Origin of the sequence: Hymenobacter crusticola, from assembly GCF_002154225.1 — a bacterium.
GTDB lineage: Bacteria > Bacteroidota > Bacteroidia > Cytophagales > Hymenobacteraceae > Hymenobacter > Hymenobacter crusticola.
In genome coordinates, this window is the sequence record NZ_MTSE01000004.1 from 345,701 (window position 1) to 549,139 (window position 203,439).

A 203,439-nucleotide genomic window follows, 5' to 3' on the forward strand; every position below is an offset into this window, starting at 1 on the left:
TCATGCTCAAAGCCGGCGAGCAGAAGGAGGTGGCTTTCGAATTGACAGCCGAAGACCTAATGCTGCTCAACCAGAAGATGGAGTGGGTGGTTGAGCCGGGCGTTTTCACAGTGATGGTAGGCGGCGCGTCGGATGATATTAAGCTGAAAACGCAGTTCAACGTGGCCAAGGCGATTAAGCTGGCAGTGGCTGAGCACTAAGGGTATCCCTGCGGCGCGGCCGATACTTAACCTAGCATTGGCTGTATTACCGATTCCCGTCCGACTATGAAAAAGCACTTTTTGCTTGCGTCCACTTTCCTGCTAGGTTTTCAGATGAGCGCAGCCGCCCAAACGACTTGGGTGAAAGCCAAGGAAGAGTTGCTGTTCACGACGCCGCCTTTCCAGCAGTGCCACGCGTCGACGCTCGTGGAAGACGCCGGAGGAAATTTGCTAGTGGCTTGCTTCGGTGGCTCATACGAGGGAAGTAAAGACGTAGCTATCTGGCTTACCGGTATTAGCAAAACAGGTAGTGTTTCGCAACCTAGGTCGGTGGCCAATGGGGTAGTGAGCGATACGCTGCGCTACCCAACCTGGAACCCCGTGCTGTTCAAGGCGCGCGCGGGCAAGCTGTTCTTATTCTACAAAGTAGGGCCGAACCCGCGGGAATGGTGGGGCATGGTCAAAACTTCCACGGATGAAGGCAAAACGTGGTCGGCACCACGCCAGCTGCCTCCAGGTATCCTAGGGCCGATCAAGAACAAACCAGTGCAGCTCGCTAATAGGACCATTCTAGCGCCGTCGAGCATCGAGGAAAAGACGGAGCGCTGGAAAGTTCACCTAGAAAAATCGACTGACCAGGGACAAACGTGGCAAGTTATTCCGGTGGACAATGCGTCGGCGTTCGATGTTATTCAACCTAGCATTCTGGTATATCCTGGCAATCGGCTACAGATTTTGTGTCGCAGCAAGCAAGGCAGCGTGGTGCAGGCCTGGTCGACGGACGGGGGCAACAGCTGGAGTACTTTATCCAAAACTACTTTGCTTAACCCAAACTCTGGCACCGACGCTGTAACCCTAAAAGACGGGTCGCAGCTACTGGTATACAACCCTGATGTGCCTGGCAAAGAATGGTTTAATGGCCGTAGCAAGCTCCGGGTAGCGCAATCGAAAGACGGGCAAACGTGGCACGATGTAGCAGAGCTAGAAAATGGCACCAAGGAGGAATTCAGCTACCCCGCTGTCATCCAGACTCATGATGGCCGCGTGCACATCACATACACCTACGACCGCAAGAATATCAAACACGTGGTGTTACAGGCTAAGTAGCCTGCGTTGGTATAGCTACATGTTCTCTAATTCTTTCATGGTTCTAGCATAACTTTTATAAAAATTTTACAGAAGTATTTTGACTTGAAGAAAAGTTTAGGTTCATTTATAGAAACATAAGCACAGCTTCAGGATGGACTCTTTACTAGCATTAGAGGAGACTTACCTAGCTCGGCTCAACAACGTTGAGCGCAGAAAATACATACATAAGCTAAAGATTGTCAAGCACTTGTATGTGAAAGGTGCGAAGACCAACGCTGATATTTGCAGTCGGTTTAACATCAGCTCACCCACTTCCATTGCCATGCTCAATGAGCTGATTGCGGAGGGGCTCGTTGAGAAACAGGGTAGGGGCAAATCGATAGGGGGCCGGAAGCCAGAGCTATATGGGCTTTGCGACCGGTCGCTGTTTGTGCTAAGCATTCAAGTCGAGAAGTTCAAGACGCGAATGGCCATCTTTGATAACAACAATCAGATTATTACCGGGGTACAAACGTTCAGCATTGAGCTGACCAAGGATCTAGGTGCCCTAGAGCAAGTGTATGCGCACGCCAACGAACTGATTCAAGCATCAGGCATCGACTTGAAGAAGCTCGTCGGAGTTGGGATTAGCATGCCGGGCTTAGTTTCTTCGAAAGAGGGAAACAACCAAACCTACCTGCTCACCACGCAGACGCCTGAATCGTTGCAACAGTTGCTGGAGCATCGCTTCGGCAAGCCGGTGTTCATTCAGAACGACGCCAAAAGCGCTACCCTAGCCGAATACCGCTTCGGGTTAGCGCACGGCCGCCGCGACGTACTGGTGCTTTCCATGGATTGGGGCATTGGCATGGGCGTAATACTGGATGGCAAGCTCCGCAGCGGAGCGTCAGGCTTTGCCGGCGAATTTGGGCACATTCCGCTCGTGGAGGGCGGCGCGCTCTGTCATTGCGGCAAGCGGGGCTGCCTTGAAACGGTAGCGTCTGGCAGTGCCATTGTCCGCAACGCACGAGAAGGGATTAAGGCGGGGCAGAACACTTTGCTCAGCAAGTTGTCGGACGACCAAATAGAGCAGCTAGAGCCTGAGCAGGTCCTTAGCGCGGCCAACGACGGCGACCAGTTTGCCATCAGCCTCTTGGCCGAAGTAGGTACTAACCTAGGCAAGGGCATCGCTATTCTGATCCAGCTTTTCAACCCTGAGCTGATCATCCTAGGGGGCGAAATAGCGCAAGCCAAACAGTTTCTGATGCCAGCTATTCAGCAGGCCATCAACACGTACTGCATGACCCAGCTCCGGGAAAAGACCAGCATCGTGGTGTCGGAGCTAGGCAACAACGCTGTGATCCTAGGATCCGTCGCTACGGTGATGGAAAACATCTTTGAAAGCTACATGGAGCTAGCATGAGCCTGAAACCCAACTTCGCTTTCTGCCTCAATGCTCGGTTGCTGACTTAGCTCCGTTGGCATTTCCTTTTGCATCAAAACAAAACATAAGCATTTCCGCTAACTCCCAAGCCTCGCAACAATGCAGAACGTCGCGCTACCGATCAAAACCCGATTAAACCTGCTGGAAGAAACTCGCTTCGAGAAGCTTCCCGTGACCGTTTATCCCAACAAGGATATTGCCTCCGTGAAAGTAGCGGAGCGCATTGCCGAACTGATCAGAAGCAAGCAGGGAACAGGAGAGAAGGCCGTACTGGGCCTAGCTACCGGCGCTACACCAGTAGGCGTGTACGAGGAGCTGGTGCGCCTGCATCGCGAAGAAGGCCTGAGCTTCCGCAACGTGGTGACCTTCAACTTGGACGAGTACTACCCCATGCCGCCCACGGCGCCGCAGAGCTACGTGACGTTCATGAACGAGAACCTGTTCAACCACATCGATATTGAGCGGGAAAACATTCACATTCCGGATGGCACCCTAGCTCTGGAAGACGTAGCCGCGTTCTGCCTCAACTACGAGCGACTGATTGAGGAATACGGCGGGCTTGATTTTCAGATCCTAGGTATCGGCCGGACGGGCCACGTGGGCTTCAACGAACCCGGCTCGGCACCGAACTCCGGTACGCGCCTGGTCACGCTCGACGACCTTACCCGCCGCGACGCCTCGCGCGACTTCGGCGGTAAGGAAAACGTGCCCACCAAGGCCATTACCATGGGCATCGGTACCATCTTCAAGGCCCGTGAGATTATTCTGATGGCGTGGAGCGGCAAAAAGGCGCCCATCATCAAGAAGGCCGTGGAAGGCGAAGTATCGGGCGAAGTGCCCGCTACGTACTTGCAACTAGCCGACAACGTGGAGTTTGTGCTCGACGAGGCAGCTGCCTCTGAGCTCACGCGCTTCGACACGCCCTGGCTCGTTAAGGACTGCGTGTGGGACGAAATGCTGATCAAGAAGGCCGTTATCTGGCTGTCCAACACGCTCGGCAAGCCCATCCTGAAGCTCACCGAGGAAGACTACAACAACAACGGCATGGCCCAACTCGCCACGGAGCGCGGCCCGGCTTACAACATCAACATCCACATTTTCAACAAGCTTCAGCACACCATCACGGGTTGGCCCGGTGGCAAGCCCGGCGCCGACGACTCGCAGCGCCCCGAGCGCGCCCTGCCGGAGAAGAAGCGCAGCATCGTTTTCTCGCCCCACCCCGACGACGACGTGATTTCGATGGGTGGCACGTTCATCCGCCTCATCGACCAGGGGCACGACGTGCACGTGGCTTACCAAACTTCCGGCAACACGGCCGTGTGGGACGACGACGTGCTGCGCTACATGGAGTTTGCCATCGACTTCGACGCGAGCCTCGGCAAAGACACGAGCAACTTGCAGTCGATTTACGAAGCTATGCGTGCGTTCATTCAGCAGAAGCAGCCCAACCAGGTGGATACGCAGGAGATTCGCAATGTGAAGAGCTTTATTCGCAAGAGCGAAGCCATTGCGGGCGCCCGCTACGCTGGCTTGAAGGACGACCACATTCACTTCCAGGCGCTGCCCTTCTACGAGTCGGGCAAAACGCAGAAGTACCCCGTGACCGACAAGGACATCGAGCTGACGATGGAGTTGTTGCAGCAGGTGAAGCCCCACCAAGTGTTCGTGGCCGGCGACTTTGCCGACCCCAACGGTACTCACATTGTGTGCTTCAACATCGTGACGGAATCGTTGCGGCGCCTGAAAAAGACCGAAGCGTGGGTGGAAGACTGCTGGATGTGGATGTACCGCGGTGCGTGGCACGAGTTCAAGCCCTACGAAATCGAAATGGCCGTGCCGTTGTCGCCGCAGGAAGTGATTCGCAAGCGCAACGCTATCTTCAAGCACCAGTCGCAGAAGGATACGCCCGTATTCCCCGGCGACGACTCGCGCGAGTTCTGGGTGAGGGCCGAGCACCGCAACCGCGAAACGGCCCAGCAATATGATAAGCTAGGTTTGGCCAACTACGAAGCCATGGAAGCCTTCGTGCGCTGGCAGTTTTAAGGCCGAGGTGATGAAGTGGTGGGTTAGTGAGTTTTCTCTTGCAAGCAGTGCATTCACTAACTCACCACTTCAGAACTTCACCATTATGAAAAGTATGTGTGTTGAAATTGCATGAATAATAACAAGTACATCGGAATAGATATTGGCGGGACGAAGATTCAGGTCGGCGTTGTGCAGCACGGGGAAATAATTCAAGAAGCGAAGTTTGAAACCTCCGCCACCGCGCCCAAGGAGCAGATTTTGGCTGAGCTGGTGCGCAACCTAGCGCCCTTCGTGGATGCCGGCGTGGTGGGCATTGGCATCGGGGTGCCGGGGCTGGTGGATGAGGAAAACGGCATTGTGCACAACGTGCAGAATATTCCTTCCTGGCAGGAAGTTCACCTGAAGGATTATCTGGTAAACCACTTCGACAAACCCGTATACCTTACCAACGACGCCAACGCGTTTGCGGTGGGGGAGAAGATGTACGGCAAGGGCAAGCCCTACGCAAACCTAGTGGGCATTGCGCTGGGCACGGGCCTAGGGGCGGGCATTATCATCAACCACGATGTGTACTCGGGTACGCTGTCGAGTGCCGGCGAATTTGGCTGCATCCCGTACCGCGACAAAACCATCGAGGACTATTGTAGCGGCAAGTTTTTCACGCAGCATACCAGCCGGTCGGGGGCCGAGTGGCACGCGCTGGCCAAAGTCGGTGACGCTGACGCCTTAAACGTTTTTGCAGAGTACGGCCGGCACCTTGGCAATGCCATCAAGATCATCCTGTACACCCTCTCGCCGGAAGCCATTTTCTTGGGCGGTTCGGTGAGTAAGTGCTTCGCGTATTTCCAGGGCGGCCTATACGAAAGCCTACGGGAGTTCCCGTTCAAGGTCGTAGCCGAACGGCTGATCGTTGAGCCCTCGGCCATCGACAACGCGGCCGTTTTGGGCGCTGCTGCCCTTTGCAAAATGAAGCAGGAGCATACTTCCCATCCCCATAAAGAGCTTTCCCTATGACCAGAAAAACCGTGGTGTCACTGGCGGCTGCGCTTAGCCTCGGAAACAGCTTCTGTTTCGTGACGGCGCCCGTCTACGGCCAACAAGCGCCCGTAAGCCAGCAGACACTTTCCATCATTCCGCAGCCGGTGCAGCTCACGCCCCAGAGCGGCAGCTTCGCCATTACTCCTAGCACCAAGATTTACGTCGACCCCAAGAACGAGGAGCTGCGAAACATTGGTCTGTCGCTAAGCCAGGAGATAAAGCGCGCTACCGGCGTGCAGCCGCAGGTGGTGCAGGCCGCACCTAGCAAGCAAAGCACTGGCGGCATTTACTTGACGCTCGCACAACCCGCTCAAGACCTAGGTCCCGAAGGCTACAAGCTCACGGTGCAGCCTGCGCAAGTGGTATTGGCCGCGAGCAAGCCCCAAGGCTTGTTCTTCGGCACGCAAACGATTCGGCAACTGTTACCCGCGCAGCCCTCTACTGCAGCGGTGAGCATTCCGGCCGTCGAGGTCATGGACAAACCTAGGTACGATTGGCGCGGCATGCACCTGGATGTGTCCCGCCATTTCTTCTCGACTGAGTTCGTGAAGAAATACATCGACTTCCTGGCGATGCATAAGATGAACACCTTCCACTGGCACCTCACGGACGACCAGGGCTGGCGCATCGAGATTAAGAAGTACCCCAAGCTGACCTCCGTCGGCGGGTGGCGCGACGGCACGCTGATCGGTCACTACACCGACCAGCCGCACAAGTTTGATAACATTCGCTACGGCGGCTTCTACACGCAAGAGCAAATAAAAGAGGTCGTGAAGTACGCCCAGGACCGCTACATCACGGTAGTGCCGGAGATTGAAATGCCCGGCCATGCCGTAGCCGCCCTCACGGCGTATCCGGAGCTGTCGTGCACCGGTGGCCCTTTCAAAGTAGAGGGATTGTGGGGCGTATTCGACGACATCTTCTGCGCCGGCAACGAGCAGACGTTCACCTTCCTGCAAGATGTGCTGACGGAAGTAATGCCGCTGTTCCCGAGCAAGATCGTGCACATCGGCGGCGACGAAGCCCCCAAAACGCGTTGGCACGAGTGCCCCAAGTGCCAGGCCCGCATGAAGGCCGAAAACCTGAAGGATGAGCACGAATTGCAAAGCTACTTCGTGCAGCGCATGGAGAAGTTTGTGAACTCCAAGGGCAAAACCATCATGGGTTGGGATGAAATCCTGGAAGGTGGCCTCGCGCCGAACGCGGCCGTGATGTCGTGGCGCGGAATGGAAGGCGGCACGGCCGCTGCCAAGCAGAAGCACAACGTGGTGATGACGCCTGGCTCGCACGTCTACTTCGACCACGCTCAGGGCGAAGCTAGCCTAGAACCGCTATCCATTGGCGGCTACTTGCCGCTGGAAACGGTGTATTCCTTCGAGCCCACGCCGAAAGAGCTGACTGCGGAAGAGCAGAAGTACATCCTAGGTGCCCAAGCCAACCTCTGGACTGAGTACATCCCGACGGAGCAACAGGTGGAGTATATGGTGCTGCCGCGCATGTCGGCGCTGTCGGAAGTGCTCTGGACGCCTGCTAGCCAGAAGAATTGGCCTAGCTTCAAAGAGCGCATGCAGAAGCAGTACCAGCGCTACGAAGCCCTCGGTGCCAACTACGCGAAAAGCGCCTTCAACGTGCGTCAGCAGCTTGCTATCGACACCACGCAGCGCGCGGCCGTCGTGACGATGCAGACGGACGCCACCGGTCCGCAGATCTACTACACCTTGGATGGCGCGGCCCCAACCGCCTCGGCGCAAACGTACACCAAGCCCTTTGCCGTTTCGAACTCGGCCGTAATCAAGGCCGGCTCTTTCGAGAATGGTAAGCTAGTGGGTAAAGTCACGACGAAGGAAGTGACCACGCATAAGGCATTTGCCATGCCCACCAAGCTCGCTACGGAACCGAACAAGAGCTACAAAGGACAAGGCGGCTTGACGTTGGTCGACGGCATAAAAGGCTCTACCAACCACACCGACGGGCAGTGGCTAGGTTTCCAAAGCAGCGACTTGGTAGCCACGCTTGATTTGAAAAAGGAAACAGAGATCAGCTCCATCAAGAGCACCTTCTTGCAGCATTCGGGCTCCAAAATCCTGCTGCCGACGAACGTAGAAATAGCCGTGTCGAAGGACGGCAAGAAGTACAAAACGGTGTATTCGGCACCCGTAGCAGCCATGGCCGAGCAGCCCAAGCCCGCCATCAGCGAGGTGAAAGCCGACCTGAAGAAGACCAAAGCTCGGTTCGTCAAAGTCACGGCGAAAAACGCGCAGCCGCAAGCAGCAGAAAAGGGCTCGAAAGATGCCGGCATCTGGCTGTTTGCCGATGAGATTGTCGTGCAATAATGCGCGGCTACGTGGTGTAGAGACGCGACCCTGCGCGTCGCGTCGTTGGACGAGTCCATCTAGGAAGACCTAGGTAAATAGTAGCAGCAACGAGGAGACGCGCAGGGTCACGTCTCTACACCCAATAACGGGACAGACGCTTCTGTTCAACTTATCAAGCGTACCCTAGCTCCATTTTAACTTACACAGAATGACCAAAGTAGCTACCACGGCTAACGCTACCTCGCCCGCGCCAACGGCCACGACGCAAACGGGCCGATCGATTGTGATCATCGGAGCGCTGTTCTTCATCTTCGGCTTTGTAACCTGGCTGAACTCCGTTCTGATTCCTTACCTCCGAATTGCGTGCGAGCTCAACAACTTCGAGTCGTACTTGGTGGCGTTTGCCTTCTACATCAGCTACTTGGTGATGGCCATTCCGTCGGCGTGGGTGCTGAAAGCTACGGGGTTCAAGAACGGCATGTCGTTGGGACTGCTGGTTATGGCCGTGGGGGCGCTCATCTTTATTCCGGCCGCGCTGACCCGCACGTACGGGTTGTTTCTGCTAGGTCTGTTTGTGCAAGGCACCGGCCTAGCGGTATTGCAAACGGCCGCTAACCCCTACATCACCATCCTAGGTCCGCGCGAAAGTGCCGCCAAGCGCATCAGCGTGATGGGCATTTGCAACAAGGTAGCTGGCGCGCTGGCGCCGATTGCCCTCGGTGCTATTGCGTTGAAAGATGCTGATGCCCTCATCAAGCGCCTCGGCACCATGGATGCTGCCGCGAAGGCCGCCGAGCTAGATGCCCTTGCTTCGCGCGTCGTGACGCCCTACCTGATTATGCTTGGGGTGCTGGTGCTGCTGGCCGTGCTGATCTACTTCTCCTCGCTGCCCGAAATCGACACCGACCACGAAGACGAGGCGGTAGCCGCTGCTAACACCGGCAAGACCAGCGTGCTTCAGTTTCCGCACTTGCTGCTCGGGGCGCTGGCCATGTTCTTCTACGTGGGCGTGGAAGTAATTGCCGGCGACACCATCATCAGCTACGGGGCCGCGCAAGGCATTGCGCTATCTACGGCTAAGTTCTTTACGGCCTGCACCATGGGCGCCATGATCCTAGGGTACCTGATTGGTATTGTGGCCATTCCGAAGCTCATTTCTCAGGAAAAGGCGCTACAAGTATTTGCCGTAGCGGGGGTGCTTTTTGCCCTAGGCGCCCTGTTCACCAACGGGTACACATCGGTGCTATTCATTTCGCTGCTGGGACTCGCCAACTCGCTCATTTTCCCTGCTATCTGGCCGCTTGCTATTGAAGGCCTAGGTCGCTTCACCAAGATTGGCTCGTCCTTTCTCATCATGGCTATTGCGGGGGGCGCGGTGCTGCCGCCGATGTACGGCTGGCTGGCCGACCAGTTCACGCCGCAACAAGCTTATTGGCTGGTCATTCCCTGCTACCTGTTCATCCTGTATTACGGTATGGCGGGGCACAAAGCACGGAGCTAGGTTCCTGTAGCGCGGACTCGGTAGTCCGCGCTTTCTATTAAACATGCACTAATCACCAAGCCGGCGCGGACTACAAAGTCTGCGCTACTTTAAACTGTTCCTGAGTTCTTTCGAATGAAGAAGTATCGACTCCTGCTGCTGGCTTTAGGGCTCGCTAGTCCGTTGGCGGCGCAGCAACGCTACGAGCTTAACTCCGGCTGGAAGGCCACACCTATTGCGAACGTAAAAGCCGACGGCCAAGCCATTTCGCAGTCGTCTTTTGCTACCACCGATTGGGCGCCCGCCGTCGTGCCCGGCACGGTGCTCACCACGCAGCTCGAAAACAAGCAGGTGCCCGATCCTTTCTTCGGGATGAACAACAACCGCATCCCTGACATCTACAAAACCGGCCGCGACTACTACACTTACTGGTTTGTCAAAGATTTCAAGGAGGCGAAAGCCGCCGGCGACGACCAAGTGTGGCTGCACCTGCGGGGCGTAAACTACAGTTGTGAGGTATTCTTGAACGGGCAAAAGCTTAACAAGAAAACGCACCACGGCATGTTCTTGCGCCAGACCTACAACATCACGCCCTACCTAGCCAAGGACGGCAACAACCGCCTGGCCGTGGTGGTGTATCCGCCCGACCCCGTGGGCAACCCTAACGGCGGCCAGGGTGGCGACGGTACCATCGCAAGGGGCGTGTCGCACCAATACGTGGCCGGCTGGGACTGGATTCGGCCCATCCGCGACCGGAACACCGGCATCTGGGACAAGGTGACCATTGAGAAGACCAAGCAGGTCAATGTGAAGAACCCGCACGTGGTAACCCGCGTGCCCGGCGTGCGCAAGCCCGAAGGTCCGCAAGCACCGGCCACCATCGAGGTAACCGCCGAGCTCGAAAACCCAACTGCCAAGAAGGTATCGGGCGTGCTGCAATACACCCTCGACGGCCAGAAAGTCTCGCAGAAAGTAACGCTGCCAGCCAACTCTACCCAGCAGGTAAGCCTGGAAAAGCTAGCCTTGCAAAACCCGAAGCTGTGGTGGCCGAACGGCTACGGTCCGCAGAACCTGTACCAGCTGAAAATGCAGTTTTTGGTGGGCAAAACGGTGTCGGATGAGGAAGACGTGCAGGTGGGCGTGCGGGAAATCCAGACCAAGTGGAACGCCACCACCCAGAGCATGCAGGTGCATTTGAACGGGCAGAAGATCTTCATCAAGGGCGGCAACTGGATTATTTCGGATGCCATGCTGCGCTTCACAGACGCGCGCTACGACGCCGAAATCCGCTTCCACCGCGACATGAACCTGAACCTGATTCGGGTGTGGGGCGGCGCCCTCGTCGAGCGGCCCGAGTTCTACCAAGCCTGCGACAAGTACGGCATGCTGGTAATGCAAGACTTCTGGATGTCGGGCGACGCCAACGGCCGCTGGGTGGACCCTATGAAGCTGGAAGACCAGTGGACCCGCCGCCAGTATCCCAACGACCACCGCTTGTTTATCGAGTCGGCCGCCGACCAAGTGAAGATGGTGCGCAATTACGCTTCCCTCGGTATGTGGTGCGGTGGCAACGAAATCACGCCCCCGAAAGACATTCTGACGGCGCTGCAAGATTCCATTCTGCCCAAGCTCGACGGCACGCGGTGGTTTGTGCCCTACTCCAACTCCGACAGCATGTCCTACAACAACCAGGGCGGCAACGGCGACGGACCGTATGGCATCCAGCCAATTAGCCGCTTCTGGGCGCACCGCACGTACCCCTTCAACTCGGAGGTGGGCTCAGTGGGCGTGGGCGACTACGAGTCGCTGGAGCGCTTTCTGCCGGCCGCCAACATGGTGCCCCCGAAGTACCTAGGTCCGAAAAGCAAGCCCACCGAGAAGGTGGATTCGGTGTGGGATTATCACACTTACATCGGCTACGAGCAGTACCTGCTGCCCTACGGCGCCCCCAAAGACGCCCGCGACTTTGGCCTGAAAGCCCAACTCGTGAACTACGACCAGTACCGCGCGCTCATGGAAGGCTTCAGCTCGCACATGTGGGAGTGGTACACGGGCAGCATCATCTGGAAAACCCAAAACCCCTGGACAGCCATGCGCGGCCAGATGTACGACTACTACCTCGACCCCAACGCCTGCCTCTACGGCCTGCGCAACGGCAGCGAACCGCTCCACGTGATGTACAACCCCGTGGATACGATGGTGATGATTACCAACAACACCTTTGAGGTGAAGCGCGACATGATGCTAGTAGTCGACGCCTACGACATGGCCGGCAAGAAGACCAACGTGACGCAGGTAATCGTGGAAATCAACCCGTCGATGTCGAAGAAATACTTACCCGTGAATGCCGTGGTGCGGCAGATGGCTAAAGAAAAAGGCATGTTCCTCTCGCTGCAATTGCAGGACTTCAACAAGAAGGTTATCAGCAACAACTTCTACTGGCTTTCTGACGCAAAAGGCGAGTACTCGGGGCTGAAAGGCATGGCAAAGACGGCGGTGAAAGTAACCACCAAGCAAACCGCCAAAGACAAGATCGAAGTGACGTTGACCAATCCGGCCAACGCCCCTGTGGCTTTCTTCAACCGCCTCGCCCTGGTGAACCCCAAAACGCAGAAGCGCATCCTGCCCGTGTTCTACACCGACAATTACGTGTCGGTGCTGCCCGGTGAGAGCAAAACGGTGGTGATGGACTACACGCCCACCTCCGACGTGACGGCGCCCGTGGTTTCGGTGGAAGGCTGGAACGTGGAGAAACAGTTGCTGCCCGTAGCAAGCAGCAACTAGAATACCTAGATAGGAAGAATCAAGAACGTCCTACTGCGCTGGTCGAACCGGAGGAAAGCGTAAGCCAAGCGTCTCTCCCGCTTTGTTGCAGACACTAGAACGATGTAGAGACGCAATACTTCGCGTCTCCTCGTTGAACGACTGATGCTAGAACAACCTAGGCAAACAACATCAGCAACGCGGAGACGCAAAGTGTTGCGTCTCTACACTGAACACGAAGCAGGAGAGAGGCTGCGACAGCACAGCAGGACGGTTCCTTCTGTAGAATCAAATACTTAGTTTCTTCACCGCTTAACGAAGCTAACGTTGCCAACCAAAACGCTTTTCTGCTTACTCCTTGCTCTGCTCTTTACTCGCGTATCAGTGGCGCAAACTGCCCCCGAGCGGTACGCGCTGATTCCGTATCCTGCGTCCTTGGTGCCGGCGAGTGGGAGCTTCCCCATCACGAATGCCACCAAGCTAGCTTTGCCTGGCGAGGCCAAGCTGTTTGAACGGGAGGCTGAGCAGTTGCAAGCGCTGTTGACGAATGGCCTAGGGCAGCCCCTGAAGAAAGCTCCGCAAGCGGCGGCCAACACAATCGTGTTCGTCTACGATAAGTCGATAACCGCCCCGGAAGCCTACCGCCTAACCATTACGCCCCAGCAGGTAACCCTAACCGCAAAGGAGCCAGCGGGCATGTTCCGGGCCGTGCAGACGGTGCGGCAACTACTGCCCGCCACTATTGAGAAAGCGCGGAAAGGCACGGCGTCGCTTAGTCTGCCGGCCTTGCAGATTCAGGATCAGCCCGCCTACTCTTGGCGCGGTATGCACCTGGATGTGGCCCGCCACTTCTTCTCGACCGACTACCTGAAGAAGTACCTCGACCTGCTCGCCCTCTACAAGTTCAACAAGCTGCACCTGCACCTCACCGACGACCAGGGCTGGCGCCTCGAAGTCAAGAAGTACCCCGACCTGACGGCCAAAGGCGCGTGGCGCACTTTCAACAACCAGGATTCTAGCTGCATCCGAAAGTCGAAGGACAACCCCGACCTAGCGTTGGACCCGAAGCACCTGCGGCAGCGCAACGGTCACACGGAGTATGGCGGCTTCTACACCCAGCAGCAGATGAAGGACATCATTGCCTTCGCCGCGGCTCGGCACATCGAAATCATTCCGGAGGTCGATATGCCCGGCCACATGATGGCGGCCATCAACGCGTATCCGTTTCTGAGCTGCACGGGTAGCGCGAGTTGGGGCAAGGAGTTTTCCGTGCCGCTGTGCCCCTGCAACGAAAGCACCTACGAGTTTGCTCAAAACGTGCTGAGCGAAGTAGCGGCCTTGTTTCCAAGCAAGTACATCCACATCGGGGCCGATGAGGTGGAGAAAACCACCTGGGCCCAAGCCGGCGCCTGCACCGAACTGATGCAGAAGGAAGGACCCAAGAACGTCAATGAGTTGCAGAGCTATTTCGTCCGCCGGATTGAGAAGTTTCTGCAATCGAAGGGCAAGAAGATGATCGGGTGGGATGAGGTGCTTGAAGGCGGCGTGGATGCTTCGGCCACTGTAATGTACTGGCGCAGCTGGGTGCCCGATGCGCCCGCCCGCGCCGCTCGCAACGGTAACCAGGTCATTATGACCACGAACAACCCGTTGTACTTCGACTACCTGCCCGACAAGAACTCGATTGACAAAGTCTACCACTTCGAGCCCACGCCCAAGGGCCTAGGTCCGGAAGCGGGCAAGGCCATCCTAGGGGCACAGGCCAACCTCTGGACTGAGCAAGTCCCCTCCGAAAACCGCGCCGACTACATGGTGATGCCCCGCATGACCGCCCTGGCCGAAGTAGTCTGGACGAACAAGCCCAGTTACGCTTCTTACCTGCAACGGCTCAAGCAGCACTACCCTAGGTTGGCCCAGCTCAACGTGCTCTACCGCGTGCCCGACCTAGCGGGTTTTGCGGAAGAAAGCGTGTTCGCCACCAGCACCAATCTGACGGTAGAGAAACCACTGAATAACCTGATCATCCACTACACCACCGACGGCAGCAACCCCACGGCCGCGTCGCCGGTGCTGGCGAAGTCGCTGCCGATCAATCAGCCTACGAAGGTGAAGCTAGCCGCCTTCACGCCGGAAGGATTGAAAGGCGACACCTACGCCATCAACTACAAGCAGCAGAGCTACGCCGAGCCGGCCCGCGCCACCGCAACGGAGGCCGGCCTGAAAGCCACCTACTTTGATGGCTACTTCAAAACGGCCGCCCGCATACAGGAGGCTACGGCCAAAGGCAGCGCCATTGTGCAGACAGTGGCCGTGCCCGAGCAAGCCAAGGCCGATAAGTTTGGCGTGCAGTTCCGCGGCTACCTAGCTATTCCCGAAACCGGCATTTACACCTTCTACCTAACTTGCGACGACGGCGGCACGCTGCGCATTGCCGACCGCATGGTGGTCGACAACGACGGCCTGCATTCGGCCATCGAAAAGAACGGGCAGGTGGCCCTAGCCAAAGGCCTTCAGCCGATAGCCCTCGATTTTGTGGAGGGTGGGGGAGGCTACACCCTCCTGCTCCAATACAGCAAAGATGGTAGCGCCCCCCAACCCGTGCCCGCTAGTTGGCTGAAGCACTAGCAGCGTTTCTGCAACTACCTAGCTTTCATTTCGACAACGCCAGTTCCCCACCCATTTTATTGCTTAAGGAAGCCATCTTCATGAAGCCTCACCTTTCCAAGTTTATTATTCCTGCAACCGCGCTGGTCGGTAGCCTTACCGCGTCAATGACCTGTTCGGCTCAAAAAGTTGCTGCCCCGAGCAAAGCGCCTAGCCTTACCCAATACGTTGATCCGTACATCGGTACGGGCTTTCACGGGCACGTTTTTCTGGGTGCCAACGTCCCCTTTGGGGCGGTGCAGCTAGGGCCGATGAATATCTCGGAAGGGTGGGACTGGTGCTCCGGCTACCACTACTCCGATTCTACAATTATCGGCTTCTCACACACGCACTTGAGTGGGACTGGTATCGGTGACCTAGGCGATATTTCGGTTATGCCCACGACGGGCCCAGTCAAGGTTATTAAAGGCACGTTGAAGAACCCGGATAAAGGCTTTTTCTCGTTTTTCTCCCACAAGGAAGAACAAGTAAAGCCGGGTTATTACGCCGTGCGGTTGAAGCGCTACGACATCAAGGCCGAACTGACTACTACCGAGCGCGTTGGCTTTCATCAATATACTTTTCCTAAGTCCGACGAAGCGCACCTCATCGTCGATTTGCAAGAAGGTATCGGCTGGGACCTAGCCACGAACACCCACCTAGAGAAACTGAACGACAGCACCCTGGTGGGCTACCGCTATTCCAAGGGGTGGGCTGTGGATCAGCGCCTGTACTTTGCGGCGGTATTTTCGAAGCCTATCCGCAACTTCACCAGCGTGCAGGTGACGGATTCGTTGGGCAACACCACGCCCGCCGCTACGGGCAACCGCATACGGGGCGTAGTCACCTTCGCCACCAAAGCGGGCGAGAAGGTGAAGCTGAAGGTGGGTATTTCCCCCGTGAGCACCGACAATGCCCTTGCTAACATCAAGGCCGAGGTTCCGCACTGGAACTTCAACAAGACCGTGGCGCAAGCTGATGCTTCCTGGAACAAGGAGCTGCAAAAAGTGCGCATTCAAGCCAACGATAAAGCTCGCTTAACGACCTTCTACACGGCCCTCTACCACACCATGATTGCGCCGTCGGTCTTCAACGACCACAACGGCGACTACTGGGGCACCGACAAGCAAGTGCACAAAAACGCAGGCTTTACTAACCTGACTACGTTCTCCCTCTGGGATACCTATCGGGCAGCACACCCGCTGTTTACGATCCTACAGCCCGAGCGCGTCAACGATATGGTGAGCACCATGCTCGCTATTTACCAGCAGCAAGGCAAGCTCCCGGTGTGGCACCTGATGGGCAACGAAACCAACTGCATGGTGGGCTACAGCGCCGTGCCGGTGGTGGCCGATGCCTACTTGAAAGGCTTTAAGGGTTTCGACGCTAACCTAGCCTATGAGGCTATGAAGACTACTGCGATGCGCGACGAGCCAGGCCTGAAAGCAGTGAGAGAGCTAGGTTTTATCCCGGCTAATAGCGAAGTCGAGAGCGTGTCGAAGGGCTTAGAATACGCCATCGACGATTGGTGCATTGCCCAAATGGCCAAGAAGATGGGCAAGACGGAAGATTACGCCTACTTCAGCAAGCGCGCTAAAAACTACGAAAACTACTTCGACAAAAAGGTGGGCTTTATGCGCGGCCGCGTTTCGCAGACGGAGTGGCGTACGCCCTTCAACCCGTTCTTCTCCAAGCACATGAAGAGCGACTTCACAGAGGGCAACCCCTGGCAATACACCTGGCTCGTGCCGCAAGACGTAGAAGGCCTGATTGGGTTGCTTGGGGGCGAGAAGCGTTTCAGCCAAAAGCTGGATTCACTCTTTGTGGTGAAGGGCGACATGGGCGAGGAAGCTTCCAACGACATTTCGGGCCTCATCGGCATGTACGCCCACGGCAACGAGCCAAGCCACCACATCAGCTATATGTATAGCTACGTGGGCCAGCCCTGGAAAACGGCCGACCAGGTGCGCTTCATCACCGAGAACTTCTACACCACCAAGCCCGACGGCATCATCGGCAACGAAGACGTGGGGCAGATGTCGGCCTGGCACGTCTTCTCGACCCTAGGTTTCTACCCGCTCAACCCCGCCAACGGCGCTTACGTGTTCGGTAGCCCATCCGTCACCCAAGCCACAGTAGCCCTAGGTGGTGGGAAAACGCTTGCCATTGAAGCCAAGAACAACAGCGCAACGAACAAGTACATTCAGAAAATTACGCTGAATGGCAAGCCCTACACCAAGTCGTACATCACGCACCAAGAGCTGCTGCGCGGTGGCAAACTTGTGTTCGACATGGGCAGCAAACCTAGCTCCACCTGGGGCGTTGCGCCAGCCGACCGGCCCAAGTCGGTGATGCAATAAGTCGGCAGCAAGAACCTAGGTACACGTTCTGTAACCAACATTAACAAAGCCGGCAGGCTAGCTCTAAAAGCTAGCCTGCCGGCTTTACTTTTCTACGTAGTAGTGTAGATTTTCCTTTGCGATAATATCGAGGGGTAAGTACTTCAGGGAGGACACTTCTTTCTTGAAGATCAATTGATCGGCCAAGGCGTACAAGCCATAATAGCCCTGCTCTTTCGGGTTCTGATTGATCAAGAAGTCAATGGTTCCTTCTTGCAAGAAGTGGATGTTTTCTTCCAGCAAGTCGTAACCAACCAAACGGATGTGGTGGGGATACTTCTTCAGGTAAGGCGCTATTTCGTACGCCTTGGAGGTGCTGACGAAAATGCCGCGTAGCTGCTCTTGCTCCTGATCCAGCAGTTGCGTGAGCTTATGCGCAAACGATTGCTCCGTTGGGTAAGGAAGATCGATGCTAATAACCGTGTAAGGTTCAGGGCTGCCCTGCGCCGCCGTGCTAGGTTGAGCGGAGGCAAGCTGGGCGAAATAATCCCGAAACCCACGTTCCTTTTGCGTGACGTGGACGGAGTTGGCAATGTCCTCGGCGATGTGCGCAATGAGAAACGTACCTGGTTGTGATTGCCCGAACTGCAACAGTTTGCCAGCCAGAAAACCGCTCTGGTAGGAATCTTGGCCTACGTAGCTTAGCGGTTTAATCTCGGCTATATCGGTGTTGAATAGCACGTACGGAATCTGCAACTGATGCCACTGCTCGAAGAACGGCAACGACTCCCGGTAAAACAGTGGCGCAATCAGAATGCCATGGGGCCGCGACTGGGTAGCTAGCTCAGCTTGCTCCAGAAACGATCCTACTTGGGCCATATCGTACGAGTAGATAGTCAGTTCAACGCCATATTGCTGTAATTCCCGGGCCGCTTTGTTGATGCCGTCCCACGGCGCCTGCCAATAGGGGTCCAGCGTGTGGTTGGGTTGAAGGGCAGCTAGCCGGTAAGTGCGGTTAGAGCCTAGGGTGCGGGCAATCATGTTGGGCTCGTAATCAAGCTCCTTCATCATGGAGAGCACCTTTTGGCGGACATCCTCCGCTACGCGGCCGCGGTTATGAATGACCCGATCTACCGTTCCGACCGAAACGTTTGCTTTGGCTGCTATATCTTTAATACGTACCGCGTTTTTTCCCATAGCTGTACTCAATCTTAATGAAAGGATGACCATCCGGAGAGTTGCGCAAGACAGATGGCCGTGGGTGGAAGAGATACTGTGATAAGTTGGATCGTAAGATGTGAGACCACGACGGGCAGGTAGAGCAAGTTCAGCACGGGTTCTGGTGTAAAATCTGGGCAACGCCGCCCTACGTGCCAAAGGAAAGCTAGGTCTTCCCTTTGGTGGCGCAAACGAAGGTTGCTTCAGGCAGAACCTATTTGGTAGAATAGTCGGCTAGCCGCAGTCCAAGTTGCATTTTAGCGGTCATAATCCTTATTCTTTATCAGCGTTGGCGACAGACCTTATAGTTTGGTAGTAAGCTAGCGTGCACTGAATGGCGAGTAGTGAATGAGTAAGTAGTAACAATAGGTGAGCTACTAAGCACCTTTTCGAGGCTAGAGTCACGCGTAATTTACGCGTTGTGCTAGCTATTCTGCTGACAAACGGCTGCTCCTATCGAGTAGATTATTCTGCGTTTTATTATAAAAACTTTGTAAAAGTACAACGATAGAATACATAGATACTAAATATTTGCGTGTGCGCACACTTACGGGAAATTTATTTGCGTGTGCACACACACTTTTTATTTTATTTATTTGGTTTGTAACTAAAGGGTGATTACGTTTGAATTAACTCATTGATAACTGCTTCTTAAAGTACAGTTAAACCAAGTAGCAGAAATCAACGTCGTCTTGCGCGTGCCACAGAAGCTGAGTCAAGTAGCGTTTTCTTTAATAAACAATCCGTCAGCCGTGAGGCAGAGTGGTTTGGTAGAGCGTAGTTGCGTGTTGATACTTGAAAAAGTTTAGTTTCTAAAGAAGATCAACAGGCACATGAAAACCCTTCTTGATAGGTGAAAACAGATAGTCAGCAGCGGTGAAAGTCTAGTGATGTTTTGCGTGTACGCACACATTCGTTTTCATACTTTATTTGTTTTACCAAACGTCACTCGGTATGTTTAAAAACATCTACTCAGCTAGGTATTGGAAAAATCTTACTTTGTTTTTGTAGTGAGATTAAACGACTTCTTGTTTAAACGTTTTAACAACGTGGCAAAAGCAGCAATTCTGCGCAAGTCTGTACCTCCTCATTCATTTCCGGTCTTTGTGTAGGCTAGCCCTATGACAAGGGATAAATCCTACTTGCCCCACCAAGTAGGATTTCTACTTAACAAGGTTCGCCTTGTTCCAAGCCTCAGGGCTTGCGATCCGATTAACTCATCTTCATCCCCTTATATCAACTCACCATGGTAAGAAGAACTGTACAGTTAATTGTTTTACTCTTGCTGCTTTGTCAAGGCTACAGCTACGCGCAGGCCAGCAAGGTGTCGGGCAAAATAACCGGCTCGGATAATGAGCCGCTCATCGGCGTAAGCATCCAGGTTAGCGGCACCACGCAAGGCACCACTTCCGACGTAGACGGTAATTACGCCCTGGAAGCCCCCAGCAATGCCTCGCTGGTGTTTTCCTACATTGGCTATGTAAGCCAAACCGTCTCGGTTAACGGTCGCTCTTCCATCAACGTGATTATGGCCACCGATACCAAGCAGCTCGGTGAGGTAGTCGTGACGGCCCTAGGTATCAAAAAGGACGAGCGCAAGCTAGGCTACGCCGTTACGAAAGTAGAGGGCTCAGCCCTAAACGTAGCGCGCGAAACCAACGTGGCCAACTCGCTGACGGGCCGCGTAGCGGGTCTGAACGTGGGTGGTACCAGCGGTGGCCCGGGTTCCTCCGCTCGCCTGAACATCCGGGGGGTTACGTCTTTCTCCGGTACGTCTTCGCCGCTGATCGTTATCAACGGTGTGCCCATGGATAACACGGTACGCGGCAGCGCCGGCGAATGGGGCGGCGCTGATCTAGGTGACGGCTTAAGTAACATCAACCCCGATGATATCGAAACCATGACGGTACTGAAAGGCTCTACGGCCTCGGCGCTGTATGGTGCTCGTGCCGCCAACGGCGTAATTCAGATCACGACCAAAAGCGGTATCAAGGGCAAAACCACGATTGAGTACAACACCAACTTGCAGTTCGACCGCCCGGTTGATAACACTGATTTCCAGTACGTTTATGGCCAAGGTAGCCAAGGCGGACGGCCCACAGACGCCGCTTCAGCTATCATTTCGGGCAACACTGCCTGGGGCGAAAAAATGGATGGTACCCCAACGGTAGGCATCGATGGCCAACTGCACCCGTACTCGCCGGTGAAGAACAACATCGAGAAGTTCTATCGCACAGCGCCTTCCTGGACCAACACGCTCGCTATTTCGGGCGGTGGCGACAAAGGCACCTACCGTTTATCGGTGTCGAACCTGGACAGCAAATCTATTCTGCGCAACAGCGGCCTTGATCGGCGGACCGTTAACTTCAACACGGGCTACGACCTGACCAAGAAGCTCAGCTTCAACCTGACCGCTAGCTACATCGACCAGAAAGACCAGAACCGGCCGTACTTGAGCGACTCGCCCTTGAACGCCAACAACATCGTCTTCCTGGCCCCCAACATTGACCAGGCTACGCTGAAGCCAGGTTACAACCCTGACAACAACGGTCTGGAAACGGCTTGGAACTCGGATAGCTACGCCACCAACCCTTGGTTTGTAGTGAACCAGTTCAAAAATGACATCTCACGTAAGCGTCTGATCAGCTCGCTTTCAGCCAAGTACGCGTTTACGGATTGGCTGTCGCTGATGGGCCGCGTAGGCTATGATTACTCCAGCGACCGGCGCTTCAACGTGACGCCTTACGGCACGCTGTATTCGGCTAACGGCGAAGGCGGCTTAGAAAACCTGACCCTAGGTTCGCGCCTAGAACTGAACACCGACGCCTTGCTGTCGTTCAGTAAAAACCTGAACGAAGACTTCTCTATCGATGCTAGCGTAGGAGCCAACTACCGCCGCAACAACTTCGAGAGCAGCCGTTTGTATGGTGGTCAGTTTATCGTGCCTTACCTGTACTCGCCTTCCAACTTGCGTACTCGCAACTCCGAATACCAGTACACCCGATTGGAAACGCCATCGGCTTACTACACCGCCGATTTCACCTACAAGTTCCTGACGCTGAGCACTACGGGGCGCTACGACCAGTTCTCGACGCTGCCGCGCAACAACCGCAGCATCTTCACGCCATCGGTATCGGGTAGCTTCATCTTCTCCGATCTACTCCAGTCGCCAGTACTGAGCTATGGTAAGTTGCGGGCTTCGTACGCCGAAACTAGCGGTGAGCCAGCTCAGCCGTACCAAACGGCCTTCTACTATAACATCAACAACAACATCAACGGGATTGCTCGCAGCTCCTTCGACAGCCAGTTGCCCAACGCGAACCTGAAGCCGTACAGCCTGAATGAGTACGAAATCGGTACGGAACTGCGTTTCCTCAATGGCCGAATTGGCTTAGACCTAGCTTACTTCAACCGGAAAACCAACGGGGAGATTGTGAAGGCCAGCCTTTCTTCTTCCACTGGCTTTGATAGCCGCTCGGTCAACCTAGGTTCGACCCAGAACAAGGGGATAGAGGCAATGCTGACGGTAACGCCGGTGAAGACGGGTAGTTTCAACTGGACTTCGTCGTTCAACATCACCAAGCTGCGCAACAAGGTGCTGGATATCGACAAAACGGACAATCCTCCTCCCTTGCAAACTGGAACTTACCGCCCGATGAACGCATTTATCGACGTGGTAAAAGGGCAAGCCATTGCCCAGATCATGGCCTACGATTACAAGCGTGATGCGAACGGCAATATTGTTGTGGGCGCTAACGGTGTACCGGTGCGCGGCGACTTGAAGCCGATGGGCTCGGGTATTGCTAACTTGTACGGCGGCTGGAACAACGATTTGACCTTCAAGAACTTCAACTTGTCCTTCCTGATCGACTATAAGTTCAACAACAAGGTGTTGTCGGCTACCGAGTACTACTCCATTTCGCGCGGCCTGAACAAAGCGACGCTGGAAGGCCGCGAAACTGGCATTCTGGTTCAAGGTGTGAAAGAAAACGGCGAAGTCAACAACATCACGGTGCCGGCTTATACCTATTATCCGCAGCTAGCTACCAACATTTCGTCGCTATCTGTACTAGATGGCAGCTTCATCAAGTTCCGGCAGCTCACGTTCGGGTACACGCTCAACCAAGCAGTGCTAGCCAGAACGCCTTTCCAAGCCGTGACGCTCTCGTTGGTTGGTCGTAACCTGTTCACGATCATGAAGCACACCGACAACATCGACCCAGAGAATACAATTTCTCCCTTGGTTACGTACGCCGGCGTGGAAGGTGGCTCACTGCCCTTCACCAGAACGTACGGCTTTACTCTCAACGTCAAATTCAAGTAATCGGAGCAATGAAAAAGCCGATCTTCTATATAGCCTTTGCTGCCGTCCTGTTCAGTACTTCCTGTTCGGAGGACCATTTGGATGAGGTGAACACCAACCCCAATGCCGCGTCGGTCGACAACCTCAACCCCAACTACCTGCTGACGGACGGACAGCTGACGTTTGCCAACACTGGGTACTCGCAGCTCTTGTATCCGGGGCCAGCCATCCAAGTCATAGCTAGCACGTTCAACTACTACGGCAACGGCGACAAGTACGTCAACGCTGGTGGGTTTACGGGCTATCAGGCCCTGATCTTCAACGATGGCTACCGGGCGCTTAGCCGGTTGCAGCAGGCCATTGACGTAGCCAATACGCAAGGTGCTGCCCGCTTCACCAACGTGATTGCCATCAGCAATATCATGAGGGTCATGATATTCCAGCGCATCACCGATACTTACGGCGATATTCCGTTCTCCCAAGCCTTGCAAGCTCCGCAGGGCGTTGTGACGCCCCAGTATGATAAGCAGCAGGATATCTATCCTGCCCTGCTGACGCAGTTGGAAGCGGCAATCAATAGCCTCGACGCTGCCGGAGCCAAAGCCTCCGGTGACTTGATGTATGCAGGCGATGTGGCCCAGTGGAAAAAGCTAGGTTACTCGCTGATGGTACGGGTGGCGATGCGCCTCACCAAGGTTGATCCGGCCACGGCCAGAACTTGGACCGAGAAAGCCGCCAAGGCTGGTACCTTAGCTAGCACCGCCGACAACGCCATCGTGAAAACCGATGCTGCGAACGGCGACACGCAGAACGCCACCAGCGGAGCCCTGTTAACGACCGACGACTTCCGGGAATTGAAGTGGAGCAAGACGTTGATTGACTACCTCCGCGCCAACAATGACCCACGCCTAGGCGCCATTGCTGAGATTCCGCTGGCAGGCAAAGCAAACAATGCAAACCAATCACTAAACGGCAACACGGACCCCGCCATTCAGCGTGGTTTGCCTAATGGCTACGACCTCACAGGTACGGGTGCTTTTGATATCCGCAAGCGCGCTGACTATCCGGGGCCAACGGGTACCGGCGATGATATTGCGCCGCTCGGCAACTACTCCCGCCCGCGCGTGAACGTCTACTTCAAAAGGAACGCCCCGAACTTCGTGCTGACCTACGCCGAAACGGAATTTTTGCTGGCCGAAGCTGCTTCCCGGGGCTGGAGCGTGGGTGGTACGGCTGCCACGCACTATGCCAATGGGTTGCGCGGCGCTATGCAATCTTTAGCACAAATGGATGCCGCCGCTACCATCGATGCGGCTGCTATCGAAACCTACGTGACGACCCATCCGCTGCTGGCCACGACTGCTCTGAAGCAAATCAATGAACAATACTGGCTGGAAACGGCTACGACCTTCAGCTTCATCGAAGGCTGGTTTAACTGGCGTCGCTCGGGCTACCCGGAGCTTGTGCCCGTGAACTACCCCGGCAACGTGACCAACGGCACCATTCCACGCCGCATCGTTTATCCTTCAACGGAAATCTCCAACAACCCCAGCGGCTACGCCTCAGGTGTAGCGAGCCTGAGCGGCGGCGACCTGCTGACCTCGCGCGTGTGGTGGGATAAGTAACAGCGAAGGTTCTCATCAAGGCAATGAGGCTTTATTCTAGGCAAGCCTAGGGTAAAGCCTCATTTGCTTTATAGGGCTGGTCGGTACGAGACCATTTAAAAGACAGGCATCAAGCATAAACCAGAAGTGTGTTCTCACTTCACAGATTAAAATAGCGTACATGAAAAAACCTTTCCCTTTTTTCCGGCTGCCGCCAATGTTGCACGCCGTGCGCCCTGATTTGGCGCAAGGAGTAGTGGCTGGTCGGGGGAAGCAGAGGCACCCTAGGTCGGCTAAGAGTTGGGGAAGCCTACTTTGCTTGGTGGGGCTAGCCTTGCCGCTCCACGCCCAAAATCAAACTGCATTTCAGGGCTTGGAGGCACTCTTTACGCCACCTAAAGGCTATGTGGTGCAGCACACAAGTCAGCCTCTGACTATGGACGGCAACCTGCGGGAAAGCGACTGGCAGAAAGCTGCTTGGACCACAGATTTCGTTGATATCGAGGGGGCGGCCAAGCCGCTACCTAGCTTGCAGACACGGGTGAAGATGCTGTGGAACGACTCTACGCTGTTCATTGCCGCTACCATGCAGGAGCCGCAAATCTGGGCTACGCAAACGCACCACGACGACATCATCTACAAAGACAATGATTTCGAGGTGTTTATTGACCCCGATAATAACACGCACCAGTACTTTGAAGTCGAGGTCAATGCTATCAACAAAATCTTTGACCTCTACCTACCCAAACCGTATCGCAATAAAGGAGACGCCCTGATCAGCTGGGACGTGGCCGGCCTGCAATCGGGGGTGAGCATCGACGGCACGCTTAATCAGCCGCGGGACCAAGACAAGGGCTGGACCGTGGAAATGGCGATTCCGCTGAAAGCGGTGCGCATGGGCTTCCCTTTGCAAACCCCCACGGAAGGCACTTTGTGGCGCATCAACTTTTCGCGGGTGGAGTGGGATACGAAGGTGGTGGGCGATAAAAATCCGAAGCTCCGAGATGCGGCGGGCAAAGACCTACCCGAGCACAACTGGGTTTGGTCGCCGCAGGGCGTCATCAACATGCACTATCCGGAACGCTGGGGCTACTTGCAGTTCACCCGCCAGGCCAACACCACGTTTCAGCTACCGCCGGCCGAACTGCGCAAGCGTTACCTCTGGCTGGTGTACTATCGCCAGCAGCAGTACCGGGAGAAGAACGGCCGGTATGCCACCTCACTCGCCGAATTGAAGATTACGCCGCAAGTTGACGTCGACAAACAAGCTAACCAGCTCCAGCTAGCCGCCACGCCTCTTCAGTTCACTGCCTCCATTACGGCCACGGGCAAGGCCACTATTCGCATCAACGACGAAGGACTACTTGAAACGCTAACACCATGACCAGCCGCCGCCGATTTGTTAAGAACAGTTTGCTAACGGGGCTTTCGGCCTCGGTACTGCCTGCCGTAGCTCAGGTTGCCCTCCCTGCCGCAGCTCCCAAAACGGGCTGGAAACATTGGGTATGGATCAACCCGGACCAAAAGGATACAGCGCAACAGCTAGCGGAGCGCTACCGAAAGTATTACGAAGCGGGCATCCGCGGAATCTTCTTTGAGCAGGATAGTGAAAAGCATTTCCGGGCGGCAAAGGCCCAAAAGCTAGAAGCGCACCGCTGGATCTGGACGATGAACCGCGGCGAAAAGACCCTGCTACAAGCACACCCCGAGTGGTACGCCGTCAGCCGCAAGGGCGATTCTTGTGCTACTAACCCACCGTACGTCAACTATTACCGCTGGCTGTGCCCTTCCCGGGAGGAAGTGAAAAAGTACTTGGAGCAGGATTATGCCGCCGCCCTGAAGAAGGATTACATCGACGGTATCCACCTCGACTACGTGCGCTTCTGCGACGTTATTCTGCCCGTGAACCTGTGGGACAAGTATAAGATCGTGCAAACCAGCGAGCTGCCGGAGTATGACTTCTGCTACTGCCCGGTGTGCAAAGCCGCCTACAAAGCTGAACACGGCATCGACATTGATACCGTACAGTACCCGGAGGCTAGCCCTTCGTGGCGGATATTCCGTTATCAGCGCGTAAACGAAGTGGTGCGCCGGCTTACAGCTGTGGCCAAGTCATATAAGAAACCCATCACCGCTGCCGTTTTTCCCACCCCCGATATTGCCCATCGCAACGTGAAGCAAGACTGGGTCAACTGGAATATCAGCGCCGTGTGCCCCATGATCTACCACGGGTTCTACAAGGAAAACGTGGCCTGGATCGGGCAAGCCGTAGCGGAAGGCGTGAAGGCGCTGAACGGTAAGTTTCCACTGTATGCTGGGTTGTTCCTGCCCGATTTCAAGAACGATACGGAAGTACAGCAAGGCATCGAAAATGCTCTAAATAATGGCGCGGCAGGTGTTTCCTTGTTCGGCGACGTATCGGACGGAGCGCTAGCTGCCTTAAAAGCTGCGTCGGCAAAAGTGCAGAATAAAGCAGCCGGCTAGCAAAGGCGCCGTCCGCGTTTGAGGCTAAGCTAGCTGCTGCGTTTGCGGCAAATGGTGCACACTAATGGGCGCTTTTACGGGATTACTTACGCGTGCCCCTAGGTTTGGAACTAGGGGCACGCCTTTTTAAGTAGAGTTCTTCTCGGCTCTGAAGAGGCTGAGATACAAAGTGATACTTGATAACTGCCCTAGCCTTTGAAGGTGAGAGAGCGGCCTAAGCGGCCGTGCCGTTTGGGGCTATCAAAGCAGCTACTATACTTTGGATAGGAGCTAGGTCGACAGCCGGGCGCGAGCCTAGGTTGTCTGACCACACGAGTTGAGGCTCGACCAAGCCGAACAAGGCACGCGTAAAGCGAGGGTACAGCAGCTGACCCATTAGTTTCTGAGCTAGCTGTTGGCTTACTTCCGGGCTCGTTGATAACCGTTCGAGCAGGAACGATGCTATGCGAGCCTGCACGTTCTCAAAAAGCGCCTCGTGCAAACGTACGGCTCCCTGGGGGAAGCGCTCCGCCTCGGTGATGCTTAGTCGGCACAAACGCAGTGGTTTGCTGGATAACATCGTTTCGAGAAAACGAGCGCAGAACAAGACCAACGCCTGCTCAGTGTCATGCGCATAAGCCGCGGGCGATTTTAGGTGATCGAGCTGTAAGTCTAAGACCAGATCAAAGACCGCTAGAAATAAGTTGTCCTTATTAGTGAAATGAGCGTAGAGCGTGCGTTTGGTCGTGCCCGCGTGCTCAGCAATTTGATCCATCGAGGCCCGCTCGAAGCCGACTTTTAAGAAGACTGCTTTAGCCGCATGTAGCATCTGTTGCCGAAGCTCGGCACCGCGTTTGGCCATCTAGTTGGTTGAGTAATTCACTGGCCGCCTTCCGGCGCCCACACGTACAAATCGCAGATTAATCGGCTATCGGCCATGCCACTTAGCGCAAAACTTGCTGGTTAAGCACCACTAAGAATATAGGCTAGCCGGTGCAAAAATAAGTTCTTCTGCTGGTTCTGCTCTCCGCTAAGATGATTCCTAGACCTATAATGAGCAACTCCAACAAAATAGTTTACGGCCTGTTGTTGTAAGTATACTATACAGTATAGTATACTTGTGTACTCAAATCAGAATGCAACCTCATGAAAATTGTCGTAACAGGATCCTTGGGAAACATTAGCAAGCCGCTAGTTGAAAGCTTAGCACAAAAAGGCCACGCCATTACCGTCGTTAGTAGTAAGCCGGAAAAGCAGGAAGCCATTGAAGCACTGGGCGCTACCGCCGCTATTGGCTCGGTAGAAGATGCTGCTTTTCTAACCACCGCCTTTTCTGGTGCCGATGCTGTGTACCTGATGATACCGCCCAATTTCACGGAGGCCGACCAAATTGCGTACTACCGGCGTCTAGGCAGCAACTACGTTCATGCCATTCGCCAAACGGGAGTAAAGCGAGTAGTTGGGCTAAGCAGCTGGGGCGCGCACCTCGACAAGGGAACTGGTCCTATCCTAGGTTCGCACCACGTAGAAGGCCTGCTAAACGAGCTGACTGACGTAGCACTAACGCATTTGCGGCCCACTTCTTTCTACACCAACCTGTACGGCTTCGTCAGTATGATAAAAGGAGCGGGCTTCATCGGGGCTAATTACGGAGGTGATGACAAAGTAGCCATGGTTCATCCCCGAGATATAGCCGACGCCGCTGCTGAAGAGCTAACGACTGCCGCCGCTACTGGGCAGCGTATACGCTATGTTTCGAGCGACGAGTGCACCTGCAACGAAGCCGCACGCGCGCTAGGTGCTGCCATCGGCAAACCAGACCTAGCCTGGGTGCTTTTCACCGACCAGCAGATGCAGGAAAATCTGGAGAAGAATGGCGTGCCAGCGCCTGTCGCTACAGGCGTTGTAGAGCTGTACGCCAGCATTCATAATGGCCGCTTAGGGGAAGATTACGAGCTGCATAAGCCTGCGATGGGCAAGGTGAAGTTGGCTGATTTCGCAAAAGAATTTGCGGCGGCTTTTTAGGAAAGGGTTTGTGTTGCTAGAAGCTAGCAGTAACAAAAAGCAACCCCCTAGGTAAGAGTAATACCCACAAAAAAGCCCTTTCTCATGCGACGAGAAAGGGCTTTTTCGTAAGTACTGAATGAACGGCTTTAGAAGCTCTTATTCAGGCTATAGGGTTCGTTCTGAAGGTTGCTGAGGAAAGGCAGGTCGACGAACATCAGCGTCACGAGCAAGGCGCAAAACAAGAACACGTACAGCATGAACCACTTGCGCGTATAAAGTTTCTCGGAGCCCTGCACAGGCGAGTTCTCGAGCAAACCAATCTTGAGGTACCACGCGAACAGCAAGGCGAAGAAGGGGAAGCTGATCAGGAGCTCAATTCGGTTCTTAATCAGGAAGATACCCAGGAAGAAAGCCGAGGTAAGCGCGTAGAAGAACATCGAAATCAGCAGGCTGTGCTCGGTGTAGAACTTAAACGAGCGACGATACAAACCAGCTAGCTCGGGGTCTTTGATCAGGCGATATTCGGCAAAGCGCTTGGTCGCCATCAGGAAGGCACCACCCATCCAGTAGGCAATGATGATGCTGGAAGGAGGGAGGCTATTAAAGAAAGCTAGGCCGCTGAAAGTGCTCACCGATAGCGCAGGCGCCACAATGAACCAGCCAAGCGCAAAACGGATCGGGTTGTTAACGGACTCAGATAGTACGTCCAAATACACGCGCTCCTTGGTGCGGAATGGGCGCACATTGTACATCACGCCCATGAACAGCAAGAACACGGAGATCAGCAAAAACTGCATGCTGATTTGTGCCGCCAGAATAAAGCCGACGGCCGCCAGCGCAAACCACTCGGTGTACACGAGTGCTGGGCTAACCACGCGCACCACGGATGTCCGCTTCTTCTTGAGCGGGTGAAACTTGTCGAACTCGGCGTCGAGGTACTCGTTGATGACGTAATTCGCGGAAGCTACCAAGCAAGTACTTACCAAGCCCATCACCAGTTTCGTGAGCAGGGTGGCATCGATAGCCGGACTGTAGATGAGGAGGGCGAAGAGCACCCCAGGCATCATAAAGACGTTTTTAACCCAGTTATCGGGGCGAGCAATGGCAATGTAGTCTTTCAGACCCGCCGGAATGGTGGCAACCGCTGGTTCGGCCGCGGCATTTTCGGGTAATGCAGAAGATTGGCTCATATGGTCGTTTATACTGTGACGAAAGATGTAGTAGCTTGATCTTCAAGCTTTCGATAAAAATCAAATCGGTCGAAGGGCTGCTTATCCACGATGAGATAAGGCATCCCTGCTCGTTCGGCGCAAATGCCATCTAACTCGGGCCGGTCGCCAATGAATAGGCATTCGCTGGGCGCTAGGCCTAGCTTTTCGGCCACGTAAAGCAGACCGTCGGGGGCGGGTTTTAGGCGATTAATTTCCGGGTCGGTGGAGCTGACCACCACGTCGGCAGTTAGGCCCATGGCGGCTAGCTTGTCGTGGGCTTTGTAGTCGGAGTAGATGCCTATTTTGATGCCTTGGCGGCGGAGGGCGTCGAAAAAAGACTGCGTGCCGGGATATACACAGCTGAGCAAGTACTGGTTGGGGTGCTGGAACATCCAGCGGTTCACCACTTGCTTGATTTTCTCGACCGGAACGCGGCCGTTGTCGGTACACCAGGCGTATTGCGCATTCTCTAGGTCTGGCTCATCGGCGCCGGGCCGTTTTTCACGCTCGACCCGAAAACGTTGCAAAATCCGGAGTTCCTGAAGTTGCCAAGGTCGCAGAGCATAGTGCATCAGCAGGTCATAAAGCATGCGGCGCCGCAGCTTCGACTGGGTATACAAAGTGCCGTCTACATCGAATATGACGGCTTTGATCTTATGCCACTGAATGTCTGACTGTAAGCTCATACGTTAATAAGATTCTTACCAGTACAGCAACCTCCAAAATATAAACTTACCGGCGCTAGTATGGATTTCGTGTAATAATGTTCAAATGTATGTCGAAAAGATTAAAACAATTGCAATGGTAAAAATTTGATAACGAATTAGAACGTAACAAGACTGTTCAGCTTACCGCCATAAAATCGGCACCAGAATGCGTGGAAGATGATTTCTAGGTTGAAATGGGTTGCCTAGGTAGAGTGATAATTAATCAAAATTTTAGACAAACAAAGGAAGATAGTACTCCTCAAACTACTGCCAGTACTGCTGGAACTCTATGTGAAAGGAAGGTGCGTCAACTGAGCACGTTACGTTTTGGGCTAGGTCAAGAAAGCACTATAAGCATGCTTTAGCCAAGTAGAACGATTAGTAGTATAATGATTCGCAGTACCTAGCACCCTTCCACAAACCTACGCCGGGGCAAAGACGGGAAGGGCAGCGCTCGTGGAGGTAAGGCTACAGCCTTCGGCGCCGTAGCAAAGCAGTTAGATGCTTTTGCGTTTCAGCAAATGCCAGTTATCTACGTCTTTCACTTTGGTGAACGTATTCAAGGAATCCAGAATCCGCTGATGATTTGCCGGAATTTTGCCTCTTACCAGCAAGTAGTCAGCTTTCTGTAATAGTTTGCGCGGATTTTCATTGAAATACATGCGCTCCTGAGAAGGCAACCCGCCGCTTTCTTTTCTTCTGATCATGCCAAAGCGATAATCAATTATTTTACTTGTGGTGATGCCTTGGTGTTGGATGATATAAAAGCACTGGTAATGATCATACACCATTCGCCCGCGGTAGAAAGGATCATAATTCATGTAAGAGAGCACCTTGCTGTTATCCTGCGGGAAAACTTGCGCGAAGTTTTTGTTCTCTTGATTGAATTGATACAGATATTGAGCCCATAAACCTAGGTGCACTATTGCTACCAAAGTAGCTGCGTAAGCAAAAAACCTGGTATTAAATTCAGATATTTTGCTTCCAATAAAAATAAAGGCAAATAGAAGAATAGTAGAGAACCGTTCGTATAGTGGTTCTTGACCTGGAATACGCGATGGTAAAATGAAATAACAACCTAGGCTAACGAAAAAGAAAATAACGATATAAGTAAATTTATTATTTGGATCTAAGATAGAATTGAGAGGTATTGCTTTGTTGCGTTTAACCAGGTACTGGTAAAGTAGCACGGCGATGGGTACTACAATAATCAAAGTGAGCAGGAGCGCCACAATTTTTCCAACGATACCGCTAAAGAGTTGTGCATTATCAGCTACTAGGAATTTTACCCTATCCAGGTAAGTCGTCCAAAACTCTCGTGCGTAATACTCCTTCATAAAAGCCCCCGTAGATACTTCGCTGGGGGTGTACGCGGTAGTGCCTTCTGCTGATTTCTGAAGAAAAAACCACCAGTACGCTATTAAAGCTCCTAGGGGCAGAAGAACCAAAGAATTTAAAACGAGCTTTCCAAAGTTGCTTTTGTAGCGATACAGTAAAAAAGCGCCTACCATCATGAGGCCGAACAAGGCCACCATGGCGTGTGAGAAATAAACTAAAATTAGGAACGAGGCTATTCCTATCATATTCAGGAAATGGTTGCTCTTAGGATCAAGCGTACGTAACCACAGCCATAGGATAAGTAATATAACGTCATTCGCTAGGGCATTACCAGTAAAACCAAACGTGAGGTTGTAGCCATAGACTAAAACAAAACCAGTAAGCGCAAACCATCGGTTGCCATTTATTTCTTTTATAATTAAGTAAATTAGTGGTGGTAAGCTAATAACAATGAGTAGATGAAGGATCTTGTTTGCTATTTCTACACTCGAGAAAATAGGCAACGCGAAGAAAAATAAATGAAATGTGTTGGGGTAAAAGAAGTAATGTAGCGTATAGTATTCGTTGAATTTATTAGAAGCTTGATTATAGTATTTATAAATAGTTCCTTCTGCTAAATGGCTAGCTACGTCTGCGAAAGGAAAGTAGGTAACGCTTAGGATAACAACCGCGTGGATTAATAAAAGCAACAGAAAGACGATCCAGAAATTGCGTTTACTTTTCATGTTGTATAATGCTTAATGCGAGAATGCTTTGTGCGGAAGACTCAGCTTATGAATTACGGTCTATTTGCTAGGATTCAGTTTATCGTTGGCCCAGGCGGGTACCGAGTGGGAAAGTGCCTAGGGTGAGATAAAGCAATTGTGCTTGTCAGTAGCAAAGGGGCATCGCTTCAGGGAGCACAGACGTGGTTGGCAGTTCTACTTTCTATACGCTACCGTCTTTTCTGGCCTTATTCTCTAACTCCTACCGTGCTAAGCGCAGGAATAACACGTCCACTACGGGGCCGAATTGTTAGTAAAATGAGGCAAACAGGGCTGCTGTCGTCCGCAAGTTTAGAACAATAGTTGGTTAAAATGATATTTTATGGTGCCGTGTAGAGAGAAATCTTCACGCGAAGCGAAGGGTAGGCGCTTATTTAGCAGGCAATAGCACTGGTTACTATGTGTGTAAAGTGCTGATTGTTAGCATGATTTACTTAGATGTTACTGCGTAGTTTGAAAGTGAGTTGGCTGCTACGCAAAGCGCCCTGAACCTAGCTGAAAGGTTCAGGGCGCTTGAGGGTATGCGTAAAAGCAAAGAAGCTAGGTGACGCTTGTGCTACTTAGCAGAGGCCACACTCTTCTTAGCGAAGTCGGCAGCGGCGTCGTTCAGCTGTTTCGTCGTGGGGGTCTTGCCACCTTCGTCGATGAGGATGCGGTAACGGAACGTCACCGATTCGCCTTTTTTCAGTTGCAGATTCTTTGCTGACTTATCATTGGTAAAGATCTTCTCGCCCAAGGGGTTGGCGGCGAACAAGCCGTAGCCGCGGGCATGCCAGAAGGTGGGGTAGTTCACGTTCTTGGGATGGTCGATGATGGTGATGCTCACCGAGTCCTGGCCCATTTTGCCATACACTTTGCACCACGTAGCCCGCGTGCTCCAGGCATCGTTGCCGCGCTTGCCGGCACTGGTGATATAGTTACCATTCGGCGTCTTGTCGGTGCCGGCTTTCACTACCGTCACGATGCCTTTGCTGTCCGTGAACTTCTCGTCTTTGTCGGAGGGTATCTGCAACTCGTGAGCCAGGCGCAAACCTAGCAGGCCGTCTTTCGCGTCCGTAAAGGTCACCACGTCCATCACCGCTTTCAGCGTCGTGACGCGGTCGATGGTCCGCTCGCGCTCCGTGCCGCTGAACTCGAAGCGGGTGGTTTCCTCCAGCAGCACCTCGTTTTTCTGGTTCGTCCAGTTGGCGTGGTAAGCTAGGGTACCGGTCGGGCCGCTGGTAGTCGTCAGGATCTTATCCGTTTTGATCCAGCCGTACGTGCTTTTTTTCTCCTGCGGAATAGCGTAGGAGTTGTTCCAGAAATCGAGGCCGTTCACGTTCTCGAAGTTGAGCCACAACCCTAGGTGGTGGGGGTGGTCGGTGGGGTCGCCGGGCCGCGGATTAACCGGGAAGCCGCGCGTGACAACGGTGCCGTTGGCCGCGCGAATGGGGTAGAGCACCGGCTTTTCCAAGGTGTCGGGGTACATGAAGGTGGTGAACACCTGCTTGCCCACGTACACATCGATCTTCTTAGCTTTTGGATCTTTCACCACCCGCACCGCCTCCGATTTCTGGGCAGTAGCTTCCGAAAAGCTAGCTAGGGTCAGCAGCAGCGCTACGCCACTAGGTAAAGCTGTTTTTAGCATCATGCGTTGGGTTAACTAGTTAAGCAAGAAACGCTTTTCCACCGGCCATTACTTCCTGGCTCTTCTCGTCGAAGGTAGCTTTCTGGCCCGTGTGCACCGATGCGTTGGTCATGATGGTGGCGATGGAGTGGCTGTAGCCGGCTTCCACGGGCGCGTTGGGCGTCTTGCGGCTGCGCACGCATTCCATCCAGTTGCGGATGTGGTTGGAGGTCAGTCTGTCGCCGCCGGTATTAGCGGAAGCAATGACGGGCTCCACTTCCGATAGGCTCATTTCCGACAGTAGGTTAGCCTTCATTTTCATAGCATCAGCGGCTTTCTGAATCAGGCCGCCGGTGGGCGATACCTTGTTGGTGTTCAGGTTCAGCTCGCCGCCGTTGGAGTAGTAGATTTCGGCGGGGTGCTCGTCGCCGTTGTGCATGCGCGAGCCGAAGGTTACCTGGAAGCCGTTGGAGAGGTCGTTGGCTGGGCCATAATCGAAGACCGCCGTAATGGTGTCCCAGTTGCGGCGACCGTCTTTCCACATGTAAATGCCGCCATTAGCCACCACACTACGAGGGTGTTGCAAGCCGCTGAACCAGTGCACAGTATCAATCTGGTGCGACATCCACTGGCCGGGTAGGCCCGACGAATACGGCCAGAACAAGCGGAACTCTAGGTACTTGCGGGCGTCGAAGGCTTCCTTGGGGCGGTTCATGAGGTAGCGCTTCCAGTCAGTATCCTCTTCCTTCAGCAGCGGCACCACGTCGGGGCGGCGCCACCGGCCGGGCTGGTTCACGTTCCAAGTCAGTTCTACCATTGTGATGGGACCAAACTTGCCCGATTTGATGAAGGCTTCGGCGGCGTGGTAGTTGGAGCCGCTGCGGCGCTGGGAGCCGATCTGCACGATCTGCTTGGAGGCTTTCACGGCCTTCAGGGCGGCGCGGTTGTCTTCCATGGTTTCGGCGAAAGGCTTCTCCACGTAAGCATCGCAGCCGGCTTTCACCGCTTCAATGGTGTGCAGAGCGTGCTGGAAGTCGGCGGTGCTGATAAACACAGCATCCACGGCCTTCTTGTCGTACATCTCCTCGTTGTTGCGGTAGGCCACCACGTCGTGGCCCATCTTCTCTTTCCAAGTGGCGGCGCCTTGCTCCCGACGCATTTTCCAGATGTCCGATACGCCCACTATGTCGAAGTTCAACTCTTTATAGTGGTTCATGAAGCACGGAATGTGCGTGGCGCGGTGGCGGTCGGAGAAACCAACTACACCCACCCGCACCCGGTCATTGGCGCCGATGATGCGCTTGTAGCTGCTGGCCGACCAGGCTACTTGCGAGAACATAACGCCGGCGCTAGCGAGAGCCGCTTGCTTTATAAAATCGCGACGGGGATTCGATTCGTTTGACATGGGAATAATTTTTTAGAGTTAAGAGAGGATACCAGACGTGAGGCCTACAGCTTTAGAAGCATAGAACCCACGGTCCGGGTTACTTTAGTTCTTTGATCTTGATGCTGCGGAATGATACTTCGTTGCCGTGGTCTTGGAGCAGAAGGTGCCCGCTCGGTGCCTCGCCGAAGTTAGGCCATACCTTGTACTTGCTGATGGCTACTAAGTCCTTGAATTCCTTCGAGCCGCGCTTGTATTCCAGCACTTTCGAGCCGTTCAGGTAGTGTTCCACGCGGTTGTCGGGGTACACCACCACGCGGCCGACATTCCACTCGCCAATCTTGTGGATGAAGCGCGGGTTTTTGTCGGCTTTGATCAGGTCGTAGAGGGAAGAGAGGGTGCGGTTGCCGTCGCGACCTAGCTTGGCGTCGGGGTGCAACTCATCGTCGAGCACTTGGTACTCCAAGCCGATAGCCGAGGCGTCTGACTTTTCCTTCAGCGTCACGAAGTACTTCATGCCGCTGTTGGCGCCGGGCGTGAGCTTAAACTCAAACGACAGGTCAAATGCCTTGAACTCATCATTCGTCACGATGTCGCCACCGTTGGCCGACTCTTTCCCTTCCGAGGAGAGGACGGTCATGGTGCCGTCGTTTACGCGCCAGCCCGAGCCGGGGAATTTCGGCCCCTTAGCGCTGCGCCAGCCCTGCGACGTTTTGCCATCAAACAGCAACTTCCAGCCGTGCGACTTCTCGTAGGGCGTCAGGTAGTTCGGTACGAAGTTGACGACGTAAACATCGGTAGGGAAAGGGCTAGGTTTCAGGCCGGTCGTCTTGATCTTGATGTTCTTGAAGAAGACGTGCTTGCCTGCTTGCGCCTCCGTGGTGACGGCGTGCACTTGCAAGCCAATGAAGCCGGTCGGGTCAATGGGGTCAACCACGTAGGCCACGGGCGTGCCGTTGAGCCACGTCTTGGTTTCGTTGCCGATGCACTCGATCTTGAGGTGGTTGTACTGACCTAGCTTGAAGAGGTTTTTGGCCTTCGGGTTCAGGTCTAATGGGTACAGCCACTGCCGGCGCGCCTCGTCGTATATGCCACCCGACCAGGCCCGTTCCGAGGGGTCAAACTCCACTTGGCGGCCGTACACTTTATTCTCGAAGCCGGGCGTGTTGAAGTGGCTGCGTGTCTGCACGCCGGAGTTGCTCACGTTGCTTTCCAGCATGAAATCTAGCTCCAGCTGAAAGTCGCCGTATTCTTTCTCCGTGACCAGAAAAGTGTTGCCCGAGTTCATCACCGTGGTGCCCACGATGGCGCCGTTCTCCACTTTGTAGTCGGCGGTGCCCGCCACGCGTTTCCAACCGTTCAGAGTTTTGCCATCAAAAAGATTTTGCCAGCCGTCGCCGGTTTGGGCCAAAGTCGGCCTAGGCTGCCCGAAGGCTAGGGTCGCTAGAAGGCTGGCGGCTAGGTAGGTACGTTGTTTCAAGGTAGTTTGGGAAGTTTGGGTTGTTGTAAAAACTACAGACCGTCATGCTGAGTGGGCTCACCATGACGGTCTGAAAATACTTAGTAACCAGGATTCTGCGGGAAGGCGGTTATGCCACCCGCGGTTCGGTCAATCTGGTCTTGTGGAATGGGACGCAACTCATGCTTACCTGCCTTGATATTAGGGGCTGCGTCGGGGTTGTACTTTTGCACCCGAGAAATCAGCGCGCCCCAGCGCTTCAGGTCGAACCAGCGGAACATCTCACCCTGTAACTCTCGCTCGCGCTCTTCCATGATGAAGTCCATGGTGAGCTGGCCAGCCGTGATTTGCATCGCGGCTTCTTTGCCGGGGAAGGCAGCCCGGCGCCGTACCGCGTTGATGAAGGGAAGCGCATCAGCCGTTTTTCCTTGCTTGAGCAAGGCCTCGGCGGCAATCAGGTACGTCTCGGCGAGGCGGAACATGAGGAAGTCGCGGCTGCCGGGCTGGTATTGCAAGTCGGGGCGGAGGGGGTCCAAGAACTTGGTCAGCGTCGGAAACAGGTTGGGCCGGTACAAGCTAGGTGTCATCACTTGGTAGGGCTTCTTGGCGCGTTGGGCCAACGGCATTTCGTAGCCGGGCAAGTAGATGGCCGTATCACCGAGCTTAAGCGTCACCGAAGGCTTCGACGTGTCGAAGAGGTTGGTGAACGTACCGGGATTGTTGCAGTAATACACCGTGCGGTAGCTCTTGGCGTAGCGCGAATCGTTGACCCGGTAGCGGCGGGCAAACACCGTATCCAGCATGTACACTGTGGGCCGGAAGCGGCGGAAGGGGCGCCCGATGGATACGTCGCGCTTCATACCCGCCTGTGCGTCGTACTCCATCACGAAGTACAAGTGCGTCTCATTACCAACGCCGTTCGTTGTAGGGTCAGCCGTGTATTGCGTGGCAAAAATTACTTCGTCGTTGATTTCACCTGAGCCTTGCTGAAACACGCTAGCGTAGTCAGGTAGTAGCTTGTAGGTGTAGTTCTTGATGACATTTTGCGCGTAGGTGGCCGCCTTCGCGTAGTCATCAGGAGCAGCCGCTTCTGAGGTGGCTTTCGTGAGGTACACCCTAGCTAGCAGGTGCTCGCAGGCGCCTTTTGTAACCCGGCCGTAGTCGGGCGTTGTAGGTGTCAGATCCACTAGTGCAGATTCCAGGTCCGACACAATAGCAGCGTACACGTCTTTCACGGGCGTGCGGGTGGCTTCTTTGGTGGCCGCCTTAATCTGGTTCAGCACCAAGGGCACAGCACCATACAACTGCACCAGCACGAAGTAGTGGTGGGCGCGCAAAAACTTCACCTCTGCTACCCGACGCTTCTTCACGGCCTCATCCAGGCCCGTCACGTTGGGAGCCTGATCAACCACGGCATTGGCTGTATTGATACCCACATAAAGAGCATTCCAGATATCAACGATGGGCTGCGTGCGGCTATCCAACTGCGTGGTGTACTGGTTCATATACTTATAGGAGCCATCAGATCCAAATGTATAAGTATCCGTACCAAACACCGTCACGTCCATGCCGTTTTCGCGGCCATAAAAGTCGCGTAGGGAAGAGTATACTGCCTTTGTGCCCGCTTCGAAGCCCGCGGCCGTGGTGATGTAGTCGGAGCCTACCTGCGAAACTACTTTTTCGTCCAGCAGATCTTTGCAGGAAGAAGTAGCCACCATGAGTAGAGCCGCGGCCAGAGCTAGTTTAGAGTATTTTAAGGTCTTCATGTCTCAAGGATGTTATAAAGAGCTAGGCACGGGCCTTAAAACTTTGCGTTGACACCGAACGTGACCAAGCGGGCCGACGGAATCTGGTCACCATTCACCACATCCGACGTTTCGGGGTCGATGCCTTTGTACTTCGAGCGGAACGTGGCGAAGATGAACGGCTGCTGGATGCTAGTGTACAGGCGCAGCGAGGAAAGTTTCAGCGTTTGAGCCCAAGCAGGAGTGAAGTTGTACCCGAAGTTGATGTTGCGCACCTTCACGAAAGAGCCGTCGAAGTACTGGAGCGTTGCGCCATATACCGGATCTTCCTGATCCTTATTCGGCCGGGGAAACTCGTTGGTCGGATTGTTGGGCGTCCAGTAATTGACGTCTAGGTTGTTGTAGCGCCCAGCTAGGTGGTTGGTGGCAATGTGGAAGTCACTGCGGATCATGTTGCCGATGCGGGCGTAGATGAAGAACGACAAGTCGAACCCTTTGTAGGCGAAGCGGTTAGTGATGCCGCCGGCCCACTTGGGTATGGTAGAACCTAGGATAATCCGGTCGTTGACGGCGTCAATCTTTCCGTCGCCGTTCTGATCTTTGATCTTGATCTGCCCTACTCTTTGGCCGTAAGCCTTGGCGGCATCTTCTTCGCCTAGCTGCCAGATTCCGATTTTCTCGTAGTTGTAATACACTTGCAGCGGCTGCCCAATGAAGCGCTGGTTGCCCACGTCATCCGATTTGCCGTTGAACAGCTCGATGATGGCTTCCCGGTTGCGGGTGTACTGCAAGTCGGTTGACCAGGTGAAGCCGTTGGCCGAATTCACGTTGACGGTGGTAAGGGTTACCTCCACGCCGCGGTTGCGGGTATGGCCTACGTTTTGGAGCACCCGATCAAAACCGTTGGAGATAGGCAGCTGGTTGTAGAGCAGCAGGTTACGTGTATCGGCTTGGTAGGCTTCCACGGAACCAGAAACGCGGCCCTTCCACAAGCTGAAGTCCATGCCGACGTTGCCGGTGCTGGTGGTTTCCCACTTCAGGTCGTTGTTGCCGAGCGTGCCCACCCGGTAGCCATACGCGGGAGACGTGCCGAATGCGTAGCTCGTACGGGCTAGCAAGCTTTGGGTCTGGTAAGGCGCAATACCCGTGTTGCCGATGGAGCCGTAGCTGGCCCGCACTTTGAGCTGGTCGAGCCAAGTGAGGCCTTTGAAGAAGGTCTCATCGCCCGCGTTCCAGCCCACAGCCACGGAAGGGAAGAAGCCATACTTGTTGTTGGAGCCGAAGCGGGAAGAACCGTCGTAACGCCCCGTTACGGTCAGCAGGTATTTCTCTTTGAAGTCGTAGTTGATCCGGCCCATGAACGACTGCAACGTCCAGGTTTGCAAGTCGGTACCGGGCGCGTTGAAGGAACCCGCTTGCCCTAGGTTGTAGAACGACTGAGACTCCGCCGAGACGGCATTAACATCAATAAAGGACGTCTCGTAGTTGTCGCGCTGCACAGAGTGCAGGGCCGTAATACCTAGGTTGTGCACCCCGTTGAACTTCTTATTGTACGTCAGGATGTTCTCTACCGTGTAGTTGAAGCGCTGCCCATTCTCGACGCGTGCCGTAGGAGCCCCTAGGCGACGAGCGTTTGTAAACGTGCCCGTAAAGCGTCCGAAGCGCTGGTTTGTAAAGTCAGGTCCAAAGTTGACGCGGTACTTCAAACCATCGGCAATTTTCCACTCGCCGTAGATGCTGTTGAAGATGCGGACCGTTTTCGTTTGGGCGATGTTGGCGCCCGGTACCACTTCTGCCGCTGGGTTGGAGCGCAGGCCATCAGGCGTAGGCAGAAAGATCAGGCTGCCGTTGTCATCGTACGGCTTGCCGAGTGGGTTTTCCGACAAAGCCCCGCCAAATGGGTGAAAGCCGCGGGCCGTGTAGTTGGGGTTGGGGAAGCCATCAAAGCTAGGGTTGTTGATCGGGCTATCGGAGCCATTGTTGATGCTGTACACCCCAAACGTCGACGTGCCCACCCGGATACGGTCATTGATCTGGTGGTCGAGGTTGACACGGAAGGTGAAGCGGGTGAAGTCGGTTTGCTTCAGGATACCCTTCTCTTTGAAGTAGTTGCCGGAAACCGAGAACTGCGTTTTCTCGCTGCCGCCCTGCATGCCTACTTGGTGGCTTTGGATAGAGCCCGTGCGCAGCAGCATGGATTGGTAATCGGTGCTGCGGTTGTTGGCAATGCCATCTAGCTCAATAGCGGTGAAGGTTTTCTGGTCGGAGGTGGTGGGGTTGCTGTCGTCGTAGATGCCGGCCGTCCGGTAGGACTCGCGCTTGTACGCGGCAAATTCTTGCCCATTCATCACGTCGACTTTACCAAGTGCTTGTGAGAAGCCGCCATAGCCGTCGTAGCTCACCACGGTCTTGCCGGCCTTACCGCGCTTGGTGGTCACGAGCACTACCCCGTTGGCACCGCGCGAACCATAAATACCCGTAGCGGAGGCGTCTTTCAAAACTTCCAGAGACGCAATATCCTGGGGGTTGATGTCGTCGATGCCGCCCGCTACCGGGATGCCGTCTACTACATACAGCGGGTCGTTCGAGGCGTTGATGGAGCGCCGGCCGCGAATACGCACCGTTACGCCACCACCCGGCTCACTGCCCGACTGAATCACGTCGACGCCAGCGGCGCGGCCCTGCAACGCTTGGCGGGCGTTGGTGAGCGGCTGCTCCGCAATTTCCTTGGACGTAACCGAGGAAATGGCGCCCGTGGTTTGGCTTTTCTTTTGGGTACCGTAGCCTACCACGATTACATCACCGAGGGCTTTCACGTCCTCTTTCATGGAGACGTTGATCTGCTTGCGGCTGCCGATGCTAACGGTCTGCGCGGTCATGCCAATCGAAGAGAAAACCAGCGAGCTAGCGCCGGCGGGCACCTTCACCGTGTATTTGCCATCCCCGTCGGAACTGGTGCCGGAGGTGGTGCCTTTCACTTGTACCGTCACGCCGGGCAGGCCGCTGCCTTTCTCGTCGGTCACACGACCACTAATTTCGGTAGTGGCCTGCTGCGCCCATGCGCGAGGGAGGGCTAGGGTCAACAACAAGACCAACAAAAGTGTCACTTGCCGCAAGTGACCAGAGTAGAGTACCATCATATGCAGAGAAAAGAATTGGTGGGAAAAAGAGAACTATGTCGAAGGCTATGGGAGGCATAGCCCGTTTTTCAAAAGCCACTTAACTCTGGGACGGTGTTTCTCTGCTGAGTTCTGCATCAAGCGTGTGTAATAACACCAGGCTTGTGCGGCGAGAACCGTTCGTTTTGTATCAAAGGTAATTTTTAGTTTGACTTCGCAAACGTTTCCGCCAACGTTTGCAAGAAATTATTATAAATTTCGCATAATTAGTGTGAGTAGAGCTAAGATTCTACAACTCAATAGTATGATTCACTCGCTGCTGCTATTCCTGGGATTATGGCTTTTTTGGCCTGCGCCTGCGGCTAAGCGCGCGCATCACCTCCAAGGATATGCGCAAGGCACAACGTACGCTATTACTTACTACGCCCCCGATAGTACTATTACCAGTGAACTGATAACACAGAAGCTAGCCGAGATAGACGCTTCCTTATCGTTGTATGCGCCAGCCTCGCGGATCAACCAGTTCAACCATGCGGCAAGAGGAGTAGTGGCAGATAAACACTTGCAAGTTGTGGTGCGCAAGGCCTTGGAGGTGTACCACGATACCGATGGGCTCTTTGATGCTACTGTTGAGCCTTTGGTACGGGCTTGGGGCTTTGGGGCGCAGCAAGTGGAAGCACCGCCCGCGCCTGCTACCATCCAGGCGCTGCTGCAGCAAGTAGGCTCCGATAAGATTCACTTACGCGGCGACTCTCTGCTAAAAGACCAGTCAGGAGTACATCTCGACCTAAATGGTATTGCCCAAGGATATACCGTGGATGAGCTAGCTAAAATTCTGGAAGAAAATCATGTTCGCGACTACTTAGTAGAGCTAGGAGGGGAAATCAGAGTGCGTGGCCGCAAATGGCCTAGCGGTGAGCCCATGCGCATTGGCATTGAGCGCCCCGATACCACCGATTTACCCGGTGCCGGTATGCGGCAGATTATCCGATTGAACGCCGGCGGGGTAACCACCTCAGGCAACTACCGCAAGTTCAAGCAGTGGGGCGCCGTGAAGAGCGCGCACCTCATCGACCCTAAAACTGGTTATGCCTTTCAAAATGAAATGGTGAGCGTAACCGTCGTCGCCCGCGACGCTATGACGGCCGATGCTTATGATAACGCCTTGATGGGCATGGGCCTAGCTAATGCTCTCGCTTTTCTGCGCCGTCATCATAACTTACAGGCTTATCTTATTTATCAGCGGCCCGACGGCACCGTTGCTGATACTTCCACGCTAGGATTTCAAAAGCTAATCTTTCACGAATAATGGACTCTTTACGACGAGATTTTCTCAAGAAAACAGGCATCTTAACCAGCAGCCTTCTCCTGCCTGGCGGACTCATGGAGGCCGTGGCCGCGCCAGCCGCTGGCAAGCTGCGCATCGCCGTTATTGGCTGCGGCGACCGAGGCACGGGACTCCTGAAGATTTTGCAAGACTTGACGGATAAGTTTGAGGTAGCTGGCTTGTGCGACGATCTGCCGTTCCGTTTGCGCGACGCGCAAAAGATTGGGGGCACTGGCAAAGCCAAAACCTACACCGACTACCGCGCCCTGCTCGACAACAAAGCCATTGACGCGGTTATCATCTCGGTGCCGCTGAACATGCACTTTCAGGTTGCCAAGGATGCCTTGCTGGCCGGCAAGCAGGTGTATTTGGAAAAGACCATGACCTATAACATTCCGCAGGCTATGGAACTGGTGCAGCTGGCGCAGCAGCGTCCTAACCAAACCTTGCAAGTAGGCCACCAGTACCGCTACTCGCCGCTGTACTACCGGGTGAAGGAGATGATCAAGCAGGGGTACCTAGGCAAGGTGACGCAAATCGACTGCCGCTGGGACCGGAATGGCAGTTGGCGGCGCCCCGTGCCCGAACCTAGCTTGGAGCGGAAGATCAACTGGCGCATGTACCGGGAGTACTCGGGTGGGCTAGCGGCCGAATTGCTGTCGCACCAGATGGACTTCATCAATTGGGCTTTCGAAACACACGCGGATGAGGTGTTCGGTACCGGCGGCATCGACTTCTACAAGGACGGCCGCGAAACCTACGACAACGTGCAGGTGATGGTGCGCTACACCAACGAAGGCATGGTAGGCAACTTCGGCGCCACCTGCGGCAACGCCCGCGACGGCTATTTGTTCAAGCTCAAAGGCACCAAAGGCACCATTTCGCTGCTGGTCGATGAGGGCGTGTACTACCCTGAAAAAGAAACCTTGAAGCAGTACGGTACCGTGGATGGCGTGACCGGTGCCACCAAAATCACTTGGGATAAAAATGGCGGCTTGCCTATTACGACCGGCGTGGAGCCGCTGAAAGATGGTTCCTGGTACGCACTAAGCGACTTCTACCGGGCCGTGAATGAGAAGAAGCTGCCCGATTCGAATGTTTTCACCGGGGCACGCGCCGCTTGCACGGTGCACATGGCCAACCAAGCCATTTACAATCACTCCATCGAAAAGTGGCACCCGGAGTACAACTTTACCTAGGATAGAAACGCGAAAATCCGTTCCGCCACGGAGGCAGCGCATTCCGGTGTTTGGATACGCACTGCCCCCGTGGCGGAACGGATTTTCGCGTTACTGAATTACCTAGGCCTAAATATCAGAGTAAGTAGCAGGATGCAGCAAAAACACATCCATGTGCTGCATGTTGTTGGCGTACTCCGGCATGGCTTTCATTTTTGCCCACTCTGGGTCGGCGCCGAATGTCTTCCAATGCGCTTCCTGGTCCGCTTTGTTTTCGAAAGCAGATAGATACATCAGGTTCGGCATCTTGCTGCCGGACACTACTTGGCCGCAAAATACCGTATTGAAGTTCAGGCGTTTGAAGATGCCGATTTCGCCGTTGTTGAACTGCGCCACTTTATTTGCGTGGAGCTTTTCGGAGGCGCTTTCGTAGCTGCGCAACTCATACACGCGCTCCGCCGGTCCTGATTTCAAGGCAGGTAGGTGCAAGCTAGGCATGCTGGTGAAGGCGAGCATCGACACGCCTTCCATGCGGCTGTACACCGGCTTATCGAACGCCGTGTTCACGTAGTCTTGCGCGGCAGTTTGATACTGTTTGTCTTTCTCTAGGTCCGTATCGATCTTCAAGTATTGCTCCGCAGAAGTGCACGGGATAAAGACAAAAACGAGCTGTTCGGTTGGGGCAGGCGCGCTGGCGTCCGTGCTGGCAATGGGCTTGAACACGCCAACTTTGCCGATGCCCGCCCGGTGCAGCGCGGGCAAGTAAGCTTGTTGCAGATAAGTATCAAGGCGTTGTTCCTGCTCCTTGGTTTGCAGGTGATAGATTTTGAGCTGGTAAAACTCGCGCTTTGGTGCCGCCCCGCTGCTGCGCAAAGGACTGCCTAGCCCGAAGAGAATAAGCGAGAAAAGAAGCAAAGTAAATTTGAGGGACTTCATGAAACGAATGAGTTAGGTTGGGTGAGTTGGGTTATGATGTTTGGAAAAAGCGCGCGAGCTAGGAAGGTGAACCAGCGGTTCGCTGCCGAAAAGCTCATATCACAATCGATTGCATCGGTTTTTTCCGACTTAATAGCGCTAGTTTACTTCTAAAACGATTGCAGAAGCAAGGATGGCGGCTACTTTAGAGCAGTTCTTGGAGGTGCACTGCACTACTAACGGCCACGATAGAAGCTGCGCGGAGTAGCAATTTCTTGCCGCTATCCGCTTCAGCGTCGGAGGAGCTAGGTAGGCAAGCGCACCTACACTTTCACGATTACTAACAAATGAACAAACCCGTAATCGCCTTGGCGCTGTTTGCTCTCACAGGCGGAATTCAACAGCATAAGCAACCAGGTAAACCTAGCACGACGGCTTCCACTAAGAAAGCTAGCAGGCTAGAAGACTTACCGTTTCGTAACCCCGACCTCCCCCTCGACCAGCGAGTAGATGACCTAGTAGGCCGCCTGACGCTGCCGGAAAAGGTGTCGCAGATGCTGAACGCCTCCCCAGCCATCGACCGGCTCGGTATTCCGGCCTACAACTGGTGGAACGAAGCCCTGCACGGCGTGGCGCGCACGAGCATGAAAACCACTGTGTTTCCCCAAGCTATTGGCATGGCGGCTACCTTCGATAAGCAGGCTATGCTGAAGATGGCGACCATCACCTCCGATGAAGCGCGGGCCGTGCACCAAGAATATGTGCGTCGTGGGGAGCGAGGGATTTACCAAGGCCTTACGTTCTGGACGCCGAACATCAACATCTTCCGCGACCCGCGCTGGGGACGGGGCCAGGAAACGTACGGCGAAGACCCTTACCTGACGGGGCAGCTAGGTTCGGCACTGGTGAAAGGCTTTCAGGGCGACGACCCTAAGTATTTGAAGATTACGGCCTGCGCCAAGCACTTCGCCGTGCACAGCGGGCCCGAGCCCTCACGCCACGAGTTTAACGCCCAGATCAGCGACTATGACTTGTGGGACACGTACTTACCGGCCTTCCGCGACCTGATTGTGGATGCGAAAGTGGCCGGCGTGATGTGCGCCTATAACGCTTACGCTAGTCAGCCCTGCTGCGGCAGCGACAAGCTCATGAACGACATCCTCTATAGTAAATGGAAGTTCAAGGGCTACGTCACCTCCGACTGCGACGGCCTGAACGACTTCTGGCAGCACCACAAAACGGACCCCGATGCGGCCACGGCCGCGGCTAATGCCGTGCTACACGGCACCGATATTGAGTGCGCCACTGGCAAGCTGTTCACCTACAACTCACTGCTAGAATCCGTACAGAAGAACCTGATCACGGAGAAGCAACTCGATGTATCCGTGAAGCGGCTTTACAAGATTCGCTTCCAGCTTGGCATGTTCGACCCGGTGGAGCGCGTGAAGTATGCCCAGATTCCGATGAGCGTGGTGGAGAGCCAGCCGCACCAGGCGCACGCCCTCACGATGGCCCACGAATCTATCGTGCTGCTGAAGAACGAGAAAAACACGCTGCCCCTGCGCAAAGACATCAAAAAAGTTGCGGTGCTAGGTCCGAACGCCAACAACGAAAGCGTGCAGCTCGGCAACTACAACGGTTTCCCCACCGACATCGTTACGCCGCTCGAAGGCATCAAAGCCAAAGTAGGTAAGAACACGGAAGTGACGTACATCCAGGGGGTTGACTACGCGAGCAACACCGTGTATGAAGCTTTTGACATCAACAAAAACCTAGCGTACAACGGGCAGAAGGGTTTTCGAGCCGAGTACTTCAAGGGTACAAACCTGGAAGGGCAACCCGTAGCCACGGTGATGGAAGCCGGATTGGACCGCTACCTGGCCAACACGAAAATGGAAATCGTGAAAGGGCTTCCTTCCGAGAATGTATCGGCGCGTTACATCACTACGTTCACCCCAGATAAGTCGGAGGAGCTAGCCCTGCAAATTACCGGCGACGACGGCTACCGCTTGTACGTGGACAACCGCGTGGCGATTGATAATTGGAACAGCCGCGGGGTATCAACCAACCAATACGTTATTAAAGTGACGGCTGGTCAGAAGATCGACCTCAAGATCGAGTACTTCCAGGCGGTAAGCCGCTCCATTCTGAAATTCACCGGCGCGCACATCGTGCCCATGAACGCGCAGAACATCCTAGCCCAAGTGAAAGACGCCGACGCGATTGTATTTGTGGGCGGTATCTCACCTAGGTTGGAAGGCGAGGAAATGAAGGTGGACGTGGAAGGCTTCAGCGGTGGCGACCGCACGAGCATTGCCCTGCCGAAAGTGCAAACCGAGCTAATGAAGGTGTTGCAATCCTCGGGCAAGCCCGTAGTATTTGCCATGATGACGGGCAGCGCCATTGGCTGCCAATGGGAAGCGGCTAACCTGCCGGCCGTCCTCAACATTTGGTATGGTGGCCAAGCTGCCGGTACTGCGTTGGCCGATGTACTGTTCGGCGACTACAACCCCAGCGGTCGTCTGCCGGTCACGTTCTACAAGTCGGAAAGCCAACTGCCAGCCTTCGACAACTACAACATGGATGGGCGCACGTACCGTTACTTCAAGGATACGCCGCTGTATCCATTTGGCCACGGCCTGAGCTACACCAGCTTTAAGTACGGCAACCTGAAAGCGGCGCCGAAGCCGCAAACCGGTAAGCCCGTTAGCGTGAGTGTAGACGTGCAGAACACTGGCCAGCGCGCTGGCGACGAAGTGGTGCAGCTTTACGTGCGCCACCCCGACGCGAAAGGGCGCGTGGCGCTGCACGCTTTGGAAGGTTTTCAGCGTGTGTCGTTAAAGCCGGGCGAGAAGAAAACGGTGCAGTTCACACTTACGCCGCGGCAGCTATCCTTGCTCGATGCCAAGGCGCAACGCGTAGAGCAGCCCGGCCGCGTGCAGCTATTTGCCGGTGGCGGGCAGCCGCTCAGCCAAGACCTAGCAGCCGGCCGCGTGCTGAAAGCCGACATGACGCTCACGGGCACCGCCGTTGTGGTAGATAAGCCGTAGTGGTAGCCCAGGGTTAAAAGGAGCAGCGCTCCTCTGCAATTGCGGAGGGGCGCTGCTCCTTTTAACCCTGGGGTGTGTCGCTTTTACTGGCTTCTTGCATTTCAGCTACCAGCACCCGCATGAGTTCGGTGGCGGGCAAGGCGCGGGCTAGAGCTACACCTTGCCCAGCCCAGTGTGCTGCAAAATCGGTGGGCGCGCCGTGCTGCTTGGCGGCGGCTATCAGGAGCTTGCCGGCGTCGTAGGCTTGCGGATAAGGTGCTATTGCGGGGTGGCCAGGCTGGTCTATTTCGCGCACGAATCGGTTAATCAAGCCGCGCGCCGGCCGCCCGGAGATGGTAGCAGTAATGGCTGTGAGGGGCGGTGGGCTTTGCAGCAGCGCGGCGCGATATATCTCATCAGCCGCCGACTCCGGACAAACTACGAAAGCGGTACCCATCTGAGCCGCTACGGCACCTAGGCGCCGCACGGCCGCAATGCCAGCGCCGTCCATAATGCCGCCCGCTGCTACTACCGGAATGCGAAGCTGTTGCACTAGCAAACGCGTGAGAGCCAGGGTACCTAGGCCAGCATCGCCTTGCTCGGGCTCGAACAGGCCACGGTGCCCGCCTGCTTCCACGCCCTGAGCCACGACCACATCTATGCCTGCGGCTTCCACCGCTTGGCCCTCAGCTAGAGTTGTGGCGGAAGCTAGCAGTGTGGCCCCCGTAGCCCGGAGGGCAGCTAGCTGGTCGGCTGTAGGGAGGCCGAAGTGAAAACTAATAACGGGCGGACGCGTTTCGAGCAACAGCGCCAGCATAGCCTCGTTTTCGACGAAGCTTTGATACGGGGCGGGGAGACTCGTGGGCGGCGCGCTACCTAGCTCCATGAAAAAGGGACGCAGATAGTCCAACCAACGACTCTCGCGCGGCACGTCCGTTGAGCTAGGGCGGTGGCAAAACACATTAACGTTAAACGGCTTATCGGTAGCGGCGCGCGTTTCGGCTATCATCTGCCGCACTGCCTCTACCGACGAACCACCTACCGCAACGGAGCCTAGCCCACCCGCGTTGGATACCGCCGCCGCTAACCTAGGTGTAGCTGTGCCCGCCATGGGTGCTTGAATAATCGGGTAGGTAAGGGATAGAGTAGAAGAAAGCGAAATCATGATTCTGCGAAGAACAAAGAGGTACTACTGAACGAGGCGTTGCAAAATAAAGCTGGTAAAATGCAGCTGCCTTCTACATTCTTTTAAAGCTAAAAAACAGAGGCTGTTTTATACTCCAAGTTAGAATTAATATAAAATTAAAAAGATTATATTCTATTTGTAATCAGCGCTATAGGTCGTCGTTATTTCTTTTGCTAGGTTGGATAGGATTATTGTAAACGAGTCAAGTTCATGTCACTTATCGCACTATAGCAATCCGTATCTGAAGTAGCCCCGTAGGTTTCGGCTTTGCTGGCCTGATCTTAGCGGATATGCTTTTTCAGACGCAAACTCCATCCTTGGCTTAAGCCACAGTAAAGTTATTATCGTCCTATTTAGCGCTTTATCAAGTTGACTCCAGATCCCCTCCTGATCTATCGTACCCACGGGTACCGGGTAGAAGTGCTGCACCACATTGGGCATTGTCAGCTCACGCGCGCGCATCATGCGGCCGCCGAGGATGTCTATATTGCCACTTGGGGTGCCTACAAAGTGACGGCCAAAAGCGCTGATCTGGCACTGGCGCAGCTCCGTGAGTGGCGGCGCGTAGAACAATTATACGGCCGGTTCTGGCCCCGTGAGGATGGGCAGTGTTAATCGAATAGGTAGAACCTCGTAGCGTAGCGGCAGCCTACTACATAAAAAAGCCCCGCCTTAATGGCGAGGCTTTTTGTGCTATTGGGCGCTGATTAGAGCAGCTTGTCCAGCGTAATTGGAAAGTCGCGGACGCGCTTGCCCGTAGCGTGGTAAATGGCATTGCCAACGGCCGCCGCTACCCCCACGATTCCTATTTCGCCGAGGCCTTTGGCACCCAGTGGGTTCACGATATCGTCGTGCTCTTCTACGAAAATCACTTCAATATCATGGATGTCAGCGTTGACGGCTACGTGGTACTCGGCGAGGTTATGGTTCATGAAGCGACCTAGGTTGTGGTCGAGTACACTCTCCTCGTGCAAGGCCATACTAATGCCCCACACCACGCCGCCCAAAATCTGGCTGCGCGCCGTTTTGGGGCTAATTACGCGGCCACCCGCAATGGCACTTACCACCCGGCGCACGCAGATCTGCCCTAGGTCCTCGTCTACTTCCACCTCCACAAACACCGCTGAGTGCGAGTTGCGGGCGTATTTCATTTGCTTCAAGAAGTTGGGCAGTGCGGTAGTTTCTTCCTCAATGAAGTTTACCTCGCCTTGGCGCATGGCTTCAATGATAGAAACGCCAGAGGCATAATCGCCTTTCAGCTGCACTTTGCCTTCTACAAACTCCACATCCTCGAAGCTAGCGCCCGATAGGGGGGAGTTCTTCATTTTCTTGGCCATCTTAAGCAGCTTCTTGCCAACGGCTTCGCAAGCTTCTTGCACAGCCGTGCCCACCGAGGAAACCGTCCAGGAGCCGCCTTGTAAAGGCGCTTGAGGCAGGGTCGTATCACCAAGCTTGAAAGTGACATCCTCCAAAGGCAACCCTAGAGTCTCGGCCGCAATCATTGTCATGGCCGTGTAGGTGCCCGTGCCGATGTCGGCGGTGCCACTACCTACGACCAGTTTGCCATCAATCGATAGGTTAGCTTTAGCAGCGGCTTTCTGCTGCTGTGCATCCCACATACCAGTCGCCACACCCCAGCCGATGAGCTTGGTGCCCTCGCGAGTGGAGCGAGGTTGTGGTTTGCGCCTAGCCCAGCCAAACTTCTCAGCTCCTTGGTGATAACACTCACGCAAGGCTTTGCTAGAGAAGGGCTTGCCTTCAAATTCGTTTTCCTCAGCGTAGTTGATTAGGCGCAGTTCCAGCGGGTCGATGTTGAGCTTATAAGAAAGCTCATCGAGGGCGGTTTCCGTGGCAATGATGCCAGTGGCCGCACCCGGAGCGCGCATGTCTAGGGGCGTGTAGAGGTCGAGGTTACGTAAGTAGTACCCTAGCTTTACATTGTCGCAGTGGTAGAGCATACCCGACCAGTTTACCACGGTTTCGGTGTACTCCTCAAAGCGTGAAGTTTCGGCTAGGGCTTCGTGCTTAATAGATTGCAACGTGCCATCTTGGGCCGCGCCCAACGCCACTGTTTGTAGCGTGCCTGGGCGGTGCCCAAAGCTAAACATCTGCTGACGCGTGAGCACTACCCGCACCGACCGCTTCAGTTCCAGCGCCGCCATAACGGCCAGGTAAAGCTGGTACTGGGGCCGTAAGCCCGAGCCAAAGCCGCCACCGATGTATGGGTTAATCACACGGGCTTCTTCCTTACTCAAGCCAAACACCTTTGTTACGTAGGTTTGGCTGTTAAAAGCACCTTGCGTTTTATCGTAGATCTTCAACTTGCCATCTTCCTCCATGATCACGGTGGAGGCAAACATCTCCATCGGGTTATGGTGTTCGGGCATGTGGAAGTACTCGGCCTCAAACTGTACCTCTGCGTTTTTAAAGGCTTTATCTGCGTTGCCGCGGTCTTTAGGCGGCACGAAACCTGTTTTGCCCTTGGGCGCTTTGTGACCTTTCGGCTTGCGGCGCAAATTAGTGTCAGGCTGCTCAGCTTCGTATTCCACCTTCACCAGCGACGCAGCGTAGCGGGCTACTTCAAACGAATCGGCTACTACTAAGCCAATGGGCTGCTGGCTGAATTTGATCTCAGCGTCGTAGAGTGGCTTGAACGGAGAGCCAGCTACTGAGTCGTCGTCCTTAAACTTGCGGTCGAAGTACGCGGGCCTAGGTGCGTTTTCGTGGGTGAATATCTGTAGTACGCCATCGAGGCTCAACGCATCGGAGGCATCAATTTTCTTGATCTTGCCTTTAGCAATTGCGCTCGACAGTACGTAGCCATACGTTAGGCCAGGGGTGTTGAACTCGGCGGCGTATTTTGCTTCGCCCGTTACTTTGGCGCGACCATCCACGCGGCTGGTCGGCTTCCCAACATAGGTAGTTGCTGTCATTATTTCTTTTTCATTTCAGTGGCCATCACCAGCGCCCGCACGATGGCGCGGTGTGCTAGCTCAATCTTGAATGTGTTGGAGCCGAAGCCCTTCGCGCCTTGCAGCAGCGCATCAGCCACTTTGCGGAAGTTTTCCTTCGTGGCTTTCTGGCCTTTCAATAAGGCTTCTGCTTCGGGCTTGCGCCAAGGCTTGTGAGCTACCCCACCAAGCGCCACACGGGCTTCCCGAACCGTATCGCCATCCAAATCGAGGCCCACGGCAACGGATACCAGCGCAAAGGCATAGCTAGCTCGGTCGCGCAGCTTGAGGTAGGTGTAGTTTTTGGCAAATCCTTCCGCTGGTAAGTCAATGCTGGTCACGATTTCGCCGGTTTTCACGGTGTTGTCGTACTGCGGCTCGTTACCGGGGAGGCGGTGGAAATCCTCGAACTTGATTTGCCGCTCGCCCTCTGGGCCCTTCACATTCACTACAGCATCTAGGGCTGCCAAGGCCACGCACATATCACTGGGGTGCGTGGCAATGCATTGCTCACTGGTACCTAGGATGGCGTGAATGCGGTTGTAGCCGTTGATGGCGGAGCATCCTGAGCCAGGCTCGCGCTTGTTGCAGGGCGTAGCCGTGTCGTAGAAGTAGTAGCAGCGGGTGCGCTGAAACAAGTTGCCGCCGTCGGTGGCCATGTTGCGCAGCTGGGCCGAAGCACCCGCCAAAATCGTTTTGGAGAGCAGCGGATATCGCTCTATCACTTCGGGGTGGTAGGCCGTATCGGCGTTGCTCACGAGCGCACCTAGGCGTAGGCCACCTTCGGGGTTGCTTTCCACTTGCTGCAAAGGCAAACGCGTGATGTCCACTAGGCGGTCGGGACGCTCCACGTTCTCCTTCATCAAGTCCAGAATATTGGTGCCGCCAGCAATAAACTTAGCCGCTTTATCCTGCGTGACTTCGCGTACGGCGGTATCCACCTCTTGGGCGCGGGTATAGGAAAAACTGTTCATCGTTTATTGGTTAGGCTGGCACACTTTCAGGGCTTGCTCTACGGCAGCCACAATTCCGGGGTAAGCACCACAGCGGCAGATGTTTCCGCTCATCAGCTCGCGGATGTCGTCGGTGGTTTTGGCGTGGCCTTCGTTGATCAGACCCACGGCCGAGCAGATTTGGCCCGGCGTGCAGTAGCCACACTGGAAAGCATCGTGCTCAATGAACGCCTCCTGCACCGGGTGCAGCTGGTCGCCCTTGCTCAAACCTTCCACCGTAGTGATTTCGCAGCCGTCTTTCATCACGGCCAGCGTCAGGCAGGAGTTGATGCGTTTGCCATCCACTAGCACGGTACAAGCGCCGCACTGACCATGGTCGCAGCCTTTCTTAGTGCCGGTTAGGTCGAGGTATTCACGCAGAAGGTCGAGCAGAGAAGTCCAGGGTGCTACCTCTAGCTGTTTTTCGGCACCGTTGATAGTCAGCGTCACACGCTGGAGTGGGGGTAGGCCTACAGCCACATCGCCGATTGGTTCGGTTAAAACTTTGCTGCTCATAGAGCAATAGATTAAGTAGGTGGTTGGATATTGACAGATGCAATACTGTGCAGCAAAAGCTGGCTAACTTGCAGCTAGCCGCGACTGAATGACGTACACGCCAGCTGATTGCTAGCGGTGCTACTACACACGAATTGAACTCGGTTGTACGACCCCCTACACTACTTAGTTAACTAGATTAATTCTAATAAAGCAGGATGTATCTAGCTGATACACCGCTGTATGCATTATAATATAACGAATCCTACCACAGCGTGGCGTAACCGGACAATAGCCTAAGCGAATGGGGGCTAGCGGCTTACCTAAGCTCAGCGATGCTCCCTAGGCTATTCGGTGCGGCTGAAGAAGCCAAATAGGGTAGGTGTTGGTTAAAAGCTAGGGCGCTGCGTGGTTATTTTACCTGATTGGGAATGCTCTGAGCAGGAACTAACTAGGTTACGGGGCTGGGGTACCTAGGTAGCGTTGGGCCGGAAACCACTGCTCGCAGTAACGCAGCCATTGGTGCGCCCCGATTAGCTCGTCGAAAACAGCAGCTAAGGGCGTTTTCGTCAATCCTACTGCTTGGTCGGCATACAAACGGCACTCCAGCGAGGGTGATAATACCCAGGCAATATATTGTAGACCCGCTTCGGCTAGGCGCGGCATAGCGTCCTGCGCTACCCATTCGGAAAAGTACCAAGTAGCTCCTATAACGTTGGAATTGTCGTTCAAAATCTTGCGGCAAGGAGTCTGTTGCAAGCAAGTCAGAAGACGTTCAACGCCCTCCTTAATCTGCGTGTTACCTAGCTCACCTTGCCAATCAGCATACAGCCATTGATTTTCCTCGTCGTACGAAATGATCAGAGGATCTGACTCAATTAGGGTAGAAAGGCTCATTTCCGAAATCTGTGATGCGTGTTGAGAAACAATAGCCTGCCAAAAGCTTTGCTGCCCTAGGGCTGAATAGCCTTGCTCTTCACAAGCTATAGACGTAACTAGTTGTGTTCGGTTCTATTGTGAAAAACGTTTTATTGACTAAGAAGGCCTTTTCGTGGGCTCTAACTAGCAGAAATAAAGAAAGCGCTATTGGCTAAGCCGGCTCGATCTGATGAAACAAAGAATGCTTTTGACTATGAACATAAGGATCCGATTGCCGATCAAATTTCACTGAACTATGTCAATTGATCAGGTTTCGGGACGTTCTGTGGAAATATAAGAATGAAAAGTTGATTGTACATTTTTCCGATGGCTACTTAGCCTTGCAAAGTATAGGATGACCAGAACGACCCTAAGAGTGCAGGAAGGTTTGGCCAGCGCAAGCAGCATTCTTTGTAGCTTCAAGTCTGAACTTTTGGAAGCACTACGCAGTGCCTTGCGTTACGCTAGCTAGGTAGTAACTGAAAGAATCGAGCATTCTCAGACCAAGGCTAACGTGCGCGAAACCATGCACCAACAGGTAGCTGCACCAGAAAAAGTATTTGTAAAATGCTGACGCGCAGAGATTTTATAGCCAGTCTGACTTTAGCACCATTCGCCCGGGTTGCGACTGGCTTCGCCGGCAAGCGGCTGTTAGATTTTCCTAAAAGCAGCTTGTCGAAGTTCAGCAAGCACCTGCACCCAATTGGGCGAGTGTTGGAAATGCCCGACTGGTACGTGTGGTGCAACAGCCCCATCTACGGACCCGATGGTAAGGTGCACGTGTTTTTTTCGCGCTGGCTGGCCAAACGGGGCATGGGCGGCTGGATCAACAGCTCGGAAATTGCGCACGCCATCGGCGATTCTCCTGCGGGTCCTTTTCAGTACGTCGAAACCGTGCTGGCCCCACGTGGCCCTGGCTTTTGGGACGCTACTACGTGCCATAATCCGCATATCCAGTTTGTGGATGGCAAGTACTGCCTGTTTTTTATGGGCAACTCCAATGGCAAGACCGACACCAAGCGCATCGGCCTAGCTACCGCTGATTCGCTCAATGGACCTTGGAAACGCCCTGATCAGCCCTTGCTTCTGCCCGGCGAAACGGGCGCCTGGGATGATCATTGCACGACCAACCCCGCCTTCGTGAAGCACCCGAACGGGCAATACTGGCTGTACTACAAATCGTGGAACACCGCCGACTATGTGAATGCAACAGATCCAGTCATTCGAGGCAATCGCAAGTACGGTCTTGCGATTGCCGATCAACTTGAAGGACCCTACGTGAAATATGCGGGCAACCCGGTAATTGATTTCTCTAAGCAGGGCAATAACAAGCAGTTTGAGGATGCCTACGTCTGGCGCCAGCACAACAAGTTTCACATGCTGGCGCGCGACATGGGCGTGTATAACCAAGAGGTCGGCCTCTACCTAGAATCGGATGATGGCAAGAAATGGGATTATCCGCTGATTGCCTTTCTGCCCGTGCGCGATTACGTGCAGGAGCCACCCGCGCCCGCTAACCTAAAGCGATATGGCCGCTTAGAGCGTCCGCAGCTATTGATGCGCAATGGGAAGCCCGAGTATATGTTCTGCGCTTCGCAAGGTGGGAAAGCCATGACGGCTTCTTCGTTTGTGTTCAAGATCAGCTAAACGCTAGGTGTAGCGCTGTATGGCACAACAGCAAAAAACTCAGCAGCAGGAGAGTGCGGGAAGGATTAGCAAGGTGACTAGTTCAGCTTTGCGCTACGAGAAACAGCCTAGTCTCTCTACCAGTTAAGTTGCCAGGTTGTCAACGATTATGATTTTTGATGGACAAACGTTTGCATTGCAAACGTTTCCGTGAAATCTTCTTAAATTGTAGCCCGGTTTTTCTCTTTTGCAGACGTATGAAGCTTCTTCCTGCCTTTGTTATCTTCTTGCTCACGTGGGGCAGTTATCTGCTGCAGCCAGTTACTACGAACGTAACCAAAGTGACCCTAGCTGGATGCAGATCTGGAGCTGATGGAAGAGTACTGAACAAGCCCAAAGCACAAGCAGCCACTGCTGCCACGAAGAAAGACGGCACCAGCATAGGTGACGCCGCAGATAAAGAGGCTTTCGCCGTTCTGAGCAGCCCCAATGTAAAACAATAAAGCACTGCGTAGCCAGACGAGAAGTGAGGTCTGGCTCCTGCCCCCGAACCTAGCTACCGCTGCGCTAACCGAATGCTCGGGAACTTCTTACCCATGTGCAAAGAGGCCGCTGCAATCCACCTAACCGGCACTCTACAGGAGGGTTTGCCTAGGTTCGAAAGCTAGTTTAGAATTATCCCACCCAGTCTTCCTCACGCTCACCTATTATCCCCTTACCCCATGAAGAAAACCTATAACTGGCGACGTGGTCAGCCGGTAGCGCTTGCCGCGCTGCTACTGCTGGCTAATCCTGCAGTCAGCTCCCTACAAGCTCGCCCATTTGCCAAGGCCGTTGCCGAGTGGCAATTGACGGGCCGGGTCGTTTCGGCCAATAACGAGGGCTTGCCTGGCGTGACTGTAGTGGTAAAAGGTACCACCAATGGTACGACCACGGGCGCCGACGGCGGCTTTACGCTATCAGTACCGGAAACGGCTGGGTCGTTGGTTTTCAGCTACATCGGTTATCAAACGCAGGAACGCAAGTTCTCAGGTGCCGAAACGTTGACCATCAAGTTAGTAGAAGATACAAAAGCGTTGGACGAGGTAGTAGTGGTAGGCTACGGCACCCAGAAAAAGGGCGACGTGACCGGAGCTATAGCTTCCTTTAACGCTGAAAAGCTACAAGAGCGGCCACTTGCTCGCGTCGATCAAGCGCTAGTAGGGCAGCTAGCTGGCGTGCAGGTGAAGCAGACGACTGGCGTACCGGGCCGTGGCTTTAGCGTGCAGGTGCGTGGCGCTGGCTCTATCACAGCCAATAATGAGCCTTTGTACGTGATTGATGGCTTCCCGCTAGAGGCAGCTGCTCAAAATGCCTCTGGCCGTTTCGGCAGTGGCAGTCCGCTGGATAATATCAACCCCAATGACATCGAAAACATTGAGGTGTTGAAGGATGCTGCGGCCGCCGCTATTTACGGTTCGCGGGCAGCCAACGGCGTCGTGCTGATTACCACCAAACGGGGCAAATCGGGCAAGCCGAAGATCAACTTGAACACCTACGCAGGCTTCACCCAAGCCGTGCGAAAGCTCGATATGCTCAACGCCGATGAGTGGATTGACCGCTCCGTTGAGATTATCAATGCCAACTGGGTAAACTCTGGCCCTGGGCGCCTTGCTACCCAAACCACAACCGAACGGCAGGCTGCGTTGAAGGTAACGACCATCGACCCCAAGTATATGATTGATGACCGGTGGCTACAGCCTGGTCATCCAGGATTGGACTTCGTAGACTGGCAAAAGGAAGCCTTCCGCACTGGTTTCACGCAGGATGTGCAGCTCGCCGCCAGCGGAGCTAGTGATTTTGTAAACTATTACGTTTCTGGTGATTACCTGAAACAGGATGGCATGGTGATCGGCCTAGGGTACAAGCGATACTCGGCCCGGGCGAACGTAGAGGTGAAAGCCAGTGACAAGTTCAAGTTCGGCTTGAACATCTCGCCCTCGTACTCCATTACCAATGACCCTGGTGTGGAAGGCAAGGACAACCTGCTCCACTTGGTGGTAACTAGCTCGCCGGTAGTGGAAAGTACGGCTGGCCTGAACACCAATACGGGCAACTTCACTTATTATAACTGGGGCACAACGCGCAACAGCCCACTTCGGCTGCTGCAAAACTCGATTGGTGACACCCGAACCTTCCGGACCCTAGGTACTATTTACGGTGAATTCCAGATTGTTAAGGGGCTAGCTCTGCGCTCGACGGCCAACATCGACAACACCGATGCGGAGTCGAAATCGTATACGCCAGCTTTCGTAAATGGTAGCCTAGGTAGTCGCCAAGCGGCGGGCTCCTATAGCGGCTTCCGCAAGCAGACGTTCGTAAACGAAAACACGCTGACGTATAGCAAAACCTTGGGTGGCAAGCACGACATCACGGGCCTAGCTGGTTATTCCTACAACTTCACCAAGCTATACGCGCAAGCACTTTCTGCTACGGGTGGTTTCGTCAACCAAGCTGTGACCACGCTAAATGCGGCGACGAACATCAGCGGCACGGGCAGCAACTACACCACTGAGACGCAAAGTGCGCTGATTTCGTACTTCGGCCGTGTGCAATACGCCTACGCCGGCAAGTACCTGCTGTCGGCCAGCATCCGCCGCGACGGTTCTTCCCGCTTTGGCGAGAATACCAAGTTTGGCGTGTTCCCCGCCGCCTCGTTGGGCTGGCGCATTTCGCAGGAAAGCTTCATGCAGGGCATCACGCCCATCAGCGACTTGAAGCTGCGGGCTAGCCTAGGTTACTCCGGCAATAACGGCATCGGCGACTACAGCAGCATCGCGACCCTCGGTATCTACAACTATACCTTTGGCGGCGCTCAGGCAAGCGGGCAGGCGCCTAACCGGGTGAACAACCCTGATCTGAAGTGGGAAAGATCCCGCACATATGATGTTGGCTTTGACTTTGGCGTGCTCAAAAACCGTCTGACGGGCTCGTTTGACTACTACACCAAAACCAGCAAAGATCTGCTGCTCAACATTCCGGTGCTGTCAGCCGCTGGTTTCAGCACGCAGCTAACGAACATCGGCGAAGTAGTGAACCGCGGTCTGGAACTGGAGCTAACCAGCCACAACTTAGTGGGGGCGTTCCAATGGAATACTTCCGTGAACGTGAGCCACAACTCTAATAAAGTAGTGCACCTAGGCGTAGGCGACGCTCCAATTGAGATTGTGTCTGCGTACGACATTCCGAACAACATCCTGAAAGTCGGGCAGCCGCTCTACAGCATCTATGTGGTGAAGCAAAATGGCATCCTGTCGCAGAGTGATATTGACGGGGGCGCAGCGCTCTATGGCTCCGAAACGGTAGGTGACCCGAAATATGTGGACGCTAACGGAGACGGCAAAATTGATCCAAACGACCGCCAGATCGTTGGGCACCCAAACCCGAATTATATCTGGGGTGTTACCAACAGCTTCCGTTACAAAGGTTTTGACCTAAGCGTACTGGTGCAAGGACAGAATGGCGGTTCCATTTACTCGCTGTTTGGGCGGGCCGTAGACCGCACGGGCACTGGGCAAGTAGATAACGTGCTCGGTTTGTACCGCGACCGGTGGCGCTCCCCCGAAGATCCAGGTGCTGGCCAGCGCGGCAAGGCGTATTCAACCTTCGGCCGCATCAAGAACACCGACTGGCTATACTCTTCCGACTATTACCGGGTGCGCAACATCACGTTGGGCTACGACCTAGGTTTGATCATCAAAAAGAGCATCGCGCAAGGAGCGCGCGTCTACGTGACGGCTGAAAACTTCTTCGGTCACGACAAATACACAGGTGGCTTCAACCCCGAAGCCGTGAACACCGGCGGCGGCGACAACAACTTCCCGGTAGGCGTCGATTACGGCGGGCTGCCGCTTGCCAAATCGCTCATTCTAGGGTTGAACTTTACCTTCTAAGCCTAGCCTTCCCTTCTCATGAAAAAAATAGTTTTTCTTTTGTCCTCGGTCTGCTGGCTTTCCCTGAGTGGATGCGAGAAAGATCTGGATCAAACACCGCTTTCCAGCGGCTCAACGCCGACCTTCTACCAAACCCAGGCTGATTTTGACCAAGCGCTGTCGGCCGCCTATGCTCCGCTAGTTGCTTACCCCACGCGGGCGCTTAATCTCTCCGAAACCCGCTCCGATAACATCTATGGCGTCGATGACCTAGGGGTGCGCGACTGGGCACCGGTCAACAACTTCTCGACGGCGCTAGTGAACAACCCCTACGTGGCGGAAGCTTGGAGTGGTAACTACAACGGCATTTTCCGGGTGAACACGCTGCTAGACCAGCTGGCCAACAACGGAGGTGTGGTGGCCGATGCCGCACGCACCCGCTACGAAGGCGAGGCTAAGTTCCTGCGAGCTTTCTACTATTTCGATCTGGTTCGCTTCTTCGGCAAAGTGCCCCTGATTGACAAAGCTCTGGTGCCAGCGGAAGTAGCGAAAGTGCCCCGCACGCCCGTGGCCGACGTGTACAATCTGATTATCTCGGACTTACAAACGGCTATTGCCAACCTGCCGGCCTCCTACGACGGCAGCGTGACGGCCGATAAGCCCAACGTAGGTCGGGCTACATCCAACGCTGCCAAAAGCCTGCTGGCCCTGGTGTACCTGACCCGCTCGGGTCCTACCTACGGTATTGAAGGTCCGGGCCTAGCCACCAACGAGTACACCAAAGCCCTGCCGCTACTGAATGAAGTGCTCAATAGCGGAAAGTATTCCTTCCTAGCTTCCTACCCTGATATTTTCTCCTACACCAACGAGAATAATAAAGAGGTCATCTTCGACATCCAGTTTTTGAGCGGAGGCGCAGGGCTAGGTAGCGACTTCCCCGGTCTGCTGGTGCCCGATGCCTACTTCACGGCGTTGAAAATTCCTTTTGCTTCAGGTGGTTTGGAAATCCGGCCGATTGCTAACGATCTGTTGAATTCCTACCCGGCCGGCGACGTCCGCAAAACCTTCAACTTCGCTCAGGGCTACACCAGCACAACCGGCTTCAAGGAAACGCGCTGGTTGATGAAGAAGTACCTAAACGAAAGCGCCCGCGGCACGACCCGCACCGACTGGGGCATCAACTGGATTGTGTTGCGCTACACCGATGTGCTGCTGATGAAGGCTGAGTGCATTCTGCACGGCGCCGGTGGTAGCCAGGCCGAAGTAGACGATGCCGTGAACCGAGTACGCACCCGCGCTGGCGTTACAACCAAGCTCACCGGCGTTACGCTACCGCAGCTGATGGAAGAACGCCGCCGTGAGCTGGCCGGTGAAGGCTCGCGCTGGCACGACTTGGTGCGCGAAGGCTTGGTACTTACCACCATCAACGCCTGGATTCCCAAGGAAGACACGCGTAACCGCATGAGCCGCAACGTAGATGCCAACCAAATCATCTATCCCGTGCCACAAGCTGAACGGAGTGCCGCTCCTGGCTTATATGATCAAAACCTTGGCTATCAATAAGGTCAGGTAATAATTAGCAAGCCCGGTTTTCGCAGAGTATATACACTGCGAGGCCGGGCTTCTTTTTTAGAATACGTACCCGTTACTTATTTGATGAGCGTTTCAGCATCGACTTCGCAGTATGTAGACCTAGGCCAAAAAGGCCGTACGGTGGGTTGGTTGTTGCTGCTTGGAATTGGGTTAATTGGGGCGCATACTTCAGCGGGGCAAACCGCCTATAAGACCAGCTCTAGCCAACCTAGCCGCTGGCACGACCAGCAGCGCACGCTCCGCTACCACCCCGATGGCCAAGACTTCGTCATCAGTCATGGCAACAAGCGCTTCACCCGCGCCCTGTACGGCACCAATACTGCTTTTCGCGTCGAGGCGGGTGACTTGCCGGAATTTGCGCTGTACCTGCCCGGCATGGGCGGCAACCTCAAGTTTGGATTGCTTGATGCCACTGGCCAGAGTAAATGGTTGATTAAAGCCGAGAAGATCACCGCCCGCTACCGCCCCGGTGGCATGCTCTACGACATTGAAGACCCGCTGCTTGGCACAGGGCAGCTGCACTTGGAAGTACTGGCTATGGCCGACGCCGAGGGCATGCTAGTAAAAGCTAGGTTCGATAAAGTGCCAGCCGGACAAGTGCGCCTGCTCTGGGCCTACGGCGGTGCTACGGGTAAAAAGTTTAGCCGCGACGGTGACATCGGTGCTGATCCGGAATCTAGTTTTTACCTAAAGCCAGAGTACTGCCAAGGCAACACGTTTGTGCTGACGAATAATGCCTTCACGCTCCAATATGGCGCCGAAGCTAAAAGTACGGAAGCCGAGCGCTACGAAATTCAGCCGGTCGGTCAAACGAAGAAGCCTACGCCTATGGTGCGCAAGAGCTTGCTTGGCGTGGTGCCGCCAACTTCTGCCACGCACCTAGCCGACGCCGCCCAGCAAGACTCACCGCAGCAACTCCTGGCCTCTAAAGTTGCGGGTGCACCAGTGCTGACGGGCGTGGTGCCGGCCAAAGCAGGAGAGGAGCTGTATGTTGCGGTGCAAAAGGCGGAGGAGACTGTGCGCCTGCGCTATGCAGATTTACCTAGCGCTTTTAGCAAGGCGGAAGCAGCCCGCCAACAACTTGCTAATCGGGTGCAAGTCGTAACGCCCGACCCGTACATCAATACCCTAGGGGGCGCATTGAGCGTGGCCGCCGATGCTATCTGGGAATACCCCTCGTATATGCACGGCTCGGTGGCATGGCGCATGCGCCTCAACGGCTGGCGTGGGCCGTACGTGGCCGATCCGCTCGGTTGGCACGACCGTGCCCAAGCGCACTTCCGCGCCTATGCTAAGTCGCAGCTGACTATCCCGGCCGGACCAATCGTGATGGACACGACCCTGAACCTAGCGCGCAGCTTGGAAAAGCTAGGCACTAGTGTGTACAGCGACGGCTACATCAGCCGCAACCCCGGCGGCGACTTCCGCCCGCACCACTACGACATGAATCTGGTGTACATTGATGCCCTGCTGCGACACTTCTACTGGACCGGCGACCTAGTGTTTGCCAAGGAAATGTGGCCCGTGCTACAGCGGCACCTCGCCTGGGAAAAGCGCAACTTCGACGCCGACAACGACGGCCTGTACGACGCTTACGCCACCATTTGGGCCAGCGACGCCCTGCAGTACAGCGGTGGCGCCGTCACGCATTCATCAGCCTATACCTATTGGTCGAACTCGGTGGCGGCGGCCATTGCGGCGCAGATTGGCGAAAACCCGGAGCCGTACCGCCAGGAAGCCACACAAATTCGGCAGGCCCTGAACACACGGCTGTGGCAACCAGGCAAAGGCTGGTACGCAGAGTATCAAGATGCTCTGGGGTTGAAGCAGCTACACCCGAGTGCCGGCCTCTGGACCATTTACCACGCCCTCGACTCCGAGGTGCCCGATGCCTTTCAGGCCTACCAAGCGCTACGCTACGTAGAGGCGGAGATTCCGCATATCCCGGTGCGCGCCGCAGGCCTTCCCGATGATGGCTACTACCTGCTGTCGACTACCAACTGGCAACCCTACGACTGGTCGCTAAACAACGTGGCAATGGCTGAGGTGCTGCATACTACCCTCGCCAACTGGCAAGCCGGCCGCCCCGAAGAAGCCTTCAAACTGTGGAAGAGTGCGTTGTTGGAAAGCATGTACCTAGGTTCCAGCCCCGGTAATATCCAGCAGATTTCCTTCTACGACGCCAACCGCGGCGAGCTATACCGGGACTTCGCTGACCCCGTAGCCATGACGGCGCGCTCGTTGGTGGAGGGCTTATTTGGCATTGTGCCTAATGTGCTGGCCGGTACGCTCACGATCCGGCCGGGCTTGCCGATGGCCTGGAACTCAGCCACCCTGCAAGTGCCCGACCTAGGTTTCGACTTCAAGCGCCAAGGCAACCACGATACGTACACGCTCACGCCGCATTTTGCCAAGCCCTTGAAGCTCCAGCTGCAAGTGCAAGCCCGCACAACGACCATTAAGAGCCTGACGGTGAATGGACAAAAAGCAGCGTGGAAAAACGTGGATTCGGCCGTTGGGCAACCTAGCATCGAGGTTGACAGCGCCCCGGCGGCGCAGTACGTAGTCACTATTGAGTGGGAAGGTGCCGCGCCCGATGTACCAAGCCTAGCTTCCGAGTATGCTACGGGCGCCGCAATGACTGTCCGCTTGCCGCATGCCAGCATCACGAAGCTGTTCGATCCGCAACAAATACTGCAAGAAGCCACGGCGCAGGGCAACGAGCTGAAAGCTAGGGTAGCGGGCGAAATAGGTAGTCGCACCGCCTTTGCCCAACTCCGCCAGGGCGAGCTAACGTGGTGGGCGCCGTTGCCAGTGGAGGTGCATCAAGCGTTAACTGTTAACGAATTACCCGAAACGAATAGCCTGCAATTTCAACTGCAAAACCATACGGATGCGCCCGTGCAAGCCCGCGTGACGGTCGGTAGGGGCAAGAGGGCATCCGTTGATGCTATTCGTGTGCCGGCGCATGCCATGTCGGCGGCTATAGCCGTGCCAGCTGCTCAGCTTGTGCCTGGTAGCAACCCTGTCGTGGTAGAATGGGGCAAAAACCAGCGCGTGACCCAACACCTATTGGCCTGGGCGGCCCCGGCTCAGGCGAATACGCGCTACGAAACCGTGGACCTAGCTCCGTACTACAACGATAAGGTGACCAGTATTTTTCAGAATAAATACCTGTCGCCGCGGCCGAAGGGGCCTACGTTGCAGTTGCCTACGCAGGGCATCGGCAACTGGTGCTACCCGCTCACGCAAGCCATTATCAACGACATAGGGTTGCGCAAGCTAGCTGGCCTGCAGAACCAGATTCAGCTGCCATGGGGCGCGCCGCTGCGCACGCCAAGTGCGGCCGGGGAGAAGAACGTGCTGTTTGTGTCGCAGTGGGATAATTACAAAGCCGAGCAAACGGTGCCGCTCAAAGGCAAAGCCACCCACGCCTACCTGCTAATGGCGGGCTCCACAAACCCCATGCAAACCCGCCTGACCAACGGCGAAGTCATCGTGACCTACGCCGACGGCTCCCGCGAAACCCTCGCGTTGCGCAACCCCGAGAATTGGTGGCCCATTGAGCAAGACTACGCCCAAGATGGCTTTGCTTTCACCACCGACGCCCCCAAGCCATGGCGCGTGCACCTGCAAACCGGCCTCGTCACCCGCGACTTCAGTCAGTACACGACCATCAAAGGTTTCAGCACCCGTGCCATCGAGGGGGGGGCGGCTACCGTGCTCGATATGCCACTAAACCCCCAGAAAAAGCTGAAAAGCTTAACCGTGAAAGCGCTGGCCAACGACGTTGTCATTGGGCTGATGAGCGCGACCTTGGTCCGTGAGTAAACTCCCGTCTCTTCATCTCTCCACACAGAAAACAACCTAAGCATTGCCTATGCCTTACCCTTCCAGATTCTTAGCTAGCCTATTCTTAACCTCCGGAACCCTAGGTGCTTTGCCCCTCGCTGCCCAACAAACCCCCATCGACCGGAAGGCGCTGGTGGAGCGGCATAAAGTGGTGAACACCAAGACGGACTCATTGTCGTCGCTGACAGTTGGCAACGGTAAGTTTGCCTTCACCACCGACATCACAGGCCTGCAAACTTTTCCTGAATACTACCAAAAGGGCGTGCCTCTGGGTACAGAATCGGAGTGGGGCTGGCATAGCTTCCCGAATCCTAACAACTACAAGGTGGAGGAGGCCCAGCGCGAGTATCTGCTCAATGGGCGAAAAATCCCTTATACCGTGCAAGTTAAGACGCCGGAGCGAGCCAAGGTGGCGCAAGATTTTCTGCGGGCCAACCCGCACCGCTTGCAGCTCGGCAACCTAGGTTTTGTGCTGCTGAAGAAAAACGGCGCGAAAGCCACCATCAAAGACTTGCGCGACATTCGGCAAGTGCTGAACCCGTGGACGGGCGAAATCACGAGCCACTTCACCTTGGAAGGGACGCCGGTTGATGTCGTGACGGTAGGGCACCAGGCTGAGGATTTGGTAGCCGTGCGGGTGAAGTCGCCGCTCCTGAAACAACAGCGCCTGAAGGTAGCTTTGCGGTTCCCGTTTCCGACCGCCGAGTGGGACGATACGGGCGTGAACTACACCCACAATGACCAGCACACTTCTACAATTGAACGGCAGAAAGGCCACACTGCCACGGTGTCGCATAAGCTGGATGCGGATCAGTACTTCGTGGGGCTGATCTGGAACGACGACGCGGCGAAGCTAGCTGCGGGGCGGCCGCACGAGTTTGTGCTCACGCCCGGCAAAACGCAAGACACGTTTGAGGTAAGCTGCCGGTTTACCGCCGCCAACAAGACCGACACGGTGCCACCCTTCGCGGCTGCTCTTGCAAATAGCCAAACGCGCTGGGCGGGTTTCTGGAGCAGCGGCGGCGCCGTTGATTTCAGCGGCACCCCCGACCCTAGAGCTGCCGAGCTAGAGCGGCGCATCATCCTGTCGCAGTATCTTATCCGCACCCAGACGACCGGCCACTTTCCGCCCCAGGAAACCGGCCTGACCTACAACAGCTGGTTTGGCAAGCCCCACCTCGAAATGCACTGGTGGCACGACATGCACTACGGCCTCTGGGGCCGCACCGACTTGTTGGAAGAAAGCCTCGATTGGTACCTACGCCCCGAAATTCAGGCCGGTGCCAAAGCCATTGCCAAGCGCCAAGGCTTTGAGGGGTTGCGGTGGCAGAAAATGACCGACAACCAAGGCAAGGAGGCCCCGTCGTCGGTGGGTGCGTTTTTGATCTGGCAGCAGCCACACCCCATTTACATGGCCGAGCTGGTGTACCGGGCACACAAGAACCCGGCAACGCTGAAGAAATACCAGGACATGGTATTCGGCACGGCTGAGTTTATGGCGTCGTACCCGTTTTATGAAAAAGACAAAGACCGTTACATCCTAGGGAAGGGCGTGATTCCGGCGCAGGAGCGCTTCAAAGCGGAGGAGACGTTCAACCCAACCTACGAGCTGGTGTACTGGCACTGGGCCCTAAACGTGGCGCAGCAGTGGCGCGAGCGGGCCGGCCTAGGGCGCAACCCAAAGTGGGATGAGGTGATCAAAAAGCTCTCGAAGCTGCCCGAAGCCAACGGCGTGTACCTAGCTGCCGAAAGCGCCCCTGACTCCTACACCAACCCCGAGTACAAAACCGACCACCCGTCGGTGTTTGGGGCGCTCGGCATGATGCCCGCCACGGGGCAGCAAGACGCCGCCACGATGCGCCGCACCTTCGACCTGATTTGGAAAGATTGGAGCTGGGACAAAACCTGGGGCTGGGACTTCCCTATGACCGCCATGACCGCCACCCGCCTCGGCCTACCCGACAAAGCGGTGGACGCGCTCCTGATGAAGGTGCACACCAACACCTACCTGCCCAACGGCCACAACTTTCAGGACGACCGCCTGCGCATTTACTTGCCCGGCAACGGGGGCTTGCTGGCCGCCATCGCCCTTATGTGCGCCGGGTATGAGGGCAGCAACGAAGCGACTCCCGGCATCCCAAAGGACTGGAAAGTGAAGTGGGAAGGCCTGCAAAAAATGCCATAAGCCCGCGGCGCAAAGCAGCTGCCCGGTACTGGCGACAACCTAGCTCAACGCGAAACTTTAGCTTTATCCTTTTCTCCCCTATGAAGACCTACTTTCAATTCCTGCTCGGTTTGTTGCTGCTCAGTCAGGCTAGCTGGGCCCAAACGAAACCTAGCGCGTCGACGACTGCCACAAAGCCGCTTTCGCAGCGCATGGCCGATTCGTTTATTGCCGAATACCCCGATTCCTTGGGCATTGCCAAAAGCAAGGCGGCGCGCTGGGGCTACGAGCAAGGCGTGATGCTGACGGCGCTAGAGCGCGTGGGGCAGCGCTCCGGCGACCCGCGCTATTTCAACTACGTGCGTAAGATCGTAGATTACTCGGTGCAGCCCGATGGCACTATCACCGGCTACAAGCCCGACGACTACAGCGTAGATAACATTCCGACGGGCCGCTCGGTGCTCACGCTGGCGCAGCGCTTTCCCCAGGAAACCAAATACCGCAAGGCCGCCGACTTGCTGCGCCAACAGCTCACCACCCACCCGCGCACCAAGGAAGGCGGCTTCTGGCACAAGAAGCGCTACCCCAACCAAATGTGGCTCGATGGCCTCTACATGCTGGAGCCCTTTTATGCCGAGTACAGCAAGATCTACAACCAACCCGCCAACTTCGACGACATTGCCAAGCAGTTTGCACTGATTGAAAAATACTGCGTCGATCCAAAAACGGGCCTGCTCTACCACGCCTACGACGAGAGCAAGGAGCAGAAATGGGCCAACAAGCAGACCGGCCAGTCGCCGAACTTCTGGAGCCGCGGCATGGGCTGGTACGCCATGGCCCTGGTCGATGTGCTCGATTACTTTCCCAAAAGCCACCCGCAGCGCCAGCAGCTTGTTAAAGACTTGCAACGCCTAGCTCCGGTGCTAGTGAAGTTTCAAGACCCCAAAACCGGTGGCTGGTACCAGGTAACCGACCAAGGCACCCGCGCTGGCAACTACATCGAAACCTCCTCGTCGAGCATGTTTGTGTACGCCATAGCGAAGGGCGTGCGCCTAGGGTACCTGGATAAAAAGTACGCGGCTGTGGCCCAAAAAGGCTATCAAGGCTTGGTGAAGAACTTCATTGAAACAGCCCCCAGTGGTGCCCTGGCCATGAACGGTACCGTGAGCGTAGGCGGCCTAGGTGGCGACCCCTACCGCGACGGCAGCTACGAGTACTACCTCAGCGAGCCAATCAAAAAGAACGATTTTAAGGGAGTAGGGCCGTTCATTATGGCGAGCCTCGAAATGGAAATGGCTAAGAAAGGTTTGTAAGAACGCGCCAAGGTGCATTCTTGCGGCCGGGTTTCGGCAACCTTTGGTAGCAGGCGAAGGTTAGCTTGGTATGAGGCTTCAACTTCGTTTCATCATCCTAGGGTGCCTACTGGTGGCGCCGCTCTTGGCCATGACGCAATCCGCTCAGCACCCTTCTTTGGCCGAGACGTTGCGCGCTAGTCGGTGGCAAAAGCGTATCGTGCTGCTTTATGCTCCTACTTCCGACAACGCGGAGTTCAAGCAGCAAAAAAGCCTTTTGGCCCAGGAGCAAGGCGCGACCCGCAGCCGGGACATTCAGGTGCTAGAGCTAGTTGCCACTCAGCTATCGGCCGCCGATAAACAGTATTTGCAACAGCAGGTTAAAGTCGACCCAGCGCAATTCGCCGTGCTGCTGATTGGCAAAGACGGCGGCGTGAAGCTGCGCCAAAAGGAAGCATTAACCACGCAGGAGCTGTTCGGCACTATTGATAAAATGCCCATGCGGCGGCAAGAAATGACAAAGGAATGAGGCGAGCCTAGCTAGGCTCGCCTCATTCCTTTGTCGTGCCAAAGAGACCAGTCCGGCCGCCGCCAGCGCAGCCGGACTGGTCTCTTTTTAATTTCCTCCGCCTGTGCTAGCTGGTTTGCTTTTGCTCGTGCCAGCTAGCTGCGTAAGCAGCTCCCGCACGGCTGTGTCCAGTTGTACGTCGCGGTTGGCATAGCTCTCCCCAATAGGCCGAGCGACGGGCACATCTACCGGACGCGGGTTCATCTCCATCACTTGCCCGTCGCGGGTGGCGCGGATGGTGGTGTTGGGCAGGCGCAGGCTGGAGCCATCGAGCAAGGAAACGTTAGACGTGAAGATGATCCAGCCGCCCGTTGGCTCACCCACAATCTTCCCTAGGTTCAGGGCGCGGTAGCCTTCGGTAAAGTCTTCGGCGTCGGAAAGGGAGTGCTGGTTTGTGACGAGGATGGTGGGCAGTTCTACGGCGCGCTGCCCCAGCGAGCCCCGCACCGGAATGGCTTGCGGCAGATTGCGGTTGGTCATGGTCAGGTAGCTGCGGCGGGCTAGCACGTCGATGGCGTACACGTTCACGAAACCACCGTTGTTGTTACGCACGTCCACCACCACGCCTTCCCGACCTAGGTTCTCAGCGTCGAGGTCTAGGTAAAGCTGCGCCAGTGAGTTGGCCGACATGTCGTACATGTGCACGTAGCCGAGGCGGCCGCCGCTGGCTTTGGCTACATAAGCGCGGCGCTCTTCCACCCATTGGCGGTACGCTAGGCCTTTTTCCGTGTCGCGGCTCAAGGGGCGTACCGCTACATCGTGGGCGCTGGTGCCTTTGGCGTTCGAAGCCACGCGCAAGGTCACGCGGCGGTTTACTTTGTATTGTAGCAGTTCGTCAAGGTTAACGGGAGCTATAAGTTCTTGTCCATCGAGGGCCAGGAGGTAGTCGCCGGGCTTGAGGCCAGCCAAGTCGCCTGCGCTTAGCGGCAGCACCGAGGTAATTTGCAACCGACCGCGCTGCTCGTATTCTTCGCGGTTGAATTCAACTCCTAGTCGGCCAGTGGAAGGCGAAACCGTGCCAGCGGCCGGGGCGGCTGGGTTCAAGCCCGTGTGCGAAGCATTCAGCTCCCCAATCATTAAGTTCACTAAGCGGCGCGCTTCGTCCACGGTGCGGGCGCCGGCAATATACGGGGCATACTGATCGTGCAGGGCCACCCAGTTGGCGCCGTTAAAGCTAGGGTCGTTGAAATGGTCGCGCAGGTAGCTCCAAGCCTGCTCAAATACCGCTTGCTTTTCGCGCTCAAAATCCACGTCCATCTCTGCCGAAACGGTCAGCGCACGTGCCTTACCTTTCTCCGGATCTACCGAAATAAGTTGAATCTTGCCTTGGTCGAGGTAATAAATCTCTTTGCCGTCGGGCGAAAATTGGGCGTCGCGCTTCAGGCCTACCGTGGACGTGAGCTGCTTGACAACGGCCGTTTCCCGGCTCAGTTCATCGAGCGAGTAGAGGTAGAGATTCGACTGATTTGCTACGAAAGCTGTTAGCAGTAGCCACTTCCCATTGGGGCTGATTGTGTGCGAGTTCACGTTGACGCCAATAGGCAGCAAGCTCAGCCGGCGCCGAATGTCGTCGAACACAATGCTCACCGGCTGCTTGGGAGCAGCAGAATCGGCTGCTGCTGCGTTGGCCGTGTTCTTGCCGCCCCGCTTTTTCCCCCGACCAGCCGCATAGCTAGGGCTAGCTGCTCGCCCGGAGTCGGGCGCGGCGGTAGGCAGCGGGCCGGCCGGCTTTACCGTTGGGGCCGTATTTTTATCGGGTGCTGTTGGCGTGGGAGTTTGTTGCTCGCGAAACAAGTCGCGGAACTGGTCTTCGCGGAAGCGCGGCGTGCGCGGCAGCAAATCGATGCGGGCCACCTGGGCGTCCTCGGTGCGCTGGCCGGTGTCGAAGAGGAGAAACTTCCCATCAGGACTCCACGATACGCCGTTGCTGTTGGTATTGGCCACAAAGCTGACGGGCCTAGCTTCTTTCCCACCCACCGCGGGCACCACCGAAACGTTGGTGAAGCGCCGCGCGCCGCGGGGCAGAAACGCTAGCCACTTGCCGTCCGGCGACCAAGTGAAAGAGCGCTCGGCGTGCAGTGGTATCCGGTCGAAGCTGGCGGTGGCCACTACGCTTTCCCGCTTGCTACCTAGGTCGAGCACGCGCAACTCGCGGGCATTGCGCTCGAACGCCAGCAGCTTGCCATCTGGCGAAAGGCGCGGCGACGCGTCGTTGAGCTTGTCGTTGGTGAGGCGCGTTTCCTTGCCCGTGCCGAAGTCGTAACGGTAGATGTGCGTGGCCGCGTCGCGCTCCGAAAGGTAAAGAAGGCTACGACTGTCTGGCGACCAAGAAATCTCCATTTCGGCGGCGGGCGTGATGGTCAGGCGCGTGGCCTCGCCGCCGGCCGTTGCGCTAGTGGCAAATACTTCGCCGTGCACCACAAAGGCCACCTTCTTGCCATCGGGCGACAAGGCTAGCTCTTGCAAGCGGTCGGTGAAGCGCACCCGCTCCACGGGGCTACCGGCCGGCGCCCCGCGGCGCCGAATAGCAATTTCCTTCACCTGCCCATTATCGGCATCCAAGGTCCAGAGGCGAAAATTACGCTCGAACACGATCAGCTTGCCGTCGTAGGAAATGCTAGGCCAGAGCAGGCGGCCATCTTTGAAGCTGGTCACTTGCCGGGCCGGGGAGTGGTCAAGGCCGATGGTCCAAAGGTTTTCGTTGCCGCCGCGGTCGGAGACAAAAAAGAGCCGTTGCCCGCCCGCGGCCCACATCGGCCACAAGTCTTTAGCGCCGCTCGAGGTCAGGGATTCGTAGCTGGGTTTGCCATCCTTTTCGCGCCGCAGCCAGATTTCGGCTTCGTCTAAATGGCTGTGTCCGTGGCGCCACCAGTAATTGGAAGCCACCCCGCGCGCCGAAAAAGCTAGGTTCTTGCCGTCGGGCGCCGGGGCCGTAAAAAACTCGTTAGCGTAGCGGTCGGCACTCACGGGCATGGGCGTGCCCCCGCCCACCGACACCCGGTAGATGTCGTTCATGGAGGCAATGTCGTGGCTGGTGGAGGAGAAGTAGAGCCACTTGCCGTCGGGCGACCAAGCGTCGAGCTGATCGTTGGCATCGTCGAAAGTGAGGCGCCGCAGTTGCCCACTTTCTAGGTTGAGCACGTACACGTCGCCGGCGCCCGTGCGAGTTGAGGTGAAGGCCAGCGATTTACCATCTGGTGAGTACAGCGGACGAGATTCGGTAGCGGGGTGTGCTACCAAGAGCCTCGCTTCGCCACCACCCACCGGCACCGTCCAGATGTCCCCACCCGATACAAAGGCTAGCTCGGTGCGGTCGGGCGACACGGCCGGCTCGGTGAAGTAAGCGGCCGTCGGTGGGTCGGCAGCCAGGGCAGAAGCGAAAGGCACTGCAAGCAAGCTAGCCAGCAGTAAACGCTTAGGAAAGCGTTGCACGAAAGTAGAATTAGGCATAGGTAAGGAAACAGAGCAAGTAGACCAAGCTGACGGTGCTTGGCACAAGAAGCAGTACAAGTGAACGGCCCAACCAACGATGCTTGCCGACTAAAGGCTATTTCAATTATACAAGGTCGAATACTGTCGGCAGAAAATAGCACAGCCCCACCAAGTATTTGGTAGGGCTGTAGGGCAGCGAAAAGCGAGCTAACGTGGGTTATTTCTCGAAGTGGTAGAGAAACGTAATGACGCCGGTGTAAGCAGGTTTGGGCTGGTCCTGAATTTCCAGATTTACTTCGATTCTGGTCTTAGCTACACCGCGCAGGTTTTTGATCGAGAGTATCTTGGCGCGAAGTCGCACGTAGCTGTCCACTTTCACTGGCTGGTTGAAGCGTAAACTTTCAATCTCATAGTTTACCTGGAGCTTCAGATTGTTGATGGTTACAATCTGCGTCCACAGATACGGTAGCAACGACAGCGTCAGGTAGCCGTGGGCGATAGGCGCCTGGAAGGGCGACTCACGTTGGGCGCGCTCCGCGTCCACGTGTATCCACTGGTGGTCGAGGGTGGCTTCGGCAAACAAGTTGATTTGGGGCTGCGTGACTTGAAAGTAAGGCGAGACGCCTAGCTCCTGACCTTCGTAGCGGGAAAGCTCTTCTAAGCTGCTGATAGTTACGTGACTCATGCGGGCAAAAGTTGAAGAATAGTTCGTGGGGCACACGGACGGTAATGCGGCCGCAATATCGGGTAAAGGTGGTGAAGAGCGCATCACTACCCGCTAAGCATCGTGCGTAAAAACGCAGTGGCCTGGCCACCGACCTCTTCGCGAGCATCAGCAACCAGGCCGTTTGTGTTGTGTGGATAGTAACCTCCTGTTGGTACTGAGCTAGGTTACTTCGACGCTTGTGTCTCATCCGTGTTACCTTTCGGGTGACGAATAATAACAGGCTGTTGGGTTGTAACCGTACCTACCGTTAAGTGCAGGTTGTAGTCGCCGGTGGGCAGCGTCAGAAAATCAAGCGTCTGGTTGTGCGGGCCCGCAGTTTGTCGCCGATAATCGGAAACACGCACTACCACGCCACGTTGATCATAAAGTACCCAGCCCAGCGGCAACGACTCGGGCAGCTGATAGTTCATCTGCACCACGCCGTTCGACGGGTTGGGGTACACGCTCATGTTATTGGCGCCCACACCCGGTACGTTACTAGCTACCATGGTCGGCGGCTTCACGGTAGCGGGTTCCAGTTTCCACTGCTGGTCTTCGCGCCCGCTGTAGCGCCACTGCTGAAGGCCACCCTCCGCCGGAATTTTCGACGTCAGGGCTTTGCGGCTGTGCTTGGCAATGAGCTTATAATAGCCCTCGCCCACGGGCTCGATGCGCCAGAGCTGGTTATTACCGCTATAATAGGTCCACAGACTCAGAGGCGTGCCATTGGAGGTTTCGCTACCTAGCACTTCCAGCACTCTGTTGCTGCCCTGCACTACGATGCGGTAATAGCCTTCGCCTACGCTCTCAATCTTCCATTGTGGGTCGGTGGGCGTGGTGCTAGCTGCCGTTAAGCTTTCGCCAGTGTATGGGTGGCTAGGTTCGCTAACTTCGAGCGGGGTACCCGTCGTGCGGACTTTCAGTGTGAACACACCCGCCAGCACCTCTGCCTCCGGGGCCGGAGTAGCTACCGGTCTGGGGGCTCGCACCAGCTTAGGAGCCGAAGACGAAGGCTTTGCGGGCTTTGGTCCTTTCTCTTTTGGTTCAGCTGCTACGGGTTTTGGGGCCGGGGCTGGCTTGGGCGCAACGGGAGCCGCCGGTCGGGGTGCGGGGGGCGTCGGCTTGGCCTGCGGTGCCGGCATGGTGGGCATTGCCACCGCTACTGCCTCGGTAGTTACAACTGGTGCCGGCGCGGCGGGTGTCTTAGCCGTAGCGCTAGCATCCGTAGGCTTGGGGGCAGCGGCTACGGCTGGTTGGGCCGGCCCCGTTGGGTCGGGGGTAGTCGGCGAGCCCGCCGGATACAGGTACGACATCGGAATAATCTGAGGCGCTTTGCCGGGTGGCGTCCACATCAATTGCACGGTGGCGTCGCCTTCTTCCTCGTAGTATTCGAGCTTTAGGCTAGTTTTTTCTCCCGCAGCTAGGCTCACAGGTACTCCGATAATGCTGGTGGTGCCCTTTGTGCTCCACGTATCAATTACTTTTTTTCCATTGACCCACAGCCGCACGCCGCTGTCCGATGGGACGGCAAACGTGTAGCTGCCAGTGGTGGGCGCTGCTAGCAAGCCCTCCCAACGCACCGAGAAATAGTCAGCGGGTACGCTAGATGCCGGCGCCCCTTTGCCCCAGCGAAAATCAACGGTAGCATCCACGCGCTGGAGCGTTGGAGCGCCTGCCAACGTGCCATTATTAAAATAGAAAGCTGTAAGACCCGTGCCAGCACCTTGCGCTACGGCAGGATCAGCAACACCCGAGGTCGTTTTGGTGGAATCAGTATTCCCGGCTCCTGCCAGCAAACCAGCCAGCGCGGAGTGAGTTACACCGAGTCCAAGAATAGAACAGAAGAGTAGATGTCGCACGATTTAAAGAAGATATTGAACCAATCAAAGAAAGATAGCCGGAATTGCTAAGTACAAAAACGGCATACAAATTTCCGGCCGCATCTGTACCCGATTAGAGTATTGCCAAATTCTTATTTAGCATTAAATAAGGCCTTTCATGCCTTGAAGGCTGGTTTTATAGTCGAGCTAGCGAAGCTGCTAGATGCGCTGCATCTGCTCTCGCAGGTTATTGCTAGTGCCGATAAGTACCAAAACTAGACAAGCGATTAGGTGTGCATGCTTTTTGGACGAAAGAGGTAAGAAGCAGGAAAAAGCAAACCAAGCCCGACCCTCCAAACCTAGGGTGCGTAAGGAGCTATTTTGCGGTTTCTCTTGTTCTATTCCCGTGTCTGTACAACCCGAAAATTTCCGCCGCCCTGACTTATTGCGCCTGTCGTACGACGACTATCGGGCCGCGCCTGCTATTGCTAATTCCGATTTGTCGCGCCTGCGGGATGCACTTAATGGGCGGCCACCCCGGCCAATTTCTGCCCTCAACGCGTTGAGCTTGGGTACGGCTTTTCACACGGCCTTGCTAGAGCCCGAATTATATACGCCCGGCCAGCCTGGCATCAACGACACGCTCGTGTGGTGGCTGGTTGATGGCGTGAAGCTCAACCCCGAGTTGAACGCGTTGCTGCAAGCCGGTACGCCCGAGCCAAGCTGTATCTTCACGGAGCCGACGACCAATACCCTGTGTAAGCTACGAGCCGATCTGGTGGTTGATCAGCCAGGGCACCCCTACACAATTATCGACTTCAAGACGACGCTGGCCCGCGACTACAACCACTTCCTGGCTCAGTGCAGTGGCTATGACTACGACCGGCAAGCTGCGTTCTACTCCGATGCGTTGCATGCCGATCGTTTCCTGTTGGTAGGGGTGCAGAAGGTAGAGCCGTTTGACGTATTTACGGTGGAAGTATCTCCGCCAATGTTAACGGAAGGGCGGGCGAAGTACATGCGCTTGTTGAAGTTATTGCTCCCCAACGCGGAGGTACCTAGCTACCTGACCGAAACGGTGCGCGAAGTCGCCAATAATCTGGGGCAAACTCCCGCCGAGTCGTAGAGTCAACAGCACCTGACAAAGCCTATAGGTGAAGCTTAGCTCTTCGGCGGTAAGTTTGGGGTATTCATAGATAAAGTAGGAGAGAAGCATGCTGGCATGGGGTGCCTGGCATCGCACTTGCAATGGGGAAGACAAGCGCTTGATATTTTTTCACCGGATAATCCTAAGCTAGCTAATAGCTTGATTCTCCAAAATTTCAACCTTTTCAACCCTTTCCTGACTATGAAAACTGCCCTGCTTTCGTTTGCCGCTGCTGTTGCTATGCTGGCTATTACGCCTTCTTTCGCCGCTGCTCCCGCCTCCGACCACCGCGACAAAGACCGTCGCGAACGTAACTACAAAGAAGAACGCCGCTTAGCTGCCGAGCGTGCTCGGTTGGAAGCAGCCCGCCGCAAAATAGAGTTTGAGCGGCAGCGCAAAGAAGCCGCTGAGCGCGCCCGCTGGGAAGCTCAGCAGCGCCGCAACGACCGTGACTCCAACTACGGCTACGACCGCAACCATCGCGTAACTCCTGCTGAGCGGGCGCGTTGGGAAGCAGCGCACCGCAACGACTACGGCCGTCGTTAGGCCTGCTAAACGTACATAATGCAAAACGCCTCACCAACTCTGGTGGGGCGTTTTGCTGTGATATAATAGCTGCTAGCGGACTACTACTTGGCGGTGCCGCTTCGTTCGATAAAAGCTAGGGTGCAGGCTAGGAAGTAATCATCGAAGCGGCGGTATCTTTCCCGCTTTGTAAAGCTGCTTCCACAGTGCCCAAGGCTGGCCCGGTGTAGAGTCCTTCCCCGGCAAAAAACAGCGTCTGCTCAACGGGCTGCAGCAGCACGGGGCGGGCCGCAGCCGTATCAATGGTGGAATACGTGTAAGCGCCGCGGGCAAATGGATCGGCTGCCCAGTTAGCCACCTGGTGGCCGCGCAGCTTCGTGCGCAGATACTCAGGCGTTGTCGCAAAGATGTAGGCCAGCGAATCGAGGGCCTGATTCATTACGGTCTCATCCGAAGCGTCACAGAGAGCGGTGGCGGCCGGGCCGCCCAGCCAGCCCGTCAGGAGCGGGCGCGGGTCTGGCAACTGAGCCCACCAGGTTGGGATAGGAGCATCCGAAAAGAGGAAACCTAGGTCGGGGAGAGGCTGCGCTAACCCGGAGGAGTCATGTTCCCAAAATGCCTCGTCGAACTCGAGCAGCACTTTAATGATGGCGCCAAAGCCCATGGCCGCAGCTGCGTTGCGCTTTGTGGGCAGTTCGGGTACAAATGCCACATAACCGGGCTCACTTTCCGTGGCTTGCAGTACGCCGAGTGGTACCGTCACAACCACTTGTTGGGCTGCATAATATTGGTTTTCGTCGCAGCGCACTTCCACGTGGCCGCGCTGCCAATGTATTTCCCGCACGATGGCGCCTAGCTCCATTTTGCCGCCTGCTGCTGCTAGCTGTTGGGCCAGCAGCGTTAGCATACTGCCATAGCCACCTACGGGTCGGGGCGAGTCTTCGGCCCCGCCCGCCGACCACTCGTCGCGCAACGCAAAAACGCTGGCGCGCTCTGAATCGGCCGCATCGTAGCCTTCCGCAAAACGGATGGCTTGTTCGCGCAGCAGTTGGTAGCGGTCTTCGGGAAAGTATTGGTTTAGAAAAGCCACCAGCGGCATGTCGTGCGAAAGCGTGTGCAGCTTATCGAGCAGCAGGGGCAAGTCCTCCATATAATCGCCCGTTTCCTGCGCATGATCGGACCCGACCTCATAGTTTTTGCCGCCAGGGTCTTGGTAGGCAGTACCGGCCTCACGCAACAATTCCTTGGTGAGCGGCACGTCGCCATGCATAAACTCGGCACCTAGCTCTATGGGCTGGCTAAACGCAGGGCTACTGAAGGTGTGAATGCGCCCGCCAAGTCGGTGGCGTGCTTCCAAAATGATGACGGATTTGCCGGCGCGAGCTAGGTCACGGGCCGCCATGAGACCGGCGGCGCCCGCGCCAACAACTAAAATATCAGCTTGCTGATGAAGCATACGTGGGTGGAAAAGTATCCGGCAGGAGCCATGCTGCTACCAGATAGAAAACAACTGTGTGTGAGATAAATAAGCGCCTGACGAGCAGAACGGTTATGGCTTTAAACGCAGAACATCTACGGCGCAGCTATTGCTCAGCACGTCATAATTCTTTTAAACTAAGTGGTAGCGTGGTCGTAAAAATTTAGTAGATAACATCTTAGCTCGACAATAACATGGCAGACGCACCAAAATATGCTCTCATAACAGGCGCAACCAGTGGCATAGGTCTCGAATTGGCCAAACTGTTTGCCCAAGACAAATACAATCTCGTTATCGTAGCGCGTAGCGAAGAAGAGCTAGCCAGCACGGCTGCCCAACTCAGCCAGCAATACGGCGTGCAGGTAGAAACCATTGCCAAAGATCTGTTCCGGCGCGAAGCTCCCTTCGAAGTATACGAGGAGGTGAAAGCCAAAGGCATTCAGATTGATGCTCTAGTAAATGATGCCGGGCAGGGCCAATACGGCAAGTTCACGGAAACGGATATCAACCGGGAGTTGGACATCATTCAGCTCAACATAGGCGCGTACGTGGTCCTCACCAAGTTCTTCCTGAAAGAAATGGTGGCCCGCAACGAAGGTAAGATCCTGCAAGTGTCGTCTATTGGTGGCGAACTGCCGGGGCCGTTGCAATCGGTGTATCACGGTACAAAAGCCTTCATAACTTCTTTCACGGAAGCCATTCGCGCCGAGAACAAGGACACCAACATTGCGATTACTGCCTTGCTACCGGGTGTAACCGATACCGATTTCTTCGATAAAGCCGATATGGAAGATTCGAAATTGGTGCAGGAAGGCAGCAAAGCCGACCCCGCCAAAGTGGCCAAAGACGGCTACGAGGCTTTGCTTGCTAATAAGGATAAGATCATTTCGGGCTTCAAAAACAAAGCGCAAGTGGCCCTAAGCAACCTCATGCCCGATGACATAGTGGCCGAAAATATGCTCAAGCAAGGGGAGCCGGTTCAACCCAGTAAATAACTAGGTTCTGGGAGTAATGTGGCAGGAAGCCGACCAGGATTTTCGAACAAGGTTTTGCAGACAGCTCATAAAGACTAGTCGGCTGCCTGCCATGCCTCACCGGAGCCAAAATGCCCTAGCCTACTCAGTAGGCTAGGGCATTTTGCGCTTTGGAAACAGGCTGTGCTCCTATTTCTCGTCGGCAGAAGGGCCGTACACGCCGGGCACTGGTACATCGAGCAGACGCAAGTACACCATGATTTGGCCGCGGTGATGAATCATATGGCTGATAATGTGACGAACGACTTCTGCGCGCGGCTGGTTGATAACGGTTTGCCCGCCGTAGTGCATCTTCCAAATCTGCGCAAAACCTTCTTCATCAATAGCAGCTAAGGCGCTCCGGGCAGCGGCTCCGTTTGCTTCAAAGCGTTGCAGCAACTCGGTAGTGGTAGTGGCTGGCTGCCAGTCGCCTACGGCTTCCGAGATGTCTAGCTCAGGGGTTTCTAGTGCGGTAGCCATGTAGCTAGGCATGTCGGCGGTGTGGCTAGCCAAGTGCCCTAGAGCCATGGATTTGGGGTGGGGCTGCCAAGCAAAATGAGCTTCAGGGGCGCGCTCTAGTACGCGGCGTGTGAGGGCTAGCTCTTGGTCGAGTTCGGGCAGGATAATCTGCGCGAGTGGCGCGGTAGTGGCGGTTAGCATAGTAGCTAGGTTGTAGGTGAATGATGTCCCAAACCTAGCGGGCGGTAATGACAGCCCTATGTCAGCAGCGAAACGAGAAGCCTGTTTTTTTTAATGACAGTGTGTGCCATTGTCTGATACAAATTGCCCGGACCCTTTTAAGAGGAATAACAGCTGCCTTTTCTAACGGCTAGGCATTTGGCTTCGGAAGTGGGGTATTATAAAATGTTTTTCACAAACGATTGCGGTAGTTATCGTAATCGTTTGTGGTGGTTTATCTTCTTTTAGTAGTACTGGTTGTGCTGCTGATGGATAGTATATTCCGCCGATTACTAAAACGTTTGCGTACGCAACGTAACTCACGCACTCCATTCTTACTTACCCACTTACCATCCAAAGCCTATGAAGAATTCCATACTATTTACTTTCTGCTTAGGGTTGTGCCTAGGCAGCTTCACCCTACAAGCACAAAATGAACCCATTCCCCAACAAGCTGAATCCGGCGCCTTGGGGGGTGATTGGAATGTGCTCGACGAGACGGATGTGCGCTACGTAACCGTCAAGCCTACCAGCACGATCAACTCGCAGAACCCCGGCACGCCGGCGCGGGTCATTACGTACTCGGTGACCTTCCCGTCAGCGGGCACCTATAACCTCTACGCTCGGATTCGGGTAGGACCAGCTGGCGCCAATGACGACAGCTTTTACTATGGCAATGGTTTCGGCACCAAATCGCCCGCCAACGATGCCGACTGGATTACGGTGAATGGCCTCAACATTGCGGGCTTCACCGCGGCCACCGACGTAGTAACCGGCTCTGGCACGGCTCCAATTGGCGTCTGGAAGTGGATTAACTTATCGAGACTTAACCTGACAAATACGGGTAGCGAATCGCCCATCAAGTTTGAAGTAACGGCCGATGCCCTTACGCGGACGTTGCAGATTGGGGCGCGCGAAGACGGCTTGGAAATAGACAAGTTTGCTTTCGGCCGCGCCGCTGCCACGTACACCGTCGATAACTTGGACAAAGGGCAAACGGGCACGATACCGCCGCCGCCGCCACCCTACACGCCTACTGGGCCTCCGCTGGCTACGGGCAAATCGAAGTTCTTTGGTGGTATCTGGAGTCCGGCGCAACTCACCAACTTCACGGCCTATTGGAACATGGTCGTGCCGAGCAACGTCGGTAAGTGGGGCTCGGTGGAAGGCACCCGCGACGTAATGAACTGGACCAGTCTGGACGCGGCCTACAAGCTAGCCAAAGACAACGGCTTCCCTTTCCGTTTGCACGTGCTGATTTGGGGAGCCCAGCAGCCAACCTGGATTGCCAATCTGCCGCCGGCCGAACAGCTGGCGGAAATCAAAGAATGGTTTGCCGCCGTCGCGCAGCGTTATCCTGGAATTGACTATCTGGAAGTCGTGAACGAGCCGCTCCACAATGCGCCCGACGACTCCCCGACGACCAACGGCGACGGCGGAAACTACATCAACGCGCTGGGCGGTACCGGCACCACCGGCTGGGACTGGGTGATTACTGCCTTTATGCTTGCTAGGGAGTACTTTCCCAATGCCCGCCTGATGATCAATGATTACACCGTAGAGAACTCCGTAGAAAATGCCACGCGCTACCGGACGATCATCACGCTGCTGCAACAGCGGCAACTCATTGATGCCATCGGCATACAAGGTCACTCTTTCTCCACGCGCCCAACCACTGCCGCAGCCCTGAAAAGCAGTCTGGATGTGTTAGCTGCCAGTGGGCTGCCCCTGTATATCACGGAACTTGACATTAATGGCTCAGAGGATGAGACCCAACTGTCGGAGTACCAACGGGTCTTTCCCGTGTTCTGGGAGCACCCAGGTATTAAAGGGATTTCGCACTTTGGCTGGTTGCCAGGCGCAGATGCGGAAGCACATCTAGCTTACTCGAATGGGGCCGAGCGCCCGGCTTTGGTATGGCTGAAGGACTATGTACGCAACACGGTGCTGCCGTGTAACATCAGCGTAACTTCCCGGTTGAAGGTGCCTACTTCTTGCGCGGGAAAAGACGGCGTTATCAACTTAACAGCGCAGGGTGGGGGTACGGTCAATTATACCTACAACTGGACGGGCCCGAACGGCTTTACGGCCACCACAGAAGACTTGACAGGCCTTGCTCCCGGCACCTACAAGGTTACCGTAACCGCTCCCAACAGCAATTGCAGCACCACCGCCGAGATTATACTCCAATGCGGTGTGCTCTCGACGAACCAGCCGGCCGCAAGTCTTGCTGAATTCCAGGCATATCCAAACCCGGCTACCGAGCAAGCGGCAATCTCGTTCCGGCCCGAGAGAGCCGGTAAAGCTGAGGTGAAAGTTTACAATCAGCTAGGTGCCTTGGTTACTACGCTCTACGAGGGCCAAGTGCAAAGCAATAAGCGCTATAACTTGGTGCTGGATAGCCGTACCCTAACGAGCGGTGTATACAACTGTCGGCTTGTGCTTAATGGCGAGTCGCAGAGCCTGCGCCTGTTGATTACCAAGTAAGCCAGGACGAAAGTAAGGTTGTGTAAGGGCTGATCGGTACCGTGCCGATCAGCCCTTTTTGCCTTCAATTAGTAATGATAAACCAAGCAGTGCTGTTCGACTTGGTAGGAGTACAGCTGTTCTTAAGCCCGCGCAAAGCAAATGAAAAGCGTTGATCCGTTGCGCCCGTCGCTCGTTGGACTAGCTGTTGCCTAGCTAAAATGTGCACAGGCCGTTTGAGCCAACTCACGTGCGCGTTGCTGAAGCGCCGGCGGCGATACGATAGTAACCGCCGGCGCAAACACGAGCAGCCATTTCGCTAGCTGCTCCAGGCAGCCCACCAAAAATGTCATTTCCAGTGCCCCGTCCGCTGCAGCTTGCTCGTGTGCCCAGCCGAAATAATGCTTGTTTTCTTGCACCAAAGGCAAGACGGACGCCCCAAATCGTACCACGGCGGTGTGCACTTGCCACCGTTGAGCCTGCTCCCGCCAGTAGGATTGTAAGGTGTCGGGACGCGGGGCAAACTGTTCATCGCGCACGCGCAGGCCGGCAATGCGGTCCAGGCGGAAGTCGCGGTACTCCTGGCGCAAGCGGCAAAAAGCCACCACGTGCCAATACTGCCCGAAGTACACGCCGATGGGCTCAATATCGCGCTGGCTAGGGTCGCCGTGGTACCCCGCGCGGTAATCCAGCGTCACAACGTGTTGGTTGGCAATACTATCAAGGAGCTGCTGATGCGTATTGCCGGGGAGCACGCGCGCAGCGGCCAGGCGCTGGGGGCGAAACACCGTAATGTGGGGGCTGAGTGCTTCGAGGTAGTCGCGGTCGGGGCGGCGGAGCACGGCCCGCAACTTATCCATAGCGGCTTGGCTGACCTGGGCCGTGTGCGCATCCGTGAGCTGAGCTACTAGCTTTTCGGCCGTAATGAGGGCGGTGGCTTCTTCGCGGGTGAACATTACCGGCGGCAGCCGGTACCCGTCGGCCAGCGAGTAACCTACGCCGGCCTCTCCGCAAAGCGGAACCCCAGCTTCCTCCAGCGTGCGCAAGTCGCGGTAAATGGTGCGTAAACTAACACCGTAGCGAGTGGCTAGCTCCGGGCCTGTCACCACGCGCTTAGCTTGCAGCTGAATGAGAATAGCCGTGATGCGGTCGAAGCGGTTCATAAAGTGGGCACAGTAGAGATGACCGTTGCGGGAAAGTAAAGGCGGAAGGTGGTGCCCGTGCCTACCTCGCTATCGACCTGCAAGCGCCCCCCGGCCTGCTGCACGATACGGTTGACCAGATACAACCCAAGCCCCGAGCCCGACACGTGGTCGTGGAAGCGGCGAAACAGCTGAAACAGGTTGGCGCCGTGGCGCTCCAAATCAATACCTAGCCCATTGTCCTGCACGAGTAAGATGGGGGTGCCCTCGGCCGTCAGCTCCGTGCGAACAACCACCCGAGGCGGACGACCAGGATGCGCGTACTTCAGCGCGTTGCTCAGCAAGTTATACAGGATGCTTTGCAAGCTAAGCGGAGCAAAATGAATAACGGGTACCGTCGAAAAGTCTAGCTGAAACTCGGCGTGCAGAGCGGCCGACTGGCTCGACATACTCTGCAGTACCTTCTGGGTGAGGGGCAGCAAGGCCACGTGTTCGGCCGGAAGCCGCTCGCTGTGCCGCTGCACCTGTACTACTTCCGTCAGGCCTTGAATCGTGTTGTTGATCTGCTCCAGGGCAGTTTCAAACATTTCTACCAGCAAGGTGGCCTGGGGGTCGTGAAAGGTAGCTGTGCGCTTCAGCTCCTCAAATACGCCCGCCATGTTGTTAACTGGCTGCTTTAGGTCGTGCGAGGCCGTGTACACGAAGCTGTCGAGGTCGGCGTTGGTACGTGTGAGCTGTTGGTTTGCCAGACCTAGGTCGGCGTTGGCCGAGCGCAGCACTTCGTTGGTGTCAGCCAGTTGCTCCGTGAGTTTCTGTAGCTGCTGGCGCGCCCGTTCGCGTTCCGTCACGTCGGTGATGACTCCTGCCACGCGCAGGGGCTTGCCGGCGTTGTCGTTGAAAATGCGGCCACGCGCCTCCAGCCAGCGCATTTCTCCGTCGGCGCGACGGATGCGCGGATTGAGCCGGAGCACACCTGAGCTCATGGCCTGGGCTAGGTTCTCCTGAAATTCCGCCTGGTCTTCCGGCAGCATGTGGGAAAGGAGCATGGGCAGATTCCACTCGGGCAGCGGCGTGTCGTAGCCAAACAGGGTATGGTGGTTCTCGCTGCGCTCAATCTGGTTTGTATGCAGGTCGAGGTTAAAAGAAGCCATATTGCTGGCTTCAAGCGCAAGTTGCAGCCGCTCCTCATTCTGCTGGAGCTGCTGGCGCGCTAGCACATACTCCGTTACGTCCAGCGCATAATGAATGATGCCATCGATAGCGCCCTGGTCATTGTAGGTGGCCTGCAACACTAGGTCGAAGTAGTTGGCTTGCGCGTGGTCGGGGTCGGCAGCCGAACTCATCCAGGCGCGCATCTCTTTGGCAAAAAATAATTCGCCGGTCTGGTACACGTGGTCGAGCATACGCAGGTAGCCTTGCGCTACGAGCTCTGGCACTGCTTCTTGCAGAGGCAAGCCTACGAGCTTGCGACTACCAAACCGTTGTTGGTAATGCGAGTTGACCAGTTCATAGACATGATCTGGACCGCGGAAAACGCACATAGGCGTTGGCATCTGTAGCAGAAATGCCCGCAGCCGCTCCCGCTGAAGCTGCGCTTCCTGCAAGGCGCGCCGTAGCTTGTGCGTGCGGTCGGCCACGTGGGCTTCCAGCTCCTGATTGAGTTCTTGCAGGGCAAGTTGCGTTCGAAAAAGCTCCTGGTTGTTTGCCAAAATCTCCTCGTTGGCATTCTGAAGCTCTTCGTTCGCGCTAGCTAATTCCTCGTTGGCATTGGCTAGCGCCTCATTGAGCATGCGCAGCTTATGTTCTTGTAGCTCAATCTGCTGGCGGGCCCGCACCTGAGGCGTTACCTCATAGGCAAACACCAGGATGCCATCAATTGCACCCGTGGCATCGTGCGTGGGTTGGTAGATAAAATTGTAATAGTTGTCACCTAGCTTGCCCGAGTTAGTATGGTCGAGCTGCACCAGCATTTCGGTGGCATAAAATGGCTCGCCGGTTCGGTACACGCGGTCGAGCAGCCCAAAAATAGGTTGTCCTACCAGTTCGGGCATCGCCTCGCGGATAGGCTTGCCTAGGATGAGACGGGGCCCAACCAACTGCTGGTAAAGCGGATTCACGAGCTTAAACGTGTGCTCGGGCCCCTCAAAGATGGCAATCAGCGCCGGAGCATCCATGAACAGCGAGTGCAGCTGATTGCGCTGCGCTTCGGCATCAGCGCGGGCGGCTTTGGCCCGAGCTTGGCTTTCGCGTAGGGCTTCTTCTACGGCGCTGCGGTCTTGTTCGGCCGTGTCGGAGAAGCTAACGAGCAGCCCCTGGCCTATGCGGCGGGCGGAGAGGCGAAAGTAGTTGTCGAGGCCGTCGCCCTGATAGTTTACGTTGTAGCGCTCAACTTTATCCGAGGCAAACGCCCGGCAGTGAAAATCGAACACGCCGGTAGCGAGGGTGTGCGGAAAGAGTTGCAGGTAAGTTTCGGGCGGGCGAGCAGGCAAGCGTAGTATCTGCTGGGCAGCCGGATTGAGCAGCACAATTTCCAGGTCGATGATAGCTCCTTCGGCCGCCCGGATGGGCTTGTAGAGCGCCACCCCGGTCAGCGAAGCATCGAGCAATCCGTGTAGCAGGTCGTCGGTCGGAAACACGTCCTGCAAGGCGGAAAAACTGATGGAAGAAGCTGCAGCGGAATCAGGCATGAGAAAGCAAAGTGAAGAAGAAAAGGCGCAGACGAGCAGACGACAGCCTGTCTTTCAACAAGGTGAATAACTCGCAAGCGTGGAAACCAGGTTCCCGACAATTCGTTTTCCGACCCCAAAGCTCGGTTATGTGTAAGCTGCCAACCAGCAATTGGGGGTGTTCTGCCGGCTTGGCAAAGAGCATCAAAATTAAAAAAAAAATACGCTTAGGGCACGACGCGTGAAGCGCCAGGAAGGCATGCCGGGTTGTTGCACGGCCAGCAGAATTAGGCCACAAGCCAGGACTGGGAAGAAGCTATACCTGGCTTAGTCCCCGGCCGGCAGAAACTAGCAACTGGAAGCTTCAGAAGCGCACCTAGTAAGTGAGGCGGCGCCCTTCGAAAGAAGGCAAGCCGGCGCTATTTGTGCCACCGGTAAACGTGGGCGAAGTAGCCCGGCTGAGCGTTGAAGTCGAGCCGGTGCCCCGCCGGCACCTGGTGACGCAGTAGGGCTAGGGGAGGAGTAACCATGAAGAAAGAGTAGAGAAGCGTGAAGCAGGTGAGGAAACAGCGCCTCACCTGTAGTGGGAGGTAAGATACTTACCTCCCAGCCTATCCTCTCGCGTGCTTATTCCGAATTTATACGGATTTCGGGCCGGATAAATTCGGGTTTTAACTGCTCAGCGGCATAGACAGTAATTCTAGTTGCTGTCGAGCGCCTGGATCTGGGCTTTGTAGGCCGGGGGCAGCAATGCCGTTTTTACCCACTGGCTCAAGGAAAAATGCTGGGTGTGCCGGTAGATGGGCACCACGGGGCGTAGCCACGACCACGAGCCTAGCCCAAGCAGGGCGCGCACCCGCTCGGGCGCTACCAAGCGCTGGCCTTGCAGCAGCAGCCAGTACCGCAACGGACCTAGGTGCCGGCGGTATTGGTTGAACAAATCGGTGGTGAAGTGGCTGTGTATTAGGTCGTGGGTTAGATGTTGCTCCCGTGCCACCAGCCAAGTGGCGTAGCTGGTAGGAAGCCCGGGGATGCCCATGCGCTGACCCACCCGGTTGAACACCTCAAACACTTCTTCTTTTTCTGGGGTGGTCATGGGACGCTCCAACGCTTCAAACGACCGGATGGAGTAATCGATGAGCATGAACAGTACGTCGCGGTAGGCCCAGGCCGGAATAGCGGCGCCGCGCTTGGCTTCCACGGCTCCGTGGATGGCGGTGATGGTGTCGATGGCGCGCTCCGCCCCCGCACGAGGAGCAAATACAATCTGCCGGGCATAGTCGACGGTAGAAAACAAGCGCCCCAAAGGGTCGGCGGGTAGGCGGCCAGTAAAGTACAGCCAGTCGACGGCTTTGTTCAGCGCAAACTCCGCCGCGGCTCCGGCAAAGATGAACAGCACCGTATCGGCCTTGCTCCAAATAGTACGCACCACGGAGTGCTGTGCTACGAAATATTCCATGCCCCAAGAACCGGAAAACTCCGCAAAAGACTCCGTGGTTTTTGAGCAGAAGCAGCATTTTTGTCTCGGAACCTAGCCCAACTCCGCTAGCTTCAACTGCCCTACTACGGCTAACGAGAACTGGGCTGCGCGTGATCGGAAGCTGTAGGTAATCCTCATCAGCGGCGCTAAAACGCAGCCTAGGCCCCGCACTGCCTAACCGCAGCCGAGCTGTTTTACCAAATAAAAAGTCATCAGGCGCGGCGCTTTTCCGCGCCGCAATGCCGGGTTTTGACTCCTAGGTAGTGCTCAGCAGCTCTTGAAAGAAGTGTGCGCTACAGGTTGAGCTAGGTAGTACTCAGTGATTTACTAGGCCTAGGTGAAAACTTAACATGGAAAAGTGATGCTATGGGAAAGCGAGAGATGGGAAAATCTTACCTTTGCGGCAACTTTCAAACCCTATGGAACCTACCTCTACTTCATCCCGCGACGAACGTATCGTTGTCATCTTCATGGCCAGCTTAGTTGTGCTGGCCGCTGTGTACTACTTGCTCGCCTAACGGCCCACCCCCCTTACGAGGCGAGTAGCTCCTACTTACCACCTATCCCCTTAAAAAGCCGCCGCTTATCCGCTGCGGCTTTTTGCTTTCTAGGGCAGCGAGCCCATGGCCTAGCTCAGAAACAACGAGCCTGGCCTACCGTCTAGCGAAGCTCAACCAAAACAACCGTTACTGGTAAGCGTTGATAGAAAGGCAACCCTTTTCGCTGAAGGGACACGCCTCTAGCAAGACTTCCTATGGCTACATCTGCGCCGCAAACCGACCAGCTCGTCTCAATCGAGCAAGCTGATTTTCATAACTCCTTCGTCGACGAGCTTCACGGCGAAGCTTCTATGGACAAAAGCCCCCGCCAAGTGCCGGGCTATCATTATTCCCGCGTAGAGCCAACGGCCGTGCGCGCGCCGCGCCTGCTAGCTTGGTCCGATGACCTAGCCGCCTACCTAGGGGTGGTAAGGCCGCCGGAGCGTGGCCCCGCTGTTGCTATACTCGCGGGGAGTCAACTGAACCCCAGCATGAAGCCCTTTGCCGCTCGCTACGGCGGGCACCAGTTTGGCAACTGGGCAGGCCAGCTCGGCGACGGCCGGGCTATTTCCCTTGGTGAGCTGACAGCCGTGGATGGCAGCAGCTGGGAAATTCAGCTCAAAGGGGCTGGCCCTACGCCTTACTCGCGCCGGGCCGATGGGCGGGCGGTGTTGCGCTCATCGCTGCGAGAGTTTTTGTGCAGCGAGGCCATGCATTACCTAGGGGTGCCCACCACCCGGGCGCTGAGCCTGGTAGAAACCGGCGACGTAGTGATCCGCGACATGTTCTACAACGGCAACCCCCAGCCCGAGCCGGGTGCCATTGTGGCGCGGGTGGCGCCTACGTTTGTGCGGTTTGGTAACTTTCAACTGATGGCCGCTATGGGCGAGAAGGACAACCTCCGCGCCCTGGCCGATTACGTCATTCGCCACCAGTATCCCGAGCTAGGGGAGCCCTCGTCGGCGGTATACGTGCGCTGGTTTGAGGAAATCAGCCGCCGCACGGCCGTGATGATAGCGCACTGGATGTCAGTAGGTTTTGTGCACGGCGTGATGAACACCGACAACATGTCCATCCTCGGCCTGACCATTGACTACGGCCCCTACGGCTGGCTCGAACCCTACGACCCCGACTGGACCCCCAACACCACCGACTTCGGCTCGCGGCGCTACGCTTTTGGCCAGCAGCCGCAAGTGGCGCTCTGGAACCTCTACCAACTGGCCCGCGCGCTAGCCCATCTGGTGGAAACTCCCCAGGACTTGCAGCAAGGCCTGGAAACGTACCGAACCACCTTGGCCGAAACCCGGCATACCATGTTATTGCAAAAGCTAGGTCTGACGCCAATGGCACCGGAGGCAGAAGATCGGGCGTTTGTGGAAGAGCTCCTCGAAGCGCTAGCCGGCTCCGAAATCGACATGACGTTGTTCTTTCGCCAGCTTTCGCACACCGCGCCAGCCTTGCTGCAAAAGGCTGAGAGCGAGGAAACAGCCTGGCGCGAGTTGCTCGCCAACGCGGCTTACTCCATGTCGATAAGTGAGGAGCAAACGCTGCTGCAATGGCTCCAACGCTACTTGCAACGGCTACGGCAGGAACCCGCCAGCCCAGAAGCCATCCGGGAAAGCATGCTGAGTGTGAACCCAAAATATGTGTTGCGCAACTACCTAGCTCAGAAAGCAATAGAAGCCGCTGAGCTAGGTGACTTGTCTTTCCTAAACACGCTAATGGACGTGCTGAAAACGCCCTTCGCCGAGCAGCCCGAACACGAAGAGCTAGCTGCCAAACGCCCCGATTGGGCCCGCGAAAAGCCCGGCTGTGCGACGCTGTCGTGCAGCTCGTAATAGAGAATAACGAAAGAAAACCCTAGAACAGTCATGCCTCAACAAGCTCCGCATGACTGTTCTAGGGTTTTTGCATATTTTAAGTGTCGGGCCTTTGCGACCTTTGTCGCATGCATACCCTCGAACAACTACGCGCCGGCCAGCTAGCGGGCATTCAGCGCCTCGACTTATCGGCTGGTCTCACGGAGTTTCCAACCGAGATTTTTGAGCTAGCCGATTCGCTGGAAATCCTAAATCTTTCGGGCAACTCGCTGTCCACGTTGCCCGACGACCTAGGCCGTTTGCACAAGCTGCGCATCCTGTTCTGCTCAGATAATCAGTTCACAACGGTGCCCGAGGTGTTGGGGCAATGCGCGCAGCTGAGCATGATTGGGTTCAAAGCCAACCAGATCCACTCGTTGCCGGCCGCGTCGTTGCCGCCGTTGCTGCGCTGGCTGATCCTCACTGATAACCACTTAACGGCTCTGCCTCACGAGCTAGGTGCCTGCACGCACCTGCAAAAGCTCATGTTGGCTGGTAATCAGCTAACGCACCTGCCCGAGAGCATGGCCGCGTGCGCCAACCTAGAGTTGCTGCGCATTGCGGCAAATCGGTTTGAGGCGTTGCCGGAGTGGCTTCTGGCTCTGCCCCGGCTTTCGTGGCTGGCGTACGCTGGCAATCCTTTTTGCGAGGAAATAGAAGCGGCCCTAGTGCGGCAACACCCCATCACAAGCATCGACTGGCGCCAACTGACGCTGCAGCAAAAGCTAGGGGAGGGCGCGTCCGGCGTGATTTACCAGGCGCAATGGTGTCCAGCGGCGGCCTCGTCGCAGGCAGTGGCTGTGAAGCTGTTTAAGGGCGCCGTCACCAGTGATGGATTGCCGCACAGCGAAATGTCGGCGTGTATTAGCGCGGGCGTCCACCCAAACCTAATTGCCGTTGAGGGCAAAATAACCGAGCACCCAACCAACGCCGAAGGGCTGGTATTGGATCTGATTGATCCAGCGTTTCAGATTCTTGCGGGGCCACCTAGCTTCGCTTCCTGCACCCGCGACGTGTATGATGCCGGTACTGTGTTTAGCTTGGCTACTGTGCTGCGCCTAGCGCATGGCATTGCGGCGGCCGCAGCTCACTTGCACGCCCGCGGCATTCTGCACGGCGATTTATACGCCCACAACATCTTGACTACCAGTACCGGGCGCTGCTTGCTCGGCGACTTTGGCGCCGCCTGCTTTTTGGAGCCTAGCTCGGCGCTGTCCACGCAAGTGCAGCGCCTGGAAGCTAGGGCGTTTGCCTGCTTGCTGGAAGAACTCCTGGCGCACTGCGAACCGACAGCGTCGGAAAGCTTTCATGCGTTGGCAGAGTTGGAGCGTCGGTGTGCGCAGCCGAACGTGGCGGCCCGGCCGTTGTTTGCCGAGATCGAGCAGGTACTCACTGCGCTGCTAGGGGAAGCTAGCCGGTAAGAAAGACAGCACAAAGTCTGCGCGGCGTCTTACTTTCGCACTCACGCCGAATGATTAGGCCTATGAACCAACGTGAACCTCAACTGCGCACTGTCGACGTAACGCGGTACGTGAAGCCTTTGCGGGAGGGCGGCTCTTTGCCGGCCATCGTGGAAGCCAACGACGATTTTTTGTACGTCATCAAATTTCGGGGGGCGGGACAAGGCGTGAAAGCCCTGATTGCTGAACTGATTGCCGGCGAGCTAGCGCGGGCCCTCGGGCTGCGCATGCCCGAAATTGTGTTTGCCACCCTCGATGAAGCCTTTGGCCGTACCGAGCCCGACGAAGAAATTCAGGACTTGCTGCGCGCCAGCGAGGGGCTAAACCTAGCCCTGCATTACCTTTCCGGCGCCATCACCTTCGACTCGCTGGTGACGACCGTGGAGCCGAAGCTAGCTTCCCAAATTGTGTGGCTCGACTGCCTGATTATGAACGTCGACCGCACCGTGCGCAACACCAATATGCTGATGTGGCACAAGGAGCTGTGGCTCATCGACCACGGCGCGGCCTTCTACTTTCACCACTCCTGGCCGAATGTGGAGGAGCAAGCCCGCCGCCCGTTTGCGCAGGTAAAAGACCACGTATTGCTGCCCCAAGCCACCGAGCTAGCGCAAGTCGATGCGGAGTACCGCGCCATCCTGACGCCCGCTCTTATCCGCGCCATCGTGGGGCTCATCCCCGACCAGTGGCTTTTGGGCGATTCGCCGTTTACCACCGTGGAGGAGCACCGCCTCGCCTACATCCAGTTTTTAGAGGTCCGCCTCGCCTCGTCCGAAATCTTTGTCAAGGCCGCCGAGCATGCAAGAAAAGCACTTATTTGAGTACGCCGTCGTGCGCGTGATGCCCAAGGTAGAGCGCGAAGAGTTTCTGAACGTCGGCGTCATCCTGTATTGTGCCGGCCGCGGATTTCTGCAAACGCGCTATGAACTGAATGAGGCGCGACTTCAAGCCTTTGGGGGCGAGCTAGATATGCAGGAGTTGCAGGAACGGCTGCGGGTGTTTGAACGCATCTGTGCCGGACGGCGCGAAGGCGGCGCTATCGGCCAACTGCCGGTTGCCTCGCGCTTCCGGTGGCTTACGGCCGCCCGTAGCACGGTCGTGCAAACCTCGCCCGTGCACCCCGGCCTGTGCGCCGACCCAGTCGAAACGCTTGGGCGCTTGTATGCACAGCTGGTGCAATAAGCTAGGTTAGAGAAAACCCCGCTGGTGTGCCGTGCTTACGCCTGCCGGGCTAGCCAGTCGTAGCCAGAAGCTAGGTCGTCGAAGAGAATGACGACGGGTTTGGTGACAAACTGCATGGCAATTTCCATGGAGCGCCGCGCCGACCAATGGGGCGGGCAAACCCAGGCCACGAAGCGCATGCCGTGCTCAGCGAGTAACATGTAATATTGGCTGCCTACCCAGCGGGCCCCTTCTTCCCAATTGCTCGTTACCTGGCTGTTGTCGTTCAGCATTTTGTGGCATGGGCGCGCCCGAAGGTAGTGCAGCACTAGTTCGCCGCCGGTCTGCGCCGATTGCGCATCATGGTGCCCTTTCCATTCCACGTACAGCCACTCGTTGGCGGTGTCGTAGGATATGGAAAGGGAAGGCGTGCTGTAAAGTGACTCCATGCCTTGGGCAGAACGGAAAATAGAATAGACGCCAATCGTGCGTCTGAACCTCGGCAAGATACACGATGCCAATAGCTTTATTATGTTTTTTCTATACTGTTGGGCTTCGTTGTTTGAGTGATACCTAGGTTTAGCTAAGCAAGCGCTGAAAAGCTTCCAGAAATAGCCCAACGTGGTAGCCATCGGCAAGGCCGTGGTGCACGTTTACGGCCACCGCCATGCGCAGCGTAGCGCCCTCCTGGTAAGTCTGGCCAACCGAAATCTTCGGGCAACTGTCGGGGAACTGGAAGCTGCGGGCGTGCGTCAGGCCGGTGAAGCGCACCCACGGAATGGCCGAGAAATGAATCACATCGGGGCGGCCGGTGGTGTCGTTGAGGCGTAGGCCGGTGCTTTGTTGCACCGCTGCTATTTCGGCATTGGCGCCCGCCACGAAATCGGCTAGGTCGTCTTGCTGCTCAATAAAAGAAAACCCGAACGTGCGGTCGGGGCGGCCAATGGTGGCGGAGGCGTGAATGCGGTCGTAGCAGTACACCTGGCCGTCTTCGATGCGGTAGCGAAACTCCTCCACCTCGTTGGCGGCTTGCAGAGCTTTGTGCAGGTAATACAGAAAAAAGGGCACTCCGAGGCGCTTGGCTTCGGCATAAGCATGCGTGCACTCGACGTCGGCTACTAGGCCAAAGAACGGTTCGTCGAACTTGGAAAAGAAGGCGAAGTGTTCCCGACGGGGCCACGTCGAGAGGTCGATGAACTGTTTCATGGGGCGCAAGTTCGGTAACTTTGCCGGTACCGCGCCACCTAGGTTCGTCTGGCTGCTCTGCCAATGGGGCCGACGCGGCTAGTGTTAAACGTACTGTTCGTTGCTTATGCCAACTCCTCAACTGATTGCCTTCGACGCCGATGATACGCTGTGGCCCAACCAGCCCCACTTCGATTACGCCGAGGCCCAGCTTTTCACGCTGCTCACCCACTATGCCGATGCCGATACTCTCGGTAAGCGCTTTTACGAAGTATGGCGCTCCAACATGCACTTATTCGGCTACGGCGCTAAGTCGTTTATGCTCACCATGATCGAAACGGTCATTGAGCTCACCAACGGCACCGTGACAGGCACCGAAATCCAGCAGATCCTCGACCATGGTAAGCGCCTGCTCAACTTTCCCATTGAGCTGCTGCCTCACGTAGAAGAAGTGTTAGAGGAGCTGCGGCACCGCGGTGTACCGCTCATGCTGCTCACCAAAGGCGACCTGTTCGACCAGGAAAGCAAGCTCGCCCGCTCCGGCCTCGGCGACTACTTCGACCACGTCGAAATCGTGAGTGAAAAGAACGAGGCTACCTACCGTCGCATTCTGACGCGCTACGGCGTGCAGCCCCAAGATTTCGCCATGGTCGGCAATTCGCTGAAGTCGGATGTGCTGCCGGTGGCCAAGCTAGGTGGCGTAGCGATTCATGTGCCCTACCACGCCACCTGGATTCACGAGCAAGTGCCCGCCGATCAGCTAGCGGGCATTCCGTTTCACCATGCCGAGTCGTTGAAAGAAGCACTAGCCTATTTGATCTAGAGGCCCTTCGGCGGAGCCAGACAGTAAGGTTGAGCTAGGTTGCTTTTATGCTTCAGAGCAAGCTCAACGGCCATGCACAGATACTAGACCTTTTCATTCGGGCGTGCGTATCAGTTTGAAAATCAAATTGAATACTCCCCTCATGAATGATAATTCTAAACTAGAGCTGCCCTTCTACGCCAAGGCTCCGCTAGTGATGCTCGGCCTAGCTCTGCTAGTGCTGACGATTTACTTAGCCGGCGATATTCTGTTTCCGATTTTCTTCTCGGTCATCTTCGCTATTCTGCTGCTGCCAGTGGAGCAGTGGCTGCTGCGACGCCGGGTGCCCGAGCTGTTGGCTATTACCCTGACGGTATTGCTCGGAGTGGCGACCCTGCTCGGGGTTATGTACTTTATTTACCTGCAAGCCGGCGAGCTAGCTACGCAGCTGCCGATGTTCAAGACCAAGCTGCTGCAAGCTCAGCAGCAGCTCGTGGCTTGGCTCGATGCACGCTTTGGCATCACCAACCAGCGTTTGCTCGGCTGGTTGCAGCAAGCCACGAGTCGCGCTACCGCGCTGGCCGGTCAGGCTCTCTCAACGGTGTCGGGGTTGCTGGTGGTGGTTACGTTGGTGCCGGTGTATATCTTTCTGTTGCTGCTGTACCGCGAGCGGTTGGTCAATTTCCTCATTCAGGTGTTTTCGGGCCAGCGGCACGATCCGGAAGTGGAGGAAGTGCTGCACGAGAGCAAAGGCACCATCCAAAGCTACATGACGGGCCTGCTAATTGAAGGGGCCATCGTGGCGGTGATGAACGTAATTGGGCTGCTGATCCTAGGTATTCCGTATGCTTTGCTGCTCGGCGTGCTAGGGGCCTTGCTGAATTTTATTCCCTACGTTGGCGGCCTGGTTGCTATTCTGCTGCCGGTGCTTATGGCCTTCGTTACCAAGCCCGGCTACCTCTACCCGGTAGGCGTAGTGGGCGTGTACATGGTCATTCAGTTTATTGACAACAACCTGCTGGTACCCCGCATTGTGGCGGGCAAAGTGCAGGTGAATGCCCTGGCCGCCGTCGTTGGAGTGCTGGTTGGCAACTCCATTGGGGGTATTCCGGGTATGTTTCTGGCGCTGCCGGGCATGGCCATCCTCAAGATTATTTTCGACCGCATTGAGGCGTTGAAACCTTGGGGTCTGCTGCTCGGCGACGACGACCGCCCACGCAAGGTGAAAGACAACAACAGCGAAAAGGTGCTGACCTAAGTCCTATGAGCAGTGGCCAAAACAGCTGCCTTTCGTCTATGTAGAACGTCATGCTGAGCTGGGCGAAGCATCTCTCCCGCCGAAGTAACTTCGATTACTACTGCGGTGAAGATGCTTTGCCCAGCTCAGCATGACGTTCTTTTTGCACTCCACCCAGACACCTAGGTCTGAAGCAGGCGTTAGCGGATTATTTGCTCTTGTCCTTATACGTACGCTTCAGCCACGACTCCGGCACGGGCACAATGCAGATATTCATCGACTTGTTATCAGCTGATAGCATCGCCGACTGAATCTGAATGCGGGTGCCGTCGGGGCTGAACGTGGGGTGGGGGTGGTCGGCGGCGGTTTCCTTGTGGCCAGTCGTCAGCAGGAGCATCTCGTGCGTGTGGCGGTCGATGAGGTAAAGGCTGCGCGAGAAGTCGTCGCCCACGGCAAAGCGGCCGTCAGCTGAGCCGCTCACGTGCCACAGGCCGCTGCCACTGGGCGTTTGGCCGGCAATGGTCATCTCGCGGGTGCGCAGGTTCACAATACCTAGGCCCGTAGGTTTCTCGCGCGTGCCCGACTCGCCCCAGCCCGCTTCTTGGCCAGGGTTGCGCGGGTCGCTTGGTGAGTTGCTGGCCGTAGCGGCGTCTTTGTTGAAGTTGATTTTGCGGTGGCCCATGAGCGCAAAGGCTACTTCATCGCGCGTAATCACGGCTTCGTGCGTCACCCACTCGTAATCGGCTTCGGGGTAAAGCGGACGCAGGCCCGAGCCATCGGCCAACACCGTCCACGTGCGTTGAGGCGATTTGCCGCCGGTTTCCCAGCAAAACACAATCTCGCCCGGCACCCACGGGTTCGTCTGCACGTGCCCAATCTGGAATGGCACCGATACCACGTGTTTGAATTGGCCCGTTTTGAGGTTCATGCTAGCTAGCCCGGCTGGGCCCGCGCCCATGTTCCGCGGCCCAAAGTTCGTTTCAATTTTCGTGTTGGCGGCTAGGTGCTTGGCGGCCTCTGCCTTGCCCACTCGAAAATAGACCACGTCCTCGTTGGCATCCAGGGCCATGTCGCCGCCGGCGCCCATCTCGGGCGGGGTGGTGCCGCACACCCGTTGGTACACGCTGGGGGCCTGCATCTTACCGGCCTTGCTATCGGCAAACACCTTGGCTAGGTCCACTTCCACGATTTGCACACTCGTCGCCGGATTTTCCTTGGTGGTGCCGGCTGGGTTGCGCATAAAGTACAGCTTCATCGACTTGCGGCCGATGTTGAGCATGCCCGTGTAGCCGCCCTCCGTCACCTGCACCATCTCGCCGGTCTTCTCATTCACGGCCATAGCCTCGCCTGGCACGCGCCCCGAGCGGAAGACAAGCCACTGCCCATCGGAAGTCCATTGGTTGTGCGTCTGATAAATCTTGGAGTCGCCGGCGGGTGTGCTGGTCAGGAAGGTGAGCATGGTGCCCGTAACGGGGTCCTTCACCACCTTGCGCTCGGAGGGGAAGCGTTTGCCGATTTGGGCAGAAGCCGGGGCAACGAGCAGGCAGGCAGCGCTTAGCGCCGCAAAGAATAGGGTAGGTTTGCTTTTCATGGTGGGTTGGGTGAGGGCTAGCATCCAAGAGGAACTCCGCAAGTAGGTGCTTGCGAATCAGACCTCTAAAGACGCTGCCCCACACTACCGCTCCATCCTGCACCCTCCTGTTACTTCCCTACCTAGCTTGTGCTTCTCTAGGTCGGTTCTGCCTGGGCGTATTGGCCTGGCGCTTACTTAAAGTAACGGGTATACTCGGCGGGCATAGCATCCAGCGGCTTGATCATGATGTCTTTGTAAAAGACTTCGGCCGCTTCACTTTGCAGTTGGATCTTTCCGTGGGTCAGAGGTTGGCGTTGCCCATCGACTACGAACCCGGAGTTATTCACGGCCAGCACCATGTGGCCGTTCACCAAGTGTATGCTCTGGCCGTTCACGTTGATGAGCTCTAGCTCAGTCCACTGGCCGTTAGGCGATTCGTAGTTGGCGGCCGCCTGGCAAAAACCGGGGCCGCCCCTGCCCATTCTCAGCGGAGCCGCCGTAGGGTTGTATTTCAGCGTGTCTTTGGTGGAATTATAGGCCGCGTTTATATCCGCCGTTGAGTTGGCGATACACCAGAAATCACCCATAGCGTTGCCCTTCTCGTGTTCCGACACTTGAAACTCCTGCGCCAGCATCCAGCTGTGCCAGTAATCGACGCCGCACTCGCCCTGGCTGTTGTAGAGCACGCCACTGTCGCGGGGCTCATCTAGGCGCGGTACCCATTTTTTGGTGCCCCACTTCACTTTAAGCTTCAGGTGATAATTCTTGAAATCCTGCTTGGTGAAGACGCAGCCGTATATCTCGCCGCTAATGCGCAGCACCGGTTTGCCTTCCTGCATCACCACAGTAAACACTTGTGCCTCGTTTTTATCGTAGCCAATGGGTGGAATCGGTTTACCTTGAGCGTCGGTGGGGGTCTTGCCTTTGTAACCTAGCTGGTGGCGGTAGCTTTCGAAAGTTCGCCACTTGCTCAGGCTCTTATCGAGCAATGGCTGCCAGGTAGCAGGAGCTTTAGGCGGAGCAGTCTTAAAGGAAATAGCGGGTAACAGCAGCGTAGCGCCGAGCAGCAGAGTAGGCCATCTTTTCATAGCTGGAAGGGTGGTTTGGTGAGGTAGAAACCAAATCTAGTCATTTCAGGCTGCCGACTAAACAGTCGAGAAGTTAGCATTCCAGATAACCTTCACCAGCCGGCTTAGTATGAATACGTAAAGCTCTCCTTTACTCACCTCCCCACCACTACCTAATGACTACTTCCAACCAACCCGACGACCAAAACCAAGCGCCTGACCCGGCCCAGCTCGGTGGCGACCAAGCCCCTGCCACGCGCTCCGAAGATGACCCGCGTGATATGTCCACCGTCATGGCCGATGCCGATGCAGACCGTAGCAAAGCCCCCGGCGCGGCCTTCGGCAACAGCGACCCACAACCCGGCCAAGGTTCCAACTTCGACCAGCAGCGCCGGCAAGGAGCCGCCGGAACCGGCAACAACTCCGATGACGCCGTAGGGCAAGGCGACGGCATGGGCCGCGCCGGCTTCAACGGCGACGAAGACCGCGGCTACGACCAAAGCGGCCATCGTGGTGGCCTAGGTAGCAGCGGCGGCCGCGAAGACCTCACGGAGCGCAACGTTGATACCGAGCAAAACCCCTACACCGGCGGCGACTACAAGCAACCTGACAAATCGGAAGCCCAAAACCTAGGTCTGAACAGCCAAAACCCCACCAACGAGTAAGCCCCGACGCATATACTTGTCGTGCGGGCCGCTGCGAGTTACCTAGGTTTCGTGGCAAGCGGCCAAGCATTCGTGCTTTAGCAATAAATAAAACGTCCTGCTGAACTAAGCAGGACGTTTTTGATTTTATCGGCAGCACAGTCGGCGGTTGTCAGCAGAAAGTAAGCACTGTTTTGCTCGGCTGTTAGAAAGGCTATTATATTATTTAGAGGTGCTCACCGGATGGAGAAGCCGTAGCGCATTAAAAACAGCATGATGCGTAATGGTAGCATGGTTCTCCTGCGGTAGATAATCGAAGTTGACCTGCAAATTTTTGTTTTTCAGTAGCATTAATTTCTCTACCAATAAATTGGCGTCGACTTCCATCACGTGAGGTATATCGCTCGGGCCTAGCCCTTCTTTTCCAACGCCTATGTAAATTCCTTTTTTGGATTTAACCGTTTGAGTTAGAGCTTCGGTGTTTAATTTCAATAGCGAACCATCATCCCACCAAAGGCTTGGACTGATAATAATATACTGACTAAATAAGTCTGGTTTCTTAAGTAATATTTCAGTAGCCACTAATCCCGCTAACGATTGCCCGATCAACGTTGTGAATGGATTTGTTTTGTACTTGCTCTGAATATACGGTTGTAACTCCTTTTCTACAAAGGCAATAAACCTAGCAGAATGGCCGGCGGTCGGATAGCGTTTTTTGTCAGCTTCAATCGTTGTTGGATACGTAAAATCTCTTTTTCGGTCGACGTTAGCGATACCCACAATAATTGATTTTGGCACTCTATTTATCCAAGGAAAGCTGTTGAATTGATATAGGCCAACAATATGAATAAAATCTTCATCGGCGGAGCCATCGAGTAGATAAACTACCGGATACTTAATAGTGTCATTATTACTGTATCCTTCAGGAAGATAAATATTAATGGTTCTTTTCTCCGAAAGTTCTGTCGACTGTATTTCATCGATAGTGCCAAGAACGAAGGGCTTACTTTGCTCAGTATTTTTCTTTTTTCTAGTTTGGCCAAATGATGCCGTAGCTAAAAAGGCCAGCAGAATGATGTAAATTGTTTTCAACGGATATACTATTTAAAGGCGCTTGTCTAGTTTGTGCTAAGAAAATGTTGAAGCGAAAATTCTGCTCGATGTTGAAAGTGAAGGAAGGAGCTAGCTTTTTATAACCTTTGCCCGAGGCCAGGATGCCTAACTCAATATTCACTGGCCAGCCGTACTGCTTTTACTTAAACAGCTCCAGCAACTCCTGCTGCGTCAATGATTTGACTAATGCCGCATCCGTTTTGATTAGTTGGTGAGCTAGGTCGCGTTTGGCTTCCTGCAGGTGCATCATTTTCTCTTCCACCGTATCGGGGCAGATGAGACGCACGGCCACCACCTTTTTGGTCTGGCCGAGACGGTGGCTGCGGTCGATGGCCTGGTTCTCCACGGCCGGGTTCCACCACGGGTCCACGATGTAGACGTAGTCGGCTTCCGTCAGGTTCAGGCCGGTGCCGCCAGCCTTTAGACTGATGAGGAACACCCGCGCGCCCTCTTCCTGCTGAAACGCTTGGACGGGCGCGGCGCGGTCCTTCGTTTGGCCGGTGAGCTGCTCAAACGGGATGTCGTGGGCGCGGAGGGCGTGCCCGATCAGGTCGAGCATCTTCACAAACTGCGAGAAGATCAGGATCTTATGCTGCGGAGCTTTGTGGCGAATTTCCTCCACCAAGGCTTCTAGCTTGGCCGATTGGTGGCCGTAGCTTTCCTGGTCGGGGAGCAGGGCGGGGGAGTTGCAGATCTGGCGCAGCTTGGTGAGACCTTGCAGCACGTGGGCGCTGCTTTTCAGGCGCGTTTCCTCGTGCTTGCCTAGGAGCAAGTCGCGGAAGTCTTTTTTGCAGGCCTCGTACAAGCGGCGCTGTTCGTCGCCCATCTCGCAGTATATCACCATCTCGGTTTTGTCGGGCAGCTCGCGGGCTACTTGCGCCTTGGTGCGGCGCAGCACAAACGGACTGATTTTGCGCTGCAAGGCGCGCGTGGGCTTCAGCTCCTTGAACTTGTCGATGCGGGCGGCGAAGAGGTCTTGGAAATTTTGCTTGCTGCCCAGCAGGCCAGGACAGGCGAAGGAAAGCTGCCCGTACAAGTCGAAAGTATTATTCTCGACCGGTGTGCCGGTGAGCACCACCCGGTTGCGGGCTTGCAGCAGACAAGCGGCCTTGTAGCGCTGCGAATCGGGGTTTTTGATGGCCTGGGCTTCGTCGAGAATCGCGTAGTTGAACTGGTACTCGCGCAGCTGGCGAATGTCGGAAACCACGGTGTTGTAGGTGGTCAGCACGATGTCGGCGGCGTCGAACAGGGCCGCGTAGTGGCGGCGGGCGGGGCCGTGCAGCAGGTGCACGCGCAGGGAGGGCGCAAACTTTTCCACCTCGGCCTGCCAGTTGAACACCAACGAGGTCGGCACCACTACTAGGTTGGCGGCAGTGCGGCCCTTAGCGCGTTGGAGCAGGATAAAAGCTAGCATTTGCAGGGTCTTGCCCAGGCCCATATCGTCGGCGAGGCAGCCCCCGAAGCCGAACGTATCGAGGAAGTTCAGCCAGTTCAGGCCCTGCTGCTGGTAGTCGCGCAGGGTGGCGCGCAGGTCGGTGGGTACCGCCACCGGTTCGATGCCGGTGAAGTCGGCCACGGCAGTTTTATACAAAGCTAGCTTGGCTTGCGCCTCGGCGGCCAGCAACTCGGGGTCGTACAGCTCCTCGATGGCCGAAAAGTTGATGCTCGGTGTGCGAATCGTTTCCTCTACCACCGCGCCGGCCGCGAAGTAACGCGCAAACTTATCAACCCACTCCTGGGGCAGAATGCCGCGGGTGCCATCGTCGAGGCGCACGTAATGGCTGCGGTTGCGAATAGCCTGTTGGAGCTGCCGCAACGTGGCCTTTTGCTTGCCGAAGCGCACCCCTAGGTGCGTTTCAAACCAGTTGGTTTCGCCCGTCACGCGCACTGTGATGCGGGCGCGGTTGGGGTTCAGCGTGTTGTTCTTGAGCTGGTTGAAACCTAGGATGGTAATCTGCTCCCGCTGCCAATCCTCGAAGGCCGTCAGAAACCATTCTTCGTCCAGAAACACCGACTTGGGCACGTACAGGGTTGGCCGCTGAAGCTGCTCCTGGAAGTCGGGGTAGTGGCGGAGCAGGGCAGCGGTAAAGTGCAGCTCGGCCGCCATATCGCGCGCCAGGGCAAACGGATTGCCGCGCTCGTCAACGCCAAATAGCTGCTTGCGCGACAGAATCGACACCTCCCGCGTGCCATAGCGCATCACGGGCAGCACCTCCACGTGCGCACCCATATCGGTGAGGTAGAGCAGCTTCTCCGGCGCCTGATCGAAGCCGTGGCTGATGACCTGCTGCGGGGTGGCGGGCCGGGTGTAGGCGTAGTGCACGTGAAGCTGATCTTCGAGGTTGGCCAGCACATCGCGCCGAAACTCCACGAACTTGCTCCGGTGTATTAGCAAAGTATTGTTGCGCTTCGCGAAAAACTCAATTACGCGCCACACATCTTGGTTGTCAATCAGGTACAGCGCATCATTTGCCGCCACAAAATACTCAAATCGAATAGCTAGGTTCTTCAGTTCCACGGGCTGGTCGTGAAGCAGCAAGTGGCCGGCTATTTCGTAGAAGTCCTCGGTTTCGGTTACTGACAAGCGCAAATCCAGCGGGGCGTGGCGCAGTTGCAAAGGCGTGAGGGCCGGCGCCGTGAGCTTGTCCGATACGCTCGGGTTGTGGGCAAACACAGGCAACTTGACCGGGTTGTGCAGAATGGCGCGCAGTGCTTCCACCGCCGCCGCGGAGCGAGCATCGTCGTAGTTGTTCTGAAAACGGGCGAGGCCGCTGTAAAACTTTAGTTCGGCTACGTCGTTGGTTTGCCAGCTAGCATCCAAAGGGTTGAGCACCACTATGGGGTTCTTCACCTTGCCCGCCGCTGTGAAGGCCGCCTCCGCGAGCTGGATAGTGAGGTGGCTGTAGTACTTATGCCGGCCGAATACAATAAACCGCTGAGTGGCAACTAGCTTAGTGCTAGGTAGTGACAGCGGGCGCAGGAGTTGGCTGACTAGCTCCTGTTTTGTAGCCGTCGTTACGGGGCACAGCCCCGCTTCTCGCGGCGTGACCACCACCGAAGGGCGAGCATAGGTGAGTTGGAAGTAGGCGTCGAGGTCTGGGTCGTGCTCCAGGCCGTAGTCGCGGGCGGTGGCTTGCAGCAGCTCATGGCGCACCCTAGGGTCGAAGAACACGCGCAGCTCCCGGCGTTGTAAGATGCTGAGCAGCACCTGCGCCTGGTGTTCGCACAAGGTTGTTTTCGGCGCCGTGCAGGGGCAGGACAAAACCAAGCCATGCGCCTGCTGCTCCACCGTTACCGACGGAAAACCTAGCTCTGAGCTAGCAAACGTGCCACGGTCGAGCGTCAGGCTTTTGGGCTCAATAGCGGTCAGGGCGCGGTTGTCGGCAAAGAATCCGGGTGGGGAGTGCCGGGCAACGTCGGCCGGGCTCAGCGTGGCAACGGTAGCTGCCGCAAGCGTGTACTGGTGCGGGTCCGGTTCGTTATCGGAAAGAGGCTGAAATTCGGGCTGCTGCGACATACACCTAGGTTACGAACCTGAAAGGTACCTAAAATGTGCTGTTGAGTGAAGAGCCTGAAGCTAAAGTCCGGGGCAGCTTACAGCGGGCGGTTAAACTTGCCGTTGGTGATGGTTTTGGTGGTTGAGGGTGTGCTAAACTTGTCCGTACCTGTGAAGGTGAAGGTGCCCTTGAGTGTTGTTGCCGTGAGGGTCGTTACCGTAATAGTGCCGCTGGTCGCTGTATACAGCTTGTCAGACGCATAGGAGGCCTGCGCTCCGTTGCGGCTCGTTGCTAGGTCGTAGGTGCCTACACTCTTAGGTATCACGAGGTAGAGCCCATCTGATACGGGGCCATTACCTACCCCAGCTTGGTTGATTGACAGATCAATAGTCGAGGCGTTTACCTGTGTACTTCCACCTGGTATCTTGGTCTCCTTGCCATCAGCGGTCCAACTGGTACCAACATATTCGGGCTCAGCGTCTTTCTTCGAACAGGCAATCAAGGAAGTGAGCACCAGCAGAGAGGCCGCGGCGCGCATAGAAAATAAGCTCGAAATCATAGAATAGAAAGGTTCGTTAGACTGCTGGCAAGATAAGGGTTCCTCGTAGCAGCTTGGCTACTATTGTTGCTGCTAGGTCGGATTTACATTCCAGTATTAAGGAGCTCATAATTAGCTATCAGCTCGTGCGTATAGTTAGGAAATGGTTCTCTTTGGAGCCGGTAGAAATACTTCTATATTAAGTCCATCTTAGTTTATGTATACGCTTTAGTAATATCTTCTTGTTTGTATGTTTAAGTACACCGTGATTCTCGCTTCTATTGCGCTTCTGTCGCCTTTGAGCAGCTCGGCTTTTTCTGCTTATAATCCCGTCGATTCAGCTCGAACTAACCACACAAATCATTTGATTAAAGCAGGGCTGCGCAGTCTACTACCCGTAGATGTTGCTGCTACCTACGAACGGCAATTGTCGCCTCGTTTCGCAGTGTTAGGCAGTATCGGGTATTGGAATACTGGCTTCAAAGGCGGCTCCATTTACCATGACTACGACGGTAGCTTTATTGAAGATAGCTATACTTGGCATCAGCGTACTTTCACGACGGACGCACAACTCCGCTATTATTTTCGCCGTCGTCGTCCGCATCGGGCGCTGAGTGGCTGGTACACAGCCCTCAATCTGCACGGTTTCTATCAGGCTAGTTGGGAACGCCACACCCGCTACGTAGAACAAAATAGTGATCAAACTCGGCTGGTCATTCAACCTCAACTACTGCTAGGTCGCCAATGGTCTTTCGGAAAGCATTTGGTGGCAGATACGTTCATGGGAATGAATATCTATCGCCGTTCATCCGCTAATCGGCCCAACCCGCGTGCTTACCGCGGAGGATTAGGTTGGGGAGTACAAGTAGGGTGGCGAATAAATTAAATAAGCCGCTACCTCTATATGATACGCAGTAAGATGATCGTTGAAAAATCATTCTATACTTCGTTGCCTATTCCTCATCATTATGAAAAATCTTCTATGCCCCGGTTTGTTGCTAATCTGCAGTCTTTGGGGCGCAAATACGCAGGCGCAAGGGTTTCGCTTTGGCATCCGGGCGGGTGCTAACCTCTCAACGGCCGCCGGGCCTGACGCCAATAAGCCGGAAGCTATTTGGGGTCCCGCCGCGGGGCTGGTTGCGAATGTACCTCTCACGCCGTCCAACTTCTTTTCCTTTCAGCCTGAGTTGCTGTACTCCCGCAAAGGGTATTGGATGATCAACCCTTCTGTTAGCTCCCCAACCCGCGTGCTTTTGCACTATTTGAACCTGCCTTTGCTAGCCAAAATAAAGGTAGGCGGCTTGGTGCTAGAAGCAGGTCCACAGGTAGGATATCTTCTTGACCTCAGAGATTATAGTCCTATAGCCAGCAACCGTGATCCTAATAAGCTGGATCCTTACCGGCGATGGGAGCTAGGCTACCTAGCAGGCATTGGCTACGAACTGAAAAATGGCGTAGGGGTAGGGGTGCGCTACAATGCGGGCCTAACGCATGTGCGTCAAGTTCCGACTAATGTTACACCCCTTCGGTTTCACAATGCCGCTTTTCAGTTTCAGCTAAGCTATTTGGTTACTCGTCGCTAAAACAGCGCTAGACGAAATGGAGCGAAAACCTAGCTGTTCTCATAAACAAAAGAAGCCCTAGCTGCATCAGCAGCTAGGGCTTCTTTTTGTGAATTGCGTTAAGCCAGGCAATGACCTAGCTTTTCTTGCTAGCCGCTTTCTTCTCCGGTGCTTTGGTAGCTCCTTTCATCGGGAAGCCGCGCTCTTTCATCAGCGCGTCAATTTTCGGGTCGCGGCCGCGGAAGCTGCGGTAGGCGTCGGCGGGGTCCACGGTGTTGCCCACGGAGAGGATCTTCTCTTTCAAGCGCTTGGCTACGGCTTTGTCGTAGGGGCCGCTCGCCTCAGTGAAGGCACTGAAGGCATCGGAGGCTAGCACCACCGACCACAGGTAGCTATAGTAGCCGGCCGAGTAGCCGTCGGAGGAGAAGACGTGCGAGAATTGCGGAGTGCGGTGGCGCATCACAATCTCGCTGGGCATCCCGAGCTGGGTCAGGGTTTCGCGCTCAAACTTATCGGGGTCAATCTTCTGGTCGCCGGCTAGGTGCAGCTTCATGTCGATGAGGGCGCTGGCTAGGAACTCGGTGGTTTCGAAGCCTTGGTTGAAGGTCGATGCCTTTTCAATGCGGTCTACCAATGCCTGCGGAATGGGCTTGCCGGTTTGATAATGCACCGCGAAACGCTGAAGCACTTGCGGCGTGGGCAGCCAGTTCTCCATCACCTGCGACGGGAACTCCACGTAGTCGCGCACTACGCTCGTGCCCGAGAGCGTCGGGTACGTCACGTTGGACGAGAGACCGTGCAGGGCGTGGCCGAACTCGTGGAACAGCGTGGTGGCATCCGTCCAGGAAATAAGAACGGGCGCGCCATCTTTGCCCTTCACGAAGTTGGAGTTGTTCGACACGATAGTGGCTATTTCACTATCCATGCGCTCCTGCTTGCGGTAGGCGTTCATCCAAGCGCCGGAGCGCTTGCCCGGCCGGGCATACGGGTCGAAGTACCACAGACCTAGGTGCTTGCCGGTAGTTTTGTCCTTCACCTCCCACACCTTCACGTCCGGGTGATACACAGGCACATCCGTTACGGGCGTGAAGGCGAAGCCGTAGATTTCGCCAGCCACCCAGAACATGCCTTCGCGCATTTTATCAAGTTGCAGGTACTCTTTCACCTCGTTTTGGTCGAGGTCGTAGCGGGCTTTGCGCACCTTTTCGGCGTAGTAGCGGTAGTCCCAGGGCGCAATCTTGAAGGTAGCACCTTCTTTAGTAGCTAGGGTCTGCATGTCAGCTACTTCCTGTTTCACACGGGCTACGGCGGGCACCCACACTTCTTCCATGAGCGCCATGGCCGCTTCGGGCGTTTTGGCCATGGTGTTGTCGAGGCGCAAGTGAGCGTGCGTTTTGTAACCCAGCAGCTTGGCCCGCTCGGCGCGCAACTGTAGAATCTCAGTGATGAGGGCGTTGTTATCATGCTCGCCGCCATTGTCGCCGCGGTTGTAGAACATGCGCCACGCCTTTTCGCGTAGCTTGCGCTGGTCGGAGTACGTCAGGAAGGGCTCGATGGACGAGCGGGTGTTGGTAATGACGCCCGCGCCCGAAAGCTTACGCGAAGTGGCTGCGTTGGCCGCATCGTCGCGCAAGGACTGAGGAAGACCACCTAGGTCGGCGGCCGTTTTGAGCACCAGTACCGAGTCGTTCTCGTCGGCCAACACGTTCTGGCTGAACTTGGTAAATAGCCCCGCGAGCTGCTGGTTTATCTCCGACAGGCGCTTCTTGGCGTTGGCGTCCAGCTTGGCGCCCGACCGCACAAAGTTATTGTAATACACGTACGCCAGGCGCTGCTGCTCCGGCGTTAGCTTCTTTTTGTCGGGCGAATTGTAGACGGCTTCAATGCGCTTGAACAACGCTTCATTCTGCGTGATCTGGTCGCTGAACGCGGCCATGCGCGGGGCCATTTCGCGCTGCACCGCCTGCACCTCGGGGTTGCTCATGGTGCTCGACCAAATGCCGTACACCGTTTGTACCTGGTCGAGGGCGTTGCCGGCCCGTTCCATGGCGGCAATTGTATTCTCGAAGTTGGGCGCTTGCTTGTTGTTGGCAATGGCTTGCACCTCTGCTAGGTTTTGCGCCATGGCTGCTTCCAGCGCAGGCTTAAATTGGCTCACCTGCACTTTGTCGAAAGCTGGGTAGCCCCCGTACGAACCTGCCCACGAAGCGAGCAGCGGATTATCGACACGAACCGCGAAGCCAGTCGCGGGCTGAGTTTGGGCAAAGCTAGGAATAGACGTCACGGAAGCAGTAAGACTAACGGTGAGAAGGGCCGGTAAAAAGCGCCGTCTGCCGGAGGAGATGAAGAAAATAGACATAAGAAAAACAGGTCTTTGCAAGAATGCAGCCCTGAAGATAGTACAAAGCCAACTGCCTATAAACACAACTACCCCGACCTAGGCCGGGGCAGTTGTGGAATTTGGTGTAGTGGGAGTGGTGAAAACAGGCGCCGTTTAATGCGTAATCATTATTTTTTGGCTTGTGGCTGGTGTTGCAATAGGGGTAAGCGTGAGGTAATAAATTCCTGAAGACAAGGCTGCGCCCGAAAGCGAAAAGTGGTTGCGCCCCGCCGCCAACCGGACCGTTTGCTGGTAAACGCAGCGTCCGAGCGGATCGAGTAGCGTGAGGGTAGCAGGTTGGGCCGACGCGACAGTATACTCCACGACGAAGTCATCCTGCGCCGGATTGGGGTACACGTACGCGGGCTCCACGGGTTTGTCGGCTGCCGCTGCCAAGACGGCCGTTCCGTTAAAGAATACACGGGCTTTCTCAACCAACCGGCTGCGGGTCACTAGGTCGAGGTCCCCATCCCCGTCTAGGTCCGCGGCGAGCAGGCCCGAAGGGTGGGGGCCGGCTGCTAGGTCTGTGCTGCTACTGAAGTTGCCGTGTCCATCGTTGCGGCGTATGCTTAGGGTGCCGTCGCCGTCGTTGGTCGTGAGGAGGTCTAGGTCGCCGTCACCGTCCAGGTCCGCGGCGAGCAGGCCACTGGGAGTTTTACCAACCAGGATTGACGCCTCGTCGCTGAGTATGCCGGCGCCGTTGTTGCGTAGTAGCGTCACGGTGCCAGGCACTGCGGGGCTAGCATAGCTGGTTGTAAGAACATCTAGGTCGCCGTCGCCGTCGATATCAGCGGTGGCTAGGGCCGAGGGCGACGCGGGAAGATGCAGGGCATACGCGTAGCTGAACTGGCCTGCGCCATTGTTGAGCAGCACGTGCAGGCGGTGGGCAGAGGTTGTGGCCACGAGCAGGTCTAGGTCGCCGTCGTTGTCGAGGTCAGCGGTGTTCATATCGACGGCGGTAGTCTGCGTAACAGCAAGCTTCGGGCTAAGTGCGCCGAAGCGGCCCGTACCATTGTTAAGGCTCACAAAAATGCCCCCATCAGCGGCAATGAGCAGATCTTGGCTGCCATCCCCGTCTACATCGCCTACGGTGACGAGGCGGTCGGTGGTGGTGGTAAAGCCTACATCTACCGATGTGCGGCCCGGAAAGTGTCCCGTGCCGTCGTTTAACCCTACTGAGACGCTGGCCCCATTGCCACCCCCACTGATTACCACGAAGTCCAAGTCGCCGTCGTTGTCAAAATCTGCCATGCGCAGGCTTTTAGGGCTCCGGCCCACACCACTTTCCGTCCAGTCTTCGCTGAAGTTGCCTTTGCCATCGTTCAAGTGCACGCTCACCCAATTGGGGCTGCTGTTCGTGGCCAGCAGATCGAGGTCACCATCGCCGTCGATGTCGGCCACGGCGGTGCTGCTTGGGCTGAACCCTAGCGTGGCTTCGGCACTGGTCGCGAATGTGCCAGAGCTAGGTTTTACTTGAGTAGTAAACTGATATACCAGCGGCTTGCTGGGCGCTTCGCTGCTACTGAGCACCGAGGTGGGCGAAGTGACTAACACGGTTTCGCCCGCTTTGAAGTTGGTTGCCGGGTCAAAGGTGACCGTGCGGCCTGCCACGGTGGCCGTGCCTGCTTTGCGGCCTCCTGCCAACTGGCTAAACACGCCGACGTTGGCGGCGGTGCTGGCGTATAGGTCGTGGCTATACGTTAAGTGCACGGACGTCGCGCACGCAGCAGGCGCATAGCGAGCGGGAGCAAACTGCTGCGCCTGCATTTGGGCTTGCAGCGGTAAGGTGAGCACAAGAAAACCACTCAGCAGTAGGGGTATTCTCATAGATAAGGAATGAATAGCTAAGTAGTAGGTTAAAGTAGATTCTGCAGGTGGCCGGGCTAATAGCAAGACGTAAGGTGTTGTGCCCCTACAGCCCGGTTGACTAACGTACCTTTTTCTTTAAGCGGGAGATTTAGCCAACGCAATAGACTAAGCGAGCTAGTAGTAATTCTTGATTTGATTGATCTTTTTGAATATATGCCAAATGTAATGGCTTGTACGAGTAACTTCTAATTTTGATTCAAACAATTATATTTTTATATAAAAAGAAGACGAACGGCAGATAAGCAGCTAGGTGAAAAATATTTTTCGCGAATGCTGTAACGTTCGCAAAGTCGCGCAGTATCTCCGTCGAATTTTCTTCTATCCCTTTTCTCCGCACCTTCTGTCTAGCTAGGTAGATGTGTTTTCGCCTCTTGGTGAAGGCGCCTTTTTCATGCTGCTAGCTGGTTTCGAGCGCCGCTTTTTGCTGCTGCCAGGCACTGCTGTGTCCGAGAATTTGGGGCGGCTTGTGCTTCTTTTTTCGTCCTATTGCCCTTAAGCTTATTGAGGATATGCTACTTACCTCTACGCTGCGCTCTTGTTTGTTGCTGCTCGGCACCATCGGGGGGCTTCAGCTAGCCGCAGCCCAAACTCCTACCACACCTGTTCCGAGTACCGCCGCGGTGCCCGCCCCAAAGCGCCAACTGCAAGCCTTGCGCATTCGGGAGGCCATCAAGCTCGATGGCGTGCTCGACGAAGCCGTGTGGCAGCAGGCGCCCATTGCCACCGATTTCATTCAACAGCGCCCTAATCCTGGCGTGCCGGAGAAGAACAAAACGGAAGTGCGCGTGCTCTACGACGATGCCGCCCTGTACGTGGGGGCCATCATGCACGACTCGTCGCCGGATTCTATTCTGCGGGAAATAACCCAGCGTGACCAGTTTGGCAACACCGACATCTTCTCGGTATTTTTGGACACCTACCACGACCAGCTCAACGGCTACAACTTCACCGTGACGACCTCCGGCGTGCAGCTTGATGGTCGCTACTCGCCCGCCGGCGGGGAAGATTTCAACTGGAACGCCGTGTGGGACGCACGCACCAGCCAGCGCGGCACCGATTGGATTGCCGAAATGCGCATTCCGTACTCGGCCATCCGCTTCAGCAACGCGCCCGAGCAGCTGTGGGGCCTCAACTTTGCCCGCCAGCGCAAGCGCGACAACGCCCAGTTTTTCTGGAATGAAGTGAAGCCGGCCGTCAATGGCTTCGTGAACCAGTGGGGCGACTTGCGCGGCGTGCGCGACATTAAGCCACCGCTGCGCCTCTCGCTCACGCCCTACATATCGGCCTACGTGAATCACAACCCACTGAACGCCGCCGATACGCGCCGCACCACTACGTCGTTCAACGGCGGCGCCGATATCAAGTGGGGCATCAACGAAAGCTTCACGCTGGATGCCACACTGGTGCCGGATTTCGGGCAAGTGCAGAGCGACAACCAAGTGCTCAATCTGTCGCCTTTTGAAGTGCAATTCAACGAAAATCGCCAGTTTTTCACCGAAGGCACCGAGCTGTTCAACAAGGGCAACCTGTTCTACTCGCGGCGGGTGGGCGCCACACCGGTTGGCTTCTACAACGTGGGGCTAGGGGCCAAAGAAAAGGTAGTGCGCAACCCCGCCGAAACGCGCCTGCTGAATGCCACCAAAGTATCGGGGCGCACGAGCAAGGGGCTAGGTGTGGGGCTGTTTAATGCTGTATCGAGCGAGATGTACGCCACCGTGCGCCACGAAGAAACCGGCGCCGACCGCCGCGTGCTAACGCAGCCGCTGAGCAACTATAGCATTTTTGTGCTCGATCAGTCGCTGAAGAACAACTCCTACGTGAGCCTGATCAACACCAACGTGACGCGGGCCGGCAGTACCTACGACGCCAACGTGACCGGCGGCTTGTTTCGTTTTGCCAACAAGAAAAATGCCTACGCCGTCGATGGGAGCCTGATCTACTCGCGGCGGCGGGGCACGGCCTTTGGCACTGAAAAAAGTATTGACGACCGCGACGGCTACAAGTACACCCTCGGGGTGGGCAAAATCAGCGGCAACTTCACCTGGAGCGTGAACCACCGCATCGAGTCGGCTACCTATAACCCCAACGACCTAGGTATTCTGTTCGGCAACAACAACATCACCCAAACTGTGGACCTAGCGTATCGCAAATACAAACCCTTCTGGAAGGTCAATAACATGGCCTTCTTCTGGGAAATTGGCCATTCGCTGTTGTACCAGCCCACGCGCTACCAGAACTTCTACGTGTACCACGGCTTCAACACCACCTTTACCAAGAGCTTCCTACAAGTCGGCTACGACTTCGACACCAACCCGACTTCCTACGACTTCTACGAGCCACGCGTGGTGCCGCTGGGTCGGTACGTGGTGCGGGTGCCGGGCAATACGGGCATCGTGCTGTTTCTGAACTCCGACACCCGCAAAAAGCTGTCGTATGGCATCAACGCCGGCAACCGCACCTACGCCCTCGACGGACGGCTGCCGCGCCCGCGGCGCTTCAACTACAGCTTCGGCTTCTACCCGCGCTACCGCGTCAACGACCACCTCACGTTCCGCTACAGCCTGGATTGGAGCCTGGCCCAGAACCAGATCGGCTACGTCAACGGGGGGCTCAGTGACGACGAGCCGCTCGATCAGCCGTTCAAAGGGCAAATAGTGCTAGGTCGGCGCGACGTGGCCACGGTAGCCAACGTGGTGTCGGTGGCCTACACTTTCAACAACCGCATGTCGTTCACGCTGCGCACGCGCCATTACACCAGCAACGTGCGCTACGCCGACTTCTCCACCCTAGCTCCCAACGGCGACGAGCAACTCGCCGACTACCGCCGCAACCGCGACAACACCTACAACGCCTTCAACGTGGACGCAGTGTACGCGTGGTGGTTTGCACCCGGTTCTCAGGTAAGCGTGGTCTGGAAAAACGCTGGCTACACGTCCCTGCTCGCCGAAGAAGCTACGCCACAGTTCTTCAATAACTTCAACAACACCATCAATACGCCGCACAATAACTCGCTGTCGGTGAAGGTGCTGTATTACTTGGATTACCTAACGTTTAAGCGGCAGAAGTAAGGCATTTGACCCAGCCCTAGCCTAAACGAAAGAAGGCCTAGCTGCACCAGCAGCTAGGCCTTCTTTTTCCTGTTTGGGGATTTTAATAATCAGAATAAGCGGTTGGGTAAAGAAACTTCTGCTCATTTTTGGAGACGTTGTGCTGATACTCAGGCAACGCCGAAAGCTTTTTCCACTCGGGGTCGGCGCCGAAGGTCTTCCAGTGCTCGTCGCGGGCCGCTTGGTTTTCGAACGTGGTCAGGTACATCAGGTTGGGCATGTGGCTGCCCGCCATCACTCGCGCGTAGAACACCGCGTTGAACCCTAGGCGTTTGAACAGTCCCACTTCATCGCCTTTCACAAACATCTGAACCTTGTTCAGGTGCAGCTTTTCGTTGGGGCTTTCGTAGCTGCGCAACTCGTACACCCGCTCAGCGCGTGGTCCTTTGAGCGGGGGCGCTTGTAGCTGGATATTATCGGCGAAGGATTGCAGCTGAATGATTTCCAAACGCTGGTAAGGCGGGTTGTCGTAGGCGGCGGTCCAGTAGCCCTGGTTGCTGCCTAGGCTTGGGCTTTGCTCCAAACGTTCGGTGACGCTCTGCAACTGGTTGAAGGATTTGTACGGGATGAGCACTAGAATGCGCCGATCTGCCGCTGTGTCGTTGCCGATGGGCTTGAAGACCCCGATTTTCTGGATACCTAGCTTGTGTATTTCGGGCAGGAAGGCATCTTTCAGAAAGGCGTCGACGCGGTCTTCTTGCTGCTTGTCTTTCAAGTGGTAAATCTTGAGCTGGTATAACTCGCGGTCGGCAGCGGCGGCTTGGTGGGCGTGCCCGGCTAGCACTGCCACGAGCAGCCACAACAGCCCCGTCTTGCTCAGCCACGGGCGAGCTAGGTTTGCCTTCATCTTCATAAGTTTTTAGGGTAGGAGTTGGGAGCACGAAACCTAGCGAAAAATCTACACCCGTACAGCAGCTAAGCGAAGGTTGGGTAAAAATTGTCCGAAAGAAACCCCCGCTACAGCTCAACTAGAGGCATTTCTGTCCGAACTACCTGTTCCCGCGCCCGTAAACCTTAGCATGTCTTGCCCGGGGCAAGGCAAGCACAACCATAGAACCAAGCGGCTCTGTAGAGTCGCCTAAACAGTCCGGCGGCACTGCGAGCTAGCCGGGCAGGGAGAAGATAACCATGAATGGCAAATCAGTACTGTACGGCTTGGCTGCGGGCGTAGCCGGCGTGGCCGCCATGACGCTGGCCGAGAAGATCGAGCAGCGCTTCACCAAGCGCCCCAACTCGTACGTGCCCGCCCACGTGCTGGAAAAGCTGCTGAAGCTCCCGCACAAGCCCGATGAAGAGCGGCTAGGCCTCAACTGGGCGATGCACTGGGGGCAAGGTATTGTGCTCGGCATTGTGCGGAGTATCATGGCCGAGCGCGGCTTGCGTGGCCCCATGGGCTCGTTCCTCTTCATGAACCTGCGCCTGCTCAACGACCAAACCCTGGAGAATGCTACCGGCGTGGGCGCCCTGCCCTGGACGTGGCCCAAGGATGAGCAAGCCATTGATCTGCTGCACAAAGGCATTTACGCCTTTACCACCGGCTACGTCCTCGACCGACTCATTCCTGGCCCCGACCAAACGCCCGTACCCCGCGAAGGTTGGACGGTAGGGGAGAAGGCCTAAAGTACTACCTAGGTCCGCACGAAGAGCATCTGTTTTTTACTGGTGCAGCAACTTGCGGTCGGTGCTGGCGGCGTTGGAGAGGGCGCGTTCCAAATCCCGCAAGTTGCTGTAATTGGGGCGAATGAAGCCGAGCTCCGGATTATCTAGGTCACGAATTGCCTGAACAGTCAGCACGGAGATAACCACAAAGAGGATAGGCACGAAGTAGTGGCGCGTCTCCTGGGCACTGTTGGTGAAGCCCACCAAGATGCCAATGGCCCACGACGACACCAGCAGCAGCATGGTGATGGGGGAGGGCGTGCGTTCTTGGTAGGAATAATGAAGCCGCGAAGTGGCAACGTGGAGCTTGTGGAAGGCTGGCAGCAACTGCCGCAACTCCGCTGCCTGTGGCGAAGCGCCCCGAACGGAGCCGCGGAAGTACCGCCAAGCCTGGAAGTCAAGCGCTTCGATGTTGCGCAAGTGCGCCGAGTTGTGCGGTTTGCCAGGGCTGTGCTGGGCTAGCTCCAACGCCAGAAACTTCAGCAGAAACGCCCGCACCATTACGTGGGTAGCCTCTGGCAGCAGCTGGCTTTCCTGGTACAGCTCCACAATAGCCTCCGACGACTGATGGATGAGCGTGGTGCGTTCCTTGAGCGCATTGTTGGAGGAGAGCAGCGTGAAAGACAGCAGCAGGCCATAGATCGTAATCAGGGCGCTTTCGATGCCCGAGGGTTTCCACGTGCGGTGCCGTCGCCGGTAGTTTACTTCGGCCACTCCATAACCGATCAAGACGGCCAGCACCAGCGAAACCGGGTACGCGAGCGAAAACCAGAAAACATCCAATGCGCTATGCTCCATGAGCTAAGTGAACGAGAGAAGAACAATGCAAGTAACGAGCGAAAAGCTAGGCCAAGCTGCCCTGCTGCGCTGGTTGCTTAGTCCAAGTGGCGTAGGGTGGCCCGAGTAGCTGTTTACGCCGTTTTGGGGTAGAATCTGTGCGTAATTAAAAGTTTGATAGTCAGTGGTGAATTCTACAAATAAGAGTAAATTATAGGTGTTCCGAAAGAGCGAACAAGTAGGCTCGTTTTCGGTGGCCTAGCTAGTATAATCTCACGTATAAAAGTTGGGAGAAGCAAGTGGAGAAGCGAGGCAGAACGTGACCGGAAGGTCCCAGCGGTTGCTGGTGAGTTGCGGAGAGATGAGGGCCCCGAGGCTGCGTGCCGGCGCCTGATGAACAGAAGGAGACGTTGCTAAGCTACCACGCTATGACAAAACCTGTACATGATCTGAATATTCAGCTGCTTCTTTCTGCCTGCTTCTCCTGCGGCCCGTGGGGGTGGGTACGCTACTTAGGCTGCCTCACACTCGTGCTAGGTTGCACCAATGGGTTGCTGCTGAGTGCGGTATCTGCGGCCGAGTCGCCGGATGCGCAGGTAGCGGCGCTGCTCCGGCAGCAGGTTGTCCGCATCGGAAGCCCTGCCGCCAGTACCGCCGATGCGGCGCAGGTTGCCCACTTTTACGCGCTTACCAACTACGGCCCCGTCTGGACGCGCGGCGCCGCGCTCGTGCCCGATGCCTGGACCGGGTTGAACTTGCTGACGACAGCGGAGCAAGTCGGCTTAAAAGCCACCGACTATAAAGTGGAGCGGTTGCGTAGCATGCTAGATTCGGTGCAGCAGGGGCCTGCGCCGTCGGTGGCATTGCGCGTGCGCACCGAGCAGCAACTCACGGCGCAAGTCCTCCGGTTTGCGCGCCATTTGCGCAGCGGGCGCATCGGCGATACGCTCCTGCGCCCGCCCCTCTCGGAGCGTGAGCTAGCTTTCGACCCCGCACTGCACGTGCTGCAAGCGTTGCGCAGTGGGCAGTTCGCGGCCCACCTCTTGGCAGCGCAACCTACCTCCCGGAGCTACGTGCGCTTGCGCTGGGCCTGGCAGCGGCTGCTACACACCGACAGCGCCGCGGCCCGCCGCCTCACCTTGCCCGTCGCCTTGAACCTGGAGCGGCTGCGCTGGGAACCCCAGCAAGACTCTCTGTATATGGTGGTTAACATCCCAGCCTACAGCTTGCAGATAGTGCGCGGCGCGCAAGTAGTGGCCAGTCACCGCGTCATAGTGGGCAAGGCCGATACCCCAACGCCCGAGCTGTACAGTCAGCTAACCTACTTTCAGGCGGCTCCGGAGTGGCGCGTGCCGAACAGCATTGCCGTGGGAGAGATGCTACCTAGGTTAAAGCAAGCCCCCAACTACCTAGCCCGGCATGGCTACAAACTGTACACGGCCGCCGGCCAGCCCGCCAACCCATACCGGATCAATTGGAAACAGATAACGCCAGCCACTTTTGCGTACCAGGTGCGACAAGCTCCCTCTAGTAGCAACGCCCTCGGACGCGTGGTTTTTCGGTTTGCCAATTCGTACGCCATTTACCTGCACGACACGCCAGCCAAAGCGGCTTTTCGGGCTGATCGTCGGGCGCTAAGTCATGGCTGCGTGCGGGTGGAAAAGCCGCTGCTACTGGCGCAGTTTCTGTTGCAGCGCGATGATGCCCCGCAAGCTGCTAGGCGCATACGAGAGTTGCAAGCGAGCGTAAGCCGAAACCGCACAACGGTATTTTCCCTAAGGGCGCCGGTGCCCCTATACGTCCGCTACCTTACCTGCGAAGCCGACGGCAACCAGCTCCGCCAGCTCCCCGATATCTACCAGCGCGACAACGCGCTTGCGCAAGCCTGGCAAGCAGACGTTAGCCCGCTTGCCAGTGTCGGACAGTAAGGCACTGTCTAGTCTGCTTGGAATAAGTTATTTAACATGCAAAATCTGCTTACGAAGCTATTCGGTGGTGGATATTGGAAAATAGCGCGTTTGCAGTTCCGCGTCTGAGCAGGTTTCGAGGGCGAGCAGCGCCGCGTATGGGTCACCGGCAAGACCCAGGGCGGTGGCAAAAGCTGGCTCAGTTTTCAAGCCTGCGGCGCGCTGGGCGTGCACGCGCGCCCGAAAGGCCGCGCCACCTAGGGTCAGCAGGCGGTGTTCGATTAGCAGGTGCCGGTAGCCATGTTGCTGCGCGCTTGGCACGGGTTGCCCAAATAGCTCTATGGGCCACTCGCCCAAGGTGAAACCTACCACGATGCTCGGGTAACCCTGGCGCTCGGTGCGGCGCACAGCGAAATCTGGGTAATGACCAAACTGCGCCTGCACCAACGCCTCGAACGCACCTAGGTCGTACACTGCGCAGACAATATCAAGGTCGCTGCCTGGCTGCTGCAAGTCGATGGGCACCGTACCGACTAACAGCGGCTGATACGCTTGTAATAGGGGCAGCAAGTTGCTCGTGGTAAGCGCGTAGTAGGCGGTTTGCTGCGCTACCGTACCGTGTCGCAGGTACGCTACGTCTTGGAAAGGCAAAGGCATGCTAGGGTCGTTTGGCCGCAACTTACGGCGGGCGTCCGTTAGTTGACTAGTCATAGTCGCTTCGCGCTGCCGCTTTCCGGCCGGCCAGCAAAGCTTCTTTCTTTGACACTTGTCGTATACTGCGACATGAGCCTAGACCTAGAGACCTTCCTGCAACACACCCCTGCCGCCGAAAAAACCATTATTCACACCCAAAAACGAAACCAGCACCAACAATTTCCGGCGCTCCTCATTGCCCAGACGCCCAGCCAAAAGCTGTTCGTGACGCTGGAAGCCCAGCGCCGTTACGTCACCCATACCATTGCAGAAGACAATCCTGACGAGCTGGAGCTTGACTTTGTGGAAGACTACGCCGAAGTAGAAGCCATTCTGGAAGACGCGGGCCTGTATGGGGTACACGATGGCGAGGTAGGCATCGTTTACCACAACTTGCTGTTTTTGCTAATGAACCCGGAAAAGAGTGCGGAGTTTTAACTGTCGAGTGTTGACCGGAAGTGAGACAGCTCACAAAAGAATTTTAACTCAACATTCAAAAATCAACGCTTCCTAAATGTTGCGCTGGATCGACGTGCTGAAATTTGCCAAGTACAGCAACCCGGAGCCGCCGCGTCGGGTGGAGAAAACGGAGGTAGAATGGGCGGCGCAGCTCACGCCTGCCCAGTTTCAGGTGTTGCGGGAGAAAGGTACCGAGTCGCCGTACCGCAACGCATATTGCCGCTCCTACGAACCGGGCGTGTACGCCTGCGTGGGCTGCGGCAGCCTCCTATTCAACGCCACTGAGAAGTACCACGCCATATCGGGTTGGCCTAGCTTCACCCAGCCCGTGGCCAAAAACGCCATTAAGTATGCCTTCGACGACAGCTACCACATGCAGCGCATCGAGGCGCAGTGCAACGTGTGCGACGGGCACCTAGGGCACGTCTTCCCCGACGGCCCCGAGCCGAGCGGCTTGCGCTACTGTATGAACTCAGAAAGTATGGTGCGCTTAAAGCAGTAGGACGAAGCCGGCGCTTGGCGCTACTGCTTAGTGCCGGTTGCGATAGTCGGCAATAATTCCCTCGCAGATCCAGTTGGCCAACGCCTGGCGGTTATCAGGCACTACGAAGCGTCGCTGATCCTTGATGTTGCGGATGTTGCCTAGCTCCAAGAATACGGCGGGCGCGTGGCTGTTGCGCACTACAAACAGGGTATTGCGCGTCGAGACGGTGCCTTTGTAAGGGCGGTTGGGCTGGGCGCGCTTGTAGCGGCTAGTGAAGGTTTTATGGATTTGTTCGGCCAGGCGCTTGCCGGCAGCACTGGCCGAGTTGTGGTAAAAAAACACGTCGATGTTTTGGCCGACGCTGCGGCTGTCTACGTGCAGGCCGATGAAGCGCTGATAGCTATTCTTGTGGGCCGCCTTCAACTTATTGACTGCGTTGATGCGCAACCGGAGGCGGGCGAGCTGGTTCGCGGGCGTAACCTGGTGCGGATACGTCACTTCGTCGTAATCCATCTTCAGCACGGCTTGGTCGCGGATGCCGTCGTTGGGGTCCTGGATGATCATGTAGGCCGTGGCGCCGTGCTCCAGCAGCTGATGCACTAGGCGCAAACCCACGTCGTAGGCATATTCATCTTCGGCAAGCAAGTTGCCGCCGTACTTGCCAATAGCGCCCGGATCAGGCCCGCCGTGCCCGGTGGAAACGTACAACACGGCCCCGCGCAGTAGCTGGTCGCGCACCGTCACGTGGCTGTAGGCGGGCCCAAACAGCACGGGCAAGGGCACACTCACTTTCGACGGTTTCGCCGCTAGCTTCGGGACAACGGTTGACGCTGGTACGTCGCGCTTGCTGATGGGGCGCAGCATCGGGCGAGGCAGCGTGTATTTGCGGCCAGCAACCAGCGTGTTTTTCCGGCCTAGCTTGCCCCGGTTCAGGTTTAGAAATGCTCGCAGGTTGGAACGCGGGTCGAGCCGGTTGCGCCGTAGCAGCGTTACCACATTATCGCCGCGCCGTGCCACTACTTTCCGGTAGCCGCTTTGGCTAAAAGCTAGGATGGAGGCGAGAAGAAGTACTAGAAAAAGAGAAACGGTACGCAAAAGCAACGAGCAGTAGAAGGGACAGAAGCGTGATGTACGACGATGATACTAAAAAATGTTCGAGGGTAGGTGAGAATGTGTGATCACCACGCTTGGAGCCTAGGTAGGTTTAGCCAGCTCAACCCCTAAGCCGTACTGCCGAAAACGAGCACTTCGCCGCCCTGCAAGAAACGTTCCCTATACGGTCAGTTCGGCGAATTAAGCTAGGTCTGCGTATTTGAGCCTAGCAGCGCGTACTTGCAATGCTTTACTCCTATGGCGAAGAATTCACCACCTACTGATACCAAAGACTTTACTGGCTTTGTCCGCGTGCGCGGCGCGCGGGAGCACAACCTGAAGAATGTTGACCTGGAAATTCCGCGCGACGCGCTGGTGGTGTTCACGGGCGTGTCGGGTTCGGGCAAGTCGAGCCTCGCTTTCGGGACGCTGTACGCAGAGGCGCAGCGGCGCTATCTAGAGTCGGTGTCGCCGTACGCACGGCGGCTGTTTCACCAGATGGCGGTGCCCGAAGTAGATACCATCGACGGCTTGCCGCCGGCCGTGGCCTTGCAGCAGCAGCGCGGCACACCCACCACGCGCTCCTCAGTGGGCAGTGTCACGACGCTCTCGAACCTGGTGCGCATGCTTTATTCGCGAGCCGGCGACTACCCAGCAGGCCAAGGCATAATCTACGCCGAATCCTTTTCGCCTAACACCCCCGAGGGTGCCTGCCCGACTTGCCACGGCCTAGGTCGCATCTACGAAGTGACCGAAAAATCGATGGTGCCCGACGACTCGCTTACCATCCGGGAGCGGGCCATTGCGGCGTGGCCCCAGGCATGGGGTGGTCAGAATCAGCGTGATATCCTCGTCACGATGGGCTACGACGTAGATATTCCCTGGCGCGACCTGCCTCAAAAAGACCGCGACTGGATCCTGTTTACTGATGAGCAGCCTGTGGTGCCCGTGTACCCCGGCTACTCGCCTGCGGAAACCCAGCGCGCCCTCAAGCGCAAGGAACCGCCCAATTACATGGGCACCTTCACGAGTGCTAAGCGGCACGTGCTGCACACCTTCGCCAATACCCAAAGCCCGCTCATGAAAAAGCGGGCCTTGCAGTACATGCTCAGCACGGAGTGCCCCATGTGCCACGGCAAACGCCTACGACCTGAGTCGCTGTCGGTCACGTTTGCCGGGCTCGACATTGCCGATTTGTCGGGGCTGCCGCTGAAGCGAGTGGCGGGCCTGTTGCAGCCCTACGCCACTGGTGCGGTCGGCAGTCAGCCGGACCACGACGCGGCGCAGTTGATTGTAAAACAGCGCATTGCTGCTGACCTCGCGGCTCGTCTTGCCGTGCTGCTCGACCTAGGTTTGGGTTACCTATCCTTGGAACGCAGCACGCCCACCTTGTCGCCGGGTGAGTTGCAGCGGTTGCGGCTAGCTACTCAGTTGTATTCCAACTTGTTCGGCGTGGTGTACGTGCTCGATGAGCCTTCCGCTGGCCTGCACCCCTCCGATACAGAAGCCCTATTGAAAGCCTTGGCCGGTCTGAAGCAGGCTGGCAATTCGCTGTTTGTGGTGGAGCACAACCTTGATGTAATTCGGCAGGCCGATTGGCTCGTGGATGTTGGCCCAGCGGCCGGCGAGCAGGGCGGCGAGGTGCTCTACAGTGGTCCGCCCCAGGGCCTAGCCGACATAGAAACCTCGCAGACGCGCCGCTACCTGTTCACGGCCGATCATGAGCAGCTTGTGCGCACGCCCCGCACGCCCGCAGGCTGGCTACGGCTAAGCGGCGTCACGCGTAACAACTTGGAGCAGCTTGAGGTGGCCTTCCCGTTGGGCGTGCTTACCACCGTTACGGGTGTGTCGGGCTCAGGCAAATCGAGTTTAGTGAGCCAGGTGCTGGTAGAACTTGTGGCCGCGCAGCTAGGGCAGGAAGTGGAAGCTGAGGAGGAAGAAGCCGACCCCTTGGAGCGCGCCGAACCCGCCGAGCTAGGTGGCCAAATCGTGGCCGGTATGGAGCAGATCAAGCGGCTGGTGCGCGTCGATCAAAAGCCCATTGGCCGCACGCCGCGCTCCAACATGGCCACGTACACGGGTCTCTTCGACCACGTGCGCAAACTCTTTGCCGCCACCAAAATGGCCAAAGCACGCCGCTACGATGCGGGCCGTTTCTCTTTCAACGTAGCCAAAGGCCGCTGCGAAAACTGCCAGGGCGAAGGTTTTGTGATGGTGGAACTGTTGTTTTTGCCTAGCGTGTATGCGCCGTGCCCCGTTTGTCACGGTGCCCGCTACAACGCCAAAACCTTGGAAGTCACCTATCGCGACAAGAACATTGCGGAAGTACTTGGCTTGACTGTGGACGCCGCCTGGGAATTTTTCGCCGACGAGCCCACCATACTGCGCGCCCTTACCGTGCTGCGCGAAGTCGGCCTAGGATACTTGCGCCTCGGTCAGCCCGCCACCGAGCTGTCGGGGGGTGAGGCCCAGCGCATTAAGCTAGCTACCGAGCTGCAACGGGCCCAGCGGGGCAATTCCCTCTACGTGCTCGACGAGCCTACCACCGGCCTGCACCCCTCCGACGTGGAGAAGCTCATGGCCCAACTCGACGGCCTAGTGGATGCCGGCAACACCGTTATCGTGGTCGAGCACGACATGCGCGTAGTTGCTGGCTCCGATTGGGTTATTGACATGGGACCCGGCGCCGGCGACGAAGGCGGCCACGTTGTAGCCGCTGGCCCGCCTGCTGAGGTGGCGCGGGTCAAGGAAAGCCGCACAGCGCCGTACCTAGCTAGGTTTCAAGCCAATGTTCAGCAGCCTTGACCAAAGGCAAGCCGTATCGTACAAAGGTTCTTTTCCATACCCTGATTCACGCTTTTGCTGTACCATGGCATCGTTCGTAGAAGAATTCTTTCGCAATCCGGCCACAGTTGGTTCGCTCATACCTAGCTCCCGCGACCTGACCGACAAAGTGCTAGAGCCCATCTACTTTGCCGCTGCCCGCTGCATCGTGGAATACGGGCCGGGCACGGGCGTCTTCACTGACCTTCTGGTGACTCGACGCCGCGCGGAAACCACCCTTGTGCTGATCGAATCCAACCGCCGCTTCGCTACGCTCCTGCAAGAGCGCTACACCAGCCAGCCCAACGTGCACATCATCCACGGCTCGGCCGACAAAACCGGCGACTACCTGAAAGAGCTAGGTATCAGCGAAGTAGATTATGTGGTGTGCGGCCTGCCATTTTCCTCGTTGCCCCGAAAGCTAGGTTGGCGTATTCTGGAGCACACCCAGCAGCTGCTTTTGCCCCCCGGCAAGCTGATTCTGTTTCAGTATTCCTTGCAGAATCGGAAGCTGTTCGAGCGGTTCTTCCGCCTCACCGGCCACGCGCACGTGCTGTTGAACCTGCCGCCCGCCTATGTGCTGACCTACGAGCCGAAAGAGGCTGCTGACGCCGGCCAGTAGCTCGCAGCAGCGAGTAAATTCAGGGCCTTATGCGGAAGATGGAAGTTGTGTAACGCAATCTGTATCACATCATTATGTGAGCATTGTGTACTGTTGTTTGCTCTACCTTAGCAGAACAGGCAATGATTTACACACAGTAGAAGCAAGCTCAGCATGGCAAACTTGATAGGGGATTCTGCGGACGCAGCACTACCCGGCGTAAAAGGAGAAAACACGGCCGGCGACGGCGTAACAGGCACCAGCAACACGGGCTACGCCGTGCACGGCATTAGCCAAACAGGCTACGGCGTACTGGGCGAAAGCCAGGGCAGCGGCGTAGTAGGGAAGAGCACCGGCTGGTTCGGGGTAGTCGGCATGAGCGACACAGGCTCTGGGGTTTATGGCGAGGCGACGGGTTCCGGGGTGATTGGAAAAAGCAAAACCTGGCACGGTACGGCTGGCTTTAGCGACAGTACGACAGGCGGCGCCGGCTTGTACGGCGAAGCCACTGGGCCGGGCGTGATTGGGGTTAGCAAAACCTGGCACGGCATCTACGGCGAGACGCCGAGCACCACGGGCGGCGCCGGCGTGTGGGGCGAGCACAAAGGCGCGGGCAGTGGCGTGGTGGGCGTCAGCCAGGGCGGCGCGGGCGTGTACGGCAAGGGCGGGCGCGTAGCGGGCTTCTTTGAAGGAAAAGTGGAAGTGAAGGGTGACCTCGACGTGACCGGCGACATTCGCTTAGCTAACGCCGATTGCGCCGAAGACTTCGACATCGCCGATGCTAGCTCCGTGGAGCCGGGTACAGTGATGGTGCTAGGGCAGGAAGGCGCACTGCATGCCAGTCAGCAGCCCTACGACAAGCGCGTGGCGGGCGTCATTTCCGGTGCGGGCGCGTACAAACCGGGTATTGTATTGGATCAGCAGCCCGCGCGACCTGACCGCCTGCCTGTGGCGTTGCTGGGCAAGGTGTATTGCAAAGCCGACGCACAGAACGCCCCTATCGAAGTGGGCGACTTGCTCACGACTTCTTCTCTGCCTGGGCACGCCATGAAAGCCGCCGAGCCGCTGAAAGCGTTTGGGGCGGTGATTGGGAAGGCGCTGCGGCCTCTCCGAGAAGGCCAAGGCCTGATTCCGATTCTGATTGCTTTGCAGTAAAAGAGCTAGGCCATGAAAAGTGTACGGCAGGCAATTCAGAAATCGTGGTTCCCGGAGCTCCGCATCTTGCGAAGCGACCTAGGTACGTCGCTCCAACTCGGGGAGCCGTTGTCGCTCACGGCGCTCACGCGCCACCTCGACCAGCCAGAAGAACGCCGCTTCCAGGCGCCGCTCGATGCCGATGCGCTGCACGGCGAGGTGGAGTTCATCATCCGCAGCGACGGTACCTACACCTTTCGCGGGCACGTGCGCGCCACGGGCTTTCCTTCGTTTGCGTACCGGGTGCAAGCCACCATTCGCTCCCCATCCGCTGGCATCGTGGTGATGGCGCAAACCAGCGGGCGGGTTTTCGGCACCGATACGCCCGGCGACCGGCAGCGAAGCTGGGAGGAAAACAACAGCAGCCCGTCGTTGCGCCAGTTCTGGATGGGTTTGCGCGCCGACGCACGGCTCGAAACCAACCTGCAAAAAGACCTGTCGGGTGTAACTGGTGCGGTGGTCGATGTGGTGACGGTGATTATCGAAACCTACGTGGCGGCGCAATTTGCCGGGGCTGTAGGCGCCGTGCTTGTGCTAGGCGTGGAACTAGGAGCTGCTGCGGGCCAAACCTTTATCAACCCAAACGTGCTGGCCGGTATTACGGTCGGCGCGGGCATCTTACTCGTGTTCGGGCCCGGGGCCATCATCCCGGCCTTGGTGGCTGGCACCGGCACCGCCTTGCTAGCGGATATCCGCTCCCGGTCGATGAACGAGGCCGAAATTGCGTTAGCGCGCACGGTTTTCCGGGATACGTTGCCCTTCGAACGCATCAAAATCACCGACTTGTACACGCCCAGCCACAACGCGAGTGGGTTTGTGGCGCGCGAGTTTGTAGTGCCTGGCATCGATGGCTCCATTCTGGTGAATATGGGCAAGAACTTCGACCACACGTTGGAGGTCGATGCACAAAGAGGGGTGCGCGACGCCTATCCTAACGCCGGGGAGGTGTTCATTCACGAGCTGACGCACGCCTGGCAGATTCACCACTCTTCCTTCACGCCAGGTCTGTTGTGTGAGGCGCTCCTGAACCGCAACTATCACTACGACAAAGCGCGGGTAAGCGCACGGGCTCCTTGGTCAGACTTTGGCCCGGAAGAACAAGCTAGCATTGTGAATGAATGGTTTGGCGCAAACAATAATTCAAACCTGGAAAGCCCACAAGCCTTGAATGACGAGCGGTTCTTTTACGTGGCGCAGAACATTCGGGTGGGGCACACCTGAACCGAACCGCTAGCAAGAACGGGTGGGCGAACAACCTAGGCAATTGGTTGCGGGAAGGAGCGTACCTTCGTCTCCTCAACCGCCATCAATCCGCCACGGTAAACCGAGCAGTTAGTTCGCCGAAAAACCTTCTTTCTAATGAGTTTAATAAGTGTTTCAGGAATATCGCTACAGGAGAATAATAAATTCGCTTTAAAGGATATCAGCTTCACGCTAGAAAAATTTCAGAAGCTAGCTATTGCCGGCGAAACCGGCGCGGGCAAAAGCACCTTGTTGCAAATTATTGCGGGCTTACTTCAACCGGAAACGGGGGAAGTTCGCTTCGAGGACAAAATTGTGAGAGGGCCCGCGGATAAATTAGTGCCGGGTCATCCGGCTATTGCGTATTTGTCGCAGCAATTTGAGCTGCCGCAATTTTTGCGGGTCGAGCAAGTATTACGCTACGCCAATAAATTGTCGGCGGAGCAGGCGCGCACGCTGTACGATGTGTGCCGAATTAACCATTTGATTACGCGCAAGACCAACCAGCTTTCGGGTGGCGAGCGGCAGCGTATCGCGCTGGCTAAGTTGCTGTTGGCTTCGCCAACACTGTTGCTACTCGATGAGCCATATTCAAATCTAGACCGGGTTCACAAGAATATTCTGAAGGAGGTTATTAACGACCTTGGCGAAAAGCTAGGCATTACGTGCATTTTAATCTCGCACGACCCGCACGATACACTTTCCTGGGCCGACGAAATAATGGTGTTGAAAGCAGGTCAATTAATTCAGCGGGGAACTCCCGCGCAGATTTACCGGCAGCCCGTCGATGAATACACCACGTCGCTGTTCGGTGATTATAATTTAATAACGGGTGAACAGGTGGCTGTATTTGCGAAGCTAGCTGGCGCAGCCATAACAAGTGAAGCTGTAGTAATCAGACCCGAAGAATTTAGAATAGCTTCTTCGGACAACGGAGGAATTGTAGGAGAGGTAACGAAGGCTAGGTTTTTTGGCTCTTATTCAGAAATAGAAATACAGCTCGCGGGCACAACCATCACGGCCAAAACTGGCGCGCACGATATAGCGCCGGGCGCCACCGTCTACGTTGCGCTTGCCCCTGATAGCGTTTGGTTTCTGTAAGCTGCTCCCCTGATGGAGCGCCGCGCAGCAGCCTAGCCGATTGTCGTAACTATTGCGCCGGGCGCCGCCAGGTTGTTGAGCGATACCCTAGCTCACTAGGCTGACTGGCGACAAAGCTATTACCTTAGCAAGGCGGAGCGGCATCCCGTTGCTTCGCTTCTGACACACGTAGCGGGCTGGCCATGGATGTACTAAAGCGCAATAACGTTACCGTTTTCGGGGAGGGAAAACAGGCCATGGTGTTCGTGCATGGCTTTGGCTGCGACCAACGCATGTGGCGGCTGGTGGCCCCCGCTTTTGCGGCGCGCTACCAAGTGGTGCTGCTCGATCTGGTTGGGTCGGGCCAATCCGACCTAACGGCCTACGACCCCGCCCGGTATAGCTCACTCCAGGCCCACGCTGATGATGTGCTAGCGGTGCTACATGCGCTCAATCTGCGCGAGGTGGTCTTTGTGGGCCACTCGGTGAGCGCCATGATTGGCTTGCTGGCCGCCATCCAGGAGCCCGATTGCTTTGCTCAAATGATACTGGTGGCGCCTTCGCCGTGCTACATCAACGATGGCAACTACTTCGGGGGCTTCGAGAATGCTGACATTGAGGAGCTACTGGTGGCCATGGACGAAAACTACCTGGGTTGGTCGAGCATCATGGCGCCCGTAATTATGGGGCACCTCGACCGCCCGCAGCTTGCCGCCGAGCTCAATAATAGCTTTTGCCGGACCGACCCCACCATTGCCCGGCACTTCGCCCGGGTCACGTTCCTGTCCGACAACCGCCCCGACTTACCCAAGGTGCACACACCTTCGCTGATCCTGCAATGTGCCCACGATCTGATTGCGCCCACTACCGTCGGCACATATCTGCATCGACAGCTCGTCGGTAGCCAACTGCTTGTGTTAGAGACTTCCGGCCATTGTCCGCACCTAAGCGTGCCGCAGATAACGGTGGAGGCTATTAATCGTTTTCTAAACACTGGCGTATGTAGACAGTATGAGTGAAGCCGACGACGAGCTATTACCGGAGCTTGATTTGCGCCTAACCCAGGAAAACCTGGAGGACCTGTACGAGCACGCTCCTTGTGGCTATTGCTCCTGCCTGCCCGATGGCACGTTGGTAAAACTCAACCACACGCTGCTAAACTGGCTTGGTTATACGCGCGAAGAACTCGTGGCCCACTGGTGCTTGCAGGACCTATTTACTATCGGGGGGCGCCTGCACTACGAAACGCACTGCGCGCCTTTGCTGCTGCTGCAAGATCAGGTTCGAGAGATTAGCTACACGCTGCGACGCAAAGACGGCAGCACGCTGCCTGTGCTGATGAGCGCCGTGCTCGTGCGCGACCTCGACCAGCAGCCGTTGGTGGTGCGCATTACCCTGTTTGATATCACCGACCGGCGCCGCTACGAGCAGGAACTGTTGCGCGCCAAAGTGCAGGCCGAAGAGCAACGCGAACAGCTGGCCCAGGCCAACCAACTACTGGTCAGCAAGAATGAGCAGCTCACGCGCATCAACGCCGACCTCGACAGCTTCGTGTACACGGCCTCGCACGATCTGAAGCAGCCCGTAACGAACATGGCGGGGCTATTTCAGGAGCTAAAGCGCACGGCTTCCTTCCACGACCCCGAAGCCAACGGCATGATGAGCATGTTCGAGGAAGCTTTGCAGCAAATTCTGGTCACAATTCAGGGGCTGACGGAAGTGGTGCAGCAGCAGCGGGAGCCCGAGCAGGTGGCATCCGATGTAGTAGAGCTACAGCCCTTTGTCGAGGAAATCATCCGCAGCTTGCAGCCCGGCGAGCAAGCAGCCACCTTCACGCTCGACTTTGCGGCGGTACCTAGGTTGCGCATGTCGCGGGCTAGCCTGCACAGCATGTTGTACAACTTGCTCAGCAATGCGCTCAAGTACGCCGAGCCTGCCCGGACCCCGCACATTCGGGTCAGCACGGCCATGGTGAAAGACAAGGTGGTGCTCAGCGTGCAGGATAACGGCCGTGGCATCAACATGGAGCGGCACGGAGCGGAGCTGTTTCAGTTATTCCGGCGGTTTCACCCCGGCGTAGCGGGCTCGGGCGTCGGCCTGTATTTAGTTAACCGCCTCGTGCACCAGGCAGGCGGAAGAATAGAAGTTGATAGCCAAGTAGGGGAAGGTACCACATTCCATATTTACCTGCCCCAATAGCTAGGCGCAGGGAGGGTGCAAAGCATTGTGCAGCAGGCGCAGCCTCTTACCGAAAGGAAGTGCCACTGGCGATTTACCAGCGCACCATCCTGCTATAGCAGGCAGCCTACGACGCATTTTCAGCTGCTGGCTGGAACGAGGCTAGGTCATGCAGTTTGCCCCAAGGCTACTGAGAATCCATTGTTCCAACCAGCTGTAGAAAGCATCAGCTAAAATACAAACGGACTAGCCCACGGGCTCGGCCGCATAGGCGGGCGCTGCCGCACTGGCCTTCGTTTGCGCGAGCTGCCATTCGGGCTTCAGCATGCTCATCTCCACCAATGACCAGTACTCTTCGCCGTAGCGAACCACGTCGCGCAGCGTACCTTCTCGGTGGAGGCCAGCACGTTGGTAGCACCGGATGGCGCTGTGGTTGAAGTCGTACACGCCCAGGCTGATCCGATGCAAACCTAGGTCTTCAAAGCCAAGAGCCAGGATGGCTTTCACCATAGCCTGCCCGTATCCCTTGCCACGGGCACCCGTGTCGCCGACCAGCACGCGCGTGATGCGGCCCGCCCCGTGGTAGCGGCTGATACTGCCCAGGGAAATATGCCCGACGGTCTGGCCGGTGCTCGTGTCAACGGCTTTGTAGACAAAGGCTTCAGAACTGGCTAGGTCGTTGGTGTCTTCGATATACCAGTGCAAGCTGTCTGGGGTGAGGGGAAAAGAGAACAGGCCGCCCGACCACTCCTTCAGTAGTCGTTCGTTGTCAATCCAGGAAATAAGTTGAGAAAAATCGGCTTCTGTGAAAGGTTCTAGTATAATCATAACGCAAGATAAGCTGAACAGGAGCCAGCACAAAGCCACCTACGGCTGCGAGGGGCTTTACGTCCCTGCCGAGGCACTACAGGCTGGTTTGGATGGTAGGTGAGTTGCAGACCTAGGTAGTAGGTCTTCTTTCTATACTACAATTCTAACGCCTGGTCAGTGCCGACATCTCGCACTTTTGCGCGATTATTTTCGAGAGGCCTTTGCCGTCCTATTCGAAGCGGCTGGCCTAGCTTTCGGGACTGGTGCGCACGGCGTAACCCAACAGCATCCAGGCGCCGGTCGTGTAGCAAGCATCGAACAGCCTAGTGCTCCCGCTGTTGCCTAGGCCCCCATACACCAGTGCGACGCTGGGCAGCCAACACCCTACCAGCAACGGCGCATAGCGGCGCCACCCTAGTAGCCGCTGGGCACGCAGCGCTCCAATGCCGATAGCCAGCATCAGCAAGTTGCTAATCGGCCAGAACACGTCCAGCGCCCGGTAGAGCAGCGTCCAGGCGTTGGGGTAAATAGCGTAGTAAATATTCCACAGGTTGGCCAGAAGCAGGGTGCTAAAAATGACGTAGAGCACGCCGCGACCAAAGCCGTCGGTGCCCGTAGCGCGCAGCTGGGCGAGGCCGAGCAGGCTGCACATCCAGGCCGAAACGTACACCAGCCGGAGCACGCCATCGAGGTAGAAAGGGTGGAGCCAGTGGTTGTCCCAGATGCTTCCCCAGCCCATCGTCAGCGCCAGGAAAGGTGCCCCCAGCATGCCCATCGTGCCGAAGGTTTTGGCGCTGAAGTAGAAATCGAAAGAGGGGCGAGGAAGCCGCACGACAACGCCTCCGACCGGGTCTTGCATAGCTGCTGAATTGGTTGGCAAAGATGAAAGACAAAGGTACGCCGCACTCAAAGGCACAACAATCGCATGATAATGTGGGGGTTGCGGCTAGTGGCTTGCCGCACAGCCTAGTAGCATATTCTCCCTAGCCCTGGCTGCTTAGCGCAACAGGCGCAGCGTGGTATCTAGGCGTTGCGTGAGCAGGAGCTGCTGGTACTGTTTGCGGAGCGCGGCTTGCTGTTGGCGCTGTTCTCCCTTTTTGAAGAGGCGTACGCCATACTTGACGCCCGGCGAAGGGCGGTTCAGGTTGACGTAGGTGAGGGCACGGTTGGGGCGCCGTAGGGCTTCTCCGCTCTGGATGCGTTCGATGCGCTTTTCATTATTGCCAAACAGGGCCTGCAAAGGACTCAGACCCACGTACAGATTGGCGCGCCCATCTAGGCCGTAGCGGCCGCTCACGTGGAGGTCGGAGAGGTTGCTGTTCAGGTGCAGCGACGGAATCAGGAGCTGGCCCCGATCAAGGATAAAACGGGTGCTCACCGGCTCAAAATACAAGTGGTTGGTGCGCTCGTCTTTCAGAAAACGCAGCGCTTGCGTAAGCGCTTCCACGTCAATCAGCTCTAGGTTGCGCAGATCGGTGCGCAAGTACCCTAGGGTCTGGTCGAAGTTGGGAAGGAAGTCGGCGTTGAGGTCGGTGCGAACGTCGGCGGCGCAGTGCATAGAGCCACGCACATTTTCGCCCTTCATCACATTGAAGTGCATCGCCGTGGCCGCCGTGAACAGCTCCGGTAGCTGAATATTGTCGAGCAGCATCTGCACGTGTAGCGGATGGTGCTGCCGCCCGGCGTTGGTGCGCATAAAGCCGCGCAGCTGGATCGTGCCCTGAAAAGCGTCGAGTGAACAATCCTCCAGGCGGGCGGCGCCATCCCGCAAGCGCGACACCAGCCGGAAGTTGTGGCCCGTGACGGAAGCGTAGCGTACCTGGTCTGCCTGCACGCGCACCATGGCCGTCAGTACTCCGTTTGTCAGCATGGCCGCGGCACCCTGGCGGTTCTTCGAGGGCGCCGCTACTGGCTGCGCGGTGGACGCCTCGTTGTCATCGTCGGGGTTGATGCTGGCTAGCAGTTTCAGCAGTTCCTGCACATCGAGGGTGGCGTAGCGCAGATCTAGGTTAGCGTCGGCAGCTTTGAGATGGGTGCCGGTTACCTGCGCCGATGCCGTAGCGCGGCCCCACCCCCCACGGGTAGTGCCGAAGGTCAGGTAGGGCATGCGCAGAGTATTTTCCTGCTTATCGAAACGCACCTTCAGGCCCTGCAAGTTTTCCTGCCCTGGGAGCTGGACGTGGTCTATTTGGCACGTTATGCGACCGTTGGCGGCCAACAGCAGCTCCCGCAGCGCCGGGCTAGCTGGTGCCTTGGCCGAGCGCTGCGGCGGGCGCGCCATTTTCGCGACTAAGCGGCGGTAGTTAATGGTGTTGAAATGAACGCCCACCTGAAAGTCGACGGGTGCCACGCGGTTGGTGGTGTCAGTCGACCAGGCTACGAGGCCTGTCACTTGCCCACCCCACACTTGTCCGGCTAGGTTAGAGAGTTGCACGTGCTTGCCATCGTGACGCACCGTGACGGCTAGGTGGTGCAGCGTATCGGTGGGCAATACGAGCTGGTCGCAGCGCAGCGATACATTGAGCTGCATTCCCGGCGGGAAAAGGCTGGCGCCTAAGTTGGCCGTATTCGTGAGGGGCTTGGCTCTGGCTCGTTTGCGGGCTAGGCCCGATGTGCTAGCGGATTGTGAAGCACTATTCTGAGGCCGTAACAATTCACGCAAGCGCCCCACCAATAGCTTATCTATCGAAAAGCTGCCGCTGATTTTGGTAATGGGTTGCTGGCCGGTAAGGTATTCCAGCAAGTTGGTAGTGGTGGCGGTGGCCTTGAACCGCATGTGGTCGAGCACACCCGAAGCATCCGACAATTGCCAAACACTGTTATCGAGCCCAATGCGCACGTTTAGCCCCGACATATCCGCGTCGCGGTCGAGGAGCACGAACGAGGCATCGCGCAGGGCCACCAGCCCGCGCACCGACAAGTTTGAGCGGTGCGCTACCGGTGTGCGGCGGCCGGGCGGCGGGGGCAGCAGGCCGTGCAAGCGTACATCGAGCTGGGCCGTGCCGTGCCGAGCCCGCCACAAGCCCGGCGACACCACTGCCGCTAGCTCCGGCAGCTCGGTGCGGCCCATGATGTGGCCATCGACGAACGGACGGGCAAAGTCGTGCAGGTGCATGGCAATGTCGAGCTCCCCGGCCGAGGAGTAGATGCGGCAATGATCAAACGTGAGGCTGGTGGTGCGGGTGTTGTGGCCGGGGCCGTTGTCGTAGGTGCCAGCGAGGTCCCAGCGGTCGATGCGGCGGGTGGAGTCGGGCCACTGCAAGCTAGCGCCACGTAGCGCAAACTTCAATACGTTGCGGGTGCTGATGGTAGGGCCGTTTAGCCCCGAGATAGTATACACGATATGAGCCTTGCTCGGGCTGCTTGCGCCCGCCAAGTAGGTGTGCAAGCTAGGAGGCAGGGCTGTATATAGTACCTCCGTGAGGGGTTGTTTGCCCTCAAAACGCAGGTTCATGCGCGTACCGGCTTTCTCGTAGTCGGTACCGGTGTGGGTGCCACTGACGTGGATGGTGTCGTCGTTAAGCGTGGCCCACGTATTGGAAAAGGAGCCCTGCCGCTTTTTGAAATCGAAGCGGTAGTTAGCCCACGCGTTTACGGGCTCTTTTTCAAACAAGGTGGTGCTGCTGTTACGCAGGTAATCAATTTGCGCATCGAGGGCACCGCGAGCATCAAGGAAGCCCTCTTGCACGCGTACGCCGAGGCTGGCGCGGCGCACGCTCGCCCCAAACGAGCTTTGCGCGTACTCGTTGCGTGTCCGCATGCGAAACTGGTGCACAATGAGTGAGTCGAGCACCAGCGTGATTTCCGGGCCGTCGCCGCGCTTCTTGCTGCGGTGTTTGCTGTGTAGCCCCCAGCTGTGGCCCAGGGAGTCAACCCGTTCCTGAAAGAGTACGTCGCTCACTTCGAGGCGCGTAACGCGCACGCGGCCGCGCAACAGGCCGGCTAGTTCTAAGCGCAAATCAGCGCGGCCAACGCTAAGCACCACTTCCGGCTGCTGATAAGTGGTATCGGTCAGGCGCAGACTGTGCAGCGAGGCCGTGACGTGGGGAAAGTCGCGCCAAGGAGAGAACTCAATAGTAAACGGAGCTACCACCAAGCTGGAGTTACGGCTAATTCGTTCGCGCACAAGCCGCTCCAGGTAGCGTCGCCCATACGCCGAGCCGATCAGCCAAGCCGCTAAGCTCGACGCTAGTACTACCAGCAAAAACCCAACGACGAGCAAACGCCGGAAAGAAAACCATTTCATACAAGCAGGCTGTGGGCTCCGGCACCGGGGTGACGAACAGCAGCCTTCCTGCTACTTCCTGTCGAGCCAGAATCTGATGGCAATACGAGAAATAAGCGGAATTGGTCGAAGTTGAACGCACTCGTCAGCACGCAGCCTCGTCCGCGTTCGGCCGTTAAGCGAAGTAATCCCTGGGCTGTATTTTTAAATAGCTCACTTTCAAGATACTATGCTGGCGGCTGGCGGTGCGGCCTAAGTATTTAAGCGCGAAGCATATTCAGCCACGAAGCACAAGCTCCTTAGAACGTATCGTGGCCGGCGGCGCCTAGGTCTTTCAATGCGTCGCGCAAGCCTTCCGGTTCTGCAATGAGCTGTGCTACATGCGCCAAGTATTCGGCCTCGGCGCGCAGGTGGCGCTTAAGCTGGCGCAGCTCGGCTTCCTGCTTTTTGCCGGTGCTGCCCGCAAAGCCATTGGGGCCGTACTTCAGCTCGTTGAGCTGCTGTTTTAGCTCCGTTTGCTGCTGCTGCAAGGCCTGGGTGTAGCGTGTGAGCAGGTTGTCATCGGGCGACTCGGCGGAGTCTTCAGCTAGGAGTTGGAGCAATGTGTAGAGGTCGTTGGCCTCGTATGCCTCCGTGATGCGCTGCATACGGGTCGTTTTCACGGCGGCGCGTTCTGGGTCGCGCTCCAAGTCGGGGTGATTGACGCGGGCTAACTGCCGGTACACCGTTTTGGTGTTCGAGAGCAGCCGCTGCTGTTCTTCGCGCGCTTGTTGGGCCGCTACTTCGGCAGCGCGCTCGGCTTTGCTTTTGCGTTTGATGCGGGCTTGGCGGGCTGCTTCTTCCGGTGAGCTAGGTTCGGCGGCCGGCGCAGGCTCTTGGGGGTGCAGCGGCTTGGTGGAGGGGTCGTACTTCTGTAAAATCTCTGCTTCGTCTTCGCCAAAACGATCTTGCAGCGTGCGGGCGTTGCCTACAATTGCCTCCACAATCTGCCGCTCCTCGCCGCGGTTGAAATAACCGAGTAGCAGCGCTTCTTCTAGCGGGGCATAGAGTGCGCGCCGCGCCGCCACTACCGTTTGCGCCAGCGGCCCCACCTGCTGCCAATACCGGCGGCGCGCTTCGGCCTGCTCCGTTTGCAAGTCGCGCAGGCGTTGGCGTAAGCTCTCTACGTCCTGCACTGCTTGTTGGAAAGCTTGTTGAGCCGGAGACCTAGGTGCTTCCGCTGGCTGCTTAACGGGTACATGCTGCTCGGCAGGCAGATCGACGGCGGGGTTGTGCAGATTCATAGAGACAAAAATAGAAGAGAAAAAGCCGAAGGAGGGAAGCTAGGTTCTCGGTTACCCAAACAGCTCGTACGCCACCTGAAACGTGTTGCAGTGTGCGTCTACGATGTCGCCGATGCGCTCGGAGTAGCCGCCGCCCATGCTTACGGCCACCGGCAAGCGGTGTTGACGGCAGAGGCCTAACACGAACTCGTCGCGCTGCCGGCAGCCGTCTTTGGTGAGGGCCAGCTTGCCGAGCTTATCGGTGGCTAGCACATCGACGCCGGCTTGGAAGAAGATAAAATCGGGCTGCACGTGGTCGATTAGGCCCGGTAGCGTATCGCGTAGCAAAGCTAGGTAAGCCTCATCGGTCATCCCCAAAGGCAGCTCCACATCAAGGTCTGATTGCTCTTTGCGCAGCGGATAGTTGGCGCCGGCGTGCATGGAAAAGGTGAACACCCTAGGTTCGTGGCGGAAGAGGCTAGCCGTGCCGTCGCCCTGGTGCACATCGAGGTCAACGATTAATACTTGCTGGGCTAGGCCGTGGTGCAGCAAGTACATGGCGGCAATAGCAATGTCGTTGAACACGCAAAAACCTTCGCCCCGGTCCGCAAACGCGTGGTGGGTGCCGCCGGCTAGGTTCAGGGCCACGCCGTCGCGCAGGGCATGCCGCGCCGATTGTAGTGTGCCGGCACTACTACTCAAGGAACGAAGCACTAGCCGTTCGCTCTGCGGCAACCCGAGGCGACGTACTTCGGCGGCCGAAAGCTGCTGGTCGCGCACTTTGTGCCAGTATTCCACGGTATGCACGCGCAATAAGTCTTCCTCAGGGCACAGGCCAGGGTCATAGAAATCGGTGGGTGGCGCGATGCCTTGCCACAACAGTTGCTGATGAATCAGCTCGTATTTGGCAATGGGAAAGCGGTGGCCGGCGGGGAGGTCGAGAACGTACCGGTCGGAGGTGGCGAGGCAGGGCATGCGGTGAAAGAGCAAAGGGCAGGTGGCTCAGCGAGGAAGCTAGAGCTTGACTGCAAGACAGGTCTTCATACGCAACGGAGCTAGGTGGGGTAGGAGAGGCCGCGCGCATTGCTTTGCCGCATGGCGGAGATGGTTGGTCAAAACCGATGTAGAGACGCAACACTTTGCGTCTTGTCGGTGAACAAGCTACCTGCAACGACGGCCTATGTAAACAACATCAATAACGCGAGGAAACGCAAGTACGCGTCTCTACACCGTTCGGCTAGCCAAAATTGAACACCTTTTCATGAGCTGTCCAGAACCGGACAGTTACCGTTCACTTATGGACGAAGTTGAAAGTTGATTTTCAATGTATTATGCTGATTATGAGAAGCTTTAGCAGATGGCATGGCTATTGGGTTACGACCTATACACATTCATACTAAAACCCTATAAAATGAAATTTCTGTTCGCGCTGCTCGTGGTCTGCTTCCTGTTCCCACGCTCAGGATGGAGCCAGGGAAAACCCACCCAGATTATGCTGCTCGGCTGCGCCCATCTGCGACAGATGTACAACAAGGACAACCCCAATACCGATGTACTGACCGCCAAGCGCCAGCAGGAACTGGCCGACCTGATCAGCCGCATCCGCAAGTTTCAGCCCGACCTCATTGTGGTGGAGCGGGTACCTGAAGGACAAGCCTCCCTCGACAGCACTTACGCGCTGTACGTAAACAACAAGCTCCAACTCGCCGATATGGAAGATGGGCGGGGCGAGGAATACCAGATTGGTTTCGCGCTCGGTAAGCAGCTAGGGCTCAAACGAATTGTGTGCGTAAATGCACCTGGTGGTACTTCACAGAGCATCCTGAGCAACGGCCAGAACATCAAACTCTACCAAGAAGAAGGTGTGCAGATGCGTAAGCTATCCACGGACAAGCAAACCGAGCTAGACAATGGCAAGCTAAGCCTCGCTGACTATGTCACCTACATAAACCAGCCCGCTATTACGCAGAAACTTCATCACTTGCGCTATATCATGCCTGCCCGTGTCACCAATGGCCACTTTACCAACCCTGATGCCATGGTGGACACTGCCTTCGTGAACCCCCGCTACATCGGCGCTGAGCTGACGTCTATCTTTAAAAACCGCGACTATAAAATCTACTCCAATATCGTGACTACACAGATGGCGCAGCAGTCGAAGAAAGTGCTGGTCATCATCGGGGCGGCGCACATTGGCTCCTTACAAAGCATTTTCCGCGACGATCCGGCCTTTCAGCTGGTGCCCGCTACCAATTACCTAGGCAAGGTGCGAGTGGCAAGCAGCGCCGTGCAATAGCTCGCTCTGTTCTCGGAAAAGACTCTCTAGACCGTCATGCTGAGCTAGCCGAAGCATCTCTATCGCAGTGGTAATCAGATTTACTTCGGTGGGAGAGATGCTCCGGCTAGCTCAGCATAACTCAGAGAAGTGTGCATTAGCTTCAACAACCAGTTAATAGCTCGTGTTATTTTATGCGTAACAAACCTTTTGCTATGTGCTATTTCGAATTCAATTAATAAGAATTACTTGCAGTAAGATGATTAGTTTTATCTGCCTATAACTCGAATAATTGCCTCTAATAAAAAAAAGTAAAAATATTTTTCATGAGATATTGACTTTAAGAAAATAACCTTTCTATATTTGTCACGTTCAAAACACAAAACCTAACGCGACTCCAAAGTCAACCCTCGTCATGCGGCGCCACGAATCAAATTTTCAAACCATGCCCAGTCAGCTGAAGCGCGATATTCAGCCCGGGTTCGGCGCGTATGCAATGAGGTAGGTTTACCTGATAGAAACCAACCATATGAAACGCCCGAACCCACCCAGGTTCGGGCGTTTTTCTTTTTCTTCTATCCTTTATTATTACTCCCATGACGTCCTCTCATCACCTCCCCCTTTGCTTGGCAGCCGCACACCCAGCCCAAGTGCTAGGGCGTTGGTGTGGCGGCCTGGATCAGCTACGAAAGCCGAGTTGCGAGCGAAAACGTAGCTAAGCGTACCGATTTATTCACGACTTGTGAATTTATAATCGGGCTTTATTTATCGGGTTTTATTTTCTGTATTAATCATCAATAAATGATGATGCGGGAAAATATTGCCTAAAAATTTCGCTCAGATAATAATTAATTAACGGCAATTAATTCCGCTGGAATTGCCGAACGGATGGTTACACCCTTTTCCCAACGCTGCTATGTACGAAATCTTCAGATTGTCATTCAATAATTCGGCGCCCATGGCCCCTTCGTCTGATTTATCACTCGGTAATAAAACCCGCGCGGGAACGACCAACCGATGTCTAACCGAAACAAACCAATATCCCGCGAAGCCACCGAAACACAGCAAGCCGTAGCCGCACTAGCGCGACGCAACGACTGGCGTAAATGGTCGGCCTCGCGCCAACTCGAATACTTGTGCGCTTGTACAAGTGCACTTACGGAGCTAGCCCAACAGCTAGGTCCTGATTATGCCCTCGCCCGGCTCTACCATGCTTGCACTTACAATCAGCCGATTGCGGAGCGCAAACGGCGGGAGCGGGTGCTGCTCGATCTGGCGGCCAAGCGCGCAGCCGTGCTCCAACGCCCTGAAATGTGCGTTGCGGTGGCCGCGCTAGTGGAACACCACCCCTGGCGGCGGCGTGAGCTAGCCGACTGGATGCCGAAAAGCAAGAACGCCTATCGGCAGCTCGAAAGCCTCATTCGTCACCTCTTTGATGGCTATGGCGACCTACCCGGCTGGGTAATAAACGCTTGGCTGTCGGAGCGAATGTGGGACGGCGGGGTGAATATCGCCGATCTAACCATCCACTTAGGCCGTGGCAACGCGCTACGTTCCTTCCGCGGACTGCCAGTGTCTCTGACCAAACGGCTGGAGCACGAAATGCGCCAGGCTCCGGCCGGTTGCACCTTCATCGAGGCTTTGCGCTATGCCCAACTCGCCGCCCGCGACGCGTTGGAATGGCTAGGGCTGGTGCTGGAAACCCGCTTCGGACGAGAAATCGGCCCCGACGATGCGTTCTGGCTCGGCGTAGTAGACTTCTTCGCCGCCGCACCCATGGTCGACCCGCGGCAGTTTGGTCCCGTGTGCGACTGGATTCGCCAGAAGCGCAGCGTAGGCATTGGGCTGGAGCCACCTCAACCCGGCTTCTCGCTCAAGGGGCGCACTATGGCCAGCGTCATTGCCCAGATGGAACAATGGCACCGCAGCCTAGGTCGGGTGCGCCGCCATGGTGGGCACGAACGAGCCGCTACGTGGCCAACGCTGCCCGTTTCCGACTTCGTCAGCGGCGCCGATCAGCAAGTGACCATCACGCAGCTCCGCACTTATGGGGAGCTGGTGGAGGAAGGGCAGATGCTGCACCATTGTGTGGCTTCCTACCTAGCCTCCTGTCAGCGGGGCAAATGCGGCATCTTCTCCCTGAAGGTGAACGGGGCTCGCGCCCTGACGCTGGAAGTGCTGTGGAACCGCACCATCGTGCAGATCCGGGGCCGCTACAACCGGCGCATGGCCCTCGATGAGTGCTTCTGGGTAAGCCGGTGGGCTACGGAGGCTCAGCTGCAAGTCAGCAAACACGCTTAAGGCCGCAGGAGCCTCACACCTAGGTCGTTCTTCTCTCTCGCTCTATAGAATCTGAATTACACGTTACCCTTATGCGCTTCAACTTTAGCTTCCGCAAAAACCAACCGGCGCCAGTGCTCAACCACGAAGGCGCCGCTGCTTACCCGCTCACGCCTGCCCTTGAATTGTACGCTGCCGTGGCTACCGCCGCCCTTAGCGACCAGTTCTATGAGAAGGCTGATACACGGCTGGCGCGGTTGCGCGAGCTGATAGCGCAAAACGAGCCGTTGTTTGTGGCGCGCTTAGCGGTGTATGCCCGCGAAAAGCTCCATCTGCGCTCGGTGCCCTTGGTGCTGACCGTAGAGCTAGCCCGCCTGCACCGCGGCGACAACCTCGTGAGCCGCCTGGTGGCCCGCGTGGTGCAGCGCGCCGACGAAATCACAGAGTTGCTGGCCTTCTACGCCGTTGCCAACGAGCGCCAAGGCACCAACGGCAAAGCGCCCGCGAAAACGCTCAACCGCCTTTCTAAGCAGTTGCAAAAAGGCCTAGCCCTCAGCTTCAACCGCTTTGATGGCTACCAGCTCGCCAAGTACGACCGCGCCGGTCAAGTGCGCCTTCGCGACGCCCTGTTCTTGGTGCACCCTCAGGCTAAAGATGCGGCCCAGCAAGCCTTGTTCGACCAGTTGGTGCGCGGCGAGCTAGCCACACCCTACACTTGGGAAACAGAATTGTCGGCCCAAGGGCAGCAGGCATTTGCTAGCGCGGCGGAGCGCCAAGGGGCCTTCCAGGCCAAGTGGGAAGAGCTGATTGCTAGCGGCAAGCTAGGCTACATGGCCCTGCTGCGAAACTTGCGCAACATCCTCGAAGCCGACGTGTCGGCCGAGGCGATGCAGGCCGTGTGCGCTACGCTCGTCGACCGCTCGGCGGTGGCACGCAGCAAGCAGCTGCCGTTTCGCTTCCTGGCGGCCTACCGCGAGGTGCTGGAGCTGAAGTCGGGGCGCGTGCCAGCGGTGCTGGCGGCGTTGGAAACGGCCATCGGCCACTCCATCGCCAACCTGCGTGGCTTCGATGCGAACACCCGCGTGCTTCTGGCCTGCGACGTGTCGGGCTCCATGCAGCAACCCATCTCGGCGCGCAGCAAAGTGCTGCTCTACGACATTGGGTTGGTACTGGCGATGCTCCTGCAAAGCCGTTGCCAGCACGTCGTGACGGGCATGTTCGGCGACCGGTGGAAGCGCATCAGCTTGCCCGCTGGGCAGGTGCTGCGCAACGTGCAGGAGCTGTACCGCCGCGAAGGCGAAGTAGGCTACAGCACCAACGGCCACTTGGTCGTCTACGACTTGCGGCAGCGCCGTGAAGTGGTGGATAAGGTGATGCTCTTCACCGACTGCCAATTGTGGGACAGCACCGGCCGGGCCGGCTCGCTAGCCGCCGAGTGGCGCGAGTACCGCCGCACGGTAGCTCCGCAAGCGCAGCTCTACCTCTTCGACCTAGCTGGCCACGGCACCGTGCCGCTGCAAGTGCGTCGCGAAGATGGCGTAGCGCTCATCGCCGGCTGGTCGGATAAAGTGTTCGACGTGCTGGCCGCGCTGGAAGACGGCGGCTCCGCCCTCACGGAGATTGAAAAAATAGAATTATAGCTCACTCTTAGTTCCTGCGCATCAAGCAGATCGGGGCTAAAGGTGAAGCGAGCGACCCGGGAGCGGCAAACTAACAAAGCGGCGGCCGCTTCCGGCAAAAATCGAAGAAAACTCATGAACCGCGAACAAAGACAACAAGCGGCCATTCAAACCATAGAAGCACTAAAACAAGGCTATTACTGCCTAGGGTCGGGTGAAAAAGTAGACATCCGTACGTGGCAAACGGCCGCCGAACGAGCAAGTGCCCTGCACCGGCCCGCCGATGTACCGGAAGTCCTGCGCGTGTTCGAACAGCCAGCCGGCGAGCCTGCCGAGGTGCGCGTGTACAACGCCACGACGCTCGAAGCAACGACCAATTTGCGTCAGCAATTTGTGCGAGTGGCTTGCCTCAACTTCGCCTCGGCACGTAACCCCGGCGGCGGTTTCCTCGGTGGAAGTCAGGCGCAGGAAGAAAGCTTGACGCGGTCGTCGGGGCTGTATCAGTGCATTGCACCATTCAGTGAGATGTACTGGCATAACTCCCAGGCAGGCAGCACCGGCTTGTACAGTGACTACGCCATCTACTCGCCCAATGTGCCCGTGCTCCGCGATGATAGTGGCGCATGGCTTGAGCAGCCGTACCAAGTTGATTTCATTACCGCACCAGCCGTTAATGCCGGGGCGCTGCACCAAAACGCACCGCAGTTGTTGCCGCAACTAGCGCCCGTGATGAAGCAACGAATTCGGTTGGTGCTAGCCCTAGCAGCCCGCCACCGCTGCGAAGCCCTGGTGCTCGGCGCTTGGGGGTGCGGCGTTTTCGGCAACGATCCGCTGCAAATTGCCACGCTCTTTGCCGAGGCCTTGGCCGAACCTAGCATCCGCGGGCAGTTCCAGCGCATCGACTTTGCCGTGTTCGACTCTCGTCCCCCTTATCCGACGCTCCGAGCTTTCGAACAGGCGCTTGGTCCGCTTACCTGAACGCTTTTCTAAAAAGTACTCCCATGAAATTCACCCAAATAAATCGATAACAACATTTCCCAACTAGCCTACAAGGTGCCGTAAGTGGGCGCTACTTCGTGGTCCGTTTTCGACTTCACCACGTGGAGTCTCGCAGGTTCGAACCCTGCTCCCCGGCCTAAAGGCTTGGGGGATGAAAACATGTCGCCGGCTGCTTGTTGCCCTTGCTAGGTTGGTTGCGGAAAGGTACTCCGTCGGGTGTCGTAGCCACGCGTTACTTCGGGTCGCGAGTTCGAGTCTCGCCAGGACTGCTTGTTTATTCAAATACAGTCCTGTAGCTCAATTGGTAGAGCAGAAACGCAGGCGTTTTTTACCCCGATGGATTTCTTCTTATCTCAATGGGTGCCGTAGTTCAGCCATACTTCGCACGTTGATTGCCCGGGTCGCGGGTTCGAGCCCCGCCAATTGATCCTAGCTAGGATCGGTTGTAGCTCAGTTGGTTAGAGCAGGATATGGAGGCTGGGCGCTTGTTGCCCCAGTGAGAAAAGTACCTGACAGGTGCCGTAGCAAAGTCTTACTTCGCCTTGGACGCTGGGGTCGCGGGTTCGAGTCCCGCTCACCCTTCGGGGTGGTAGCTCAGTTGGTTAGAGCACAGAGACTTGCGATTGTCGCCCTGTCAATTTATTGGAACGCAAGAAGGTGCCGTAGGGTAGCCTTACTTCGACTGAAAATCTAACGTGACTACTCAGCCGTTGCCCTTCCCGCGTTCCACTCAACCTAGCCGGATGCCGTAGGCGAGCGTTCCTTCGACCTGTCACGTCGGCTTTTGCCAGCACGCTTGTCGCTCGTTGCTCCGGCTAGCTAGGGTTGTGTTTCGTCTAAACAGTCCATAACCACACTAGTATGGAACCAAGATTTACCCTTAGCCCATTCGGGAGGAAGATTTTGCGGCTTTTTGCCAAGCACCTGCACCGCTTCGCCGCGCTGAAGTGCTTGGATAGATAAACGAATCTGGCGCCCAAATTGACAATACGCCTTTGCACGCCTGCACCATCACCGTAAAGGATGGCAGGCACCTAGGTATCAACTAACAACTTCTGCCGAAAGCAGACGAGACCGTTAGATCAATAGAACCAACGGCTCAAAACAAAGAACCAAATCATGGCTCAACAACTACGTGGCAACGACCTCCGCCAACTCGGATTTCCGGAAGGGCGTGCCATTGGCTTAGCGCTAGCACAATTGCAGCGCAAGCACTTGAAAAAACTCTCCCACACCGAGCAGCTAGCTTTGCTCGAAACCTTACTAAACAACCCCAATGAGTACCTAACCGACCTCGACTGGAGCCACACGGCCGCCGCGCTGTTGCCGCCCCCAAGCCGTCACATTGCCCTCGCTGAGCGTAAAAACTACGCCGTATTCGGCCCCGAGTACATCGAACAGGGCGCCATCCACCAGATGGAAACGGCCATGAAGCTGCCTGTAACTGTTGCCGGGGCCCTCATGCCCGATGCTCACCACGGCTACGGTCTGCCCATCGGTGGCGTGCTGGCCACGGACAACGCTGTGATTCCCTACGCCGTGGGCGTCGACATTGGGTGCCGCATGGCCTTGTCGGTGTACGCACTGCCACCCAAGCACCTGGAGCAGCGCGTGCAGGAACTGCGCAAGATCCTGCTCGACAACACCAAGTTCGGCAACCGCGACGTGTTCCGTTACGGCCAAAAGCTAGACCACGCGGTATTAGAGCGCGACGAATTTCTGAGCATTCCGTTCCTGCGCAACAAGCAGGAGACGGCTGCCGCGCAAATCGGGACTTCGGGTGGCGGCAACCACTTCGTAGAGTTCGGCGTGGTCGATATCACCGATCCGCAGAATGAACTCGGGGTGCCGGTGGGCCAATACCTAGGTCTGCTTTCGCACTCCGGCTCCCGTGGCTTAGGCGCGAGCATCGCCAACCACTACACCAAGCTGGCGAAAGACGTGTGCCAGCTACCCGCCGAAGCCCAGCACCTAGCTTGGCTTTCGCTCGACACTGAAGCCGGCCAAGAGTACTGGGCTGCCATGAACCTGGCCGGTGACTACGCCTCCGCCTGTCACCACCAGATTCACCAGCGCATTGCCAAAGCCCTCGGCGAGCGTCCTGCGGGGAAAGTGGAAAACCACCACAACTTCGCCTGGAAAGAACGTCTGGCTGATGGTCGCAACGTGGTGGTGCACCGCAAAGGTGCTACGCCAGCCGGCGCGGGGGTACTCGGTATCATCCCCGGCTCGATGACGGCACCCGGCTTCATCGTGCGCGGACGGGGCGAGGCGGCTTCGCTAGCTTCAGCATCGCACGGCGCCGGGCGGGCCATGTCGCGGACGCGGGCCAAGCAGGAGCTAGGGGAGGCCGAAGTGCGCCAGTACCTCGCCGATGCGGGCGTGTCGCTCATTGGTGGCGGCGTGGACGAAGCGCCCCAAGCGTACAAGGACATCTTCGCCGTAATGCGCAGCCAACAGGAGCTGGTCGATGTGCTCGGCACGTTCACTCCGCGCATTGTGCGGATGGAAGGCGCTAGTACCTAGGTACATCGACTAGCGTTAGTCGTTTAAAAAAGGCAGCATGACCTAGGGTTGTGCTGCCTTTTTTGTGCTGATAGTCCTGAGAATAAAGGCTGCTCAAGTTACAGGAAGCTGCTAACATGATCCTGTCGTTATCGTTAGGTTACATTTTGAGAGGCGACTTGCGGCTATCTTCGCCGCCGTTCACCGTCTGCTTTTCCCCTCAAGCCTATCCGTTAATGACTAAATCGCTACTTATTGCGGCCTCTGCGCTGGTGTTGGTGAGCGCAAACAGCCCTGTGGCCCTCGCTCAATCGCCTGCTAACCCGCCCCAACGTTGGGGTAGTTGGCTGATCGGAACGTTTCTCTTGCCAGGTAGTCCCGAAAATAAATGGGGCGGCTTCGCAGAGGTGCAGGCCCGCACCGATGCTGTTTTTGCGAAATACTTCTACAACGAGTTGAAAGGCGGCGTGAGCTACGACCTCGACAAGAACTTCACCGCGATGATAGCTGGTGGCCGGTATGCTACGTCTGATTATAGAGCTTTAGAAGACGGACCGCTCAACGTGGAAAAGCGCCTCTGGCTGCAACTGGTGCTGAGCCAATACCTAGATCGGCTGAAGATCGAGCACCGCTACCGCATCGAGCAACGGTGGTTCGACTACCGCGGCGACAGCACGGGACGGCGCAACCGCATTCGCTACCGCCTGAACGCCTTTCTGCCGCTCAACTCGAAGACAATCAAGGATAAGACGGTTTTCTTATCGGTGTATGACGAAATATTTTTGAACCCAAAAGGTCCAGTGTTCGAGCGAAACCGGGTGTATGGCGGCGTTGGCTATCAGTTCAACAAGCACCTTCTTTTGCAAGTTGGCTGGGTAAACCAATCCAATTACAACTTGCCCGCGATTCAGCAGGGCCAGTTTATCCCGCAGATAACGTCTGCTAAAAACAACGTGGTGGTAAACGTCATCTACCGCATCGCGCACCGGAGCGCTACGTCTCCAACGGAGCACCTGCCCTCACAACAAGACTAACTGGGTAGCGCCAAGCCTGCGCTTTGCTTACTGTTGCCCAATTGCACGTGCAGCAACCTAGGTGTACGTTGCCCGACACACGGAGCGCAGACTTGGCTAACGCGTTCCTTCGGTTTGCGCTACCTTTAAGTCGCTTCATCCGGCGCCCCTTTTTCCTCGCTTCTTCCCCGCATGACTCGCTTTTTATCTGCTTCCGCGCTACTGCTGGCCCTAGGTGCTTCACCGGCTAGCTTCGCGCAGCGCGCCCCCGTTTCGGCGCAAGATTCGGCCTTCGTTCGCCAAAACTACCGTAAGATCGACCGCGAAATTCCGATGCGTGACGGGGTGAAGCTCTACACCGTCCTCTACGTGCCCACCGATGCGTCGGCGCAGCGGCAGTATCCGTTTCTGCTAGAGCGCACGCCGTATTCGGCCGCACCTTATGGGGAAAGCAACTACCGTAAGCGCGGGCCCGGACCTAGCCAAGAGCTATCGGCGGAGAAGTACATTTTCGTGTACCAAGATGTGCGCGGCCGCTACAAAAGCGAAGGGCAATTTGAGGAAATGACGCCCAACGTACCCGGCAACAACGGCAAGCAAATCGACGAAAGCGCCGACACATACGACACCATCGAGTGGTTGCTCAAGAACGTGGCCGGCAACAATGGCCGCGTCGGGTTGATGGGTATTTCGTACCCCGGCTTCTATGCCACGGCCGCCCTGCCCGACGCCCACCCGGCTCTTAAAGCCGTGTCGCCGCAAGCTCCCGTGACGGATGAGTTCATCGGCGACGATGCCAACCACAAAGGCGCCTTCTACCTGCTCGATAACTTCAGCTTTATGAGCTACTTCGACGCGCCCCGCCAAGGCCCGACGGAGAAGTACAGCCCACTTTTTGCGGCCGAGCCAAAGGATTTGTACAAGTTTTTCTTGGAGCTAGGTCCACTCAAAAACGCCAACGGCGCGCCGTATTTTAACAACCGTGCTAAGATCTGGAACGAGTACCTAGCTCACCCAACCTATGATGCGTACTGGCGAGCTCGCAATATCAGGCCAGCGTTGAAAAACGTACAACCTGCCGTGTTGGTGGTAGGTGGGTGGTTCGACGCCGAAGACTTATTTGGGGCGCTGAACACTTACAAGGCTATTGAAAAACAGAGCGTTGGTACCAACAATCGCCTCGTGATGGGCCCATGGACGCACGGCGCCTGGGCACGGCAGGAGTGGAGCAAGTTTGGTCCGCTGAGCTTCGGCCAGAACACCGCCAAGTACTTCCGCGACAACCTGGAAACCAAGTTCTTTAATTACTACCTCAAAGGCAAAGGCGACTTCAAACCTGCCGAGGCCACAGTATTTAACACCGGCACCAACGAGTGGAAAAGCTACGATGCGTGGCCGCCGAAAGCCGCGAAGTCGCAGACGTTCTATATGCAGGCAGGAGGAAAGCTAGCGCTGCATAAGCCGACCGCTGCCGAAAGCCCGAATGAGTACGTCAGCGACCCGGCCAATCCGGTGCCGTACACTAACGGCGTATACGCTCACCGCAACAACGAATACATGATTGAGGATCAGCGCTTCGCTGCGGCTCGTTCTGATGTCCTTACCTTCCAAACCGAGCCGCTCACCGAAGACCTGACCCTAGCCGGCCCGCTCACCGCCGACCTATTCGTTTCGACCACCGGCACCGACGCCGACTTCATCGTGAAGCTCATCGACGTGGCGCCCGCCGAGGCCTCCGCCCCGAAAGCTAGCTCCCCCAATGCGCCGGCAACGGGTTACCAACGACTGGTGCGCGCCGAGCCGATTCGGGGTAAGTTTCGCAACAGCTTTGAGAAGCCAGAGCCCTTCACGCCGGGCCAGGTAGCCGAAGTGAAATACGAACTGCCCGATGTGCTGCACACCTTCAAGAAAGGCCACCGCGTGATGGTGCAAGTGCAAAGCTCCTGGTTCCCGCTGGTCGACCGCAACCCGCAGACGTTCGTGGATATTCCCAAAGCCGACGCCAAGGATTTCCAGAAAGCCACGATCTGGCTGTACCACGACGCGACGCGGCCGTCGGGGCTAGGTATTGGGGCGCTGTAACGCGAAACACAGGCTTCGCGCTATAGTGTGCTCAGCACTGTTCCAGCAACTTCACCGAAGCCAATGCGCACGCCATCCTTCTCGGCATAGGCACACATCGTTATGGTGTCGCCGTCGAGGAGGAAGTCGCGTTGGGTGCCGTCGGCCAACGCAAAAGGGCGGGTGCCACCTAGGGTAAGCTCCAGGAGCGAACCAAGAGAATCGGGCGTGGGGCCGCTAATGGTACCGCTGGCGTACAGGTCGCCCACTTGCAGGTTGCAGCCATTGCTGGTTTGATGGGCAAGCTGCTGAGCCATGCTCCAATAGAGGTAGCGAGAATTGGAGCGGGTGATGGTAGTGGCAGGACCTTCGGCAGGAGTGAGGCTAACCTCTAGGTTGATGTCGAAGTGATGTGGGTCGACGGTGCGCAGGTACAGCAGGGGCTCGGGCTCCTGCACTGGGCCGGCTACGCGAAAGGGCTCTAGGGCATCCAGCGTAACGACCCATGGTGAGATGCTGCTGGCGAAGCTTTTGCCCAAGAAAGGCCCCAACGGAACTGTTTCCCAGCCTTGAATATCGCGGGCGCTCCAATCATTGAAGAGCACCAGTCCGAAAATGGCCTCCTCCGCGTGCTGAATCGGGATGGGGTGACCTAGCTCCGTAGCCCGGCCCGTGATGAAGGCCATTTCCAATTCGAAGTCGAGCTGCTGCGATGGGCCAAAGCTAGGGGCCACAGCGTCAGGCGCTTTGCGTTGGCCGTTTGGTCGCCGGATATCGGTGCCGGACGCCACAATGCTGCTGGCGCGGCCGTGGTAACCGATGGGGAGGTGGCGCCAGTTGGGCGGCAGCGGGTTCGTTGGGTCGCGGAACAGGCGGCCCACGTTGGCGGCGTGCTCCAGACTAGAGTAGAAATCGGTATAGTTGCCGGGCTTCACGGGGCGCAACATTTGCACGTCGCGCTGACGCACGAGGCAGGCCTGCATGGTTTCGTCGTCGCGCAGGGCGGGGTTGTCGTGGCGCAGCAGCTCGCTGGCGCGTTGGCGCACCGAGCGCCACACCGTCCGGCCCTGGGCAATGAAGCTGTTGAGGGAGCGGCGCCGAAACATTTTGGGTTCGTTCGGACCTAGGTCGAGGTCGTCGAAGAAGCCGCGCTGGCTCAGGGCGTACAAATCCAGCACGTAGTCGCCAATAGCCACGCCCACGCGCGGGCCCCGCTCCGGCGTTTCAAACACCCCAAACGGTAGGTTCTGAATGGGAAAATGGCTGGTGGCAGGAATGTCGATCCAGGCATGCAGGGCGGGGTTGTTGGCGGCGACCATAGCAGAAAAGGCAGCGTTTGGCAGAAAGGTAATGCGGAGAAAGGAATGTAATTCGATTACGTTCGTTCAGCTCGACCGTTGTTGCCAAGCCCAGATTCACTACCGCTATCCACCACCTAGGGCGTCGGACCGGTAGCTGACTGCGCTTGGCTCTGGTGCGCTTATCTACGGTATTGCCAGCTTCCGGTCAACGGCAATATGCTGCTAAAAAAGAAAGCCAGCTTTCTGGGAGGAAAGCTGGCTTTTGAAAAGGTAGATCAAACGCTAAAACTCCGGCGTTGGGACGGGAGTGGGTGGCAGCGGGTGGCCGGGCTGGCCAGCGGGTTGCTCCTGCATCGGAGTAGAATTGATGGCCTCTACCGCCCGAATTTCGGGAACGGCTTTTTTCACCGATTCCTCCACACCAGCCTTCAGCGTCATCGGCGACATGGGGCAGGTACCGCACGCGCCGAGCAGCTCTAGCTTCAGCACCATGTCATCCGTAATATCGAGCACGCGCACATTGCCTCCGTCTGCCGCTAGGTAGGGGCGAATGCTATCCAACGCCTGCTCGATGCGGGATAACAAAGGATGATCTTCTACGACTACGGAATACGACATGAGGTAATAGGTTGATGGGGGTAATGTGCTGGGTAGGGGCTGATCTGCTGTTGAGTAACTGATGAACAAACCAGAATGTTAAAATTTGCCGAAGGAATCAATCCACCAGTGTTTCAGAGTACGAGTTTAGGAATTTATTCCTGAACTGTTCTACTCCACCACTCGCTGGCACATCGAGGTTTCACCGAATTAGCTGGTCATTTCTACGATCTGCGTACGACCTTGCGTTGCGTTGCGAATGGAAACTTGGCGGGCTAGCTCCTCAGCCAATTGCTCAAATAACAGCGCTGGCCCGGTGCCGGGTTCCAGAATAGCAGGTGTGCCTAGGTCGCCATTTTCGCGGATGCTTTGTATCAACGGAATCTGACCCAGCAACGGCACTTCGTGCTTGTCGGCCAAGGCTTTACCACCGCCCTGTCCGAAAATGTAGTACTTGTTTTCGGGTAGCTCGGCGGGCGTAAACCACGCCATGTTCTCCACGACGCCGAGCACGGGCACGTTGATCTGGGGTTGACGGAACATCTGCAAGCCTTTCTGCGCGTCGGCCAGGGCCACTTTCTGCGGCGTAGTCACGATAACGGCACCGGTTACGGGCACGGTTTGTACCAGCGTCAGGTGAATATCGGAGGTGCCGGGCGGCAAATCGAGCAGCAGGTAATCGAGCTCGCCCCAATCCACTTCCGTGATAAACTGCTTTAGGGCCGACGAAGCCATCGGGCCGCGCCACACAATAGCACTTTCAGCGGGCGCCAAGAAGCCAATGCTCATCAGCTTCACGCCGTATTGCACTACGGGCTGGATCAGGTTTTTGCCTTCGGGCGTCTGAAAAACGTGCGGGCGAGCGTCTTCCACCCCGAACATGGTCGGCATGGAAGGGCCAGAAATATCAGCGTCTACGAGGCCCACTTTGGCGCCGGTGCGGGCCAAGGCCAACGCTAGGTTAGCCGTCACGGTGCTCTTGCCGACGCCACCTTTCCCGGAGGCAATAGCAATGATATTCTTCACGCCATTCAGCACGGCCGCATTGGCGGCACGCGCCGTGGTGACGCGCGAAGTGAGGTGTACGTTTACCTCTGCGTCTTTGTCGACCATCGTATGGATGGCGCGCACGCAGGCGTTGTGAATCAGCTCCTTCAGCGGACAAGCGGGCGTGGTCAGAATGACGGAAAACGACACGTTTAAGCCGTCAATTTTCACGTCCTCAATCATGTTGAGCGTCACTAGGTCCTTGCCTAGGTCGGGCTCTTCCACGTAGCTCAGCGCGCGCAGAACGTCTTCTTGGGTAATAGCCATAAGTCAGGGTTTCAAGCTGCAAAGATAACCCGGAAACGTGGGTAGAAGTTGCCTAGAGTTGAGACCTAGGTGAAAAAGGCTTCTCCCTTTCCAAAGACAGAACTTGCGCATGTAGGATGTCGCCTGCCGGTCCGACGCCCTAGGCGTCCGACCGGTTATCGACCGCATTGCTATTGCACAGCGTTGCGTGGGTCAAGCGTGGGCTTCATTTCGTAATCATGCGGGGGTTGAGCGCCGGCTAGGTTCTGCACGAAGTAGTCCCAGCGGCGGCGCGTCATGTAGGGCGAGTAGGCGCCGTAGCCGTGTTGGGCGTTCGGAAACACCACTAGGTCGTAGCTCTTATTCGCCTTCGTGAGGGCCTCGACTACTAGCATCGTATTGTAGGGCGGCACGTTGTCGTCCATCAGGCCGTGGGCTAGCATCAGTTTGCCTTTGAGGTTCTTGGCGAACGTGGCGTTGGCCTGGTTGTCGTAGTTGGTAGTACCGTCGGCGTTGGTTTTGAGTAGGCCAATGTAGCGCTCAGCCCAGTCGTCTTCGTAATTGCGGTTTTCGTGGTTGCCCGATTCCGAAATGCCTACTTTGAAAAAATCCGGGTAGCGGAACATGGCCGCCGCCGTAGCGTAGCCGCCACCCGAGTGCCCCCAGATGCCCACCCGTTCTAGATCAATGTACGGGTACTTTTGCGCCAGCTGCCGCATGCCGGTCACCTGGTCCGACAGCGTATTTTCGGCCATATTGCCGTAGCAGACGTCGTGGTAGCTCTTGGAACGCAGCGGGTTACAGCTGCCTTCAATCACCACCACTACGAAACCTAGCTCAGCTAGCGCCTGGTGGTCGCCCCGCGCCGCCGAAAACGACCAGCTGCCCACGCCGCCACCTTGCGGACCGGGGTAGATGTAGTTGATAATCGGGTACTTCTTGGCAGGGTCCAGCGTCGTGGGCGTGAACATCAGGCCGTAAAGGTCATTCTTGCCGTCCTGGTCTTTCACCATGATGGGCGTGGGGGCCTTCCAACCGGTAGCCGTAAGGCGCGAAATATCGGTTTTCTCTAAGGTCGAAATGAGCTTGCCGTCGGCCCCGCGCAGCACCGTCGCGCCTGGCTTGTCGGGCTGCGAATAGGTGTCGATAAAGTAGCGGCCCGAGGGCGCCAGCGTGACCTGATGGTTACCGGCTTCGGGCGTGAGCAAGGTTAGATTCTTGCCGTCCAGCCCGATGCGGTAAAGGTGAGTGAAGTAGGGGTTGCCCGCCTCGCGCCCATCGGCCAGGAAGTAGAGCTGGCGTTTCGCCTCATCCACTTTTAGCAGCTGCGTCACCACAAAGTTGCCCTTCGTGATCTGGTTTTTTACTTTGCCGGTGCCAGCGTCGTAGAGGTACAAGTGGCCCCAGTTATCGCGCTCCGAGTACCAAATAACCTCCTTGGTCTTGGGCAAATAGCGCCAGTTGATAGCATGCTGGCCCGATTCGTACTGCGTTGCCACGGTTTCTTCAAACACTTCGCGCACTGCGCCGGTGGTAGCATCAGCCACGCGCAGCTTCTCCTGCTTGTGGTCGCGCGAAGTGGACACGAAGGCTAGCTGCTTGGCGTCGGGGCTCCAATCTACGTCGTCGAAGGTGCCGCTGCTCGAAATGTCGTCCGACAGCGAGCCGCGGTGCGGGTCGGGCGCTACTTGCAGGCGCACCACTTTCGGGCTGTTTACTTCCACAATCACCCGCTCGATCATCGCAATATCCTTGTCGCCGGGCAGCGGGTACTTCCAGGCTTCCAGTTTGGGGTGGCCCACGTTGGTGGTCACCAGATACATGTCGCCTACGGCGCGCTGGTCTTGCCGGAAGGTGGCGATTTTGCGCGAATCGGGCGACCAGCGCAGCACCGGCGCGTCGCTGTGCGTCCAGCCGGCGTTATCGGTGGCGTAGCCGTAGTCCTTAATGCCGTCGGTGGTGAGCTGCGTGGTTTGGTCGGTTTTTGTGTTGCGCACCCACAGGTTGTAGTCCTTGATGTAGGCGGCAAACTGGCCATCGGGGGAAACTACCTCGTTGCGAGCGTTGGGGTTGGGCTTGGTGGCCGGCGTGGCATCAGGGCTCAGCTGCCCACTACCTAGGTCATACTTCCAGCTCTTGCCGCTGGCTACAAAGGAAATCGACTTTCCATCGGGCGAAAACGTGAGGTCCCGAAACGGCAACCGGTTGGCCTCGTAGGTTTTGCCGCTGGCCGTGGAAAGCGCGGCGGCTAGCTTGGTGTGGTCGAAGGCGGCGGTGCGAGTTTTGCGGGCTGGGTCCACCAGCACGTATTCGCTTCCCTTGGCCGTCATGACGCGGTACCAGAACCGATCATTGGCCAACCAGTGGGGCTGGCCGGCGCTACCGTCGATCAGCGGCTGGGTGTTGTAGCCCATAAACCGCTCGGCGCGGGCATAATCCTGCTCGGTGAGGACAGGGCGCTGCTGAGCCATCACGGCTTCTGAAACGGAAAAAGCCGCCGCCGTGAGGGCCAGTAAATACTTGTGCATAGGTTAGGTAAGAAACAGGCTAAAAGCTAGGATGACTGTGCCCGTAAGGTAGTAGGAAATGCGCAACGAGACGTCGTACTTGCGCAACCTAGGTGCTCAAGTAGCTGCTTCATAATAGAATAGAGTATCAGGAGGTCGGATCCTATTTGCTTCAATTCCCAAAAGGCTGTATTATCAGCTCTGCGCTTGATACTAAGCTAGGTACGGCGGGTTTTGACCGCCGCGGGTACACTGGTCTGATCACTATTTGAGTGTTTGCTATGCAGCTAGATAAGTTGCTCAGATACGTATTCATCCCGTTTTGTGAAGCCAGGCAACGGCTAGCCTTTTCCCTGCATCTTACTATCTGAACACCAACTCTAAACCCTTTCCGATGAAAACGACGACTGCTCTCCAACTCTGCGCCCTGACCTTGAGCCTAGGTCTGATTTCCTGCTCGGCTTCCGCCCAGGAAAAGCAAACGCGCCAAACCGGCGATTTTCGCGCAATTAAGGCGAGCGGCGCGGTCAACATTATCTTAAAGCAAGGGGCAACTACCTCGGTGGTGCTGGAGTCAGGAAGTGATGATGTGTTAAAATATATCCGCACGGAAGTGGAAAATGGGGTGCTGCGAATCTACCGCGACAAAGACGGTGGAGGGCTCCGCACTTGGCTGCCTACCAAAGACAATAAAATAGTGGCCTACATCACCACGCCCCAACTGACTGGCTTAGAGCTAAGTGGCGCTACTGATGTAAAAAGCGAATCGATTTTCTCCGCCAATACCTTTACCATCAAAGCCAGCGGCGCCAGCGACGTAACCCTCGGTGTGAAAGCTACTACCCTCAGCGTGGAAGCCAGCGGCGCCAGCGACATCCGCCTTAACGGCCAAGTAGAGAGCCAGCAGGTGCACATCAGCGGCAGCAGCGACTATCGCGCCTCCGAGTTGCTGAGCAAGCGCGCCACGGTAGAAGCCAGCGGCGCCAGCGACGCATACGTGTCGGCCGAAAGCCTGTCGTCGCACGCCTCTGGGGCGAGTGATGTGCATAATAAAAGCAAGTCGGTAGGAGTACGTTAAGTTGTTAGCTGCTTCAATCTAGGTTCATAAAAAAGCCTCATCCAGTTCTGGATGAGGCTTTTTGCTTAGTTGTCAACTAAAAGTTGGAAGACCGTCATGCTGCGCTGGTCGAAGCATCTCTCCCGCTTCGTTGTGTTAACATCAGAATTACCACTGCGGTAGAGATGCTTCGACAAGCTCAGCATGACGGTCTGGTGAGCTCACTAACAATGCTCACTAAGTTATTTCATCTCCATAGTAGCAGTTCCTACTTTTTTAAGCGTCACCGTTTTGGGGTCGACGGTGATTTCGCCTAGGCGCTTGGCAACAGCAGGTGTCATGCTTTCCTGGTAGCGACCATGCAAGTAGCCCGAAAGGAACTTCTCGGAGGCAGCAATCATAGCTAGGTTGTTTACGGGGCGGGCAAAGCCGTGGCCTTCGTCGGGGGCTAGGATGTATTGCACGGGGTAGTTCCGGTCGCGCAGGGCTACCACGATTTGGTCGGCTTCGACCTTGTTGACGCGCGGGTCGTTGGCGCCTTGCACCACCATCAGCGGCGTCTTAATCTTGTCGGCGGAGTTTAAGGGCGATTGGCGGAACATCTGCGCTTTGCCAGCTTCCGTATTGGGGTCGCCCATGCGGGCGTACATCTGCTTGCGGCCCGCTTCCCAGTAGGGCGGAATGGCGTTGAGCAGCGTGACTAGGTTGGAAGGCGCCACAATAGCCACCGCCGCCGCATACACGTCGGGCGTGAAGGCCACGCCGGCTAGGGTTGCGTAGCCACCGTACGAACCGCCCATGATACCCACGCGCTTGGGGTCGGCAATGCCCTGCTCTTCCAGATATTTTACGCCCCAGGTGAGGTCGTCCTGCATTTTCTGGCCCCACTCGTTGTTGCCCGCTTCCAGAAACTTCTTGCCGTAGCCCGTGGAGGCGCGGAAGTTCGGCGACAGTACAGCGTAGCCGCGGTTAGCTAGGAACTGATGGTAGGCATTGAAACCGTACATGTCGCGTGCCCACGGGCCGCCGTGCGGGAAAATAACCACCGGTAAGTTCTTCGGATCGACGCCTTTAGGCAAGGTCAGATACGCCGGGATTTCCAAGCCATCCGATGATTTGTAGCGCACCACCTGCATGGGAGCTAGGTCCGCGACGGGCAGCTTGGGGCGGGTTTCGTACTGTTTGGTAAGCTGTTTCGTTTGGCGGTCGAAGAGGTAAGCCACACTCGGGTGCGTAGCATCGGTAGCCGACAGTAGCCACAGGCGCTCATCGGTGGTGTGCGACACGGGGTACACATCGAGATTCGGCAGCTTGGCCGCGACGGTTTTGAAGTCCTGCTCAAACGTCTTGTCCAGCCACACGCGGCGCATCCGGTCGTCGTTGTAATCCACGAGAACGGGCTCGTGCGTTTTCTCCGAAATTTCCAGCGCCCCCACATCCACGCGGTGCTGCGGATCAGCGGCGAACAGTTTTTCCTGGCTCGTGGCGGGGGCCATCAGCACAATTTCCGAGAGGTTGCGGTCGGCGCCCTTGTTGGTGGTCAGGTAAACGTGCTGATTATCTTTGGCAAAGCCAACGACTTCGCTGTCCTCATCGAGAGAGGTTTTGTAGAATGGCGTCATCTGGTCGCCGTTCACGCGCAGCCACTCGTAGCTGCCGTCGGCGTTCGCGCGAGCGGCGAGGCGGAGTTGGTCGTTCCAGTCGAAAGTCCAGCTCGAAATGCGGTCGGTATTCTTGCGCACCAGCGTCTTCGCGCCGGTAGCTAGGTTCAGTTTGTAGAGGTCGTGCCACGCTTTGTCGCGGTCGTTGAGGCCGATGTAGAGCGTGTTGGGGTCGGTAAGGGGCACGTTATAAATTTCCACGCGCACGCCTTTGAGGCCCGTCAGGTCGCGGGCAGCAGGCACTTCTTGGCCGGCAGCCCGCTTTTCAGCGGGGTTCACGGCGTAGATATTAAAGTTTTCGTCGCCGCCTTTATCCTGCACATAAAGCAGATACTTGCCGTCGCGGCTCCAGAAGTAGTTGCGTACGGGCCGGCTCTGGTCGTTGGTCATGGGCCTAGCTTTGTCGAACGGCTCCTTCAGGCCTTTCACCCAAATGTTGCGGGTACCTTTGTAGGGCTTAATGAAGGACAGAAACTTGCCATCGGGCGAAAGCTGACCGCCCGAAATCTCTGGGTCGCCGAAGAGTAACTCCCGATCAATGAGTGGCGGCAAGCCCTTTTGGGCCGACACCACCAACGGTAGCAAGGCCAAAAGCAGGCAAAGAATAGTAGTTGATTTTTTCATCAGCGGGCTAGGTAAGCTTATGGTTTGAAGGAAGTTGTAAAGAGTGAATAAGTACAGGTATAACTAGGTTAAATTCAAATTTTTAGCTAAATATTTAAAAGCTAAAGCAGGACAATGCCGCACTTAGCTCCAGCTTAGCACTACTGGTACTTATGCGTTACTTCTGAGTGGCAGACGTACCTTTGTTGTATGGCCCGCATCCCCAAAGAAACCGTTGATCAAATCATACACCTCGCCGACATTGTGGAGGTGGTAGGCGACTTCGTGACGCTGAAGCGCAAAGGCCAGAATATGTGGGCTTGTTGCCCGTTTCACCACGAAAAGTCGCCGTCGTTTTCGGTGGCGCCGGCTAAGGGACTGTACAAGTGCTTTGGCTGCGGCAAGGCGGGCGGTGTGATTCAGTTCATTATGGACATCGAGGGCACCAGCTACGTGGAGGCCCTGAAGTACCTAGCCAAGAAGTACGGCGTTGAGATTCAAGAAGAAGAGAAAACGCCAGAGGAGCAGCTCATTCAGAACGATAAGGATTCGCAGTACATCGTTTCGAACTGGGCCAAAGACCACTACCACAAGCTGCTCACCGACACCGACGAAGGCCAGAGCATCGGCCTAAGCTATCTGCGCCAGCGCGGCCTGAACCAGCAGACCATCAAGACCTTCGAGCTAGGCTACTCGCTCGACCAGTGGGACGACCTATTGAAGTCGGCGGAGAAAGCCGGCTTTGAGCGCAAGTACCTGGAAAAGACGGGTCTGGCCATTGAGCGCAAAGACGACCAAGGCAAAGACACCGGCCGCCGCTACGACCGATTCCGGGGCCGGGTAATGTTCCCGATTCACAACATTTCGGGCCGCGTGATTGGCTTCGGGGCGCGCACGCTCAAGGCCAACGACAAGAGCGCCAAGTACCTAAACTCACCCGAATCGGACATCTACCACAAGTCCGACGTGCTGTATGGCTTGTACCAAGCTAGGCAGGCCATTCGCAACGAGGAAGTGTGCTACCTGGTGGAAGGCTACCTCGACGTGCTGAGCTTGCACCAGGGCGGCATTCGCAACGTGGTGGCTTCGTCGGGTACCTCGCTCACGGAGAGTCAGATCCGCCTAATCGGGCGCTACACCGACAACGTGACGGTGCTCTACGACGGCGACGCGGCGGGCATTCGGGCCTCGTTGCGCGGCATCGACTTGATTCTGGAAGGCGGCCTGAACGTGCGCGTCGTGCTGTTTCCCGACGGCGACGACCCCGACAGCTACATCCGCAAAGTCGGCGACCAGCGCTTTAAGGAGTATCTGGATAGCAGTAGCCAGGACTTTATTAGCTTCAAAACGAACCTGGTAGCCAAGGAAGCCGCCCACGACCCGGTGAAGAAGGCCGAGGCCATCCGTGAGGTGCTGCAAAGCATTGCCAAGGTGCCCGACCCGATCAAGCGGCAGGTGTTTTTGCAGCAAACCAGCGGCACCTTCGGCATTGATGAGCAAGTGCTCATTACGGAGTATAACAAGCTAGTAAAGAACTCGTCGGGCAAAGCAGCGGGCGGAACGCCGCCTAGCAGTAGCAATACGGCGGCAAGACCAGCATCGTCGCCAGCGCCTACCCGAGGCCCGCAGTTCCAACCCGAACTCAGCCCCGAGGATGAAGCCGCTATGTACGGCGCTACCGAGGAGCTGTTCGGTCCATCAGCGGCTGATGCTACAGCTGCCGACCCGGACGCCGAGCCGGTGCCCGACGTGCTGCAAGCCTGCGAACGGGAAGTAGTGCGCTTGCTGCTGCTCTACGCCGCGCAGCCCTTGGCCGAAGACATCAGCGTGGCGCAGTACCTGTTTAGCCAGCTAGATGAAACACCCATCCGCACGCCCATCTACGCCGACATGCTGCACTTGTGCCGCCAAGAAATGGAGCAAGGCCGCTGGCCCGAGGTGCGCACGTTCATCCAGCATGGCCGCGGCGACATTCGGAGCTTGGTCAGCGACCTAGCTACCGAAAAGTACGAGTTGAGCCCCAATTGGAGCACCCACCAGATCTACGTGCCGCGTGAGCTAGATCAGCTCCAGCAAGCCTGCGACAACGCCATCTTGCGCCTAAACAAAGTAAACGTGCAGCGTGAGCTATCGGCCCGCCTGGATTCTCTGCGCGAGCCCCTCGACGAGGAAACCCTCATGGAAACGCTGCACGCCGTGAAGCTGCTCAAGCAGATGGACGACCAACTCGGTAACATGCTGGGCACGGTGATTCCGAGAGGAGCCTAACGCCTCGTTCAAGCTAGCTTTGCTATTGAAAACTAGAGCTAAAGCTCACTCTGCTTTCATACCCCTCTAAACCCATGTGGAAGCGTGCTGCCGCTTTGAACCGCTTTATGGTGTCGTTGGTGCTGGCGTTGGCTAGCCTCACCATCGGTGTCATTGGCTTCATGCTGATTGAGCACTACAGCCTGCTCGACGCCTTTTACATGACCATTACCACCGTCTCGACGGTGGGGTATGGCGAGCTGCACCCGTTTTCGCCGGCGGGGCGGCTGTTCGTGTCGGTGTACATCTTCTTCAACCTGGTTTTTATTGCCTATTTGATTTCGCAGCTCACCACGTATATCTTCAACGGGGAGCTGCGCACGCTATTCAACATGTACCGAACCGACCAGGAAATCAGAAGCTTTAAAGACCACGTAATTGTGTGCGGCTTCGGTCGCAATGGCAGCAAAGCCTACGCTGAGCTGCTAGCCAACGGGGCGCGCGTAGTGGTGGTGGAGCAAAACCAGGAACTGCTGCGCGCAGCTACCGAAAACGGCGCCGGCCCGATTGCCGCTATTTTCGGCGATGCTACCGCCGACGAAACCCTGCTGCAAGCGGGCGTAGAGCGGGCCCGCGCCCTCATCACAGCCCTGCCCAAAGATGCCGACAACGTATTTGTGGCGCTTACCGCCCGCGGCCTCAACCCGGACCTGAAAATTATTGCCCGGGCTAGCCTCAAAACCAGCGAAAGCAAGCTGCTACGAGCTGGCGTCGATTCGGTGGTGATGCCGGACGAGATTGGGGGCTCGCACATGGCCAACCTAATTATGCGGCCCGAGGTAATCCGCTTCCTAGACATGATTAGTGGCCTAGGTCCGAACAAGCTGCGGCTGGAAGAGCTACGTTATCAGGAGTTTCGGCGCGAGTGGCAGGGCCGCAGCATTCGCGAGCTAGATGTGCGCTCCCGCACCGGCGCAACTATTATTGGGCTGCGTCTGCAAGACGGGGAAGTGCTCGTGAGCCCTAGCGCCGACACCCGCCCCGCACCCGGCGACGTGCTACTACTGCTCGGCACCGACGACCAAGTGCGGGCCGTGATGCAGCAGTTTCACGTATAGCCCATGCCAACTGAGTAACGGAGTAACTGAGTAAGTTTGCCACACGATAATTGCTCGTTACTCCGTTACTCTGTCACTCAGTTACTCTTTCGTGCATATTCTTCAGCTTTGCTTTCGCGTACCGTTTCCTCCCACCGATGGGGGAGCCATTGCCATGTATGATGTCACCGCGGGCCTCGTGCATGCGGGGCACCGCGTGACGGTGGTGGCACCTAACACGCACAAGCACTGGCAGGAAGCAAATGTGCTCGACCACCTAGGTCCCAACGTGCGGCTGGTGCCCGTGCCGGTTGATACGCGCCTGTCGCCGTGGAAAGCCCTGCGAAATTTGCTCGTTGGCAAGCTGCCTTACAACGTAGAGCGCTTTGTGAGTCCCGCTCTGGCTGACACCCTAGCCAACCTGTTGCAAACGGAAAACGTGGATGTGGTGCAGGTAGAAGGCACGTTTGTGGCCTGGTACCTCGATGTTATTAAACGCGTGAAGCCTAACCTGCCCGTGATATTGCGGGCGCATAATGTGGAGTACACCATCTGGCAGATGCTCGCCGAGCGGGCCCAGAACCCCTTGCGCCGTTTTTACTTGCAGCACCTAGCCAAGGGCGTTAAGCAGTTTGAAGAAAAATACTTGCCCCGCTTCGATGCCATTGCGGCCATCACCGAGCCCGACCAACGCCGCTTGCGCGCCCTCGGCTGCACGGAGCCGGTGGTCTTCATCCCCGCCGGCGTCGACCTAGCCCGTATTCACCCCGACCCAGCTCTTCAACCCCAGCCACAAACTTTGTTCATGATCGGCTCCCTGGATTGGCTGCCGAACCTAGAAGGGCTCGATTGGTTTTTGACGAATGTGTGGCCCGCCGTGCAGGAGAAATTGCCCGATATGGAGCTGCACATTGCCGGCAAAAATCCACCAGAGCGCCTGCAACGCTTGAAAGCCAAGAATGTGTTCATGCACGGCTTCGTCGCGTCGGCGGCGGAGTTTATGCAACGCTATGAGATGATGCTGGTGCCGTTGCTATCGGGTGGCGGCATGCGAATCAAGATTATTGAGGGCATGGCCATGGGCAAATGCATCCTTAGTACGGGCCTAGGTTCCGAGGGAATTCACGTTTCCAACAACGACGACATCATCGTGTGCGACGAGCCCAGCGAGTGGGTCGACCGCATCGTGCGCTATTCCCAGGGCGACATCAACTGTGCAAAAATTGGAGAGGCCGCCGCCGAAACTGTCGGCCGCCTCTACGACAACCGCCGCGTGGTAGAACGCTTCCTGGAACTCTACCACCGCTTTACGCCCGCTACGGTATGATAGATCTGGTGGCAATATTTGTGCTCTGGGGGAGCTTGCTACTGGTGGCGCACACGTACGCGCTGTTTCCGGTGCTGCTCGGTCGGTTAGCGAAAGGAAGGCAGCCCAATACCAACGTATTTGCCCCAAATGCCCCCGACTTGCCCGCCGTCGATATTCTTTTGGCGGTGCACAACGAGGAGCAGGTGATTGAGGAGAAAATTCGCAGCACCTTCCACACTACGTACCCGCTCGACCGGCTCACGCTCTATATCGGCTCTGATAACTCCCAGGACCAAACCAACGCGCTGGTAGAACGCCTCGCGGCCAAGTATCCCGGCGTGCGGTTCCGGCCTTTTTACCAGCGCACCGGCAAGCCCGGTGTCATTGAAGCCCTGGCCCAAGAGGCCACGGCCCCAGTGCTCGTGCTCACTGATGCCAACGTGTTTTTCGAGACAGATACGATTTATCAACTAGTCAAACACTTCCGGAATCCGGTTATCGGGCAGGTTGGTGGCAACATCATCAACCCGGAGCACCGGCGCGAAGGAATTTCGGGTCAAGAAAAGGCGTACCTGGAGCGCGAAAACATGATTAAGTACCAGGAAGGCGTGGTGTGGGGCGCCATGATTGGGGCCTTCGGGGGCTGCTTTGCCGTGCGCCGCCGTGCCTATCACCCGGCGCCGGCCTCGTTCCTAGTCGATGATTTTTATATCTCTATGGCCGTGTTGCGCGATGGGTACCAGGCCATCAACGAGCTAGAGGCCGTGTGCTACGAGGATGTATCGGACCGCGTGACGGAGGAGTTCCGCCGGAAGGCGCGCATCTCGGCGGGCAATTTTCAGAACCTGCGAGTGTTCCGCGGGCTGCTGCTGCCGCTTTGGAACGGCCGCGCTTTCGCGCTCTGGTCACACAAGGTGCTGCGCTGGTACACGCCGCAACTTTTGCTTCTGATGCTGCTGGCCAACGTGGTGCTGGTGGTGCGCGGCGCGGGCTGGTTTTATCAGCTTTCCTTGCTTGGGCAGGTGGGCATGCTGGCGCTGGTCGGGTTCGATTGGCTTATGCGCCGCGTGGGATTTCATTCGCGCATCTTGCGTTTTATTACGCACTTCTATAGCATGAACGCGGCCTTGCTACTCGGCTATTGGCGCTACTTGCGCGGTGTAAAAACGACCGTGTGGCAGCCCACGCAACGCTTCCAGCAGGCCAAATAAAAGCAGCTAGGCTAACAGCGCGCCGTTAGAACAGAGCGCCTTATTTCACCTCTAGGTCATCCTTGGATGGCAACGCGGGGAAAGGAGCGTGTGGCTCAGTTTGGTACCAGTACGCCACCGAGGCCACATCATCTTGCAGGGGCAAGTAGCGCCCATTGTAGCGCCACCCTAGGGCCTGAATCGTGACGCGCAGATCCTGAGTGAAGCGAATCGGATCGGGAATGTGCCAGCGGTACATGCCAAAGCGCTGCTGGGAGCGGTACAGCCCGTCGGGGCGGATGACTTGGTGTAAGCCCGCGTAGGGTGTGGAGTACTCCTGGTACTGGTGCGCTTTCTTGTTTTCGAAGTTGTAGGAACCTAGGAAGTAGTCTTCGGTGCCGGTGCCGTTGATGGTCGGGAACTGCCCGTCGCCGTCCAGGAAGAATTTTATTTCTCCTTCGCCCCACCAGTCGCTGCTGTTCACGCCCCAGGCTAGGTAGGTGCCTACGTACTGCCCGCGGCCCTTCACGCCGTCCAGAATAGTGTAGGGAACCTTATACGTAGTGGGGTTCTGGCGCCGAAATTGGGCGTGAAAATATGCCGCGTCGGAGGGCACATCGGTGAGGGTGTAATCGACCTGATAATACAGGTACATATCCTTTTCGTCGATATTTTCCAGCGTGATGCGGCACTTCTTGCGGAAGGGCATCTGCCAGTAAGAGTTGAAGGCGCTGCCCGGATTCACGGTCACCGGAATAGAGTTGAGCAGGGCCGTCTCACCCCAGCCTTGCCCAAAAAAGTCGCCCACGGGCACTTCCACCGAAGGCGTTTTTTCGTCGTCCCAGTAAATGCGCAGGATGGAAAAGCGCCACAAACCGGTCGGCGTCAGCCAAAAGTGTTGGATAGCCCCCGGGCCCTCAATGTCGGCGACCACCGCCGTTTGGCCCGCCTTGATGATAATGCTGGGGCTGACCTTCCAGCCTAAGCCTAGGTCGCGGGAGGCGTTTTGGCCGGTGCCAGTGGTGGCGCGCCCGCCTTGGCCTTTTGCCCCCGTAAAGTTCTCGGGGCTGATGGAGCGGCTCTTGGCATCGGAGAGGCGGTAAAGATTACCTAGGTCGGAGCCCAAGCCGTTGAAGGTAGTTCGCTGAGCCAAGCCTGGCAGGGTGCTCAACAACATACAACACAGCACGATACACAGGAAGTATTTCATGAGGGAGCGGGTGGGTAGTTTGGGAGAAATGAGAGCAGCAGTAAATCAAGGTGCGCAAACGCTCGCATAATTGAAAGTGCGAAGAAGCGTGCGTCGGTTGTAATGCGGCCAACGTGCCGAGCGCAGGCTTTGCGTTGTGGGCTTTTGGATTGCTAGGGGCGTCTCCTTAGGTTTAAGCAATCGGGGCGACCCACCGGCCGGCCCGACCTCGCTTTTTCCCCTTAGCACGTATGAATTTCTCGAAAACTGCGCTTCACCTGAGTCTGATCTGTACTGGGCTCGGCAGCTTCTCCTGTACGCAACAGAAGTCGGAGGCTACTGCCACGGCTGCCCCCGCTGCTTACTTCGCTGGCGACACAGCCCGGGTCAAAACCGGCGGTGTACAGGTAATCCCGATCACCACACCGAAAGGCAAATTCAACGTCTGGACGAAGCGCTTTGGCAACAACCCGCGCATCAAAGTGCTGCTGCTCAACGGCGGCCCCGGCGCCACGCACGAGTACTTCGAGTGCATGGAAAGCTTCCTGCCTCAGGAAGGTATCGAGTTCATCTACTACGACCAGCTCGGCTGCGGCAACTCCGACAACCCCCAGGATACGGCCATGTGGAGCTTGCCGCGCTACGTGGAGGAAGTGGAGCAGGTGCGCCAGGCTCTACACCTTGATAAGGACAACTTCTATCTGCTAGGTCACTCCTGGGGTGGCATCCTGGCGGCTGAGTATGCCTTTAAGTACCAGCAAAACCTCAAGGGCCTTATCATCTCGAACATGATGATGAGCTGCCCCGACTACGGCAAGTACGCCGACAACGTGCTAGCTAAGCAGATGAAGCCCGAAGTGCTGGCCGAAATCCGGCAAATCGAAGCCAAGAAGGATTTCAGCAATCCTCGGTACATGGGCCTGCTCGAACCTAATTTCTACGCGGAGCACCTGTGCCGTATTGTGCCTAACCCGGAGCCCGTTACCCGCGCCATGAGCAAAACCAATCAGTCACTCTACGTGACCATGCAAGGGCCCAGTGAATTCGGCATCTCCGGCAAACTCACCAACTGGGACCGGACCAAAGACCTGCCCAAGCTCAGCGTGCCGGTGCTCTCCATCGGCGGCAAATACGACACCATGGACCCTGAGCACATGCGCTGGATTGCCACGCAAGTACAAAACGGCACTGCGCTCACTTGCCCGCAGGGTAGTCACATGAGTATGTACGACGACCAGCAAACCTACATGAAGGGCCTGACCAAGTTTATCTTAGGCGTTGACAAGGGCGAGAAGAAGGTAGCGCTGTAACTCGCCCCTTACAAAGCCATGAAGCAACGGAGTGGCTAAGGGAAATCGTTAAAAAAGCCTGCTTGGCTGCTCTGCCACGCAGTTACTCGCCGAAGGCGTAACTTCGCGGTGCCGCTGTTGGTTATTCTGGCTGAGCAGGCCCTTATACTGCTCGCACATTATATGCTTGACTCAATTGAAGACGCTATTGCCGATATCCGCGCCGGCAAAGTAGTGATCGTGGTAGACGACGAAGACCGCGAAAACGAAGGTGATTTTATCTGCGCGGCGCGTTGCGCTACCCCCGAGGTAATCAACTTCATGGCCACCCACGGCCGGGGCCTCGTGTGCGCGCCGCTCACGGAAGAGCGCTGCGACGAGCTAGGGCTGGAACTGATGGTCGGGCGCAACACCGCCCTGCACGCCACGCCCTTCACCGTGTCGGTCGATTTGCTGAAGAACGGCGTAACGACCGGCATATCGGCCTCCGACCGCAGCAAGACCATCCTGGCCCTCATCGACCCCGAAACCAAACCCGCTGACCTAGGTCGGCCGGGCCACATTTTTCCGCTGAAAGCGCGAAAAGAAGGCGTGTTGCGCCGGGCCGGTCACACCGAAGCCGCCGTCGACCTAGCCCGGCTGGCGGGCTTTGAGCCAGCCGGAGTACTGGTCGAGATTCTGAAGGAAGATGGCGAGATGGCCCGCGTACCCGATTTAGAGGAGGTGGCCAAACGCTGGAATCTGAAGCTGATTTCGGTGCAGGACCTCATCAAATACCGCCTGAAAGCGGAAAGCTTGATTTCCCGCGACATCTCCGTGAAGATGCCCACCGAGTGGGGCGATTTTGACCTCTACTCGTTTACCCAGCGCTCCAACGGCGCCCAGCACCTAGCCTTGGTGAAAGGCGACGTTAGCGGTACCGAGCCGGTACTGGTGCGCGTGCATAGCTCCTGCGTGACGGGTGATATTTTTGGCTCCTGCCGCTGCGACTGTGGCCCGCAACTGCACCGCGCCATGCAGCAGATCGACCGGGAAGGCCGCGGCGTGGTGGTATACATGAACCAGGAGGGCCGCGGTATTGGCTTGCTCAACAAGCTCCGGGCCTACAAGCTGCAGGAGCAAGGCCGCGATACGGTAGAAGCCAACCTGGAGCTAGGCTTCGGCATGGATGAGCGCGACTACGGCGTGGGTGCTTCCATTCTGCGCGACCTAGGTATCACCCAGATGCGCCTGCTCACCAACAACCCGCGCAAGCGCACGGGCCTGATGGGTTACGGCCTCGAAATCGTGGAAACGGTGCCCATCGAGATTGAACCCAATCAGCATAACCAAAGTTACCTCACTACGAAGCGCGACAAGCTTGGTCACACAATTTTGACTAAAATGCGGCCGGTAGCGTCTGCGTCCGGCACGGTGACAAACGAGTCATAACCAGCGACGGGCGGGACGCGTTTTCGGCTTCTCTATACTTTGGCTATGAAACTCATGCGTACCGTTTTCAGCGCTGGCTTATTTGCCGTGGTAATCAACCTGTTGTTGGCTGGCACCGCATGGGCGCAGCGTACTAGTTCCTCGTTCGTGCAACAGTTTGCGGGCGGCACCGTGCTACTCGCCAATGGCGATACGATAGAGGGGCCGCTGGCGCTGCACCGCAACGAAGATGTAATTCTGGTATCGATGCCCAATAATACGGTGAGCACGCTTTCGGCGGTGGCGGTGCAAAGCTTTGCCGTGAAAGGCGAGCGGCTCGACCGCAACCGCAACCAGTTTGACGACTTCTACGACGCTCGGATGGGTTACTACTACGGTAGCCCCATCTACGGCTACACGCCGCGCGCACGCCGCACAACACCCGACACGAGCTTGGTGCGCGTGTTCCGGGTGTTCCGCTGGAACCACGACAACGACTACAGTGATTTTAAGTCACCGGCGTTTTTTGAGCAGCTTAGCAGCGGTCCTACGCTTTTGCTCCGGCGTGAGTCGCTGGTGCAACGGCCCGTTAGCTATGGTTCGCCTTATGGCTTTGGCGGGTACGGCGCCTATGGGTACCCCTACGGCGTGCCGCGTACCATGGGCTACTACACTGAAATCAAAGACAACTTCTACCTAGGTACGCCCAGTGGTACCATCATCTCACTACGCAATCCAAAGAAGGATCTGCTGGCTGCCTTCCGCCAACAGGCCAAGCAGATTGAGAAGTATGCCAAGGAAAACCAGTTAGATTATACGAACGCCCGGGAGTTGGCCTTCATCGTGAATTACGCTAATTCCCTGCAAAGCCAGCCTAGGCAATAGCGTTTAGCAGCGTGCTAGTTCTTACTGACTCCTTACCAAAAAGAGCCTCACATATGTGAGGCTCTTTTCTTTTACAGCTACGAAAATTTATGTGTTAACATTGGCGTAACATATGAGTAGAATAAGTATATTTCATGAGTGGCACAAGTATTTGTCGTCTTAAAAGCAACCTAGGTTATGTGGAAATATTGGAAGAATACTATCGCAATTATTTTTTGTATAGCAACAACCTACGCCGCCCAAGCACAAGCGCTCGGCTACGCGCAGCAGTACAACGACGGCGCCGTGGTGCTCGCCGATGGCAGTAAGTTGCGCGGCGTGGTGATGCTTTATCCGAGCAGGGGAGTGGTGCAAGTAAAAATGGCCAACGACTCGGTTTATACCTTTCAGGCGCAGGCGGTGCAGTGCGTGGCGGTGGAAGAGCATAAGGAGCGAATCACGGCCGACAAGCTGGTATCTCCGCGCCGCGTTTTTCGTCCGTACTACGTGATGAGTAAAAACCCTGGGGGACCTATTTGGGCCTTCTTTGAGCAGATCAGCGACGGACCCGTCAAGCTGTTGCGCTACCAGCGGTTTATGCCCTACGCGGCCATGAGCGCTTCGTATACCCCTAGCACTGACAACTTCTTTCTAGCGCTCGGGTCCAACGGCGTGGTACCGTTGCGCTACCCGCGCAAGGATGTGCTGTCCTTTTTCAAAAAACAGGCACCCCAAATTGAGCAATACGTGAAGGAAAATGACTTGCGCTACACCAACGCGCGCGAGTTGTCTTTCATCGTAAACTACGCCAATTCGTTGCAAAACGCTCCTGGGCAGTGAGCAGCCGGTAGTTTATTACTTTAAGGGTTACTGGTATTGAAAAAAGCCTCGTTTGCACGAGGCTTTTTGCTTTCTTAGCCACAAAATTTATGGCCTACCGTATAGCCGGTATCTACACCAGCTAGGTATCTTTAGTGAGTTAGTCTAAGCGTCTGTTTTCTTGTCCTACAACAATGCAGATTATGCGGAAGTCTTGGAAGGTTACGGTTATTGTTATCTTAAGCTTGCTGACGGATCAAGCGACGCAAGCGCAACTAGTTGGCTACCCGCAGCACTACAATGTGGGCGCCATCGTACTCTCCGACGGAACCCAGCTGCGGGGCACCATTATGCTTTATCCGGCGACGGGCGTGGTGCAGGTGGAAATGGCAAACGACACTGTCTACACTTATCCGGCGCACGTTGTGAACTGCGTAGCGGTAGAAGAAGAGCAGGAGCGAATCAGAGCCGACAAGTTGGTGTCGACGCTGCGTGTGTTTCGGCCTTACCACGTCGTGAGCAAGAGCACTTTGCAATCTACTTGGGCCTTCTTTGAGCAAATCAGTGACGGGCCAATTGTGCTGTTGCGTTATCAGCGGCCTTCCCCCATCTTCACTGGCAGCATGGTACGCATGTCTAGCCTAGACAACTTCTTTTTAGCATCTGGCACCAACAACGTGCTGCCGCTGAAATCTCCCCGGAAAGACTTACTCGCCTTTTTCAAGCACCAAGCTGCCCGAATTGAGCAGTACGTCAAGGAGAATGATCTGCGCTACACCAATGCGCGGGAGTTAGCTTTCATCGTGAACTACGCTAATTCTTTGGCCACGTTGCAGCCTTAACTCGTATAGCAACTAGGAAGAAATAACTACTGTTTGGGCGTATGCAAAACACGCGACGCATTGCGGCGGCACTCATTGGTTTGTTGCTGAGTGTCAGCGTACAGGCGCAAGTACAAACCCTGGTGCTAAACCCCAACGCGGGACAATTTGCGGAAGGTGCCGTGATGCTAACGAGCGGTGCCGTGGTGAAGGGAGAAATTAGCCTGGACTGGATGAGCAACAAGCTAGACTTGAGGGCAAACGATACCATCTACACGCTGCCTGCCCAAGCGGTACGGGTTTTCGCCATCCGCGGGGAGACGGCTCCGCAAAAGAAGGAACAGTACGTGGCGCTTACCCGCATCTTTCATTCGTATTCGTACCCCTGGTCGACCAAGCAAGCACCTGAGCTCAAGATGTGGGCCTTTTTCGAGCAGCTCAGCGAAGGTCCAGTTATCTTGTTACGCCGCAAGCAGCCAATTAGCTATACCTATGTAGTAGCTTCGAATAACAATCAGCGGCTGCGCCGCTATAGCAACAGCGAAATACAAACAACGTTTTACCTGACTACGGACGAGGGGAAACTTGTGACGCTGCGCAAGACCAAACGAGATTTGCTGGCCTATTTTTCCAAACAGGCACCAGAAATTAAGGCTTATGCGAAGGACAACGACCTAAGCTTCAAGAATGCCCGAGAGCTAGCTTTCCTGGTCAACTACGCCAATTCCCTGCAAGCGCCGCAGCTCCAACAAGAGCCCGCCTTACCCACCGAGTAAGCAAGTATCACTCTACGGGCAGTGCTCCACCTTGCCAGCGTACGACCGGATAGCGCAGGTGCGACTTCTCGTAATACGCAGAATGGCGGTACACAAAATCGAGTTGGGCGGCACCGCTCTTGGCAAACACCAGATCGGCTTGGCGGCGGGCGTCGAGCTGCTGCCGCAGCTGCGGGTCGCGCTTAAGTAGCTCAGCAGCTAGGTCCTCGAATACGTAATCGGAAAAGTATTCCTTTTGCTGCAAAATGCTGTCGAAGAACCCCCAAGCGAAAAAGGAGTCGGTGCCCTGCGGCTCTAGAGTTTCTACTAGGTAGCGCACGGCGGGCTGGTCGAGGTAGGCTACGTAGTCGCCGCGGCGGAAGGGCAGGGGTTGCTGCTCAGTGCGTAGCTTCACTTGGCTGTGCAGGTAGTGCCCCTCGTAGGGCCGCGGGGCAGTTTTGTAGTCTTCCACGTAGTACACTTCGGTCGTGAGGGTGGTATCGCGGCGTAGGCGCTGCAGGCGCACATTGCTGAGGCGCAGCCGATCGAGCACTTCCCCCCACGCCTGCGGAATCACATAAGCCACGGGACGCCGCACCGTAATGGTAGGGCGGTAGGTGTTGTAAAACGTAACGGGTCGGGTGAAAGGCGCTTTGCGGTCGTAGGACAAGCGCGGTTGCCCACTGACTTCGCTTGTTTTGGTGCGACCTTCGTAGCCCCGGAAGTTTACCTTGTCGGCGTTCGTAGTGTCGAGCTGCCAACCTAGGGGGAACTCCGTTTGCGTACGCAGCTGCTGTTCGGCAGTAGCGCGTGCCTGCGCCAGCTGGGCGGCGTCGCGGTGGGCTAGGTGAACCAACAGATCCAGAAAATCATACGTGGCCCGCACCCGCGGCGTGAAGGGCTTCCACATGTGCGTCTCGGTGATGAAGCCGATGGTGTTGAACAGCGTCGTATAGCCCGTGGAGTAACGCGGTGTTTCCAGGAAGCCGCGCAAACCGCTTTCGGGGGTACGGCCTTCAAAATCGACGTACGGCGTGAGAGGCCACTTTTTCTTGCCCATGCCACTGTACAAATCCGGCAGCATGGTTTTCTGTAAGTACTGGCTTAGTGCGGGGTGGAGCTTGTCTTTCTGCGTGTCAATCAGCGTCATCACGTACTGGTAATCAGCGCCGTTGGAGGTATGCGTATCCACAAACAGGTCGGGCTGCCAGCGCTGGAAGAGCTGCGCGAAGGAGCGGGCATTGCGCGAATCCTCCTTGATATAGTCGCGGTTCAGGTCGAGGTTGCGTGCGTTGCCCCGGAAGCCGTATTCCTGCGGACCGTTCTGGTTAGCGCGGCTCGTAGCCGAGCGGTTCAGCATGCCATCGACGTTGTATGCCGGAATAATTACCAGCGTGACGTTTTCGAGCTGCTGCCGCAGCTCCTTCCGTTGCACATAGTCGCGGGCCAGCATCATGGACGCATCAATGCCCTCTGGCTCGCCAGGGTGAATGCCATTCTGAACAAACACGACGCGCCGGTTTTTGCGCCGCACCGAAGCTGGATCAGCGTCGCCGTCGAGGGAAATAACTACTTCGTGCAGAGGCTGGCCAATATCAGTCAGGCCTGCTTCGCGCATGCTGACTTCGGGGTACGCTGCGTCGAGCTTTTGATAGTAGGCAATGCATTCGGTGTACGTGGTGGTCGTGTTGCCGTCGCCTTTTTCAAAGGGCGTGCGCCAATCGGGTTTGGGCGTCGGAGTAGCGGCGAGCAGCGTGGAGAGAAGAAGAGCGAGCATGAAGGAGATGAATGGCTAAGCTGCAAAGCTAGGCTAGCGCCGGAATTTGTAGCATAAGCTAGCTATTCCTCCCACTCAGGCTCCGCGGGAAACAAGAGTTGATCGACGCTGTACTTGCCAGGACCCGCGAAGAGCAGACCCAAGAACAAGAAAGCTGATTCCAGCGCGTGCGAATACGTGTTGAAGTCGTCGCCCTTTAGTAGGTGCATGGCCGTGGCGACGATCATTGTGCCTAGCAGCAGCACGCAGGCCAGGCGGAAAAATAATCCAAAGGCCAAGAGTTGACCGCCAATAGCTTCTGCTGCCGCCGCCAGAAAGCCCCACGCAACCGGCGAAGCGCTGATACCGAACATCCCCATTACGCCCCCGATTTCGGCCCATTTCTCCGGCCCGCCAATAAGCTTGGGGTACCCGTGGATGGAGAACATGATACCAATGCCAATACGCAGCAAAAGCAAACCTAGGTCGTGGGTGCGGTAACGGTTTTCGAATAAAGCCATTGTCGTTTACTGTGGGAGTTTGGTAGGAAAGCAGAAGGGAGTTAAACGTTGTAAGCCGTTGCTAGCTACAGCGGCAGATTCCTAAAAAAGAATGACGCCTTTGATGCGCGTGGCCGTGGGTATTTCGGCAGTAGCCATGTCGGTGGGGTGCTTGGCGGGCAGCGAGTTCTCGTCGAGCAGCCACGCCATGCGCGTCTGGCGCGATACTGCCGCGAAGCCTTCCGGCGTCATGCGCACGCGGGAGAGGCCAAACGTTTGGCGGGCCACCCCGAAAGGAGAACCAACGCCAATGCCTTCGCCCGTGCGGTACTGCGGATCGGTGATGATGATGCGACGCAGGCGAAAGCCTTTCTGGGCATTGCCGGCCATTTCGAGAATCGTGGGCGGGGCGCTGGGCTGCTGGGCATCGCGCATCTCATACGCCGGGTAGGTGCTGTCGCCAACGGTACGCGTGATTTTGTGCAGCTGCTCAGCCGATACCCGCGCCAGCAGAAGTTTCTCGGGCATTTTGATCAGCAAGCGGCCCGCCTGACCAGGGCTGAGCAGGTGCAGCGAATCGGCCACGTTTGGGTTGGCAGCAATGCGTTGCGCGGCAGCCGAGGGGTCGGTGGCGGTGGAGTTGCCCGCAAAAGGCGTATCGCCGCTGGAAGCAGTCGGCGTCCGGCTTTCGGGCGAATTGCAGGCAACCAGCGTGGCAGCGAGCAGCAAGGCGCCAGCAGTCGAGCCAAGGAAAGAAGCTAGGTGTTTCATGTTGTGCAGTACGGCGCAAGCTGGTCACTCGTTGAGGCGCAAGCCGGGTAATCAAAACTTTACGACCACAACGCGCCACCTTCCGTACGTTGCCCTAGGTTTTATCACTAACTATAGACGCTTGTGGCCGCTAAATCTCGTAAACCGCTGATTCTGATTTCTAACGATGATGGTATTACCGCGCCCGGTATTGCCGTGCTGGTGCGCGTGATGAAGCGCATCGGTGAAGTAGTGGTCGTCGCGCCCGATTCGCCACAGTCGGGCATGGGGCACGCCATTACCATCGGCAACCCCTTGCGCCTCGACCCTAGCACCATTTTCGATGGCATCGAGGCCTATGAGTGCAGTGGCACGCCTGCCGACTGCGTGAAGCTTGCCAAGCACTTTGTACTGCGCGACCGGCAGGCCGATCTGGTGGTATCGGGTATTAATCACGGCTCCAACTCATCGGTGAATGTACTGTACTCGGGTACGATGTCGGCGGCCATTGAGGCGGCTATTGAAGGGCTGCCGGCCATCGGTTTTTCTCTCTGTGACTACGGCCACCTAGCTGATTTTTCCCACGTTGAGGAGTGGGTGGAGCATCTCACGCGCCAGGCCCTGGAGCACGGCATTCCAACGGGTACTGCGCTGAATATCAACTTTCCCAAGAAATCAGAAAAGGCTATTGTCGGGGCGCGCATCTGCCGGCAGGCGCGGGCCAAGTGGCAGGAAGAGTTTGACCTGCGCTATGACCCCTACCAGCGTCCTTACTATTGGCTAATCGGCAATTTTGTGAACGAAGACCAGGGCGAAGACACCGACGAATGGGCCTTGGCGCACAACTACATTTCGGTGGTGCCCTGCCAATACGACCTAACGGCTCAGCACGGCTTACCGCAGCTTAACGAGCAGTGGACCCTAGCTCTAGACGGCCAGAAAGCGGAAATTAACCCCGTCCATGAAGCCACCGCTACGGATGCCGTGCTACCGGCAAAGGGCAAAAAAAAGTAGAAAAGCTAGGTATTGCTAACGCACCGTAGCAGCCTGAACAGGATGGGCTAGGATAAGCGCACAACAAAGCTGCCAACAGAAAAGGCCGGGAATACTCCCGGCCTTTTCTGTTGGCAGGCGTTATTACAGCCGGTCGTTAGCCGTAGGTTTTACAACCAACACGCGTTTGGGCCGGCGAGCAGAAGCTGATTTGTGAATCCGGCTATTCTGCTGAAGGCCGATAAAATGGGAAGTCGTGGGTGGCAGGTGCCGCAGAACGACGGCTGTGCGTTTGGCTGGCTTGAGCTGGGTAAGCAGCCCAATAAGCAACAGCAGTGCCGCCAGCAGCAGCGCCAAGTACGACCTGCGAGAAGAAAATACTAATCGGGTGGGCATAGCTCTAAAGTATGCCCGGCAACATGAATTCGGAGTGAAAATGCTTGTGCCCGCCTTGCAAATCAGCAGGTATCTAGCTGAACAATAGGGCAAACGTAGTGCCCTGCCCGACAGTAGATTCCACGGCTAGCTCGGCATGGTGAAACTCGGCAATCGTTTTGGCGATGGGCAAACCTAGGCCATAGCCCTCCGGCGAAGCGCCGCCCTTGTGAAAGCGCCGAAACCGGTCGAATAGATGCGGGATATTTTCGGGAGCAATACCCGGACCGGTGTCGGTAACGGCGAGGCGGTAGCCGCCCTCGGGGCGGAGCTTGCCCTGAATAATGATGTCGCCACCCCAGTTGTTGTACTTAATGGCGTTGCTGATCAAGTTGAATAGCAGCGTAAACAGCAGCGTGCGGTTGGCTGCCGGCAGCACGTAGTCGGGTTGCAGCTCTTCCAGCAGTCGGATTTCACGCTGGGCCAGCCGGTCTTCTAGCTCGTTGATCACATCGGCCAGCACGGCCGCCACCGACACGGATTCGTCGCGTAGGTACTGCTCGTTTTCGATGTTGGCGATGAGTAGCAGTGTCTTCACCGTGTTGCGTAGCCGGTAAAGCGTCTTCTGCGAGTCCACGATTTTAAGCGAATGCGCATCGTTGAGCTCCGGGTCTTGCAGCATGTTTTCGAAGCGCGACTGCAGGATGCTCACGGGCGTAAGCAGCTCGTGCGACACATTCGACATAAACTCCCGCTCTTTTTCAAAGGCCGATTGAATCTGGCGCATCATGCGCGAAAGGCTGGTGTCGAGGCGACGGAAGTCTGTGGTGTCCGTCGGGATGGGCTCGAAGGAGAAGGCCGAGGGGTGCTGCACGCCGCGGAGCTTACGCTGGATCAGCTCCCGCAAGGGGCGCAGCAGGTAATGCGTGAAGGCCGCATCGGTCAGAATGGTTAGCAATGCTCCTATCACGAGCACCCACAAAGCGGTGTGGCGCAGTGTGGTCGTGAGCAATTCCACAGTGGCGAGGCTGCTGCCAATTTCGAGGTGGTAGGTGCGCGCACCGCGGTTGGGCAGCGTGTAGCTCAGAATGCGAAAATCTTCTACCTCATTATCTACCTGGCGCATCTCGTCGAAGATGCGCACTACGCCGGGGTGGCTTGTCTTGGTAGCCACGGGCGTCAGGGTGATGTACTCCTGCTTGAGTAGATTGTAATCGGCGTACGTCTCGTCGTGTTCGGTGCGCACGAAGGCCGTGATTCCATCGCGCCGGATTAGGCTGAGCACTTCGCCCATCTTCTCGTGCAAGCGCTGATCTGTGTGCCCCACAGCCACCCGGCTCACCACGGGCGGAATCACTAGCGCGCCCGTCAGCAGCAGCAGCAGCTTCGACAACGCATTGAACAAGGCCAGCTTGGCCTCCAGGCGCATTTTCATTTCCTTTGGAGAGTAACTGAGTAATTGAGTAACTGAGCAGAAAGAAATGACATTGTTTGGCTACTCACTTATTCCGTTCCTCTCTGCTTTCCCGGATGCCGTTTTCCTTGCTTTTGTTAGAACAGCTGCTATCTCGGCGTATTCTTTTTCAAGTTCAGTAAGGCGGGTTCTAGGTAGAATGCCGGCATCACCGATCAATTCTGACCAAAGTTGTACTTCATCAGCTTCTTCGACACAAATACTAAGTTTCGCAAAGAACTCAGCTGCTGAGCGTCCTCGACATGCAGCTCGATAATTGGCGGCTACTGGAGTAGCGCTTGCTGCAGAAGAGTTGCTTGCCTAAAACCTCTGTCTCTCCGCTACGAGGGAGTAGCTGATATAAACGAATAACGCGCAACGCGGCTGCTTTCGTCCGCACTCGAAACGCCTCGTTCTGTTCCGCTTTCATCGGAATAACTGAGTAATCGGGTAACTAAAAAGTACATGCTTGCTAAGCTCTAAAACCAAGACGAAGCAACAGCCTCTAACTCAGGAAAAGATGAAACCCTAAGGTTACTCAGCCACTCAGTTACTCCAACGAAATTACTCAGTTGCTCAGTTGTTCACTGACTCGGTAGCCAATACCACGCACAGTTTCTAGGAAGTCGGCGGGGGCGAAGTGACCTAGCTTTTTGCGGATATTTTTGATGTGGACGTCGATGTAGTTTGAGTCAGAATCGTCTTCCAGCACGTTGCCCCACAGGTGCTCGCCGAGTTGCAGGCGCGTGAGCACGCGGTTTTTGTGCAGCAAGAGGTAGTGGAGCAGGTCAAATTCTTTCTTGGTGAGCGGCACTTCGGCGCCTTCGTAGCGCAGGGTGCGACCCGTGACATCGAGGTGGAAGCCGTTGCCGAATACCATTTCCTGGCGCTTCAGGCCAAACTTCAGACGCGTGATGGCCTGCATGCGGCTCAGCAGCTCAAGCAGCGAAAACGGCTTGGGCAGGTAGTCGTCGGCACCTAGGTCGAGGCCTTTGATGCGGTCGTCGATGGCACCGCGGGCCGTAAGAACAATAAAAGAAGCTTCCTGACGCTCGTTCTGCTTGGCCTCGCGCAGCAGCTGCAACCCGTCGCCGTCGGGCAGTCCTAGGTCGAGCAGCACGAAGTCGTAGCTGTTCACAAAGATCTTCTCTGAGGCTTCGGCAAAGGTGAAGGCGGAGTCGCAGAGGTACTGCGCCTGAAGTAGAAACTGCCGCACTTCCTGGTGCAGGCTTCTTTCGTCTTCTACAATGAGAACGTGCATGACAATGGCGGGATGAGCGGCGTAGAAATCGGGAATGAGACTAAACAGTGCAACAATACAAAACCCTGCCTGAAGAGTATATGAAGCCCTTCATTTACTGGTGCCCTAGCTGCTGTAGCACCGCAGGGTTCAGGGCGTGCTTGCCAGCAAAGCGAATGACCTCGGGCTCGATGCCATAGCGGCGCAAAAACGAAACCTGTTTTTCCAGCTCTTCCGCGCTGATAAACGGGTCTTCGTCGCCACAAACCAACGTAACCGGAAACTGGTGCAGCAAGTGCGTGGCCACCTCCACCGCCATATCGGGCGGGAAAGCGCCAGCCCACAAGATAAGATGGGCGGGCCGAAAGGATGCCCGCGCCAGCCACCGGCTCACCGTAGCGGCGCCCTGTGAGAAACCAAGTACGGTAATTTCAACTTCCGGCTGGCAATGAGCTAAAAGGCTGCCTGCTAGCTGATTTAGGAAGCCCACATAATCTTCAATTTCCGTGAGGCGGTCTTCCCGCGTCATCCAAGTGGCGCCGATGCGGCCACTTGTGCCGTTGAGGTAGAATTTCGACAAGCCTTCGGGCGCTACTACTACGAGCGTCGGGTCGGCTTGGGTCAGAAACGCGAAGTGGCGGATGAAGTAAGCCGCGAGCTGCCCGTAGCCGTGCGCCACAAACCACACGCGCCGCGTGGCCGCTGATAACTCGCCCAGCTGGTAGTAGCGGGCCGACCGGCTGATGGTAAGATGATTTTCCTGCGCTGCGGACATAGCGGAAAAGTATAGCGCAAAATTTTTGCAAAGAACCTCTTTGCCTAATCCGTGCCCGCCGGTCGGATATCCTAGGGCGTCGGACCGGCGCGCGAGTGTACAAGAGGAAGCCCGGAGACAGCAGACCTAGCTATTCGCGCGGGGGCAAATTCTCGCTGGTAAACTGAAAGGGCAACAAATCAGCTAGGGAGCGAAAACGATAAATCGTGTCGTCGGGGCCTAGTAGCAGCAGCGGAATCGGCTGACCCTGTCGCACTTCATAATCGGCCATTACCTGACGGCAGGCGCCGCAGGGCATGCCTACCACAAAGGCGCCGTTCTTGGGGCGCGCCGCCACGGCCATGCCCACAATGCGGCGCTCCGGCTGACTGACGGCTAGGCCAAACATAGCGGTGCGCTCGGCGCAAAGTCCGGATGGGTACGCGGGGTTTTCTTGGTTATTGCCCTGGAACACCGAGCCATTGTCGAGCAGCAGGGCGGCGCCCACGTGAAACTGCGAGAAGGGCGCGTAGGCGTTGTCGGTGGCGGCGCGGGCTTGCTGCCAAGTTAGGGCCTCGTCGGGGGTGAGTTCGGCGGAGGAAAGGACGTCGACCTGAATGGTGACATTAAGTAACTGAGCCATCGATGCGGATAAGAATAAAAAAGCTAGTCCAGGCACCTGATGGCGGCCCCGACAGCGTTAGGGGGCGGTGAATGTACGTTGCATTTATCATTTAACAATTACCCTTTACTAACATTTGGCCCAGAGGTGGCTTCACCAGCCTAAGACCAAGCAGAAGAAGGCCGCCAGCGCGGCGGGCGAGTAGATACTGCGTACGTTACGCTGTTTTTTACCGATTATTGACCGCTAGGCCCCTGCGACGCTCCACCGGGCAGCTTTGCTGTTGCTGATGCTAGACATTAACTGATAACTGGTAAGTGAAAATGACTCGTCTGTTGCTTCTTGGAGCGGGCCGCTCGGCGGCTTCGCTCCTGCAATACTTGCTGCGCTATGCCCCAACGGAGGGGTGGTTTCTAACCATTGCCGACGTGAACCCGGCGCACCTAGTGCCGGTGCTGGCCGCGCACAGCGAATACGCTCGCGCGGTGCCGTTCGACGTGCAGCAGGAAAGCCTGTTGGAAAGTTTGGTAGAGCAGGCCGATATCGTTATTTCGATGCTGCCGGCAAGCTTCCATCTGCGAGTAGCCGAAGCGTGCGTGCGGCACCGGCGCCACCTAGCTACGGCCAGCTACGCCACCGACGAGATTCGCCAGCTCCACGCGGAAGCAGAGGAGGCGGGCCTAACGATGCTGATGGAATGCGGCCTCGACCCCGGCCTCGACCATATGTCGGCTATGCACGTGCTGCAAGATATCCGGGCAAAAGGAGGGAAGCTAGCTTCCTTCAAGTCGTACTGCGGCGGGCTGCTGGCGCCCGAATCGGAGGGCGACAATCCGTGGAAGTACAAGTTTACCTGGAACCCGCGCAACGTGGTGCTGGCCGGTCAGAGCACGGCTAAGTACCTGGAAGATGGGCATCTGCGCTTTATTCCGTACCAGCAGCTGTTTGCTCGCTATGAAACGCTGGAGGTACCCGGCTACGGGCAGTTTGAAGGCTATGCCAACCGCGACTCACTCAGCTACCGCGCGCCCTATGGCCTTGAGCACATTCCCACCATGCTGCGCGGCACCTTGCGCCGGCCTGGCTACTGCGCCGCCTGGCACGCGCTGGTGCAGCTTGGTCTCACCGACGATTCTGTGCAGCTCGGCAACTCGTCGGGGCTCACGTGGCGCGAGCTGGTAGCCGCATATCTGCCGCGTGTGCCCGACGACTTTGACCTAGCTGCTCATCTGGCTACGTACCTAGGTTTGGCGCCGGAGGGTGAAGAAATGCAGCGCCTTACGTGGCTGGGGCTGTTCAGCGACAAACCCGTGGGCCACGCCAATGCCACGCCCGCCCAGCTACTGGAGCGCCTACTCGCGGAAAAGTGGCAGCTAGCGCCCCACGACCACGACATGATTGTGATGCAGCATTTGTTTACCTATGAGTTGGCTGGGAAGCAGTATACCCGAACCGCTTCTCTCCTTGTGCTTGGCGAAGATGCTACCCACACGGCCATGGCCAAAACGGTCGGTTTGCCGCTGGGCATGGCCGTGCGGCGCTTGGCGCGCGGCGAGGTAGCGCACCGCGGCGTGGTTATTCCCACTCACGCCGATCTGTACGAGCCCATCTTGGCGGAGCTGAAGCAAGACTATCAGATCGAATTCGTTGAGGAAGAAAAGCTAGCTGATCGCCGCGGTTTGGCTGATTAGCAATTCCTCATGCGAGAAATTCAGCACTACCTAGGACTGCGGGTGAAAGTACTGGCGCGGCAGCTCGCCGAAATGGGATGGCTGCGGCTCCTGCTGCTCAGCCCAATGCTGCTCGCCGCATCGGGGCAAGGCATGCGGCTGATTGGCCAGTACCCAGTTGGGCAATGGCTGCTACCGGTGCTGGGCGCTGGTATGTGCCTTTCCTCGCACCGGCAGCGCCGCGACCTAGCTTTTCTGCAGAGCGTAGCACCCAACTACCACCGGCTGTTGCTGGCCGAGTATGTGGTATGGCAGCTGCCTCTGTGGGGCGTGCTCCTCGTGTATAGTGCGTGGTTGCCGCTGCTGCTAGGGCTGGTTTTGATACCGCTTATTCCGTACGTGGCCAAGCTGCGAGCAGCACGCGGCGACCGGCGGCACCAGAGCCTGTTGCGCAGCGAGCTGTTCGAATGGGTAAGTGGCTACCGGCGGAGTGGCGCCTGGCTGGTGTGGGCAGTAGGAGTAGGCGTGGCGCTCTGGCAGCGGCACAACACCGTTGCGGCCTTGGTGCCGGTTCTCTGGGCCTTGCTGCTCACTTCGTTCTATTCGCTGCCCGAAGACTCGGTGATGCTACTCCAGTACCCGTTGCGGCTAAACGCGTTTTTGCGGCGCAAGCTAGGCTTGGCGCTAGTTGGCTATTGGATTACCAGCCTGCCGTTTGTGCTACTGCTCGGCACGGGTGCGGTTAGTTGGGGCGGCGCGCTGGCCGTGCTGCTGTGGGGCGCCGTGATCCTGACGATGGTCGTGTTGGCCAAGTACGCGTTTTACCCACATGCCGGTCCGGTGCAGGTGGGCGTAGTCGTGCTGGCGTTATTGGTGGTCGTAAATTCGGTGTACGTGGCGTTGCTGGCCGCGGCATTCGCGGGCTTGGTATGGAAGAGTCGGCGACATCTACTTCAGTATCGGTGGCATGATTAGCATTCGAGAACTCAGCCGGGCTTTTGGCGCGCAGCAAGTGCTCCGTGGGGTGACGATGGACCTAGCTCCCGGCACTATCCACGGGCTAGTAGGCGCCAATGGAGCCGGCAAAACGACCTTAATCAATTGCCTTTTCGGCCTGGATACGGGCTACACGGGCCATGTGCAGGAAACATCGGGCCAGGCTATTCGCCAGGTGACGGGGCTGCTGCCGTACGAGCCGTTTTTCTATCCCAAAATTACTGGCCGCGAGTACCTGGCGTTCTGCCTGCAAGCCCGTCGCCAGCCGGTCGTGGATTTTTCGGCCTGGAATCAGCTGTTGGAACTGCCCTTAGAGCAGTACGCGGAGGAATATTCGGCGGGCATGAAGAAGAAGCTAGCCCTGCTGGCGCTGCTCGTGCAAGACTTTCGCTACCTGATTCTCGATGAGCCATTCAACGGCCTCGACCTAGGTACCAACTTGCTGCTCAAGGAAATACTGCTGCGACTGCGCCAACGGGGCACCGGCATCTTGCTGACCTCGCACCTGCTAGGCACCCTCACCGAAACCTGCGATGAGATAACGCTACTGGCAGGCGGCATCGTGCAGCGCCACTACCTAGCCGCCGATTTTGGCAACCTAGCCACCGATCTGCTAGACACTTTGTACCAAGATAAGCTAGCACAAATTACGCGGCTGCTACCCTAACGTGCAGTCACTGGCCACGCAACCTTAGAGTTAACCTGGGGCTAGCTACTTGACAAGAATACCTTTCTGTTCTGTGAATGCCATTAACGAGCAGCTCGACGCTGTTTCGCAGAAGTACAATAGTCAGCGGCACTATCTAAATTCATGCTACCTCGCCCTTCGCTTTTCAGCACATGATGGATGCCGCCAACAATCAGTTGTACCAGCATGTGTGCACAGCACTGATTTCCGGTAGACTGTTCAGGAAGGAGGATGTTCTTAAATAAATGGGATAAAGCCTCCGACCTGTTCTTGACGGAGCCTGAACAAGTCGGAGGCTAGATTTTACTCGCCGAGCTTACCAGGGGCACGTAGCTGGAGCAGGGAAATACTCTTCGCTGAAATACTTACCAGTGGGGCCATCGGGGCCTAGCAATGCATACTTCACTAGGCGCTGCGCTGCTTCCTCGACCGTGCTGGTGCCTTGGTGACCCGTAAAGTCAGTTTTGGTATAGCCTGGGCATACTGCATTGATTTTGAAGGGCGTGTCGCGCAGTTCGTGAGCTAGGTTGAGGGTATACATATTCAGCGCTGCTTTCGAAGCCTGGTAGACCGGCAGCCGATACGCGGAATTGGCATTATCGAAGTCCGCGAACAGCGTGAGCGAAGCCATGGCCGTGCTCACGTTGACGATGCGCGGCTGCGGCGACTGCTCCAGCAGGTCGAGGAACGCCTGAGTGACCCCGGCCGCCCCAAATACATTGGTGGCAAATACGGCTTGGAACTGGTCGAACGTCGTGTGCCGGGCTGATTGGGAGGTGCCGCCAGAAATGCCGGCGTTGTTCACCAGCACATCCAGCACCGGCGTCTTTTCGCCAATTGCTGCCCGCGCCGCCCGGATGGAATCGGGACTGGTGACATCGAGTTGCACGGCCTCCAGAGCCGTGAGCCCCGCGCCGTGGAGCTGCTGGACTGCCGCCTGACCACTGGCTAGGTCACGGCTGCCGAGATATACGAAAAAATCCTGCTGGGCGAGTAGTTTGGCGACTTCCAGGCCAATGCCTTTGTTGGCGCCAGTGACGAGGGCAGACTTCATAAATGAAACTAGGAAACGGATGGGGTAAGGAAATGAGCTGCCGGAACCATTCCGGCAGCAAACAGCGGCTACGGGTGTAGTATAGCTAGTTAAAGCTCTAGTGTACAAGGTAGTACGCAGCTAGGTCGTCGGCTGGGCGCGTTGCTCTAGGGGCATGCCCGACCTCGCCACCAAGCTGGTGGTAGCTGCCTAGAGCCGGGTAGCCGGGCGAGTAGCGAGGAAAATACTAGCTGGTGAAGGGTACTCAGGAGCCTTGGTGCCCTAGCCTAGCTGGCTGATGGCCTAGGAGCAGCCCTGGTCCCGACCAGCGCGGTCGGGGGGTAGCCGAACTGCTTCTTGAAGGCGAACGAGAAATGGGCGAGATTCTCAAAGCCTACCTCCAAGTACAGCTCTACCGGCTTGCGGCTTTTTTCGGCGAGCTGGTAGTGCGCCAGCGTCAACCGTTTTTGCGTGAGCCAGCGCTGGGGGCTTAGGTGAAAGGCTTTTTGGAAGTCGCGCTTAAAGGTGGTTAGGCTGCGGCCCGTCAGGTAGCTGAACGTAGTCAAGGAGAGGTTGAACCGGTAGTTCGCTTCCATAAACTCGACTAAGTTCACTTTGCCGGGCTCAGCAAAGTTGGCCAGCACCCGGTCGATCTGCGGGTCGAGGCTGCGTAAGGTTTCTAGCGCCTCCGTTATCTTGCCAGCAAGGAGATTCGCGGGTAGGGGCTGTTGAAGTTCTAGATACGGCAGCAGGGAGGCAAAGAGGCTCTGCAGGAGAGGATTTCTGGGAAAGAGCAGGAGTTTGGGCGCCGCCGGCTGGGTGGGTGCCGGAGGGTGCTGCGTGTAGTAGGCCTGCACCAGGGGCGTGGGCAGCGTCAGAACCACGGCTTGATAAGCAACACCATCTTTCGGGACTTTCAGCAGGGTTGCCGGCTGGTTTCTAGGTAGGAGGAGCGTGTCACCTGCGGTGGCGCAACGCGTGCGGTCGGCCTGCACCACTTTTAGCTCGCCGGCGAGCACCCCAACCAAGACGTTATCGGTCAACGTTATTTCCCCGCCGTAGCGCTGGTCGCCGTTACACACCAACACCATATCTGCGTAGCGGTTCAGCTGCTTGCCGGTCATCGAGGAGGAGTAAGTGCCAGTGGGCTGGCGTGAGTGGGGTGCTTGTTTTACTCTACAAAGGTAGGCAGCCCTTACTCGACGTGCTTTGTTCAAAAGGCCGAAGTTGCTTTGCTCAGCGGCCCACTTACGCACCAGGCTACCCCGCCGGCTGGCTATTGTCCTTTGTTACTCCCAGTTGTCACTTCTCCGCCTGACCAACGAACACGCTTTTCACGTGCTTCCCATCAACTGCAAACCTGACTAATTCAGCCTAGCTAAATAGCGTAGTAGTTTCCGCCTAGGTATACGTGGAAGGGGAAATTCTGCCTCCGTGAGGGCTGAGTAGCCGCTTATTCAACCCAGAACCAAAAGGCATAGCGTTCTGGAGTTAGGAGGGAAACGAAGTATTCCTATAAGTGCAGGTAAAAAGGAGACATAAGATACTTAAAGTCTTCTGAGTAAGCCTCTGCACTATCCGCATAGATAGCCAGCGTACTTTGCGCGACGGCTTGCGGCTGGTGGCTGAACGCCGTGACATGGCGCAGCGGCTTGCTGCCTGCCCGATGGTGCACCACCAAGCGAGTGATGGGGTATAACTGCGCGTCTGCGGCCGCGCGCTCAAACTGCTGCATCTCGGGTGGCGGCAGAAGCACCGTGAGCTGCCCACCGGGCGTGAGGAACTGGTGGGCAAACATCGTAATGTCCTCAAAAGCTAGGGTATCGGGGGCGGTGTGGCGGGCCGTGGTGCGCGCAGCGTCGGGCGAGCGCAGGGCGTTGCGGAAGAACGGCGGATTGCACAACATCTGATCGAAGGGCGCGGGCTGGGTGGCGGCGAAAGCACGCAAGCTCTGGGCGTGCACGCGCAAGCGGCTCGCCCACGGACTCGCGACAAAGTTGGCGGCGGCTTGCGCGGCGGCAGCTTCGTCAATCTCCACCGCTTCAACATGCGCCCCTAGGTTGCGCTGCGCCGCCATCAGAGCCAGCAGGCCGGTGCCGGTACCAATATCGAGCAGGCGGGTGGCGCCCGCCACGTCGGCCACGGCGCCGAGCACGCAGGCGTCGGTGCACACCTTCATGGCGCAGCGGTCTTGCTCAATACGGAACTGCTTGAACTGGAAGTAGGTATTCGCCATCCGCGGGGGAAACCTAGCTTCGCTTGGCCTCGATTAGCTCATAGCCGTCGTCGATGAGCAGCGGGCCACGGGTGGCGCTGTACACGGCGAGCTGGTCGCATCGCTCGTTTTCGGGGTGGCCGTTGTGGCCCCGCACCCAGTGGAAGCGCACGTTGCGTTGCTTGTATACTTTCAGAAAGCGTCGCCACAAATCTTCGTTGGCTTTCTTGCCAAAGTCTGCTTTGGTGGCCCAGCCAAACACCCACTTTTTCTCCACGGCATCCACCACATACTTCGAGTCGGTGGTGATGGTAACGGGGATTTCTGGGCGCGTAATGGCTTCCAGGCCCACAATCACGGCCAGCAACTCCATACGGTTGTTGGTGGTGAGGCGGAAGCCTTGGGTAATTTCTTTTTCGTGCGGTCCGTAGCGCAAAATGGTGCCGTAGCCGCCCGGCCCCGGATTACCGCGCGACGAACCGTCGGTGAAGAGGTGAATCAATTAGTGATAAATTAAATGGTTGGTGGATAGATGGTTGCTTGTTGGACGGCTGAAGAATTAATCCTAGGTAAAAGGTGCGAGCACCACCAATAAGTTAACTCGTTAGCCATTTAACAAGCAACCATCCGACAACCAGTTCTACATTAAAAATTCTGTTTGAACAGCTTGATGGCAATGGCCAGCAGAATCACGCCAAACACGCGCCGCAGAATATCTTCGCCGGCCCTCCCTAGCTTGCCCTCAATCCAGGCGCTACTCTTGAGCACGACGTACACAAACACCAAGTTCACCGCGATGCCCACGAGTACGTTCGGCAGCGAATAGGCTGAGCGCAAGGAGAGCAAGGTGGTCATGGTGCCGGCCCCCACAATGAGCGGAAACGCCAGCGGCACAATAGAGCCACTGGTGGCCGCTGGGTCGTTTTTGAATAGCTCAATGCCAAGAATCATCTCCATGCCAATCAGGAAGATGATGATAGCGCCCGCCAAGGCAAACGACTGAAAGTCAACGCCGAAGAGAGCTAGGATGCTTTGCCCCAAAAACAGAAACACAACCATCAGCAAGCCCGCCACCAGCGTGGCCTTCTCGGAGTGAATCTTGCCCTCGCGTTGCCTAATTTGAATGATGATCGGGATGGAGCCCAGAATATCAATAACCGCGAAAAGGGTAAGCGTAACCGAGAAAATTTCTTTGATGCTGAACATGAAGGAACGAGTGGCTAAGTGACTGAGTAGCTGAGTAGTCGAATAAATGGCCAGTTCGCCAGATTTATGCAGTCACTCAACTACTCAGTCGCTCGATTTTAAGCAAACTCGCGGGCGAAGAACTGCACGAGCTGTTCGTAGGCCGCATCCGGGATGGCCGGGAAGTTGGCGACGCGTAGTGTGTTGGGTTTCCAGTTGCCGTAGCCGTTGCCGAGCTGTAGGCCTTGCTCTTTGGCGCGGCGTTTCACCTCGTCGATTAGGGCGGGCGGGCCCTGCAAGCCGATGACGGTGGTCGAGCGGGTTTCGGGGTTCGTTACTAGGGGCGTAAGCTGGGTGGCGTTGTCGAAGTAGTCGTAGAGCTTGGTGGCACGGTCGAGCAGGTGCTGGTGCACCGTTTTGATCGGCTGCCGATCTTGCAGTACGCGGCTCAACAAATAGATATCCAGCACGTTGGGCGTGTGGGTGGTCTGGTAGTTGAGCATCTTCTCGTACTGCGACACGAGGCTGTTGTAGTGGGCTCGCTCGTTGATCTGGCGGAACCTAGCTACCGCCCGCGGCGACAGAATCATCAATCCTAGGCCGGCGGGTAAGCCAAAGCATTTTTGCACCGAGGCAAACCAAATGTCGGCCTTGATCATCTTGAGCTGAATACCACCCAGCGATGAGGTAGCATCTACGGCCAGCAACGCGTTAGGACCTAGCTTGTTGTACAGGTTCAGTACGAACCCATCGCGCAACTGCGTGGCGTTGGAGGTTTCGTTCTGGGTGATGCACACCAGGTCAGCATCCTGCGGAATCTGGTCGAGGCTAGGTAGCTCATCAACGCCGAACGACTGGCCGGTGGTGGCAGGGCGCAGGGCTTTGGCGTACTCCATCCATTTCTCGCCGAAGGCGCCGCTGTAGAGGTGGAAGCTCTTATTTGGCGTTAGGCTTTGGGCCAGCACTTCCCAGCACTCGGTTGCCGAGTTGAGGAAGAAGATGGTATAATCCTGGGGAATGTTGAGCTTGGTTTTCATGTCGGCGATTACCTGCCGTACCAAACCCGTGAAACGCTCGCCACGGTGGGGAGCCGAGAGCCAGCCCTCGTCAAAAGCCGCCGTGAGATACGTGCGAACCTCGGGATAAACTTCTGAAGGACCGGGATTGAAAGTATACATAGGAGTCGAAAGTCAATTTGGAGCCGCAAAGGTAAGAGAGTGGCGGAGTGGCTGGGTGACTGAGTAAATAAATCGTTGAACAGCTATGTTCGTCACTCAGCCACTCAGCCACTCAGCCACTCCGCCACTCATACTTTAAAGCCTACGCGCTTGGGGCGCAGGCCTTCAAAGTAATGCAAAGCTAGGCGGTAGCTGTCGAGCTTGAAGCCGGTAATAGTGCCCACGCACACGCGACTGATGTAGCTGTGTTGCCGAAATTCTTCGCGGGCGGCTACGTTGGAAAGGTGCACTTCTACCACGGGCGTAGCAATGGCGGCAATAGCATCGGCCAGGGCGAGGCTGGTGTGCGTGAAAGCGCCGGCGTTCAGCACGATGCCGTGATACGTGAAGCCTACTTCGTGCAGCTTGTCGAGCAGTTCGCCTTCGTGGTTGCTCTGAAAGTATTCGAGTTGGATGTCGGGGAAGGTTTCCTGAAGTTCGGGAAAGTAAGCGTCGAAGGAGCGGGTGCCGTAGATGCCGGGCTCGCGGCGGCCGAGCAGGTTTAAATTGGGGCCGTTGATGATCAGAATCTGCATGGAGTAGGAGGAGCTAGGAGCTGGAGGCGAGGAGATAGTAGGCGGGCTACGCTCCCGAAGTAGATGAAACCTAGGTAGCAAAGGTCGGGGAACAAAAATTTCCGAGCTAGCTTTTCTGGCGCACTTGCAGAAGAAGCCGTTAGGTTCTAATAATGTTCAGCGACCTTTGCCACCTGTACTTTACCCCGGAACAAGGAAGAAAGCCGCTTCACTTCTCGGCTTCGACTTCCTAGCTCCCACCTCCTAGCTTCCCCAATAGTGAACTGGTCCGTTAGCATCAAGCAATTCGAAGGCTACCTGCAACTCGAAAAATCGTTGTCGCCTAACTCCGTAGAAGCCTACGTGCGCGACATTCACAAGCTGCGCCAGTACCTAGAAATCTCGAAGCTGCCCGCTGGACCGGAGAAAGTGACCACGCGCCTGCTGCGCGACTTTCTTGCCTGGCTCGGCGAGCTAGGGATGAGCGCCACCTCGCAGGCGCGCACGCTCTCGGGCATTAAGGCATTCTACAACTTCCTGATTATGGAAGATTTGCTACTGCTCGATCCCACCGACACGCTGGAAGCACCCAAGATCGGACGCAAGCTGCCCGACACGCTGAGCTACGAGGAAATCACGCAGTTGCTGGAGGCCATTGACATGAGCACCAACGAAGGCACTCGCAACCGCGCCATCATTGAGGTGCTGTACTCCTCGGGCCTGCGCGTGTCGGAGCTAACGGAGCTGCGCCTCTCCAACCTGTACGTTGAGCAAGGCTTCGTGCGCGTGACGGGCAAGGGCAACAAGGAGCGCCTCGTGCCCATCGGCCGCGACGCCCTCAAGCACCTAGGTTTTTACCTCTCGGGTGTCCGGACACACCTCGAAATCAAGCCGGGCAATGAAGATATTGTGTTCCTGAACAGACGTGGCGCGGGTTTGTCGCGCATCATGGTGTTCAACATCATCAAGGACCTAGCAGCCCGGGCCGGCATCCGCAAAACGATTAGCCCGCACACCTTTCGCCACTCATTTGCCACTCACCTCATCGAAGGCGGCGCCGACCTGCGGGCCGTGCAGGAGATGCTAGGTCATGAAAGCATCACCACCACCGAAATCTACACCCACCTCGACCGCGACTACCTCAAGCAAGTCATTACGGAGTTTCACCCGCGGAGCTAGGTGGACGCCTAACGAAGTAGCGGAGAATGAAGTAAGGAGTTGATTATTAGCGCGTAACTACTTTTTTTCCTGGCAGGACCTGAGCCATTCCTGAGCTTCTTCTACTTGACGGAAGATCTGGAGCTCAAAAGGAACTTGCTCCGGGTGACGCATAGCAACGGTCGTGATGTCGGCGTTGGCATCAGCGGGCATCACGTGCGCCACGTAGCGCAGGCCTAGGGTTGTGGCCTGCGGAACCCACTCCTGTTGCAGCCACTCGATGGAGTCAAACCACGGACCTACGAGCTGGCTGTTGTCGTTGAGCAGGTAAGGCGCGTGGGTGATGCGCAGTACTTCAAGCGTTTGGGTAGCACCGCGGGTAGCATCTTGGCTATTAATGAAACCCTTCCAGGTAGCTCGTAGCCAATGGTTAACCTCGTCGTATTCGTTTGTGCAAGTGTCCTGCGAACTGCTAAAAGTAAGGGTATGATGAAGCATGTTATAAATACAAAAAGCTACTGTGCAGCCTTTGGTATAGGCTGAAAAAGCAGAATAGATCCTTAGGCCGAATACATTGCTAGCTACAGACAAGACAAAGTGAACGGGGTTGCCGAAGTAGCACCGCCGGAAGGAAAATATAAAAATACTAGTTCGTGCATAAAGCAAAAGCTCGACAGGATAGAATGATTTCAATGAAGGGAGTCGCTAAAAGCTGGCTGCTACCTTTGTCGCAACCTGCCGAGTTATGTCTATTTCTTCTCGTTTTTCATCGCCACTGCTGCTAGCGCTGTTGGGGTTGCTGGTGTTTCTGTTGCCCTACTTGGTGCTAGGCCCCCGGAGCTACGCCATCATCGACGATAACCTAGATGCGGAAATCAGTATTCCGTACTTGCTCACGCACCATCATCTCACCCTCGACTACCGACCCAGTGCCATGGTGCAGCCCATCATGAACGGGTTGCCGCGCAACGCGTTACGCTCGGGGCTGAGCATCACCATGCCTTTGTTTGCCGCGTTGCCGCCGCTGTGGGCTTACCTAGGACATCAGGTGCTCGTGCGACTGCTGGGGCTGCTTGGCATGTACGCGCTGCTCCGCCGCCACTTCTTCTCTGGTGCCGAAGCACGCAGCCAATGGCTAGCGGCGGGAGTAGCGCTGGCCTGGGCCGTGCTACCGCTTTACGTCATCTACGGCCTCTCGGTAGCTGGGCAGCCGTGGCTGCTGCTAGCTCTGCTGAACTTGCGCCAAGGCCCCGGCCGCTGGACCGACTGGCTGCTGATTATTTTGTTCCCGCTTTGGTCAATGTTCGTGTTCGTGGGGCCGTTTGTGGTGGCCGGCATGGTAGGACTGCTGCTCTGGCATGCATGGCAGGGCAGGGGCGTAGCGTGGCGCGTAGTGGCTGGGCTAGTGCTGCTCACGGTCGTGTACGTGATAGTCGAGTACCCGCTGTTTTATTCCTTGCTGGTTGCCAAGCAGTTTGTGCCGCACCGCTTAGCGTTTAACCTAGCTCAGCTAGGTCCGCACGGCTGGCGAGCGGGGCTGAAGAGTGCCGCTCAGTACTTTTTAATGGGGCAGTACCATGCGAGCCTGTTCTTTCGCGGCGCGGCTTTGCTGGCAGTGGGTGCGGCACTCGTATCGGTGCCGGCCGCCGGGCGGCGCACGTTGGGCCGAGAGGTGTTGCCGCTGCTCACGGTGCTGGCCGGCGTGGCTTTGTTCTGCGGCTTCTACCCGCAACTCGTTGAGGTGGTGCAAGACCGCGTGCCGGCGCTTCGCACCTTCAACCTGAGCCGCTTCCATTTTCTGACGCCGCTGCTCTGGTTTGTGGTGTTGGTGCTCTGCCTGCGCCGACTGCCTAGCGCTAGGTTGCGGGGGGCATTGGTGGGCTTGCAACTGCTCATCGGGCTGGCCATGAATGCCGAATGGATGGCTAACCTACGCTCACTAGCTGGCCACGCCCGCCCAAGCGAACCTAGCTACCAAGCATTCATTGCGCCGCGGCTGTTTGCGGCTGTGCAACGCTCCATTCGGCAGCAAACGGGGCAAGAGCCAGCTCAATACCGCGTTGCCTGCCTGGGTCTGCCGCCCAGCGTGGCCCAACTCAACGGCTTCTACACACTGGACAGCTACCAGAACAATTACCCTCTTGCGTACAAGCGCCAGTTTCGGCCCCTCATTGCGGGGGAGCTAGCCAAGAGCCCCGTGCTGCGTATCTATTTCGACGACTGGGGCAACCGCTGCTACCTCCTATCGGCCGAGCTAGGCAAGAACTTTCGCGTGCCGGCGTTACCTACCCGCACCGTGCAAGATTTTGCTTTCGACGCGGCGGCTTTCCGGCGGCTAGGCGGGCGCTACGTGCTGTCGGCCGCGCGACTAGCTACACCGGAGCGGAGCGGCCTGCGTTTAGTAAGCCGGTTTCAAGACCCAACTAGTTACTGGCAGTTGTATCTTTATTCGGCGGAGCGTAACGGAGTAGCCGAGTAACTGCGTAAATTAACTTGCGCGGCTGCTTCAGCAGCCGGTGGTAGTATGGCCATAATTGGCTAGTATCGCTATGTTGCTGTTGGTAAACAAAGAAGGCTTCTGCTGGCTAAGTATACACCCGCAATTTGTACGGAGCATAGATTTTCTAGCTACTTACTCAGCTGACCTCTTACCCAGTTACTCCTTGGAAATAGCTAGATTTGGCTTTTTGGTGCGTGAGAATGGCTAAAAACACATATAAACAGAATACGACCCCGCCAAGCCGGAACAACGAAGCACGGCCCGCGCGCAGCACAGCGCGCCCGGCGGAGGAGCCCGTACGTGAGCCTCGGCGTAACGAGGCTAGCCCGCGGCCCACAGCAGCGAAATCAGCTGCGGCAAAGGCAACGAAACCGCCGCGGCGGCCCCTGAATTTGCCAACCGTGTCGTTCAACGGCCTGTTCGGCTTCCTGCGCGACCGGCGTTTTCAGCTCTTTTTGGGCTTCTTCTTTCTGCTCGGTTCCATCTACTTGACCATCGCCTTCGTGTCGTTTGTGTTCACCGGACACTCCGACCAGAGCGTGGTAGAGGGGGTGAGCAGTACGCAGGTAAAAGAAGCGGGGCAGGAATCCGGCAACTGGCTAGGGTTAGTCGGTGCGATCCTAGCGCAAGTATTGATTTACAAAGGCTTCGGGGTAGCGGCTTTCGCCGTGATTCCCGTCGTTTTCTTCCTGGGCTACAAGATCGTTTTCCGCCGGCCTAGCGTGTCGTTGAGCTACGTGCTAGCCCTGTGCCTCTTCTCGATGGTGTGGCTTAGTCTGTTGCTCGGCTACGTGGTGCTGAGCCTGGAAGCACCCGATTCCGATCCAGCACTAGCGCATAGCCTCGATTTTCTGAGTGGAGGCGTTGGCTACGAAACGGCCCTGTGGCTTGATAGCCTCATTGGGTGGGGCACAGTGCTGCTGCTGGCTTTCCTGCTAATTTCCTTTGTAGTATTCTTCTTTAACGTGACGAGCCTGAACCTACAGCGCTCCACGGTCGATGAAGAGGAAGACTCTGCCGACGCCCAAGATACCTACGAGCGGACAGGCCTAGGTGTAAACCACGCCGCCAACCCCACGGCTTCGCTCGAAAGCCTAGCGCCGGAAGAAGCGGAAGCACCCGCCGAAATGACGCTGCGCCGGGTAGGACCTGTCGCCTCATCGGCGCCAATTGCTCGTCCCCAACCGCAAGTCGAAGCTTTCGAGGAAGACGAGGAGGACCTAGACGAAGAGGAAGACGATGACGACATGCCCGTGGCTACTACCGGGCCGGTTAGCAAACCTGCTTTCAGCGTAGCGGCCGCTACCACGGCCCCCGTGGCAACGGCTACTGCGGTAGCCGCCGGTGCTGCCTCGGTGCCGCTGTCGGTAGCGCCAACTGCAACGGCGATTTCTACTATTGCTGCCGCTGCCCCTAGCGGGCCTAGTTTCTCCATCGAGGCGCCCGTCGTGGAGCCGCCCGTGGCTGTAGCGCCGCGTGTGCCCACGCCGTTGTCGCTGGCGGACCTAGCCGATTCGGATGCGCCGCTGCCCGCCCCCACCATGCGCGATACACCCACGCCCGCCTTGGAGATAGAGGTAACCCCCGGCGAGCTAGACCCCGCCGCTGGCGCCGACATGGCTGCTATTGCCGAAGCTGACGAGGAAGCGGAGGTGATGCCCACCGTCAACTACGACCCCACGCTGGACCTGCCGCGCTATCAGTTCCCGACCCTAGAGCTGCTGAATGACTATGGCGTTGCTAGGGCGCAGGTAACGAAAGAAGAGTTAGAGGCCAACAAAGACCGTATTGTAGAGACCCTAGGTCATTACAGTATTGCCATTGCTAGCATCAAGGCCACTATTGGCCCAACCGTGACACTCTACGAGATTGTGCCGGAAGCCGGTATTCGTATTTCGAAGATCAAGAGCCTGGAAGATGATATTGCCCTAAGCCTCGCGGCCCTAGGTATTCGTATTATCGCCCCGATTCCTGGCAAAGGCACCATCGGTATTGAGGTGCCGAACACGAAAAAGGAGATGGTGAGCATCCGCTCGGTGTTCAGCACCGACAAATTCGTGAACACCGAAATGGACCTGCCAGTGGCCTTCGGGCGCACCATCACGAACGAAGTGTTTGTGGCTGACCTGGCCAAGATGCCGCACTTGCTCATGGCTGGTGCTACGGGCCAAGGTAAATCGGTGGGCCTGAACGTGATTCTGGCGTCGCTGCTTTACAAGCGCCATCCTTCGCAGCTGAAGTTTGTGCTCGTCGACCCCAAAAAGGTGGAGCTGAGTATCTTCAACAAGATTGAGCGCCACTTCCTAGCCAAGCTGCCCGATACTGAGGAAGCCATCATCACCGACACCAAGAAGGTGGTGAACACATTGAATTCGCTGTGCATGGAGATGGACCGGCGCTATGATCTGTTAAAAGATGCGGGCTGCCGCAACCTCAAAGAGTACAACCGCAAGTTTGTGGAGCGTCGCTTGAACCCCAAGAAAGGTCACCGCTTCATGCCCTTCATCGTGCTGGTTATCGACGAGCTAGCCGATCTGATGATGACGGCCGGTAAGGAGGTAGAAACGCCGATTGCCCGCCTTGCCCAGCTAGCTCGTGCTATTGGTATTCACCTCATTGTGGCCACGCAGCGCCCGTCGGTGAACGTAATTACCGGTATCATCAAGGCTAACTTCCCGTGCCGGATCTCCTTTAAAGTGACCTCGAAAATTGACTCGCGTACAATCCTCGACACCGGCGGCGCCGACCAACTGGTAGGGCAGGGGGACATGCTGTTCTCAGCCGGCTCCGACCTGATCCGGGTGCAGTGCGCCTTTATCGACACGCCTGAGGTCGACCGCTTGTGCGACTATATCGGTGAGCAGCAAGGGTACCCCGACGCGTATGCCCTACCCGAAGTGGCCGGCGAAGACGGCGGCAATGGCGGTGGCGAAGACTTCGACCCGTCCGACCGCGACAGTATGTTTGAAGAGGCAGCCCGCGTGATTGTAACGCACCAACAGGGCAGCACCTCGCTGCTCCAGCGCCGCTTAAAGCTAGGATATAACCGCGCCGGTCGCCTCATCGACCAACTTGAGCACGCCGGAATCGTAGGACCTTTTGAGGGTAGCAAAGCCCGCGAAGTGCTCATTCCAGACGAGTATAGTTTGGAACAGTTATTGAACAATCTCCCGAAAAGTTAGAAGTAAGTACAGAACATACCGCTTGAGCCCGTAGTTTAGTACTGTTAGCTTAAACTAATGGCTCGTCACTTATGTCTTACTGCTTACTTAGCCAACACCACCCTTTTGTAATGAAGAAAACCATCGCCCTGCTCCTGCTCTCGGCTTCTCTCATCACTTCCGCCTCAGCTCAGCAGGACCCCAAAGCAGGTAAGATTTTAGATCAGATGAGCGCTAAATATCAGGCGCTGAATGCTTTTAAGGCTACTTTCACGCAAACGTTAGAAAACGACGCGGCGAAGGTAAAAGACAATATAACTGGCGACATTACCGTGAGCGGCCAGAAGTACCACCTTAAAATGAACGGGCAGGAGGTCATCAACAACGGCAAAACCGTGTGGACCTACATGAAGGCGGAAAACGAGGTAAACATCTCCGACTACGACCCTGACGAGCAAGATATTTCGCCTTCTCAGATCTATACGCTCTACAAAAAAGGATATAAGTATACCTACGTGCAGGAAACCAAAGAAGCTGGTGAGCCCTGCGACATCATTGAACTCTCTCCCGAAGACCGCACAAACCAAATCTATAAAGTGCGCATGACGGTGAGTAAAGCTGATAAATCGGTGAAAAGCTGGAAGATGTTCAAGAAAAATGGCAATCGTTACACGGTGGCTATCAAGAAGTTCCAACCCAACCCGCCTGTCGATGCCACGACCTTTGCCTTTGACAAAGCCAAGTACAAAGGCGTAAAGGTTATCGACCTCCGCTAAGTTGTCGCTGACGATTTGTCCGGCCCGCTTTCGCTTCGTGCGAGAGCGGGCCGGTTTTGTTTACACGAAACCTAGGTAGGGGAACTTGCCCTTCGTTAATACCCAAGAAAATTAGGCCCAAGCTTTGAAGCGTAGGCAGTTGAGGGGATGCATCATTGCCAACAGCAGGTTGTTGGGAGTGACAGGGCAACCTAGGTTGATTCAATAAGTGTTACGCTATCGTTCTATGCAAGAAGATTTTATCCACTATATCTGGCAGCATCAATACTTTGACAAAACTAGTTTACAAACCGAAGCCGGTGAGCCGGTAACGGTGCTGCGCCCTGGCAACCGCAACGCCGATGCTGGACCCGACTTCCTAGGCGCGCGCTTGCAGATAGGGGAAGTGGAGTGGAATGGCGCCGTCGAGATTCACTTGAGTGCGTCCGACTGGCCGCGTCATCAGCATCAAACCGACCCTAAGTACGACCAGGTGGTACTACACGTAGTGCACACCGCCGACCACGCCGTGCGCCGCACCAACGGCACGCTGGTGCCAACCCTGGCTTTGGCGTCGCGTATTGCACCAGAACTGCTACAGCGGTATCAAGCCTTGCTGACGGTTACGCCCGCCACGCTGCCTTGTGCGTCGTTTTTGCCTCAGGTTCCGACAATTACGCGCACTATGATGGTGGAACGAGCCTTGCTAGAGCGGGTGGAGCAAAAGGCTGCGAGCATCGAAGCCCTGCATCAGCAGCTAGGCGGCGACTGGGAAGCTACTACCTATCATGCGTTGATGGTGGCCTTTGGTTTTCAGAAGAATAGTGAGCCATTGGCCCGTCTGGCGAAGGCACTACCCCTGAGTATTGTACGGCGCCACCGCCACGATGCGCGCCAGCTTGAAGCCGTCGTTTTTGGACAGGCAGGCTTTTTAAGTGAAACCATCGAAACGGAGAATGACCACTACCTTGCGGGCTTGCGAAACGAGTATGCCTTTTTGGCTCACAAGTATAACTTAGCTGCCACCGCCTTGCCCACCCACGCTTGGAACTTCTTGCGCCTGCGCCCCGCCAACTTCCCGACGGTGCGCCTAGCCCAGCTGACCGCGCTACTGCACGCCCGTCCCGCCCTGTTCGACGCTTTGCTTACCGCCGCTGACGTGCTGACGCTAGAACAGTTTTTTGCAGCGCCGCTGCCGGAATACTGGCGCGAGCATTACCGACCGGGGCGTGCGGGCAAGGTAGCCATGCTAGGTCGGAGTAGCGCACAGCTGCTCATTATCAATGTAGTAGTGCCACTGCGGGTGGCGTATGCGCGCTACGTAGGTCAGCCGGAGCTCACGGAAAGCGCCGTGGCCTTGCTGAATCAGCTGCCCGCCGAGCGCAACCATCTCACGGAGCCCTACGAAGCCTTGCGCTTCAGCCACCGTAGCGCCGCTGACTCGCAAGGGTTGCTAGCCCTAGGTCGCAACTACTGCGAGCCACGCCAGTGTTTGCGCTGCGCCATCGGCAGCCACGTTTTGCGGCAAAACAAAGTGGTGCAGTGAGAGTAGCGCTGGCGCTTCTGCTAAACGCAGGTCTGGTGTTTGCCCTGGGCCGCTGGCTGCAGGCTCAATACCAGCAGCCTACGTTGCGCACCTGGATAGGGCCGTTGCTGCTGTTGAAGCTAGGTATCACCGTCATCACGTGGCTGCGGCTCACTGGCGACGCGGCGCTGTTTCAACATTGGTCGGGCTTGCTGACGGAGCAGTTGTGGACGGCGCCTAGCGCTTGGCTACAAACCCTAGGTAGCGATGCCTTTTCGTTCAGGGGGCGTAATCTGGTTTATCATGGCTTTTCCAATACGTTTTTTTTGATCAAGCTACTATCAGTCGTCAATTTGCTGTCGTTGGGCAATGCGCTGCTGAATTCCTTGTATCTCAGTTTGTTCTGTTTTGTAGGAGGATGGCAGTTGGTCAGAGCTGTAGAACAAACTTTGCCGGCCGCACCACGTGGCGCAGCAATTGTCGCTTTTTTCCTGTGGCCGACGGTAGTGTATTGGTCCTCAGGGCTAACGAAAGAGAGCCTGCTGGTGGGTAGCTCAGCGTGGTTGCTGGCGCTGGCGCTGCGTGGGTACTACGGTGCGGTACCCTTCCCGAAGCGTTCAGTACTCGGCGTAGTGGCTCTAGCAATTCTTTTTTTTAAGATGCGCTTTTTCTTTGCTGCGGTACTGCTAGGTGCCTTGGCAGCCCTTGGGATGGTGCGGCTAGTGCAACGGCTAGGGGGCGCCCGCTACCGTTGGAGCCAGGTAGTACTCATGGCAATGGTATTGAGCTCTGGGGTGTGGGCCGCAAGCGAAGTAAGCCCGGCGTTTCGGTTCAATAAATTCACCAATCAGCTTATTCGCAACTATTCCGACCTACGGGCTAACTCCCTGGCCCGGCCGCATATTGAGTTCGACAACCTAGCTCCCACGGGGGCTAGCATCGCGCAAAATGCTCCCTTCGCCATCGGCTACGCCCTCACCCGGCCTTGGCCCTGGGAGTTTCACAACGCTGCGTATGTGGCAGCGGGCCTAGAGAATATGGCCTTGCTGGTGCTGCTCGTGGTGGCTGGGGTAGCCCTGGTGCAAGGGCAGGGCAGAAGCGGCACGCTGCCCTTTGCGTTGGTGCTGGCCCTATTGTTCTACTGCGTGGTGCTGGCCGCCTTGCTCGGGCTGAGCACGCCTAACCTAGGTACGCTCAGCCGCTACCGTGTGGTGCTCTTGCCGTATTTGCTACTGTTGTTGCTCCAGAATAGGTACCTAGCAAGTTGGCTGAACCGATGGTTTCGCTGAAGTGTTACGAGACCCGATAGCACCTAGCTTGGCCTTGCCCGGCCTAGGGCGTATCTTTGCCGTTCATCACAACCAGCCGCCTCGCGGCTGCTCGCTTCTTCGCATGGAAAATCCCGTAATTATTTTGGGCGCTCAGAATGTAGGCGCTACCGCCCTCGACGCTTTTCTCAGCAACGACGTGGTGGTGTACTGCCTGCTCGACGACGATGCCAAGCTGCAAAATACCGAGCTTAACGACGTGCCCGTGATGGGCAACACCGACGACAAAGAGCTGCTGAAGTTGCTTGGTAAGAAGTGCGAAGTATTCGTGGCAACCGAAGATACTGCTAGCCGCCGCAGCCTCACCAGCATGCTTCATGATGAGTACCAGGTGGCGCCCGTCAACGCGATTCACGCCCGGGCGAGCGTATCTACGCACGCGTGGCTTGGGCACGGCATCCTAGTAGGTGCCAACGCGGTGGTATCGAGCAACACGAAGGTGGGCAATGGCTGTGCCATCGGTCCGAACGCCGTGGTAGATGTGCGCGCCGAGCTAGGGGAGTACGTGCAAATAGGAGCGGGGGCTATCCTGAATGCCGGCGTCACGGTCGGCGACCAGGCCTTCATCGGGGCTGGGGCCGTGGTGGTAGCTGGGGTGAAAATCGGTAACAAGGCCCGCATCGGAGCTGGTTCGGTTGTGGTGGCAGATGTGCCCGCCAACCAAACCGTGTTTGGCAATCCCGCCGCTAAAGTTTAAGAAGTATTAAATATTGGGTGTTGGGTAGTGAATAAAAGAAGTTGGGCTTCTCATTCAACCCCCAACCTGTAAAACTCAAAATTTCAGATGTACCGCGTTCTGCTTTATTACTGCTACACGCCCATTGAAGATGTAGAGGGGTTTCGTGAAGAACACCACCGCTTGTGCCTGCGCCTCAACCTGCTTGGACGCATCATTGTAGCGCCTGAAGGGTTGAACGGTACCGTATCGGGCCGCACGGCAGACTGTGAGGAATACATGCGCATCCTAAAGGCTGATCCTAGGTTCGCGGCGCTGGAGTTCAAGATTGAGCCTTCGGAAGCCCACACGTTTCAGAAGCTGCACGTGCGCGTGAAGCCCGAAATTGTGCATGTGGGTTTGCCGGAAATCAAACCCTACGAGCGCACCGGCATTCACCTGTCTCCTCAGGAATTCCGCGACATGAAGGACCAGGACGACGTGGTGATTCTGGACGTACGCTCCGACTACGAGCACGAGCTAGGTCGCTTCAAAAACGCCGTGACACTGGACATTGAAAACTTCCGCGAGTTTCCGGATAAAGTAGACGAGCTAGCCCAGTACAAGGATAAGAAGATCTTGACCTACTGCACCGGCGGCATCAAGTGCGAAAAAGCTAGTGCTTTCCTACTAGAAAAAGGCTTTGAGAACGTGTACCAGCTGCACGGCGGCATCATCAAGTATGGTCTAGAAGCAGGCGGTGAGGATTTTGAGGGCAAATGCTACGTGTTCGACGGCCGTGTAGCCGTGGACGTGAACAGCGTGAATCCCACAATTATTTCCACTTGCCACCACTGCCACACGCCCTCGGCGCGCATGATCAACTGCGCTAATCCGCACTGCAACGCCCACGTGCCGCTCTGCGAGACCTGCGGCGAGAAGCTAGATGGTGCCTGCTCCGAACCCTGCCAGCAGCACCCTGACAAGCGCCCCTACGACGGCACCGGCACCTACCCCAAGCTGAGCAACAACTACAACCCCGAGCAGGGCCTGCTTTCGTACCGCGCACCGAAGGTAACGTCGTAGTTACTTGGCAATGGTATAGCGCGCCTTACTTGTTCACTAGACTCCTGACACTAAAAATAATTTCACGGCATATTCTTCTTTTCGAAACGCCAATTGGGGTTTTGGGCAAGGCCAGCCGGCTCACCGGTAAATAGCTTGCCGGCCTTGGTGTCACCTTTTAATTGCCATTGATACCAGGCAGTAGCCACCTTCGCAAATTCGCCACCGTGTGGTTGGCTGTAAGTGCCAGCGTGCCCTACATCCATGTTCGCCATAAAGACGGGCACATGATTGATTCGGCTGTAATCATCCATGCCATTGGTATACGCAATATCTTTTTCGCCGCCTAGCATGTACAGCGTAGGCGTATGAATCTTAGTAAGGTTATCTTTCGTGAGGTTGGGCATGGCGCTTCTGCCGTTGCCAGGCGTAGTAAAGATGCCACTATTGCAAACTACCACGGTACTCACCCGCGGATCTGAGGCCACTTCCAGGGTTTGCAAACCGCCGCATGACATACCACTTACTGCTATCTTCGTTATGTCAAGCTTCTGGTAGTATGGGCTTTTTTTATCGGCGTTCTGCGCTACGGCCCAATTGAGGGCATCGGTGAGCTGCGACGAAGTTGATTTTTCGTTGCCTTTTTCTCCTGCCAACGGCATGGGACCAATGGCGACCACTAAAAACCCGTAGGAGGAAACCTCAGACAGAAAATTAACGTGTTCCCAGGGCGAATTAGCGCAGGCGCCATTACCCCAGGCAATGATTGGCAGTTTGGTCTTCCCCTTGAAAACGCTCAGATCTTTTGGCCTAAAAACAGTGTGAGTCGGTAACGTATTTTCGGTGAGCATAACCGCACGGTAGGGGCCGGTGCCACCATCTTCCACCACCTTGATCGTCGGTTGAGGGGAAGTAGCCGGTTGCTGAGCAGCTAGGGGTAATGCTATCGTGAATACTAGCCCAATAGAGGCCAATGTCTTACGTCCGAGTCCCTTTCTAAGCATACAAGGTTAGCGCGATTAAATATGAGCATTCTAAATGTCTTGTTGCCTAGGTTAGTTAAGGTAAGTCACTTGCTAGCAATAAGTTTCTTAGTTTGAGATTAATCAGTAGCTAGTATGACGAAGTGAAGAAGTGCTAGCTTGATTTAACTTATTGGGTGTTCATGAATCAAGTGCGCGTTTTTAGAAAGCAGCTGTCACTATAGTCTGGGCTTATTCCCGCATCAATTTCCTTCTCTTCCGGCGATTGCGCGCGGGCTAGCTGTCAGCCTTCGCACTCTAGGTGATGTCGTTAGAAAAATAGTTGTGAGGCTGTGGTAGTTAAAGGCACCAGGGGCTACCTAGCTGCCTTTTTACTTCGCAGCGTACTGAGCGGTCAGGAGCGCGACCTGTACTGTCCTGTTTAGCAAAGAAGTGCACATGATTTGTCCGGGCAGCTACGCGGGCAGATGGAAAGCGTATTATTTTTTCGCTGGCTAACCTGCCTACCCGCTGAACGTGGAGTTCAATTGACTGCAAGCTCTAGCCTAAGACCGGTACGTGGCCGGTTGCCAACCATAAAAGTGCAGGACAGTTCGAGTCTGGTCGGGGTGGTTCTTGCGCAGAAACCATCCCGACTTGCTTGCTCATGTCACGGCCCGCGTGGTCGATGCCAACGGCGTGGTCTGCCCCAATACCGACCAGCAACTCACCTTCA

Annotated in this window: 147 protein-coding genes and 1 pseudogene (1 of these 148 running past the window's edge); 82 read left to right on the top strand and 66 right to left on the bottom strand. The window is 56.5% G+C overall.

Features of this window, described 5'->3' with window-relative positions; all coding sequences use genetic code 11:
- The 10 genes from BXP70_RS10630 to BXP70_RS10675 form a co-directional block, all read left to right on the top strand.
- Nucleotides 1-200: the 3' portion of a glycoside hydrolase family 3 N-terminal domain-containing protein gene (locus tag BXP70_RS10630; protein ID WP_086594043.1), read on the top strand. The gene continues 2,194 nt to the left of window position 1, outside the view; 200 of the gene's 2,394 nt are visible here — the last part of the coding sequence; the start codon falls outside the window, past its left edge; it ends in the stop codon at nt 198-200.
- 66 nt (nt 201-266) lie between these two features.
- Entirely contained in the window at nt 267-1,307 is a 1,041-nt protein-coding gene (locus BXP70_RS10635) for a sialidase family protein (RefSeq protein WP_086594044.1), read from the top strand.
- A 133-nt stretch (nt 1,308-1,440) separates the two neighbouring features.
- Nucleotides 1,441-2,691 (top strand): ROK family protein, encoded by a 1,251-nt coding sequence (locus BXP70_RS10640; protein WP_086594045.1) that lies wholly within the window; start codon nt 1,441-1,443, stop codon nt 2,689-2,691.
- A 120-nt stretch (nt 2,692-2,811) separates the two neighbouring features.
- Complete coding sequence (gene nagB / locus BXP70_RS10645) at nt 2,812-4,755, top strand: glucosamine-6-phosphate deaminase (protein ID WP_086594046.1); 1,944 nt, start codon at nt 2,812-2,814, stop codon at nt 4,753-4,755.
- A gap of 111 nt (nt 4,756-4,866) precedes the next feature.
- Nucleotides 4,867-5,751, top strand: a complete 885-nt coding sequence (locus BXP70_RS10650; protein WP_086594047.1) for an ROK family protein — start codon at nt 4,867-4,869, stop codon at nt 5,749-5,751.
- Nucleotides 5,748-8,108: a glycoside hydrolase family 20 protein gene (locus tag BXP70_RS10655; RefSeq protein WP_086594048.1), complete on the top strand. Its 2,361-nt coding sequence runs from the start codon at nt 5,748-5,750 to the stop codon at nt 8,106-8,108. Before BXP70_RS10650 ends, BXP70_RS10655 begins: the two co-directional genes overlap by 4 nt.
- 190 nt (nt 8,109-8,298) lie before the next feature.
- Nucleotides 8,299-9,591: a sugar MFS transporter gene (locus BXP70_RS10660; RefSeq protein WP_086594049.1), complete on the top strand. Its 1,293-nt coding sequence runs from the start codon at nt 8,299-8,301 to the stop codon at nt 9,589-9,591.
- Nucleotides 9,592-9,705: 114 nt separating this feature from the next.
- Entirely contained in the window at nt 9,706-12,354 is a 2,649-nt protein-coding gene (locus BXP70_RS10665) for a glycoside hydrolase family 2 protein (protein ID WP_086594050.1), read from the top strand.
- Nucleotides 12,355-12,717: 363 nt separating this feature from the next.
- Nucleotides 12,718-14,958 (top strand): family 20 glycosylhydrolase, encoded by a 2,241-nt coding sequence (locus BXP70_RS10670; RefSeq protein ID WP_245849595.1) that lies wholly within the window; start codon nt 12,718-12,720, stop codon nt 14,956-14,958.
- Nucleotides 14,943-17,336, top strand: a complete 2,394-nt coding sequence (locus tag BXP70_RS10675) for a GH92 family glycosyl hydrolase (RefSeq protein ID WP_245849596.1) — start codon at nt 14,943-14,945, stop codon at nt 17,334-17,336. The genes BXP70_RS10670 and BXP70_RS10675 overlap by 16 nt, the downstream gene beginning before the upstream one ends.
- 84 nt (nt 17,337-17,420) lie before the next feature.
- On the opposite strand, the gene BXP70_RS10680 is transcribed toward BXP70_RS10675, so the two are convergent.
- A complete protein-coding gene (locus BXP70_RS10680) occupies nt 17,421-18,512 on the bottom strand; it encodes a LacI family DNA-binding transcriptional regulator (RefSeq protein WP_086594052.1) in 1,092 nt (363 codons plus the stop codon).
- Between the two features lie 1,267 nt (nt 18,513-19,779).
- Between BXP70_RS10680 and BXP70_RS10685 the strand changes: the two genes are divergently transcribed.
- The 4 genes from BXP70_RS10685 to BXP70_RS10700 all read left to right on the top strand — a co-directional run bounded on the left by BXP70_RS10685 (nt 19,780) and on the right by BXP70_RS10700 (nt 26,924).
- A complete protein-coding gene (locus tag BXP70_RS10685; protein ID WP_086594053.1) occupies nt 19,780-22,857 on the top strand; it encodes a SusC/RagA family TonB-linked outer membrane protein in 3,078 nt (1,025 codons plus the stop codon).
- An 8-nt stretch (nt 22,858-22,865) separates the two neighbouring features.
- A complete protein-coding gene (locus BXP70_RS10690) occupies nt 22,866-24,461 on the top strand; it encodes a SusD/RagB family nutrient-binding outer membrane lipoprotein (protein ID WP_086594054.1) in 1,596 nt (531 codons plus the stop codon).
- Between the two features lie 160 nt (nt 24,462-24,621).
- The gene (locus BXP70_RS10695) at nt 24,622-25,824 is read left to right on the top strand and encodes a carbohydrate-binding family 9-like protein (protein ID WP_086594055.1); all 1,203 of its coding nucleotides are present in this window, start codon (nt 24,622-24,624) and stop codon (nt 25,822-25,824) included.
- Complete coding sequence (locus BXP70_RS10700) at nt 25,821-26,924, top strand: family 10 glycosylhydrolase (RefSeq protein ID WP_086594056.1); 1,104 nt, start codon at nt 25,821-25,823, stop codon at nt 26,922-26,924. The genes BXP70_RS10695 and BXP70_RS10700 overlap by 4 nt, the downstream gene beginning before the upstream one ends.
- Nucleotides 26,925-27,138: 214 nt before the next feature.
- Here the strand turns inward: BXP70_RS10700 and BXP70_RS10705 are convergent, their stop codons facing one another.
- Nucleotides 27,139-27,765, bottom strand: a complete 627-nt coding sequence (locus BXP70_RS10705) for a TetR/AcrR family transcriptional regulator (protein WP_086594057.1) — start codon at nt 27,763-27,765, stop codon at nt 27,139-27,141.
- 284 nt (nt 27,766-28,049) lie between these two features.
- Between BXP70_RS10705 and BXP70_RS10710 the strand changes: the two genes are divergently transcribed.
- Nucleotides 28,050-28,928, top strand: coding sequence for an NmrA family NAD(P)-binding protein (locus BXP70_RS10710; RefSeq protein WP_086594058.1), 879 nt, complete (start codon nt 28,050-28,052; stop codon nt 28,926-28,928).
- Between the two features lie 128 nt (nt 28,929-29,056).
- Here BXP70_RS10710 and BXP70_RS10715 read toward each other — a convergent pair whose 3' ends face one another.
- From BXP70_RS10715 to BXP70_RS10750, 8 genes are all read right to left on the bottom strand, one after another.
- The gene (locus tag BXP70_RS10715) at nt 29,057-30,100 is read right to left on the bottom strand and encodes a UbiA family prenyltransferase (RefSeq protein WP_086594059.1); all 1,044 of its coding nucleotides are present in this window, start codon (nt 30,098-30,100) and stop codon (nt 29,057-29,059) included.
- A gap of 8 nt (nt 30,101-30,108) precedes the next feature.
- On the bottom strand, nt 30,109-30,807 hold the full coding sequence (locus BXP70_RS10720; RefSeq protein WP_086594060.1) for an HAD family hydrolase: 699 nt from the start codon (nt 30,805-30,807) through the stop codon (nt 30,109-30,111).
- 518 nt (nt 30,808-31,325) lie between these two features.
- Nucleotides 31,326-32,891, bottom strand: coding sequence for a hypothetical protein (locus BXP70_RS10725; RefSeq protein ID WP_086594061.1), 1,566 nt, complete (start codon nt 32,889-32,891; stop codon nt 31,326-31,328).
- Nucleotides 32,892-33,486: 595 nt separating this feature from the next.
- A complete protein-coding gene (locus tag BXP70_RS10730) occupies nt 33,487-34,560 on the bottom strand; it encodes a DUF6807 domain-containing protein (protein ID WP_086594062.1) in 1,074 nt (357 codons plus the stop codon).
- A gap of 16 nt (nt 34,561-34,576) precedes the next feature.
- Nucleotides 34,577-35,941 carry a Gfo/Idh/MocA family protein gene (locus BXP70_RS10735; RefSeq protein ID WP_086594063.1) on the bottom strand — a complete coding sequence of 455 codons (1,365 nt, stop codon included), beginning with the start codon at nt 35,939-35,941 and terminating at the stop codon, nt 34,577-34,579.
- A 79-nt stretch (nt 35,942-36,020) separates the two neighbouring features.
- Entirely contained in the window at nt 36,021-37,400 is a 1,380-nt protein-coding gene (locus tag BXP70_RS10740; RefSeq protein ID WP_086594064.1) for a 3-keto-disaccharide hydrolase, read from the bottom strand.
- 80 nt (nt 37,401-37,480) lie between these two features.
- The gene (locus BXP70_RS10745; protein WP_086594065.1) at nt 37,481-39,145 is read right to left on the bottom strand and encodes a RagB/SusD family nutrient uptake outer membrane protein; all 1,665 of its coding nucleotides are present in this window, start codon (nt 39,143-39,145) and stop codon (nt 37,481-37,483) included.
- Between the two features lie 35 nt (nt 39,146-39,180).
- Entirely contained in the window at nt 39,181-42,264 is a 3,084-nt protein-coding gene (locus tag BXP70_RS10750; RefSeq protein WP_245849597.1) for a SusC/RagA family TonB-linked outer membrane protein, read from the bottom strand.
- Nucleotides 42,265-42,547: 283 nt separating this feature from the next.
- Between BXP70_RS10750 and BXP70_RS10755 the strand changes: the two genes are divergently transcribed.
- Together BXP70_RS10755 and BXP70_RS10760 are read left to right on the top strand one after the other, a co-directional pair.
- The gene (locus tag BXP70_RS10755) at nt 42,548-43,552 is read left to right on the top strand and encodes an FAD:protein FMN transferase (RefSeq protein WP_086594066.1); all 1,005 of its coding nucleotides are present in this window, start codon (nt 42,548-42,550) and stop codon (nt 43,550-43,552) included.
- Nucleotides 43,552-44,769, top strand: coding sequence for a Gfo/Idh/MocA family protein (locus tag BXP70_RS10760; RefSeq protein WP_086594067.1), 1,218 nt, complete (start codon nt 43,552-43,554; stop codon nt 44,767-44,769). Before BXP70_RS10755 ends, BXP70_RS10760 begins: the two co-directional genes overlap by 1 nt.
- Nucleotides 44,770-44,877: 108 nt before the next feature.
- Here the strand turns inward: BXP70_RS10760 and BXP70_RS10765 are convergent, their stop codons facing one another.
- The gene (locus tag BXP70_RS10765; protein ID WP_086594068.1) at nt 44,878-45,684 is read right to left on the bottom strand and encodes an NIPSNAP family protein; all 807 of its coding nucleotides are present in this window, start codon (nt 45,682-45,684) and stop codon (nt 44,878-44,880) included.
- Nucleotides 45,685-46,010: 326 nt separating this feature from the next.
- Here BXP70_RS10765 and BXP70_RS10770 point away from each other — a divergent pair, with 326 nt between their 5' ends.
- Nucleotides 46,011-48,713 (top strand): glycoside hydrolase family 3 C-terminal domain-containing protein, encoded by a 2,703-nt coding sequence (locus BXP70_RS10770; protein WP_086594069.1) that lies wholly within the window; start codon nt 46,011-46,013, stop codon nt 48,711-48,713.
- A gap of 61 nt (nt 48,714-48,774) precedes the next feature.
- Here the strand turns inward: BXP70_RS10770 and BXP70_RS10775 are convergent, their stop codons facing one another.
- Nucleotides 48,775-49,857, bottom strand: coding sequence for an NAD(P)H-dependent flavin oxidoreductase (locus tag BXP70_RS10775; protein WP_086594070.1), 1,083 nt, complete (start codon nt 49,855-49,857; stop codon nt 48,775-48,777).
- A 390-nt stretch (nt 49,858-50,247) separates the two neighbouring features.
- Between BXP70_RS10775 and BXP70_RS29460 the strand changes: the two genes are divergently transcribed.
- Entirely contained in the window at nt 50,248-50,493 is a 246-nt protein-coding gene (locus BXP70_RS29460) for a hypothetical protein (protein WP_143436451.1), read from the top strand.
- A gap of 92 nt (nt 50,494-50,585) precedes the next feature.
- Here BXP70_RS29460 and BXP70_RS10785 read toward each other — a convergent pair whose 3' ends face one another.
- The 4 genes from BXP70_RS10785 to BXP70_RS10800 form a co-directional block, all read right to left on the bottom strand.
- Nucleotides 50,586-52,811 carry a xanthine dehydrogenase family protein molybdopterin-binding subunit gene (locus BXP70_RS10785; protein ID WP_086594072.1) on the bottom strand — a complete coding sequence of 742 codons (2,226 nt, stop codon included), beginning with the start codon at nt 52,809-52,811 and terminating at the stop codon, nt 50,586-50,588.
- Complete coding sequence (locus tag BXP70_RS10790) at nt 52,811-53,803, bottom strand: FAD binding domain-containing protein (protein WP_086594073.1); 993 nt, start codon at nt 53,801-53,803, stop codon at nt 52,811-52,813. Before BXP70_RS10790 ends, BXP70_RS10785 begins: the two co-directional genes overlap by 1 nt.
- Before the next feature lie 3 nt (nt 53,804-53,806).
- The gene (locus BXP70_RS10795; RefSeq protein ID WP_086594074.1) at nt 53,807-54,337 is read right to left on the bottom strand and encodes a (2Fe-2S)-binding protein; all 531 of its coding nucleotides are present in this window, start codon (nt 54,335-54,337) and stop codon (nt 53,807-53,809) included.
- 435 nt (nt 54,338-54,772) lie between these two features.
- Nucleotides 54,773-55,213: a hypothetical protein gene (locus BXP70_RS10800; RefSeq protein ID WP_086594075.1), complete on the bottom strand. Its 441-nt coding sequence runs from the start codon at nt 55,211-55,213 to the stop codon at nt 54,773-54,775.
- A gap of 588 nt (nt 55,214-55,801) precedes the next feature.
- Here BXP70_RS10800 and BXP70_RS10805 point away from each other — a divergent pair.
- The 8 genes from BXP70_RS10805 to BXP70_RS10840 all read left to right on the top strand — a co-directional run bounded on the left by BXP70_RS10805 (nt 55,802) and on the right by BXP70_RS10840 (nt 70,201).
- Nucleotides 55,802-56,881 (top strand): glycoside hydrolase family protein, encoded by a 1,080-nt coding sequence (locus tag BXP70_RS10805; RefSeq protein WP_143436452.1) that lies wholly within the window; start codon nt 55,802-55,804, stop codon nt 56,879-56,881.
- 236 nt (nt 56,882-57,117) lie between these two features.
- A complete protein-coding gene (locus BXP70_RS10810; protein WP_086594076.1) occupies nt 57,118-57,363 on the top strand; it encodes a hypothetical protein in 246 nt (81 codons plus the stop codon).
- A gap of 219 nt (nt 57,364-57,582) precedes the next feature.
- The gene (locus BXP70_RS10815; RefSeq protein ID WP_086594077.1) at nt 57,583-60,792 is read left to right on the top strand and encodes a SusC/RagA family TonB-linked outer membrane protein; all 3,210 of its coding nucleotides are present in this window, start codon (nt 57,583-57,585) and stop codon (nt 60,790-60,792) included.
- A gap of 18 nt (nt 60,793-60,810) precedes the next feature.
- Nucleotides 60,811-62,334: a RagB/SusD family nutrient uptake outer membrane protein gene (locus tag BXP70_RS10820; protein WP_086594078.1), complete on the top strand. Its 1,524-nt coding sequence runs from the start codon at nt 60,811-60,813 to the stop codon at nt 62,332-62,334.
- Nucleotides 62,335-62,427: 93 nt separating this feature from the next.
- On the top strand, nt 62,428-66,195 hold the full coding sequence (locus BXP70_RS10825; protein WP_086594079.1) for a DUF4450 domain-containing protein: 3,768 nt from the start codon (nt 62,428-62,430) through the stop codon (nt 66,193-66,195).
- Nucleotides 66,196-66,244: 49 nt separating this feature from the next.
- Complete coding sequence (locus BXP70_RS10830) at nt 66,245-68,401, top strand: hypothetical protein (RefSeq protein ID WP_086594080.1); 2,157 nt, start codon at nt 66,245-66,247, stop codon at nt 68,399-68,401.
- 80 nt (nt 68,402-68,481) lie between these two features.
- A complete protein-coding gene (locus tag BXP70_RS10835; RefSeq protein ID WP_317044464.1) occupies nt 68,482-69,693 on the top strand; it encodes a glycoside hydrolase family 88/105 protein in 1,212 nt (403 codons plus the stop codon).
- Between the two features lie 70 nt (nt 69,694-69,763).
- A complete protein-coding gene (locus tag BXP70_RS10840) occupies nt 69,764-70,201 on the top strand; it encodes a DUF4174 domain-containing protein (RefSeq protein ID WP_086594081.1) in 438 nt (145 codons plus the stop codon).
- An 87-nt stretch (nt 70,202-70,288) separates the two neighbouring features.
- Here the strand turns inward: BXP70_RS10840 and BXP70_RS10845 are convergent, their stop codons facing one another.
- The 3 genes from BXP70_RS10845 to BXP70_RS10855 form a co-directional block, all read right to left on the bottom strand.
- Nucleotides 70,289-73,690, bottom strand: a complete 3,402-nt coding sequence (locus BXP70_RS10845; RefSeq protein ID WP_086594082.1) for a S41 family peptidase — start codon at nt 73,688-73,690, stop codon at nt 70,289-70,291.
- A 199-nt stretch (nt 73,691-73,889) separates the two neighbouring features.
- Nucleotides 73,890-74,357 carry a MaoC family dehydratase gene (locus tag BXP70_RS10850; protein ID WP_086594083.1) on the bottom strand — a complete coding sequence of 156 codons (468 nt, stop codon included), beginning with the start codon at nt 74,355-74,357 and terminating at the stop codon, nt 73,890-73,892.
- A 206-nt stretch (nt 74,358-74,563) separates the two neighbouring features.
- The gene (locus BXP70_RS10855) at nt 74,564-76,237 is read right to left on the bottom strand and encodes a PA14 domain-containing protein (RefSeq protein WP_086594084.1); all 1,674 of its coding nucleotides are present in this window, start codon (nt 76,235-76,237) and stop codon (nt 74,564-74,566) included.
- A 367-nt stretch (nt 76,238-76,604) separates the two neighbouring features.
- On the opposite strand from BXP70_RS10855, the gene BXP70_RS10860 reads away from it, so the two are divergent.
- A complete protein-coding gene (locus BXP70_RS10860; protein WP_179197660.1) occupies nt 76,605-77,324 on the top strand; it encodes a PD-(D/E)XK nuclease-like domain-containing protein in 720 nt (239 codons plus the stop codon).
- Nucleotides 77,325-77,546: 222 nt separating this feature from the next.
- Entirely contained in the window at nt 77,547-77,891 is a 345-nt protein-coding gene (locus tag BXP70_RS10865) for a hypothetical protein (RefSeq protein WP_143436453.1), read from the top strand.
- A gap of 127 nt (nt 77,892-78,018) precedes the next feature.
- On the opposite strand, the gene BXP70_RS10870 is transcribed toward BXP70_RS10865, so the two are convergent.
- The gene (locus BXP70_RS10870) at nt 78,019-79,326 is read right to left on the bottom strand and encodes a flavin monoamine oxidase family protein (protein ID WP_086594087.1); all 1,308 of its coding nucleotides are present in this window, start codon (nt 79,324-79,326) and stop codon (nt 78,019-78,021) included.
- A gap of 215 nt (nt 79,327-79,541) precedes the next feature.
- Here BXP70_RS10870 and BXP70_RS10875 point away from each other — a divergent pair, with 215 nt between their 5' ends.
- Nucleotides 79,542-80,342 carry an SDR family NAD(P)-dependent oxidoreductase gene (locus BXP70_RS10875; protein ID WP_086594088.1) on the top strand — a complete coding sequence of 267 codons (801 nt, stop codon included), beginning with the start codon at nt 79,542-79,544 and terminating at the stop codon, nt 80,340-80,342.
- 168 nt (nt 80,343-80,510) lie between these two features.
- Here BXP70_RS10875 and BXP70_RS10880 read toward each other — a convergent pair whose 3' ends face one another.
- A complete protein-coding gene (locus BXP70_RS10880) occupies nt 80,511-81,020 on the bottom strand; it encodes a DinB family protein (RefSeq protein ID WP_086594089.1) in 510 nt (169 codons plus the stop codon).
- A gap of 381 nt (nt 81,021-81,401) precedes the next feature.
- Between BXP70_RS10880 and BXP70_RS10885 the strand changes: the two genes are divergently transcribed.
- Nucleotides 81,402-83,525, top strand: a complete 2,124-nt coding sequence (locus BXP70_RS10885) for an endo-1,4-beta-xylanase (protein WP_086594090.1) — start codon at nt 81,402-81,404, stop codon at nt 83,523-83,525.
- A 191-nt stretch (nt 83,526-83,716) separates the two neighbouring features.
- Here the strand turns inward: BXP70_RS10885 and BXP70_RS10890 are convergent, their stop codons facing one another.
- The 3 genes from BXP70_RS10890 to BXP70_RS10900 all read right to left on the bottom strand — a co-directional run bounded on the left by BXP70_RS10890 (nt 83,717) and on the right by BXP70_RS10900 (nt 88,771).
- The gene (locus BXP70_RS10890) at nt 83,717-84,667 is read right to left on the bottom strand and encodes a helix-turn-helix transcriptional regulator (protein ID WP_086594091.1); all 951 of its coding nucleotides are present in this window, start codon (nt 84,665-84,667) and stop codon (nt 83,717-83,719) included.
- Nucleotides 84,664-87,333 (bottom strand): PAS domain-containing sensor histidine kinase, encoded by a 2,670-nt coding sequence (locus BXP70_RS10895; protein ID WP_086594092.1) that lies wholly within the window; start codon nt 87,331-87,333, stop codon nt 84,664-84,666. The genes BXP70_RS10890 and BXP70_RS10895 overlap by 4 nt, the downstream gene beginning before the upstream one ends.
- A 679-nt stretch (nt 87,334-88,012) precedes the next feature.
- On the bottom strand, nt 88,013-88,771 hold the full coding sequence (locus BXP70_RS10900) for an oxygenase MpaB family protein (protein ID WP_086594093.1): 759 nt from the start codon (nt 88,769-88,771) through the stop codon (nt 88,013-88,015).
- A 775-nt stretch (nt 88,772-89,546) separates the two neighbouring features.
- On the opposite strand from BXP70_RS10900, the gene BXP70_RS10905 reads away from it, so the two are divergent.
- The 4 genes from BXP70_RS10905 (at nt 89,547) to BXP70_RS10920 (ending at nt 93,832) form a co-directional block, all read left to right on the top strand.
- Entirely contained in the window at nt 89,547-91,169 is a 1,623-nt protein-coding gene (locus tag BXP70_RS10905) for a protein adenylyltransferase SelO (protein WP_086594094.1), read from the top strand.
- Nucleotides 91,170-91,279: 110 nt separating this feature from the next.
- The gene (locus tag BXP70_RS10910) at nt 91,280-92,611 is read left to right on the top strand and encodes a leucine-rich repeat-containing protein kinase family protein (protein ID WP_086594095.1); all 1,332 of its coding nucleotides are present in this window, start codon (nt 91,280-91,282) and stop codon (nt 92,609-92,611) included.
- 62 nt (nt 92,612-92,673) lie between these two features.
- Nucleotides 92,674-93,471 (top strand): HipA family kinase, encoded by a 798-nt coding sequence (locus BXP70_RS10915; RefSeq protein WP_086594096.1) that lies wholly within the window; start codon nt 92,674-92,676, stop codon nt 93,469-93,471.
- Nucleotides 93,449-93,832: a DUF3037 domain-containing protein gene (locus BXP70_RS10920; protein WP_086594097.1), complete on the top strand. Its 384-nt coding sequence runs from the start codon at nt 93,449-93,451 to the stop codon at nt 93,830-93,832. The genes BXP70_RS10915 and BXP70_RS10920 overlap by 23 nt, the downstream gene beginning before the upstream one ends.
- A 35-nt stretch (nt 93,833-93,867) precedes the next feature.
- On the opposite strand, the gene BXP70_RS10925 is transcribed toward BXP70_RS10920, so the two are convergent.
- Both BXP70_RS10925 and BXP70_RS10930 read right to left on the bottom strand, forming a co-directional pair.
- Entirely contained in the window at nt 93,868-94,260 is a 393-nt protein-coding gene (locus tag BXP70_RS10925; RefSeq protein WP_086594098.1) for a SpoIIAA family protein, read from the bottom strand.
- A 130-nt stretch (nt 94,261-94,390) separates the two neighbouring features.
- The gene (locus BXP70_RS10930) at nt 94,391-95,017 is read right to left on the bottom strand and encodes a chloramphenicol acetyltransferase (RefSeq protein WP_086594099.1); all 627 of its coding nucleotides are present in this window, start codon (nt 95,015-95,017) and stop codon (nt 94,391-94,393) included.
- A gap of 106 nt (nt 95,018-95,123) precedes the next feature.
- Between BXP70_RS10930 and BXP70_RS10935 the strand changes: the two genes are divergently transcribed.
- Complete coding sequence (locus BXP70_RS10935) at nt 95,124-95,819, top strand: HAD family hydrolase (RefSeq protein ID WP_086594100.1); 696 nt, start codon at nt 95,124-95,126, stop codon at nt 95,817-95,819.
- Nucleotides 95,820-95,961: 142 nt separating this feature from the next.
- Nucleotides 95,962-97,056 (top strand): AI-2E family transporter, encoded by a 1,095-nt coding sequence (locus BXP70_RS10940; protein WP_086594101.1) that lies wholly within the window; start codon nt 95,962-95,964, stop codon nt 97,054-97,056.
- A 187-nt stretch (nt 97,057-97,243) separates the two neighbouring features.
- Here BXP70_RS10940 and BXP70_RS10945 read toward each other — a convergent pair whose 3' ends face one another.
- A complete protein-coding gene (locus BXP70_RS10945; RefSeq protein ID WP_218779774.1) occupies nt 97,244-98,626 on the bottom strand; it encodes a TolB-like translocation protein in 1,383 nt (460 codons plus the stop codon).
- 173 nt (nt 98,627-98,799) lie between these two features.
- Entirely contained in the window at nt 98,800-99,696 is an 897-nt protein-coding gene (locus BXP70_RS10950) for a 3-keto-disaccharide hydrolase (protein WP_086594102.1), read from the bottom strand.
- A gap of 155 nt (nt 99,697-99,851) precedes the next feature.
- Between BXP70_RS10950 and BXP70_RS10955 the strand changes: the two genes are divergently transcribed.
- Entirely contained in the window at nt 99,852-100,340 is a 489-nt protein-coding gene (locus BXP70_RS10955) for a hypothetical protein (RefSeq protein WP_086594103.1), read from the top strand.
- Nucleotides 100,341-100,541: 201 nt separating this feature from the next.
- Here the strand turns inward: BXP70_RS10955 and BXP70_RS10960 are convergent, their stop codons facing one another.
- From BXP70_RS10960 to BXP70_RS10970, 3 genes are all read right to left on the bottom strand, one after another.
- Nucleotides 100,542-101,411, bottom strand: a complete 870-nt coding sequence (locus BXP70_RS10960; protein ID WP_086594104.1) for an alpha/beta hydrolase — start codon at nt 101,409-101,411, stop codon at nt 100,542-100,544.
- 160 nt (nt 101,412-101,571) lie between these two features.
- On the bottom strand, nt 101,572-104,949 hold the full coding sequence (locus BXP70_RS10965; RefSeq protein WP_086594105.1) for a DEAD/DEAH box helicase: 3,378 nt from the start codon (nt 104,947-104,949) through the stop codon (nt 101,572-101,574).
- 77 nt (nt 104,950-105,026) lie between these two features.
- The gene (locus BXP70_RS10970; protein ID WP_086594106.1) at nt 105,027-105,488 is read right to left on the bottom strand and encodes a hypothetical protein; all 462 of its coding nucleotides are present in this window, start codon (nt 105,486-105,488) and stop codon (nt 105,027-105,029) included.
- 229 nt (nt 105,489-105,717) lie between these two features.
- On the opposite strand from BXP70_RS10970, the gene BXP70_RS29465 reads away from it, so the two are divergent.
- Nucleotides 105,718-106,353, top strand: a complete 636-nt coding sequence (locus BXP70_RS29465) for a hypothetical protein (RefSeq protein WP_143436454.1) — start codon at nt 105,718-105,720, stop codon at nt 106,351-106,353.
- Nucleotides 106,354-106,435: 82 nt separating this feature from the next.
- A complete protein-coding gene (locus tag BXP70_RS10980) occupies nt 106,436-107,050 on the top strand; it encodes a porin family protein (protein WP_086594108.1) in 615 nt (204 codons plus the stop codon).
- A gap of 115 nt (nt 107,051-107,165) precedes the next feature.
- On the opposite strand, the gene BXP70_RS10985 is transcribed toward BXP70_RS10980, so the two are convergent.
- Complete coding sequence (locus BXP70_RS10985) at nt 107,166-109,388, bottom strand: M3 family metallopeptidase (RefSeq protein WP_086594109.1); 2,223 nt, start codon at nt 109,386-109,388, stop codon at nt 107,166-107,168.
- A 135-nt stretch (nt 109,389-109,523) separates the two neighbouring features.
- On the bottom strand, nt 109,524-111,236 hold the full coding sequence (locus BXP70_RS10990; protein WP_086594110.1) for an FG-GAP-like repeat-containing protein: 1,713 nt from the start codon (nt 111,234-111,236) through the stop codon (nt 109,524-109,526).
- Between the two features lie 551 nt (nt 111,237-111,787).
- Between BXP70_RS10990 and BXP70_RS10995 the strand changes: the two genes are divergently transcribed.
- Complete coding sequence (locus tag BXP70_RS10995) at nt 111,788-114,346, top strand: DUF5916 domain-containing protein (protein WP_086594111.1); 2,559 nt, start codon at nt 111,788-111,790, stop codon at nt 114,344-114,346.
- Between the two features lie 82 nt (nt 114,347-114,428).
- On the opposite strand, the gene BXP70_RS11000 is transcribed toward BXP70_RS10995, so the two are convergent.
- A complete protein-coding gene (locus BXP70_RS11000) occupies nt 114,429-115,238 on the bottom strand; it encodes an NIPSNAP family protein (RefSeq protein WP_245849598.1) in 810 nt (269 codons plus the stop codon).
- 275 nt (nt 115,239-115,513) lie between these two features.
- Between BXP70_RS11000 and BXP70_RS11005 the strand changes: the two genes are divergently transcribed.
- Nucleotides 115,514-116,005, top strand: a complete 492-nt coding sequence (locus tag BXP70_RS11005) for a hypothetical protein (RefSeq protein ID WP_179197661.1) — start codon at nt 115,514-115,516, stop codon at nt 116,003-116,005.
- Nucleotides 116,006-116,041: 36 nt separating this feature from the next.
- Here the strand turns inward: BXP70_RS11005 and BXP70_RS11010 are convergent, their stop codons facing one another.
- Entirely contained in the window at nt 116,042-116,842 is an 801-nt protein-coding gene (locus BXP70_RS11010) for a hypothetical protein (protein WP_086594112.1), read from the bottom strand.
- Between the two features lie 407 nt (nt 116,843-117,249).
- Here BXP70_RS11010 and BXP70_RS11015 point away from each other — a divergent pair, with 407 nt between their 5' ends.
- Nucleotides 117,250-118,749, top strand: a complete 1,500-nt coding sequence (locus tag BXP70_RS11015; protein WP_086594113.1) for a L,D-transpeptidase family protein — start codon at nt 117,250-117,252, stop codon at nt 118,747-118,749.
- Nucleotides 118,750-118,806: 57 nt separating this feature from the next.
- Here BXP70_RS11015 and BXP70_RS11020 read toward each other — a convergent pair whose 3' ends face one another.
- Nucleotides 118,807-119,439, bottom strand: coding sequence for a DUF4269 domain-containing protein (locus BXP70_RS11020; protein WP_218779775.1), 633 nt, complete (start codon nt 119,437-119,439; stop codon nt 118,807-118,809).
- Between the two features lie 48 nt (nt 119,440-119,487).
- On the opposite strand from BXP70_RS11020, the gene BXP70_RS11025 reads away from it, so the two are divergent.
- Together BXP70_RS11025 and msrB are read left to right on the top strand one after the other, a co-directional pair.
- Nucleotides 119,488-119,859 (top strand): hypothetical protein, encoded by a 372-nt coding sequence (locus BXP70_RS11025; RefSeq protein WP_143436455.1) that lies wholly within the window; start codon nt 119,488-119,490, stop codon nt 119,857-119,859.
- Between the two features lie 76 nt (nt 119,860-119,935).
- Entirely contained in the window at nt 119,936-120,382 is a 447-nt protein-coding gene (gene msrB / locus BXP70_RS11030) for a peptide-methionine (R)-S-oxide reductase MsrB (RefSeq protein WP_086594115.1), read from the top strand.
- Nucleotides 120,383-120,409: 27 nt separating this feature from the next.
- On the opposite strand, the gene BXP70_RS11035 is transcribed toward msrB, so the two are convergent.
- Nucleotides 120,410-121,459 (bottom strand): N-acetylmuramoyl-L-alanine amidase family protein, encoded by a 1,050-nt coding sequence (locus BXP70_RS11035; RefSeq protein ID WP_245849599.1) that lies wholly within the window; start codon nt 121,457-121,459, stop codon nt 120,410-120,412.
- Nucleotides 121,460-121,714: 255 nt separating this feature from the next.
- On the opposite strand from BXP70_RS11035, the gene uvrA reads away from it, so the two are divergent.
- The 7 genes from uvrA (at nt 121,715) to BXP70_RS11070 (ending at nt 130,595) form a co-directional block, all read left to right on the top strand.
- Nucleotides 121,715-124,261, top strand: a complete 2,547-nt coding sequence (uvrA, locus tag BXP70_RS11040) for an excinuclease ABC subunit UvrA (RefSeq protein ID WP_086594116.1) — start codon at nt 121,715-121,717, stop codon at nt 124,259-124,261.
- Nucleotides 124,262-124,325: 64 nt separating this feature from the next.
- Nucleotides 124,326-124,901: a class I SAM-dependent methyltransferase gene (locus BXP70_RS11045; RefSeq protein WP_179197662.1), complete on the top strand. Its 576-nt coding sequence runs from the start codon at nt 124,326-124,328 to the stop codon at nt 124,899-124,901.
- A gap of 153 nt (nt 124,902-125,054) precedes the next feature.
- On the top strand, nt 125,055-126,035 hold the full coding sequence (locus BXP70_RS11050; RefSeq protein WP_086594118.1) for a hypothetical protein: 981 nt from the start codon (nt 125,055-125,057) through the stop codon (nt 126,033-126,035).
- A 12-nt stretch (nt 126,036-126,047) separates the two neighbouring features.
- Nucleotides 126,048-127,295: a hypothetical protein gene (locus BXP70_RS11055; RefSeq protein ID WP_086594119.1), complete on the top strand. Its 1,248-nt coding sequence runs from the start codon at nt 126,048-126,050 to the stop codon at nt 127,293-127,295.
- Between the two features lie 138 nt (nt 127,296-127,433).
- Nucleotides 127,434-128,417, top strand: a complete 984-nt coding sequence (locus BXP70_RS11060; protein WP_086594120.1) for an ABC transporter ATP-binding protein — start codon at nt 127,434-127,436, stop codon at nt 128,415-128,417.
- Between the two features lie 182 nt (nt 128,418-128,599).
- Nucleotides 128,600-129,415: an alpha/beta fold hydrolase gene (locus BXP70_RS11065; RefSeq protein ID WP_086594121.1), complete on the top strand. Its 816-nt coding sequence runs from the start codon at nt 128,600-128,602 to the stop codon at nt 129,413-129,415.
- The gene (locus BXP70_RS11070; RefSeq protein ID WP_086594122.1) at nt 129,408-130,595 is read left to right on the top strand and encodes a PAS domain-containing sensor histidine kinase; all 1,188 of its coding nucleotides are present in this window, start codon (nt 129,408-129,410) and stop codon (nt 130,593-130,595) included. The genes BXP70_RS11065 and BXP70_RS11070 overlap by 8 nt, the downstream gene beginning before the upstream one ends.
- A 225-nt stretch (nt 130,596-130,820) precedes the next feature.
- Here BXP70_RS11070 and BXP70_RS11075 read toward each other — a convergent pair whose 3' ends face one another.
- From BXP70_RS11075 to BXP70_RS11095, 5 genes are all read right to left on the bottom strand, one after another.
- Nucleotides 130,821-131,402, bottom strand: a complete 582-nt coding sequence (locus tag BXP70_RS11075; protein WP_086594123.1) for a GNAT family N-acetyltransferase — start codon at nt 131,400-131,402, stop codon at nt 130,821-130,823.
- Nucleotides 131,403-131,631: 229 nt separating this feature from the next.
- Nucleotides 131,632-132,243, bottom strand: coding sequence for a hypothetical protein (locus tag BXP70_RS11080; protein WP_086594124.1), 612 nt, complete (start codon nt 132,241-132,243; stop codon nt 131,632-131,634).
- Nucleotides 132,244-132,381: 138 nt separating this feature from the next.
- Entirely contained in the window at nt 132,382-135,630 is a 3,249-nt protein-coding gene (locus BXP70_RS11085) for an AsmA family protein (RefSeq protein ID WP_086594125.1), read from the bottom strand.
- A gap of 278 nt (nt 135,631-135,908) precedes the next feature.
- Nucleotides 135,909-136,892 (bottom strand): J domain-containing protein, encoded by a 984-nt coding sequence (locus tag BXP70_RS11090; RefSeq protein ID WP_143436456.1) that lies wholly within the window; start codon nt 136,890-136,892, stop codon nt 135,909-135,911.
- 51 nt (nt 136,893-136,943) lie between these two features.
- Nucleotides 136,944-137,846, bottom strand: coding sequence for a histone deacetylase family protein (locus tag BXP70_RS11095; protein WP_086594201.1), 903 nt, complete (start codon nt 137,844-137,846; stop codon nt 136,944-136,946).
- A gap of 436 nt (nt 137,847-138,282) precedes the next feature.
- On the opposite strand from BXP70_RS11095, the gene BXP70_RS11100 reads away from it, so the two are divergent.
- The 7 genes from BXP70_RS11100 to BXP70_RS11130 all read left to right on the top strand — a co-directional run bounded on the left by BXP70_RS11100 (nt 138,283) and on the right by BXP70_RS11130 (nt 149,644).
- Nucleotides 138,283-139,167, top strand: a complete 885-nt coding sequence (locus tag BXP70_RS11100) for a DUF5694 domain-containing protein (protein WP_143436457.1) — start codon at nt 138,283-138,285, stop codon at nt 139,165-139,167.
- A gap of 996 nt (nt 139,168-140,163) precedes the next feature.
- Complete coding sequence (locus tag BXP70_RS11105) at nt 140,164-141,447, top strand: PcfJ domain-containing protein (protein ID WP_086594128.1); 1,284 nt, start codon at nt 140,164-140,166, stop codon at nt 141,445-141,447.
- A 71-nt stretch (nt 141,448-141,518) separates the two neighbouring features.
- On the top strand, nt 141,519-143,066 hold the full coding sequence (locus BXP70_RS11110; protein ID WP_086594129.1) for a TROVE domain-containing protein: 1,548 nt from the start codon (nt 141,519-141,521) through the stop codon (nt 143,064-143,066).
- 114 nt (nt 143,067-143,180) lie between these two features.
- Nucleotides 143,181-144,023: a TIGR02452 family protein gene (locus tag BXP70_RS11115; protein WP_086594130.1), complete on the top strand. Its 843-nt coding sequence runs from the start codon at nt 143,181-143,183 to the stop codon at nt 144,021-144,023.
- Between the two features lie 1,140 nt (nt 144,024-145,163).
- Entirely contained in the window at nt 145,164-146,570 is a 1,407-nt protein-coding gene (locus BXP70_RS11120) for an RtcB family protein (protein ID WP_086594131.1), read from the top strand.
- 215 nt (nt 146,571-146,785) lie between these two features.
- Nucleotides 146,786-147,583, top strand: coding sequence for a DUF2490 domain-containing protein (locus BXP70_RS11125; RefSeq protein WP_086594132.1), 798 nt, complete (start codon nt 146,786-146,788; stop codon nt 147,581-147,583).
- Nucleotides 147,584-147,754: 171 nt separating this feature from the next.
- Entirely contained in the window at nt 147,755-149,644 is a 1,890-nt protein-coding gene (locus tag BXP70_RS11130) for a CocE/NonD family hydrolase (protein ID WP_086594133.1), read from the top strand.
- Between the two features lie 20 nt (nt 149,645-149,664).
- On the opposite strand, the gene fahA is transcribed toward BXP70_RS11130, so the two are convergent.
- From fahA to BXP70_RS11150, 4 genes are all read right to left on the bottom strand, one after another.
- A complete protein-coding gene (gene fahA / locus BXP70_RS11135; RefSeq protein WP_086594134.1) occupies nt 149,665-150,942 on the bottom strand; it encodes a fumarylacetoacetase in 1,278 nt (425 codons plus the stop codon).
- Nucleotides 150,943-151,206: 264 nt separating this feature from the next.
- Nucleotides 151,207-151,542 carry a NifU family protein gene (locus BXP70_RS11140; protein ID WP_086594135.1) on the bottom strand — a complete coding sequence of 112 codons (336 nt, stop codon included), beginning with the start codon at nt 151,540-151,542 and terminating at the stop codon, nt 151,207-151,209.
- A 189-nt stretch (nt 151,543-151,731) separates the two neighbouring features.
- Nucleotides 151,732-152,835 (bottom strand): Mrp/NBP35 family ATP-binding protein, encoded by a 1,104-nt coding sequence (locus BXP70_RS11145; RefSeq protein WP_086594136.1) that lies wholly within the window; start codon nt 152,833-152,835, stop codon nt 151,732-151,734.
- Nucleotides 152,836-153,005: 170 nt separating this feature from the next.
- Nucleotides 153,006-155,342 carry a S9 family peptidase gene (locus tag BXP70_RS11150; protein WP_245849600.1) on the bottom strand — a complete coding sequence of 779 codons (2,337 nt, stop codon included), beginning with the start codon at nt 155,340-155,342 and terminating at the stop codon, nt 153,006-153,008.
- Between the two features lie 373 nt (nt 155,343-155,715).
- Between BXP70_RS11150 and BXP70_RS11155 the strand changes: the two genes are divergently transcribed.
- Nucleotides 155,716-156,399 carry a head GIN domain-containing protein gene (locus BXP70_RS11155; protein WP_086594137.1) on the top strand — a complete coding sequence of 228 codons (684 nt, stop codon included), beginning with the start codon at nt 155,716-155,718 and terminating at the stop codon, nt 156,397-156,399.
- 221 nt (nt 156,400-156,620) lie between these two features.
- Here the strand turns inward: BXP70_RS11155 and BXP70_RS11160 are convergent, their stop codons facing one another.
- Nucleotides 156,621-158,663, bottom strand: coding sequence for a S9 family peptidase (locus tag BXP70_RS11160; RefSeq protein ID WP_086594138.1), 2,043 nt, complete (start codon nt 158,661-158,663; stop codon nt 156,621-156,623).
- Nucleotides 158,664-158,852: 189 nt separating this feature from the next.
- Here BXP70_RS11160 and dnaG point away from each other — a divergent pair, with 189 nt between their 5' ends.
- The 4 genes from dnaG (at nt 158,853) to BXP70_RS11180 (ending at nt 164,506) form a co-directional block, all read left to right on the top strand.
- Nucleotides 158,853-160,910, top strand: coding sequence for a DNA primase (gene dnaG / locus BXP70_RS11165; protein ID WP_086594139.1), 2,058 nt, complete (start codon nt 158,853-158,855; stop codon nt 160,908-160,910).
- A 74-nt stretch (nt 160,911-160,984) separates the two neighbouring features.
- Complete coding sequence (locus BXP70_RS11170; RefSeq protein ID WP_245849601.1) at nt 160,985-162,007, top strand: potassium channel family protein; 1,023 nt, start codon at nt 160,985-160,987, stop codon at nt 162,005-162,007.
- Nucleotides 162,008-162,098: 91 nt separating this feature from the next.
- Nucleotides 162,099-163,313, top strand: a complete 1,215-nt coding sequence (locus tag BXP70_RS11175; RefSeq protein ID WP_143436458.1) for a glycosyltransferase family 4 protein — start codon at nt 162,099-162,101, stop codon at nt 163,311-163,313.
- The gene (locus BXP70_RS11180) at nt 163,310-164,506 is read left to right on the top strand and encodes a glycosyltransferase (protein ID WP_086594141.1); all 1,197 of its coding nucleotides are present in this window, start codon (nt 163,310-163,312) and stop codon (nt 164,504-164,506) included. Before BXP70_RS11175 ends, BXP70_RS11180 begins: the two co-directional genes overlap by 4 nt.
- A gap of 40 nt (nt 164,507-164,546) precedes the next feature.
- On the opposite strand, the gene BXP70_RS11185 is transcribed toward BXP70_RS11180, so the two are convergent.
- The gene (locus BXP70_RS11185) at nt 164,547-165,695 is read right to left on the bottom strand and encodes a glycoside hydrolase family 172 protein (RefSeq protein ID WP_086594142.1); all 1,149 of its coding nucleotides are present in this window, start codon (nt 165,693-165,695) and stop codon (nt 164,547-164,549) included.
- Between the two features lie 230 nt (nt 165,696-165,925).
- Here BXP70_RS11185 and BXP70_RS11190 point away from each other — a divergent pair, with 230 nt between their 5' ends.
- From BXP70_RS11190 to BXP70_RS11215, 6 genes are all read left to right on the top strand, one after another.
- Entirely contained in the window at nt 165,926-166,984 is a 1,059-nt protein-coding gene (locus BXP70_RS11190) for a proline iminopeptidase-family hydrolase (RefSeq protein ID WP_086594143.1), read from the top strand.
- A gap of 162 nt (nt 166,985-167,146) precedes the next feature.
- A complete protein-coding gene (locus tag BXP70_RS11195; RefSeq protein WP_086594144.1) occupies nt 167,147-168,394 on the top strand; it encodes a bifunctional 3,4-dihydroxy-2-butanone-4-phosphate synthase/GTP cyclohydrolase II in 1,248 nt (415 codons plus the stop codon).
- A gap of 45 nt (nt 168,395-168,439) precedes the next feature.
- Nucleotides 168,440-169,258 carry a hypothetical protein gene (locus BXP70_RS11200; protein WP_143436459.1) on the top strand — a complete coding sequence of 273 codons (819 nt, stop codon included), beginning with the start codon at nt 168,440-168,442 and terminating at the stop codon, nt 169,256-169,258.
- Nucleotides 169,259-169,435: 177 nt separating this feature from the next.
- Nucleotides 169,436-170,077, top strand: a complete 642-nt coding sequence (locus BXP70_RS11205; RefSeq protein ID WP_086594146.1) for a hypothetical protein — start codon at nt 169,436-169,438, stop codon at nt 170,075-170,077.
- A gap of 182 nt (nt 170,078-170,259) precedes the next feature.
- Nucleotides 170,260-170,898, top strand: coding sequence for a hypothetical protein (locus BXP70_RS11210; protein ID WP_143436460.1), 639 nt, complete (start codon nt 170,260-170,262; stop codon nt 170,896-170,898).
- Between the two features lie 41 nt (nt 170,899-170,939).
- Entirely contained in the window at nt 170,940-171,653 is a 714-nt protein-coding gene (locus tag BXP70_RS11215) for a hypothetical protein (protein WP_086594148.1), read from the top strand.
- 7 nt (nt 171,654-171,660) lie between these two features.
- On the opposite strand, the gene BXP70_RS11220 is transcribed toward BXP70_RS11215, so the two are convergent.
- The 3 genes from BXP70_RS11220 to BXP70_RS11230 form a co-directional block, all read right to left on the bottom strand.
- Nucleotides 171,661-173,409 (bottom strand): M14 family metallopeptidase, encoded by a 1,749-nt coding sequence (locus BXP70_RS11220; RefSeq protein WP_086594149.1) that lies wholly within the window; start codon nt 173,407-173,409, stop codon nt 171,661-171,663.
- A 62-nt stretch (nt 173,410-173,471) separates the two neighbouring features.
- Nucleotides 173,472-173,909 carry a DoxX family protein gene (locus BXP70_RS11225; RefSeq protein WP_086594150.1) on the bottom strand — a complete coding sequence of 146 codons (438 nt, stop codon included), beginning with the start codon at nt 173,907-173,909 and terminating at the stop codon, nt 173,472-173,474.
- A gap of 81 nt (nt 173,910-173,990) precedes the next feature.
- Nucleotides 173,991-174,659 (bottom strand): hypothetical protein, encoded by a 669-nt coding sequence (locus tag BXP70_RS11230; RefSeq protein ID WP_086594151.1) that lies wholly within the window; start codon nt 174,657-174,659, stop codon nt 173,991-173,993.
- Between the two features lie 123 nt (nt 174,660-174,782).
- On the opposite strand from BXP70_RS11230, the gene surE reads away from it, so the two are divergent.
- A complete protein-coding gene (surE, locus tag BXP70_RS11235; RefSeq protein ID WP_086594152.1) occupies nt 174,783-175,652 on the top strand; it encodes a 5'/3'-nucleotidase SurE in 870 nt (289 codons plus the stop codon).
- Nucleotides 175,653-175,775: 123 nt separating this feature from the next.
- Here surE and BXP70_RS11240 read toward each other — a convergent pair whose 3' ends face one another.
- From BXP70_RS11240 to BXP70_RS11265, 6 genes and pseudogenes are all read right to left on the bottom strand, one after another.
- Nucleotides 175,776-176,027: a hypothetical protein gene (locus BXP70_RS11240; protein ID WP_143436461.1), complete on the bottom strand. Its 252-nt coding sequence runs from the start codon at nt 176,025-176,027 to the stop codon at nt 175,776-175,778.
- 73 nt (nt 176,028-176,100) lie between these two features.
- The gene (locus BXP70_RS11245; protein ID WP_086594154.1) at nt 176,101-177,441 is read right to left on the bottom strand and encodes a sensor histidine kinase; all 1,341 of its coding nucleotides are present in this window, start codon (nt 177,439-177,441) and stop codon (nt 176,101-176,103) included.
- Nucleotides 177,442-177,501: 60 nt separating this feature from the next.
- Nucleotides 177,502-177,702 (bottom strand): annotated as a pseudogene (locus BXP70_RS30560) (four helix bundle protein); the annotation flags it as partial.
- 325 nt (nt 177,703-178,027) lie between these two features.
- Complete coding sequence (locus BXP70_RS11255) at nt 178,028-178,720, bottom strand: response regulator transcription factor (RefSeq protein WP_086594155.1); 693 nt, start codon at nt 178,718-178,720, stop codon at nt 178,028-178,030.
- A 94-nt stretch (nt 178,721-178,814) separates the two neighbouring features.
- The gene (locus BXP70_RS11260) at nt 178,815-179,474 is read right to left on the bottom strand and encodes an alpha/beta hydrolase (protein ID WP_086594156.1); all 660 of its coding nucleotides are present in this window, start codon (nt 179,472-179,474) and stop codon (nt 178,815-178,817) included.
- 130 nt (nt 179,475-179,604) lie between these two features.
- Nucleotides 179,605-180,096, bottom strand: coding sequence for a cytidine deaminase (locus tag BXP70_RS11265; RefSeq protein WP_086594157.1), 492 nt, complete (start codon nt 180,094-180,096; stop codon nt 179,605-179,607).
- A 302-nt stretch (nt 180,097-180,398) separates the two neighbouring features.
- Here BXP70_RS11265 and BXP70_RS11270 point away from each other — a divergent pair, with 302 nt between their 5' ends.
- From BXP70_RS11270 to BXP70_RS11280, 3 genes are read left to right on the top strand one after another with little or no spacing between them, the layout of a single operon-like run.
- Nucleotides 180,399-181,766, top strand: a complete 1,368-nt coding sequence (locus BXP70_RS11270; RefSeq protein ID WP_086594158.1) for a saccharopine dehydrogenase family protein — start codon at nt 180,399-180,401, stop codon at nt 181,764-181,766.
- Between the two features lie 9 nt (nt 181,767-181,775).
- Nucleotides 181,776-182,720 (top strand): hypothetical protein, encoded by a 945-nt coding sequence (locus BXP70_RS11275; RefSeq protein ID WP_086594159.1) that lies wholly within the window; start codon nt 181,776-181,778, stop codon nt 182,718-182,720.
- The gene (locus BXP70_RS11280) at nt 182,713-183,408 is read left to right on the top strand and encodes an ATP-binding cassette domain-containing protein (protein WP_086594160.1); all 696 of its coding nucleotides are present in this window, start codon (nt 182,713-182,715) and stop codon (nt 183,406-183,408) included. Before BXP70_RS11275 ends, BXP70_RS11280 begins: the two co-directional genes overlap by 8 nt.
- A 337-nt stretch (nt 183,409-183,745) precedes the next feature.
- On the opposite strand, the gene BXP70_RS11285 is transcribed toward BXP70_RS11280, so the two are convergent.
- The 7 genes from BXP70_RS11285 to aroQ form a co-directional block, all read right to left on the bottom strand.
- A complete protein-coding gene (locus BXP70_RS11285) occupies nt 183,746-184,483 on the bottom strand; it encodes an SDR family oxidoreductase (protein ID WP_086594161.1) in 738 nt (245 codons plus the stop codon).
- A gap of 266 nt (nt 184,484-184,749) precedes the next feature.
- Nucleotides 184,750-185,586 carry a helix-turn-helix domain-containing protein gene (locus BXP70_RS11290; protein WP_086594162.1) on the bottom strand — a complete coding sequence of 279 codons (837 nt, stop codon included), beginning with the start codon at nt 185,584-185,586 and terminating at the stop codon, nt 184,750-184,752.
- Nucleotides 185,587-185,975: 389 nt separating this feature from the next.
- Nucleotides 185,976-186,698, bottom strand: coding sequence for a tRNA1(Val) (adenine(37)-N6)-methyltransferase (locus BXP70_RS11295; RefSeq protein WP_086594163.1), 723 nt, complete (start codon nt 186,696-186,698; stop codon nt 185,976-185,978).
- 13 nt (nt 186,699-186,711) lie between these two features.
- Nucleotides 186,712-187,179: a ribonuclease HI gene (gene rnhA / locus BXP70_RS11300; protein ID WP_086594164.1), complete on the bottom strand. Its 468-nt coding sequence runs from the start codon at nt 187,177-187,179 to the stop codon at nt 186,712-186,714.
- Between the two features lie 143 nt (nt 187,180-187,322).
- A complete protein-coding gene (locus BXP70_RS11305; RefSeq protein ID WP_086594165.1) occupies nt 187,323-187,883 on the bottom strand; it encodes a MarC family protein in 561 nt (186 codons plus the stop codon).
- A 98-nt stretch (nt 187,884-187,981) separates the two neighbouring features.
- Nucleotides 187,982-189,040, bottom strand: a complete 1,059-nt coding sequence (locus BXP70_RS11310) for an aminotransferase class V-fold PLP-dependent enzyme (protein ID WP_086594166.1) — start codon at nt 189,038-189,040, stop codon at nt 187,982-187,984.
- A 128-nt stretch (nt 189,041-189,168) separates the two neighbouring features.
- The gene (gene aroQ / locus BXP70_RS11315) at nt 189,169-189,615 is read right to left on the bottom strand and encodes a type II 3-dehydroquinate dehydratase (RefSeq protein WP_086594167.1); all 447 of its coding nucleotides are present in this window, start codon (nt 189,613-189,615) and stop codon (nt 189,169-189,171) included.
- Nucleotides 189,616-189,873: 258 nt separating this feature from the next.
- Here aroQ and xerD point away from each other — a divergent pair, with 258 nt between their 5' ends.
- Nucleotides 189,874-190,773: a site-specific tyrosine recombinase XerD gene (gene xerD, locus BXP70_RS11320; protein WP_086594168.1), complete on the top strand. Its 900-nt coding sequence runs from the start codon at nt 189,874-189,876 to the stop codon at nt 190,771-190,773.
- A gap of 57 nt (nt 190,774-190,830) precedes the next feature.
- On the opposite strand, the gene BXP70_RS11325 is transcribed toward xerD, so the two are convergent.
- A complete protein-coding gene (locus BXP70_RS11325) occupies nt 190,831-191,250 on the bottom strand; it encodes a hypothetical protein (RefSeq protein WP_086594169.1) in 420 nt (139 codons plus the stop codon).
- Nucleotides 191,251-191,497: 247 nt separating this feature from the next.
- Here BXP70_RS11325 and BXP70_RS11330 point away from each other — a divergent pair, with 247 nt between their 5' ends.
- The 7 genes from BXP70_RS11330 (at nt 191,498) to trhO (ending at nt 201,762) form a co-directional block, all read left to right on the top strand.
- Nucleotides 191,498-193,231 carry a DUF6044 family protein gene (locus BXP70_RS11330; RefSeq protein ID WP_086594170.1) on the top strand — a complete coding sequence of 578 codons (1,734 nt, stop codon included), beginning with the start codon at nt 191,498-191,500 and terminating at the stop codon, nt 193,229-193,231.
- Nucleotides 193,232-193,452: 221 nt separating this feature from the next.
- Nucleotides 193,453-196,434, top strand: a complete 2,982-nt coding sequence (locus tag BXP70_RS11335) for an FtsK/SpoIIIE family DNA translocase (RefSeq protein WP_086594171.1) — start codon at nt 193,453-193,455, stop codon at nt 196,432-196,434.
- Nucleotides 196,435-196,544: 110 nt separating this feature from the next.
- On the top strand, nt 196,545-197,189 hold the full coding sequence (locus BXP70_RS11340; protein ID WP_086594172.1) for a LolA family protein: 645 nt from the start codon (nt 196,545-196,547) through the stop codon (nt 197,187-197,189).
- A 226-nt stretch (nt 197,190-197,415) separates the two neighbouring features.
- Nucleotides 197,416-198,714 (top strand): DUF2851 family protein, encoded by a 1,299-nt coding sequence (locus BXP70_RS11345; RefSeq protein WP_086594173.1) that lies wholly within the window; start codon nt 197,416-197,418, stop codon nt 198,712-198,714.
- Entirely contained in the window at nt 198,711-199,982 is a 1,272-nt protein-coding gene (locus BXP70_RS11350; RefSeq protein WP_086594174.1) for a hypothetical protein, read from the top strand. The genes BXP70_RS11345 and BXP70_RS11350 overlap by 4 nt, the downstream gene beginning before the upstream one ends.
- Before the next feature lie 103 nt (nt 199,983-200,085).
- The gene (locus tag BXP70_RS11355) at nt 200,086-200,718 is read left to right on the top strand and encodes a NeuD/PglB/VioB family sugar acetyltransferase (protein WP_086594204.1); all 633 of its coding nucleotides are present in this window, start codon (nt 200,086-200,088) and stop codon (nt 200,716-200,718) included.
- Nucleotides 200,719-200,805: 87 nt separating this feature from the next.
- Nucleotides 200,806-201,762, top strand: coding sequence for an oxygen-dependent tRNA uridine(34) hydroxylase TrhO (gene trhO / locus BXP70_RS11360; RefSeq protein WP_086594175.1), 957 nt, complete (start codon nt 200,806-200,808; stop codon nt 201,760-201,762).
- A gap of 62 nt (nt 201,763-201,824) precedes the next feature.
- Here trhO and BXP70_RS11365 read toward each other — a convergent pair whose 3' ends face one another.
- Nucleotides 201,825-202,745 (bottom strand): alpha/beta hydrolase family protein, encoded by a 921-nt coding sequence (locus BXP70_RS11365; RefSeq protein ID WP_218779776.1) that lies wholly within the window; start codon nt 202,743-202,745, stop codon nt 201,825-201,827.
- Between the last annotated feature and the right edge of the window lie 694 nt (nt 202,746-203,439).

Bases quoted from the DNA above. Each gene is read 5' to 3' on its own strand.
- BXP70_RS10885 (WP_086594090.1), top strand. From the start codon at position 81,402: ATGAAGAATTCCATACTATTTACTTTCTGCTTAGGGTTGTGCCTAGGC.
- BXP70_RS10695 (WP_086594055.1), top strand. From the start codon at position 24,622: ATGAAAAAACCTTTCCCTTTTTTCCGGCTGCCGCCAATGTTGCACGCC.
- BXP70_RS10680 (WP_086594052.1), bottom strand. From the start codon at position 18,512: ATGGGAAAAAACGCGGTACGTATTAAAGATATAGCAGCCAAAGCAAAC.
- BXP70_RS11220 (WP_086594149.1), bottom strand. From the start codon at position 173,409: ATGCTCGCTCTTCTTCTCTCCACGCTGCTCGCCGCTACTCCGACGCCC.
- BXP70_RS10790 (WP_086594073.1), bottom strand. From the start codon at position 53,803: ATGAACAGTTTTTCCTATACCCGCGCCCAAGAGGTGGATACCGCCGTA.
- BXP70_RS11050 (WP_086594118.1), top strand. From the start codon at position 125,055: ATGGCAAACTTGATAGGGGATTCTGCGGACGCAGCACTACCCGGCGTA.
- BXP70_RS11140 (WP_086594135.1), bottom strand. From the start codon at position 151,542: ATGTCGTATTCCGTAGTCGTAGAAGATCATCCTTTGTTATCCCGCATC.
- BXP70_RS11355 (WP_086594204.1), top strand. From the start codon at position 200,086: ATGGAAAATCCCGTAATTATTTTGGGCGCTCAGAATGTAGGCGCTACC.
- BXP70_RS10820 (WP_086594078.1), top strand. From the start codon at position 60,811: ATGAAAAAAATAGTTTTTCTTTTGTCCTCGGTCTGCTGGCTTTCCCTG.
- BXP70_RS10915 (WP_086594096.1), top strand. From the start codon at position 92,674: ATGAACCAACGTGAACCTCAACTGCGCACTGTCGACGTAACGCGGTAC.
- BXP70_RS10900 (WP_086594093.1), bottom strand. From the start codon at position 88,771: ATGGAATATTTCGTAGCACAGCACTCCGTGGTGCGTACTATTTGGAGC.
- BXP70_RS10705 (WP_086594057.1), bottom strand. From the start codon at position 27,765: ATGGCCAAACGCGGTGCCGAGCTTCGGCAACAGATGCTACATGCGGCT.
- BXP70_RS10880 (WP_086594089.1), bottom strand. From the start codon at position 81,020: ATGCTAACCGCCACTACCGCGCCACTCGCGCAGATTATCCTGCCCGAA.
- BXP70_RS11275 (WP_086594159.1), top strand. From the start codon at position 181,776: ATGCGAGAAATTCAGCACTACCTAGGACTGCGGGTGAAAGTACTGGCG.
- BXP70_RS10835 (WP_317044464.1), top strand. From the start codon at position 68,482: ATGAAGACCTACTTTCAATTCCTGCTCGGTTTGTTGCTGCTCAGTCAG.
- BXP70_RS10910 (WP_086594095.1), top strand. From the start codon at position 91,280: ATGCATACCCTCGAACAACTACGCGCCGGCCAGCTAGCGGGCATTCAG.
- BXP70_RS11045 (WP_179197662.1), top strand. From the start codon at position 124,326: ATGGCATCGTTCGTAGAAGAATTCTTTCGCAATCCGGCCACAGTTGGT.
- BXP70_RS10895 (WP_086594092.1), bottom strand. From the start codon at position 87,333: ATGCCTGATTCCGCTGCAGCTTCTTCCATCAGTTTTTCCGCCTTGCAG.
- BXP70_RS11210 (WP_143436460.1), top strand. From the start codon at position 170,260: ATGCGGAAGTCTTGGAAGGTTACGGTTATTGTTATCTTAAGCTTGCTG.
- BXP70_RS10850 (WP_086594083.1), bottom strand. From the start codon at position 74,357: ATGAGTCACGTAACTATCAGCAGCTTAGAAGAGCTTTCCCGCTACGAA.
- BXP70_RS11015 (WP_086594113.1), top strand. From the start codon at position 117,250: ATGACAAAACCTGTACATGATCTGAATATTCAGCTGCTTCTTTCTGCC.
- BXP70_RS11260 (WP_086594156.1), bottom strand. From the start codon at position 179,474: ATGTCCGCAGCGCAGGAAAATCATCTTACCATCAGCCGGTCGGCCCGC.
- BXP70_RS11125 (WP_086594132.1), top strand. From the start codon at position 146,786: ATGACTAAATCGCTACTTATTGCGGCCTCTGCGCTGGTGTTGGTGAGC.
- BXP70_RS10700 (WP_086594056.1), top strand. From the start codon at position 25,821: ATGACCAGCCGCCGCCGATTTGTTAAGAACAGTTTGCTAACGGGGCTT.
- BXP70_RS11325 (WP_086594169.1), bottom strand. From the start codon at position 191,250: ATGCTTCATCATACCCTTACTTTTAGCAGTTCGCAGGACACTTGCACA.
- BXP70_RS11215 (WP_086594148.1), top strand. From the start codon at position 170,940: ATGCAAAACACGCGACGCATTGCGGCGGCACTCATTGGTTTGTTGCTG.
- BXP70_RS11155 (WP_086594137.1), top strand. From the start codon at position 155,716: ATGAAAACGACGACTGCTCTCCAACTCTGCGCCCTGACCTTGAGCCTA.
- BXP70_RS10970 (WP_086594106.1), bottom strand. From the start codon at position 105,488: ATGATTTCGAGCTTATTTTCTATGCGCGCCGCGGCCTCTCTGCTGGTG.
- BXP70_RS11270 (WP_086594158.1), top strand. From the start codon at position 180,399: ATGACTCGTCTGTTGCTTCTTGGAGCGGGCCGCTCGGCGGCTTCGCTC.
- BXP70_RS11340 (WP_086594172.1), top strand. From the start codon at position 196,545: ATGAAGAAAACCATCGCCCTGCTCCTGCTCTCGGCTTCTCTCATCACT.
- nagB (WP_086594046.1), top strand. From the start codon at position 2,812: ATGCAGAACGTCGCGCTACCGATCAAAACCCGATTAAACCTGCTGGAA.
- BXP70_RS10955 (WP_086594103.1), top strand. From the start codon at position 99,852: ATGACTACTTCCAACCAACCCGACGACCAAAACCAAGCGCCTGACCCG.
- BXP70_RS11295 (WP_086594163.1), bottom strand. From the start codon at position 186,698: ATGGCGAATACCTACTTCCAGTTCAAGCAGTTCCGTATTGAGCAAGAC.
- BXP70_RS10995 (WP_086594111.1), top strand. From the start codon at position 111,788: ATGCTACTTACCTCTACGCTGCGCTCTTGTTTGTTGCTGCTCGGCACC.
- BXP70_RS10890 (WP_086594091.1), bottom strand. From the start codon at position 84,667: ATGAACCGCTTCGACCGCATCACGGCTATTCTCATTCAGCTGCAAGCT.
- BXP70_RS11280 (WP_086594160.1), top strand. From the start codon at position 182,713: ATGATTAGCATTCGAGAACTCAGCCGGGCTTTTGGCGCGCAGCAAGTG.
- uvrA (WP_086594116.1), top strand. From the start codon at position 121,715: ATGGCGAAGAATTCACCACCTACTGATACCAAAGACTTTACTGGCTTT.
- BXP70_RS10660 (WP_086594049.1), top strand. From the start codon at position 8,299: ATGACCAAAGTAGCTACCACGGCTAACGCTACCTCGCCCGCGCCAACG.
- BXP70_RS11200 (WP_143436459.1), top strand. From the start codon at position 168,440: ATGAAACTCATGCGTACCGTTTTCAGCGCTGGCTTATTTGCCGTGGTA.
- BXP70_RS11060 (WP_086594120.1), top strand. From the start codon at position 127,434: ATGAGTTTAATAAGTGTTTCAGGAATATCGCTACAGGAGAATAATAAA.
- BXP70_RS11190 (WP_086594143.1), top strand. From the start codon at position 165,926: ATGAATTTCTCGAAAACTGCGCTTCACCTGAGTCTGATCTGTACTGGG.
- BXP70_RS11225 (WP_086594150.1), bottom strand. From the start codon at position 173,909: ATGGCTTTATTCGAAAACCGTTACCGCACCCACGACCTAGGTTTGCTT.
- BXP70_RS11365 (WP_218779776.1), bottom strand. From the start codon at position 202,745: ATGCTTAGAAAGGGACTCGGACGTAAGACATTGGCCTCTATTGGGCTA.
- BXP70_RS11150 (WP_245849600.1), bottom strand. From the start codon at position 155,342: ATGCACAAGTATTTACTGGCCCTCACGGCGGCGGCTTTTTCCGTTTCA.
- BXP70_RS11145 (WP_086594136.1), bottom strand. From the start codon at position 152,835: ATGGCTATTACCCAAGAAGACGTTCTGCGCGCGCTGAGCTACGTGGAA.
- BXP70_RS11170 (WP_245849601.1), top strand. From the start codon at position 160,985: ATGTGGAAGCGTGCTGCCGCTTTGAACCGCTTTATGGTGTCGTTGGTG.
- BXP70_RS10785 (WP_086594072.1), bottom strand. From the start codon at position 52,811: ATGACAGCAACTACCTATGTTGGGAAGCCGACCAGCCGCGTGGATGGT.
- BXP70_RS11085 (WP_086594125.1), bottom strand. From the start codon at position 135,630: ATGAAATGGTTTTCTTTCCGGCGTTTGCTCGTCGTTGGGTTTTTGCTG.
- BXP70_RS10665 (WP_086594050.1), top strand. From the start codon at position 9,706: ATGAAGAAGTATCGACTCCTGCTGCTGGCTTTAGGGCTCGCTAGTCCG.
- BXP70_RS11100 (WP_143436457.1), top strand. From the start codon at position 138,283: ATGAAATTTCTGTTCGCGCTGCTCGTGGTCTGCTTCCTGTTCCCACGC.
- BXP70_RS11120 (WP_086594131.1), top strand. From the start codon at position 145,164: ATGGCTCAACAACTACGTGGCAACGACCTCCGCCAACTCGGATTTCCG.
- BXP70_RS10750 (WP_245849597.1), bottom strand. From the start codon at position 42,264: ATGATGGTACTCTACTCTGGTCACTTGCGGCAAGTGACACTTTTGTTG.
- BXP70_RS11160 (WP_086594138.1), bottom strand. From the start codon at position 158,663: ATGAAAAAATCAACTACTATTCTTTGCCTGCTTTTGGCCTTGCTACCG.
- BXP70_RS11090 (WP_143436456.1), bottom strand. From the start codon at position 136,892: ATGAATCTGCACAACCCCGCCGTCGATCTGCCTGCCGAGCAGCATGTA.
- dnaG (WP_086594139.1), top strand. From the start codon at position 158,853: ATGGCCCGCATCCCCAAAGAAACCGTTGATCAAATCATACACCTCGCC.
- BXP70_RS11310 (WP_086594166.1), bottom strand. From the start codon at position 189,040: ATGTATACTTTCAATCCCGGTCCTTCAGAAGTTTATCCCGAGGTTCGC.
- fahA (WP_086594134.1), bottom strand. From the start codon at position 150,942: ATGGTCGCCGCCAACAACCCCGCCCTGCATGCCTGGATCGACATTCCT.
- BXP70_RS11335 (WP_086594171.1), top strand. From the start codon at position 193,453: ATGGCTAAAAACACATATAAACAGAATACGACCCCGCCAAGCCGGAAC.
- BXP70_RS10775 (WP_086594070.1), bottom strand. From the start codon at position 49,857: ATGATTTCGCTTTCTTCTACTCTATCCCTTACCTACCCGATTATTCAA.
- BXP70_RS29465 (WP_143436454.1), top strand. From the start codon at position 105,718: ATGTTTAAGTACACCGTGATTCTCGCTTCTATTGCGCTTCTGTCGCCT.
- aroQ (WP_086594167.1), bottom strand. From the start codon at position 189,615: ATGCAGATTCTGATCATCAACGGCCCCAATTTAAACCTGCTCGGCCGC.
- BXP70_RS10930 (WP_086594099.1), bottom strand. From the start codon at position 95,017: ATGAAACAGTTCATCGACCTCTCGACGTGGCCCCGTCGGGAACACTTC.
- BXP70_RS10845 (WP_086594082.1), bottom strand. From the start codon at position 73,690: ATGCCTAATTCTACTTTCGTGCAACGCTTTCCTAAGCGTTTACTGCTG.
- BXP70_RS11205 (WP_086594146.1), top strand. From the start codon at position 169,436: ATGTGGAAATATTGGAAGAATACTATCGCAATTATTTTTTGTATAGCA.
- BXP70_RS11065 (WP_086594121.1), top strand. From the start codon at position 128,600: ATGGATGTACTAAAGCGCAATAACGTTACCGTTTTCGGGGAGGGAAAA.
- BXP70_RS10795 (WP_086594074.1), bottom strand. From the start codon at position 54,337: ATGAGCAGCAAAGTTTTAACCGAACCAATCGGCGATGTGGCTGTAGGC.
- BXP70_RS10830 (WP_086594080.1), top strand. From the start codon at position 66,245: ATGCCTTACCCTTCCAGATTCTTAGCTAGCCTATTCTTAACCTCCGGA.
- BXP70_RS11290 (WP_086594162.1), bottom strand. From the start codon at position 185,586: ATGACCGGCAAGCAGCTGAACCGCTACGCAGATATGGTGTTGGTGTGT.
- BXP70_RS10710 (WP_086594058.1), top strand. From the start codon at position 28,050: ATGAAAATTGTCGTAACAGGATCCTTGGGAAACATTAGCAAGCCGCTA.
- BXP70_RS11115 (WP_086594130.1), top strand. From the start codon at position 143,181: ATGAACCGCGAACAAAGACAACAAGCGGCCATTCAAACCATAGAAGCA.
- BXP70_RS11020 (WP_218779775.1), bottom strand. From the start codon at position 119,439: ATGACTAGTCAACTAACGGACGCCCGCCGTAAGTTGCGGCCAAACGAC.
- BXP70_RS10735 (WP_086594063.1), bottom strand. From the start codon at position 35,941: ATGTCAAACGAATCGAATCCCCGTCGCGATTTTATAAAGCAAGCGGCT.
- BXP70_RS10745 (WP_086594065.1), bottom strand. From the start codon at position 39,145: ATGAAGACCTTAAAATACTCTAAACTAGCTCTGGCCGCGGCTCTACTC.
- BXP70_RS10770 (WP_086594069.1), top strand. From the start codon at position 46,011: ATGAACAAACCCGTAATCGCCTTGGCGCTGTTTGCTCTCACAGGCGGA.
- BXP70_RS10650 (WP_086594047.1), top strand. From the start codon at position 4,867: ATGAATAATAACAAGTACATCGGAATAGATATTGGCGGGACGAAGATT.
- BXP70_RS11255 (WP_086594155.1), bottom strand. From the start codon at position 178,720: ATGCACGTTCTCATTGTAGAAGACGAAAGAAGCCTGCACCAGGAAGTG.
- BXP70_RS10990 (WP_086594110.1), bottom strand. From the start codon at position 111,236: ATGAGAATACCCCTACTGCTGAGTGGTTTTCTTGTGCTCACCTTACCG.
- BXP70_RS11245 (WP_086594154.1), bottom strand. From the start codon at position 177,441: ATGAAAATGCGCCTGGAGGCCAAGCTGGCCTTGTTCAATGCGTTGTCG.
- BXP70_RS10715 (WP_086594059.1), bottom strand. From the start codon at position 30,100: ATGAGCCAATCTTCTGCATTACCCGAAAATGCCGCGGCCGAACCAGCG.
- BXP70_RS10985 (WP_086594109.1), bottom strand. From the start codon at position 109,388: ATGTCTATTTTCTTCATCTCCTCCGGCAGACGGCGCTTTTTACCGGCC.
- BXP70_RS11075 (WP_086594123.1), bottom strand. From the start codon at position 131,402: ATGATTATACTAGAACCTTTCACAGAAGCCGATTTTTCTCAACTTATT.
- BXP70_RS11185 (WP_086594142.1), bottom strand. From the start codon at position 165,695: ATGAAATACTTCCTGTGTATCGTGCTGTGTTGTATGTTGTTGAGCACC.
- BXP70_RS10950 (WP_086594102.1), bottom strand. From the start codon at position 99,696: ATGAAAAGATGGCCTACTCTGCTGCTCGGCGCTACGCTGCTGTTACCC.
- BXP70_RS11240 (WP_143436461.1), bottom strand. From the start codon at position 176,027: ATGCCCACCCGATTAGTATTTTCTTCTCGCAGGTCGTACTTGGCGCTG.
- BXP70_RS10840 (WP_086594081.1), top strand. From the start codon at position 69,764: ATGAGGCTTCAACTTCGTTTCATCATCCTAGGGTGCCTACTGGTGGCG.
- BXP70_RS10865 (WP_143436453.1), top strand. From the start codon at position 77,547: ATGAAAACTGCCCTGCTTTCGTTTGCCGCTGCTGTTGCTATGCTGGCT.
- BXP70_RS11180 (WP_086594141.1), top strand. From the start codon at position 163,310: ATGATAGATCTGGTGGCAATATTTGTGCTCTGGGGGAGCTTGCTACTG.
- BXP70_RS11130 (WP_086594133.1), top strand. From the start codon at position 147,755: ATGACTCGCTTTTTATCTGCTTCCGCGCTACTGCTGGCCCTAGGTGCT.
- BXP70_RS10920 (WP_086594097.1), top strand. From the start codon at position 93,449: ATGCAAGAAAAGCACTTATTTGAGTACGCCGTCGTGCGCGTGATGCCC.
- BXP70_RS10805 (WP_143436452.1), top strand. From the start codon at position 55,802: ATGCTGACGCGCAGAGATTTTATAGCCAGTCTGACTTTAGCACCATTC.
- BXP70_RS11285 (WP_086594161.1), bottom strand. From the start codon at position 184,483: ATGAAGTCTGCCCTCGTCACTGGCGCCAACAAAGGCATTGGCCTGGAA.
- BXP70_RS10725 (WP_086594061.1), bottom strand. From the start codon at position 32,891: ATGAAAAGTAAACGCAATTTCTGGATCGTCTTTCTGTTGCTTTTATTA.
- BXP70_RS10940 (WP_086594101.1), top strand. From the start codon at position 95,962: ATGAATGATAATTCTAAACTAGAGCTGCCCTTCTACGCCAAGGCTCCG.
- BXP70_RS10765 (WP_086594068.1), bottom strand. From the start codon at position 45,684: ATGAAGTCCCTCAAATTTACTTTGCTTCTTTTCTCGCTTATTCTCTTC.
- BXP70_RS10800 (WP_086594075.1), bottom strand. From the start codon at position 55,213: ATGAGCCTTTCTACCCTAATTGAGTCAGATCCTCTGATCATTTCGTAC.
- BXP70_RS10720 (WP_086594060.1), bottom strand. From the start codon at position 30,807: ATGAGCTTACAGTCAGACATTCAGTGGCATAAGATCAAAGCCGTCATA.
- BXP70_RS10980 (WP_086594108.1), top strand. From the start codon at position 106,436: ATGAAAAATCTTCTATGCCCCGGTTTGTTGCTAATCTGCAGTCTTTGG.
- BXP70_RS10690 (WP_086594054.1), top strand. From the start codon at position 22,866: ATGAAAAAGCCGATCTTCTATATAGCCTTTGCTGCCGTCCTGTTCAGT.
- BXP70_RS10870 (WP_086594087.1), bottom strand. From the start codon at position 79,326: ATGCTTCATCAGCAAGCTGATATTTTAGTTGTTGGCGCGGGCGCCGCC.
- BXP70_RS11000 (WP_245849598.1), bottom strand. From the start codon at position 115,238: ATGAAGATGAAGGCAAACCTAGCTCGCCCGTGGCTGAGCAAGACGGGG.
- BXP70_RS10685 (WP_086594053.1), top strand. From the start codon at position 19,780: ATGGTAAGAAGAACTGTACAGTTAATTGTTTTACTCTTGCTGCTTTGT.
- BXP70_RS11095 (WP_086594201.1), bottom strand. From the start codon at position 137,846: ATGCCCTGCCTCGCCACCTCCGACCGGTACGTTCTCGACCTCCCCGCC.
- BXP70_RS10875 (WP_086594088.1), top strand. From the start codon at position 79,542: ATGGCAGACGCACCAAAATATGCTCTCATAACAGGCGCAACCAGTGGC.
- BXP70_RS11010 (WP_086594112.1), bottom strand. From the start codon at position 116,842: ATGGAGCATAGCGCATTGGATGTTTTCTGGTTTTCGCTCGCGTACCCG.
- BXP70_RS10640 (WP_086594045.1), top strand. From the start codon at position 1,441: ATGGACTCTTTACTAGCATTAGAGGAGACTTACCTAGCTCGGCTCAAC.
- BXP70_RS10945 (WP_218779774.1), bottom strand. From the start codon at position 98,626: ATGAAAAGCAAACCTACCCTATTCTTTGCGGCGCTAAGCGCTGCCTGC.
- BXP70_RS11330 (WP_086594170.1), top strand. From the start codon at position 191,498: ATGTCTATTTCTTCTCGTTTTTCATCGCCACTGCTGCTAGCGCTGTTG.
- BXP70_RS11265 (WP_086594157.1), bottom strand. From the start codon at position 180,096: ATGGCTCAGTTACTTAATGTCACCATTCAGGTCGACGTCCTTTCCTCC.
- BXP70_RS10760 (WP_086594067.1), top strand. From the start codon at position 43,552: ATGGACTCTTTACGACGAGATTTTCTCAAGAAAACAGGCATCTTAACC.
- BXP70_RS11345 (WP_086594173.1), top strand. From the start codon at position 197,416: ATGCAAGAAGATTTTATCCACTATATCTGGCAGCATCAATACTTTGAC.
- BXP70_RS10815 (WP_086594077.1), top strand. From the start codon at position 57,583: ATGAAGAAAACCTATAACTGGCGACGTGGTCAGCCGGTAGCGCTTGCC.
- BXP70_RS10825 (WP_086594079.1), top strand. From the start codon at position 62,428: ATGAGCGTTTCAGCATCGACTTCGCAGTATGTAGACCTAGGCCAAAAA.
- trhO (WP_086594175.1), top strand. From the start codon at position 200,806: ATGTACCGCGTTCTGCTTTATTACTGCTACACGCCCATTGAAGATGTA.
- BXP70_RS11230 (WP_086594151.1), bottom strand. From the start codon at position 174,659: ATGAAACACCTAGCTTCTTTCCTTGGCTCGACTGCTGGCGCCTTGCTG.
- BXP70_RS10655 (WP_086594048.1), top strand. From the start codon at position 5,748: ATGACCAGAAAAACCGTGGTGTCACTGGCGGCTGCGCTTAGCCTCGGA.
- BXP70_RS10755 (WP_086594066.1), top strand. From the start codon at position 42,548: ATGATTCACTCGCTGCTGCTATTCCTGGGATTATGGCTTTTTTGGCCT.
- BXP70_RS11055 (WP_086594119.1), top strand. From the start codon at position 126,048: ATGAAAAGTGTACGGCAGGCAATTCAGAAATCGTGGTTCCCGGAGCTC.
- BXP70_RS10925 (WP_086594098.1), bottom strand. From the start codon at position 94,260: ATGGAGTCACTTTACAGCACGCCTTCCCTTTCCATATCCTACGACACC.
- BXP70_RS10905 (WP_086594094.1), top strand. From the start codon at position 89,547: ATGGCTACATCTGCGCCGCAAACCGACCAGCTCGTCTCAATCGAGCAA.
- BXP70_RS11005 (WP_179197661.1), top strand. From the start codon at position 115,514: ATGAATGGCAAATCAGTACTGTACGGCTTGGCTGCGGGCGTAGCCGGC.
- BXP70_RS10935 (WP_086594100.1), top strand. From the start codon at position 95,124: ATGCCAACTCCTCAACTGATTGCCTTCGACGCCGATGATACGCTGTGG.
- BXP70_RS10730 (WP_086594062.1), bottom strand. From the start codon at position 34,560: ATGATGCTAAAAACAGCTTTACCTAGTGGCGTAGCGCTGCTGCTGACC.
- BXP70_RS11305 (WP_086594165.1), bottom strand. From the start codon at position 187,883: ATGTTCAGCATCAAAGAAATTTTCTCGGTTACGCTTACCCTTTTCGCG.
- BXP70_RS11110 (WP_086594129.1), top strand. From the start codon at position 141,519: ATGCGCTTCAACTTTAGCTTCCGCAAAAACCAACCGGCGCCAGTGCTC.
- BXP70_RS10810 (WP_086594076.1), top strand. From the start codon at position 57,118: ATGAAGCTTCTTCCTGCCTTTGTTATCTTCTTGCTCACGTGGGGCAGT.
- BXP70_RS11070 (WP_086594122.1), top strand. From the start codon at position 129,408: ATGAGTGAAGCCGACGACGAGCTATTACCGGAGCTTGATTTGCGCCTA.
- BXP70_RS11195 (WP_086594144.1), top strand. From the start codon at position 167,147: ATGCTTGACTCAATTGAAGACGCTATTGCCGATATCCGCGCCGGCAAA.
- BXP70_RS11080 (WP_086594124.1), bottom strand. From the start codon at position 132,243: ATGCAAGACCCGGTCGGAGGCGTTGTCGTGCGGCTTCCTCGCCCCTCT.
- BXP70_RS10965 (WP_086594105.1), bottom strand. From the start codon at position 104,949: ATGTCGCAGCAGCCCGAATTTCAGCCTCTTTCCGATAACGAACCGGAC.
- msrB (WP_086594115.1), top strand. From the start codon at position 119,936: ATGTTGCGCTGGATCGACGTGCTGAAATTTGCCAAGTACAGCAACCCG.
- BXP70_RS10635 (WP_086594044.1), top strand. From the start codon at position 267: ATGAAAAAGCACTTTTTGCTTGCGTCCACTTTCCTGCTAGGTTTTCAG.
- BXP70_RS11105 (WP_086594128.1), top strand. From the start codon at position 140,164: ATGTCTAACCGAAACAAACCAATATCCCGCGAAGCCACCGAAACACAG.